This is a genomic window from Hyphomicrobium sp., assembly GCF_041659645.1.
Lineage (GTDB): Bacteria > Pseudomonadota > Alphaproteobacteria > Rhizobiales > Hyphomicrobiaceae > Hyphomicrobium_B.
Window position 1 is genome coordinate 286,446 of the sequence record NZ_JBAZXX010000003.1, and the last position, 230,686, is coordinate 517,131.

General features: G+C 59.8%; 219 protein-coding genes, 2 tRNA genes and 1 pseudogene (1 of these 222 running past the window's edge). 98 read left to right on the plus strand and 124 right to left on the minus strand.

Features of this window, described 5'->3' with window-relative positions:
* The 7 genes in view from flhA to WC811_RS11265 are tightly spaced (at most 32 nt apart) and all read left to right on the plus strand, a layout consistent with a single transcriptional unit that may run on beyond the window.
* Positions 1–1,392: the 3' portion of a flagellar biosynthesis protein FlhA gene (flhA, locus tag WC811_RS11235; RefSeq protein ID WP_372644460.1), read on the plus strand. The gene continues 705 nt to the left of window position 1, outside the view; the window shows 1,392 of its 2,097 coding nt (coding positions 706–2,097); its start codon lies off the left edge, out of view; its stop codon occupies positions 1,390–1,392.
* Positions 1,389–2,153 (plus strand): flagellar biosynthetic protein FliR, encoded by a 765-nt coding sequence (locus WC811_RS11240; protein WP_372644462.1) that lies wholly within the window; start codon positions 1,389–1,391, stop codon positions 2,151–2,153. The genes flhA and WC811_RS11240 overlap by 4 nt, the downstream gene beginning before the upstream one ends.
* On the plus strand, positions 2,146–2,562 hold the full coding sequence (locus WC811_RS11245) for a hypothetical protein (RefSeq protein ID WP_372644464.1): 417 nt from the start codon (positions 2,146–2,148) through the stop codon (positions 2,560–2,562). Before WC811_RS11240 ends, WC811_RS11245 begins: the two co-directional genes overlap by 8 nt.
* 32 nt (positions 2,563–2,594) lie before the next feature.
* Positions 2,595–2,954, plus strand: coding sequence for a rod-binding protein (locus WC811_RS11250; protein WP_372644466.1), 360 nt, complete (start codon positions 2,595–2,597; stop codon positions 2,952–2,954).
* Between the two features lie 5 nt (positions 2,955–2,959).
* Positions 2,960–3,451, plus strand: coding sequence for a hypothetical protein (locus tag WC811_RS11255; RefSeq protein WP_372644468.1), 492 nt, complete (start codon positions 2,960–2,962; stop codon positions 3,449–3,451).
* Entirely contained in the window at positions 3,448–3,903 is a 456-nt protein-coding gene (locus tag WC811_RS11260) for a flagellar basal body-associated protein FliL (RefSeq protein ID WP_372644470.1), read from the plus strand. Before WC811_RS11255 ends, WC811_RS11260 begins: the two co-directional genes overlap by 4 nt.
* Positions 3,900–4,463 carry a hypothetical protein gene (locus WC811_RS11265; protein WP_372644472.1) on the plus strand — a complete coding sequence of 188 codons (564 nt, stop codon included), beginning with the start codon at positions 3,900–3,902 and terminating at the stop codon, positions 4,461–4,463. The genes WC811_RS11260 and WC811_RS11265 overlap by 4 nt, the downstream gene beginning before the upstream one ends.
* A gap of 3 nt (positions 4,464–4,466) precedes the next feature.
* Here WC811_RS11265 and WC811_RS11270 read toward each other — a convergent pair whose 3' ends face one another.
* From WC811_RS11270 to WC811_RS11320, 11 genes are all read right to left on the minus strand, one after another.
* Complete coding sequence (locus WC811_RS11270) at positions 4,467–4,871, minus strand: hypothetical protein (RefSeq protein WP_372644474.1); 405 nt, start codon at positions 4,869–4,871, stop codon at positions 4,467–4,469.
* Positions 4,872–4,895: 24 nt separating this feature from the next.
* Complete coding sequence (locus WC811_RS11275; protein ID WP_372644476.1) at positions 4,896–5,444, minus strand: chemotaxis protein CheD; 549 nt, start codon at positions 5,442–5,444, stop codon at positions 4,896–4,898.
* Positions 5,441–5,830: a response regulator gene (locus WC811_RS11280; protein ID WP_372644478.1), complete on the minus strand. Its 390-nt coding sequence runs from the start codon at positions 5,828–5,830 to the stop codon at positions 5,441–5,443. Before WC811_RS11280 ends, WC811_RS11275 begins: the two co-directional genes overlap by 4 nt.
* 11 nt (positions 5,831–5,841) lie before the next feature.
* On the minus strand, positions 5,842–6,885 hold the full coding sequence (locus WC811_RS11285) for a chemotaxis response regulator protein-glutamate methylesterase (protein ID WP_372644480.1): 1,044 nt from the start codon (positions 6,883–6,885) through the stop codon (positions 5,842–5,844).
* The gene (locus WC811_RS11290) at positions 6,882–7,775 is read right to left on the minus strand and encodes a protein-glutamate O-methyltransferase CheR (RefSeq protein ID WP_372644482.1); all 894 of its coding nucleotides are present in this window, start codon (positions 7,773–7,775) and stop codon (positions 6,882–6,884) included. Before WC811_RS11290 ends, WC811_RS11285 begins: the two co-directional genes overlap by 4 nt.
* Positions 7,772–8,239 carry a chemotaxis protein CheW gene (locus tag WC811_RS11295; protein WP_372644484.1) on the minus strand — a complete coding sequence of 156 codons (468 nt, stop codon included), beginning with the start codon at positions 8,237–8,239 and terminating at the stop codon, positions 7,772–7,774. The genes WC811_RS11290 and WC811_RS11295 overlap by 4 nt, the downstream gene beginning before the upstream one ends.
* 5 nt (positions 8,240–8,244) lie before the next feature.
* Positions 8,245–10,389 carry a chemotaxis protein CheA gene (locus WC811_RS11300; protein WP_372644486.1) on the minus strand — a complete coding sequence of 715 codons (2,145 nt, stop codon included), beginning with the start codon at positions 10,387–10,389 and terminating at the stop codon, positions 8,245–8,247.
* A gap of 15 nt (positions 10,390–10,404) precedes the next feature.
* Complete coding sequence (locus tag WC811_RS11305; protein ID WP_372644488.1) at positions 10,405–10,770, minus strand: response regulator; 366 nt, start codon at positions 10,768–10,770, stop codon at positions 10,405–10,407.
* A complete protein-coding gene (locus tag WC811_RS11310) occupies positions 10,767–11,201 on the minus strand; it encodes an STAS domain-containing protein (RefSeq protein WP_372644490.1) in 435 nt (144 codons plus the stop codon). Before WC811_RS11310 ends, WC811_RS11305 begins: the two co-directional genes overlap by 4 nt.
* Entirely contained in the window at positions 11,201–13,528 is a 2,328-nt protein-coding gene (locus WC811_RS11315) for a methyl-accepting chemotaxis protein (protein WP_372644492.1), read from the minus strand. Before WC811_RS11315 ends, WC811_RS11310 begins: the two co-directional genes overlap by 1 nt.
* A gap of 559 nt (positions 13,529–14,087) precedes the next feature.
* On the minus strand, positions 14,088–14,699 hold the full coding sequence (locus WC811_RS11320; protein WP_372644494.1) for a PilZ domain-containing protein: 612 nt from the start codon (positions 14,697–14,699) through the stop codon (positions 14,088–14,090).
* Between the two features lie 85 nt (positions 14,700–14,784).
* Here WC811_RS11320 and WC811_RS11325 point away from each other — a divergent pair, with 85 nt between their 5' ends.
* Both WC811_RS11325 and WC811_RS11330 read left to right on the plus strand, forming a co-directional pair.
* Positions 14,785–16,932, plus strand: a complete 2,148-nt coding sequence (locus WC811_RS11325) for a putative bifunctional diguanylate cyclase/phosphodiesterase (protein ID WP_372644496.1) — start codon at positions 14,785–14,787, stop codon at positions 16,930–16,932.
* Between the two features lie 49 nt (positions 16,933–16,981).
* The gene (locus tag WC811_RS11330; RefSeq protein WP_372644498.1) at positions 16,982–17,806 is read left to right on the plus strand and encodes a PilZ domain-containing protein; all 825 of its coding nucleotides are present in this window, start codon (positions 16,982–16,984) and stop codon (positions 17,804–17,806) included.
* Positions 17,807–17,815: 9 nt separating this feature from the next.
* Here the strand turns inward: WC811_RS11330 and WC811_RS11335 are convergent, their stop codons facing one another.
* The 9 genes from WC811_RS11335 to WC811_RS11375 all read right to left on the minus strand — a co-directional run bounded on the left by WC811_RS11335 (position 17,816) and on the right by WC811_RS11375 (position 25,317).
* On the minus strand, positions 17,816–18,928 hold the full coding sequence (locus tag WC811_RS11335; RefSeq protein ID WP_372644500.1) for a diguanylate cyclase: 1,113 nt from the start codon (positions 18,926–18,928) through the stop codon (positions 17,816–17,818).
* A 287-nt stretch (positions 18,929–19,215) separates the two neighbouring features.
* Complete coding sequence (gene fliQ / locus WC811_RS11340; protein WP_372644503.1) at positions 19,216–19,485, minus strand: flagellar biosynthesis protein FliQ; 270 nt, start codon at positions 19,483–19,485, stop codon at positions 19,216–19,218.
* Positions 19,482–19,901 (minus strand): flagellar hook assembly protein FlgD, encoded by a 420-nt coding sequence (flgD, locus tag WC811_RS11345; protein WP_372644505.1) that lies wholly within the window; start codon positions 19,899–19,901, stop codon positions 19,482–19,484. Before flgD ends, fliQ begins: the two co-directional genes overlap by 4 nt.
* Positions 19,898–20,314: a flagellar biosynthesis repressor FlbT gene (gene flbT, locus WC811_RS11350; RefSeq protein WP_372644507.1), complete on the minus strand. Its 417-nt coding sequence runs from the start codon at positions 20,312–20,314 to the stop codon at positions 19,898–19,900. The genes flgD and flbT overlap by 4 nt, the downstream gene beginning before the upstream one ends.
* Positions 20,314–20,658, minus strand: a complete 345-nt coding sequence (flaF, locus tag WC811_RS11355; RefSeq protein ID WP_372644509.1) for a flagellar biosynthesis regulator FlaF — start codon at positions 20,656–20,658, stop codon at positions 20,314–20,316. Before flaF ends, flbT begins: the two co-directional genes overlap by 1 nt.
* Before the next feature lie 41 nt (positions 20,659–20,699).
* Positions 20,700–21,758, minus strand: coding sequence for a flagellar hook-associated family protein (locus WC811_RS11360; RefSeq protein ID WP_372644511.1), 1,059 nt, complete (start codon positions 21,756–21,758; stop codon positions 20,700–20,702).
* Between the two features lie 5 nt (positions 21,759–21,763).
* The gene (gene flgK, locus WC811_RS11365) at positions 21,764–23,242 is read right to left on the minus strand and encodes a flagellar hook-associated protein FlgK (protein ID WP_372644513.1); all 1,479 of its coding nucleotides are present in this window, start codon (positions 23,240–23,242) and stop codon (positions 21,764–21,766) included.
* A gap of 28 nt (positions 23,243–23,270) precedes the next feature.
* Positions 23,271–24,542, minus strand: a complete 1,272-nt coding sequence (locus WC811_RS11370; protein ID WP_372644515.1) for a flagellar hook protein FlgE — start codon at positions 24,540–24,542, stop codon at positions 23,271–23,273.
* Positions 24,487–25,317 carry a response regulator transcription factor gene (locus WC811_RS11375; RefSeq protein ID WP_372644517.1) on the minus strand — a complete coding sequence of 277 codons (831 nt, stop codon included), beginning with the start codon at positions 25,315–25,317 and terminating at the stop codon, positions 24,487–24,489. Before WC811_RS11375 ends, WC811_RS11370 begins: the two co-directional genes overlap by 56 nt.
* 411 nt (positions 25,318–25,728) lie before the next feature.
* Between WC811_RS11375 and WC811_RS11380 the strand changes: the two genes are divergently transcribed.
* From WC811_RS11380 to WC811_RS11390, 3 genes are all read left to right on the plus strand, one after another.
* On the plus strand, positions 25,729–26,145 hold the full coding sequence (locus WC811_RS11380) for a PilZ domain-containing protein (RefSeq protein ID WP_372644519.1): 417 nt from the start codon (positions 25,729–25,731) through the stop codon (positions 26,143–26,145).
* Between the two features lie 101 nt (positions 26,146–26,246).
* The gene (locus tag WC811_RS11385; protein WP_372644521.1) at positions 26,247–26,684 is read left to right on the plus strand and encodes a molecular chaperone DnaJ; all 438 of its coding nucleotides are present in this window, start codon (positions 26,247–26,249) and stop codon (positions 26,682–26,684) included.
* A gap of 116 nt (positions 26,685–26,800) precedes the next feature.
* Positions 26,801–27,046: a hypothetical protein gene (locus WC811_RS11390; protein ID WP_372644523.1), complete on the plus strand. Its 246-nt coding sequence runs from the start codon at positions 26,801–26,803 to the stop codon at positions 27,044–27,046.
* A gap of 314 nt (positions 27,047–27,360) precedes the next feature.
* Here WC811_RS11390 and WC811_RS11395 read toward each other — a convergent pair whose 3' ends face one another.
* From WC811_RS11395 to motA, 22 genes are all read right to left on the minus strand, one after another.
* Positions 27,361–28,905 (minus strand): flagellar hook-length control protein FliK, encoded by a 1,545-nt coding sequence (locus WC811_RS11395; RefSeq protein WP_372644525.1) that lies wholly within the window; start codon positions 28,903–28,905, stop codon positions 27,361–27,363.
* A complete protein-coding gene (locus tag WC811_RS11400; protein WP_372644528.1) occupies positions 28,902–30,200 on the minus strand; it encodes a hypothetical protein in 1,299 nt (432 codons plus the stop codon). The genes WC811_RS11395 and WC811_RS11400 overlap by 4 nt, the downstream gene beginning before the upstream one ends.
* Positions 30,197–31,486, minus strand: coding sequence for a MotB family protein (locus WC811_RS11405; RefSeq protein ID WP_372644530.1), 1,290 nt, complete (start codon positions 31,484–31,486; stop codon positions 30,197–30,199). The genes WC811_RS11400 and WC811_RS11405 overlap by 4 nt, the downstream gene beginning before the upstream one ends.
* Positions 31,483–32,073, minus strand: coding sequence for a hypothetical protein (locus WC811_RS11410; protein ID WP_372644532.1), 591 nt, complete (start codon positions 32,071–32,073; stop codon positions 31,483–31,485). Before WC811_RS11410 ends, WC811_RS11405 begins: the two co-directional genes overlap by 4 nt.
* On the minus strand, positions 32,070–33,737 hold the full coding sequence (gene fliF, locus WC811_RS11415; RefSeq protein ID WP_372644534.1) for a flagellar basal-body MS-ring/collar protein FliF: 1,668 nt from the start codon (positions 33,735–33,737) through the stop codon (positions 32,070–32,072). The genes WC811_RS11410 and fliF overlap by 4 nt, the downstream gene beginning before the upstream one ends.
* Before the next feature lie 169 nt (positions 33,738–33,906).
* A complete protein-coding gene (locus WC811_RS11420; RefSeq protein ID WP_372644536.1) occupies positions 33,907–34,857 on the minus strand; it encodes a flagellin in 951 nt (316 codons plus the stop codon).
* Positions 34,858–35,073: 216 nt separating this feature from the next.
* Positions 35,074–35,814 carry a flagellar type III secretion system pore protein FliP gene (gene fliP, locus WC811_RS11425; protein ID WP_372644538.1) on the minus strand — a complete coding sequence of 247 codons (741 nt, stop codon included), beginning with the start codon at positions 35,812–35,814 and terminating at the stop codon, positions 35,074–35,076.
* Positions 35,811–36,314 carry a flagellar basal body-associated FliL family protein gene (locus WC811_RS11430; RefSeq protein WP_372644540.1) on the minus strand — a complete coding sequence of 168 codons (504 nt, stop codon included), beginning with the start codon at positions 36,312–36,314 and terminating at the stop codon, positions 35,811–35,813. The genes fliP and WC811_RS11430 overlap by 4 nt, the downstream gene beginning before the upstream one ends.
* A 24-nt stretch (positions 36,315–36,338) precedes the next feature.
* Entirely contained in the window at positions 36,339–37,076 is a 738-nt protein-coding gene (flgH, locus tag WC811_RS11435; RefSeq protein ID WP_372644542.1) for a flagellar basal body L-ring protein FlgH, read from the minus strand.
* Complete coding sequence (locus tag WC811_RS11440; RefSeq protein WP_372644544.1) at positions 37,063–37,752, minus strand: MotE family protein; 690 nt, start codon at positions 37,750–37,752, stop codon at positions 37,063–37,065. Before WC811_RS11440 ends, flgH begins: the two co-directional genes overlap by 14 nt.
* A 41-nt stretch (positions 37,753–37,793) precedes the next feature.
* Positions 37,794–38,900: a flagellar basal body P-ring protein FlgI gene (locus WC811_RS11445; protein ID WP_372644546.1), complete on the minus strand. Its 1,107-nt coding sequence runs from the start codon at positions 38,898–38,900 to the stop codon at positions 37,794–37,796.
* Entirely contained in the window at positions 38,897–39,385 is a 489-nt protein-coding gene (flgA, locus tag WC811_RS11450) for a flagellar basal body P-ring formation chaperone FlgA (RefSeq protein WP_372644548.1), read from the minus strand. Before flgA ends, WC811_RS11445 begins: the two co-directional genes overlap by 4 nt.
* Positions 39,385–40,173 (minus strand): flagellar basal-body rod protein FlgG, encoded by a 789-nt coding sequence (flgG, locus tag WC811_RS11455; protein ID WP_372644550.1) that lies wholly within the window; start codon positions 40,171–40,173, stop codon positions 39,385–39,387. Before flgG ends, flgA begins: the two co-directional genes overlap by 1 nt.
* 11 nt (positions 40,174–40,184) lie before the next feature.
* Positions 40,185–40,505 carry a flagellar hook-basal body complex protein FliE gene (locus WC811_RS11460; RefSeq protein ID WP_372644552.1) on the minus strand — a complete coding sequence of 107 codons (321 nt, stop codon included), beginning with the start codon at positions 40,503–40,505 and terminating at the stop codon, positions 40,185–40,187.
* Entirely contained in the window at positions 40,502–40,921 is a 420-nt protein-coding gene (gene flgC, locus WC811_RS11465; RefSeq protein ID WP_372644554.1) for a flagellar basal body rod protein FlgC, read from the minus strand. The genes WC811_RS11460 and flgC overlap by 4 nt, the downstream gene beginning before the upstream one ends.
* A gap of 3 nt (positions 40,922–40,924) precedes the next feature.
* Complete coding sequence (gene flgB / locus WC811_RS11470) at positions 40,925–41,314, minus strand: flagellar basal body rod protein FlgB (RefSeq protein ID WP_372644556.1); 390 nt, start codon at positions 41,312–41,314, stop codon at positions 40,925–40,927.
* A gap of 99 nt (positions 41,315–41,413) precedes the next feature.
* Complete coding sequence (locus WC811_RS11475; RefSeq protein ID WP_372644558.1) at positions 41,414–41,833, minus strand: hypothetical protein; 420 nt, start codon at positions 41,831–41,833, stop codon at positions 41,414–41,416.
* A gap of 14 nt (positions 41,834–41,847) precedes the next feature.
* Positions 41,848–42,933 carry a flagellar biosynthesis protein FlhB gene (locus WC811_RS11480; RefSeq protein WP_372644560.1) on the minus strand — a complete coding sequence of 362 codons (1,086 nt, stop codon included), beginning with the start codon at positions 42,931–42,933 and terminating at the stop codon, positions 41,848–41,850.
* Positions 42,934–42,966: 33 nt separating this feature from the next.
* Positions 42,967–43,953, minus strand: coding sequence for a FliG C-terminal domain-containing protein (locus WC811_RS11485; protein WP_372644562.1), 987 nt, complete (start codon positions 43,951–43,953; stop codon positions 42,967–42,969).
* 36 nt (positions 43,954–43,989) lie between these two features.
* On the minus strand, positions 43,990–44,358 hold the full coding sequence (gene fliN / locus WC811_RS11490; protein ID WP_372645763.1) for a flagellar motor switch protein FliN: 369 nt from the start codon (positions 44,356–44,358) through the stop codon (positions 43,990–43,992).
* Positions 44,359–44,508: 150 nt separating this feature from the next.
* Positions 44,509–45,489, minus strand: coding sequence for a FliM/FliN family flagellar motor switch protein (locus tag WC811_RS11495; RefSeq protein ID WP_372644564.1), 981 nt, complete (start codon positions 45,487–45,489; stop codon positions 44,509–44,511).
* 75 nt (positions 45,490–45,564) lie between these two features.
* Positions 45,565–46,455 (minus strand): flagellar motor stator protein MotA, encoded by an 891-nt coding sequence (gene motA / locus WC811_RS11500; RefSeq protein WP_372644567.1) that lies wholly within the window; start codon positions 46,453–46,455, stop codon positions 45,565–45,567.
* 169 nt (positions 46,456–46,624) lie between these two features.
* On the opposite strand from motA, the gene flgF reads away from it, so the two are divergent.
* The 3 genes from flgF (at position 46,625) to WC811_RS11515 (ending at position 49,451) form a co-directional block, all read left to right on the plus strand.
* A complete protein-coding gene (gene flgF, locus WC811_RS11505) occupies positions 46,625–47,350 on the plus strand; it encodes a flagellar basal-body rod protein FlgF (RefSeq protein ID WP_372644569.1) in 726 nt (241 codons plus the stop codon).
* A gap of 112 nt (positions 47,351–47,462) precedes the next feature.
* Positions 47,463–48,785: a FliI/YscN family ATPase gene (locus WC811_RS11510; protein ID WP_372645765.1), complete on the plus strand. Its 1,323-nt coding sequence runs from the start codon at positions 47,463–47,465 to the stop codon at positions 48,783–48,785.
* Positions 48,786–48,845: 60 nt separating this feature from the next.
* Complete coding sequence (locus WC811_RS11515) at positions 48,846–49,451, plus strand: hypothetical protein (RefSeq protein WP_372644571.1); 606 nt, start codon at positions 48,846–48,848, stop codon at positions 49,449–49,451.
* A gap of 2 nt (positions 49,452–49,453) precedes the next feature.
* Here WC811_RS11515 and WC811_RS11520 read toward each other — a convergent pair whose 3' ends face one another.
* The 3 genes from WC811_RS11520 to WC811_RS11530 form a co-directional block, all read right to left on the minus strand.
* Complete coding sequence (locus WC811_RS11520; RefSeq protein ID WP_372644573.1) at positions 49,454–50,185, minus strand: lysozyme; 732 nt, start codon at positions 50,183–50,185, stop codon at positions 49,454–49,456.
* Between the two features lie 62 nt (positions 50,186–50,247).
* The gene (locus WC811_RS11525) at positions 50,248–51,480 is read right to left on the minus strand and encodes a CBS domain-containing protein (RefSeq protein ID WP_372644575.1); all 1,233 of its coding nucleotides are present in this window, start codon (positions 51,478–51,480) and stop codon (positions 50,248–50,250) included.
* 159 nt (positions 51,481–51,639) lie between these two features.
* Complete coding sequence (locus WC811_RS11530) at positions 51,640–52,608, minus strand: LysR family transcriptional regulator (protein ID WP_372644577.1); 969 nt, start codon at positions 52,606–52,608, stop codon at positions 51,640–51,642.
* A gap of 121 nt (positions 52,609–52,729) precedes the next feature.
* On the opposite strand from WC811_RS11530, the gene WC811_RS11535 reads away from it, so the two are divergent.
* The 11 genes from WC811_RS11535 to WC811_RS11585 all read left to right on the plus strand — a co-directional run bounded on the left by WC811_RS11535 (position 52,730) and on the right by WC811_RS11585 (position 65,834).
* Positions 52,730–53,992 carry a sarcosine oxidase subunit beta family protein gene (locus tag WC811_RS11535; protein WP_372644579.1) on the plus strand — a complete coding sequence of 421 codons (1,263 nt, stop codon included), beginning with the start codon at positions 52,730–52,732 and terminating at the stop codon, positions 53,990–53,992.
* Between the two features lie 12 nt (positions 53,993–54,004).
* Positions 54,005–54,301: a sarcosine oxidase subunit delta gene (locus WC811_RS11540; RefSeq protein WP_372644581.1), complete on the plus strand. Its 297-nt coding sequence runs from the start codon at positions 54,005–54,007 to the stop codon at positions 54,299–54,301.
* Positions 54,298–57,282, plus strand: a complete 2,985-nt coding sequence (locus WC811_RS11545; RefSeq protein WP_372644583.1) for a sarcosine oxidase subunit alpha family protein — start codon at positions 54,298–54,300, stop codon at positions 57,280–57,282. The genes WC811_RS11540 and WC811_RS11545 overlap by 4 nt, the downstream gene beginning before the upstream one ends.
* A complete protein-coding gene (locus WC811_RS11550) occupies positions 57,275–57,805 on the plus strand; it encodes a sarcosine oxidase subunit gamma (protein ID WP_372644585.1) in 531 nt (176 codons plus the stop codon). The genes WC811_RS11545 and WC811_RS11550 overlap by 8 nt, the downstream gene beginning before the upstream one ends.
* Positions 57,806–57,958: 153 nt before the next feature.
* Positions 57,959–58,612: a helix-turn-helix domain-containing protein gene (locus WC811_RS11555; RefSeq protein ID WP_372644587.1), complete on the plus strand. Its 654-nt coding sequence runs from the start codon at positions 57,959–57,961 to the stop codon at positions 58,610–58,612.
* Between the two features lie 131 nt (positions 58,613–58,743).
* Positions 58,744–59,640, plus strand: a complete 897-nt coding sequence (locus WC811_RS11560; RefSeq protein WP_372644589.1) for a glutamine amidotransferase family protein — start codon at positions 58,744–58,746, stop codon at positions 59,638–59,640.
* A gap of 23 nt (positions 59,641–59,663) precedes the next feature.
* Entirely contained in the window at positions 59,664–60,350 is a 687-nt protein-coding gene (locus tag WC811_RS11565; RefSeq protein WP_372644591.1) for a protein GlxC, read from the plus strand.
* Complete coding sequence (locus WC811_RS11570; RefSeq protein WP_372644593.1) at positions 60,350–61,687, plus strand: FMN-binding glutamate synthase family protein; 1,338 nt, start codon at positions 60,350–60,352, stop codon at positions 61,685–61,687. Before WC811_RS11565 ends, WC811_RS11570 begins: the two co-directional genes overlap by 1 nt.
* A 71-nt stretch (positions 61,688–61,758) precedes the next feature.
* Positions 61,759–63,066 (plus strand): type III glutamate--ammonia ligase, encoded by a 1,308-nt coding sequence (gene glnT, locus WC811_RS11575; RefSeq protein WP_372644595.1) that lies wholly within the window; start codon positions 61,759–61,761, stop codon positions 63,064–63,066.
* Between the two features lie 273 nt (positions 63,067–63,339).
* Entirely contained in the window at positions 63,340–64,470 is a 1,131-nt protein-coding gene (locus tag WC811_RS11580; RefSeq protein WP_372644597.1) for an FIST N-terminal domain-containing protein, read from the plus strand.
* On the plus strand, positions 64,467–65,834 hold the full coding sequence (locus WC811_RS11585) for an ATP-binding protein (RefSeq protein WP_372644599.1): 1,368 nt from the start codon (positions 64,467–64,469) through the stop codon (positions 65,832–65,834). The genes WC811_RS11580 and WC811_RS11585 overlap by 4 nt, the downstream gene beginning before the upstream one ends.
* Positions 65,835–65,845: 11 nt before the next feature.
* Here the strand turns inward: WC811_RS11585 and WC811_RS11590 are convergent, their stop codons facing one another.
* The 11 genes from WC811_RS11590 to WC811_RS11640 all read right to left on the minus strand — a co-directional run bounded on the left by WC811_RS11590 (position 65,846) and on the right by WC811_RS11640 (position 79,373).
* Positions 65,846–66,517, minus strand: coding sequence for a response regulator (locus WC811_RS11590; RefSeq protein WP_372644601.1), 672 nt, complete (start codon positions 66,515–66,517; stop codon positions 65,846–65,848).
* Between the two features lie 240 nt (positions 66,518–66,757).
* On the minus strand, positions 66,758–69,226 hold the full coding sequence (gene hrpB, locus WC811_RS11595) for an ATP-dependent helicase HrpB (RefSeq protein ID WP_372644603.1): 2,469 nt from the start codon (positions 69,224–69,226) through the stop codon (positions 66,758–66,760).
* A 44-nt stretch (positions 69,227–69,270) separates the two neighbouring features.
* Positions 69,271–69,945, minus strand: a complete 675-nt coding sequence (gene rpe / locus WC811_RS11600; protein ID WP_372644605.1) for a ribulose-phosphate 3-epimerase — start codon at positions 69,943–69,945, stop codon at positions 69,271–69,273.
* Between the two features lie 24 nt (positions 69,946–69,969).
* Positions 69,970–70,845 (minus strand): phosphoribulokinase, encoded by an 876-nt coding sequence (locus tag WC811_RS11605; protein WP_372644607.1) that lies wholly within the window; start codon positions 70,843–70,845, stop codon positions 69,970–69,972.
* A 39-nt stretch (positions 70,846–70,884) separates the two neighbouring features.
* Complete coding sequence (locus tag WC811_RS11610; protein WP_372644609.1) at positions 70,885–71,928, minus strand: class 1 fructose-bisphosphatase; 1,044 nt, start codon at positions 71,926–71,928, stop codon at positions 70,885–70,887.
* Positions 71,929–72,162: 234 nt separating this feature from the next.
* Positions 72,163–72,897, minus strand: coding sequence for a peptidase (locus tag WC811_RS11615; RefSeq protein ID WP_372644611.1), 735 nt, complete (start codon positions 72,895–72,897; stop codon positions 72,163–72,165).
* A 27-nt stretch (positions 72,898–72,924) separates the two neighbouring features.
* Positions 72,925–73,737 (minus strand): transglutaminase domain-containing protein, encoded by an 813-nt coding sequence (locus WC811_RS11620; RefSeq protein ID WP_372644614.1) that lies wholly within the window; start codon positions 73,735–73,737, stop codon positions 72,925–72,927.
* A 10-nt stretch (positions 73,738–73,747) separates the two neighbouring features.
* Positions 73,748–74,695, minus strand: coding sequence for an alpha-E domain-containing protein (locus tag WC811_RS11625; RefSeq protein ID WP_372644616.1), 948 nt, complete (start codon positions 74,693–74,695; stop codon positions 73,748–73,750).
* A gap of 7 nt (positions 74,696–74,702) precedes the next feature.
* A complete protein-coding gene (locus WC811_RS11630) occupies positions 74,703–76,097 on the minus strand; it encodes a circularly permuted type 2 ATP-grasp protein (RefSeq protein WP_372645768.1) in 1,395 nt (464 codons plus the stop codon).
* Between the two features lie 216 nt (positions 76,098–76,313).
* Positions 76,314–77,504: an MFS transporter gene (locus WC811_RS11635; RefSeq protein ID WP_372644618.1), complete on the minus strand. Its 1,191-nt coding sequence runs from the start codon at positions 77,502–77,504 to the stop codon at positions 76,314–76,316.
* Positions 77,505–77,696: 192 nt separating this feature from the next.
* The gene (locus tag WC811_RS11640) at positions 77,697–79,373 is read right to left on the minus strand and encodes a formate--tetrahydrofolate ligase (RefSeq protein WP_372644620.1); all 1,677 of its coding nucleotides are present in this window, start codon (positions 79,371–79,373) and stop codon (positions 77,697–77,699) included.
* 289 nt (positions 79,374–79,662) lie between these two features.
* On the opposite strand from WC811_RS11640, the gene WC811_RS11645 reads away from it, so the two are divergent.
* Positions 79,663–80,856, plus strand: coding sequence for a cyclic nucleotide-gated ion channel (locus tag WC811_RS11645; protein ID WP_372644623.1), 1,194 nt, complete (start codon positions 79,663–79,665; stop codon positions 80,854–80,856).
* 71 nt (positions 80,857–80,927) lie between these two features.
* Here WC811_RS11645 and WC811_RS11650 read toward each other — a convergent pair whose 3' ends face one another.
* From WC811_RS11650 to WC811_RS11665, 4 genes are all read right to left on the minus strand, one after another.
* Entirely contained in the window at positions 80,928–81,098 is a 171-nt protein-coding gene (locus tag WC811_RS11650; protein ID WP_372644625.1) for a hypothetical protein, read from the minus strand.
* 215 nt (positions 81,099–81,313) lie between these two features.
* Positions 81,314–82,102 (minus strand): PP2C family serine/threonine-protein phosphatase, encoded by a 789-nt coding sequence (locus tag WC811_RS11655; RefSeq protein WP_372644627.1) that lies wholly within the window; start codon positions 82,100–82,102, stop codon positions 81,314–81,316.
* 7 nt (positions 82,103–82,109) lie between these two features.
* On the minus strand, positions 82,110–82,907 hold the full coding sequence (locus tag WC811_RS11660) for an FHA domain-containing protein (protein WP_372644630.1): 798 nt from the start codon (positions 82,905–82,907) through the stop codon (positions 82,110–82,112).
* A gap of 111 nt (positions 82,908–83,018) precedes the next feature.
* Complete coding sequence (locus tag WC811_RS11665) at positions 83,019–83,663, minus strand: FHA domain-containing protein (protein WP_372644632.1); 645 nt, start codon at positions 83,661–83,663, stop codon at positions 83,019–83,021.
* Positions 83,664–83,924: 261 nt separating this feature from the next.
* Here WC811_RS11665 and WC811_RS11670 point away from each other — a divergent pair, with 261 nt between their 5' ends.
* The 5 genes from WC811_RS11670 to prmB all read left to right on the plus strand — a co-directional run bounded on the left by WC811_RS11670 (position 83,925) and on the right by prmB (position 91,905).
* The gene (locus tag WC811_RS11670) at positions 83,925–86,273 is read left to right on the plus strand and encodes a protein kinase (RefSeq protein WP_372644634.1); all 2,349 of its coding nucleotides are present in this window, start codon (positions 83,925–83,927) and stop codon (positions 86,271–86,273) included.
* Positions 86,274–86,409: 136 nt separating this feature from the next.
* Positions 86,410–87,573 carry a thermonuclease family protein gene (locus tag WC811_RS11675; RefSeq protein WP_372644637.1) on the plus strand — a complete coding sequence of 388 codons (1,164 nt, stop codon included), beginning with the start codon at positions 86,410–86,412 and terminating at the stop codon, positions 87,571–87,573.
* Between the two features lie 714 nt (positions 87,574–88,287).
* Positions 88,288–89,583, plus strand: coding sequence for a DUF2541 domain-containing protein (locus tag WC811_RS11680; protein ID WP_372644639.1), 1,296 nt, complete (start codon positions 88,288–88,290; stop codon positions 89,581–89,583).
* Between the two features lie 238 nt (positions 89,584–89,821).
* Positions 89,822–90,925 carry a fatty acid desaturase gene (locus tag WC811_RS11685; protein WP_372644641.1) on the plus strand — a complete coding sequence of 368 codons (1,104 nt, stop codon included), beginning with the start codon at positions 89,822–89,824 and terminating at the stop codon, positions 90,923–90,925.
* Between the two features lie 23 nt (positions 90,926–90,948).
* Entirely contained in the window at positions 90,949–91,905 is a 957-nt protein-coding gene (prmB, locus tag WC811_RS11690; protein WP_372644643.1) for a 50S ribosomal protein L3 N(5)-glutamine methyltransferase, read from the plus strand.
* A 4-nt stretch (positions 91,906–91,909) separates the two neighbouring features.
* Here prmB and WC811_RS11695 read toward each other — a convergent pair whose 3' ends face one another.
* The 7 genes from WC811_RS11695 to WC811_RS11725 form a co-directional block, all read right to left on the minus strand.
* On the minus strand, positions 91,910–94,759 hold the full coding sequence (locus tag WC811_RS11695) for a phosphoenolpyruvate carboxylase (protein WP_372644645.1): 2,850 nt from the start codon (positions 94,757–94,759) through the stop codon (positions 91,910–91,912).
* Between the two features lie 105 nt (positions 94,760–94,864).
* Positions 94,865–95,764, minus strand: a complete 900-nt coding sequence (sucD, locus tag WC811_RS11700) for a succinate--CoA ligase subunit alpha (RefSeq protein ID WP_372644647.1) — start codon at positions 95,762–95,764, stop codon at positions 94,865–94,867.
* Positions 95,765–95,782: 18 nt separating this feature from the next.
* Positions 95,783–96,949 (minus strand): malate--CoA ligase subunit beta, encoded by a 1,167-nt coding sequence (locus tag WC811_RS11705; protein ID WP_372644650.1) that lies wholly within the window; start codon positions 96,947–96,949, stop codon positions 95,783–95,785.
* Positions 96,950–96,993: 44 nt separating this feature from the next.
* Positions 96,994–97,950, minus strand: coding sequence for a CoA ester lyase (locus tag WC811_RS11710; RefSeq protein WP_372644652.1), 957 nt, complete (start codon positions 97,948–97,950; stop codon positions 96,994–96,996).
* A 108-nt stretch (positions 97,951–98,058) separates the two neighbouring features.
* Complete coding sequence (locus WC811_RS11715; RefSeq protein WP_372644654.1) at positions 98,059–99,276, minus strand: aminotransferase class V-fold PLP-dependent enzyme; 1,218 nt, start codon at positions 99,274–99,276, stop codon at positions 98,059–98,061.
* 236 nt (positions 99,277–99,512) lie between these two features.
* Entirely contained in the window at positions 99,513–100,136 is a 624-nt protein-coding gene (locus WC811_RS11720) for a response regulator (RefSeq protein WP_372644656.1), read from the minus strand.
* Positions 100,137–100,200: 64 nt separating this feature from the next.
* Positions 100,201–100,277 (minus strand) — tRNA-Arg (locus WC811_RS11725).
* Positions 100,278–100,968: 691 nt separating this feature from the next.
* Here WC811_RS11725 and WC811_RS11730 point away from each other — a divergent pair.
* A complete protein-coding gene (locus WC811_RS11730; protein ID WP_372644658.1) occupies positions 100,969–101,667 on the plus strand; it encodes an outer membrane protein in 699 nt (232 codons plus the stop codon).
* A 114-nt stretch (positions 101,668–101,781) separates the two neighbouring features.
* On the plus strand, positions 101,782–102,675 hold the full coding sequence (locus WC811_RS11735) for a thermonuclease family protein (protein WP_372644660.1): 894 nt from the start codon (positions 101,782–101,784) through the stop codon (positions 102,673–102,675).
* A 19-nt stretch (positions 102,676–102,694) separates the two neighbouring features.
* On the opposite strand, the gene WC811_RS11740 is transcribed toward WC811_RS11735, so the two are convergent.
* From WC811_RS11740 to WC811_RS11760, 5 genes are all read right to left on the minus strand, one after another.
* Positions 102,695–103,735, minus strand: coding sequence for a CarD family transcriptional regulator (locus WC811_RS11740; RefSeq protein WP_372644662.1), 1,041 nt, complete (start codon positions 103,733–103,735; stop codon positions 102,695–102,697).
* A 468-nt stretch (positions 103,736–104,203) separates the two neighbouring features.
* Positions 104,204–104,542: a ferredoxin FdxA gene (gene fdxA / locus WC811_RS11745; protein ID WP_372644664.1), complete on the minus strand. Its 339-nt coding sequence runs from the start codon at positions 104,540–104,542 to the stop codon at positions 104,204–104,206.
* A 130-nt stretch (positions 104,543–104,672) separates the two neighbouring features.
* Complete coding sequence (locus WC811_RS11750; protein WP_372644666.1) at positions 104,673–105,119, minus strand: RNA-binding S4 domain-containing protein; 447 nt, start codon at positions 105,117–105,119, stop codon at positions 104,673–104,675.
* Positions 105,097–108,354 (minus strand): helicase-related protein, encoded by a 3,258-nt coding sequence (locus WC811_RS11755; protein WP_372644668.1) that lies wholly within the window; start codon positions 108,352–108,354, stop codon positions 105,097–105,099. The genes WC811_RS11750 and WC811_RS11755 overlap by 23 nt, the downstream gene beginning before the upstream one ends.
* A 116-nt stretch (positions 108,355–108,470) precedes the next feature.
* Positions 108,471–109,343 (minus strand): DUF3108 domain-containing protein, encoded by an 873-nt coding sequence (locus WC811_RS11760; protein ID WP_372644671.1) that lies wholly within the window; start codon positions 109,341–109,343, stop codon positions 108,471–108,473.
* Positions 109,344–109,620: 277 nt separating this feature from the next.
* On the opposite strand from WC811_RS11760, the gene rpmB reads away from it, so the two are divergent.
* Positions 109,621–109,917: a 50S ribosomal protein L28 gene (rpmB, locus tag WC811_RS11765; protein WP_372644673.1), complete on the plus strand. Its 297-nt coding sequence runs from the start codon at positions 109,621–109,623 to the stop codon at positions 109,915–109,917.
* Positions 109,918–109,955: 38 nt separating this feature from the next.
* On the opposite strand, the gene WC811_RS11770 is transcribed toward rpmB, so the two are convergent.
* The 4 genes from WC811_RS11770 to WC811_RS11785 form a co-directional block, all read right to left on the minus strand.
* Positions 109,956–111,002, minus strand: coding sequence for an esterase-like activity of phytase family protein (locus WC811_RS11770; protein ID WP_372644675.1), 1,047 nt, complete (start codon positions 111,000–111,002; stop codon positions 109,956–109,958).
* Between the two features lie 32 nt (positions 111,003–111,034).
* Positions 111,035–112,927, minus strand: a complete 1,893-nt coding sequence (cobT, locus tag WC811_RS11775; RefSeq protein WP_372644677.1) for a cobaltochelatase subunit CobT — start codon at positions 112,925–112,927, stop codon at positions 111,035–111,037.
* Between the two features lie 32 nt (positions 112,928–112,959).
* The gene (gene cobS, locus WC811_RS11780; RefSeq protein ID WP_372644680.1) at positions 112,960–113,958 is read right to left on the minus strand and encodes a cobaltochelatase subunit CobS; all 999 of its coding nucleotides are present in this window, start codon (positions 113,956–113,958) and stop codon (positions 112,960–112,962) included.
* Between the two features lie 96 nt (positions 113,959–114,054).
* Entirely contained in the window at positions 114,055–114,681 is a 627-nt protein-coding gene (locus WC811_RS11785; RefSeq protein ID WP_372644682.1) for a J domain-containing protein, read from the minus strand.
* Between the two features lie 155 nt (positions 114,682–114,836).
* Here WC811_RS11785 and WC811_RS11790 point away from each other — a divergent pair, with 155 nt between their 5' ends.
* Entirely contained in the window at positions 114,837–115,133 is a 297-nt protein-coding gene (locus WC811_RS11790; protein ID WP_372644684.1) for a BolA family protein, read from the plus strand.
* A 31-nt stretch (positions 115,134–115,164) separates the two neighbouring features.
* Here the strand turns inward: WC811_RS11790 and WC811_RS11795 are convergent, their stop codons facing one another.
* Both WC811_RS11795 and aroB read right to left on the minus strand, forming a co-directional pair.
* The gene (locus tag WC811_RS11795) at positions 115,165–116,436 is read right to left on the minus strand and encodes an HlyC/CorC family transporter (RefSeq protein ID WP_372644686.1); all 1,272 of its coding nucleotides are present in this window, start codon (positions 116,434–116,436) and stop codon (positions 115,165–115,167) included.
* A 78-nt stretch (positions 116,437–116,514) separates the two neighbouring features.
* Positions 116,515–118,209 (minus strand): 3-dehydroquinate synthase, encoded by a 1,695-nt coding sequence (gene aroB, locus WC811_RS11800; protein WP_372644688.1) that lies wholly within the window; start codon positions 118,207–118,209, stop codon positions 116,515–116,517.
* A gap of 245 nt (positions 118,210–118,454) precedes the next feature.
* Between aroB and WC811_RS11805 the strand changes: the two genes are divergently transcribed.
* The 10 genes from WC811_RS11805 (at position 118,455) to WC811_RS11850 (ending at position 129,414) form a co-directional block, all read left to right on the plus strand.
* On the plus strand, positions 118,455–118,598 hold the full coding sequence (locus WC811_RS11805; protein WP_372644690.1) for a hypothetical protein: 144 nt from the start codon (positions 118,455–118,457) through the stop codon (positions 118,596–118,598).
* A gap of 254 nt (positions 118,599–118,852) precedes the next feature.
* The gene (locus tag WC811_RS11810) at positions 118,853–120,505 is read left to right on the plus strand and encodes a hypothetical protein (RefSeq protein WP_372644692.1); all 1,653 of its coding nucleotides are present in this window, start codon (positions 118,853–118,855) and stop codon (positions 120,503–120,505) included.
* Positions 120,506–120,512: 7 nt separating this feature from the next.
* Positions 120,513–121,445: a site-specific tyrosine recombinase XerD gene (locus WC811_RS11815; protein ID WP_372644694.1), complete on the plus strand. Its 933-nt coding sequence runs from the start codon at positions 120,513–120,515 to the stop codon at positions 121,443–121,445.
* 360 nt (positions 121,446–121,805) lie between these two features.
* A complete protein-coding gene (locus tag WC811_RS11820) occupies positions 121,806–123,341 on the plus strand; it encodes a peptide MFS transporter (RefSeq protein WP_372644696.1) in 1,536 nt (511 codons plus the stop codon).
* Positions 123,342–123,500: 159 nt separating this feature from the next.
* Entirely contained in the window at positions 123,501–124,448 is a 948-nt protein-coding gene (locus WC811_RS11825; RefSeq protein ID WP_372645770.1) for an acetyl-CoA carboxylase carboxyltransferase subunit alpha, read from the plus strand.
* Positions 124,449–124,648: 200 nt separating this feature from the next.
* Positions 124,649–125,584, plus strand: a complete 936-nt coding sequence (locus WC811_RS11830; protein WP_372644698.1) for a L,D-transpeptidase family protein — start codon at positions 124,649–124,651, stop codon at positions 125,582–125,584.
* A gap of 78 nt (positions 125,585–125,662) precedes the next feature.
* Complete coding sequence (locus WC811_RS11835; protein ID WP_372644700.1) at positions 125,663–126,508, plus strand: L,D-transpeptidase family protein; 846 nt, start codon at positions 125,663–125,665, stop codon at positions 126,506–126,508.
* A gap of 113 nt (positions 126,509–126,621) precedes the next feature.
* A complete protein-coding gene (locus tag WC811_RS11840) occupies positions 126,622–127,626 on the plus strand; it encodes a murein L,D-transpeptidase family protein (RefSeq protein WP_372644702.1) in 1,005 nt (334 codons plus the stop codon).
* Between the two features lie 132 nt (positions 127,627–127,758).
* Positions 127,759–128,340, plus strand: a complete 582-nt coding sequence (locus WC811_RS11845; RefSeq protein ID WP_372644704.1) for a TIGR00645 family protein — start codon at positions 127,759–127,761, stop codon at positions 128,338–128,340.
* Positions 128,341–128,412: 72 nt separating this feature from the next.
* Positions 128,413–129,414, plus strand: coding sequence for a hypothetical protein (locus tag WC811_RS11850; RefSeq protein WP_372644706.1), 1,002 nt, complete (start codon positions 128,413–128,415; stop codon positions 129,412–129,414).
* Between the two features lie 67 nt (positions 129,415–129,481).
* On the opposite strand, the gene secA is transcribed toward WC811_RS11850, so the two are convergent.
* On the minus strand, positions 129,482–132,433 hold the full coding sequence (gene secA, locus WC811_RS11855) for a preprotein translocase subunit SecA (protein ID WP_372644708.1): 2,952 nt from the start codon (positions 132,431–132,433) through the stop codon (positions 129,482–129,484).
* Positions 132,434–132,837: 404 nt separating this feature from the next.
* Here secA and WC811_RS11860 point away from each other — a divergent pair, with 404 nt between their 5' ends.
* The 4 genes from WC811_RS11860 to mutT all read left to right on the plus strand — a co-directional run bounded on the left by WC811_RS11860 (position 132,838) and on the right by mutT (position 136,308).
* Complete coding sequence (locus WC811_RS11860) at positions 132,838–133,746, plus strand: peptidylprolyl isomerase (protein ID WP_372644710.1); 909 nt, start codon at positions 132,838–132,840, stop codon at positions 133,744–133,746.
* Positions 133,747–133,958: 212 nt separating this feature from the next.
* Entirely contained in the window at positions 133,959–135,206 is a 1,248-nt protein-coding gene (gene argJ, locus WC811_RS11865) for a bifunctional glutamate N-acetyltransferase/amino-acid acetyltransferase ArgJ (RefSeq protein WP_372644712.1), read from the plus strand.
* A 14-nt stretch (positions 135,207–135,220) separates the two neighbouring features.
* Positions 135,221–135,880, plus strand: coding sequence for a thiopurine S-methyltransferase (locus WC811_RS11870; protein ID WP_372644714.1), 660 nt, complete (start codon positions 135,221–135,223; stop codon positions 135,878–135,880).
* A complete protein-coding gene (gene mutT / locus WC811_RS11875; protein ID WP_372644716.1) occupies positions 135,877–136,308 on the plus strand; it encodes an 8-oxo-dGTP diphosphatase MutT in 432 nt (143 codons plus the stop codon). Before WC811_RS11870 ends, mutT begins: the two co-directional genes overlap by 4 nt.
* Here the strand turns inward: mutT and WC811_RS11880 are convergent.
* Positions 136,253–137,161 (minus strand): methyltransferase domain-containing protein, encoded by a 909-nt coding sequence (locus tag WC811_RS11880; protein WP_372644718.1) that lies wholly within the window; start codon positions 137,159–137,161, stop codon positions 136,253–136,255. The two genes, mutT and WC811_RS11880, sit on opposite strands and share 56 nt — an antisense overlap.
* A gap of 81 nt (positions 137,162–137,242) precedes the next feature.
* Between WC811_RS11880 and WC811_RS11885 the strand changes: the two genes are divergently transcribed.
* The 9 genes from WC811_RS11885 (at position 137,243) to WC811_RS11925 (ending at position 145,023) form a co-directional block, all read left to right on the plus strand.
* Positions 137,243–138,052: a ComF family protein gene (locus tag WC811_RS11885; protein ID WP_372644720.1), complete on the plus strand. Its 810-nt coding sequence runs from the start codon at positions 137,243–137,245 to the stop codon at positions 138,050–138,052.
* A gap of 127 nt (positions 138,053–138,179) precedes the next feature.
* On the plus strand, positions 138,180–138,440 hold the full coding sequence (gene grxC / locus WC811_RS11890; RefSeq protein ID WP_372644722.1) for a glutaredoxin 3: 261 nt from the start codon (positions 138,180–138,182) through the stop codon (positions 138,438–138,440).
* Between the two features lies 1 nt (position 138,441).
* Positions 138,442–139,320, plus strand: coding sequence for a carbon-nitrogen hydrolase family protein (locus WC811_RS11895; RefSeq protein ID WP_372644724.1), 879 nt, complete (start codon positions 138,442–138,444; stop codon positions 139,318–139,320).
* A complete protein-coding gene (locus WC811_RS11900; RefSeq protein ID WP_372644726.1) occupies positions 139,317–139,799 on the plus strand; it encodes a DUF1178 family protein in 483 nt (160 codons plus the stop codon). The genes WC811_RS11895 and WC811_RS11900 overlap by 4 nt, the downstream gene beginning before the upstream one ends.
* 159 nt (positions 139,800–139,958) lie before the next feature.
* A complete protein-coding gene (bioB, locus tag WC811_RS11905; protein WP_372644728.1) occupies positions 139,959–141,029 on the plus strand; it encodes a biotin synthase BioB in 1,071 nt (356 codons plus the stop codon).
* Entirely contained in the window at positions 141,013–142,146 is a 1,134-nt protein-coding gene (locus tag WC811_RS11910; protein ID WP_372644730.1) for an 8-amino-7-oxononanoate synthase, read from the plus strand. Before bioB ends, WC811_RS11910 begins: the two co-directional genes overlap by 17 nt.
* Positions 142,143–142,790 (plus strand): dethiobiotin synthase, encoded by a 648-nt coding sequence (bioD, locus tag WC811_RS11915; RefSeq protein ID WP_372644732.1) that lies wholly within the window; start codon positions 142,143–142,145, stop codon positions 142,788–142,790. The genes WC811_RS11910 and bioD overlap by 4 nt, the downstream gene beginning before the upstream one ends.
* Positions 142,787–144,046: an adenosylmethionine--8-amino-7-oxononanoate transaminase gene (locus tag WC811_RS11920; RefSeq protein WP_372644734.1), complete on the plus strand. Its 1,260-nt coding sequence runs from the start codon at positions 142,787–142,789 to the stop codon at positions 144,044–144,046. Before bioD ends, WC811_RS11920 begins: the two co-directional genes overlap by 4 nt.
* Positions 144,043–145,023, plus strand: coding sequence for a beta-ketoacyl-ACP synthase III (locus WC811_RS11925; RefSeq protein ID WP_372644736.1), 981 nt, complete (start codon positions 144,043–144,045; stop codon positions 145,021–145,023). The genes WC811_RS11920 and WC811_RS11925 overlap by 4 nt, the downstream gene beginning before the upstream one ends.
* A 24-nt stretch (positions 145,024–145,047) precedes the next feature.
* Here WC811_RS11925 and WC811_RS11930 read toward each other — a convergent pair whose 3' ends face one another.
* The 5 genes from WC811_RS11930 to WC811_RS11950 all read right to left on the minus strand — a co-directional run bounded on the left by WC811_RS11930 (position 145,048) and on the right by WC811_RS11950 (position 153,223).
* Positions 145,048–145,626, minus strand: coding sequence for a YceI family protein (locus tag WC811_RS11930; protein ID WP_372644738.1), 579 nt, complete (start codon positions 145,624–145,626; stop codon positions 145,048–145,050).
* Positions 145,623–146,204: a cytochrome b gene (locus WC811_RS11935; RefSeq protein ID WP_372644740.1), complete on the minus strand. Its 582-nt coding sequence runs from the start codon at positions 146,202–146,204 to the stop codon at positions 145,623–145,625. The genes WC811_RS11930 and WC811_RS11935 overlap by 4 nt, the downstream gene beginning before the upstream one ends.
* Before the next feature lie 106 nt (positions 146,205–146,310).
* Entirely contained in the window at positions 146,311–147,216 is a 906-nt protein-coding gene (locus WC811_RS11940) for a transglutaminase domain-containing protein (RefSeq protein WP_372644742.1), read from the minus strand.
* The gene (locus WC811_RS11945; protein WP_372644744.1) at positions 147,213–149,783 is read right to left on the minus strand and encodes a circularly permuted type 2 ATP-grasp protein; all 2,571 of its coding nucleotides are present in this window, start codon (positions 149,781–149,783) and stop codon (positions 147,213–147,215) included. Before WC811_RS11945 ends, WC811_RS11940 begins: the two co-directional genes overlap by 4 nt.
* Before the next feature lie 137 nt (positions 149,784–149,920).
* On the minus strand, positions 149,921–153,223 hold the full coding sequence (locus WC811_RS11950; protein ID WP_372644746.1) for a DUF2126 domain-containing protein: 3,303 nt from the start codon (positions 153,221–153,223) through the stop codon (positions 149,921–149,923).
* A gap of 328 nt (positions 153,224–153,551) precedes the next feature.
* Here WC811_RS11950 and WC811_RS11955 point away from each other — a divergent pair, with 328 nt between their 5' ends.
* The 10 genes from WC811_RS11955 to hutX all read left to right on the plus strand — a co-directional run bounded on the left by WC811_RS11955 (position 153,552) and on the right by hutX (position 160,234).
* Positions 153,552–154,649, plus strand: coding sequence for a putative zinc-binding metallopeptidase (locus WC811_RS11955; RefSeq protein ID WP_372644748.1), 1,098 nt, complete (start codon positions 153,552–153,554; stop codon positions 154,647–154,649).
* Between the two features lie 70 nt (positions 154,650–154,719).
* The gene (locus WC811_RS11960; RefSeq protein ID WP_372644750.1) at positions 154,720–154,911 is read left to right on the plus strand and encodes a hypothetical protein; all 192 of its coding nucleotides are present in this window, start codon (positions 154,720–154,722) and stop codon (positions 154,909–154,911) included.
* Between the two features lie 116 nt (positions 154,912–155,027).
* Complete coding sequence (locus tag WC811_RS11965) at positions 155,028–155,588, plus strand: hypothetical protein (protein WP_372644752.1); 561 nt, start codon at positions 155,028–155,030, stop codon at positions 155,586–155,588.
* Between the two features lie 17 nt (positions 155,589–155,605).
* Positions 155,606–155,869, plus strand: coding sequence for a hemin uptake protein HemP (hemP, locus tag WC811_RS11970; protein WP_372644754.1), 264 nt, complete (start codon positions 155,606–155,608; stop codon positions 155,867–155,869).
* A 35-nt stretch (positions 155,870–155,904) separates the two neighbouring features.
* Positions 155,905–156,810 carry a hemin ABC transporter substrate-binding protein gene (locus tag WC811_RS11975; RefSeq protein WP_372644756.1) on the plus strand — a complete coding sequence of 302 codons (906 nt, stop codon included), beginning with the start codon at positions 155,905–155,907 and terminating at the stop codon, positions 156,808–156,810.
* Complete coding sequence (locus WC811_RS11980; protein WP_372644758.1) at positions 156,807–157,892, plus strand: FecCD family ABC transporter permease; 1,086 nt, start codon at positions 156,807–156,809, stop codon at positions 157,890–157,892. Before WC811_RS11975 ends, WC811_RS11980 begins: the two co-directional genes overlap by 4 nt.
* Positions 157,893–157,896: 4 nt before the next feature.
* A complete protein-coding gene (locus tag WC811_RS11985; protein WP_372644760.1) occupies positions 157,897–158,718 on the plus strand; it encodes a heme ABC transporter ATP-binding protein in 822 nt (273 codons plus the stop codon).
* The gene (locus WC811_RS11990) at positions 158,715–159,116 is read left to right on the plus strand and encodes a bleomycin resistance protein (RefSeq protein WP_372644762.1); all 402 of its coding nucleotides are present in this window, start codon (positions 158,715–158,717) and stop codon (positions 159,114–159,116) included. Before WC811_RS11985 ends, WC811_RS11990 begins: the two co-directional genes overlap by 4 nt.
* A 243-nt stretch (positions 159,117–159,359) precedes the next feature.
* Positions 159,360–159,707 carry an antibiotic biosynthesis monooxygenase gene (locus WC811_RS11995; protein WP_372644764.1) on the plus strand — a complete coding sequence of 116 codons (348 nt, stop codon included), beginning with the start codon at positions 159,360–159,362 and terminating at the stop codon, positions 159,705–159,707.
* A 5-nt stretch (positions 159,708–159,712) separates the two neighbouring features.
* A complete protein-coding gene (gene hutX, locus WC811_RS12000) occupies positions 159,713–160,234 on the plus strand; it encodes a heme utilization cystosolic carrier protein HutX (RefSeq protein WP_372644766.1) in 522 nt (173 codons plus the stop codon).
* A 110-nt stretch (positions 160,235–160,344) separates the two neighbouring features.
* Here the strand turns inward: hutX and WC811_RS12005 are convergent, their stop codons facing one another.
* The 3 genes from WC811_RS12005 to WC811_RS12015 all read right to left on the minus strand — a co-directional run bounded on the left by WC811_RS12005 (position 160,345) and on the right by WC811_RS12015 (position 163,786).
* A complete protein-coding gene (locus WC811_RS12005; RefSeq protein WP_372644768.1) occupies positions 160,345–161,718 on the minus strand; it encodes an ATP-binding protein in 1,374 nt (457 codons plus the stop codon).
* Positions 161,705–162,382 carry a winged helix-turn-helix domain-containing protein gene (locus WC811_RS12010; RefSeq protein ID WP_372644770.1) on the minus strand — a complete coding sequence of 226 codons (678 nt, stop codon included), beginning with the start codon at positions 162,380–162,382 and terminating at the stop codon, positions 161,705–161,707. Before WC811_RS12010 ends, WC811_RS12005 begins: the two co-directional genes overlap by 14 nt.
* Before the next feature lie 150 nt (positions 162,383–162,532).
* Positions 162,533–163,786, minus strand: coding sequence for a multidrug effflux MFS transporter (locus tag WC811_RS12015; RefSeq protein WP_372644772.1), 1,254 nt, complete (start codon positions 163,784–163,786; stop codon positions 162,533–162,535).
* A gap of 607 nt (positions 163,787–164,393) precedes the next feature.
* Between WC811_RS12015 and WC811_RS12020 the strand changes: the two genes are divergently transcribed.
* From WC811_RS12020 to WC811_RS12030, 3 genes are all read left to right on the plus strand, one after another.
* Entirely contained in the window at positions 164,394–164,945 is a 552-nt protein-coding gene (locus WC811_RS12020) for an NYN domain-containing protein (RefSeq protein ID WP_372644775.1), read from the plus strand.
* 350 nt (positions 164,946–165,295) lie between these two features.
* Positions 165,296–168,457, plus strand: a complete 3,162-nt coding sequence (locus tag WC811_RS12025; protein WP_372644777.1) for an efflux RND transporter permease subunit — start codon at positions 165,296–165,298, stop codon at positions 168,455–168,457.
* 14 nt (positions 168,458–168,471) lie between these two features.
* On the plus strand, positions 168,472–169,653 hold the full coding sequence (locus tag WC811_RS12030) for an efflux RND transporter periplasmic adaptor subunit (protein ID WP_372644779.1): 1,182 nt from the start codon (positions 168,472–168,474) through the stop codon (positions 169,651–169,653).
* On the opposite strand, the gene WC811_RS12035 is transcribed toward WC811_RS12030, so the two are convergent.
* The 9 genes from WC811_RS12035 to WC811_RS12075 form a co-directional block, all read right to left on the minus strand.
* Positions 169,650–169,931, minus strand: coding sequence for a hypothetical protein (locus WC811_RS12035; protein ID WP_372644782.1), 282 nt, complete (start codon positions 169,929–169,931; stop codon positions 169,650–169,652). The two genes, WC811_RS12030 and WC811_RS12035, sit on opposite strands and share 4 nt — an antisense overlap.
* Positions 169,932–170,111: 180 nt before the next feature.
* A complete protein-coding gene (locus WC811_RS12040; protein WP_372644784.1) occupies positions 170,112–170,540 on the minus strand; it encodes a DUF6691 family protein in 429 nt (142 codons plus the stop codon).
* Positions 170,537–170,980 carry a YeeE/YedE family protein gene (locus tag WC811_RS12045; RefSeq protein WP_372644786.1) on the minus strand — a complete coding sequence of 148 codons (444 nt, stop codon included), beginning with the start codon at positions 170,978–170,980 and terminating at the stop codon, positions 170,537–170,539. The genes WC811_RS12040 and WC811_RS12045 overlap by 4 nt, the downstream gene beginning before the upstream one ends.
* 196 nt (positions 170,981–171,176) lie before the next feature.
* Positions 171,177–171,947, minus strand: a complete 771-nt coding sequence (locus WC811_RS12050; RefSeq protein ID WP_372644788.1) for a hypothetical protein — start codon at positions 171,945–171,947, stop codon at positions 171,177–171,179.
* Positions 171,948–171,962: 15 nt separating this feature from the next.
* Positions 171,963–172,292: a helix-turn-helix domain-containing protein gene (locus WC811_RS12055; RefSeq protein WP_372644790.1), complete on the minus strand. Its 330-nt coding sequence runs from the start codon at positions 172,290–172,292 to the stop codon at positions 171,963–171,965.
* A gap of 254 nt (positions 172,293–172,546) precedes the next feature.
* On the minus strand, positions 172,547–172,729 hold the full coding sequence (locus WC811_RS12060; RefSeq protein ID WP_372644792.1) for a hypothetical protein: 183 nt from the start codon (positions 172,727–172,729) through the stop codon (positions 172,547–172,549).
* Positions 172,730–172,985: 256 nt separating this feature from the next.
* A complete protein-coding gene (locus tag WC811_RS12065) occupies positions 172,986–174,074 on the minus strand; it encodes a helix-turn-helix transcriptional regulator (protein ID WP_372644794.1) in 1,089 nt (362 codons plus the stop codon).
* 216 nt (positions 174,075–174,290) lie between these two features.
* The gene (locus tag WC811_RS12070; RefSeq protein WP_372644796.1) at positions 174,291–174,440 is read right to left on the minus strand and encodes a hypothetical protein; all 150 of its coding nucleotides are present in this window, start codon (positions 174,438–174,440) and stop codon (positions 174,291–174,293) included.
* 469 nt (positions 174,441–174,909) lie between these two features.
* Positions 174,910–175,932, minus strand: coding sequence for a c-type cytochrome (locus tag WC811_RS12075; protein WP_372644798.1), 1,023 nt, complete (start codon positions 175,930–175,932; stop codon positions 174,910–174,912).
* A 227-nt stretch (positions 175,933–176,159) separates the two neighbouring features.
* Between WC811_RS12075 and WC811_RS12080 the strand changes: the two genes are divergently transcribed.
* Positions 176,160–177,095 carry an MBL fold metallo-hydrolase gene (locus WC811_RS12080; protein ID WP_372644800.1) on the plus strand — a complete coding sequence of 312 codons (936 nt, stop codon included), beginning with the start codon at positions 176,160–176,162 and terminating at the stop codon, positions 177,093–177,095.
* 57 nt (positions 177,096–177,152) lie between these two features.
* Here the strand turns inward: WC811_RS12080 and WC811_RS12085 are convergent, their stop codons facing one another.
* On the minus strand, positions 177,153–178,157 hold the full coding sequence (locus tag WC811_RS12085) for a GlxA family transcriptional regulator (RefSeq protein WP_372644802.1): 1,005 nt from the start codon (positions 178,155–178,157) through the stop codon (positions 177,153–177,155).
* Between the two features lie 96 nt (positions 178,158–178,253).
* Here WC811_RS12085 and WC811_RS12090 point away from each other — a divergent pair, with 96 nt between their 5' ends.
* Positions 178,254–178,892 carry an HD domain-containing protein gene (locus tag WC811_RS12090; protein ID WP_372644804.1) on the plus strand — a complete coding sequence of 213 codons (639 nt, stop codon included), beginning with the start codon at positions 178,254–178,256 and terminating at the stop codon, positions 178,890–178,892.
* 108 nt (positions 178,893–179,000) lie between these two features.
* Here WC811_RS12090 and WC811_RS12095 read toward each other — a convergent pair.
* Positions 179,001–179,129 (minus strand): annotated as a pseudogene (locus WC811_RS12095) (alpha/beta hydrolase); the annotation flags it as partial.
* A 302-nt stretch (positions 179,130–179,431) separates the two neighbouring features.
* Positions 179,432–179,507, minus strand: a tRNA-Ala gene (locus WC811_RS12100).
* Between the two features lie 244 nt (positions 179,508–179,751).
* Here WC811_RS12100 and WC811_RS12105 point away from each other — a divergent pair.
* From WC811_RS12105 to folD, 3 genes are read left to right on the plus strand one after another with little or no spacing between them, the layout of a single operon-like run.
* A complete protein-coding gene (locus WC811_RS12105) occupies positions 179,752–180,042 on the plus strand; it encodes a YggT family protein (protein ID WP_372644806.1) in 291 nt (96 codons plus the stop codon).
* Positions 180,039–180,389 (plus strand): DUF167 family protein, encoded by a 351-nt coding sequence (locus tag WC811_RS12110; RefSeq protein ID WP_372644808.1) that lies wholly within the window; start codon positions 180,039–180,041, stop codon positions 180,387–180,389. The genes WC811_RS12105 and WC811_RS12110 overlap by 4 nt, the downstream gene beginning before the upstream one ends.
* A gap of 22 nt (positions 180,390–180,411) precedes the next feature.
* Positions 180,412–181,296, plus strand: coding sequence for a bifunctional methylenetetrahydrofolate dehydrogenase/methenyltetrahydrofolate cyclohydrolase FolD (gene folD, locus WC811_RS12115; RefSeq protein WP_372644811.1), 885 nt, complete (start codon positions 180,412–180,414; stop codon positions 181,294–181,296).
* 65 nt (positions 181,297–181,361) lie between these two features.
* On the opposite strand, the gene WC811_RS12120 is transcribed toward folD, so the two are convergent.
* Both WC811_RS12120 and WC811_RS12125 read right to left on the minus strand, forming a co-directional pair.
* Positions 181,362–181,568, minus strand: a complete 207-nt coding sequence (locus WC811_RS12120; protein ID WP_372644813.1) for a KTSC domain-containing protein — start codon at positions 181,566–181,568, stop codon at positions 181,362–181,364.
* A 29-nt stretch (positions 181,569–181,597) separates the two neighbouring features.
* Positions 181,598–183,127 carry a YifB family Mg chelatase-like AAA ATPase gene (locus tag WC811_RS12125; protein ID WP_372644815.1) on the minus strand — a complete coding sequence of 510 codons (1,530 nt, stop codon included), beginning with the start codon at positions 183,125–183,127 and terminating at the stop codon, positions 181,598–181,600.
* 113 nt (positions 183,128–183,240) lie between these two features.
* Here WC811_RS12125 and WC811_RS12130 point away from each other — a divergent pair, with 113 nt between their 5' ends.
* From WC811_RS12130 to WC811_RS12145, 4 genes are all read left to right on the plus strand, one after another.
* The gene (locus WC811_RS12130) at positions 183,241–184,194 is read left to right on the plus strand and encodes an IS1595 family transposase (protein WP_372644817.1); all 954 of its coding nucleotides are present in this window, start codon (positions 183,241–183,243) and stop codon (positions 184,192–184,194) included.
* Between the two features lie 412 nt (positions 184,195–184,606).
* The gene (locus WC811_RS12135; RefSeq protein ID WP_372644820.1) at positions 184,607–184,792 is read left to right on the plus strand and encodes a hypothetical protein; all 186 of its coding nucleotides are present in this window, start codon (positions 184,607–184,609) and stop codon (positions 184,790–184,792) included.
* A gap of 373 nt (positions 184,793–185,165) precedes the next feature.
* The gene (locus WC811_RS12140; protein WP_372644822.1) at positions 185,166–185,501 is read left to right on the plus strand and encodes a type II toxin-antitoxin system HicB family antitoxin; all 336 of its coding nucleotides are present in this window, start codon (positions 185,166–185,168) and stop codon (positions 185,499–185,501) included.
* 5 nt (positions 185,502–185,506) lie between these two features.
* Entirely contained in the window at positions 185,507–185,668 is a 162-nt protein-coding gene (locus WC811_RS12145; RefSeq protein WP_372644824.1) for a hypothetical protein, read from the plus strand.
* Here WC811_RS12145 and WC811_RS12150 read toward each other — a convergent pair.
* The 5 genes from WC811_RS12150 to WC811_RS12170 form a co-directional block, all read right to left on the minus strand.
* Positions 185,665–186,342 carry a DUF3226 domain-containing protein gene (locus tag WC811_RS12150; protein WP_372644826.1) on the minus strand — a complete coding sequence of 226 codons (678 nt, stop codon included), beginning with the start codon at positions 186,340–186,342 and terminating at the stop codon, positions 185,665–185,667. The genes WC811_RS12145 and WC811_RS12150 overlap by 4 nt on opposite strands.
* A complete protein-coding gene (locus WC811_RS12155; RefSeq protein WP_372644828.1) occupies positions 186,339–187,433 on the minus strand; it encodes an ATP/GTP-binding protein in 1,095 nt (364 codons plus the stop codon). Before WC811_RS12155 ends, WC811_RS12150 begins: the two co-directional genes overlap by 4 nt.
* A gap of 130 nt (positions 187,434–187,563) precedes the next feature.
* Positions 187,564–188,061 carry a hypothetical protein gene (locus WC811_RS12160; protein WP_372644830.1) on the minus strand — a complete coding sequence of 166 codons (498 nt, stop codon included), beginning with the start codon at positions 188,059–188,061 and terminating at the stop codon, positions 187,564–187,566.
* A gap of 41 nt (positions 188,062–188,102) precedes the next feature.
* Positions 188,103–189,053, minus strand: a complete 951-nt coding sequence (gshB, locus tag WC811_RS12165; RefSeq protein WP_372644832.1) for a glutathione synthase — start codon at positions 189,051–189,053, stop codon at positions 188,103–188,105.
* Between the two features lie 173 nt (positions 189,054–189,226).
* The gene (locus WC811_RS12170; protein ID WP_372644834.1) at positions 189,227–191,461 is read right to left on the minus strand and encodes a primosomal protein N'; all 2,235 of its coding nucleotides are present in this window, start codon (positions 191,459–191,461) and stop codon (positions 189,227–189,229) included.
* A 107-nt stretch (positions 191,462–191,568) separates the two neighbouring features.
* Here WC811_RS12170 and fsa point away from each other — a divergent pair, with 107 nt between their 5' ends.
* Genes fsa through WC811_RS12190 form a run of 4 tightly spaced genes read left to right on the plus strand, consistent with a single transcriptional unit; the run spans position 191,569 to position 195,783 of the window.
* A complete protein-coding gene (fsa, locus tag WC811_RS12175) occupies positions 191,569–192,225 on the plus strand; it encodes a fructose-6-phosphate aldolase (RefSeq protein WP_372644836.1) in 657 nt (218 codons plus the stop codon).
* Between the two features lie 28 nt (positions 192,226–192,253).
* Positions 192,254–193,678 (plus strand): FAD-binding oxidoreductase, encoded by a 1,425-nt coding sequence (locus WC811_RS12180; protein WP_372644838.1) that lies wholly within the window; start codon positions 192,254–192,256, stop codon positions 193,676–193,678.
* 52 nt (positions 193,679–193,730) lie between these two features.
* A complete protein-coding gene (locus WC811_RS12185) occupies positions 193,731–194,714 on the plus strand; it encodes a tyrosine recombinase XerC (protein ID WP_372644840.1) in 984 nt (327 codons plus the stop codon).
* A 34-nt stretch (positions 194,715–194,748) separates the two neighbouring features.
* Positions 194,749–195,783 (plus strand): TraB/GumN family protein, encoded by a 1,035-nt coding sequence (locus WC811_RS12190; protein ID WP_372644842.1) that lies wholly within the window; start codon positions 194,749–194,751, stop codon positions 195,781–195,783.
* Here the strand turns inward: WC811_RS12190 and lpdA are convergent, their stop codons facing one another.
* The 5 genes from lpdA to sucC all read right to left on the minus strand — a co-directional run bounded on the left by lpdA (position 195,784) and on the right by sucC (position 203,798).
* The gene (lpdA, locus tag WC811_RS12195; RefSeq protein ID WP_372644844.1) at positions 195,784–197,187 is read right to left on the minus strand and encodes a dihydrolipoyl dehydrogenase; all 1,404 of its coding nucleotides are present in this window, start codon (positions 197,185–197,187) and stop codon (positions 195,784–195,786) included.
* 3 nt (positions 197,188–197,190) lie between these two features.
* Positions 197,191–198,483 carry a 2-oxoglutarate dehydrogenase complex dihydrolipoyllysine-residue succinyltransferase gene (odhB, locus tag WC811_RS12200; RefSeq protein ID WP_372644846.1) on the minus strand — a complete coding sequence of 431 codons (1,293 nt, stop codon included), beginning with the start codon at positions 198,481–198,483 and terminating at the stop codon, positions 197,191–197,193.
* A gap of 20 nt (positions 198,484–198,503) precedes the next feature.
* Complete coding sequence (locus tag WC811_RS12205) at positions 198,504–201,467, minus strand: 2-oxoglutarate dehydrogenase E1 component (RefSeq protein WP_372644848.1); 2,964 nt, start codon at positions 201,465–201,467, stop codon at positions 198,504–198,506.
* 117 nt (positions 201,468–201,584) lie between these two features.
* On the minus strand, positions 201,585–202,484 hold the full coding sequence (gene sucD, locus WC811_RS12210; protein ID WP_372644850.1) for a succinate--CoA ligase subunit alpha: 900 nt from the start codon (positions 202,482–202,484) through the stop codon (positions 201,585–201,587).
* 114 nt (positions 202,485–202,598) lie between these two features.
* Entirely contained in the window at positions 202,599–203,798 is a 1,200-nt protein-coding gene (sucC, locus tag WC811_RS12215) for an ADP-forming succinate--CoA ligase subunit beta (protein WP_372644852.1), read from the minus strand.
* Positions 203,799–203,995: 197 nt separating this feature from the next.
* Here sucC and WC811_RS12220 point away from each other — a divergent pair, with 197 nt between their 5' ends.
* On the plus strand, positions 203,996–204,634 hold the full coding sequence (locus tag WC811_RS12220; protein WP_372644854.1) for a 2OG-Fe(II) oxygenase: 639 nt from the start codon (positions 203,996–203,998) through the stop codon (positions 204,632–204,634).
* Positions 204,635–204,693: 59 nt separating this feature from the next.
* On the opposite strand, the gene mdh is transcribed toward WC811_RS12220, so the two are convergent.
* Together mdh and zapE are read right to left on the minus strand one after the other, a co-directional pair.
* Positions 204,694–205,665, minus strand: coding sequence for a malate dehydrogenase (mdh, locus tag WC811_RS12225; RefSeq protein WP_372644857.1), 972 nt, complete (start codon positions 205,663–205,665; stop codon positions 204,694–204,696).
* Positions 205,666–205,851: 186 nt separating this feature from the next.
* Positions 205,852–206,958, minus strand: a complete 1,107-nt coding sequence (gene zapE / locus WC811_RS12230; protein WP_372644859.1) for a cell division protein ZapE — start codon at positions 206,956–206,958, stop codon at positions 205,852–205,854.
* Between the two features lie 273 nt (positions 206,959–207,231).
* Here zapE and WC811_RS12235 point away from each other — a divergent pair, with 273 nt between their 5' ends.
* Both WC811_RS12235 and WC811_RS12240 read left to right on the plus strand, forming a co-directional pair.
* Entirely contained in the window at positions 207,232–207,828 is a 597-nt protein-coding gene (locus WC811_RS12235) for a GNAT family N-acetyltransferase (RefSeq protein ID WP_372644862.1), read from the plus strand.
* 294 nt (positions 207,829–208,122) lie between these two features.
* Positions 208,123–208,251, plus strand: coding sequence for a hypothetical protein (locus WC811_RS12240; protein WP_372644865.1), 129 nt, complete (start codon positions 208,123–208,125; stop codon positions 208,249–208,251).
* 248 nt (positions 208,252–208,499) lie between these two features.
* Here the strand turns inward: WC811_RS12240 and WC811_RS12245 are convergent, their stop codons facing one another.
* Complete coding sequence (locus tag WC811_RS12245) at positions 208,500–208,730, minus strand: hypothetical protein (protein WP_372644867.1); 231 nt, start codon at positions 208,728–208,730, stop codon at positions 208,500–208,502.
* Between the two features lie 716 nt (positions 208,731–209,446).
* Between WC811_RS12245 and WC811_RS12250 the strand changes: the two genes are divergently transcribed.
* On the plus strand, positions 209,447–210,472 hold the full coding sequence (locus WC811_RS12250; protein ID WP_372644869.1) for an aldo/keto reductase: 1,026 nt from the start codon (positions 209,447–209,449) through the stop codon (positions 210,470–210,472).
* A 132-nt stretch (positions 210,473–210,604) separates the two neighbouring features.
* Positions 210,605–211,528 carry a polyphosphate kinase 2 gene (gene ppk2 / locus WC811_RS12255; protein ID WP_372645772.1) on the plus strand — a complete coding sequence of 308 codons (924 nt, stop codon included), beginning with the start codon at positions 210,605–210,607 and terminating at the stop codon, positions 211,526–211,528.
* A 99-nt stretch (positions 211,529–211,627) separates the two neighbouring features.
* Here ppk2 and WC811_RS12260 read toward each other — a convergent pair whose 3' ends face one another.
* Positions 211,628–212,560, minus strand: coding sequence for a hypothetical protein (locus WC811_RS12260; RefSeq protein WP_372644871.1), 933 nt, complete (start codon positions 212,558–212,560; stop codon positions 211,628–211,630).
* Between the two features lie 113 nt (positions 212,561–212,673).
* Positions 212,674–213,354, minus strand: coding sequence for a YggS family pyridoxal phosphate-dependent enzyme (locus tag WC811_RS12265; RefSeq protein WP_372644873.1), 681 nt, complete (start codon positions 213,352–213,354; stop codon positions 212,674–212,676).
* 129 nt (positions 213,355–213,483) lie between these two features.
* On the opposite strand from WC811_RS12265, the gene WC811_RS12270 reads away from it, so the two are divergent.
* The 6 genes from WC811_RS12270 to WC811_RS12295 all read left to right on the plus strand — a co-directional run bounded on the left by WC811_RS12270 (position 213,484) and on the right by WC811_RS12295 (position 219,973).
* Positions 213,484–213,891 carry a heme-binding protein gene (locus tag WC811_RS12270; RefSeq protein ID WP_372644876.1) on the plus strand — a complete coding sequence of 136 codons (408 nt, stop codon included), beginning with the start codon at positions 213,484–213,486 and terminating at the stop codon, positions 213,889–213,891.
* Between the two features lie 255 nt (positions 213,892–214,146).
* Positions 214,147–216,771: a leucine--tRNA ligase gene (gene leuS, locus WC811_RS12275; RefSeq protein WP_372644878.1), complete on the plus strand. Its 2,625-nt coding sequence runs from the start codon at positions 214,147–214,149 to the stop codon at positions 216,769–216,771.
* On the plus strand, positions 216,758–217,330 hold the full coding sequence (locus tag WC811_RS12280; RefSeq protein ID WP_372644880.1) for a hypothetical protein: 573 nt from the start codon (positions 216,758–216,760) through the stop codon (positions 217,328–217,330). The genes leuS and WC811_RS12280 overlap by 14 nt, the downstream gene beginning before the upstream one ends.
* Before the next feature lie 40 nt (positions 217,331–217,370).
* Complete coding sequence (gene holA, locus WC811_RS12285) at positions 217,371–218,417, plus strand: DNA polymerase III subunit delta (RefSeq protein WP_372644882.1); 1,047 nt, start codon at positions 217,371–217,373, stop codon at positions 218,415–218,417.
* Between the two features lie 68 nt (positions 218,418–218,485).
* Positions 218,486–219,484, plus strand: coding sequence for an adenosine kinase (locus tag WC811_RS12290; protein WP_372644884.1), 999 nt, complete (start codon positions 218,486–218,488; stop codon positions 219,482–219,484).
* 204 nt (positions 219,485–219,688) lie between these two features.
* On the plus strand, positions 219,689–219,973 hold the full coding sequence (locus tag WC811_RS12295) for a hypothetical protein (RefSeq protein ID WP_372644886.1): 285 nt from the start codon (positions 219,689–219,691) through the stop codon (positions 219,971–219,973).
* Between the two features lie 132 nt (positions 219,974–220,105).
* On the opposite strand, the gene coaA is transcribed toward WC811_RS12295, so the two are convergent.
* From coaA to mnmE, 7 genes are all read right to left on the minus strand, one after another.
* On the minus strand, positions 220,106–221,110 hold the full coding sequence (gene coaA, locus WC811_RS12300) for a type I pantothenate kinase (protein WP_372644888.1): 1,005 nt from the start codon (positions 221,108–221,110) through the stop codon (positions 220,106–220,108).
* Positions 221,107–221,439, minus strand: a complete 333-nt coding sequence (locus WC811_RS12305) for a phosphoribosyl-ATP diphosphatase (RefSeq protein ID WP_372644890.1) — start codon at positions 221,437–221,439, stop codon at positions 221,107–221,109. The genes coaA and WC811_RS12305 overlap by 4 nt, the downstream gene beginning before the upstream one ends.
* Positions 221,440–221,556: 117 nt before the next feature.
* The gene (locus WC811_RS12310) at positions 221,557–222,435 is read right to left on the minus strand and encodes a ParB/RepB/Spo0J family partition protein (RefSeq protein WP_372644892.1); all 879 of its coding nucleotides are present in this window, start codon (positions 222,433–222,435) and stop codon (positions 221,557–221,559) included.
* Positions 222,436–222,508: 73 nt separating this feature from the next.
* Positions 222,509–223,354 carry a ParA family protein gene (locus WC811_RS12315; RefSeq protein WP_372644894.1) on the minus strand — a complete coding sequence of 282 codons (846 nt, stop codon included), beginning with the start codon at positions 223,352–223,354 and terminating at the stop codon, positions 222,509–222,511.
* A 3-nt stretch (positions 223,355–223,357) separates the two neighbouring features.
* The gene (gene rsmG / locus WC811_RS12320; RefSeq protein ID WP_372644896.1) at positions 223,358–224,029 is read right to left on the minus strand and encodes a 16S rRNA (guanine(527)-N(7))-methyltransferase RsmG; all 672 of its coding nucleotides are present in this window, start codon (positions 224,027–224,029) and stop codon (positions 223,358–223,360) included.
* Positions 224,029–225,954, minus strand: coding sequence for a tRNA uridine-5-carboxymethylaminomethyl(34) synthesis enzyme MnmG (gene mnmG, locus WC811_RS12325; protein ID WP_372644898.1), 1,926 nt, complete (start codon positions 225,952–225,954; stop codon positions 224,029–224,031). The genes rsmG and mnmG overlap by 1 nt, the downstream gene beginning before the upstream one ends.
* 130 nt (positions 225,955–226,084) lie before the next feature.
* Entirely contained in the window at positions 226,085–227,428 is a 1,344-nt protein-coding gene (gene mnmE / locus WC811_RS12330; protein ID WP_372645774.1) for a tRNA uridine-5-carboxymethylaminomethyl(34) synthesis GTPase MnmE, read from the minus strand.
* 93 nt (positions 227,429–227,521) lie between these two features.
* Here mnmE and WC811_RS12335 point away from each other — a divergent pair, with 93 nt between their 5' ends.
* Together WC811_RS12335 and WC811_RS12340 are read left to right on the plus strand one after the other, a co-directional pair.
* Entirely contained in the window at positions 227,522–229,534 is a 2,013-nt protein-coding gene (locus WC811_RS12335; protein ID WP_372644900.1) for a thioredoxin domain-containing protein, read from the plus strand.
* A 108-nt stretch (positions 229,535–229,642) separates the two neighbouring features.
* Positions 229,643–230,617: a sterol desaturase family protein gene (locus WC811_RS12340; protein WP_372644902.1), complete on the plus strand. Its 975-nt coding sequence runs from the start codon at positions 229,643–229,645 to the stop codon at positions 230,615–230,617.
* Positions 230,618–230,686: the final 69 nt, after the last annotated feature.

The following is a 230,686-nucleotide window of genomic DNA, read 5'->3' on the forward strand; positions in this document are numbered from 1 at the left end:
CACGCGGTCGACACCTTCGTGAAGCTGTCGATCGGCGACGGCCTCGTGACGCAGATGCCCGCTCTTATCGTCGCGCTCGCAGCTGGTCTTCTGGTCTCGAAGGGCGGGACGCACGGATCGACGGAAGGCGTCATCGTCGCCCAGCTTGGCAATTATCCGCGCGCCCTGTTGGTCACGGGCGGCGTCATGTCCCTGCTTGCGCTCGCTCCTGGCCTACCGCTTCTTCCCTTCGCGGCGATCGGCGGCATTCTTACCTTCACGAGCTTCGGACTTCTGCGCCAGAAGGCCGAAGGAGAACATGCGGCGGAACTCGCCAATACCGCAACACAGGCTCCGTCAGCCGAAGAACAATCGCGCCAATCCATTCGCGATCAGCTCAAGACCACGGAAATCGAGATCTGCTTCGGCAAGCAAATTTCGACCGTGCTAATGCGGCCGACCAGCGATCTGCCGCAGCGCGTTGCAAAGATGCGGCGTAAGTTCGCGAAGCAATACGGGTTCGTGGTTCCGGAAATCCGGCTTACGGAAGACCTTTCTGTTCCGACGAAAAGCTATCAAATCAAGGTTCACGGTACGGTCGTTGCAACCGCCGAGCTACGGCTCGGAGACGTGCTCGTCGTCGTCGGCGACGGACCGAAGCCTGAGGCGCCGGGCGATGAGACACGCGAGCCGGCGTTCGGCATGAAGGCCCTCTGGATTCCTGACATCTTCACCAATGCGTTGAAGCGCGACGGCTTCGTGCCCGTCGAAAATACTTCAGTGCTGCTCACGCACGTCGCCGAGGTCATCCGCAATAGCTTAGCGCAGCTCTTTTCCTACCGCGATCTCCGGGCGCTGCTCGAACGGCTCGATCCGGAATATCGCAAGCTGCTGGACGAAATCTGTCCGTCGCAGATTTCCTATTCCGGGCTGCAAAGCGTTCTGAAAATGCTTCTCGCGGAGCGCATCTCGATCCGGAATTTGCATCTTATCCTCGAAGCGGTCGCGGAAATCGCGCCGTTTACACGCAAGGCCGAGCAGATTTCCGAGCACGTCCGCATGCGCCTTTCAACGCAGATTTGCGGCGATCTCAGCGAGGGCAATTACCTCAAAGTCATTCGACTCGGAAACCGCTGGGAACTTGCGTTCCACCAAGCGCTGAAGCGCGATGGGAAGGGCGAGGTCGTCGAATTCGACATCGAGCCACGCCTTATCGAGCAGTTTGGAGCGGATCTCGCGCGCGCCGTGCAGCCGCTGATGGATGCAGGGCACCAATTCGTTCTCGTAACGGCGGCCGAAACACGGCCCTACGTTCACACGGTGACCGAGCGCCTTTACGGAACGCTGCCCGTTCTCTCACACCTCGAAATCAGCCGCGGGGTTCAGATTCAATCTCTCGGCTCGGTTTCATGAACGAGATCACGCATGAAACACTGCTCGTTCCGTTCATCGTATTCTGCAGGGTCGGCGCTTGCTTCATGGTTCTGCCGGGCATTTCGAGTGAGCGAATTCCGGTTCAACTTCGCCTCTTCGCCGCAGTCGCCGTCGCGCTGGTTCTGACGCCGCTCGTTTACGACGAGGTGCGCCCCGAGTCCGGCGAAACTTCGAGCAACTTGCTATCGATTATCGTCATCGAATCTCTCACCGGCATTCTTCTGGGCTTTCTCGTCCGTATTCTCTTCCTGGCGCTCGAGTTCGCCGCCACCGCCATGGCAAATTTCGCCGGCTACGGTTCCATTTTCTCGCACGCGATCGACAACAACGATCCGTCCTCGCCCTACGCTTCATTAATAAACGCGCCGGCTATCGCGCTGTTCTTCATCACCGATCAGCACATCAACGTCATTCGCATGCTGCAAAGGTCGTATGAAAGCCTCAAGGTCGGAACGGCGATCGCCGCGCCGCCGAACATGCAATTGATCGTCACGAACTTCGATTCGGCATTCAAGTTGACCGCACAGCTCAGCGCCGCGCTCGTCGTTTATTCGATCATGATCAATCTCGCATTTGGCTTTCTGAACAAAATGGTTCCCCAGATCCCGATCTATTTCGTATCGACGCCCTTCGTCGTGCTCGGAGGGCTGCTCATTCTGTTGCAGATCGATAAATCGGTTCTCGAGATCTTTTCCTCGCTCGTCACGCAGGCGATTCAAAACTTGGGTCAGCATGGCTAGATCGTCGAAGAAAATTCGCAGGCTCGTCGATCTCTTTCATAACCTCGAGACCACCGAAAGAGCGAAAGTCGGCGAGTTGACACGGCAAATTGGCGAGCTGCGGGCAGCCCAGGACGAGCTTTTGACGCGGCTCGCAAATCCAACCGCGGAAACCGAACCGTTCCTGGATCTTATGTCGCGCAGTATCGGCAGCATGGACCGCCGCCTAGGCCGCCTGGCGAAGGAGCAGGAAGGCGCGATCCAACGCTACGCGCAAGCGGCAGGGCGCACGCACGGGGCGTCTGCTCTGCTGGCCGACGTAAAGGCGGATGAGGGGCGCAAGGCTGAGCAGAAGGACCTCGAAGCGTTGCTTGAATTCCAGCAATCTCTGGCCGCGCAAGGCCGGTGTAAGTCTGTTCGTTCAACCTGATACCGTCACTTCATCCCGCAACGAAACGCCATATGCCGATCATACCATCGATTACCGCCGCCGATCAGGCCATGTGGGCCGCCCGACAGAACGTGCAGGCGACGCCGTCCGGCAACGGCAACGCCGCGCAATCCGCTTCGCAGGTGCAAATCGGCGATGGGCGGCAGAAAAAGATCAAGGACGTCGGACAGCAGTTCGAAGCGCTATACCTCCGGCAGATGCTCGAAGAATACCTGCCGAAAGATTCCGCAGCACTGTTCGGCGAAGGCACCGCCGGTTCCGTGTGGCGTTCGATGCTCGCGGACAACATGGCAACGACACTGTCGAAGTCCGGCACGATCGGAATTGCTCAAATCATCATGAAACATGAACCTGACGGTTCCAAAGGATAACAGATATGAGCGCCCCGGTGGTAGACGCGAACATTCGACCTTCTCAATCTTCGACTGATGCCGTCGCACTCGGAGGCAGCGCCGCGCATGGCGGCCGTCGTGGCGCCCCGCAGCATCGGCCGTCCGTTCATGATTCAGAAGCGGCGCGCGGGGTCGTCTTTGCGGTCCTGCGCCGTATCGAAGGATATCTCGACGAGGAGACGGTCGCGCTCGATAAAGCGCCGAACTTCGACCTTAAGGCTTCGAACGATCGTAAGAGCCAGGGTCTCGTCGATCTCAATCAAGCGATGCGGCGTCTGAAAAGCAGCGACGTCAATCAAGATCTCGAAATGCGGCTGCAGATGTTCCGCGAAAAACTCGCGATCAATTTGCGCAAGATCCGCTTGCATCTCGACGCCGTCAGGGAAATCACGGCTATGCTTTCCGAGGCAATCCAGAGTGCCGAATCCGACGGTACGTATACGCGGAACATCGGCCCGTATCGGAGCGCGTTGTGATCCGGACTCTGATTCTGGCCGTTCTCACCTGCTTATCGACCATCGGCGGCCTCTACGGCGCGATGACGTGGAAGGCGAACGCCAATGCATCGAGCAGCCAGGAACCGCAAAGCAAACTTCAGATGATGAAGACGCGCATGGTCAGCGTGCCGCTTCTGACCGACGGGCAGGTTCTCGGCTATGTGGTGATGCGACTGCAGTTCGTCGCGGATATGGATCTTGCGAAGCTCAGCACGGTTCAGCCGGACGTCTTCGTTGCCGATGAAGCCTTCCGCCTGATCTACGAAAAAGCGCCAGAAGACATGAAGACCGGACGCAAGCAGGTGATCAACGAGCTTGCCGCGAGTGTTGCAACCGGCGCGAACAAACGCATGGGCCGAGACGTCGTCAAGGACGTGATGATCGATAGTTGGGCCTATCTCTCCAAACAAGACATGATGAGGAAACTATGACCTCGATTGATAGCGACTTCGGCTTCGATGCCGTCTTTCGGAAATCCGCAGCCGAACTCAAAGTGCGTTTGACGCGCGATGCGGGTCTTATGAGTAAGCCGCAGCCGTCGGGGCGGCGCGGCGGTATTGCGGCGTTTTCCGTATTCGCCGGACTTGGGTTTCTGTCGCTCGCGATCTTCGCGATCGGTTATTCAGCTCTGCAATCGGATTCGCCCGAGATCTGGATCCACCGTTTGATGGCGCTCGCGATCGTGCAAAGCATCCTGATCGGCGCCGTGACGATGAAGCTGCTGCCAGTCATCGAACGCCGCAGTTCACTCGTGCGGATCGGCGCAGGCGTGAAGGGGGCGCGGGCTATTATGCCCACGCGCAGGACGCCGCCGCTACGCATCGACCCGGTTCCGCCGCCGCTGCCGCAACCGGCCCAGCCTGTCGTCGGTGGTCAGCTCGCAGGCCGAGACTTTCTGGAATACGAGGATGGATCGATCGAGATCGACACGCTTGTCGGCCGCCGCCGTTTCGTCTCGGTCGAAGCTGCGCGGGAATTCGTCGGCTCGTAAGGCTTAGCCGGTCACCGGCCAGCTCTCGAACTCTTCGAACTCTCCGGTCGTGTCGCCGCTTGCAGCATTTCTGCCGGTCAATCGCTCGGAGACGTCCGCGAGTTTAACGGTTTCGGCGGCACGCCGGACATCGACTTTCCATTCGGGAGAGACGTGCCCAGAGAGCCCGTGGAGAAAATCAGCCACCGCGCCGAGATTTTGACAGAGCCGGTCTAGGCTCTGCAATTCGTAGATCGATTGCGAACCGCCGAAAGCGCCGGCGACCACGAGATTGCCGATCAAGCTCTGGAGATCTCCTGCCGAGTCCGCCAGCATCCGCACTTCGTTGGAGACTGTGAGAAGCACGTCCGGAACCGGCAAATTCGTCTGCCGCTGGTCGTTATGGTCGCCGCTACCGTCATTTGTCATCGTCTTATTTCCTGACTGCGGCCTCTAGAAAAGTTCGAGCTCGCCGGCATTGCTATCAACCGACTCAGCGGGAAGCCGTGCTGGCAGTTCCGTGTCCGTCGGGCCGGTAAGCATGATCTGCCGCGCGCGCCCAGAGACGGGCCAATACTGAATGCGGCGCCCTTGCAATCCGCCGGTGCTGCCGCCAGCGTAGGAAATTCCCTCGGCTTGAAGGAAGCGTTGTGCGAAGTCCGCGTTCTTCTTTCCGATATCGGAATGAGCCCGCATGGTGCGGGCGCCACCGAACAACTTCGCCTCGAGACGATCGCGGCGAGCGCCCGCCTTCAAGAGGCCGTTCACGAGCAGTTCCATGAGGTGCACGCCCATGCGCTCGGCCTCATCGTTTCTTGCCGTACTCAGATTTCCCGGTAGCAGGAAGTGATTTATTCCGCCGACTCCAGCGAGCGGATCGCGAATGCACGCGGCCACGCACGATCCGAGGATCGTCGTCACCATGACGTCTCGGTCCGCGGAGACGAAGAATTCGCCCTGAATGATGTGGACGCGTTTATCCGCTGAGAGTGCGGGATTCATGTCAACTTCCCAACCACGGCCTCGATGCAGGCTTTCAATTGCGGCACCGCGAAGGGCTTAGCCAAAAAGTTGTTGAGGCCCCACTTCTTGCCTTCATCGATCAGAGCCTTGTCGCCCTTGCCCGTGACCAGGATAAAACCGACCTTGCTCGTCGGTGCGTGCTGGCGGAGCGCTCGAAGCAATTGGATGCCGTCGATCTTTGGCATGTTGTAGTCCGAGATGACGAGGTGGCATGGCGCCGTCATCATTATCTTGAGTCCCTCTTCGCCGTCCTTGGCGACCTTGAACGACTTCAATCCGATCTGATCGAGACCATCCGTCAGCAGCGCGCGGCTGACAGAGGTGTCATCGACGACCAAAATCGAGAGTTGCTGCATTGACGGCATGACTTTGCCTCCTAGTTCTTCTTGTTCGTTGACGTTTCCGCGATGATGGCCGAGGCCAATTTATCTAGCGGGAGCTGCTTCTCGACCGCGCCCGCTTCGAATGCCGCTTTCGGCATCCCGTAGACGATGCAGCTTCCTTCGCTTTGGCCGAATGTTTTGGCCCCCGCGTTGCGCATCGCGAGCAATCCGGCGGCGCCGTCCCTGCCCATGCCCGTTAAAATCACGCCGACAGCGTTGCCTTTGCACGAGCGTGCGACCGACTCGAACAAAACGTCGACCGATGGGCAGTGGCCGTTGACGCGCTCGCCTGATTTCAATCGACAACGTAAGTCGGCGGTTATCTCCAAGTGCTCTGTGCCACCCGGCGCGAGAAATACGCTTCCCGGAACCAGCTTCGCCCGATCCGTCGCTTCCTGAACCTTCGGCGCGCACAATCTATCGAGACGGTTTGCAAAGCTCCGTGTGAACGCCGGCGGCATATGCTGCGTGATAACGGTCGGCGGACAGTTTTCGGGAAATTCCGAAAGGAGTGCCATTAGCGCTTCGACGCCACCGGTCGAAGCACCAATCGCGAGAACGCGCCCGTCAGCAACATACGATTTATGCGAGACTCGGGAATTCGTGGCGTTTCTAGCGTTGGCCTCGGAATCGGCGAGCGGACGAACGCGCGCGGACGCGGCGATCTTGACCTTGTAGGGCAGCTCCTCGAAGCTGTGCTCATTTCCGGGGCGCGGCTTCTCGATACAATCAATCGCACCGAGTTCGAGCGCCTGAATTGTCTCGTCGGCGCCACGCCCGGTCAATGTCGACACCATGATCACCGGCATCGGTCGCAGGCGCATGATCTTTTCGAGGAAATCGAGCCCGTTCATGTTGGGCATCTCGACGTCGAGAGTCACGACATCCGGATGAAGCGCCTTGATGGCTTGGCGCGCCTGAATGGGATCTTCCGCTTGACCGACCACTTCAATATCAGGATCTCTCGCGAGCGCGTTCGCGATCAAGCCACGCATGGTGGATGAGTCGTCGACCACAAGCACCTTGACCTTCTTCATGACGCCGCTCCGCCTTTCTTGCGATAGGTGGTGATGCCATCAGTGGACAGCGATGTGCTCGCAGGGCCGGAAACGCGTTCGGAATGTCCGATATAAAGTGCGCCGTGGTCTCGCAGCAATCGCCCCAATCGGGTCCAGATCATGCTTTGCGTTTCTTGATCGAAATAGATCACGACATTCCTGCAGAAGATCGCGTCGAACGGACCGTTGAACGGCCACGAACCCATGAGATTGAGTTCGCGAAATGAAACGAGGGATCGCACTTCATCGGTGACGCGCATCATGGAGTCTCGGGCATCGCCGGCAACGGCCGCAAACCCCTTGGCGCGCAGGTTCGGGGGAATATCCTTCAGCTCTTCTTTTTGATAGCAGCCGTTCTTGCCGTGGGCCACAACGTGAGGATTGAGGTCAGTCGCGAGAATGCGAATGTCGAGGGACGCAGCGTCCGGGATGGCGGACAGGACCGTCAACGCCATTGAATACGGCTCTTGCCCGGTGGAACAGGCGGCGGACCAAAGCCGGATTCGCTTTCCGCGGCGGGCGGACTCTGCGAGCGGCGCCAAGATTTCAGTTCGAAGATGCTCGAAGTGATGCGGCTCACGGAAGAAGCGCGTGACGTTTGTCGTCAACGCAGCGATCATACTGTTGCGCTCTTCGTCGTCCTCCTGAACAGTGGCGCAATAATCGGAGAACGTCGGGATGCCGAGGGCGCGAAGACGCTTGGCGAGACGCGAATAAACGAGCGTCGCCTTCGACTGGGGCAAGTCGATGCCGGCTTCCGCCTTAGCAATGCGCGCGATCTCCCGAAAATTCGCGTCGGAAAACGCGAACTCGCCTGTAACGAGGGCGCCGGATGAAGCCGACAAATCCGCTTTCTCAGCCGGGGTCATGCGGCCGCCTTAGCGCTGATTGGCAGCACGCAATCAAGCGAGACGATGCTGATCATCCGACCGTCGATCGCATATACGCCTTTGACGAAGGTCTTGGCCAAGTCGGATGCAATATCCGGGGTAGGCTGCATCGATGCTTCCGACACGGTCAGGATGTCCGATACGGCGTCGACGAGAAGACCGACCACCTGCTGGTTTATCTGCACGACGATGATGACGCTTCTCGGAGTCGGCTCAGTCAATCCCAATCCGAATCGCATGGCGAGATCGACAATGGGCAGAACGGCGCCACGTAAATTGATAACGCCGCGAACGTAAGCCGGAGAATGCGGCAACGGTGTCGCTTGGGTCCAACCGCGGATTTCGCGGACCCCCATGATGTCGATGCAGAACTCCTGCGCTCCGACGCGGAACGCAACGAATTCGCGATTAACGGCATTTGCAGACAAATGGAAGTCTTGCATGAGGTTTATCCTCCTGTCCCAAAGCGCACTTCGTCAACGTGCTGATCTTGAAATGATCCGGTGACCAACGCATCAACATCGAGAATGAGGGCGACGCGGCCATCGCCGAGAATCGTCGCCGCCGCGATACCCGCAACTGTTCCGTAATTCGCTTCGAGGCTCTTGATGACGACCTGCCGTTGATCCTGGATGGAATCGACAAGCAGAACATTCCGCGCGCCTCCGCCAGTCTCCACGAGAATGGCGACGCTACGTTGGGGATCTGCGGGGCCATCGCGAAATCCGAGTTGAGTCCCAACGTCAACGACTGGGATAAACGCATTGCGTATCGCCATCACGCGTCCCTCGGAGCCGAGCGCGTGGATTTCACCCTTCTTAGGCTTCAGCGTTTCCACAATGGCCGTCAGAGGAACGACCAGTGTTTGGCCGGCGACTGACACCGCCATGCCGTCGAGGACCGCGAGCGTCAGTGGGAGGCTCATTGAAAAGGTCGAGCCCAGACCTGGACGCGACGAGATCGATATTCGGCCGCCGAGCGCCAAAATCGAGCGCTTCACGACATCCATCCCAACGCCACGTCCCGAGATGTTTGAGATGGTGGCAGCGGTAGAAAATCCCGGCAAGAAAAGCAGATTATCGATATCGTTGTCGGAGAGTTGTGCGTCCGGCGATATCAACCCTTTCTTGATCGCGGAGGCGCGCACCTTGGGCCGATCGATGCCCGCGCCATCATCCGATATTTCGATCACAATCCGCCCCGAACGGTGCGCGGCGCTGAGGCGCACTGTTCCTTCCGCTGGCTTTCCGGCGGCGGCGCGCGCTTCCGGCGATTCGATGCCATGATCGACAGCGTTGCGGATCATATGCGTCAATGGATCGGCAAGACGTTCGACGACCGTCTTGTCGACTTCCGTCGCTTCGCCGTCGGTTTTCAAACGTACCTGCTTGCCGGTTGCGTCAGCGACCTCGCGGGCGATGCGCGACATGCGTTGAAAGAGTGGCTTAACGGGTTGAGCGCGGATTGCCATCACGCTTTCCTGAATCTCGCGCGTCAGCTGCTCGAGTTCTTCGAGGCCGATGACGACCGACGACGAGCCCGCAAAATTCGCTTCGATGACGCGCTGAGACAGCATCGCCTGGTTGATCACGAGTTCGCCCACGAGATTGATCAAGCGATCGACGCGATCGAACTCCACGCGAATGGTCGTTTGCGTCGGAGTCACGGCGACTTTTTGCGTCTCTGCTGTCTGCAGCGGCGCGGCGGCGTCCATCGCGTGAACTTCGGGTGGAAGCCGATCAGCCTCTTCGGCGACTGCTTCCGGTGAAGCCGCCGATGCATTGCCGAGAGCCTGAGCCAGCAGCGCGGCGATATCGGCATCGGAAACGTCCGACTGACCATCCGTCTCGATGCTGATTTCTGCTTCACCATCGACGAATTCGAAAACTTCGCGGACCGCTTCGATTGGCGCTTCGGATGAAAGCGTAATCTCCCAGGACAGATAGGCGCCCTCGGGATCGACTGCGTCAAGGTCCGGAACGGCGGCGGCGTCGCAGGTCACTTCGATGCTGCCGAGGCGCGAAAGCTCGCGGATTATCAGAGCCGCTTCGTTGGCGTTCGCATAAAGCTCGGCCCGAGGCGCAAACCGAATGCGATATTCTTGCTGGGTCGGCGCGGGCGGTTCGGGTGCGATCTCCGGCATCGCGAAGTCGATGACCATCGGCTGGAAGTCGATAACTTCCTCAATCTCTTCGACACCATCAGTCGCCGTCAGCGCTTTGACGTCCGCCGCGACGCCAGCATAGCTCGATTCGTCGATGTCGTTGCCGTCGCGCGCACCCTCGACGAGATCTGCCAGTACGTCGGCGGCGCGAAGCATGACCTTCATCGCGTCCGACGTTGGCGCCAGTTTGCCGCCGCGAACATGATCGAGCGCGGTCTCGAAGGCGTGCGCAAACTGTACGAGCGCCGTCAACTTGAACGCGCCCGCTCCGCCCTTGATCGAATGAACTGCGCGGAATACGGCGTTGACCGTCTCGGAATCGGCATTTCCCTCATCCATCGCGAGTAGCCCGACCTCCATTTCCGAGAGCTGCTCTTCGCACTCTTGGAAAAAGGTCTGGCGGATGGCGGCCATCGTATCGACGGTCATTGCACTTCTCTTTGATTAGGCTGCGACGCGTTTGATCGCTGCAATCAGCTTTGTTGGCTCGAACGGCTTGACGATCCATCCCGTCGCGCCGGCTTCTTTGGCCCGCATTTTCTTCGCGGCATCGCTTTCCGTCGTGAGAACGAGAATGGGAACGCGACGATACCGGCTGTCTTTACGCACCGCCTCGATCAACCCAAAGCCGTCCATTTTTGGCATGTTGATGTCGGTCACGATCACATCCGGCATCGCCGTCTGCAACACTTCGAGGCCATGCACGCCGTCTTCGGCTTGCAGCACGTTATAACCAGCTTCCGCGAGCGCCATTCGCAGCATGTCGCGCATCGTGCGGGAGTCATCGACCGTAAGTATCGTTTGGGTCATCCGTTCATTCCTTCAACGAGAACATGTTCGCGCGACAGACCGACTAGGGCCAGCGTATCGAGAAATTCGTCGGTTGAATTGGTCACGGCATAGCTATGACCGTCAGCCCGCCACGTCCGCGCCGCCGCTATCAACACTTGCACAGCCTGCATGCCCGTCCGCCGGACCTGTCCAGCATCGACGACCAGCGGCGATCCGCGACGCGCCAGCAGAATGTCTCTTATGCCCGCGGCTGCGGATGAATCGAGTGATTCCGGCAGAACCAATGCGGACGGCGGGATGACTTCTGCCGAACTGGAGCTTTCCGCGCCGCTTGCCTTAGCGACCATTGTCTTCTTGCGTGATGGCTTTGAGTATTTCGCCGATGGTTTGCCGCGGTCACCGTGGATGACGGTCTTTGTCCGAGGCGATTTTGAATTCTTACGCGCCATCAGAATTCCTCCCAGCCGGCGTCAGCAGCGGAAGCGGTGCCGCGGCTGCCGCCTGCGGCGGATACCTTCTTCTTCGTGATGACGCGCCCGGCACGAATGGCCTGTTTCGGCTGTTCGCGACGTGGGGCCATCGCCACGACCGTGTCGGCGCCTGTCCGGAAGCGGCTGACGAGGCGCACGAGTTCCTCGGTCTGCTGCGCGAGGGTTTGCGTAGCGGCGGTTGCCTGTTCGACCATTGCGGCGTTTTGCTGGGTCACCTGATCCATCTCGTTGATGGCGGTGTTGACTTGCTCAAGGCCATGGGCCTGCTCGTTGGCGCTTGTCGCAATATCGCCGACGATCGTGTTGATTTCCGCGACTTGCGAGACGATTCGAGTCAATGCCAATCCTGTTTCGCCAACCAACTGGACGCCTTGGGCGACCTGGCCCGTCGACGCAGATATCAAGCCCTTGATCTCCTTTGCCGCTTCGGCGGAGCGCTGAGCCAAGGCCCGAACTTCCGATGCAACGACGGCGAATCCGCGACCTGCATCGCCTGCGCGAGCGGCTTCGACGCCGGCATTGAGAGCCAGAAGGTTCGTCTGGAATGCTATCTCGTCGATCACTCCGATAATCTGGCTGATCTGCTTGGAGGAAGTCTCGATGCCATTCATCGCAGCGATGGCCTTGCGAACGACTTCGCCGCTTTTCTCCGCGTCCGACTTCGCGACGGACACCGTCTCGCGTGCATGGGTTGCTCCCCGCGCCGTCTTGTTGACGGTATCCGTGATTTCCTTCACCGCCGCGGCCGTCTCCTCGAGGCTCGCGGCCTGATTTTCAGTTCGGCGCGAGAGATCGTCGGAAGCCTGCGAAATTTCTTCCGTGCCGGTGCGGATATTCCCCGTGCCTCTCTTCACGAGCTCAATGGTGCTCTTGAGCTGCGAGGCGGCGGAATTGAAGTCGCTCTTCAACTTCTCGAACTCCGGCGCAACCTCGATTTCAACCGAGGCTTCGAGATCGCCTTCCGCGAGATCGGACAGCCCCTGGCCGATCGCATCGACAATCAAATTGATCTGCTTTTCCGCTTCGATTTTGCTTACTTGCGCGCTCTCAAGCTGACCCATCATGAGGTTCATCTGGCCGATGATCGGCTCATATTCATGGATCACTTTTTCGGTAATGCGGTGCGAAAAGTCCCCGCTGGCGATGCGCTCGGCCGCGGCTGTGAACGCATCCATGAAGCGTTCGTGCTCACGCGCATAATGCTCGCTTTGCTCCTGCTGACCTTTGGCAGCATCAACGGCGGCATCCGTCATGGACTTGTTTTCGATCGACGTTTCCTTGAATCGCGAGAGCGCATTCGCGATCTGGCCATTTTCGTTCGTATCTGAAAGATGCGGGATAACAACGCTCAGATCTTTATGGCTGAGCTGCTCCATCGTCCGAACGAGATTGGATAGCCGCTGAGATATCCCCTTCGAGAGAAGAGATACCATTACGACGGCGAGGATCGTCGAAGCGACGAGGAGACCCAACGTCCAATATAAAGAGCGGACCTCGGTGGCGGCATGTCTCTCAGCGAGCTGCTGGATAACGCCGCTGACGTCGCTGGCGGTCGCGCCAATCAGATTGTTGGCATCGAGCAATGATGCTTTCACATCTGCACCGAGCAGGGCGCGCCGATAATCCGTGGCCTTGATCTGCGATGCTATCCCGTTGAGCGTCGAGAGGAGTTGCGTATTCGAGTCGCCGAGCGCTCGTCTTGCGTCACCGGAATCATCAGCGCTCAACAGCTTGCGCAATGAGGCGTCTAATTTGTTGGTTGTTCGCCGCAGTACCGCGTAATTGATTGCCAAGCTCGTGACGTCGTCTGCAACGCTCGTGGAATCAAGCGTTTCTTGCAGCTCGGCGAGGGCCTGCTTTACACCTGACAGCCGCTGAATGAGCACATCCTGAGCGTAGAAGCTGTCTGCGGAGGATTCTATCGTTAGGCCGGATGAGCTGGCGATCTGATCCAATAGATCAATGCCTAAATGGACTCGATCTCCCGCCGTTTTGGCGTTCTCGAAGGCCGTGGCCGCCGGCTCGACACCAAGCGCCTTGGCTGCGTTGAATAGGGCCGCGCTGTCTTCACGGGCGCCGCGGCCCGCCGGTTCGGCGGACATCTGCTCCCAAACGGCCGAGGCCAGTTTGGCGCCGTCAATTTCATGATCGATAACACCGATCTGCTGAAATTTATGATCGGCATAGAGATACAGCTGCGCCAACGATGGAATCAAGAACGCCGCAACAATCAGCGCGAGCCTGCGCGACATCGACCAATTGCTATTGATATATCCTATGACCATGGCTTTGCCTGCTTCCTCGATCTTTTCGGTGTTGTTTTTTGAGACTGTGCAGCGCCGATACGGCAAGGAGGCGCAGCGAGACGGGGGGAATTGGGAGAAGGTTCAATCGCGCGAGCGAGCGGAGCTATTCCCTGCGACGCAGATGTCGTCGCGTTCGGCACGGATTTCGCCAATTGCAAATTCTGGCGTCCATTATGAAGAGACGACCAGCAAATGCCGGAAATGAATGACCGTTGCCCATAGGGTGTTCCTGCTTCGAAGAGCCTGGAACATGTCGGATCTCGACCGACACGGCTGCGCGGCATCATGCCTATGATTACGAAAATCAAGCCACCGTTCGATAAAACTATTCGGTAAAACTATCGAATTCGTTTACGACGTGGATTTGCGCCTCATAAATAAAATTATTATTTCGGACATCACGAAATTCTATTTTAGGCGATTCTGGCCATGCCGGCTGTCTTTTGAATTCATTCTTCTTTTACCGGGGTTTCTTTTTGACCGCCCGCCTGGACATATATCGAATGCCGCAGATTTATTTTCCCGGCCTGCAGGAAAACTATTTCTTAATCCACGAAAGACGCCGAGGCGGCTTTACGCTTTGGAGATCGACGATTCCGTCCTGAATATGGACCACGCGACACCGAATGCTCAGATCGTCGCTCGGTATTTCCAGATAAAATTCGCCTTTCAACGATTGAGGGTCAGACACCTTGATTTTGGCTCCCCCATCGGAAAGCTCGAGGACGGTGCCCGCAATCCGTTGTCCGTCGTCAAATACGAGGTCGGCCGGTTTGAAGGCGGACCGCTTGCCGAATTTCGGCTGATCTTTTGAACGCTCTATAGCCAAAGTTGCTCTCAATATTCCTGATCGGTTGAAATACGTCTTACCGACTTGCATCTTCTTTGAACATGAAGTCGAAGCGGCGGCGCCGTGTTGCAAGATCACCCTAACGGTGAAGACGAACCGAGTCGCGAGATTTGCGACCGTTGGCACACACGCTTTTTCTCTGTGTACGGATTGGTAACGATCTACCTGATTCGGCCCAAATGCGAATAATCGGGCCTTAAGAGATTCAAGACTAATTGTTGGAATACTTGGTCTGTTCCCCGTCAGCGAACGGGCGCAAAGGTATGATGCCGACTTATGGCGATGAGAAAAGGTTGGCATGTTCGTATTTGGCAGCAGGTCCGCTAGGGACGCCCAATTATCAGATATCGTTTACTATTCGGCCAGAGTGTAAGCGGGCGGGACGATGCGGAGCTCTCCGGCTAAACGTGCCAAAGCTTTGGACCTCGGTGGGCTAGATCAGAGCGCACCGGGTACAACGCCTGCGCGCAAAAAGAAAAAGGCTGCACCGGATCGGAGCCTGACGACCAGCGTTCGAGCGTTGGCATCGGCGCTCGACCAACTCGGAATCGTATCGATCACCGACCTTGAAGGCCGCATTATTCATGTGAACGACGCCTTCCTGCGCATAAGCCAATACGATCGCAAAGATCTTCTCGGCGAAACCCATTCGATCTTAAATTCGGGCCATCACCCGAGCGCGTTTTGGACGTCCGCATTTGAAGCGCTCAAGAAGGGGGACACCTGGCGCGCGCCGATCAAAAACCGCGCGAAGGATGGGTCGTTCTATTGGGTCGACGCGCATGTTCTGCCGCTCCGGGGCCCGGGCCAACGTATCAACGGCTTTCTGTCATTCCAGACCGACATCACGGCGGCGGTCGATCTCAATGTTGCTGTGCAAGACCGCAACGCGTTGCTGCAAGCCGTTGTGGACAGTTTCCCCGGCGGATTGACCGTCTTCGACCGCGATCTTCGTATTGTCCTCATCAATGATAAGCAGCGGCAGCTTCTCGAATACCCCGACGAACTCTTCGAACATGGCCTGCCGACGCTGGAGCAACTTTATCGCTTCAACGCCATCCGCGGCGAGTACGGACCGGGAGACGTTGAAGAGCAGGTCCACTCGCGTCTTGAACTGATCCGGAAGGGCGAGGCGCAGATCTTCGAGCGGCGACGGCCGAATGGGACATTCCTCGAAATCAGGGGCACACCGCTTCCCGGCGGGGGGTTCGCCATTGCCCATCTCGATGTCACCGATCGCAAACGCGATCAGGAAATGATCGGCCGCCTTGAGCATCAGGACGCTTTGACCGGGCTGCCAAACCGCACGCTGTTTCAAGAGCGCGTCCGATCGGGACTGGCGCAGGCGAAAGGCGGCGCGGCGCTTGCCATTCATTGTCTCGATATCGATCGGTTCAAGACGATCAATGATACGCTTGGCCCCCACGTCGGCGATGCGCTGCTGTTTGCCGTCGGCGAGCGATTGAAAGCGGAACTGAGGGAAACCGACACGGTCGCGCGGATCGGTGGCGACGAATTCGCCATCGTCCAAATCGGACCGCATTCCATCGAAGAAATCGAATCTCTCGCGAAACGCATCATCGCCGCGTTTTCCGAGCCGTTCATCCTTGGGGAAAATTCCGTCTCGATCGGAACCAGCATCGGCATCGCGGTGGGACCGTCCGACGGCAACGATGCCGAGCAGCTTCTGATGAACGCCGACATGGCGCTTTACCGGACCAAATCGGTCGGTCGCGGCACGTTTGGATTTTTTGAGCATTCGATGCATGAGCGCCTTCAGAAGCGCCACCAGATCATCATGGGGCTGCACGAGGCCCTAGCGAACAGCAAGTTCGAACTGCATTACCAGCCGATCGTGAACGTCAAGACGCGCAGAATCGTCGGCTGCGAAGCGCTGATTCGGTGGTCGCATCCGGTGCGCGGGCTAATCCCGGCGTCGGAGTTCATTCCGATCGCCGAGGAATGCGGACTGATCGGCCAGATTGGCGACTGGGTGCTGAAGCGCGCTTGCGCCGAAGCGAGCCTTTGGCCCGACGATATCTGGGTCGCCGTCAATATCTCCCCGGCCCAATTCCGCGACCAGGATCTTGTCGAGAAGGTCACGAATGCGGCGAAGAATATGCCGCTGTCGCGCGTGATCCTCGAAATCACCGAAACGCTATTGATGAAGGACCGCGACGCAGCGTCGATCACGCTCGAGCGACTTCGGAAAATGGGCGTTCGATTTTCGATCGACGATTTCGGCACCGGATTCTCGTCCCTCAGTTACCTCCAGGACTTCCCGTTCGACAAGATCAAGATCGACCGATCATTCGTCTCGTCGGCGGCGAACGTCAAACGCTCGGCGACGTTGCGGCGGTCGATCATCCAACTTGGCTATAACCTTGGCATGACGAGCGTTGCGGAAGGCGTAGAAACCGAACAGCAACTCGACCGGCTTCGCGCCGAAGGTTGTGTCGAAGCCCAAGGCTTTCTGTTCTCCCGCGCGGTCCCGGCCGCGAAACTCCGTACACTCTTCGCCAATCCACTTTGAGGTCGCCGCGATGAAAGCTCTCCGCAAAATTTCCGGACCTTCGAATCCGATGCGTACGCGATCCGCGGTTTCTTTCGAACCCGCGCATGGCCACGCTCTGTTCGAGGCGCTCGTTTGCGAATTTCATTGGACCGTGCTGCAGGTCGCTGCAATTACGAGCTGCATGAACGCGAGCGTCGCCGAGAACCGCGCGTGGAAGCTGCGTGCGTGCAGCAATCTTTTTCCGGTCGAATCTCCCGTGATAACGGCGGCACTTCGTACGTGGGATGAGATCGGGCTGCCACGAGACCTTTCCGCCTCGCTTAACAAGATCTATCGCGATTTGTCCGACGCCAAGCGACTGGCGCTGCCGATCGCTCGCGACGCAGGCACCTTCTCCGGCCCCAATATATCGCTGTTGAAATTGCAGCAGATCGCGGCCGTCTGGCGGAAGCTCACCGAAGATTGCGAGGTGGCGCTCCAGAGCCTCGAGCCCGAGGCTCGCTGGCGGTTATGCGGCCTTTACACGGGCAATTCTCTTGTCCTCGGGAAATTCTTAAAGGCGGCGATTTCCGGCGCGTACAGTTGCGTCAATCAAATCGGCGAAGTCGCAATTCCGGTGCTGCCGCAACGACGCAAAACACGACGCTATGTTCTCGTGCAGCCGTGCACGATCAGAGGGCGAAACGTTAACGCAGCAGTCATCGCACGTCACATTTCGAGCAATGGCATTGGCCTTGAGAGCGATCAGGACTTCGAGCTCAAAGAACGCGTGATCGTCGAGCTTCGGAATGGGCGGAAGATCAGAGGCACCATTGTCTGGATGCGAAACAAGCAGCTCGATGTTCAATTTGAAGAGACGCTTGCGGCAAGCGACCCGCTGTTTGCGCGCTAAGTCGCGATATTATTCGTCAACGACAACGCGATTCCTGCCGGCGGCCTTCGCTTCATACAATTTGGCGTCAGCGCGATCCAGTAGATCATCGCATTCTTCGCCCCGGCGCAACTCGGCAATCCCGAACGACGCCGTGACTTTACCGATCGGCTGTCCCGTCCGATGATGCATCCACTTCTTGCACTCTAGCTCGCTGCGAATTTGCTCGCCAAGATTCTTGGCGCCGGAGAGCCGCGTCTGCGGAAGAACGACAATGAACTCCTCGCCGCCGTAACGCGCGGCAGTATCGCGGCCCTTAATGTTCTTGGAGAGAAGCTCCGCAAATCGCCGCAAAATCTCATCGCCGACGGCGTGACCGAACGTGTCGTTGATCCGCTTGAAATGATCGACATCCGCCATGATGATGCAGAGAGATTCGTTCGCTGTCGCCGCATGCTCCGCTTCCTTCGGGAGATGGACGTCCAGCCAATGACGATTCTTCAAGGATGTTACCGCGTCCAGCATGCCCAAACGGTGGCTGTCGCTGAGATTGACCCGCAGTTTGTCGATCTGCTGTTGCGATTGTTGAAGCCGCGCATTGAGATCATTGACCTCGGTCTGGACTTTCTTATTTTCGCTGATCAGAAACTGTATGATTGCGCGTATTCGATCGGGTGACGTCGACCCCAAAAGACTTTCGCCGGCTTGCGTCAGAGATTGGGAATGAGACCCGCTCAGATCCAGGTGCTGCTTAAGCAAGCGCATGACCGAAGTCATTTCATCGTCAAGTTCCTTGCCGACTTTTTCGAGCCGGTCCGAGAGACCCTCGTCAGCCTCGCGTTGCGTCCGTGACGGCCCGGCGAAAAACTGCCATGCACCCCAAGCGAAGCCCATGCATCCCGTCGCGACAAAGCCGAACAGCAAAGCCAGGGCAAACGGATGGGCTCCGAGCCGGACCAGACGCCCCCGCGAATCAACTTCGGCTATTTGCCAGGATACGTCGGACCAATTCAGGAAAGACGCCAAATCGAATTCCGACCGCATCGAGAGGCCCCACACGAGAAACGTGCAGAAAATCGCGACGGCGCTTGCCAACATAAGGGCTGCAGACGATGGCAGCTGCCTGAGTGCGAATGTGCTCATTGTCCTGCTCGGATCTGATGGCGAAATGTCTCCCCCTTACCGGAATAGATTCCGAAGGCGAGAACCCACGACACTTAGGTGAGTCAAACTCCTCGGCGATTAAGCCGAGTGCACTTCCGAATTTGCGATCTTAGAGGCGCGCACAACTCAAACGAATACCATCCGTATCCGGACCATGAGTCGGGAAGCCGCGCAATGCTCTTTTTGCCTATTTCGTCTGTTGGCGGTTTCATCCGCTCACTAAACATTTAAATGAGGCTGTTAAATCACAATGGAAAAGTGGGGCGCTATTTAAACCCGACGGCAATTCTCGTGAATAGTTCCTCGGTAAACACTTTCAGTAAACTGCCGCTATAGCTACCGGTCAGCAAAAGGATCACGAAGCCTGCGATAATCTTGGGTACGAACGTCAACGTCATTTCTTGAATCTGCGTCAGCGCCTGGACGAATGCGACGCCAACGCCGATAACCATCGCCGAGCCGACAACAGGCCCCGCAAGTACAATCGTCAGCCAAATGGCCTGCTGCATAAGCTGCAGTGCGTCACCTTCCGTCATGATGATGATGAAATCGGGTATCCGATCGAGACGCCTGCGGTGATCGGCACCTGCGTGCCGTCGGTCAGGATCGCCGTCGAGCCGGACGAGTCGATGCGAACCGACTGAACAACACCTTGGGTGCCGTCGGTACCCGTTATGACCAAGCCGATCATCGTGCTCGCTTGAGAAATATTCGAATTCACCAGAAGCTGATCGAGCTTGGAGTTTGTATTAATCCCCTGCTCGACATTCGAGAACTCGGCGATCTGCGACATGAACTGGCTCGAATCCGTCGGGTTTAGCGGATCCTGATTTTGCAGCTGAGCGATCATGAGCTGCAGAAAATCGTTGTAATCGAGCGTCGGTGTCTGCTGGGTGGCCGTCGACGCGCCTGCGCCGCCTGCGCTGTTGCTCGTGCTTGGGACCGTCGTCATGCGACCTCCTTGCTGCGTTCTTCTGGGTTTTGCACCATGATTTCTATCGGTAGAAGCGATCTAACTTTTTTCAATGCATCGAACGCGCGATCGCCATCGAGCATGTCGGATGTTTCCCGAAGCCCTTGGATGAGCCGGGAATCGCTGACGCTCGCCAAAAGGTTCGATACCGACTCTCGCGCCATCGTCCGCGCCTTCATATGCAGCGCAGGGTCCATCAGCATCATTTGGATCATGAAGTACAATTGCCGAAGAGGCGTCGTCGTATCCTCGGGCTTCATGATGTGCTGTTCAAGCAGAAAGATGACGTCATTCATCAGCTCGATGCTGACCTTACGATCAACCCGGAGAACGCCGCCGTTGATGAAGATCCGCTCTCCGGCCCGCAGGGTAATTTTCAAGCCGCCAGCCATCAAAGACCTTCCGCGATGACGTTCGAGACGTCGATGAGGCCCGCGAAATTTCGCGATTTACCATTGCTGATCGCCTGGGCTTCTTTGAGCATCCAAATCCCGATCGAAATCAACTTCGCGCGGACGTCATCGGGCAATCCGTTCTCGGGCTTTGCCAAATCTTCGAGGAAGAAGCTCCAGAGCCTGTTCAAGAAAATAATGGCGTCGACGGCTTCGCGCGACTGTGGTCCGGCCTTCTCGGCGGATTTCAGGAGCGCGACGGACTGCGCGATGGCCTCACGCTCGTTATCGCGTTGCCGGCCGCCGGATTCGATCAACGTTTCTTCGTATGAGAACTTGTACATTTTTAGCCTTCCGGAATTCCGCCTTTGGATGCCGCTTGCCACTAATTGCTGAGAAAATCGATGATGCTGAGATTGTTCAGTTGGTTCGTCAGCGAGTACGCCGCCTGAAGGGCCGTCGAAATTTGCGTCAATTGCGTGGTTACCGCTGCCGGATCGATGAGCTCGAGATTGTCGATCGACTTCGTAAGGAAATCGACCTGAGAATCGATCTGGTCGTTGGCGTCGGATACGCGCTGCTGCGTGACACCAAGACCGGATTGCACCTGCGTGAGACTACCCGTTACGTTCGCGGTGAGATCTCGCGCCTTCGATATTATGGCTTGCTGCGTTCCGCTGTTGAGGTTTGCAAAGCCCAAGCCGGAGATCATCGCGAAAGCTTCGGTCATGTCGCGGAACGTGCCGTCATTGGCCGTCACCGACGTGCTGACGATCTGGCTCCGCGATACTCTACTGCTAACTGTTTTATCGGACGCCGCCGACCATGTGCTCGACCAGCTCGGGTCGGAAAAGAGGTCGGAGAATTCGTTATTGAGGAAATCGGTCATGTCATCCGGCAAGATATTCGCGACCGCTGGATCGTCGGGACTCATGCCGAATTTAGCAGTGAACGCGGCGGCCACGGCCTGCGCACCGGCTGACGGCGGCGTCCCAAAATAATCGTCCATCGGCTGAACGTCGGAATTAATGCCGGAGAAGAGATACTGCCCGTCGAGCGACGCATTGAGCTGATCTTGCATCGTCTGCATCCCGGCCTTCGCCGATTGGATGAGCGTGTCCTGCGACGTCGCCGCCGTTTGGGCGCTGATGAGGCTCGACAGAAAGCTCGACGTGCTTTTCGAAAGTGTATCAAGCGCCGATTGGGACGCCGTTAGCCTGTTGAGCACGAGATTGTTCGAGCCCTTGATGGCCTGGATCTGGTCCATATCCTGACGCATCGAGACTGTTACGCCGGTCGTTGCGCCAAGGGTTATGCCAACGTCCGCATGACGGCCGGTCGAAATTTCCTTTTGGGCGTCGACGAGTTGCGACTGTAGGCGGGCGATCGACCGTCTCGTCTCGTCCGAAATCGAGGCTGAAGATATGAAGGACGATGTAATCATGAGGGTCAGCTCGCGGCCTGAAGGAGCGTCGAGATCATGGAATCGACGGTATTGATAAGACGGGAGGACGCCTGGAATGTTCGCTCGAGAGAGAGAAGATTGGTCATCTCCTCGTCGAGGTTGACGCCGGTATCTTGCGAAAGGGACGTTGCCGCGCGATCCGCCGTCGTCTGGCGAGATTGCGCTTCGTTGCTCGACGACTGCCGCATAGCCTCAAGCCAGGACACCGATGACTTGGAGTAATTCGAGATCGACGCCGTCTGTTGAAGCTGCGACGACGGATCGAAAGAGCGCGCGACGCCGATGTTCGATATGAGCTGTTGAATGCGATCGGTATATGAGGCGCCACCGCTGGTATTGTACGTGTAAGCGGGATTGCCAGGGTTGGAAATGCCGCCGTCTCTAATGAGTTCGGCGTTTCCGCCCTGCGCCGGATCGACGTTTGCGTTGACCTTAATGGATCCAGCAAGTCCTGGAATCACCGTCGCCGACGTCGGAATTGACGGCCCGCCTCCATACGTGAACAGACCTGCGACGGCCGGCAGTGTCGGCGTCGCCGATTGGTCCGTCTCAGCGAAGGCTTCGACCAGCCCACGAGCCATTTCATCGAGCTGACTCTGATACGTCGGCGCGATGCTGTCGCGAACTTCGACGAGCCCGGCGAGTTTGCCGGTGCTGATCGACATCATGTGCGGCGTGCCCGCGATCGGAACGCCGTCGGCGTAAACGGGCGAGCCGACCGAGTTCGCCGAGAGATTTGACGACTGCTGAAACGTAACCTTGCGCGCTGTCTTATCGAACAGCGTGACGCCGCTGTCCGTGTAAATCGCCATATCGCCGTTGTCGCGCGATACCGCGCGAATGCCGACTTCGCTCGACAGGCTTTTTAAGACTGCGTCACGAGCATCCAAAGCATCGGTGATGTCGCGACCGCTGTTTGACGCGGAGACGATCTGTTGGTTCAGATCCTGGAATTGGGACAGCAGCGAATTGATGTCGGAGACCGAAGCGGCGATGTCGGAATCGGCCTGGTTGCGGACCGATGTCACCGTCGCGGTGGCCGTGTTCAAGGAATCAGCAAGTTCCTGGGCGGCCGTAACGACTGTCGCTCCGACCGCACTGTTCTGCGGCGTCGCCGAATAGCTCTGGAGCGTGGTGTTGAGTTTTGAAATCAGCGCGGCCGGCGACGTATCAGAATCCGTGTCGCCGACCGTATTCTGCAACTGATCGAGTGCGGTGTTGATGACCGTTTGGGTTTGGCTGCCGGCGTTGGCATTGAGGTATGTATCGAGGAGCAGCTTGTTCGCCGTCCTGCTGATTCCCGCAATGGTGACGCCGCCGCCAGCCGTAGTGACAACACTTGCGACCTTGCGGGTCGCGTTTGCATCGTTGACGCGTGCGATGTTCTGCGAAACAACCGAGATCTGCTCGGAAACCGCCGAGAGACTCGAGAGCGCGTTGTTTGTACTCTGCGTAAGCGTCATCAATGAGACTTTCTATTTCTGGATCTCGTCACCGAACAAGGTTTACGAGCACGTCCAGGAGTTCGGTACCGGTCTGGAAGACCTTCGAGTTGGCGGTGTAATTACGTTGCGCTTGGACCATCGACGTCAGCTCGGAAGCAAGATCGACGGTGCTGCTCTCGAGAGCTCCAGAGATGATCTTACCCCGGCCACCGTCGTTGGCAGTGCCGAGCTGCAAATCTCCGGATTCCTTGTTCGTCGCGTAAACGTTGCCGGAAATGGCCGTGAGGTTATCCGGGCTTGAGACGGTCGCGAGCGGAATCCTGAACGCGTCGACACGCGATCCGTCGGCATAGACGGCGGTGACTGTGCCTTCGTTGCTGATCTCAAGACGGTCAACCGCAGTCGGAGGACTGCCATTCGCGCTCGGCGCGTCCGCGCCGGTCTGCGGCGAATAGTTCGCGGCGAGCTGAGTCATTTTGCTGACGTCAAGAGAGAACGTCGCGCCGTTGGGAATGTTGATGCTCAGTGCGGGGCCGCCCGAAGCCAAAGCGCCGGTCGTGGGACTGAACGTCAGAGTCTGCGTCGACAATTGCGAGCCGGCAGCGTAGGGAAAGCCGCCCGATGCGGAGGCGCCAGCCGCATTGTAGACCGTTACTTCCCATGTATTGTCCGCTGTCTTTGCGGAATAGACATCAAGCGTAACCTGGTGGCCCAGATTGTCGTAGGTGACGAGCGAGGTCTTGCCGGCGTATTCCGCCGTTGCGGCGTTTGCCGAGGGCAAATTGGCCGCTAACGTCACGGCTGCGTCAGCCGGAAGGTTCACGCCGAACTTGCCGGCCGTTGAAGGCGTCGCCTTCATACCCAAGCCACTGGTGCTCACGACCTGGAGGCCCGCAGCGCTGTTCACGACTGAGCTCGAGCTACCGTCCAACAGGTTGTAGCCCATCAGCTTGAAGCCCGCGGCATTCACCAGGTCACCGGCGGAATCCGGGACGAAGTTGCCCGCGCGCGTGAGATAAGGCGTGCCGGCGTCGCTCTGGACCATGAAGAAGCCGTTGCCGCTGACCGCGAGGTCCGTTGGAGACTTCGTGTAGGTGAAATCGCCCTGCTGAGATATCGCGCGGCGCGCAATCGTCGACACGGAGCCGGGCACGTATTCAGCGACGCTGCCTTCCGCGATGAGGGTCGCGAACTCGGTAGACGCCGACTTGTAGCCTGTGGTGTTGATATTGGCGATATTATCCGCGACCGTTCCCATCCGGTCAGATTGGACAGACATGCCCGATACGCTGGTAGTCATTACTCCGTAGAGCCCCATCGATATTCTCCTCGTCGCGGATGATGTTCGACGAAATTGAAGCATCCGGGCCTTGCGTGAGACTGGTCGCCAACTCTGCAGCATGCCGCGTGGCGTCCTCGCCGGCGAAATCCTTGAGTCGGTATCCAAGGAAGCGCTGAGAATCGATCGGGTCGTAGCCGAGCCGCTGTTTCAGTCTCTTGCGCAGGCGGCTGATGTGGCTTTCGATGACGTTCTCGTGAATCTCGTCGTTAAAGATGCCGTATACCCGATTGAAAATCTGCGTTTTTGTTATCCGGGTGTTGCGGCTCAAAACCAGGCATTCGAGGATGCGCCGTTCGCGGCGCGGCAAAGGCAGCACCTCGCCGCTGACGATCGGATCACGGCCATCGAAAAAGATCCGGACGCCAGCGATATCGACGCATTCGTCGACAATTTGCATGCGCCGCCGAATTGCGCCGCTGCGAGCCAGAACTTCCCTGACATGAAATGGTTTGGCGAGAACGTCGTCAAAGCCGAGAGAGAACAGATCCAATGTCTCGCTGAGCGCTCTCGCTTCGATCAAACCGATGAGCGGAGCCCGGCAGCGCGACCTTATCCGCGCCGAGATCTGCCGCTTGTTCATCACCGATCCGATGAGAAAGCCTTCGATGACAGCGACGTCCGCGTCATTGATGAGCTCGAACCATTCGAAGAACTCGCCTGGCTCAACTGCGGTTGCTGCTACTCCTTCGCGATCAAAGCACGCGACGTATCCCGCTGCGACCGTCGAACGGTCGTCAAGCACAACGAACATGATGTCCCCCAAGCCCCGCAAATCATTGGCATTGAAGGAAATACAGTGATTCACGCGACTTATTAACAATTATTTCATTATTGCATGAGTTCGAAATGCCACGGCAAATCAATATGCAACACTCACTGATTGTGCATACATCGACCACGTAAAGCCGCCATCAGGCGGTCGTGCGGCTAACGCTGGCTACGCAATTCCATTTTAGGGAACTTGCGTTGGACTCTCGGGGATATTTCTAATTCATCGAGGATGGGATTGATCAATTTCCGATCATTTCGTTTCGGCCGCGTAAACCAAATAGTGTTGAATTAAAATACCCCCGCATTGAATAGACGATCATTTTTCCAATTTCGCTCTATATCTCGAATTAAGTCGCGATCGTCGATCGCAAGCAGGCGTGCGGGTGCGTGTATGAGGCAGTCAAAATTTCAGCGGTTCGTGCGCGGCTTTCAAACCGAGGTCTTGATTCCCGAGAGCGTTTCCTCCGATGACGAACGTCGCGATGCTCTCCGGCACACGGCATGCCAACATATCGCTCTGCAATTCCGCAACCAGCGTCTGATCTGCGATCTTGTCGATCTGTCGGAGACAGGCGCAAAAATTAGCGTCGGCGATGGCATCGTTCCGAACATCGGCGACAGCATCGTGCTGATGCTATTCGACGGCACGATGCTCGACGGACAAGTGACGTGGCTTCGCGACAAGCATCTTGGTGTCGAATTTCTTCATCCTGTGCCAGATGTCGACGAACGTTTGGATTTCGAGAACCTCGGGCGGGATTTTTTCGGTAAGGCCGTTACGTTGCAAAAATCGACGCGACGGTCCTGATCGCTTGACGCAATATCGGGCGCGATATTTGGTCAGCGTACCGCAAGCCGCGCCACATAATGTGCCAGCATCCGGCTTTCCCTCCGTCGTATGCTGCCCGAATGCAATCACAAGCTCCGCTTCCGTCGAGTTTTGATCTTCTGATCGACGAGTTGTTCGGCCGAGACGATCGACCGGCAGGAGCGCCGCGGCCTAATCGCTTTTCCATCAACAGCCTTGAAGCGGCCTGGGCTTTGGCGGCGAATTCGCGGGGAGATGCGCGTGCGGAGAGCGCTCTTCCGCGGCACCCCTATTCTTTTGAAGGTGAGACGGAAAGCGGGCCGGAACCACTTCTAGATCCTAACAAGATATTGCTTGAGCTCGGCCTCCACGCCAATTTCTCCGAGACGGACATCGCTACGCTCCGGCGCGAATTCGCCCTCAGGAATCATCCCGACCGCGTTCGCTCGGATCTTAAGGATCTGGCAACACAGCGCATGATGATCGCGAACGATCTCATGGATCGATATGTTTCCAGGCTCAGAATGAGCGCTGGCTGAGGCTTCGCCGAACTTATCTAAAATGCAAACTGCTTCGTTGGCGATGTTCCCACGAATGTCGGGTATCCTCTGTCTCATGGCCGACAATACCGGCTGGATGCGACGGGGAATACGAGATGAACGATGTGAGCGCCGAATTTGCGATGCTGCGGTTACGCATGGCCGGCATCGGTACGCAGCTCGATGGGGACTGGGCAACAAAACTCGATGCCCAACGTCATCTCGATCGCGACACCGCCGAGTGCGCCTACTGGCACGCCGGCTACCATCAGGCTCTCGCAGACGTCCTCAACATGGTGGCGAAGCGCTGCTCTAACGCCGACATCTCGGACAGGTCCAGTCCTCTCCTTGCGGTCGGCTAGGGTGCAGAAAATTTCCACTCGGCATGAATTGGTGGAACATTTCGCACTCTCTTTCGAACGCTTGCCGCTGATCGGCGAAGTGGCGAAACTTGAACTGTGACGCGGTTCCGATGTGCGCCCTCAATTTCGCTTTGAGGTCATCGCCTGCGCTTCCGACGTAAGTGATCGAGAAACGCCCAAGGTGATCGGTGAAGCCGAGCGCGTACGCGCCAGGACAAAGATCCACCAACTCTTCCTCGATAGCGTCGGACGCGAGAGGAAAGGGCCCGCGCAATCCGGTTCCGGTCAGTTCCTGCTGAATCATCTAATTCGACCTAGATATAAACGGCGTTCCCACCGCGTCCGCCGACGACCTCGGCTTGAGCCGCTTTAGGATTATCATCTTTTGGCCGGCGCTGCGCCTGGTCAGATGGAGAACCGTCGCGGCGCTGCATCTCGCCGTCCTGGCGCCCGCCGAAACCTGAACGCGCCGGATCGCCATCGCGCGACGGCGAGCCGTTGGCTTGCCAGCCGCTTGAGTTCGACGAGGTGCTCGCTGACGCATCCGTGATTTTCACACTTGAGATGTCGTAGCCCGCATCCTTCAAGCCGCGCTCGAGATTCGGCCGATCGTCGTTGAGGAGTTTAGCCGTCGCAGCTTTCGATGTTTCCGCTTCGATCGAAAGCGAATTCGCCTTGAGGCTCAAATGCAATTTTACCGAGCCGAGATCCGGGGGCGATAGGGTCAGATCGAGTGTTCGTAAAACCGGGGTGGGGGAAGATCGGGTCGGAAGATCGACCGTAGTCGCGCGGACGTTTGTGCCATCCGCCGCGAGGCTATCGAGCACGCTGTTGCGTACCTGGGTCGTCGCATTGGGCGGAATTTGCTGCGGCGGCGCATCAGTCGAAAAGATCTGATCGAGCGACGAGGTCGATTCCGCTTTTCCGGCTTTGCGATCGGAACCGGGCGCCGCCGCTGCCTGATTTTGGAACTCGGCGTCTCTCTGGCCGCCGTTGCCGCTATTCGTAAAAGATGAGTTTGTCGATTGATCCGCATCGGGCATGGCGACGGCCTGCGACGACACAAGATTCTGCGCCGCTCCGTTCGACGCCTTAGTATCAACCGGTTGCTCTTTCGCCGCGCCTGCAGGTGCGGTCCCCTGAACTACAGCCGGCCGTGGTAAATTGCGGATGGCGAATTGCGAAGTGGAGATCTGCGAGGCGGCGCTCATCAGCGCATCGTTGCGGAAGTTCCAATGCGTCTCGCGCCTATCGATGGTGATCGGCACCGCTTCGGTCGTATCATCCGATGGTGCCGCGAACGGATCTATCGCTGTCGTGCCGATATCGGTGGCGCTATCAGATGTCATCTCGCCGCCGCCGAGCGATAGCCGATCCTTCGTGTCCATCAGCGCGAGGATGTTCTTCTGCTGCAGCAAGGCGGTCGGGCGGACTGCGGCCTGCTGAGCTTCGAGCGGCACCTCAGTCGTATTGGATTGTGTAGACAGGGTGGGGTTGGCCGCCATTCGCATCATGGCGAGATCGGGCAGGAATGCTGTTGCGTTACCGGATTTCGCAGCGGTCTCCTTCGATTCACCCTGTCCGATGTTGTCGAAGGTTTCTTCGAACGAACTGTCGTCGTCATCCGCTTTGGACTTACCGTTCTTACGCTTTGAAGTCTTCGCGGCCTTATCAACCTGCGCATCGGACGCGTCGATCTCCCCGCGAGAGGAACTTCTCGACGTTTCATCGGCGTCCGATTTCGCATCTCCCGTAGGTTTTCCGAGGTCGCGGTGTCCGCTACTGGATGCTTTTCCGGCTACAGTCTGCAAAAGGGCTTCCGTTCCGCCCCCCGCGGCGCTTCCGACTGCTGCTGTCATTTCCCGCTCCCAGAAATAATGGAATCTGCGTCTTTCAAAATCGCGTCGGCGTTGTCGAGTGCGGCGGTCGCCTTTATCGCGCTTGGAACCGGTGGAGGATTCGCAGCTGGTTGCGCACGACCCGCGCCTGACGCCGACGCCAAACTGCGCGGCGGCTCCGTCGTGTTGCCAACCACCATCTTGGCTATGAATCCCGCGACCTCGCGGATTTCGGTGTCTTCCTCGGAGAGCCGGTCGACGGTGATCTGATCTAGAGCCTTCAAGGCGTTGCCGGCGTCATCGGACGGCGCTTCGGCGGCCGCGGCATAGAGCCGGGCCTTTTCGCGAGCTTCAGGCGAGGCGCTGGACGTTGCAAGCACTCTGCCGGCGGCAGCTTTCGCGAGATTCAATCGGCCTTGAAGCACCGCTTCCCCTGCGATATCGACAAGAAGCTCGGACGTGGGCTGCATATCCTTCTCGTCGACCCCTTCGGCAAGCAGATTGACCGTCGTCACGTTATTGAGGTTCTCACGTTTGGCTACGGCTTCGGCGAAGTCCCTGAAGAGTTTCCAGGCGTAAATCGATTTGCCGAACTCGCGCACGTAACTTCCGGTCAGCATCATCGCGCGCGTGGTGTCGCCGAGATTGAGAAGTATTGGAATTTCGCGTCGCGCGGACGCTTCTTCGATCGCCGTGTGCGGACACGCCAACCTGGCGTCGTCCAGAAGAGTGACGGCTTTCGCGCGATCGTCGTCGATGTACAGGGATGCCTTCGCGAGTGCGAACGGACCGACGAGGCTGACGTCGAGTGAGCGCGGATCGATATCCGCAAACAGTTCGCGGGCCTTCTTGGGCTGTCCTTCGGCAAAGCTCATGATGCCTCTTGCCAGCCGTTCATCGGCGACGCCGAGAAACTCTTGCTTGACCAGCGGCGTCAGCACATTCGCGTCGCCGCCGCTCAACACATAGAGCAGACTGGTGCGGACGTTGACGTAATCGCGCCATTCGTCTTCACTGAAGTTACGGACTTCGCGGGCAATTTCGTTCAGGAGCCGCCGCTGATCCGCCAGGGCTGCACGATCGCCTCGGATGATGCGATCTTGGACGGCACCCAATTGCTCGACAAGCCGGAGGGTATATCTTCTGGCCTGCACCTCTTCGCTGGCGCTGGACGGGTAGCTTGGCACACCATGATCAGACGCCGTGTCCACTTCCGGCACGCCAAATACGAATGCCGGCTTGAAATAGAAGATCGAACCGGCGGCGGCTCCGGTGAACGCGAGTAACGCTGCTGCTATCAGCGCGATTCGCTTCATTTCTTTGCCTCTTTGACGAGGATATCGATCCGTCGGTTGGACGGCGATAACGTATCCGACGGCACTTTCGGATCGCGGTCCGCTCGCCCTTCGATGGCAACGACCCGCGCATCATCGACGCCACCGCGCAGGAGCATGTAATATGCCATTTGCGCGCGCGCCGCCGAGAGCCGCCAGTTGTCGTAAACATGACTCTTATACGGCCGAGAGTCGGTATGACCGCGAATGATGACATCGCCGCCCTTGTCGCTTAAAACGTGACCGACTTTTTCCATGATGAGAACGAGTTCCGGCCGAGGCTTAGCGGAGCCGACCTCGAACATTCCAAAATTGGCGTCGTCCGTCAGGCTGACGAGCAGACCTTCGGGCGTCGCCTTCACCTCGATCAGCGGTAGATCATGCGACACGTCCGCGATTGCGCTGCTGATTCTCTCTTTGAGGTTCTTGGCTTCTTCGTCCCGATCGTGGGTCTTATCCTCTTTTTTCGTCTGATCCAGGATCGCTGGCGTCCGCTTTGAAGCGTTATCCTGCTGCTTGGGTTTATTGGCGATGTCGTCTGTTGCTGCGCGGGCCGCGAGCTGCTGTTGCTTCTGATCCGGTGCCACGGGCTTAGCGATTTCGGCCGGAAGGGCTTTCACGACGTTGGATGGGTGCGGAGGCACAACAGGCGCCGCTTCGGGAGCGGGTTTCGACGCGACCTGGGCTTTTCCCGCTCGCCTGTTGATGCGGTCAAAGGGATCGCTGACATTTCCATCCGAGGGGCTGGCGGCGGCACTCGGCGAATTGGCACGCGCTTCGTCGGCTAGCTGTTCGAGAAGATCACCCGGATTATCGAACAACGCCTGCTCTTGCGATTTCTCCGAACTTTTGCCGCCGGAGCCGGCGCTCGGTTCGTGCGCGGGTTCGTCTTTGGCCTCGGCAATGTTTTCCTTGGCGTCGCGCTCGGCCCTCCGCTGTTCCTTGTCGTCGATAATCTGCTTCTCGAAGCCCTTCTTGCTCTTTTCCTCCGAGGGCTTCGACTGCGTCTCCGCTTGATCTTCGAGGCCTTTCGGCGAAGCGTATTTATCGGTCAATCGCATCGGATTGAAGTAGGCCGCGACCTGGACAATGGTTTTCTTGTCGGCGGCGTTGACCAACCACATGACGAGAAAGAACGCCATCATCGCGGTCATGAAGTCGGCGTAGGCGATCTTCCAGACCCCACCGTGGTGAGGTTCTTCAGTGTTGCGCCGCCGCCGAACGATGACGAGCGGTTGTGATGATACGTCTTCCTTGCCGTCGCTCATGCCACCGCCGCCTCTAGTTCGGCGATCCAGGCCGAAATGTTGACTTCAATCTTCGTATCTTCGACGTGCGCACGAACGTCGGCGCCAGAACTTTCGGAATAGCCGATTTGAAATGCCTCAGTCGGCAAGCGCTCGCGGAAATGTTGAACAATTTCCGGTGGCGCTTCGATATGAACTTTCACCCCTTCGACGAGGGCGCGTGAAATTGCTCTTTCGAGGTCTTGTAGCGCGCGATCACGTAAGCGTTCGATAAGCCAGGGTCGCAGAAGGGCAGCCACGCGCTGCTCGATGCTTTGCTCGATCAGCTTCGTCGCTCCGTCCATCCGCGCGACGAGCACATCTGCGCAATCTCGTTGCCAATTTTGCTTCTCATCCAAGAGTTCCACCGCATGGCGAATCTGCGCTTCGTTGAGCAGAAACTGTGCGTCCGCTTCCGCTTCGGAACGCCCATCCGCGAGGCCTTGACGGTGACCATCCTCGAATGCGGCTTTCAACTGAGCTTCATGGTCATACGTTTCGACGCCGGAAGTGACGCGATCGAAGTCGGACAGCAGAGAGAACGCCGAACTGTGACGTCGCGCGGTCATCCGTTCTTGACCCAATGCTTCATGATCGCGGTGGCCTGTTCTTCGTCACGATCGAGAATGGCGCCGAGTTTTTCGACGGGGCCGAGCGCGAGCGAACGGCCGAATGCAGGGCCGCCGCCGAAATCATCACCGAAGCCACCGCCGCCGCCAAAGGGATTTGCCCCCGGCTCCAAAAGTGGCGATGCCATTTCCGGCATATCGATCGGGGCAGCGCCGATGGACGCAAGCGGCGCACCAAGTGCCGCGACACCGCTCTCGGCTGCCGACGACTCGCTTGAAAGGAGCGTCCGCATCACCGGCCTGAAACCGGCCATGATGACGATGGCCGCGACGAGCAGGATCGTAAGCGATCTGATGCCCGTGCCTGCGAGGCCCATCAGCAATGCTGCCCAGTCCGTTCCGGAAGAACCGCCCGATTCAAACGGAGACGGCGCAAAATCGACGGCCGCGACGCTGATGTTATCGCCACGCTTGGAATCGATCCCGGCTGCAGTGAGAGCTAACTTCTCGATTTCCGCGACTTGCTTATCGACGTCTTCAGGCTTGGCGTCCTTGCCCATCGACTCCAGCAAGCGCTTCTTATTGACGACCACAGCCACGGAGATGTTCGCGATCTTGTAGCCCTCGCTGACGGTCGAGGCGGATTTCGAACTGATCTCGTAGTTCGTTGTCTCTTCCTTGCGATCTTGAGCGCGCTTGGTTTGATCTTTGTTGCTGGTTTGCTCGTTTGGAATGTTCTGCTGAATGCTGACGTTCGATTTTCCGGATGCATCCTGCGAACTCTGCGCTTCCTTTACGAATTTCGTCGAGCGCTCGACTTTGCTGTCGGGATCAAATTTCGTCTCGCTCGTTTGAAGCTTGTCGATGTTCAAGCGCGCTATGGCGCTGACCTCAAAGTTATCCAAGCCGAGATAGGGCGAGAGCGTGCGGCGGACGCTATCTTGGATCTGCGTGGAGACCGTTCGTTCAAGCTCAACCATCTGCACCGGCGCTTCTCCGGCGCCGCCACCGCTGCCGCCGAGGAGCGATCCATCAGTACCGATCACCTGCACTTCATCCGGTGTCATCGCGGGAATCGCGGCGGCGACCAGATGCTTGATGGCGGGAGCGGACGACGCGTCGCCCGCGATATCCGTCCTGATCACAACCGAAGCGGACGGCGCCTCCTTCTTGACCTGGAGGCCGTTCTGGTTCGGCAGAAAAATATGAACGCGCGCGGCTCGCACGCCTTTCAAGAATTGAATGGTCCGCGACAGCTCGCCTTCGAGCGCCCTGACCCTCGTCACCTCTTGCATGAATGAGGTGAGGCCCAGAGCGCCGAGCCGGTCAAAAAGCTCGTAGCCGGCGCTTTGACTTCCGGGCAGGCCTTTTTCGGCAAGCAGGGCTCTCGCCTGCGCCGTTTGTCCAACGGGAACGCTCAACTTCGTTCCGTCGATGCTGCTCTCGAAGGGAATACCGGCTTCCGACAGCGCGGACCCCATGCGGCTAATGTCGGGGGTCGTCAACCCGACATAGAGCGTTTCGAAGTTCGAGCGCGATGCGAAGTAGCTGCCGATCGAAATCAGCGCAAAGACGGATAACCCGGCGGCTGCAAGTATGGCTAGGCGCTTACGCCCAAGACCGAGCAGGCTCCGATATAGGTTCTCAAATTGACGCCAATCCATCTCTTGACCTTACCGGCAAAGTTGTCAGCCGACGGTAGAGAGGGAACCTTGTGCAAAGGTGACGGGCCGCTTCCGAAAGTCCCCGACCGCCTTAGCGGATGGGGACCCTGGTCGCGGCCCGTCAAATGTCAGTAGAATCAAGTTCCGGTACGTCACCGGAACTCAATCATCAGCCGCGGAAGAGCGACAGGATGTTCTGGCTCGACTGGTTGGCGATGCTCAGAGCCTGAACGCCGAGCTGCTGCTTAACCTGGAGAGCCTGCAACTTGGTCGACTCTTCGTTCATGTCAGCGTCAACCAGCTGCGAGATGCCCGTGCTGATCGTGTCCATGAGCGACGACACGAAGGTCGTCTGAAGGTCGATGCGCTGCTGAGCCGAGCCGAGGCTTGTGGCCGACTTCGTCATCTCCTGGAACGCGGTGTCCGCGCCAGCGATGAACGAGTTCAGCGTCGCTTGGTCAGCCGTGCTGTCCGTCAGAGCGCTGATGTTAATGTTCATGACGGACGTACCACCGGTCGTGACGATAGCGCCTGTGGTGCCACGGGCCGAGTCAAGGATGCCGCCGGAACCCGCGGTGTTCGCATCGAACAGGACCGAAGAGGACGTGTCGACGCTGATCGTGCCAACGGAAACCGTTCCCTGAGAGGTGCGCGAGAACGAAGAAACAATCGTCTTTGTCGAGTTGTATCCAGAAGTAGACGAGTCAACCGATACCCAGTTTTCGCCCGAGAAGCTCGCCGAGTCGGAGATGCCCTTAAGCTGGTCCTGAAGCTGAGAAATTTCGGACTGGATCTTGCTGCGATCGACGCCAGGTGCGGCGGCGGCCACCAGCTTGTCCTTGATCTGGCCAACCAGCGTGATGCTCTGGCTCATCGCGTTGTAGGCGACGTCAACCGTGCCCTTGCCGAGGCCGAGCGCGTCCTGAACCGTCGACAGCGCGCTGTTGTCGGATTTCATCGTCGTCGCGATCGACCAGTAGGCGGCGTTGTCGGAAGCGGTCGCGACCTTCAAGCCGGTCGAGATGCGATTCTGCGTCGTCAGCAAGTCTTTGGAGGTTGCCTGCAACGATTGCAGGGCCGTCATTGCCGAAATGTTGGTGTTAATACTGCTCATGCCCATGTCCCTTGTCCTTATACTCGGCACCAAACGCAACTGGGGACATACCGGATCTTCCGGCTTGACAGACCGGCTTCATGCCTGTGGCGCGACTGTTGGCGACCACCCTGTCATCGGCACGATAGTTAGGGCAGAGTCATTTCTTAATAGTTAATTTTTGACGGCGAAAATTAATTCTTCTGAGGGAGCGCGACGCCGGGCCCAGTGGCGGCAAGCCTCTTAAGTGAACGATTTCACCAAGGCTCCAACGAGCAGACTCCAACCGTCAACGAGGACGAAGAACAAGACCTTCAACGGGAGGGCAACGACGGTTGGAGGCATCATCATCATGCCCATAGCGGTCATGATGGTTGCCACCACAAGATCTATGACGAGGAACGGCAACGTCACCAGAAAGCCGATCTCGAAACCTCTACGCAATTCCGAAACCATGAAGGCCGGCACGAGCACGCGCAGATCGTCCGGTCCCGCCTTGTACTGTTCGCCGAAACGCTCGGCCGACATCTGTTGGAACAAGGCTAGGTCTTTATCCCGCACATTGGCTTTCATAAAAGCCCGGAACGGTGCGGTCGTTCTTGTATAGCCATCTTGCTGACTGATTTTGTTCTCGACCATCGGCTTGACGCCGTTGTCCCAGGCATCCTGAAAGGTGGGCGCCATCACGAACAGAGTCATGAACAGCGCCAAGCTTACTAGGATGAGGTTGTTCGGTGTCGTCTGCAGCCCGAGGCCCGCGCGCAAGAATGAGAAGGCAATCAGGAATCTTGCGAAGGACGTCACCATCATCAGCAGGCCCGGGGCGACCGAGAGAACGGTCATCACCACGAGAAGCTGGACGATGCGGCCTGAGACGCTGGCGTCGCCCGCGGGAAACAGCGTCTGAAAATCGACCGTCTGCGCGAAAGCGGCCTGCGAGGTCGCGGCCAGGATAAGGAGCGTGATTAGGCTTTTGCGGATCATTCGAGGACCAGTCCGCCGATCAGCAGTCCGAGGACCGCGCCGCGCCCGCGGATCCTCGCACGGTCGTCGAGTTGCTCTCGCAAGTTCTGAAATCCGCGGACGCCTTGAATGTCGGACAAGGTAAGGCCCTTCAAATAAGCGACCACGTCTTCACGGACTTCTCCGAGCAACGTCGTCGTTTCCGGCGTTCCATGGGCGACGATGATCGATACGTCGAGCCGGGCGCGAATCTTCGGATCCGCGTCGAGGTCGGTGATCACCGCGGGAACTGCCAATTCGATTGCATCATTGGGGAAGCGTCCGACGACAGGCGCGGGAGCAGGAGAGGCGCTCTCGTTCTTGGGTGGGGAATTCGAAGGCGAGCCATCAGGCATCGCGAAGTAACCGAATGCACCGCCCCCACCGGCCCCGAGGATAACCGCCACGATTGCCGACATCATGAAGCCGCCGACGCCGCCGCCGGCCGGTTGGTTCTCCGTCTTCTTCTTGTCTTTCGCCACCTGACGTTTTCCTCCGAACCGGGCCTAGAACGGAGAAACGATGTCGAGGATCTGCTGGCCGTAAGCGGGCTGCTGGATTTCCATGACCCGTCCGCGGCCGCCATAGGAAATACGCGCTTCCGCGATCTTTTCGTATGAAATGGTGTTGTCCGTCGCGATGTCACGCGGGCGGATCACGCCCTGCACGTTCAATACGCGAAGTTCGAAATTGACGCGCACTTCCTGCGAGCCGCTGATAACGAGATTGCCATTCGGCAGAACCTGACTGACGACGGCGCCGACGAGCAAATTGATCGTTTCCGACCGATCGATCGATCCTTTCGAATCCGTCGACGTCGTGCGATCGAGATTGCCATCGAGCGAGCCCGAGCCAGAAGGTCCTGGTGCGCCAAAGCCGAAGTTAAAATCGGCCGAGGATTTCAAGCCGACGCTCGAATCGCGCGAGCGGTTCAAATTGTTATCGAGCGACGCCTTGTCGTTGATCTGAATTTTCACGGTTACGACGTCGCCGACGTGGATGGCGCGAGCATCGCGAAATAGATCGGCGCCGGCATCCTGCCACGTCGAGTTTCCCGAATGGTAGGCAACTGGCGTCACCGGCAGGTCGACGTGGGCCGTCTTCGATGGCGACAGGCCGCTTCCGACCGGCGACAACGTCGGCTCGCGGGCGACCTCACGTAGTTGGTCCAGTCCACATCCGGTAAGAAGCATGGACATCGACGCGAACGCCGGTATGACCCATCGTATTTTATTGCTGGGCATCGGCCTTGCGCTCCGACTGAACTGCGAGTTCGCCGGCACCGGCTATGACGGCCGACAGACGGGCCGCCTTAGCCACATCCATCTCGGCCATGATCGGGCTCGAAACTTTTGGTGCCAGCTTTGATATGATTGCGGCGGACGTCATCTCATCCATCGCGGCGAGCTGCGCTGCAGCGGAATCGGGTTTCATCCGGCCGTAGATCTGAACGAGCGAAGCGGTGGCGCGCGCGACGAATTCCTCGCGCAACTTCATCCAGCTCTTCAAAACTTGAGCTTTCGCCGTGAGGAGAGCGATCCGGTCGTCGATTTCCTTTTGCGCCTTCTGCAAATTGCGCGTCTGCTGCGCGATCTGAGCGGCCGATGTCGCTTCGATGATGCTCGAGCAATATTGCTGCGCCGGGCTCAATTCTTCCTTGGGCGTCGGAGGAAGGGGAAGCGCTTCCGGGTCCTTGTCGTCGGCTTTATTCGCAGGCTCATGCTTGCTCTCGTCGACCGCGATGCGGAACGAGAATGGGATCGGGGTGTGTTCGTCGGCGTTCGGGCGAAGATCGAACGTGCGGGCGCTCCGGTCGACTGGCGGGCCGACCATGGGGCGTTGTCCGCTTTCCGCCGTCGCCGCGTCGACGACCACAAGCATAAGCCCGGAGGAAAGGACGATTCGAAGACCGGCACGCACGATGCTTTTCTGAATTGATGTCGTTCTGAGGATTAAAGCCATCATTGCACCACCAGCTCAGCTTGCAGCGCGCCTGCCGTCTTCATGGCCTGCAGGATCGCAATGATGCCTATCGGCTTTAGGCCCATCTTGTTGAGCGCGCTCACGAGATCGCGAAGGTTGGCGCCGTTGACGGTAGCGACGTTGCCGCCGGCTTCGTTGACGTCGACTTGCGTATTGGGAACGACGACGGTCTCGCCGCCGCGCGAGAACGGAAGCGGCTGCGAAACCTGCGGGGTCTCGGTCACGCGAACCGTGATGTTGCCGTGAGCGACGGCGACGGTCGAAATCTTAACCTCGCTGCCGATGACAATCGTGCCGGTTCTTTCATCGATGACGACGCGCGCGGACTGATCTGGATTAACTTCAAGCTCGCCAAGCTCGGCCAGAAGCCGTGACGATAGGATCGCGGGGGGCTTGCGGATCATCACGCTTTGCCAGTCCCTGGCGCGCGCGATCGGCATCCCGAAACGCTCCTTCGCAAAGTCGTTGATGACATCCATGATGCGGACAGCCGTGGTAAAGTCGGGATTGCGGAGCTCAAACTCGAGCGGCATGCTCTCGTCGAATGCGCCAGGCGCGTCCTGCTCGACGATGGCGCCATTCGGAATTCTTCCGCGCGTCGGAATGCCCGAGGTGATGGATTCAGCTGCGCCCTTTGCGAGATATCCGGAAATCGTGACGGCGCCCTGAGCGGCCGCGTAGATCTTCTGGTCGGCGCCAGCGAGTGGCGTCATGACGAGCGCGCCGCCGGCGAGGGACTTGGCGTCGCCGATCGAAGAAACCGTGACGTCGAAGCGCGACCCCTTCGATGCGAAGGGGGGCAGTTCCGCCGTGACCATGACCGCCGCGACGTTTCGCGTCCTCGGCTCGTATTGAGAACCACGAATATTGACGCCCATGCGGTCGAGCATGGCCTGCACGGATTGCTGCGTGAACGGCGAATTCCGCAGCGTATCGCCCGTTCCGTTCAAGCCGACGACGAGGCCGTAACCGACGATCTGGTTGGCGCGAACGCCTTTGAGATCGGTGATATCCTTTATCCGCGTGGCTTCAGCGGAGGCCGTCGCGGCTAGGAAAAAAAGCAGTGCGGCGATCGCCAGTCTCATTGATCATTCACCGCCAGCGACTGGTCGGGCTCGACACGCGCCTTGATGATGATTCCCGACTCGGGATTCCGGACGTTGATGATTTCCCCGACCGATCCGGATTGCATCGGAACACCAACGCCGACGATCGAGACGAATTTTGAATTGTAGGTGAGCTTGTACGTTCGACCCTGCTTCACCGCATCTTCAGAACGGATGGCCATTTCGGGAATAAGCTCGCCCGGCAACAGCGTGCGCCGCGCAATTTTCCCCAATAGATCCTCCTGACGCTCGCCGAACACTGGCGGATTGCCGGGCGACACCAGCAATTGACGCTCGCTCAGCGCTTCGCCGGTGATCCGGTCGCCCGGATAGATGACGGTGCTCGGCACGAAGACAGTGCGACCAGAATCGTCGGCATCCGCGACGACAGCCGTCGTTGCGCAAGCGGCGAGCAGTGCGATTCCAAAGCGGACCGCATTTCGCATGTTGCGCAATCGAAGCATCAGCGAATGTCCTTCGTGATGACGTTATACATGTCGTCCGCCGCCGAAATGACCTTCGAGTTCATCTCGTAGGCGCGCTGCGCGGTGATCAGCTCGGTGATTTCCTTGACGGGATCGACGTTCGAACCTTCGAGATAACCCTGCTGAATGGTGGCATAGCCGGCGTCGCCGGGGCTTCCGATAACGGGACTTCCCGAGGCTTCGGTTTCCTGGAAGAGATTGCCGCCGAGAGGCGCCAGACCGGTTTCGTTGGCGAAGTTGGCGATGCTCAATTGACCGAGCAGCTGCTGCGTTCCGGTCGTGCCGAAGAGCGCATACACTTGGCCGTTGGCGTTGACCGTGATGTTGGTCGCCGTCGTCGGAACCGTGATATTCGGAATGACGAGATTGCCGTCGAGCGTGATGAGCTGACCGCTTGAGTTTCTGTTGAACGCGCCGTCACGCGTGTAAAGAATCTCGTTGTTTTCGCCTTGGACCTGGAAATAGCCGCGACCGTTCAACGCCAGGTCGTAGCGGTTGCTCGTCGAGGCCAGCGGCCCCTGCATCGACAGATTGCGAATGGCGACGGTCCGGACGCCAAGACCGACGGTATTGCCTTCCGGGATGATGGTATCGTCGTCGCGCGCGACGGTGCCCGCGGGGCGGTCCGTCTGGTACAGCAAATCCGCAAACTCCGCGCGCGATCGCTTGAAGCCGGTCGTGTTGATATTCGCGACGTTGTTGGCAATAACCTCGACGTTTGTCTGTTGCGCAGACATGCCGGTCGCTGCGATCGAAAGCGCTCTCATGGATTATGGCCTCACATTTGCATTCTGCTGATTTCTTGGTACGCACCGACGACTTTGTCGCGAACGGCAACGACGGTGCGGAGGGCCTGATCGGCTTGCATCACGGCTTGCACGACTTGCTGCAATGGCGCTTTGCCTTGCATTCCGGCCATTGCAGTCGTCTCGCCGGTCTTGAGCGTGTTGAGCGCGTCCGAGGCCATGGATGCCATCGTCCGAGCGAAATCGTTTTCGGGTGCCGCTTGCGGCGCTGCCGTCGGCGCCAGGCCCGAGAGCGGTGACGAACCTGCGGCTCGGCCGATGTCGGGAGAGAGCATAGCGATGTTCAGGCTCATGACGTCCTCAGAAGATCAATTGTCATCGAAGCGATTTCTCGAACTTGCTTGATGACTTGGGTGTTGGCTGTGTATGAGCGCGAAGCTTCGCGCATGTCCGAAAGCTCGGTGAGCATGTCGACATTGGGCATCTTCACGTAGCCTTTGGCATCCGCCGCCGGATGACCGGGCATGTATTCGGTGCGGAACGGCGCCTCGTCGCGTGAGATATCCTGGACTTGCACCAGATCCGCGCCGCTTACCTCGTCCGAGACGGATTCAAAGCTGACTGTCTTGCGCTGGTAAGGGTCGGCACCCGCCGTCTTGCCGGTCGAATCGGCGTTGGCGATGTTTTCCGACACCACGCGCATACGTGTCGATTGAGCGAAAAGGCCGTTCGCGGCGGCACTCGTAGCGGCGATCAGAGGATCGTTCATGTCTTAACCCTTCGTGGCGGATTGCAGCATTCGATCGAAGGTCTTCATAATCTGCGTGTTCAGCGTGTAGCCGCGCATCACATCGTTTGATTTCAGAAATTCCTGCTCAAGGTTGACGTCGTTGCCGGAAACGAGCACCTCGGCCTGGTCGTCCCCATTGTTCTGATCGCGAACGGCATCCGATCCGGACGACGCGAAATGCTGCGGGTCAGTTGCGGCCATCGGAGCGGATGTGGACGCGGATGAGTCCATGACCGCGTCGAAACTTTCGACGTCCCTCGCCTTATAGCCGGGCGTATTGGCGTTCGCGACGTTCGATGAAATCACCGCTTGGCGTTGCGCAAACCATTCGTTTTGGCGAAATGCGAGATTGAAGAGTTGCATCGGCTGCATGGGATAATCCTGAGTGGTCTTCTACCTATGTGCACGCTCTCGCTTGCGTAGGACTGGAGAGATGCCGCGCGGCTGTGCGTCAGTCGCAAACTTGGTCGATCAATTGAGGCGGGCTTCGCCGAGCGCATCGTGCAGCCGAACCGTATTGTGGCCCGGCGCGTTCGTTTCGCCCTCGAACTTGATGTAAGTAATCTCGACGCCGGCCTCTTCCGCTTCCAGCATCAAGCGGAAATAGACGTGGACGGACTGGTGATGAAATTCCATGTCCAGGAACACGCGCGGCAGGACGCCCCATTCCAAGAAGACGTCTCCGGCGTGACCGAAACTCAATGTCTCGGGCTTGAAGGATAGCTCGATCGACGATTGGACGAGGGAGCTGACGCTCGCGATCTGCCCCGTTTTCAGATAGCTGACGAGGTCTGGGAGATCAATCAACCGGAGATCCGTCGCGACGCAGCGAATACTGTCTCCGAGTATCTTCTCGCGAACTTGCGAATGATCGATGCGTATCGGGATCATCGACGGCTTTTCCTCTAGGCGCGGACGGTGCCCGCCCCATTCCGTTGCGCCTGAAGGCGAAGCAGAATCTGGGCGATGGCTTTGTAGAACTCGACGGGGATCATTTGATCCACTTCCACTTTTGCATACAGGGACCTTGCGAGAGCCTTGTCTTCGATGACCGGAATGTCATTTTCTTCAGCGATACGACGAATGGACAATGCGATCAGGTCCTGACCCTTCGCGACAACGCGGGGTGCGCCACCTTCGGACCTCACGTAGCGAAGCGCGACGGCGAAGTGCGTGGGATTGGCGATGACGATCGTCGCGCGCGGGACGGAGTTCATCATTCTCTGGCGAATGCGGGAACGAGCGATCGAACGGCGGCGCGCCTTGATGTGTGGATCGCCTTCCGCCTGCTTGCGTTCGTCCTTGATTTCCTGCGGTGCCATTCTGAGAGACCGGCGCCAAAGCAGATGGGCGACAGGGAGATCGAAGACCAGGAGCCCAAACGATAGAAGTGTGAGCGAGATCAGAAGCAGCACGACGCTCTTCTGCGCGAGCGTCAGAATGGCTGCGGGATCGCTCCATATCGAATTCGTGAAGTCGTGCCAGAGATACATCAAAATCGCCGTGCTCATCCCCGTCACCACGAGGAGCCGGAGAGACAGCTTTAAAAACTCGAAGAACCCCGACGCGCTGAAAAGCCGCTTGAAGCCCTTTGCCGGCGACAAACGGGAGATGTCGGGAATGATCCGCTTGAATATCGGAATCGGTATATTCTGCGCGACCGATGCCAATACGCCGCCCGCCGTAAAGGTTAGGATGATCGGCGCCGTTATAAGCGCCGTGCTTTTTCCGACGACGTCGATCAGGAGCGATAAGTCGCCGCCGTTGTCGATGTGAATTGATCCTGCATTCGCCAGCAGACCCGTGAGAATATCGGCGAAATGCTCGATGAACGTCTGCCCGAGCACCGCGATGACCAAGAGTGCGGCGAGCAAATATGTGAAGTTTGTCGCTTCCCGCGACATCGGAACATTGCCGTCGCCACGCGCATCGCTCAGCCGCTTATCGGTTGCCTCTTCTGTGCGGCTGTCTTTTTCTTGCGTATCAGACATGGCCCCGATCCGTCAGCTTGGTCATTGTGTGCACTAAGCGGCGGCGCCGGAGATATCGATCAATCCGTCGGCGGCGAGGCGGAGAACGGAATCTACAATCGCTCGACGGGCATCGACGATATCGCGCGGAGGAACATTCGCCGGGCTCTGCAGTTCGGCTTCGGCCATGCGGCGCGCGCGCGGTGCCAGAGCCGAGAGAACCTTGGCCTGCAGTTCGGAGTCAGCGCCTTGCAGAGAAAGAACTGTTCGTTCGACCGGCGTGCCATCCATAAGAACCGTGAGGGCGCGGGCCGGGAGCCTAATGAGGTCTTCGAACTTGAAGAGCATCTTGCGGATGGCTTCCGCATCCTTGGGTTTGACGCTCGCGAGGTATTCAAGTGCTTGGCGCGATTCCTCTTTATCCATGTTGTTAAGAATGCTCGCTAGCGAAACATACTTGTCCGCCGAGCGGCGATCGACATCGAACAGTTCATCGTGAAGGCCGCTCTCCAATGCTTCGACCACTTGGGGCGATACGTGCCCCATTCCGAGCATCCGATTGAGCAGGTCGTTGCGCTTGCCGACCGGAAAGGTCTTCAAAAGGGCAGACGCGCGTTCGCCGCCAAGACGATCGAGATAATAGGCAGCGACCTGGGGCGATTGATTCTGAAAGTGAGCGTAGAGAATGTCGTCGGGTAGCGCCGACAATTGGCTCCAGACGTCCTGGCGCGCAATGAACTGCTCGCTCGGATCGCCCGACGATCGGTTTTCGGAAATGACGTCGGTGACCAGACGCCGAACATCTTCGGCGCGGCCGAGAAACGGCGCGCCTTGACCGAACTGATTTTCGAATTCCTCGACGATGCCTTCAAGTTCGGCCGCGGTGATGGTCGGCATGATTTCAGCCGAGCGGACGAGGATATTCAGCTCTTCAGGATTGAATTTCTTCAGAAGGCCGCTTGCGCGCTGCTTGCCGAGCGCGAGAAGAAGCACGCCGACCTTTTCGGGTCCTGTCAGAGTTCGCGAGTTTCCGGCTTGCATCGATAACGGGTCTCGCTTCGAGAGGATCTACAGCTGCTACTTCGTGACGCCGGGAATTGCGCCGACCTGCGTCAACACCACGCCGAAACGTGATGTTCCTTCGTTGAGAACCACGACCTCGCCGCGGGCGATCAACCGGCCGTTCACAAGAATATCGACGGGATCGCCGACCATCTTGTCGAGCTTGACGACGGAGCCCTTTGCCAATTTGGCGAGGGTCGCCACCGGCATCTTCGCGGATCCGAGGACCACCTTCATCATGACGGGCAGGCCCATAATCATGGCGCTGTTGCCACCGAACTCGCTCGCCGCTGATGCTTCTCCACCCGCGTCCGATCCGCCGATGTGGGCCGCTTCCGCGAGACCTGCGATCTGGCCTAAACCAAAATCGCTGCTTCCGGGCATCGCCTGATCGAAGCCGGACTCGGTTCCTTCGGGCGTGTTTTCCGATTGGTCGATATCACTCGGCGTCATGACCGTAGAATTCCTTGAGCTGGCAGTTCGGTAATTGATTTTGCGACACGGGACATGCCGCAACCTTGAGATAGCGAGACATTAGAGGCCGTAGAATTCATCGACTGCCTCCCTCTGCTGATTGAACTCGTCATCGACACGAAGAATCAGCCCGTTGTCGCGTTTTCCAAGCTCGCACCAGAAAAGCGGGCTTTCGTCTGCGTCGAGGCGGACGCGCGACATCGACGTCATCTGAAGTTCGATGACGGAACCGACCGCAAATTTTTGGACTTCCCCCAGCGCGATGGGTCGCTCTTCGAGTACACCGTTGAGTTCGATGAAGGCGCGAGCGATCTCTTCGGCGAGCTGCTTCGACCACGCAGGATCTTCCTGATACTGCGGCGCAGTGGCGGCCGGGCTCGAGCCTTCGTTTGGTGCCGCTGTCACGAGCAAGTCGCGAATAGTTTCGAGTGCGGCTTGGGGAATGACGATCGTGACAATGCCTTCATGGCCGTCATAGTCGAGCGACAGCCGAGCGGCAATGACTGGTGACGCCGGGCCAAGCTGTGGCTCAAGCTCGATCTTTTCAACCACTTCTCCGACGTCAAAATCGACATCGGCAAGGATCGAGAACGCGGACGTCAGCGCTCGGGAGACCCGGCGAAAGAGAACGCGCAGGACATTGGCGTCGGTGCGTGTCAGCTTGCGGGGCGGAAGGCCGGCCGGCGGAATGGATTCGCATCCGGTCGCGGCCTCGACGAAAAGGCTGCTCACGGCCGGATCCGCGATGAAATAGACCCAGCTTCGCCATCTCTCCGCTCGCACCACGCCAGCAAACGCACCCGCCGGCAATCCGCAGGTATCGGAGATCGTCGACGCAAACAGTTCGACAAGACGGACCTTCACGGGCAGAAGCGATATGTTGCCGACTTCTTCGACCATAATCCGGGGAAGCTGCCCGAAGATCATCTGCAGGCCGGGCAAGCGATCGGGACGGATTTGCCCTGCGGAAAGCGCTCGCTCGAGAGACTTCTCCACTTCAAGAAGGGACTTGGTCGCTTCCATCAAGGCTTCATCCGACATGACGGAGACCACGGATTTGCGCTTCAGCGCAGACGGGGAATGCGTCGGTCGGAGCGAAAGACAATCGCCAGATCATCACGCCGCCTTCTTTTCCTGTCCCGGACGACGATCGACGCCGCCGCCCATCGTCGCTGCTTCGACCTCGTTAATCGTCGGGCGTTCGTAAGCCGAGATCGCCTTGCGGCCGTGCTCGATGGCAACCTGGGGCATGGCACCGTTCATGAAGGCCAGCAGCGACTGCTTGGCGATGACGTAAGAGCGCAGGTTCTTGTCGCGGATGATTTTCACTTTGGTCGCCAGGGGTCCGACGACGGCATAAGAAAAGAAGATGCCCGCGAATGTGCCGACAAGCGCCGACGCGATGAGATGGCCGAGGATTTCCGGCGACTGATCGATGGCGCCCATGGCTTTGACGACGCCAAGAACGGCCGCCACGATGCCGAGAGCCGGGAGGCCGTCACCCACCGCGACGAGCGCGTGATAGGCCTTGAGCTTGTCGTGCCGCACGGTCTCGATTTCTTCATCCATCAGAGATTCGATTTCGTGCGTCCGCGCATTGCCCATGATGATGAGACGAAAGTAATCGCAGATAAAGGTCGTCAATTCTTCGTTCGCAAGGACGCTCGGCGAGCGCTTGAAGACCTCGGCGTCCTGCGGGGAATCGATGATCATTTCCATTTCGGCGCGCGATTTATCGCGCAGCTCGCGCATCATGAAAAAGAGCAGGGCGAGAAGCTCGATGTTCTGGTCTTGAGTCGGCGTGCCGTTCTTAAATGCTTCGACGGTCGCCTTGCCGACATCCTTGATCGTTTTCATCGGGTTCGCGACGACGAAGGTGCCGAGCGCCGAGCCCATGATGATCACATATTCCCAGGGCTGCCAGATGACGAGGACGTGGCCGCCCATCGCGGCGAAGCCGCCGAGCATACAGACCAGAGTGATAGCGAGGCCGACGATAATGGTCACGTGAGCATCCCGATGCGGATTTTAACAATGCCCATAAGGGACGCTTTGGCTTGCGTGGGACTTGCCCGCTGCTTTGCTCCGACAAACCTCTATCGCCGAGTCAGCCCGCCACAAGTTCGTGGCCCTAGCTTTGGCCCAGGCCGAGCCTCACGGAGACGGATTTTACCGGATGCAATCGAATATCTACGTCGCGCTATCCGCCCAACTGTCTCTTCAGCGGCGACTCGATACGCTTGCGAACAACGTCGCGAACGTCAACACCGTCGGATATCGCGGTGAGGAAGTCTCTTTCGAAGAGCTCGTTTCGCCGTCGAGCGGCAGCAAGCCGGTAAGCTTCGTTTCCAAAGGCGAAAATCACATCTCGACGAAAGGCGGCGAGATCACGCAAACCGGCAACGCCCTGGATGTTGCCGTGCGCGGCGACGCCTGGCTCGCGATCCAGACGCCAAACGGAGTTGCCTATACGCGCGACGGCCGAATGCAGATGACGAGCGAAGGTGTTCTCACGACGCTTGAAGGCTATCCATTCCTCGATGCCGGCGGCGTGCCTATTCAGCTCAACCCCAACGATCCGCCGCCGACGATCAACAAGGCCGGCACGATTGAGCAGGCCGGAAACAATCTCGGAGCGATTGGTCTTTACCGGATGCCGCAAGGCGCGAAGCTGACACGCGCCGAGGGCGTGTCCGTGGTGTCGGACGTTCCGGCGGTCGCGGAACTCGATTTCCTCCATAATGGCGTCGTGCAGGGTTATGTCGAGAAATCGAACATCAATCCTATCCTCGAGATGACGCGCCTCATCACCCTTCAGCGGAACTTTCAGGGCGTCAGCACGATGCTGGGCGACACCGAGAATTCCCTGACCGATGCCCTGAAAACACTGGCGGGTTCGTGACGCGCCGGCGTCTGATCGCGGCGCTTTGACATGACGTGCCGTTGCATATGCGGCGGAAGGAGCATCATTGACGCTGGCTGACGCCACTCCGTTCGATCGGCTGGACTTGTTGATGGCTTCCGCCGCGGCACGGTCTCCGGCGCATCGCGTGTCGGGCCGCGTGGTGCGTATCAGCACGACTTATCTGGTCGTCTCGGGACTTTCGAAATTCGTCTCCATCGGTGATTCCGTTTCTATTGCCGGCATCGGCGGCGCCGTGCTCGCCGAAGTCGCGACGATCGAGGCCCAAACGATCAACATCACGCCCTTCATCGCCGACCATCGCATCGAGCTCGGCGCGCGGGTCACGACGATGTCTGGACAGCTGACGCTGTCGCCGCACGACTCTTGGCTCGGCCGCACGGTCAACGCGTTGGGGCAGCCGATCGACGATGGTGAACCTCTTGTTCGCGGCGAGCGCGCTTTCGCCATTCATGGGTCACCGCCGTCGCCGCTGCGCCGCAATCGCCTCGGCATTCCTCTGACCACCGGCGTCAAGGCGATCGATCTTTTCACGCCCATTTGCGCCGGGCAGCGCATGGGAATTTTCGCGGGATCGGGCGTCGGAAAATCGACTTTGCTGGCGATGCTGAGCCGCGCGCCGTCAAGCGACGTCACGGTGCTGGCGCTTGTCGGGGAACGAAGCCGCGAGGTTCGTGATTTTCTTGACGATACGCTCGGCGCAACGCGGTCTCAGGTCGTGTCCGTGGTCGCGACGTCTGATGAGAGTCCGATGATGCGCCGGCTCGCGCCGAGCACTGCAATGTGCATCGCGGAGTATTATCGCGATCGTGGAAAGAACGTGCTGTTGATCATCGATTCTCTCACGCGTTATGCGCACGCGATGCGGGAACTGGCGCTTGCCGCCGACGAACCACCCGTGGCGCGAGGATATCCGCCGAGCGTCTTCAGCAACCTGCCCCGTCTCCTGGAGCGCGCCGGGCCGGGCGAAGTCGGCGCCGGGACGATCACCGCCGTCTTGTCGGTGCTCGTCGACGGCGACGATCACAACGATCCGATCGCCGACGCAACGCGCGGTATCCTCGATGGCCATATTGTGCTCGATCGCGGTATTGCGAGCCAAGGAAGGCTTCCAGCGCTCGATCCGCTAGCATCGCTCTCGCGGCTGGCGCCGAAGATCCGGACGAAGAACCAAGCGCAATTCGTGACGCAGCTGATCGAGGTGATTTCGAGGTTCGAAGATACCCGCGATCTCCGCGCCATCGGCGGCTACCGCGCTGGCAGCGACGCGACGCTCGACCGGGCGATGGAAATCGTGCCACGCGTTTACGAAGCGTTGAAGCAGACGCTCGATGAGGCGCCGGTTGAGGACGTCTACGCGTATCTTTCCCAGGTCCTGCCCGGCGGGCAACGGCAAAATTCTGCGCCGCGCTAGCGTGGGAGTTGTCGCCTGACGGCAGCCACATTGGAGTTCTGAACCCGGAGCGTGACGAGCATGGTAAGCACGACGGAGGCCGTAAGCCGCTTGATCACGGGCGATGTGCTCCTGCAGGCCGAGAGGCAGCTGCTGCGAAATCGCGAGCAACCGGGGAAGCAACCGCAGGACCAGCCAGCGCAAGCGACGCCAGCACCAATCTCACATAACGATAAGGCGGTCGCATCGGTGCTTCTGACGCTGCTCGACGAGCAGTTGGACGCTTCGGCTGCGGTTCAGAAAGAGCCAACAGGACAAGCAGCGACCGCACAATCGGCCGGCGGCCAAACAACAACGGGGCCGAACCGGGTTGCTGCGCAGTACGCGGAGGCCGAAGCCGTCTTTCGGCCGGATTTGCCGACGTCTCAAGCCCTCCCTTTCATCGACCCTACCAATCAGCAAATTTTACTCGCGGCATCGTCTCCTGAACTTCGCATGGCCATGCAAAGCGCTTTCTTGTCGGCGGCGGTGCGGGCTCAGACCGAAGACACCGCGGCTTCCGACGCCGATGCGCGGCGACGCAAAAGCGCAAGCGCAATGACCTCTTCGTCGTTCATTCGCGTCGGGGCGGGCGTTTTCATCGTCGGCGCACTGGCGATCTTCCTTGCGGCGGGATTCGCGCGCTAGCGTCAGCCGATTGCGTCCGGCACGATGGATTTACGCTCGGCACCGCGCGCCGACTTCTTGTCGTCGCTGTCCCTGCCGGTGGTGCCAGGGTTGGCCATGTGCGATAAAAGCGACAACAGAACCTGATCGCTTCCGAGGCTTGAGAACGGCTGAGCGTTCGGCTCGGCTGACGCCACCTGCGAGCGCGGTTGCGTGGTTGTGGTTGCCGTCGCCGTGACCGAGGCTGGAGTTGGGGCGACCGGAGAGGAGTTCGTCATCGCCGACGCACTGGCGGCGGATGCCATTGCCGCAAATCCGGCGCTCACACCCTGTATGGCCGGATTTCCCTGCCCGAACCAAGCCACTTCCTGAAGCCGCCGTTGCACGAGGCCGTCGACAACGTTGCCGCCTGCCTTGTTGTACTGAAGGAAGAGAGACCGTGCCTTGTCGAGATCGCCTGTCGAAACGGCTTGCCCGAGTCCGCTTTGCGTCCAGGCGGTTCCCGCGTTGTACGTCAATGACGTCAGCGCGGCCTTGCTGCCCTCGTCGAGACCAGGCGCAAACTTGTCGACGAAATCGGCGGCCTTCTTAATCTCGGATGAGAATCGCCGATCGGCTTCCGCCTTATCGATCACTTCGCCGGCATAGCGAGCGCGGGTGCCGTAGCCGTTCGAATTCTGCGCGTAATCCCACCGGGCTTCGGCGCTGTAGCCTTCGAACTGCTTTATGGCATCAAGATAGCTGGTGTCCACCATACCTGGATGCTTGCCACGCCGAGCTTGCGGCAAGCTGGTATCGGAAGCGGTGCCGAGCGCACTTAGCGGCGCGAGCGCGCGACGTCTCTCAGCACGCTGGCTTCGAGTTGTACTTCGTCCAGCCGATGTTTCAGGACGTCGCCGATGCTGACGACGCCAATGACCTTGCCATCGACGACCACGGGTAAATGCCGTATGCGCCGCTGCGTCATGACGTTGGCAACGGCCGAGACCCGGTCGTCGGGGGCGCAGGTCACGACCGAGCGGGTCATCAGGTTCGCGACACGCATCTCCGGGAGGCTGCCGCCGTACTCGGCGATGCCGCGGGCGAGATCCCGTTCCGAAATAATGCCCTGCAAACCGCCCTTGTCATCGATCACGAGCAGCGCACCAATTTGTTCTTTCCTGAAGCTGTGGGCCAGCGCGCGCATCGTGGCGTTTGCCTCGATGGTCTTAATAACCGTGCCCTTGGCTTTCAGAATGTCTGAGACTTTCATCTCATCGCTCCAATCCAGTCCCGTCAGTCCGCTGCAATTGCTTGCATGCAGACGATATATTGCCGCCAAAAGGTCGGCGCGATCCTCCGCCGTCAGCGGATCGTAGGGATTGCGATCGCGCGTGGTCAGGAGGCTTGTCAAAGCTTCGACGACAACCGAGTCATCACTAAACGCCGGACTCTCACGGCAGAAGGCGCTTCGCGTCGTGATAACAGGGAAGTCGGAAGCTTTCGCAGCGAGCGTGCCGCGCCGACCACCTTCGATCACGAGACTGTGCCTCGGATCACCACCGACAACGGCGCGCGCTTCGGCGTAAAGCCGCTCGCATTCGCCCTTACCGCTTTTGTCGCCAGCCAAGACGACATCGAATAGGGCTCGGCCGCGATCGCCGAGAAGCGTCGTCAGAAGACGCTCGGTGTCGCGGAGTTCGAGAAGCGAAACGAGAATGAGCCGAAGTCCGTCGCCGCGAGCCGCGATGATCAGGTCGCGAATTCCGGGACGCGGCTCGACGGCCATCGTCGAGAGCATCTCACCGAAGATTTTCGACGCGCGCCGATGCATCGCCTGGATGAGGAGTGAGAAGTCTTCTGTCTCGGGCTTTCCGCGCAGAAAGGAGCGGACATAGTGCGCCATCCGCGCGACGCCGCTGCCGAGTTTCGCAGTAAGAGCAAAACCCTCGCGATCACACGACCAGTCAAAACCTGCCTCGGAAAAGACCTGAGCGAAAGCCCTGCGGCGTACATCTTCCGTTTCAGCAAGAGCACCGTCGGCTCGAATGATGATCGCCTGTAGCGTCATCGGTCAGCTATGTTCCAATCTCGATTCTAATATGCGTTCTAGGTAACCCGACTTGGGGTGTACGCCAACGCGACGTAAGGTCTTTAGGTGCCGCCTTGAACTGAGCACAAAATGCGGCGCCGCAAGGATCGTCAACCTGCATTGCAGCGCAGCAACCGGCTATGTCGGGAGTTCGCCGGACAGCCAGGGCATCGACTTTCGCAACTCTGACAGAGTCGAGGCTTCGAGCGACGATTTGCAGGCCTTCGTCAGATCACGAGGTAAACTGCCGAGTTCGAACCTGCGGCTCACCAGAGTTAATGTTCTCTTGAGCTGGGGACCGGGAAGCGGCGCCGCCCTGATATCGCGGTTTTCGAGCGCGGCTTCGGCAATGCAAATGGGCGTCGAGATCGCGAAGCCCTTGCCGCGCGCGACCATATCGCTGACGCCAAAGGGCGTGTCGAATTCGAGTCCCTGAGGAAAATCGATATTCAGGCGGCGGAGGTAGCGCTCGATATCGATGCCGGTCTTCGAGCGGGCGCTATAGCGAATAAAGGGGAGCTTGCCGGCACAAGCCGCGAGTTCGGCGACGGACCGCGGGATCTTGTGTCGCGACGGAAGCACCAGAATATAAGGCTCGGTCACGATTTCGTGCCGGTCAAAACCTTCGACGTCGCTCATATCGTCGACACCGATGAAGAGATCGAGGTTTCGCGTCAGAAGGGCGCCCGCATGGGTCGCGGTGAGGCCAGACTGCACAGACACCTGATCGGCATGATTGACGAGGAAGGACGCGATCGGCCCTGTCAGGGCCCGCGACAAGCTGTCCACGAGGCCCGCACGGATCAGGGCCAGCCGCCCGCGCGCCGTGTGCCGGATGACCGTCGCAAGCTGGCGCGCTTCCGACACGAGGGCGGACGCGCGCTGTCGCATGATTTCTCCCGCCGGGGTCAACGCCAAGGGACGGACGCTGCGATCGAAGAGCTTTACGCCCATTCGCTGTTCCAGGTCGGCAATGGCCTGGGAGATGGCGGGTTGCGTTAGCGCCAGCTTCTTCGCCGCGAGCGCCATCGATCGCGCGTCGCAAACGCCCAAGAATGCTTCGAGGGCATGAAGATCAAAAGGCAGTCTGTTCGAGCGCGTTGTCATGGCTCCGCATAATAAGATTTTCTTATATTAACGTCAATCGGTGGGTGATCTATAAGCAATCAAGTTGGTTCGGTCCGTGTTCGTCCCGCGGGATCGCCTAGAACGAGCGAATAGAACAACCATGCTCAACTCAGATCGCTATTCGATTTTTTCCGTCCTGGCAGAAGCGCTGCGCGGCCAGACGGGCTGGAAACCGGTGTGGCGCCAAGCCGCTCCGAAGCCGAGTTACGACATCGTCATTGTGGGCGGCGGCGGGCACGGACTCGCGACCGCTTACTACCTCGCGAAGCGGTACGGCAACGCGAACATCGCCGTCGTCGAAAAGGGTTGGATCGGATCCGGCAACGTCGGACGCAACACCACCATCGTCCGCTCGAACTATCTGCTGCCGGGCAACATCCCTTTCTATGAAACGAGCATGAAGCTCTGGGAAGGGCTGGAGCAGGATCTCAATTACAACGCGATGGTTTCGCAGCGCGGCGTCCTCAATCTTTTTCACTCGGACGGCCAGCGCGACGCCTACGCCCGGCGCGGCAATGCCATGCGGCTGCACGGCGTCGACTCGGAACTTTTGGACCTCGATGCCGTCCGCAAGATGTATCCTTGGCTCAACTACGAGAACGCGCGCTTTCCGATCAAGGGTGCCCTCATTCAGCGTCGCGGCGGAACGGTGCGCCACGATGCTGTTGCCTGGGGCTATGCGCGCGGCGCCGACCGTCTCGGAGTCGACATCATCGAGAACGCGGAAGTCACGGGCTTTCGCATCGAGAACGGCAAAATCGGCGGGGTCGAGACGACGCGCGGGTTCATCGGTGCGAATAAAGTCGGCCTTGCGGTTGCTGGCAATTCCTCGCGGGCAGCGGCGCTCGCTGGGTTGACGCTGCCGATCGAGAGCCACGTGTTGCAAGCGTTCGTGTCGGAGGGCATCAAGCCGTTCATCGATGGCGTCGTAACGTTCGGTGCGGGCCACTTCTACATCAGCCAGTCGGACAAGGGCGGCCTCGTTTTCGGCGGCGATATCGACGGTTATAATTCTTATGCGCAGCGGGGTAACCTTCCCGTCGTCGAGGATGTCCTCGAAGGCGGGATGGCGCTGATGCCACGGATCGGACGCGTGCGGTTGCTCCGCTCGTGGGGCGGCATCATGGACATGAGCATGGACGGCTCGCCGATCATCGATCGGACGCCGATTGATGGGCTCTATTTCAACGGCGGCTGGTGCTACGGCGGTTTCAAAGCGACGCCCGCATCGGGGTTGTGCTTCGCGCACCTCTTGGCGCGCGACGAGCCGCATGAGGTTGCCAAGGCATACCGCCTCGACCGCTTCCGCACCGGCCACATGATCGACGAGAAGGGCATGGGCAATCAGCCCAACCTGCACTGAAGGCAAGCCATCATGCGCATCCACTGTCCTTATTGCGGCGAACGCGGCAACGATGAATTCTCGTATCTTGGAGATGCGAGCGTCGTGCGTCCCGATGCGTCGGCGCCCAACGCCGAAGACGCGTTTTATGCGTTCGCCTATGAGCGCCGCAACGTCGCCGGTCCGACGCAGGAACTTTGGTATCACGCCGCCGGATGCCACGCTTGGCTCGTCGTCACGCGCGATACCCGCACGCACGAAATTTCCGATGTCAAACCGGCCCAGGATGTCGCTCTCGCGCGTCAGAGCCCTGTGAGCACCGCATCATGACTCAATCTCAGACTTCGCGTGTCACCGGCCTCGGCCTCGTCGATCGCACGAAACCTCTCGACTTCACATTCGATGGCGTCCCCTACACGGGTTACGCCGGCGATACGCTGGCATCGGCGCTGCTTGCCAACGGCGTCCGGCTGGTCGGGCGCTCGTTCAAATATCATCGCCCGCGCGGAATTCTGACGGCCGGTTCCGAAGAACCGAACGCGCTTGTCGAGTTGCGCTCGGGCGAACGCCGCGAACCGAATACGCGCGCGACGGTCGCCGAGCTGTTTGACGGCCTGGACGCGAAAAGCCAAAACCGCTTTCCCTCTCTCTCGCTCGATCTTCTTGCGGTCAACGGACTGTTGTCGCCGGTCTTCTCGGCCGGCTTCTACTACAAGACCTTCATGTGGCCGGCAGCCTTCTGGGAGAAGTTGTACGAGCCGATCATTCGGCGGGCTGCCGGTCTCGGCCGCGCGGCCAACGAACCCGATCCCGATACCTACGACAAGGCCAACGCATTCTGCGATGTGCTGATCGTCGGCTCCGGACCGGCCGGATTGATGGCCGCGCTCTCGGCCGCACGTGCCGGAGCGAGAGTCATCGTCGTCGACGAAAGCTTCGCATTCGGCGGCCGGCTTCTCAGCGACGCCAGAACCGTCGGCGGCATGAGCGGCGTCGAATGGGTCGATGCCGCCGTTGCCGAGCTATCCGCTTTCCCAAAAGTCCGGCTGATGTCGCGAACGACGATTTTCGGGGCCTACGATACAGGCACCTACGGCGCAGTCGAACGGATTGCGGATCACGTCGCCGTTCCTGCGGCCGGAGAGCCGCGTCAACGCCTCTGGCACATCGTTGCAAAGCAGACCGTCATCGCCCAAGGCGCGATGGAGCGGCCCATCGTTTTCGGAAACAACGATCGACCCGGCGTGATGCTGGCGAGCGCTGTGCGGAGCTACATCAACCGTTTCGGCGTGGCTCCGGGCCAGACGGCCGTCGTCTTCTCGAACAACGACGATGCTGCAAATACGATCGACGATCTGGTGCGCGCCGGCGTGACGGTCGCGGCCCTTGTCGACACGCGGCCCGCGTTGGCGCCTCAGATCAAATCGAAGGCCCGCAAGCACGGCATTCGCGTTTTCGAAGGCGCCGCCATTTCCGATGCGATCGGCGGCCAACGCGTGACCGGCGCTCGGATCGTCGCGGCATACGGCACGTCTCAATCCGTGGCCTGCGATCTGATCGCTGTTTCTGGCGGCTTCAATCCCAACCTGCAGGTGACGACGCACCTCGGCGGACGGCAGCAATGGGAGGAAAACCTCGCGGCCTTCGTTCCCGGCACCTTGCCGAAGTGGATGACCGTCGCAGGCTCAGCGAACGGCAGCTTTTCGCTGGCATCCTGCCTCGGCGAGGGGACGCAAGCGGGCGCGGCCGCTGCGGCCGCAATCGGATTCGAAGCCAGCTCGATCGCCATTCCGAAAGCCGATGACGAACTGACCGGCGTTTCGGCTTTCTGGCATGTCGAGAGCGCGAAGCACAAAGCATTCGTCGACCAACAGAACGACGTCACGGCGGCTGACGTTCGGTTGGCGGAGCGCGAAGGTTTCCGCTCGGTCGAACATTTGAAGCGTTATACCACGCTCGGCATGGCGACCGATCAGGGCAAGACCTCGAACGTCAACGGTTTGGCGATGCTTGCCGAGCTGACCAAGAAATCCATTCCGGCGACCGGCACCACTTCAGCACGTCCGCCTTACACGCCCGTCTCGCTCGGTGTTCTTGCCGGCGAACATCGCGAAAAACATTTCAAGCCGACGCGCCTCACGCCATCGCACGACTGGGCGAAAGAACGCGGCGCGGTCTTCGTCGAAGCCGGGATGTGGCTTCGCGCGCAGTATTTTCCGAAGCCTGGCGAAAATGATTGGCTGACGACCGTCAATCGCGAGGTGAAAACCGTCCGAAGCGGCGTCGGCGTTTGCGATGTCTCGACGCTCGGCAAGATCGAAGTTCACGGCACCGATGCCGGTAAATTTCTCGATCGCGTCTACATCAACATGATGAGCACGCTCGGCGTCGGCAAAGCGCGCTACGGCATGATGCTGCGCGAAGACGGCGTCGCGATGGACGACGGAACGGCCGCGCGCTTCGCGAACGACCGCTACTTTATCACGACGACGACGGCGAACGCGATCAAGGTTCTGCAACATCTGGAGCTTTGCCGGCAGTGGCATTGGCCGGACCTCGACGTGCAGATCTTTCCCGTCAGCGATCAGTGGGCACAATATTCGATCGCGGGACCGCGCGCCCGCGATCTTCTCGCCAAGATCGTCGATGCGCCGTTCGATATCTCGAATGCGGCGTTCGCCTACATGGCCGTTGCGGAGATCAGCGTGCTCGGCGGCATCAAGGCACGCATCTATCGCCTGTCGTTCTCGGGCGAGCTTGCCTACGAGATCGCGGTTCCAGCGCGGCACGGCGACCTGCTGATGCGGAAGCTGATGTCCGAAGGAGAAGAGTTCGGCGCGATTCCCTACGGCACCGAAGCTCTCGGCGTTATGCGAATCGAGAAGGGCCATGTCGGCGGCTCCGAGTTGAACGGCACGACGACGGCGGCGGACCTCGGGCTTGGCAAGATGGCATCAACGAAAAAGGATTTCATCGGCCGCGTGCTTGCGCAACGGCCGGGCCTTGTAGACCCGAGCCGTCCGCGCCTCATCGGGTTCAAGCCGGTAGACAAAGCCGTGCGCTTGCGGAGCGGCGCGCATTTCATCGGCAAGGATGACCGGCCGACAGCCGCAAACGATCAGGGTTACATGACGTCGGTCGCGTACTCACCGATGCTCGGCCATTGGATCGGCCTCGGTCTGCTTTCACGAGGAGACGCGCGCGTCGGCGAAATTCTGACCGCTACCGATCCCGTGCGTGGGGAGACCACCCTCGTCGAGGTCGTTCCGGCCGCGTTCTACGATGCAGAAGGAGCACGGTTGCGTGTCTGATCTTGCGAACGGCCTCGCGGTCGAAAAATACCCGGCGATCTCCGAGCGTTCGGATGTTGCGGTCACGCATATTGCGGCACGGCGCGGAGCACAGGCCTCACTCGCGGAGGTGGCGCGCGCGGCCTTTGGCGTGGACTTGCCCATGACCCCGCACGTGGTCGAGACGGCTGGGTTGACGATTGTATGGGCCGGGCCCGATCAATGGCTGATCGTTGAGCCGCAACAGGCCGGGTCCGATCCGAGCATCCGACTTGCGAAGACATTCAATGGATTGGCTTCGGTCGTTGACGTTAGCGATAGCCGGACGATTTTCCGACTCGCGGCTTCCCATCCCTCTGATGCCCTTGTGAGGAGCATGGGCATCGATTTCGAAGGGACCTCATTTGGACCAGGCGACGTCGCGATTACCCATGTCTCGCACCTGGGTGTGATGGTGTGGCGTCTTCCGGACGGCAGCGGGTACGATTTCGCCTGCGCCCGGACGTATTCGCGAGATTTTCTTGCCTGGCTTGGTAAAGCCTGAGCATCGGTCGACGCAGACCTGGCTACTTTCACCGGCCTGCGTCTTTCAGACATTGGACAATATCACATCGCATGGTGGAATTATCTTCCATGACGTGCGAACCTGTACCGATATTCAGTCCATTTAAGCCGCCATCTCCGGCGGAAAGTGTTGATGTCAGAAAAGCCACGCAAAAACTCAGTTGATCTCGCAGATTCGGAGCCACTTGCGACGGGCTCGAATGCGCCTGGCGCCGCCGAACATACGCTTGAGCAAGCCATCGGGCATCAGGTGCGCCACCATCGGAAGCACGCGGGATTAACCGTTGCGGAGCTTGCCGCCGCTTCGCAAATTTCGCCGGGGATGCTCTCAAAAATCGAGAACGGACAGATCTCGCCGTCGCTCGGCACGCTGCAGATGCTGGCGTCAGCGCTGAATTTACCCCTTACGGTGCTGTTCGCTTCATTCGAGCAGCGCCGCGACTGTTCTTATGTGAAAGCCGGCGAAGGTGTCGTTATTCGCCGGCGCGGGACCAAGGTCGGCCATCAATATCAGCTTCTCGGGCATTCGCTCGACGGCCCAGTCGTCATCGAACCCTATCTCATTACCTTGTCGGATGATGCGGTTGCGTATACCGGATTCCAACACGAGGGCGTGGAGTTCATCTTCATGCTGACGGGCGAAGTGGAATACGCGCACGCCGACCGCAGTTATAACCTTCGTGCCGGTGACGCCATCCTGTTCGACAGCGCGGCGCCGCACGGTCCGGCACGCCTCGTCCAGACGCCGATGACCTACCTTTCGATCATCATCTATCCGCGCCCCTGATAGCCGCCAAAACGGTTCTGCCTTCTTTAGTGGCATTTCTTTTAAAGAAAACTTCTTTCTTCTCAGTTGACAGCTTGATGACGTGCACTTAATGTCTGGGCATTCCTTCGTGGCCCAGTCAGGAGGCACCTATGTGCGGCATCGTCGGATTATTCTTAAAGAACCCAGAAATGGAGCCGCAGCTCGGACAGCTTCTTTCGGGAATGCTTTCGACCATGTGCGAGCGAGGCCCTGATTCCGCAGGTTTCGCGGTCTATGGCGCGGCCGAGGACGGCCGTACCAAGGTCACGCTGCAGTCGCCGAACGCCGCTGAGGACTTCGCAAAGCTCAAAGCCGCCTTGTCGAAAGACAAGAAATTGGACGCCAAATTCAGCGTGAACGATACGCACGCCGTCCTCAGCATTCCGTCGGACAAGCTCGCCGATATCAAAGCCATGCTCGCCGCCGACTTCACGTCAATTCGGACGATGGCGACGGGCGAAAATATCGAGATCTACAAGGAAGTCGGCAATCCCAATGACGTCGCCAAGCGCTTCGACTTAGCGCACATGACGGGAACGCACGCCATCGGTCACACCCGCATGGCGACGGAGTCGGCCGTCACGACGCTCGGCGCGCATCCGTTCTCCACCGGTTCCGACGAATGCCTCGTCCATAACGGATCGCTTTCGAACCACGCCAGCCTGCGTCGCGAACTCGTTCGTGACGGTATGACGTTCAACACCGAAAACGATACCGAGGTCGCTGCATCCTATCTGACGTGGCGGATGAAGCAGGGAATGAATCTCGGCGAGGCGCTTGAGAAGAGCCTCGACGATCTCGACGGCTTCTTCAACTTCGTCGTCGGCACGAAAGAAGGCTTCGGCGTTGTTCGCGATCCCATCGCGTGCAAACCCGCCGTCATGGCGGAAACCGACGACTATGTCGCGTTCGGCTCGGAATATCGCGCGCTCGTCGGTTTACCTGGAATCGACAAGGCGAGGGTCTGGGAGCCTGAGCCCGCAACCGTCTATTTCTGGCAGCGCTGATGCAGCAGTTAATCGGGGAACTCATGCGTAAGTTCGATCTCGCCCAGACACCGTTGCGCGAACTCAATGAAGAGCTGCACCGGCAAACGGATGGCTCCAATCAAGCTCAGTGGGAAGTGTTGAACCCGCGCGGCGGTCACGCGATCGCCGTCGGGATCGACGCTCCCATCAAGGTCGATGTCCTTGGCAGCGTCGGATATTACTGCGCTGGCATGAACAAGAAAGCGACCGTGACAGTCCACGGTTCCGCTGGACCGGGCGTCGCCGAAAACATGATGTCCGGCAAGGTCGTCATCAAAGGTGACGCGAGCCAATATGCGGGCGCCACGGGGCAGGGCGGTCTGCTCGTCATCGAAGGTAACGCATCGTCGCGGTGCGGTATTTCGATGAAGGGCATCGATATCGTCGTCAAGGGCAACATCGGCCATATGTCGGCGTTCATGGCCCAGTCCGGTCATCTCGTCGTCCTCGGCGATGCCGGCGATGCTCTGGGAGACTCGATCTACGAAGCAAAACTTTTCGTGCGCGGCAAGGTCAAGAGCCTCGGCGCGGACTGCATCGAAAAGGAAATGCGGCCGGAGCATCACGAAGCGCTCACTAAGCTCCTTGAGGGCGCCGGGATCACCGACGCGAAGGCCGGCGAATTCCGACGCTATGGCTCTGCCCGCAAACTTTATAATTTCAACATCGACAATGCGGATGCTTATTGATGTCGCCCAAAATCCCGCTTACCACGCCGCGTCCGTCGGCGACATTCGACGATTACACGCTCTCGGAAATCCGGCGCGCGGCCGCGACGGGTATCTACGATATCCGTGGCGGCGGCGCGAAACGTCGGGTTCCACACTTCGACGATTTGCTTTTCCTCGGAGCGTCCGTCTCGCGCTATCCGCTCGAAGGCTATCGCGAGAAGTGTAGCACAAGCGTTACGCTAGGAACGCGCTTCGCCAAGAAGCCGATCGAACTCAAGATCCCGATCACGATTGCGGGCATGAGCTTTGGCGCGCTGTCGGCAAACGCCAAGGAAGCGCTCGGACGTGGTGCATCGATTGCCGGCACGTCGACGACGACTGGCGACGGCGGCATGACGCCGGAAGAGCGCGGGCAGTCGCAGACGCTCGTTTATCAATATCTGCCATCGCGCTACGGCATGAATCCCGACGATCTGCGCAAAGCGGACGCCATTGAGGTCGTCGTCGGCCAGGGTGCGAAGCCCGGCGGCGGCGGTATGCTGCTCGGTCAGAAAATTTCTGATCGCGTCGCGGAGATGCGCAACCTGCCGAAGGGCATCGACCAACGCTCGGCCTGCCGGCATCCGGACTGGACCGGACCGGACGATCTTGAAATCAAGTTGCTTGAGCTTCGCGAAATCACCAACTGGGAGAAGCCGATCTATATCAAGGTCGGTGGTACACGCCCCTATTACGACGTAGCGCTAGCGGTCAAAGCGGGCGCCGATGTCATCGTACTCGACGGTATGCAGGGCGGCACCGCTGCAACGCAGGAAGTCTTCATCGAGAATGTCGGCCTGCCGACTCTCGCCTGTATCCGACCGGCGGTTCAGTCGCTGCAAGACCTCGGCATGCACCGGAAGGTGCAGCTCATCGTCTCGGGCGGCATTCGCAACGGCGCCGACGTCGCCAAAGCTCTCGCGTTGGGCGCCGACGCGGTCTCGATCGGCATAGCGGCGCTTGTGGCGCTCGGTGATAACGATCCTGCGCTTGAAGCCGAATATGAAAAGCTCGGCACGCGCGCCGGATGCTACGATGACTGGCACGAGGGCCGCGATCCCGCCGGCATCACGACTCAAGATCCCGAGTTGTCGAAACGTCTCGATCCGGTTCGTGCGGGACGGCGTCTTGCAAACTACCTCAAGGTCATGACCCTTGAGGTGCAAACCATCGCTCGGGCCGCAGGCCACAACAACATTCACAATCTCGAGCCGGAAGACCTCTGCGCCTTGACGATCGAGGCTGCCGCGATGGCACGCGTGCCCCTCGCGGGAACGTCATGGGTACCTGGGGCGAGTGGATCGGGCGGCTTTTAAGCCGCCCCTTTTTTCGCCAGGGTTTGGGGAAGCAATCAAAAAATGAAACGCAAGCGTTGAGGACAGACAGCATGGCTCACGATCTCGCTCAGCTCGCAAAAGAGCGCGGAATCCGCTACTTCATGATTTCCTATACGGACCTCTTCGGTTCGCAGCGCGCCAAGCTCGTTCCCGCCTCGGCGATCGCGGACATGCAGAAAGACGGCGCAGGCTTCGCGGGCTTTGCGACCTGGCTCGACATGACACCCGCGCACCCCGATCTCTTCGGCTTGCCGGATGCGTCGTCGGTCATTCAGTTGCCGTGGAAGAAGGACGTTGCCTGGGTTGCCGCCGATTGCGTGATGGAAAACCAGCACGTCGCTCAGGCGCCGCGCGTCGTGCTCAAGAAGCTCATGGCGGAAGCCGCTGAACTCGGGCTCTACGTCAAGACGGGCGTCGAATGTGAGTTCTTCCTGATCTCACCGGACGGCACAGAAATCTCGGACGACAAGGATAACGCGGCCAAGCCTTGCTACGATCAGCAGGCCCTCATGCGGCGCTACGATATCATCGCCGAAATTTGCGACAGCATGCTCGACCTCGGCTGGGGTCCCTATCAGAACGATCACGAAGACGCCAATGGCCAGTTCGAAATGAACTGGAATTTCGACGATGCTTTGCTGACGGCGGATCGCCACTCGTTCTTCAAGTTCATGACACGATCGATCGCGGAAAAGCACGGGCTCCGTGCGACGTTCATGCCGAAGCCGTTCCCCGGACTGACGGGCAACGGCTGTCACGCCCACATCTCCGTATGGGACAAAGACGGCAAGACGAACATGTTCTACGATGGGACGGACGAAATGGGCCTGTCTCAGCAGGGCTACCATTTCCTCGGCGGAATCATGAAGCACGCGGAATCTCTTGCCGCGATCACGAACCCGACCGTCAACTCGTATAAGCGTATCAACGCGCCGCGCACGATGTCGGGTGCAACGTGGTCGCCCAACACTGTGACGTGGACCGGCAACAACCGCACGCACATGGTTCGCGTTCCGGGTAAGGGTCGCTTCGAACTGCGCTTGCCGGACGGCGCCGTGAACCCCTATCTCCTGCAGGCCGTGATCATTGCTGCCGGTCTCGACGGCATCCGCTCCAAGGCCGATCCCGGCAAGCGCCTCGACATCGACATGTACCAGCTTGGACATACGATCACGGACGCGCCGCGTTTGCCGCTCAATCTGCTCGATGCCCTCCGGGCCTTCGATAAGGATACTTCGCTCAAGAGTGCACTCGGCGATGAATTTTCGGCGGCCTACATCAAGCTCAAGACCGACAGCTGGAACTCTTATGCATCCCACTTCACGGATTGGGAGCGCGCGCACACGCTCGATTGCTAAGTATCGAAGCCCAGCAATTGCGGCACGAGTTGCCCCGGCCCTTATTCGGCCGGGGCATTTTTATTCCTTTGCCTAGCGTGTCTATGATTATTCGAGGCTGAAACTGCGTTAATGCGTGAGAAACGCACCAATACAGACGTTGTCCGGACCGGGCGACTGTGGCAGATTCCGGATATTATCCGATGATTAAGCGGCTCGCGTCGCAGAGCGACCCGAGAAAGCCGAGAACCTATGCCAATCAAATCCACTCGTGCCGCATGCGGCGTTCGCGTGGTGGCGAGCACCCTTTCCACTATGGAAGCCGTATCCGCCGCCCGGGCTGAACTGGCGGATGGTGTCTTTCAGCACATCATCGTTTTCTTTTCAGTCATCCATGACCCTGACGTCCTCATCGAAGCGCTCAAACAACATTTTCCCGACGTCCCCACATCGGGATGCAGCACGGCTGGAGAGGTCGGCCCTCTGGGTATGACGCAAGGCGGGATCGTGTTCATCGCTTTTCCCGAATTCGGATTCCGGGTCATGAGCGAAGTGATCCCGGACATCGACATAGGCGGCGTCGAGCGCGCGTCGGAAATCGCGCGGCGCTTGCGCGTGCAGATGATCACCGGCGTCTCGCGGGCAGCGAAAGACAATATTTTCGCCCTCGTGCTCATCGACGGTCTTTCCGATCGGGAAGAGTCGCTGACGTCGGCCTTACACTGGTCGCTCGACGACATGGAGCTCGTCGGCGGGTCCGCGGGCGACGGGCTGGCGTTTCAGCGCACCTCCCTCATTCATCGCGGCAAACTCATTCGACGTGGAGCTATTCTTTTTGTGATCGAAACGGCCACGCCATTTCGGGTCTTCAAGACGCAGAACTTCGAGCCGACGCCCATCAAGCTTGTCGTCACGGCGGCCGACAGCGAAAACCGCATCGTCTATGATCTCAATGCGGAGCCTGCGGCGATCGAGTATGCGTCGGCCATCGGCGTTGCACTCGAAGATCTCGGCCCCTTGAGCTTTGCGACCTATCCACTGGTCGTGAAGGTGGGCGGTGAATTCTACGGACGCGCCATTCGAAACATGAATCCGGATGGCAGCTTGTCGTTCCTTTGTGCCATCGACGAAGGTCTGGTTTTCACGGTCGGCCGCCCACGTGATATGGTCCATTCCACGCTGGAAGCTCTTGAGCACATTGATGCGGACCTGGGCGGCATTGATTTCGTCCTTGGCTTTGACTGCATTCTGAGACGGCTCGACGCCGAAACTGGGCAGCTGCGCCATAAGGTTGAGGAGATTTATGGGCGATATGGACTCGCTGGCTTTCACACCTATGGCGAGCAGTTCAATGCCATGCATCTCAATCAGACATTGACCGGGATCGCGTTCTCGAAGCCGCAAGGTAGAATTCAGGCGCCATGAACGACGAAGACGATCCGTCAGAGCAGTTGCCATCGCGGCAATCGGACCTGCGGCGGGCGATCGATAAACTGCGAAAGATCAACGCGTCGTTGATGAAGCGCGTCGAGCACTCGATGGATCAGCAGGCGAGTTCTTTCTCCCTGTTTCAAACGGCGATCAATCAGGAAGCGCAAATCAGGCGGAGGACGGAAGAACTCAACTTGGCGCTGACCAAGCTTGCGCAGACCAATGTCGAACTGAGCAAAGCGCGCGACGAGGCAGAGCGTGCGAATGTTTTCAAGACACGGTTCTTCACCGCCGTCGGTCACGACCTGCTGCAGCCGCTGCACGCGGCGAGGCTGACGCTCTCCGAACTCACCGATGCCCAGAGCGAGACCGATAACAAAAGGCTGGCGCTGAATATTTCGAATGCTCTCGTCAGCATCGAAGAGCTTCTGACCAGCATCCTCGACCTCTCGAAACTCGAAGCCGGGGTCTTCGTGCCGAATATCCAATCGGTCGTCCTGGAGGCCATTTTCGAGCAGGTCGCGAGCAGTCTGGAGCCGATGACGCGGCGCAAACGCCTTCGCTTTCGCTGGCGCCCGACGGACCTTGCGGTGCGCTCCGATCCGCTCATGCTGAGGCGGATCATCCAGAACCTATTGGCAAATGCGGCGCGCTACACGGAAGAGGGTGGCGTTCTGCTGGCAGCGCGTCCGCGGGGCGATGATGTCGACATCGAGGTGTGGGATACTGGGCCTGGCATACCGCAGCAGGAGCAGTACCGCATCTTTGACGAGTTCCAGCGAGGGACAGCGTCGGAACGATCGGGGGGCGCGGGCTTTGGACTTGGCCTCACAATCGTGCGGCGCATGGTCGACGCCCTTGGACACCGGCTCGAACTGCAATCACGCGTGGGCCACGGCACTCGCTTTTCCGTTTTCGCGCCTTCGGCTTCGACGCCGAAGAAGTACGCGCAATCGCCAAGGGCTCTCGGCGAGGAAAGCAACTACCTCGTCGCGAGGCAGGTCATTATCGTTGATGACGATCTGACGGTGCTCACCGCGATGCAGACGCTTCTGTCCCGTTGGGGTGCGGATGTTCGGCCGGCGAGAGACCTTGAAGATGTCGGAGAAATTCTTTCCGACCCAGCGTTCTCGCCGGCCATCGTCCTTGCCGACTATCATTTGGACGAAGGCATTTTCGGAATCGATGTGGTGCGACGCATCCGCCGACGTGTCGCGTCCGATATTCCTGCAATACTGATCACCGCGGATCGAACTGAAGACACGGCGGAAGCGGCGTTACGCTCGCGCTGCGAATTGCTTCTCAAGCCCATTCGTCCGAGCGAGCTGCGCGCGCTCATGAAACATCTTCTTGGATAAGGAGAGCGTCGCTACGCGCCGTTCGCATCCCCGAGAATCATGCTGAAATCGATCTTCTGCGCTTCGATCACAGCCTGCGTACGAGACGACACATTGAGCTTGCGGAGGATTTCGGAGACGTGGGCTTTGACCGTCGTTTCCTCGATTTGTAACTCGTGGGCGATCTGTTTGTTCAGTAATCCCTGACGCAGCATCTTGAGCACGCTCAATTGCTTTGGCGTGAGCGTGCGCAAGCGCCTGACGACGTCGCTTCGCGTTTCCGACATCGGCATTTCGGGCGGGCGGTATCCTTTCGGAAGCGTCAGCGAGCCTTCCATCACGTCTTTGATCGCTGTCGCGATCTCGCTGCGGTCCGCGGACTTGGAAATGAAACCGGCGGCTCCGTAGCGCATAACATCTTGAACAATGCGTGGATCCTCGTGCGCGGAAACAACCACGATGGGCAGGCGAGGAAAAAGCGTGCGGAGTTCGAGAAGACCATCGAAGCCCCGAATACCCGGCAATGCGAGGTCGAGTAGAACGACATCAAAAGAAATGCCGCTATTGAGTTGGCCTTTCGCGGCCTCTATCGAAATCGCCGAGTGTGTCATCGTTTCAGGAAACGCGCTGCCGATTGCTCTTTGAAGCGCTTCGACAAAGAGGGGATGATCGTCAACGATTAATATGTGCGCCGGCACAGACAATTTTTACCTCCAGAATGCCGTTAGGACCGTCGGACGGTCGCCTAACGTAGGTGTTCGAATGCTACTATCATGCGGCAAACGAACGCAGAATTGTCTTAGCTCTTGAAGGTGATGGGCAACAAACACGACTTTGGTCGTAGGTGTCTTCAACACGGCCTGAGCAATAGTTCGGACACTGCTAACTACGCTCGAAATCAATCCGTGACACCTGTCGTTTCTAACAAAGGTAAATCGAGCGGGTTACGCATTGCGTGGCTTTGCGCGCGCGGTCGGTAACGCCGTCGCGGGATCGTCCGGCCAAACGTGCTTAGGATATTGGCCGCGCATGTCCGCCCTCACGGCGCGCCAAGACCCCGCCCAGAACCCCGGCAAGTCGCGCGTGATTTGTATCGGCCGATGGGCGGGCGACAGAAGGTGAAGCGTCAGAGGCAGCCGGCCTCGAGCGATCGAGGGATGCTCCTTTAGGCCAAAGAGTTCCTGGACGCGAATGTGCAGCGCGGGCGCATCTTCCGCTTCATAATCGAGCGCGTGGCGATTGCCTGTCGGCGCGGTGAAATGGGTTGGCGCTTCGTCTTCGAGACGCAGACGCATCTGACGAGGAAGCAAGGCGCTCAGCGCGTTTTCCAATGTTTCGGCATCGACGTCCGACACTTTCGTTTTGCCGGAGAGAAATGGTGCTAACCAATCTTTGACGGTCAATTGAAGGGCCGAATCGGAGAGATCCGGTAGTGAATCATCTCCGCGACGAAGGAATGCAACACGGTTGCGGAGCTGAAGCTGAGCTTTTGTCCAAGGCAGAGATGCGATTCCGATTTCTGACAGGCCCCGTGCGAGTACGGATGCGGCATCGTCGTCATCGCGGATCAGCCGTGCCTCGCTCTGCATGATGATGGCGCCGAGGCGGCGGACGCGCTTTGCCCGCACAGCGCGCGCATCTTTATCGAAGACGATTTCGTCGCCTGTCTCTATCGCATCGGCTGCGAACGCTTCGATCTCGACCTCATCGGCTGCGAGCGCCAACATGATGCGTGTCGCGGCGGCACGGCCTTGCAACTCCGCAACGACGAGATACGGCGCGGACGCGAGATGATGACGATCGTCGATCTGTCCGGCTCTGCCGTTGGCGAGGAGGAAGCTTCCGCGCTTTCCCCGACTCTTTGCGACGCGTTCGGGATAAGCGAGCGCGAGCAGCGCCGCCGGCGATAATTCCTCGGCTTGGCTCGGCTCTCGGTCTGCGGCCCGTGCCCATTGACGGGCAAGTGCGCGCATGCTTTCCGCGCGTCGCGAGCGATCCCGGCGAAAATTTTCGAGGCGAAGCGCGAGATCGATATCGTTGCCGCCGATGCCGCGTTCGACGAGGACCGCTGCAATTTCGGCGGCTGCACTCGCGTGCCCGCGCTCTCCGGCTTTCAAGACCATTCGGGCCAACCGCGGAGGCAGGGGTAAGGTCCGAAGCCGCCGTCCTTCAGCGGAGAGACGACCATCTGCGTCAAGTGCGCCAATGCCCTGAAGACTGGCGCGGGCCGCGGCAAGCGCGCCCTCCGCTGGAGGGTCGAGCCAAAGAAGCATCCGCGGATCGTTCGTGCCCCACTCGGCGCAATCGAGCATCAGGCTTGAAAGATCGGCGGAACGGATTTCGGGTTCGGCGAACGGGACGAGACCTTGCGTCTCCGGTTCATCCCAAAGACGATAGCAGATGCCGGGCTCTGTCCGACCGGCGCGGCCACGGCGTTGCTCGGCGGAGGCGCGGGAGACGCGAACCGTTTCGAGCCGCGTGATCCCGACGTCCGGTTCGTAGCGCGGAACGCGCGCGACGCCACTGTCGATGACGACACGGACGCCTTCGATGGTGATCGACGTTTCCGCAATCGATGTCGCGAGGACGAGCTTTCGGCGGCCGGGCATTGCCGGAGAAATGGCGAGATCCTGGGTGGCGGGATCCAAGCCGCCATAGAGCGGGACGACGTCGACGTTCGCCGGCAACGCCTGATCGGCCAAGCGCTCAGCGACACGCGCGATTTCGCCCTGCCCGGGGAGAAATACCAGAATGGACCCGGTTTCGGCAGCGACCGCGCGCCTTGCAGCATCGACGATATCGTCTTCGATCCGGGTCGCGCGGCGACCGACGTATCTCGTTTCGACGGGATAAGCGCGACCTTCGCTGCGGATGACAGGCGCGCCGCCGAGCAGCTCGGAGACGGACGCCGTTTCAAGCGTGGCCGACATGACGACGATCTTGATATCGGGACGCAGCGCCGATCTCGCGTCGAGCGCCAGCGCGAGTCCCAAATCGGCGTCGAGCGAACGCTCGTGAAATTCATCGAAGATAACGGCCGCGACGCCATTCAACTCGGGATCGTCGAGGATCATGCGCGTGAAGACGCCTTCAGTGACGACTTCGACGGCGACACGCGGGCCGGTCTTTGAATTGAGGCGCGCGCGTAAGCCGATGTCTTCGCCGAGACGGCTGCCGACGCTCGCGGCCATCCGTTCGGCGGCGGCGCGCGCGGCGATGCGGCGGGGTTCTAGAACGAGAATCTTGCGGTCGCCCCGCCATGGCTGATCGAGAAGCGCCAACGGCACGCGCGTCGTCTTACCGGCGCCGGGCGCGGCAACGAGTACGACGGCTCCGTGCGCGCGAAGGGCTACACGCACATCGTCGAGCACGAAATCAATCGGCAGCGGTTCGGTAAACCGTCGGTCAGTCATAGGAGGTGGACATACGCTTACGCGCCGTTCATTCAAGCGCCGTTTTACGCGGCCGAGACGGCGGCCTTGCGTATTGCATCGATGTTGGCGCGATAACTCGATTCGGTGCCGCCCTTGAAGACGGCCGAGCCCGCGACCAGCACATTCGCACCGGCTTTTACGACGAGCGGCGCGGTTTCGGGCGTCACACCGCCATCGACTTCAATGTCGATCGGGCGCCCTCCGACGAGAGCCTTGACGCGGCGGATCTTGTCGACGACCGCAGGGATGAACGACTGGCCACCAAAGCCAGGATTGACGCTCATCAGAAGAATGAGGTCAAGACGGTCGAGAACGTACTCGATGACACTCTCGGGCGTCGATGGGTTGAGCGAAACGCCGGCTTTCTTGCCGAGCGCGCGGATGGCCTGAAGCGAGCGATCGAGATGCGGACCCGCCTCGGCATGAACGGTTATGATATCCGCGCCTGCTGCCGCGAAATCCGCTAGGTAGGGATCGACCGGCGCGATCATCAAATGCACGTCGAAGATTTTCTTCGAGGCGCCGCGCACAGCTTTGATGACCGGCGCGCCATAGGTGATGTTGGGAACGAAGTGGCCATCCATCACGTCGCAATGGATCCAGTCTGCGCCCGCAGCTTCGACGGCTTTGATCTCGTCGCCGAGTTTGCTGAAGTCAGCGGAGAGAATGGACGGGGCTATCAAGAGAGGGCGCGACACGGGCTGCCTTTCGAATGAGTTCAATCAAATGACGCGCCGACGGCGCTCGACGAGTTGCAAGATGAGCGGCGTCAGAATGAGCTGCATGGCAAGATCGAGCTTGCTTCCGGGAATGACGATAGAATTCGCGCGCGACATGAAGCTGTCGCGGATCATCGACAGCAGGTACGCGAAATCGATACCGCGCGGTTCCTTGAAGCGAATGATGACCATCGATTCGTCGGGCGTCGGGATCCAGCGCGCGATGAACGGATTAGAAGTATCGACCGTCGGGATGCGCTGAAAGTTGATGTCGGTCTCTGTGAATTGCGGGCAGATGTACTGCACGTAGTCCGGCATGCGTCTCAGAATTGACTTCGTTACGTCTTCGGTCGTGTAGCCGCGTTCCGAACGATCCCGCTGAATCTTTTGGATCCATTCAAGGTTGATCACCGGAACGACGCCGATTTTCAGGTCGGCATGGCGTGCAACGTCGAGATCGTCCGTCACCACGGCGCCGTGAAGTCCTTCGTACAGCAAGAGGTCGGAGTCGCGTGCGATTTCCTCCCAGGGCGTGAAGGTGCCGATGGGCGTTCCGAAGGCGCGCGCTTCCTCTTCGTCGTGGATATAATGGCGATAGAGGCCCTTGCCGCTTTCGGAATAGGTTCGAAACATCGTTTCGAGTTCTTCGATGAGGTTCGCTTCGATACCGAAGTGGCTGAAATTATGATTACCGCGCTTTGCCGCGGCCTTCATCGCCTTTTCCATGCCGCAGCGATCGTAGCGGTGGAACGCGTCGCCCATTACGAACGCCGCCTTGACGTGTTCGCGACGGAAAATGGTGTCGAAGGTTTGCTTTACCGATGTCGTTCCCGCGCCGGAAGAACCGGTGACGGATATGATCGGATGCTTAATGGACATTGACGGGGCTCGATGCGCTTCTGTTCAAGGCTTTGACTATCACGGCAACGCCCGGAAAAGGCCGCGGCGGCCAAAGAGCGGAGAGCGCTCACTCTTGAATTCCTGGCCACTATAAATGCGCATTACCCGGTCAACCTCATCTCGCGATCCGCAGATCAATGGCGTCTTCTGATGCAGAGACGTCGGAACAACATCGAGCACCCGGTCCCTCCCGGTTGTGGCGCGTCCGCCTGCCTGCTCAATGATCCAACTCAACGGATTGGCTTCGTACATGAGGCGAATTCGGCCCTGATGAAAGCCTTTTCGGCGATCTCCAGGATAAAGGTAAATGCCGCCACGCGTCAGGATGCGGAAGATTTCAGCCACGGGCGAGCCCGTCCAACGCATATTGAAATCATGACCGCGCGGTCCGTTGGCGCCGTTTTCACAGTCATGGATGTAGATACGGATCGGGTCGTCCCAGTGACGCGCGTTCGAAGCGTTGATCGCGTATTCCGTCGATTCGGCCGGAATCGAAACATTGCGCGTGATGAGATGGTATTCCTGCGTGGCGCGGTCGAGTGCGAAGATCTGCGTACCGTGGCCGACGGTTAGCGCGAGTACGGTCTGCTGACCGTAGACGAAGAAGCCGGCCGCGAGCTGGTGCGAGCCGGGCCTCAAGAACGCCGCTTCACCTTCAGACGACGGATGACGAGGCAGAATAGAAAAGATCGTGCCGACCGAGACATTCGCATCGACGTTCGAAGAGCCATCGAGCGGATCGGTCGCGACCAACAGCGGCGCATCCTTTCGCATGGCGATCGGCAGCTCCGATTCTTCGGATGCAAGCGCCGCTACGGGAAGCGCCTCTAAAGCCGCGACGATCAAATCGTTGGCGACGACGTCGATTTCCTTCTGCTCATCGAATTGACCTGCGCGCGCAATCACGCGGCCAAGCTTGGCGTCGAGCGCACCACGCCCGAGAATCTCGGCAAGGCGCACGCTGGCATTTGCGAGCGCAAGAATGGTTTCCGCCACCTGACCGCGCGTGCGGCCTTCCAGCGTCCAATTCGAAAGATGTTCTTTAAGCGTCGGGAGACCCATTATGCCCTTCCAGCGCCCACCTGCCCTTCATGACCCCAGCTCATCTAAGCTTAACTCCGCACGAGAAGCGAGACGGCAGTTTCGCCATAGCGGCGTATGGTGGACGACTGCGCATTTTTTGCTGGGCTGCAGCATAGTCCATCACGGCGCCAAACAGAGTTGTAGGCGCCGCTAGCGGACGACGGAATAGCCGCAGCTCGTAATCAATATCGGGCAGAGTGGCGGCGCAATGGGTCAGACGTCGAACTCTTCGATCTTGGCAAACGCCTGACGCAAGGCATCGGACCAAGCGCCGGAGAGATTGCGGAAATATTCGTCGTCGGCGCTGATCCGCTTTTCTCGCGTCACGTCAAAAGCGTCGCGTTCGTAGATGACGAGATCGATCGGCATTCCGACGGACAGGTTCGATCGCAATGTTGAATCGAACGACAAAAGGATCAGCTTCGCGGCTTCTCCGAGACGCATATCGGCACGCGCGACGCGATCGAGGATCGGCTTGCCGTACTTATGCTCACCGATCTGGAAGAAGGGCGTGTCGTCCGTCGCCTCGATGAAGTTGCCCTCGGGATAGATCTGGAAGAGGCGCGGTCGTTCGCCCTTGATCTGGCCGCCGAAGATGAAATTGGTATTGAAGCCGAGCTTACTGGCTTCGAGCGCGGCGCCGTCGATGCGGCGGGCCTCGCGCACAGCGTCGCCGACTACCCGGGCGGCGCGGTACATGTTCGGCGCTGTGTAGAGCGTCGTGATCTCCTCGTCGGTCACTTCGGAGAGATGCTCGTTAATCAAGCTGACGACAGCCTGCGTGGCGGCGAGATTGCCGGCGCTGAGGAGCACGAAAACGCATTCTCCAGGCTGCCGCCAAAGCGACAGCTTTTTATATTGCGCGATGTTGTCGACGCCGGCGTTGGTCCGTGTATCGGCCGCGAAAACGAGGCCGCTCTCCAGGCGGAATGCTACGGCGTATGTCATGTCATCGTCTCCAAAGCCGCCAGGCCACTACTGCTGCTGGCTGCTCTGCTGCTGAACTTCGACGATGACGTCAAGCTCTTCGTTGGCAATACCGCGGCGGGAGCCGCGAATTGGGGCCGCATAGGTGGAATCGAGGCCAGTTGCAAGGCGGACATACTTCTCTGTCGGGCAAAGGCTGTTCGCCGGATCAAACCCGACCCAGCCCAGACTTTCGAGCCAGACTTCGGCCCAGGCGTGGTTTGCGTCGGACGGCTCGTCGGCACCCGTCAGGACATAGCCGCTGACGTAGCGCGCAGGGAGGCCGATCGAGCGTGCGGCGGCTATAAAGACGTGGGCGTGGTCCTGGCAGACGCCCGAGCCCTCCGCCAGCGCTTCGGCGGCGGTCGTGTGGGCCGTCGTCGAGCCAACCTTGTAGTCGATGGCATCGCGGACAGCGTGCATGAGATTGTGCATCCCGCGAATGTCGGGCTTCGCGCCGGCCTCACGCTCGAGCGCACGGATTTCCGCGTTGGCGGTCGTCTTTGGCGTCGACCGGCGATAGACCCTGAGCGGGGCCGGGTCGGCAAGACCACGCACCACGCCCGAACTGTCGGACGTCTCGACCACACCCTTGGCGATGATCAGCGATTCATCGTGCTCTTCGGTGCAGCTTGCCAAGTGGACGGTGTTTCCGAAGCCGTCGCGAAATGGCTTCACCGCGTCAATGCCGGGCGCGCTGACGCGCCATTCGATGACACGCTGTCCTTGAAATGACGGAGGCGTGAGACGGAGAGCCAGAATGGAATACTTCGTTGGCTCGCTGTAAACGTAACGCGAAACATGCCCAATCGAAATACGCATCGTCGGCCCCTCAATCGCTGAAGTGGTAAGCGGCGGAGATCTCGCTGCCAACTTTATTGTTGCGGGCAATGAAGTCCTGCACGAATTCGTGCAGTCCTGTTTGGAAAATGTTCTGGATGTCGGCCTCCAGCAGAAGGTCACGGGTCGATTCCGCCGTAAGCTGGCAATCGTGGCGGACGCCGTAGAAGACGGCGAGATCGCGCAGCGCCGCCGTCAGCTCGTCGTAACACGAACGCAGCGATCGCGGCATCTGGCGATTGAGGATCATGAAATCCGCTATCTTCAACGGGCGATAGTGATCCTTGAAGACCCAGCGATAGCTACGATGCGCGGAAACCGAGCGCAGAATCGCCGCCCACTGATAGTTGTCTTTTTCACTGCCGACCATCTCGCTCGACGGCAGCAGATGATAGTATTTAACGTCGAGAATGCGCGCAGTGCTGTCGGCGCGTTCGATGAACGTCCCGATCTGGCTGAAATAAAACGTATCGTTGCGCAGGATCGTGTTCAGCATGGCGCCGCGATAGAGCGCCGAACGCGAACGCACCCAATCGAGAAGCTCGGGAAGCGAATTCGACGTCACGGTCGCGGGGCGGATGGCGGAGAATTCCAGCCAGGAGCTGTTCAGGCTTTCCCACATTTCACGGGTCAACGCGGTGCGTTGCGCGCGGCCGTTGCGGCGGGCCGCCGCGAGACACGAGGCGATGCTCGACGGGTTGGAGGTGTCGAACAGCATATAGTCGATGACGTTTTGCGACATCAACTCGCCGTGGCGCTGCGTATAGCCCTGCATGCAGCCGGCGCTTTCCAGCGTCGAACGCCATTCCTCGTGGAAGCCTTCGCCTTCACGCGGAAGCAGCACGATGCGATACCCGACCTCAAGGAGGCGAGCGATATTTTCCGCGCGTTCGATGTAACGCGACAGCCAGTAGAGATCGTTTGCGGTACGTCCAAGCATTCCGAAGCTATTCCTGCAGCACCCATGTGTCCTTGGTGCCGCCGCCCTGGCTCGAATTGACGACGAGAGAGCCCTTTTTCATGGCTACTCGTGTCAATCCTCCAGGCATCAGCCGCACCTGATCGCCGATCAGCACGAAGGGGCGCAAATCGAGATGACGAGGCGCAACGCTGGTGTCGGCGAGCGTCGGACATGTCGATAGCGAGAGCGTCGGCTGGGCGATATAGTTTTTTGGATTAGCGATCAGCTTCGCACGGAATGCTTCGATCTGCTCCTTGGTCGATTTCGGACCGACGAGCATCCCGTATCCGCCCGAACCATGAACTTCCTTAACGACAAGCTCGGCAAGGTGCTCCAGAACGTACTTAAGGCTATCCGGCTGGCGGCAGCTGTAGGTCTCGACGTTTGCCAAGATCGGAGCCTTGCCGGTGTAGAATTCGATGATCGCCGGGATGTGGCTGTAAATCGCCTTATCGTCCGCGATCCCGGCGCCCGGAGCATTGACAATCGTCACGCGGCCGGAGCGGTAAACGTCGAATATCCCGGGAACGCCAAGCAGCGACGTCGGATCGAAAACCAGCGGATCGAGGAAGTCGTCGTCGACACGGCGATAGAGAACATCGACGCGCTTCAAGCCGTCGGTCGTCTTCATACGCAACAGGCCGTCGATGACGACGAGATCGCTACTTTCGACCAACTCGACGCCCATTTGGTCGGCGAGGAACGAATGCTCGAAGTAGGCGCTGTTGTAGACGCCGGGCGTCAACAGGGCGATCGTCGGCTCGGCATCGAGGTTGCTCGGCGCAACGCTCTCGAGGGTTTTCAGAAGCGCATCGGCATAGTTCTCGACCGGCCGCACGCGATTGCGGCTGAAGAGATCGGGAAACAGATGCATCATCGTTTCGCGGTTTTCGATCATGTACGAGACGCCCGACGGCGTGCGCGTATTGTCTTCGAGAACCATGAATTCGTTTTCGCCGGTGCGGACGAGATCGACGCCGATGATATGGCTGTAAATTCCGCGCGGCGGGTCGACACCGATCATCTCCGGTAAAAAGGCCGAATTCTGAACGATGAGTTCCTCGGGAATTTTACCGGCCTTCAGGATCTCCTGGCGGTGATAGATATCGTAGAGGAAGGCGTTGAGCGCTCGGACGCGCTGTTCAATTCCGATTTCAAGGCGGCGCCACTCTTCGGCGGCAATGATCCGCGGCAGAATATCGAACGGAATGAGACGTTCGCCGGCTTCCTCGGCGCCATAAACAGCAAACGTAATGCCGGAACGCCGGAACAGGACTTCCGCCTCAGCGGATTTCTGTCGAAGGGTATCGAGGTGCTGGACGCCAAGCCATTCGGCAAATGCTTTATAGGGAGCACGAACCTCACCGCCGAAGCCGTTCATTTCATCGAATGACGCGACCAAATTCGCCCTCCCACCACGAGTCTTTTCGAATAGGTATCGCAAAGCCCAGGCCAGTTTACGCAAAGCCTGAGATTGCTGCACCTACCTATTCACAACAGCATCAATTTGCTTCCGAAATATGCAGCTTTGGACATACCCAGCATAAAATTCCGGCAGCAGGCTGATGGACCCAGCATTTGCGGCCCGTGACGAACATTATGTTCCCGCGGGACCGGCCACCTCCGAAACGGGCTGAACGGATCTCGACTGGAGGCCCCGCGCCGTCGCGATGCCAAGAAGGCCCATCGCCGCCCCGGCAAGTAGCAGCGTCAAAGACGTTCCCGCAGATGCCAAGCCGATGCCATAGACAATCGGCCCGAAGGCCTGACCCAGAAACATGAAGAATGAATGCATCGCGACCGCGGAACCGCGATTATGCGGTGCGAGTTCGGTCGCTTGGGTCTGGAGCGAGTTATGGATCATGTAGAAGCCAGTGCCAACGACTACGAATGTCGCCATCTCTACGGGCCAAGTCGCTCCGAACGACAGCAGCGCGAGGCCTAAGCCGGAGACGAGGCCACCTGCCATGATCACCTTGTAGAAGCCGAGGCGGCCGAGCATTAGCCGCACCAGCGCTGTATAGATGAACCCGCCGAGACCGAAACCCGCGAGCACAAGGCCCGCCTCTCTCAGTCCGCCCGCGCCCCTCTGTTCAAGGAGAACCGCGACGTAGGGGAACAATCCGAAAATTACGATCCCTTCGACGAAGACCGCGGAAAAGCAAACAATCGACCGTGGATTCGCGAAAACGATGCGATAGCCGTGAAGGAATTCCCCGAGACTCGGCTTTTCTCGCTGCACGCCGGGAGTGGAGTGCAACTGCCAAAGGGTGACGATAAACGCCACGAGCGCCAACGCCGTGGCGGCAGCGGTCGCTATGCGCCAGCCGAAAAACGATGCGACGAAGCCCGAGCCGATTGATCCGGTGAGCTGGCCCGCGATGATTGCGGTCAAGACCCGGGAGAGCGCCAACTGGCGCTCGGACATCGGGAAGCGATCGCCGACAATGGCGAACGCGAGCGGGATGATGCCGCCCGCCGCCGCTCCACCGATCAGTCGGGCAATCGAGAGCGTACCGAGTGTCGGCGCGAAGGCCGAGGCGGCCAGGCACACGGCCAGAACGGCCAAAGCGATTTTAATAATCCGGGCCTTCCCGAAGGCGTCCCCAAAGGCACCGAGCACTGGCTGGGCGAGCGCATAGGGGAATGCATAAAACGAGGCGAGCATCGCCACGGACGCGGGATCGACGCCGAGATCGCGCGAGATGTCGGGCACGACGGGGTCAATGATCCGCATCGACATTGAGCTGACGAAACAGCTCGTGGCGAGGATGGCTAGAATGCGCATTTGGGAAATCGGTTGTAGGAGGAAAGCTGCGACCTTCCTAACAGAAGCGGGGCAGGCCGTGAAACGACCTGCCCCGTATGTCTGGTATGTTTGGTGCTGGCGACTCTCCTTCGTCGAGCCGGCCGCCAGCGTCCTTCCTTTGGTGCTGGCGACTCTCCTTCGTCGAGCCGGCCGCCAGCACGAATGGCTGCCTCAGAACAACCCCTGGATCTGGCCTTTGTCGTCGAGACGGATCGAGTCGGCGGCTGGGACCTTCGGAAGGCCCGGCATCGTCATGATCTCGCCGGTGACGACGACAACGAATTCCGCGCCGGCCGACAACCTCAGTTCGCGGATCGGCACGATAAAACCCGTCGGCGCGCCGCGCTTTGACGCGTCCGTCGAGAAGGAATACTGCGTCTTCGCCATGCAGACCGGGAAGTGCCCGAAGCCTGCCGCCTCAAAATCCTTGAATTGCGTTTCGACGCTCGGCTCGCACGAGATGTCGGCGGCACGATAGATCTCCGTCGCGATCGTCTTGACCTTGTCGCGGAGCTTCATGTCGTCGGGATAGAGCGGCTTGAAGTTTGCCTTGCCCTCGTCAATCGTCTTAACGATGTGATGCGCCAATGCTTCCGTGCCCTTGCCACCATCAGCCCAGTGCGTGCAGAGGAAGGCCTTCGTCCCCATGCTCTCCGCAGCCTTCTGGACCTCCGCGACTTCGGCGTCGGTATCAGTGATGAACTTGTTGACCGCGACAACGGCCGGAACGCCGAACTTGTTGACGTTCTCGATGTGACGCTTGAGGTTTTCGCAACCTTTCGCGACCGCTGCAGGATTTTCGTTCTTGAGATCATCCTTGGCGACGCCGCCGTGCATCTTCAGCGCGCGCACCGTAGCAACTATGACAACTGCCGACGGAGAGATACCGGCCTTGCGGCATTTGATGTCGAAGAACTTCTCAGCACCGAGATCGGCGCCAAAGCCGGCTTCCGTAACGACGTAATCGGCGAGTTTCATCGCGGTTTTCGTCGCGAGAACGGAATTGCAGCCGTGCGCGATGTTGGCGAACGGACCGCCATGGATGAACACCGGATTGTTCTCAAGCGTCTGCACGAGATTGGGTTGCAGCGCATCCTTCAGGAGCACCGTCATCGCACCGTCAGCCTTCAAATCGCGGGCACGGATCGGCTTCTTGTCGCGGGTATAGGCGACGATGATGTTGCCCAGCCGGTTCTCAAGATCCTTGATGTCCTTCGACAGGCAGAGGATGGCCATCACTTCGGAAGCCACTGTGATGTCGAACCCGTCCTCGCGGGGGAAGCCGTTCGAAACGCCACCGAGCGAGTTGACGATGGAACGGAGGGCACGGTCGTTCATGTCGAGAACGCGCTTGAAGCCAATACGTCGCTGGTCGATGCCGAGGGCGTTGCCCCAATAGATGTGATTGTCGATGAGCGCAGAAAGTAGATTGTGAGCGCTCGTTATAGCGTGGAAGTCGCCGGTGAAATGGAGGTTGATGTCCTCCATCGGCACGACCTGGGCATAGCCGCCGCCAGCCGCGCCGCCCTTGACGCCGAAGCACGGACCGAGCGAGGGCTCGCGCAGCGCCGCGATCGCCTTTTTGCCAATATAGTTAAGGCCATCGCTGAGCCCGACTGTGGTCGTCGTCTTGCCTTCGCCGGCTGGCGTCGGGCTGATCGCCGTCACGAGGATGACCTTGCCATCCTTGTTGCCATCAAGCTGCTTTATGTATTCGGAAGTGACCTTGGCCTTGGTCCAGCCATAGGGAATCAATGCGTCGGCGGGCACGCCGACCTTCGCCGCAACCTCGGCAATCGGCATCAGCTTCGCTTCACGCGCAATCTCTATGTCGGACTTCACGGCCACGGATTTTTCCTCCCAGAAATCTTTTTTTATTGAGCGAAATCTTACCGATCTCGATCAAGTAGCGGTATTGAACTCACGTCGAGGGCACGCCCAGCACCTAAGGACGAAACTCGCATCGGTGCTCGACGGGATTATCCGCTGATGCCTTAGTTAGCTCGATGACGCAAGGTCTACTCAACGTCGCGGGGGAAGCGAATTCTCAGCGAACCACCGGCGCCTTTCCATGATGCACCGCGGCAAAGATTAAGAGGGCTCATATACTCTCTATACGGACCAAGGGGACAGGGTCTTGCAAGAACGAACCGATCGCTTTGAACATGCGTCCCGCGGCTTGCGATTTAAGACGCTGCGCCGCCGCGTCTACGAAATCATCGAGACGGGCCATGGCGACGACCTGGCGAGCAAGATCTTCGACTGGTTCATTGTCGGTCTCATTCTTTTAAACGTCGCCGCGTTCGTCGCGGAGACCGTGCCGGGACTGCGGGCGAAATGGGGGACATGGTTTCATTGGTTCGAGGTTTTTTCCGTCGCGGTCTTCACCATCGAGTATGCGTTGCGGATCTGGACAGCGGTCGAGGTGCCGTACCTCGCCCGACGACAGCCGTTGAAAGCGCGCTTGAAGCTGGCGCGTCAACCGGCGCTGCTCATCGATCTCGCCGCTTTCCTGCCGTTCTATATCAGCAACCTCGTCGCGATCGATCTGCGTATTCTGAGAACGCTCAGACTTCTTCGCTTCTTGAAATTGTCTCGCTATTCGCCAGCGATGTACACGCTGGTCCGCGTGCTCTCAAACGAGCGAAAGGCGCTCGCTGGTGCGTGCCTGCTTCTCGCGACCGCGCTGCTCTTCTCCGCGACGCTGATGTATTACATCGAAGGCGATGCCCAGCCCGATAAGTTCGGCAGCGTTCCTCAGGCGGCGTGGTGGGCCATCGCGACGCTGACGACCGTCGGCTACGGCGATGCGACACCCATCACCGCGCTCGGCAAACTGGTCGGCGGCTTCACGATGGTCGTTGGACTTTGCATTCTCGCGCTGCCGGTGGCGATCATCTCGACGGGCTTCGCGCAAGAGCTGCAACGGCGCGATTTTGTCGTCACTTGGTCGTTGATGTCGCGCGTTCCGCTCCTGGCGCGGCTCAACGCGCGGGAGGCGACTGAGATCATGCCTTTGCTGCAAGCACACAATTTTCCGCCGCACGTCGAGGTCGTAAAAAAGGGGTCGCCGGGTGACGCGATGTATTTCATCGCTTCGGGAAAACTCGAAAAACACGCCGGCGACGAGCGGCACACTTACTCGGCGGGCGATGTCTTCGGCGTCGGCGCGATGTTCGATGATGGCGTGCATGTCGACGCCGTCGTGACGGCGTCGAAGTGCAGCCTGCTCAAACTGCAGCGCGAAGATTTTCATCGCCTCGCGACGACGCAGCCGAACATCGCGTCGCATATTCGCAGCCTTGCCGCCGATTTCCGCGACGACACATAATATTGCACCACAAAAAAACAGCGAGCTTCAAGAGCACGCTGTTTTCAAATCCTCGAAGGATTTTTGAAGACTTACTTCGCGGGGACGGCGCAGGTCTTCGCCTTCTTGTCCCACTTGCCCTTAGCCTTCTTGCAGTCGGCCTTGGTCTTGGGAGCAGCGTCGTCAGCAAAAGCAACGACGGGGGCCGAAACGGCCATCAGAAGACCAGCAATAACGGCGCCGCTCAGAACCTTGGAAATCATATGTCTCTCCTTCGCATCTCGTCCGGCCATCGCGGCCGGTCAGCAAGGGTGCTTAAGGAAGCTTCTTTGCAGGTTTCTGGCGGCCAGCATACATTTGCGTAAGGTTGCGACGCGCTCTGATCAAACTTGCGAAAAGACAACAGATTTCGACTGCAGCCAGGAAAATAAAACTTGGTTTGGATCTGAAATCCCGCACGAAGGGCAGGCAAAAATAATCAGCCTACGGCCCTTACGACCAATACCGTCGCATTGTCCTGGTAGGGTTCGCGGATCGCTTCGATTGAGCGGATAATTGCTCGGGCGACAGCCGCCGCACCGTCCTTCGCGTAGCCCTGAATCAAACGGGCGATCTCGCCGGTTTCGAGCGTCGCGATGCCGTCGCTTGCCAAGACGACATAATCACCGGGCTCAAGCTTCAGCGGTTGACGCGAAACATCGAGCAGATCGATTTCCTCGCCCGTTACAGCCGAACGTAACATATGCCGGCGCGGGTCGTGACGAGCTTCATCGGCCGTCAACTTGCCTTCGGCAACCAAGCGGTCGAGTTCAGGCGCGAGCGAGTGATCCTCGTTCAGGAGAGCCATCTCGCCGCGACGAAAAAGAAAGAGCGGGCTATCGCCGACACTGACCCATTCGATCCCTTCGGGACTGAAGCCCGCGCCAATGAGCGTCGAGCCCATTCCGGCGAGCAGCGGATTTTCGGAAATCTTGCTGGCGACGGCGGCGTTGGCGGCGCCGAGGCCCGCGATCAACCGCTCGCTCAATTCGCCTTTCGCCGCCGCAGCGGACTTGAGGAAGTGGTCGCAAACGGTACGGCTTGCCAACGCTCCACCGGTGTGACCGCCCATGCCGTCGGCGAGGACTGCCAAGCCAGCCCGGTCATACCCCGGTCCCTCACTTGACAACGCTACAGGCTCGCCGCCATCCGACAGGAAAGCAGCTGTATCTTCCTGGTAGTCGCGGGCTCCGCGCGTCGCGGCGACTGCATGCTCGAACGGCGGCATTCGATCCTTAAGCTTCGGAAATCTCTGACCAGTCAAAATCGCTCCCGCAGAACGGCAGGAATGCGACTTGCGTGCGCCCGAGCGTTATGACGTCCATCGGCTGCAGCGGCACAGGGCCCGCCGGTCGCTTGTCGTTCACGGAAACGACATTCGTCTTAGCAAGATTTGGGACAAAGAGGAAAGACCGATCCGTCGAATCGTAGCGCAGATAGGCTTGCGCCTCATTAGATATGGCGTCGTCACCGAAATCGAGCGGAATACGGTTGTCGGGCGAGCGCCCCAAAGTGTTGTTGCCCTCAAAAATCGGGCGGAACGACCCGAGACCCGGGCCACCAACAACGATCAGGAAGCCAACGACGGGGTCGCGCTCGAAAACGCCGTGCTCGATCTTCTGCTTACCGCGCACCAGGACCGTCCGGGGTTCCTCTTCCGGCTCCACGACTTTGCGGGGTTTTAACGGTTCGGGACGAATGACGCGCGTGGTCGGGGGAGCATCAGATTCGGCGGGACGGCCGAGGCGCTCTGGAATTTTAGGTTCGGGGCCAATCTTCGCGAGCCGGGCGGCCTCTTCAGCACTCAAAATATCGGCTTTCGGCGCGAGCGGCGGCGGTGTCGGCGCTTCATCGCTCTTGGCGGCCGGTGGCGGCGGAGGCGTGGCTGGCTCGGCCTTGGCAGGCGAAGCGGCAGGGGTTGTATCATCGCGGCCTGCGGCCATGAGCGCATCCCTTAGAGACCCTAAAAATTTATGCGGCTTTCCGCCCTTCGCCTCGTTGTCTGCACCGGTCTCGCCTCGATCGACAGCCATCGACAAAATCTCCCTCCGAATTTGGATAGGCGCAAACCCTCCGCAGGGCGGCGCCACAGCACAATACGCATGAACTGGAACCTGGACAGAACCTTGGCGACGGCGCGAGTATTACCCAGCGCCGGCACGAAAACGCAGCTTTCCCGGGCCAAGCTGGATAAGATCACCATCGTTGAGGCGCGCCTCGCAGCAGCGTTTGCCGTTGACGATCAAGCCGTTGCTTTCCACGCCCGTGAGATCGGTGATGTGCCAATCGTCATGATCTTCGCGATGAATGGCAGCATGATAGCGATGCACATACCGGCTTGGTATGCGAATGTCATTATCATCTTCCCGACCAATTCTCAGCATGTCGCGCGCGATGGCGCAGCGCATGCCGCGGCCGTTTTCAATCTCGACGAAGGGTTGGCGGCGAGGAATCGCGTGGCGTTCCGCGACGTTGGCGTCGAATTTGTCATCGCGCCCTGGTTTATAGATGCGCGTCGCGTCTTTCGAACGCGTGAGTGGCTTCGATAGCCTGACAAACGCGGCGAGCAAAGGGAGACAAACCGCGAGCACCATGCCGATCGTCAGTGCGGGCGCCACGCGATAGCCCTCCCAAAAAAGCGCGTTGGCTTTTGCCGCTAGCGGACCGGCCGCGTCGAGAAAATTTTTTGCGCCGCCGTGCGACGTCGACAATGTCAAGACTGCCAAAGGAAGAAGAATCGCCGTACCGGCTATGGCGGCTCGTGTTCTTCGCGACCGCGCGTGCATCATGATTCGGGCTCCCATCGCGCCACGCTATTTGGCGAGGAGATATCGGCGGCAACATGGCTGGAAGGCGACACCTCGGGGATTTATTCATCATGGGTTCATCGCCCGTCGATACGCCACATTCTTGCGTCATCGGTTCAAAACAGAGACAAGAGGGTGCTGGCTCTCTGAGCGGCCAGAACAGGACCGGCAAAAAGGCCTGCGCTGCAGGCAAAACCCAGGGCGTGTAATCACCAGCGCGCGGACGGCCCGTGCACGAGGACAATGACGCAGCTTGTCGCTTTACCGGATGGCACAGAACTCGCGGGCGATTACAAAATCGTCCGGGTTCTCGGCGCGGGCGGCTTCGGCGTCACGTATCTTGCCGACGAACCGGAACTGACGCGCAAGGTCAGCATCAAAGAATACTTCCCTAGCGATTTCGCGCTCCGCACGGAAAATCTGGAAGCGACACCGCGCTCTGAAAGTTGCACCGGCGACTATAACTGGGGTCTCGACCGCTTCATGGAAGAAGCGCAGACCCTGGCGAAGTTCGACCACCACAATATCGTGAAAGTGCATCGCATCTTTCGGGCGAACAACACCGCCTACATGGTGCTGCGGTTCGAGGAAGGCAAAAGCCTCAAGAACTGGCTCAAGGATCTCGGCCGGGCGCCGCGTCAGAAAGAACTCGACCAGATCGTATCGCCGCTGCTCGACGCGCTCGAAGTCATTCACAAGGCCGACTTCCTGCATCGCGATATCGCGCCAGACAACATCATCATTCGCAACGCCGGCGACCCGGTTCTGATCGACTTCGGCGCGGCGCGCAGCGACATCGCCGCCCATTCGAAGACGAAGACCGTCTCGGCGCTCGTGAAGCCTGGCTACAGCCCCTATGAGCAGTATGCGGAGACCAGCCGCCAGCAGGGGCCGTGGACCGATATCTATGCGTTCGCGGCAACGCTCTATCATGCGGTCACCGGAAAACGGCCGCCCGATTCGCCGTCGCGAATGCTGAAGGACGAAATGGTGCCGGTGCGCGACGCAGCGCTCGCGGGATATCGCCAATCGTTTCTTGCGGCGATCCAGCAGGCGATGGCGCTTTCGGTCGATGCTCGCCCGCGTTCGGTCGCCGAGTGGCGCGGCGCTCTACTGGCGCCGGATCCGGAAAAGCCCGGTCTTTTCCAGCGTCTGAGAGACAAGACGGAAGTTCGCCGCAAGCAAGAGGAAGAAAAGCGCGCGGTCGACGTCATTACAAATGCGCCGGTTCCGCCGCCGCCCGATGCGCCTGGTCCGAAAGGCGGCATGCTCGATTTCGTCGAAGCGCTGAAAGATCCGCAAGCGGCGAAGAACGGGGGCAAGACCAAAGCCCCGGCGCCACCACCCGCGCAATCCGCCGCCGCGAAAAAGGCTGCGGCATCGGAAAAGGCAAAAGCAAAAGCGGCAAAGGCAAAAGCTGAGAAGGCCAACGCCGCGGAGAAGTTGCCGCCGCTACCGCCGCCGCCACGTCCCTTGCCCGAGAAGGCGAAATCGAAGGTTCGTCCGAAGCCCGACGTGGCGCGGCGACCATTCGGGCGCTGGCTCAAGACGAGGCTCATCATCGCGGCTGGCATCGCGGGCGTCGCCTTCGCGTTTCACGATCGGATACCGCAATTTCTGACGACGCACGGAACCGCGATCACCACGGGGACCATCTCGAAGCCCGGAGCCCCGGCGCCCGATCCGTCGCTGACGGAGACCGCCGAGATCAAGGCCTACGACGTGCCCATCGAACGTCTGGCGCTCAGCGGCGATGGGCGTCTGATCGTGACGGCGGCGCATGAGGCGCAGCTTAAAGTCTGGTCTTATGACTCGCGCTATCAGCTCGGCACGATCCCGCTCGAAGATGGGCCCGCCGTTTCGCTTGCGGTTCGCAACAATCGCGTCGTGACAGGGCACGCGGACGGTACGGTTGCGGTCTACGATCTCGATACCAAGCGCCGGCTCTTTCACTTCAAGCGCAACGACGCGACGATCTGGGCCGTCGACTTTATCGACTCGGAAGATCGCGTCGCTGCCGCGAGCCACGATTGGACGGTCGCGCTGTGGGAAACCGCATCCCAGGACGCTCCGGTCGCCGTGCTCGAAGGGCATGAAAACGCCGTGCAAGCGCTCGCTGTCGACTCTTCGGGCCGGTGGATCGCATCAGGCGGCGCGGATCGTGCTGTCCGAATTTGGAGTGCCGAGACGAAAGACACGCGGCGGCTCTACCGCAACAATTCCGATTTCATCTCGGCGCTCAGTTTTTCGCCTGACGGCGCGATGCTGGCGACGGGAAGTCTCGACGGCACGGTCAAGCTGTTGTCGATGAACTCCTATCGGATGCAGCGGTCGCTCAGCGGGCATAATGCGCGCATCACCTCGCTGGCGTTCTCGGCGAGCGGCGATCTCCTGGCATCGGCGTCGGAGGATGGCGTCGTGCGCATCAGAAATTTGAAGCGACCGCGCAACTTCCTGCCGCTGACGGGCATTGGCTCGGGCGCCAAATCCGTCGTGTTTTCCAACGATGGCCGCACACTTTTGACAGGCGGACAGGACGGCGTGATCCGGTTGTGGTCATTGCCGGGCGCGCAGGTGGCGCAACGCAATTGAGGCCTGCTCGGCTTGCGTGCTCGAAGCGGCTTCGTTAGACAAACTCGAAATGCCTGTGGGCCGCGCCTTAGAGACAAAGGGCTGCCATCATTAGCCCCAAAATGAATAGATCGACTCAACCTTGGAGGGGCACTCGATGTTCGGGTGGCGCAGACGCAGCGAAGGCTTTGAATGGAAGGACTACGTGCGGACGACCGTTCTCGTCCGCAGGGCCGACCGTCAACGCCGGATCGAAGATGTGCGTGTTGCCGCGATCGAGAAGGTCAAGAACGTCGCCGATGCCGGTGTGGACGCTGGGCGAGCCGGTGCTTCTGCGGCCAAGACCGGGCTCCTCCACATCCTAGCGCTGATCGGGCGCGCGATCGCCGACGCCTCAATCGCGATCTTTTGGGGCTTCGTGCGTTGGGTGGCGTTCGCGTGGAACATCATCAAGGATGGCGCGGAGGCCGTTGCCGCGCCGTTGCGTAGCGCCATCCGTGTTCCCGCCGACGCGGCGCGCGACAAGCTCAAGATGATGCCCGACGTCGCGCGGAAATTTCCGATCAAGGCGCATCATCTGATCAGCGCGGCGCTGGTCGTAGGGCTGATCTATGTCGGCGGCCCGATGCTCAGAAGCGCCGACGGCATCAGTGCTCCGGTTCTGGACATCTCAACTGGCGCGCCGGACGCTTCGCATCAGGTGACGATTTCAAACGAGATCTCTGGTTCGGCCGCCGCCCTGACGGGAGATACAATGCGCGTCGACGGGGCGCTCGTTCGTCTCGCGGGCATCGAGGCGCCGGAATCGACTCAGCCCTGCTATCGGACGAACGGGCGGCGCTGGAATTGCGCATCAACGGCGCGCTCGGGCCTCAACACGATCGTTCGCGGCCAAAAGGTGACTTGCACACCCTCCGGACAGGACGATAGCGGACGAACACTTGCGCATTGCCTGATCGGCGGCGGCAAAGATATCGCGACGGAGCTCGTCCAAGCGGGCTACGTATTTGCGACCGACACGTCGTTTTTCAGCTCGCTCGGCGGCGAGGAAAGCACCGCCCGCGACGCCAAGCGCGGGATATGGCAAGGCGAGGTGGTCCGCCCGCAAGACTGGCGCGCCCAGGCATGGGAATCCGCCAAACGCGATGCGCCGGACGGCTGCCCGATCAAAGGCGTCGTGAGGTCGTCGGCGAAAATCTATGCGCTACCGTGGTCGGACGTTTATGCCAAAGCGCGGGTGCGGCAGGAGCGCGGCGAACGCTGGTTCTGCAGCGAGGACGATGCGAAGGCAGCCGGTTTCGCGCCGTGGGATAAATCCTGAGATCCCGCCCCGAAATCAGGTCAGGCGACGCCGCAAAAAAAATCCCGCAGTCGGGGGAGACTGCGGGTTAAAAGCCGACCTTTACGCTCGTGGGGACGTGGGACAGCGCAAACGATCTATGCGGATCATACGGCCAAAGGTGGCAGAAACTTCAAGCCGGGAACGGCCGCGATTCGTTTTTTTGACGTCAAGATGTGTCTGTTCAGACCCGCATCGGTGCGCGATCGCAACAGCGGTTCTCCTGCCATTATGGCAATGTTTCCCACGCGGACCGTCCGACTGTGCTGCGGCGGCATCAGGTGCGGCGCTTTGCTGGGGAGCTTCGGAAGCTCCGGTCACAACCTGAGGTTCTAGGGCGGAGGCGAATTGCTCGGCACGGGACATCACCGACCCGCACCTCTGCACCCAGAGTGTGTGCAAAAAAATCGGTGTGCAGAGGTTTTGCGGGTGACCGAATTCCGATTCTCCTTTGCCTCTGGCAAGTCTCGGAGAGACCAGCCAGAAGTTTGTGTTGCAGATTCACACCTCGTTTTTTCTGAACAGTCGAAGGTTGGTCTCGGCGCTCCCTGTTTTGGAGAGCTACCGCTAAAGTGCCCGCATCTAGGGGCACGGGCGTTAGTAACCAGAGGGGTTTAGTTTATGTTGCGCAGACTGGTACTAGGGCTGTGCGCCATCTTGGCCACGGGCGCCGCGGCTTTAAGCGGTGTCGGGACAATGACCGTGGTCGGAGCCGTTGCTGGCGCCGCGGGCCTAATGAGCACCGTGACAGCGGCGGAAGCTCAATCTTGGCGCTACCGGCATCATCGCCATCGCTACCACTATCGCCACGGCGATCAGCTTATCCTGATTGCTGAAACCGACGTCGATCTCTCACTCGACCGCTACACGATTGATGTTCGGCAAGCCAAAGGCGCTTACAAAGGCATTCGCATCAAGAATGCCATGGGTAAGTTGTTCGACGTGCAGAAGGTTCAGATCGTCTACAGCGACGGCACCGTCTGGAACGAAGACCGCCAAATCGACATGTATTGGGGCGAGCGCAGCCGTCCCATCAACCCGACCTACGACAGCAAATTCATCGACCAGATCATCATCCAGCAGGAGCCGGGCCGTGGCCGCGGACGCCTGCAGATCATCGGCATTCAAGACCGCGAAGGCCGGGAAATGGATCGATCGGATCGCAGCGGGCGGCCCGACCGAGGTCCCGATCGCGGGCCTGATCGCGATATGTCGAATGGGATCACGACACGCCCGACGGCGCCGGTCGCATCGCAAGCGTCACCCGGCCAGCGGACCGAGGGCGGCGACGTTCTGTTCGGGGCGCAATACGTGGGCTTCCTCACGGACCGGGATGTCATCAGGATCGGCAGCGAAATTGGAAAGTTTGCGAAGATCCGCCTGCGCGTGCTCGACAACGACATCCACATCACCGAGATGAAGATCGTCTACGCGAACGGCGAGAGCGACACGCTGGCGATCAACGCCGATATTCCGAAAAACTCCCGAACGAACTGGATCGATCTCAGAGGCGACCGCTTCATCAAAGAGATCCAGCTCGTCTATCGGTCACGGCCGAGCTTCAACGGACAGGCACGGATCGAAATCTTCGGACGGTATGCACCGGGCTGGCTCGGACCGAACGGCGAAGGGCGTAAATATAACCAAGGCTGGGTGCTACTCGGCGCGCAGACCGCAGGTTTCATCGGCTTCGACAAGGATATCATTCCGGTCGGCAGCAACGAGGGCGGGTTCCGGCGCATCCGCGTGACGGTCCGCGACCGTGCCATTACGCTTAACGAGGTCAAGGTCGTCTATCAGGACGGGCAGGAAGAGACCGTTCCGATCCGGACCCGCGTCGATGCGGGCGGCACGTTTGGCCCGATCGATCTGAGGGGCGGACGACGCGGGGCCATAGACCATATCGAAGCCAAGTACCGTTCTAGGTTCTTCGACTCCTCGGCGAAGGGCAAAGGTTCGGCCATCGTAGAAATCTGGGGCCAGCATTACTAGGTTTCGTCTCGATGACAGCCATTCAGAGAATCAGGAGGGGCGGGCACAATCCGGCCCTCTTTTTTCGCATGAATGCCCGCCGGCTCGAAAACGCGGCGGTTTTTGCGCAAAAATGGCGTCGTAGCGCACGGTTATCTGTCGGAAACGACGTCAACGGCGTTTCGCGAAACGGGGCGAATATGCTACGCGATGAAACCATGTCGGCGGCTGTCGATTCCAGTCTTGGGGGACCATTGCTTTGAATTTGAGCCTTAAGCAGCCGCTGCAGGCGGAAGGCCGCGCGGATGTCATCATGCGCGAGACGCGGCCGGCCTCGCCCCCTCCGGCAGCCATGCCCGAAACGCAGAAACAGCGGGTGCGTCGCCTCGCCGCTCACTGCCAGAAATACCGCGGGTCGGTTCCGGCTCTCGCGATCCAGCAATTGGTAACAACGCTGGTGCCGCTGGTGCTGCTCGTCGGCGTCATGTTTGCCACCGTCGAACACGCCTATTGGGTGACGCTGCTGCTTGCGCTTCCCGCAGCCGGGCTTCTCGTCAGAGCCTTCATCATTCAGCATGACTGTGGCCACGGATCGTTTTTCTCGTCGCGCCCCGTCAACGATTTTGTCGGCCGCGCCATGAGCCTGCTGACACTCGCACCCTATGGGCTGTGGCGCCGCGAACATGCGCAACATCATGCGACGTCAGGAAATCTCGATCGTCGCGGCGCTGGCGATATTGATACGATGACCGTCGCGGAATACCAGAAGCTCTCGAAGCTCGGAAAACTGCACTACAAGCTCTACCGTCATCCGTTGTTCTTGTTCGGGCTCGGCGTTCCGGCTTATTTCGTCCTTATTCAGCGGCTGCCCTGGATGCATTCGCTGCCGCCGCGCGATGCCTGGAAGAGCGTTCTGGCGCTGAACCTCGGTCTCATCGCGTTCTATGCGCCGCTTTGCTACTTCTTCGGCGTTGCCAATGTCCTCTGGGTCGGTTTGCCGGTGCTGCATATCGCGGCCGCGACGGGCGGGTGGCTGTTCTTCATCCAGCATCAGTTCGAAGAGACGACCTGGGACAAGGCGGAGGGCTGGGATTTCCAAGTCGCCGCGCTGCTCGGTTCGTCTTATTATGATCTACCGAAGATTATGAACTGGTTCACCGGCAACATCGGCCTGCACCACATTCATCACCTCAACAGCATGATCCCGAACTACAGGCTCTCGGCCTGCCTTGAAGCGAGCCCCGAGCTTAAATCGATCAACAGACTGACGCTGCGCGACAGCATAGCCTGCGCGCGGTTGAAGCTTTGGGACGAAGATCAGCGCCGCCTTGTCGGCTTCGACGAACTTCCCACAACAGCGTAAGGCCTATTTGTTCGCGCATTGCCATGACCCAAGAGACTGCGCGAACGCCGACGGATGAACTCGTCACTGTTCGTGACTGGCTGAGATACGCCGTCACGTCGATGACCCGGGCGCGGCTCGTCTACGGGCACGGCACGTCGAACGCCATCGAGGAAGCTGCGTTCCTCATTCTTTCAGCGCTCGACCTGCCAATCGAGGACGTCAATCCGTGGCTCGACTGCCGATTGACGGTCGCCGAACGCGACGGCATCGCGTCGCTGATTTCGAGGCGGATCGAAACGCGAAAGCCTGCCGCATACCTGACGAACGCCGCCTACATTCAAGGACGCAAATTCTACGTCGATGAGCGTGTGATTATCCCGCGATCGTTCATCGGCGAACTCTTGGTGCAAGACCAATTGGCGGCAATCGTTCCTGATCCGCTGGCGGTTACGCGCGTGCTCGATTTATGCACGGGCTCGGGATGTCTTGCCGTTCTGGCTGCCGAAGCGTTTCCGAACGCGGACGTCGATGCGGGCGACATTTCGAACGAGGCTCTAGCCGTCGCGCAGCGAAACATCCACGATTACGGCCTTGAAGATCGGGTTCACACTTTTAAATCGGATCTGTTTGCCGACTTACCGTCCGCGACTTACGATCTGATCATTTCCAATCCGCCTTACGTCACCGCGGAGGCCGTTGCCGCCTTCCCGCCGGAATATCAGGCGGAACCGACGCTCGCTCACCTCGGTGGCACTGACGGCATGGATCTCGTGCGTCGCATTTTGGTCGACGCTCCGGCGCGGCTGGCGCTCGGCGGCAGCCTCATCGTCGAGATCGGCGACGGACAAGACGCTCTTGCCGCATCACGACCCGACTTGCCATTCCTGTGGCTCGATACCGAGGTGAGCAAAGGCGAAGTCTTCGCGCTTTTCGCCGATGATCTGAAACCCGCAGGCCCGGAAAGCGGGCGAAAGCGCCAAGGCCCCGCCCGCCGTTGAGCCTTCAGCCGAAGGCGCCGAAGTGGTGCGAGATGCCGGTGCCGATCTCGCGGACGAACTCGTACGAAATTTCCATCGGCGTCAGGATTTCCGTCTCGAGACGGGCATAGTCATCGATGCCGCGCGGACGGTAGCTCGCCTGCTCGTCGAAGGATTTTCCAGCGAGGTTCTTCGCGTCGTGCGGGAAGGCTTTGCGCAGAACACTCAACACTTCAGGAATTTCCAGGCTCAGCGCCATTTCCAAGACCTGCGCATGAGACAGACCATCCTGCGGTGCGAAGCGTGGAAGCTGCGCCGCCAGGATGAAGATCCGCATGATCAGCGCCAGCCGGATCGCCTGCAGGAGATCGAGTTCGAGGCGGTTCTCGTCGGGCACCATGCCGTCTTCGATGTTCAGGTCGGCGAGGATGGCGTGAAGATCGATCGCATCAAGGCGCAGGAGATGGACAAGCTCGGAGATGTCACCGTGGCGGTCGTCGGGCAGCAGGTGTGTCGCGAGCGTGCGGAAGGCGCTGTTCAACGCCGCCTCACGGCCCCATGACGCACGCGATGCCCAAAGCCCGGCATTGAAGACCTGAGCATTGGCCGCCATGGCGTTGAGGCTTGAGATTGTCTTGCCGTGCGCAATCATCGCGAGCAACGACTGCAGCCGCTTCGACGACTTCGCGAGTTTTTTGAATCGATCACGGTCTGCGCCAACCGCGGTTCCGAGGCCGGCGACGACGTTCGCGATATAACCGAACTGCTGAAGAATGGCGTTGTTCGGAATGGCGCGCATGCGAGCCGGGTTTCCGCGATCGGAGGCATGTTCGCCCTGACGCTTCACCGGTCGCGAACCCGTTTTGAAAAGCAGGTTCGGTCCGAAAGCACCGAGAAGGGCGCGGTAGCCGTCGTGCGCGAATAGCTCCTGCTGGAAGGCGCGGAGCCGCAGGAAAAAGTCGAGGCTGAAATCCTGCTCGTAATAGAACGGATCTTTTTCGGCAGGCGGGATGTCGCCGTCCATGATGATCGTCGCCAGCGCGCGCGTCGTCAGCGCACGATTGCCGAAGAACATATAGCCATCGCCGCCCTGGAAGCTCGTCTCGTGCTTGACTGGGATCTTGGCCGCGCCGAAACGACGGCGCACCTCGTTGGTCATGACGTAATGGAGGCGGCGGTAAAGCGTTCCTGGATGTGCGCCGCGGCCCATCGATTCGCCGTGCGTCGAGAAAAGGAGCGTCTCGATGCCGTCGAGCTTGGCGTTGTCGATCGAAGCCGCGAGAGCCTTATAGTAGCGTTCGACGGCAAGCGTCGCCGAGATCTGTCCGATGAAGCGTCCGGCGTCGGAGAAGCCGGTCTGGACACTCAGACGCTTTCTGCCCTTGATGTACTCGCGGTAGGTCTCTTCCTCAACGAGGCGCTCCATGATGCGCGCGCCGTTCTCGAGACCCGTAGGGGTTTCGAATAGCGGAGAGATATCGGTGATGTGATCGACGCCGAAGAGCTTGGCGAAGAACACCGCGATCAAGACGGTGGCTGGGGATTCGCATTCGGCGATCAGGAAGCGGATGGGCGTTTCCTTATCGACGTGCTTCATGATCTGTGCGGTTAACGCAAACTGGCGGATCGCGGTCGCGGTTTCGAGGTCGAGCGTCGCGAAGTTGACTGTCTCGCGCGGCGTATTCTTGATCATCTCGACGATGCGCGCGAGCGACTGGCTTTCCGTCAGGTCGCGCGTCCACGGCTCGTGAACGTAAGCGCGGAAGGCGTTGTGCAGTTGCAGGGCGTTGATGCGCAGATGGATGTGCGACATGCCGAGACCGGTCGCCTCGACGAGACCCGCAAGGGCGGCCGTTGCCCGCTTCATCTGCGGGGCTTGCACCGTATCGATCAGCGTATTGAAGAGCGCCAGCAACGGCTCGACCGTCAGCAGATTATAGCCGTCCGTCTTGGTCATGACGTTGGCGGCCTTGGCGAGCCCTTCGGTGTCGTTCGTGAAGCTTTCGAGCGCCTTCAGCTGCTCATCGACGGCGGCGATGCCAAGATCGAGCTTACCGACGATCTGGCGAGCAACGCGTTGCGCCGCGTCGCCACTTTCGAGCTTATGCTTCAGCACGACGAAGCGTTCGCGGACGTCGGCGAGGGCGCCGCGCTTCTCGCGCAAGCGCACCTGGAACGAAAACGTCCAGGCGATATCGGTGCGGCCGTCGAGATCGTAGCCGACCCACGAGGCGAAGGTCGTGAGTTTGGGGCGGAGCTTGAACGCGGCATCGCCGTACTTCTGCGACGCGACGCTAAAGAAGCCGTGCAGCAGTTCTTCGTAGGCGTTCCGTAAATTACGGATCGCGTCCTGGGCGCACTTGTGCTCGTGGTTGAGCGTCAGCGTATCCTCTGGACGATGCGGCAGGCCGATCGTCGCGTCGGTGTTCGAATCGGCGACGGCGATGTCGACCATGCGCCGGTAGAGCGCGTCCGACAGACCGAACGTCGGATGCGCCGTCAGAACGATGCCCGTGCGGGCACGCGACCATCGCTCGGCGAAGGCTTCGATATCGTTGCCGGCCATACTCGCCGTCTTCTCGACGTAAGCCGTGAAATCCTTCAGCGTCGACGCCTGGTCGATATAGCCGATCTTGTCGCGCAACCCCCGGGCGCGACGGACGCAGGCGCGATCCATCAGCCGGCCGGCGAGGCCCTTTACTTCACTGAACGACACTTCGTTCGATTCGAGCCGGCGCGACAGATCGAACGCGACGTTCAGAATCGGGTTGAGCGAAGGGTTGTCAGGAATTTTCGTTCTGAGCCGCTTCAGCTGGTCGATCAACTCGGTTTCGTCGAGTTTTGTCGAGCCAACAGCGGGCGTCGTGTCCTGCATCACCAAGGCTCCACGTCCCGATGAGGGACAGAATATTCAGATAGATTCAGAGTGTAGCGGAGAGGGCGGCCGGAGGCAAAAACGCGCTCCGGCCGGCATCTATCGTTACGCGACCTTGCGCATCCGACCGAGGACCTGGGCAATCGTCGAACCCATTTCCGACGGCGTCGGTGCGATGGTGACGCCGCAATCCTTGAGGATCTCGACCTTCTCGGCGGCGGATTCGCCGAACGCCGAAACGATCGCGCCGGCATGGCCCATCTTGCGGCCCTTCGGAGCCGACAAGCCGGCGATGTAAGCGATCACCGGCTTCTTCATGTGCTCTTTGGCGAAGACGCCAGCTTCGGCTTCCTGCGGACCGCCGATTTCGCCGATCATCAGAACGGCATCCGTCTCGGGATCGTTCTCGAAAGCTTCGAGAACGTCGCGGTGCGAAGAACCGTTGATCGGATCGCCGCCGATGCCGACCGACGTCGAGACGCCGATGCCGAGCTCTTTCATTTGCTCTGCGGCTTCATAGCCGAGCGTACCGGAGCGGCCGACGATGCCGACGCGGCCCGGCAGGTAGATGTGTCCCGGCATGATGCCGAGCATGGCTTTGCCGGGCGAGATCGTACCGGCGCAGTTGGGCCCCGTCAGAACCATGCGGCTCTCTTTCCGATAGCGGCGCATGTAGCGCTTCACGCGGATCATATCCTGGGCCGGAATGCCGTCCGTGATGCAGACGCAGTATTTGATGCCCGCATCGGCCGCTTCCATGATGGCGTCGGCGGCGAACGGCGGCGGCACGAAGACGATTGACGCTTCGGCGCCGGTTTCGTCGACTGCGCCCTTGACGGTGTTGAACACCGGGCGGCCGAGGTGAGAACTGCCACCTTTGCCGGGCGTCACGCCGCCAACGACGTTCGAGCCGTAGTCGATCATTTCTTGAGCGTGAAACGTGCCGATACGTCCGGTGAAGCCCTGGATCAGGATCGGCGTCTTTTCATTGATAAAGATTGCCATTGGTGCGTTTCTCCGGAATTAGGCCGCTTTTTTTGCTGCTTCGACGGCTTTTTTCGCTGCTTCCGCCAACGTGTTCGCGCTGATCACGGTGAGACCGCTGGTGTCGATGATCTTACGACCTTCCTCGACATTCGTTCCGGCGAGACGGACGACGATCGGCATCGTGATGTTCAATTCCCTGACAGCGTCGACGACGCCTTTCGCGACCCAATCGCAACGATTGATGCCAGCGAAGACGTTGACGAGGATGGCGCGGACGTTCTTGTCACGAAGCACGGCGCGAAACGATTTCGTCACGCGCTCGGGCGAAGCACCGCCGCCGATGTCAAGGAAGTTCGCGGGATCGCCGCCTGCGAGTTTGATCATGTCGAGCGTCGCCATCGCGAGGCCGGCGCCGTTGACGATGCAGCCGATATCGCCTTCAAGGCCGACGTAGGAGAGGCCGCGGTCGGACGCATAGGTTTCGCGCGTGTCTTCCTGGCTCTTGTCGCGAAGCTCGGCGATGTGCGGACGGCGGAACAGCGCGTTATCGTCGAACGACATCTTGGCGTCGAGCGCCAGGACCTGCTTCTCCTTGGTGATGACGAGCGGATTGATTTCCACCATGATCGCGTCGAGATCGCGAAACGCGCGGTAAGCGCCCATGATTGCGGGCACGATTTTGTTGACGATGTCGGGATCGACGCCCAATCCGAATGCCAGCTCGCGCGCCTGGAACTGCTGCATGCCGACCGCCGGGTCGACCGTCACGCGGATGATCGTGTCGGGCTGGGTGGCGGAGATCTCTTCAATGTCCATGCCGCCCGCGGCCGAGGCGACCACGACGATCCGCTCGGACGCGCGATCCATCACGAAGCCGAGATAGATTTCGCGATCGATGTTGGTCGCTTCTTCGATGTAAAGGCGAGAGACCAGCTTACCAGCCGGTCCCGTCTGAGTGGTGACGAGCTTACGACCGAGCATCGATTCGGCCGCTTCCTCGATCTCCTGCTCGTTGCGGCAGAGCTTGACGCCGCCAGCCTTGCCGCGCGCACCAGAATGGATCTGGGCTTTCACGACGACTGCGCCGCCAAGCTCGCTCGCGCGATAGGTCGCCTGCTCAGGACTATAGGCCAATCCACCGCGCGGGATCGGCACGCCAAACTTCGCAAGAAGTTCTTTTGCTTGGTATTCGTGAATGTCCATTATTGGACCTCCCTAGGATTATTTGACGTTTCCCGGTTCGTTTCTTATTTCGCGCGGGCTGCCTCGGCGGCCTTGATCGCAGCAGCCGTGACGAGCAAGTTCTTCGCCATCTTCTCAGATGCCGCGTCGATCATCTTGCCGTCGAGAGAAGCCGCGCCCTTGCCCTGAGCTTCAGCTTCCTTCAGAGCGACGAGAATGCGCTCGGCGCGTTCGACTTCCTTGGCTGTCGGCGAATAGATCTCGTTCGCGAGTTCGATCTGCGACGGGTGGATGGCCCACTTGCCTTCCATGCCGAGAGCGGCGCCGCGGCGAGCCGCTGCCTTGTAGCCTTCCGGATCGTCGATGCCGCCGAACGGTCCGTCAATTGGCCTTAGGCCGAAGGCGCGGCAAGCGACCGTCATACGCGACAGCGGGAAATGCCACTGGTCGCCGGGATAATCGGGGTTCAAGCCGCCGATGACGACGGTGCGCGCCTTGTTGAACGCGGAGTAATCGGCAACGCCGAAGTGCATCGATTCGAGGCGGCTCGGAGCGGAAGCGATGGCTTCGACGTTGGCCATGCCGAGCGGCGTCTCGATGAGTGCTTCCGTACCGATCTTGTTGGTTAGGCCCTTTGCGACTTCGATCTGGCTGACGATGCATTCGACCGTGTAGACGTCCGCTGGTACGCCGACCTTGGGAATGAGGATCGTGTCGAGGTGCGCGCCCGCCTGCTCGCAAATGTCGATGACGTCACGATACATATAGTGCGTGTCGAGGCCGTTGATGCGAACTGAAACGCTCTTGCCCGCTGCTTTCCAATCGAGGTCATTCAGCGCCTGAATGATGTTCTTGCGGGCCTGTTCTTTCTCGGGCGGCGCAACGGCATCTTCGCAATCGAGGAAGACATAGTCGGCGGCGCTCTTGATGGCGCGATCGATCATGCTCGGATTTGAACCCGGCACGGCGAGGTATGAGCGCTGCAGGCGCTGCTTGCGGGTCGGATAAAGCGTGAAGCTCATTGTGGGGGGTCGCCTTCCTAGATATCGGTTCGCGTTTGTTATCGTTGCATAGCTTTGGTCATGAAAGATCGGCACCCGGCCCTCGATGAGGACCGGGTGCGAACAGTCTTAAGCGGCCTTTGCCTGCTTCGGCGTGGCGCCAGTAGCGGACTTGGTCGCGGTCTTGCTGAAGTACTCAGCAGCAGCACCGGTGCCGGAACCGAGCTTGATGTTGATGCCCGTATCCTTCAGCGCCATTTCGACTGCGAAGAGAACGCCACCGATCATGAACTCATCGAGCGCACCGAGATGGCCGATGCGGAAGACCTTGCCAGCAACCTTGTTGAGGCCGGTTCCGAGCGAGGTGTTGTAGCGATAGTAGGCGGTCTTGAGCACAGCGTTGGCATCGAAGCCTTCCGGCACCAAGATCGCCGACACCGTATCGGAATGCCACTTCGGCTCCTTGGCGCAGAGCTTCAAGCCCCATGCATCGACAGCCGCGCGGACGCCGCTCGCCATGCGGTGATGACGCGCGAGAACGTTGTCGAGGCCTTCGGCGAAGATCAGATCAAGGGACGCGCGCAGGCCACGAATGAGCTGCGTTGCCGGCGTATATGGGAAGTATCCAAGATCGTTGGTTTTGATCATGTCTTCCCAGGAGAAAAAGCAGCGGTTCATGCGGCCGTTCTGCGACTTGTTGGCGTCGAGCGCCTTCTGACTGACGGCGAGAATGCCGAGACCTGTCGGGAGCATGAAGCCCTTCTGCGAACCGGAAACGCAGCAGTCGACGCCCCATTCGCCCATGCGCATGTCGAGCGAACCAACGGACGAGACACCGTCGACGAACAGGAGTGCGGGATGCTTGGCGGCATCGAGCGCCTTGCGAACGCCGGCAATATCGGAGCTGACGCCCGTTGCCGTTTCGTTGTGCGTGGCGAAGACGGCCTTGATCTCGTGGTTCTTATCCTTGGCGAGAATGTCGGCGTACTTTTCGAGCGGAACGCCCGTGCCCCACTCTTCGTCGCAAAGCTCGACCTTGAGACCCATCCGCTCGGCCATGTCGACCCAGAGCAACGAGAACTGACCAAAGCGGCTCATCAGAACCTTGTCGCCGACGGCGAGCGTGTTCTCGATTGCGGATTCCCAAGCGCCGGTGCCGGACGACGGGAAAATAAATACGCGGCCGTCCTTCATCTTGAAGACCTTCTTGAGATCTTCAAAAACCGGCAGCGTGAACTTCGGAAATTCGGGAGAGCGCATGTCTTCCATCGGAAGATTCATGGCCATCCGGACGGCGTCCGGAATTGTGGTCGGGCCGGGGATGAAAAGATGTGGCGTAACGGTCATTGAAGCGTTCCTCCGCGCTGCGTTGAGCCAAGCCGACGATCCCCGATGTGGCGGGGGAGACGTTCCGGCGTGCTTTTGCTGATCCTTCCGCCCGATCGCAGAAGCGGGCGTCGGTCTTAACTAGCAGGCGGACAGTGATGGTGGGAATGGAAAACTATCAACACCCTGTTGGGCAGTGAGAGCTACCCACCTCGTTGTGCTTTCGTGCAGCTACGAGAGGAGAATAAACATTAGTGCTACTGCTGCTCGGAACGGTTAACGGAGACGTGCAGCGCAACAGCCATGGCGCGGTTCGAGACACCAAGTTTATCGTACAAATTTTTCAGATGATATTTCACTGTGTTGCGCGAAATGCCGGTGCGCGCGGCGATCTGCAAGTTGGTCCAGCCGTTCGCAAGTGCAGCAAGCAATTCGCGTTCGCGGGCTGTCAGTCCTTCAAGTGGATCGTGATTCAAGAGATCGATGTCGACGTATGGCAGCGACAAGCGGCCACGCGCGACCGAAACGACCGCTTCCAACAAGACTTGCGGATCTTCCGTCTTCGAGACGAACCCCCAAGCGCCACCTTTTATGGCTTGGCGAAGCACGTCGTTGGAACGCTCGCCGGTGTAGATGATGATTCGCGTCTGCCACTTCTCTTGCTTCACACGCTGAAGCACACCGCCGCCGGTCATGTCGGGCAATGCCCATCCGACGACAGCGATCTCGACGGGCTTTGTTCTCAGCGCGTTGATCAACGCTTCGCCGGTCGGGTGAACTCCGCAGACGTTGAAGCGTCCGTCGCGCTCGATCAGCGCGTCGAGACCTGCACGGACGACCGGGTTCTGATCGGCGATCGTGACCTCGATCTTGGCGGCCATTCGAGCGAAGCTCTCCTTGAAACTGACGGCGGCTTTCCGAGCGCCGAAAAGCCCGACCTGAAATTGGCGACCCCGGCAGGATTTGAACCTGCGACCTACGGTTTAGGAAACCGTTGCTCTATCCAGCTGAGCTACGGGGCCGGCCCAAGCCTTCCGGCCGTGATTTATCAGATCGATTTCCCGCATCGACAGCGGGTTGCAGAGCTATGCGGTGGGCACCGACGCAGGTCAAGCGCGGCTCATTGAAGTATGCCGCCGCGAAGATATTTTCATGACGACAATCCCCTCGTCGAGGTGTTGCATCAGCCCCTTTCTTTCTCGCGTGCATAATATTAATTTCTCTACTTTTGATTGCATTATGCTTGTATTTTGGATAATCGATTGAACGCCGCGGGCGGGCAGGCGGCTGCGAGGCCAATGCGGGGTCTGCAAAGAGGACCGCTCGCGGCTTTGATGCTGTGCTTGAACTCTGTTGGCCGCGAGCATGGGCCTGTGGCAAGGCCATTCATGGAGCCGCACGCATCGGATCCTTCACTTTATCCAGTCTGGTCTGAGGCGGGGTTTGTTGCTCAGAACGACCATGGTGTGAGGATTCGTGCCGCCACTAAGCAGGCTTCGCGCTCCTGCGCGCCGTTGACAATCGGCTTCGCGCCTATAACACTTAACGCAATCGCCGGGGGGCGCTGGCTGGCCGACCGTTCGGGAGGGCGGGCGCCGCGACGAAATACCTTCATGAACATGGTTTACAAAACGTTTATATGCCATATAAGGCCTTGAAAATAGGTCCTGTTCTTAGAGTTTGGTTGCGTCAAGACGCGAGGGGAATACTCTAATGAGAAAGACTTGGTCGGCGTTGACCCTGTCGATGTTTTTGTCTCCTGCGGGCGCTGCAATGGCACAGAGCCTTCCCGACGAGCTGAAGCCCGTCGAGAATTTGAGCAGCCCCTATAACCTCGTCGTTCCCAACTATGACGAGAAGCCGCTTGCGTCTTCATGGGAGGGTTTCTACTGGAAGCCGACTCTCAGCTATAACACCATGTCATTCAGCGGCAGCGGTGGCGGCCGGCTAAAGGACGCCGACGGGATAACGCTCGGCGCCTCGGGCGGTTACGATTTCCGTTATGGCGACATCGTGTTCGGCCCCACAGCGGATTTGAGCTACGATTTCCTCTATGGCGAGAACTCTCGCATAGACGGCATATCAGGATACAGTGCTCATGCCGATTTCGATGGCTCGGTCGGTGGCAGGGCAGGGTATTTATTGTGGGACCGTACCCTGATCTACGCCACCGGCGGCTACGCATTTTCTGATGTAACCGTAAAGAATCGCTCGTTCAGCGATTCGAATATGCTGTCCGGGTGGACGGCTGGCGGCGGTATCGAATATCTCTGGAGCAACGACAACAGTCTGCGCTTTGAATACAAACGCGTCGAGTTCTCCGATGAAAGCTTCGATTCGCTTCCGGCCGGCCGCGACGAGGTGAAAGCCTCGATGGACAAGTTCAGTTTCGGCTTCGTTCATCGGTTTTGATTGCTCGGAAAGGCAATAACTTCCGGAGTCTCCCGCCAGTTGATGATGTTGCCTGTCCTTGGCTGGCGGCCGCACATATGATCTCTATGCGGCATGGCGGGGCGAACGTGGGCAATGGTTTTGGGCGTGGTCGGGCTTCTCGCTCCGATCCCGATCCACGTCGCAGCTGAACCGGCGGCGCCGTCCGCGCGTTGCACGCTCGAATCCGGCCCTATCCGAACCGTTACTCGCGTCGTCGATGGCGAGACCATCGTGCTTGATGACGGCAAGGTCGTCCGGCTGATTGGCGCGCTGGCTCCGAGAGCGCGAGATGCGGATGCTTCCCCCGGCGCGTGGCCACCCGAACTCGACACCATCAAAGCACTTTCAGATCTCGTCCTCGCGAAACGGGTAAAACTTGCGTTTGCGGGCCGACGCTTCGACCGATACGGGCGCGGGTTGGCGCAGGTGTTCCTGATCGACGGCGGTCGCGATGACTGGGTGCAGGGCACGCTTCTCGCGGGCGGCTATGCGCGCGCTTACGGGCTGCCGGAAAGCTTCGCCTGCGCGCGGGAACTCTATGCGCATGAAGCGGGCGCACGCAGCCGGCAGCTTGGCCTCTGGGGCAATGGCGTTTATCGCGTGAGGAGTGCTGAACGCTCAGTCGACCTCATGAAGCGGCGCGGAAAATACGAGCGCGTGACCGGCACGATCAGCTCGATCGGACGGACGAAAAGCGCGACGTACCTGAATTTCAGCAACGACTGGCGCACCGATTTCACAGCGCGGATCGATAAGAAGGTTCTCGCCGCCAATCCGGAATTCGACCGATCGCTCGACGCACTCGCGAACAAGAGCGTCGTCATTCGCGGATGGATCGAGCGGCGCAACGGGCCGCTCATTGATATCGCCGACCCGTCCCAGCTCGAAGCCGGCGACGATGCCGCGCCGGCAGACGCTCCAAAAGAATTGCGCCCGGCCCCGCCGGAAGGTGCGGAACCGAGCGCTGTCAACTTGAAGTCACTCTAACGCCAGAAGAGACGAACCGTTAGGCCGCTTCTTCTTCTTCCTCGACGACGGCCGCTTCGGCTTCAGCCAGGCGACGGCCCTTCGCGCTCTTCGAGAGGATTTCCGTGATCCGCTGAACCGCACCGCGCTCGTCGAGCTTTTCGACAGCGGCGAGTTCGCGGGCCATGCGATCGAGCGCATCCTCGTAGAGCTGACGCTCAGAGTAGGACTGCTCGGGCTGAGCTTCGGAGCGATAGAGGTCACGAACCACCTCAGCGATCGAGATTAGATCGCCGGAGTTGATCTTCGCGACGTACTCCTGAGCGCGGCGGCTCCACATCGTACGCTTGATGCGGGCGCGGCCCTTGAGCGTTTCCATCGCCTTCTTGACGAGGCTTTCGTCAGCGAGCTTACGCATTCCGACGCTGGCAAGCTTGCCTGTCGGCACGCGCAGGGTCAGCTTTTCCTTGTCGAAGGTGATGACAAAGAGCTCTAGCGACATGCCGGCGATTTCCTGCTCCTCGATGCCGACGATGCGGCCGACGCCGTGAGCGGGATAAACGACGAATTCGTTGGCCTTGAAACCGTGACGCTGACTGACAGGCTTCTTCTGAACAGCAAGAATCTGGCGTGCGGCGGCCGCCTTTTCAGCGACATCCTTCGGCGTCACCGCCTGCGGAACCGATGAAGCGACCGGGGCCGAAATCTTCTGGCTCGCAGCCTTATGGGCATTGGCCGGTACGGCAACGGTGCGCTGCGGCGCGGCAGCGGCCTTGGCAGACAGGTGGGCAGCCGCAACGTGCGGTGCGACAGGCGTGTGCGTAACGGGCTTCTTGGCGACTGGAGCGGCCTCGACCTTAATCGCGGGCTTCGCTGCAACAGGCGCGGCGGACTTCTTGGCGGATTTCGGAGCAGCAGCAGCCGGCGCGAGCTTAGACTTCACCGGAGCCTCGACTTTCGCTTTGACAGCCGGCTTCGCGACCTTATTGGTGCTTGCGGCAACCTTCAAAGGCATCGATTTACGGACGGCACTCTTAGCTGCGGACTTGGGGCTGACCGGAGCTTTTTTCTTTTGAGCCATATCGATCTCTCACTCTCGCATACTGGACCTTACCGGGATGGTCCGGTTCGGCCGTCAGTCCGCTCCTCAGGGAGCGGAGCATCTATGCCGTGGGTGAAACGGCACCCGAACGACACGCGCGCATTGACCCGAGCCTCGTCTTTACGACAGGCCGTCCCCTGCGCGCTCATTTTTGGCCTAGCTTTTCAAATCCTGTCCGACTCTGAGTTGGCTTAGTGACGCCCCATAACGCCTTATTGAGTGCTGCCCATCAGAGCTAGGCAACCCCTTTTTGTTCACAGCCGTTCCGGATTTGTGCAGACTTAACGCCATCGCAACCCATACTAACACAGTCTTGACGGTAATTGAAGGGTCGGCTTCTGAGACAATCTGGACGAGCTTAAGGCAGCCTTTAAATAGCCATGCCAAACCAACAACTTATGTAAGAACTGCCGTAACGGACTGCAAGGACGCGCCGTTGGCGCAAAATCAATCCCCTGATCCGGGATTTGGCGAAAAATATTTCTCGAACTTACCGGTTTCGTCCTTCGCGGCGTCCGCATCGGGCAGCGCTGCCTTCTTGGCCGTAATGTTCGGCCAGGTTTCGGCATACTGGCGGTTGAGCTCCATCCATTTTTCCAGGTTGGGCTCGGTATCGGGCTTGATGGCGTCAACCGGGCATTCCGGCTCGCAGACGCCGCAGTCAATGCATTCGTCGGGATGGATGACGAGCATGTTCTCGCCTTCGTAGAAGCAATCGACCGGGCAGACCTCGACGCAATCGGTGTATTTGCACTTGATGCACTTATCGTTGACGACGTAGGTCATTCGAATTCCCGGTTCTCGAAACGATCGACGTTCCGTTTGAAGGAACGCCGCGAAGCAAATGCTCTCAGTTGAGCGGCGCCCTTATTACCATAGGCGTCACGGCTGCCTAGGTGGACGGGGCGTCACAGTTTCAAAGCCGTCCCCTAAATTTATCGATCAAACGCCGTTCCCGCTTCGTGGGCCTGCCGCTGCCCTCGGAGCGAACCGCTTGGTGCGCGAGGGCTTCGGCCTGTCCCACGTCTTCAGAAACCCCGGGAGCGGGCGCCAGTTTCGGGGGCATCAGGTCGCGATAAAGGGCCTGAGCTTCGGTGGCGGGGCCGCGCCGCGTGCCGATGCCTAGGATCTCGATGCTGATGACCCTTGGCCCGAGGGAAAGGGTCAGAATATCGCCCGGGCGCACGGCCGCGCTCGTCCTCGCGATCTTTATCCGGTTGACGCGGACCTTACCACGTTCAATCAACGCCTGCGCCAACGTCCGGGACTTTGCGATACGGGCAAACCACAGCCATTGGTCGATTCGCTGCGAAGCTGCGGGGCCCGCATTCGGCATAAGGTCAGGTCGACCCGGAGCCTTCACTCCGCTTCTCCATCTGGGCTTTCAGCGCTGCGAGCGCCGCAAACGGCGACGACGAATCGGCGGCGGCCGATTTCGGCGGTGCGGCCGAGATCACCTGCGGTGAGCGGCGTTCGCCACCACGCTGGCGGTCATCACCACGACGGCCCTTGTTGCGATCATCGTCCCGGCGCGGAGGGCGGCCACCGTCGTCTTTGCGGTCGTGACTACGGTCATTGCCGTTGCGACCTTCAAAGCGCGGACGGTCGCCGCGATCGTTCCGCTGATCCGAATTGCGATTATTCCGATTGTGCTGGCGATCCGGCCGCTGGTCGGTGCCGGTGGTTGTCGTTGCTTCAGCGGCCGGAGCGACGGCGTTCGCGGCCGTGCCACTGCTGTCGGACGCTGCAATAGCGGGAGTTTGATTCCGGTTGCCGTGTTGTGGGCGATGGCGGCCCTGCCCGCCTTCGCGACGTGGACCATCACGACGTGGCCCTTCGCGGCGTTCCGGGCGCTGGTGACGGCGCGGACGCCAGATGTCTTCGAACTTCTGTGCTTCCGGTGCCGCCGCTTCGGCGAGGGCGACTTCGGTCGGGGCAACATCCGTCGGCACTGCCTCGGATTCAGGCGCAGCGGACGGAGCGGCTTCAGCAGAGCTCGGCTCGATTGCCTCTATCGGCTCGGAGACAGCGGCCGGCGTTTCGTGGAGTTCCGTCGTTTCCGGCACGCTTGCTTCGCTGGCGGCTGTCGCGACGCCTTCGGCGCTGGCCGGGGTCTCGGCGATCGTAGGAGCCGGCGCCACGACCGGAGCAACAAGGATCGGGCGGCGTTCAAGGCGGAAGCCCAGCGCTTTCAGCACTTCGCCAAGCTCATCGGCTGAACAACCCAGGATCGACATCATATCGTCGGTGGCGCGGAAGCCGCCGTCGCCGGTCGAGCCTTTCGGTGGCGCGTCGGTCTTGCCCGGACCCGAGCGCCAGGCCAGCAGCGGCCGGATCAGATCGGCGAGCCGCTCGATGATATCGAGGCGGATGGCGCGCGGACCGCAGACGTGGAAACCGTGGGCACGATAGAGCGCCTCGGGAGTCGCGGGATCGACGATCACGGACGTCAAGCCGGGACGCGGCAATTGCGGGGTCGTGCCGTTGGCGGGGGGATGCTTCAGCAGCCAGAGCGTCGCGGCGAGATCGGCCGGCGCGGGCTTCAGCATCATGGGGAAAAAGATATTGAAGGCGCCAAAGCGGAGGCCGAACTTGCGCAGATCGGCGCGGGCCGCCTGATCGAGCGCGTTGATCTCGTCGGCAATCGTCTCGCGCTTCAAAGCGCCGAGGCCTTCCTTCAACTGGAAGGCGATGCCGCGCGCCAAGCCTTGAAGCTCAGTGCTCTTCGACATCTCGACGAGGGGCTTCAACTTGTCGGCGATCGTGTCGTCGACCCAGGTCTTGATGCGGGCCTGAACTTTCTCGCGATCGGATTCGCTCATCGTTTCGTCCGCGATCAGCGTGACGCTGGGCTGAAGCGGATCTTCGGCCGCTTCGAGCTTCGCGATCTCATCGTCGCGCCAGATGATCATGGCGCCGCGCGTCAGCTTGAACGCGTCGTTCTGAGCCGCCGCGACGCGCCGTGCGCGCATGCCCAGTTCACGCGTCACGACTTGCATCGCTGCCTGCCGCGTCGCCTTTTCGTGAATGCCGTCGGCGGCGGAATCGAGCGTGAAGCTGAAGCCCTTGAGTTTGCCGACGAAGTGGTTTTCGACCGTGATGGCGCCATCATCGGCGATATCGGCCGTCAATTCATCTTTATCTCGCATGCCTTTCATCAGAGCACTGGTCCGGCGATCCACGAACCTTTGCGTCAGGCATTCGTGCAATGCGTCGGAGAGACTATCTTCAATAGCTCGCGTCCGTTCCTGCCAATGCGCCGGGTCCTTCAACCAATCGGGACGATTGGCGACGAAGGTCCAGGTGCGAATGTGCGCAATACGAGTCGCGAGCGTGTCTATATCGCCGTCCGTGCGATCGGCGAGAGCAACCTGCTTCGAGAACCAGTCCTCGGGGATGCGGTTGTCGCCACTCGTCAAATGCCGGTAGACATTTGAGACGAGTTCAGCATGGTTTTGGGCGGAAATCTTGCGGTAATCGGGGAGCTGACAGACGTCCCAGAGCTGTTCGACGCGTGCTCTGGACGTTGCGATGTCGGCGATCTCGCGATCGGCGGTTAGGGCTTCGAGCGCGGCGACGTCATCGGCTGTGCGCGCACGCGTCAGGCGCTGCTCGCGGGGCAATTCGCGGAGGGACGCGTGAAGCGTGTCGAGCGTCGAGAAATCGAGGTCGCGATTGCGCCATTGCAAAGTTCGGACGCTGTCGAAGCTGTGCGTCTCAAGGCGCTCGACCATGTCAGCGTCTAGCGCCTCGGCGCTGCCAGTGACACCGAACGTGCCGTCATTCATGTGGCGGCCCGCGCGGCCGGCGATCTGTCCGATCTCGCCCGCCGTCAGATTGCGATGGTTGTGGCCGTCAAACTTGCGAAGAGCCGAGAACGCGACATGATCGACGTCGAGATTTAGGCCCATGCCGATCGCGTCTGTCGCGATCAGAAACTCGACGTCGCCCGATTGGTAAAGTGCGACCTGGGCGTTTCGCGTCCGGGGCGAGAGCGCGCCGAGCACGACGGCGGCACCACCACGCTGGCGGCGGATCAATTCGGCGAGGGCGTAAACCTCTTGCGCCGAAAACGCGACGATGGCGGTGCGCGCAGGAAGCCGAGTGATTTTCTTCTCGCCGCTATAGGTCAGCTTCGACAGCCGGGGGCGCGAGATGAAGTTGGCGCCGGGGATGAGATCGGCGATGGCGTCGCGCATCGTTTGCGCGCCGAGCAGCAGCGTCTCGGACCGGCCGCGCGCGTGCAGCAGACGATCGGTAAAGACGTGGCCGCGTTCGGGGTCGCCGCAGAGCTGGATTTCGTCGATCGCCAGAAAATCGACATCGACGCTGCGCGGCATGGCTTCGACCGTCGACACCCAGTAGCGGGCGCGCTCAGGCTTGATCTTTTCCTCACCCGTGAGGAGCGCGACCTTGTCAGCGCCGACGCGCTGCTTGACGCGGTCGTAGACTTCACGCGCAAGGAGACGCAGGGGAAGGCCGATCATGCCGCTTTCGTGGCCGAGCATGCGCTCGATCGCGAGATGCGTCTTACCGGTATTGGTTGGTCCGAGCACCGCGGTCACGTTTCGGATGCGGGCTTCCAGATCACTTGCCATTTCGTGCATTGACTCCGATCGAGCCCTGGCATTGCAGAGGAGGGCCTAGAGATCAAGGATTATTCGGTCGACGGACAAAGAGTGTCACGCGGCCTCTAAACCTCGCGCGGCGCGCATTATTGCTTCAACGCGATCTGCTGGTTGTCCGCAGCGGTGATGTTAATCGTTTCTGCGGTCATAACGGCGTTGCCGATGGTGGAGGGGATCGTCACCCGGTAGGGAACATAAATTCCCGCCTTCGGTACGGCCCGCAGCGCAATCTCGATTTTGTCGTAGTCGATCCAAGGATTGACGAAGTCCTTCGGCTTGTGGCCGGCGATGGGGACATATTTGACCCGGCAAACAATGAGTTCCCTCGGCTGGCCCGACGGGTGGCTCTCGGTAATCGGCTCGCGGCCTTTGAAGGATAAGCGCAAATCGTAGCGCTGCTTGCCGTCAAACACGGGAATGGTCCGGTTGCAGGCGTCGGCGGGACGCGCGTCGGACACCGCGATCATGGCCGCCATCGGGTCGAAGACGTTCTTGAGATTTTCGGGCTTGAGCTTGATCGCCTCGGGCGACGGCGGCTTATTGGGGACAAGCGCAACCGAGGATACCCCCGTCCCCGTGAACCCGATTTTTACCGAAGTCACTTTTTTTTTCGATTTGTATCTCATCTCGAATACGCCGGGCTGCAGCCCTGATGGCTCCAGCGTGCCTTTGCCGGTGAATGTTCCGGCCCATTTGAAGGCGCCGAACAACGCGGAGACTTCCGTTTTGCCGACGGCAGCATAGGATTTGCCGGCAAAATCAGCGTCGAAGTGATAAACGCCGACGTCGAAACCACCGAAAGACAGCTGATAGGTCGCCGAAACTCGGCTTGGCCAGTTGGGGCCTACGGCGGTGGCGCAGTCCAGCGGCAGGGCGGCAAGCGGCAAAGTGGCAGCAACAACCGCGACAAGGCTGCGGAAAGCGCTCTGCCCCCGCGCATCGGCTCCCGATTTCGCCATATCGCTTCCCATTCGCCCCGTCGCCCGAAAGGTGCTTCGTGCCCCGGATTTGCGACTATTCTTGGACTTGCGACGGCCCAGGAACCCGGAGGGACGATCGCTCCCGCCACGCCGGACGCACCTCAACCTTGACGGGGCTTCTTGACGAGCGTCGGGCATGTCAATTATACAGCAGCCGAAACCCCCGCAGGCCATGCTTGTGGGGTGCTATTTTTTGCTGAAACAGCAAGTTTTGATCGACCGCCTCCGTTTTGAGGGTGCGGCATAGGAGAGTGTTATGACCAGGCGCTGCGAGCTGACGGGGACTTTGCCCCTCTCGGGCAACCTCAGGAGCCACGCCGAGAACAAGACGAAGCGCACGTTTCGTCCGAACCTCTGCCACGTAACGCTGATGAGCGACGTGCTGGGCCGGAAATTCCGTTTGCGCGTTTCGGCACGGGCGCTGAAGACGGTGGAACACCGCGGCGGCCTCGACGCATTCCTGCTCAAGGCGAACAACGACGACCTGTCGCTGACCTGCTTGAAGCTCAAGCGTGAGATTCAGAAGGCCCAGGCAGCCAAGGTTGCTGCCTGATTTCGACGGATCTTCCGCAGATATCTAAGCCCGGTTGCCTAGCTCGGCGGCCGGGTTTTCGCTTGTCCGGCGTCTTTCAGCAGGAACTGCAGCAATAACGTCCTCTGAAGGACGTGATTGAAGTTGTCGTCCGAGATCATGGTGACCAGGACGTCGCCGGTCTTCAGCCGCGTGACGGCCAAGCCTTCCATGTTGTCGATGTCGTCGTTCATATCGGCTTCGATGAGCGTTTCGCCTTCGATAGTGCGCTCAGGCCCAAGCGCGGCGGGCTCCACCCGAACGAGGCGCATCTTCACGCCTTCGAGCCAGCGGAAGCGGCGCTCAAGGACGAAAAGCGTTCCATCGTCGAGACTCGCGACATCGGTGACGTCGAAGTCACCGGCGTTCTTCAAATGGAGGGTACGCGGGCCGTTTTTCGTCCAGAGCCAGCCCGTGTGGTTTCGCGCCGGATCGTAAAGACGTTCGGAAAATGCAATCGGCTGGCCTTTGTAGGGGCCGCCCTTCATGACGGTGAGCGCTTCGAATCCCTTGTTCGGCTCCATTCGCTTGGCCGCCGCGGGAATCTTGAGGGCTCCGCGGCCAATGGCGATGCCATCGGGCGTTACGTCATACCGTTCGATGCGGTGGCGACCTTCGAAGCCAATGAGAACCGAGCCGCGCTGCAACGTGCCGCTTACAAGCGCTATCGACTCCGAATCCCGATCACGGCCGCGGGCGATCGGGCGGCCCGTTTTCTCCAGCAGCGGACCGAGACGCGCGTTCGCTATTCCGGACGGGCGGACGCCGTCATAGGTCAAGCTTCCCGTCATCCAGACGCCGGTATCGGAAAGGGCGATAAGCGATTTCGTATCATCGGCAAGAAGGAGACCGGACCAGCCGCCGAAATAGGGCGACGGCGACGACAACACGAGACCGCCAACGAACTTCAGTTTGCCGAGCGGGCGATCAAATCCGGACCGCGCGAATGAGGTGATCGGCCGGGCTTCGACGACAATCGGTGCGGCTTTCAAGCCGGCGATATCGGGTTTCACGTCGGCGTGCGCAACGCTAACGCAAAGGCCAAGCAGCGCGATTGCAAGGCCCAACGGTCGGCAACACCTCGGCGGCACGAAAGACCTCAATGGGAGCGGGCGTGCTGGCGGCGACCCGTCGGCGTTTTGACGGCTTCGTGCTCTTCCTCGAACAACTCGACGAGTTTTTCCGTCATCGCACCCGCAAGCTCCGACGCGTCGGTAATGGTGACTGCACGCTGATAGTACCGTGTCACGTCGTGGCCGATACCGATGGCGATCAGTTCGACCGGCGAATGATTTTCGATCTCGTGAATGACTTGGCGCAGGTGCTGCTCAAGATAGCTGCCGGAGTTCACCGACAAAGTTGAATCATCGACCGGGGCACCGTCGGAGATCATCATAAGAATGCGGCGCTGCTCGGGCCGATTGACGAGGCGGGAATGCGCCCAGGCGAGCGCTTCACCGTCGATGTTCTCCTTCAGAAGGCCTTCGCGCATCATCAGCGCGAGCGCGTCCTTCGAGCGGCGCCACGGCGCGTCCGCCGTCTTGTAGATGATATGGCGGAGATCGTTAAGGCGACCCGGCGCGGGCGGCTTACCGGCGGCGAGCCACTCCTCGCGCGATTGTCCGCCCTTCCAGGCCTTGGTCGTGAAACCCAGGATTTCAACCTTGACGCCGCAGCGTTCGAGGGTGCGGGCGAGAATATCGGCGCAGCACGCAGCGACCATGATCGGACGGCCGCGCATCGAGCCTGAATTGTCGAGCAGCAGCGTTACGACGGTGTCACGAAAATCGGTATCGCGCTCGCGCTTGAAGGAGAGCGCACCGGACGGATCGGTGATGATGCGAGTCAGGCGGGCGGCGTCGAGCTGACCTTCTTCAAGATCGAAATCCCAACCGCGGTTCTGCTGCGCCAACAGCCGACGCTGCAGCTTGTTCGCAAGCTTCGCAACGGCCGCCGATAGCGTCTTCAATTCCTTGTCGAGGAAGGCGCGGAGCCGCTCCAATTCTTCCGGGGTCGAGAGTTCGTCGGCGCCGATTTCTTCGTCATAGGCCCGCGTGAAAATCTTGTAGCCGAAGGCTTCGGGGTTATCGAGGACGGTCATGTTCGGACGCCACGGCGCAGGCGTCTCTTCGTCATTCATCTCGCCGTCGTCGAGGTCTTGGGGCTCGGTGGAACCCGACTCCATCGTTTCCTCGGTTTCGGAAAGATCGCCCTCGGAGAGTTGCTCTTCGCTTTCCTGGTCCTGTCCGTCGGTCGCGTCCTCGCTCTGACTTTCCGAATCTTCAGAGCCGCCTTCGGCCGCGCCTTCTTCGTTTTCTTCTTCGTCGTCGTTTGGCTGCGGCTGGTCGCTCTGGTCGACCATCTCCAGAATTTTGAGAAGATCGCGGATCTGGCGGCCGAACTGCTCTTGGTTTTCCGAGAGGCCTTCGAGCCGGTTCAGAAGCTTGCCGCCGCGAGATTCGATCACCGAGCGCCAAACGTCGACGAGACCTTTGGTCGACGGCGGGGGCGCTTGCCCCGTCAGTTTTTCGCGAATGAGCAACCCGAGCGCGTCTTCGAGCGGCGCTTCGGCGCGCGTCGAAACCGAACGAAAGCGGCCGTGGCTATACTGATCTTCGAGGCGGGCCGTCAGATTGGCGGCCATCCCGGGCATACGCGCAGAGCCCAGTCCTTCGATGCGGGCGCGCTCGGCGGCTTCGAACACCGCACGCGCGGGACCGGCAGGCGGCGCAATCCGGCGATGAACCTTGGCGTCATGGCAACCGATGCGCAAAGCAAGGCTGTCAGCCCAGCCGCGCGCCAGCGCGATGTCCTTGGCGGAGGGGGCGCGCGGGAGATCGGGAAGATGCACAGCCTTGCCCGAAACGTCGCCCTTGCCGGGACCGAAATCGACTTCGACCTCGCTGTCGCCGGCGATCGCGCGCACGGCGGGCACGAGCACGCGTTTCAACGGCTCTGACGGCGCTTCCCGGCGTTTGGAGGTCGGACTCATGTACGGCCCATGTCGCGGCCCCGATCGATCAATCAGCTCAGCGCTACGTTTGCGGTGCTTTCGGGAAGCTCTTCGCCGAAGCAGCGCTGATAGAATTCTGCAACGAGCGGCTTTTCGAGGTCATCGCACTTGTTGAGAAACGTGACGCGGAACGCGAAGCCGATGTCGCCGAAGATTTCCGCATTTTCTGCCCACGTCATGACTGTGCGCGGACTCATGACCGTCGACAGGTCACCATTGATGAAAGCCGAACGCGTCAGATCGGCGACGCGAACCATGTGCGAGACCTGCTTGCGCTTGGCATCGGTCTTTGCGAACGACTTGACCTTCGACAGCACGATCTTGGCTTCATCATCGTGCGGAAGATAGTTCAGCGTGGCAACGATCGACCAGCGGTCCATCTGGCCCTGGTTGATTTGCTGCGTGCCGTGATAGAGGCCGGATGTATCGCCGAGACCAATGGTGTTCGTCGTCGCGAACAGCCGGAAAGCTGGATGCGGACGAATGACCTTCGACTGGTCGAGCAACGTCAACTTGCCCGAGACTTCGAGCACGCGCTGGATGACGAACATCACGTCGGGACGGCCGGCATCGTATTCGTCGAAGACGAGCGCGATGTTGCTCTGCAAGGCCCAAGGCAGAATGCCTTCCTTGAACTCGGTGACCTGCTTCCCGTCTTTCAGGACGATGGCGTCCTTGCCGACGAGATCGATGCGCGACACGTGGCTATCGAGATTGACGCGCACGCATGGCCAATTGAGCCGCGCGGCGACCTGCTCGATGTGAGTGGATTTGCCGGTGCCGTGATAGCCCTGGATCATCACGCGGCGATTGTGCTTAAAGCCCGCGAGGATCGCGAGAGTCACGTCGCGATTGAAGAGATAATCGGGATCGAGATCCGGCACATGATCTTCGGCCTTCGAATAGGCCGGAACTTCGAGATCGCTATCGATGCCGAAGACTTGGCGAACGGACAGCTTCATGTCCGGAAGATTGGCGGCGACACCACTCGCGCTTGTAGACGTGCGCATTTCCATAGGATTCCCGATCAGATCGCCCAGCTGCCGCTAAGGCCTTGAACCGGTGCAGAAGACGAGGGCACGCACGCGACTCAGAGGCTCGGAGGATTAGACCAGGCCAGATTGCTTTAAATAGTTATAGGCTTGGAGGATTTCGCGCAACTTTTCCTCTGACCTCGTATCTCCGCCGTTCGCATCGGGGTGGTGGATTTTCACCAGCTCCTTGAAGCGCGATTTGACATCTTCGCGGCTCGCGTCGTCACCGAGATCGAGGACCTTGAGCGATTTGCGCTCAAGCGGTTTCAGCTGACGGCGGAACGTCGGCGCAGTCTCGGTGCGCGAGGACCGGGCTTTTCGCGTCACGCGCGCGGTCGCGGCATTGACGCGCTCGGCGGCCTCGGCGTTTCTCGCCTCATCACGCGTGCCGTGCGCCCAGGCGTTGGCGCCCGTCTTCCAGGTCGGGCGATGGCCCGTCAGCGCATCCTTACGGAAGCTGCTGACCTCGGCGTCGCTCATGCCGTCGAAATAGTTGTAGTCCTGATTGTACTGGCGGACATGATCCACGCAGAAGTGGAAATATTCGCCGTCGCGGCCTCGGCCTTTTGGCGCCTTGTGTGCGCCGGGCTTATCGCAGCCCTTCCACTGGCACGCAGGCGCACGCGTTTCCTTCTTGGCGCCTTGCTGGCGCTTCGAACCGACGCGGATACTGTCGAAGTATTTTGATTCCAGTTTCATCGTTTTGAATTATGAGGCTTCGACTGCGCCGAAACAAGGTGGCAAGAAATCTCTTGATTTCCTTCGTGACTGTGCCGTCAATCCATTAATAGGCCCTTTCGGCCGCGTGCCACATCGCACCAAAGACGCACGACAGACTACCCTGAGAGATAAAGATGTCCATTACTGGCCGGCTTCGAGAAAAGCTTATGATCGGGCTGCGTCCGACGCGGCTCGACGTCGTCAACGAATCCGAGTTGCACGCGGGGCATCGCAACTCGCCGGGCACGGGCGAAAGCCACTTTAGAATACTTATCGTTTCCGAAGCCTTCTCCGGCAAGTCGCGTGTCGACCGCCATCGGCTTGTCAATGATCTGCTCAAAGAGGAACTCGCAGGCGGCGTTCACGCGCTGGCGCTTTCCACGATCGCGCCCGGTGAAGCTCTTCCGAAGGCGGTTGCCTCGCACGGTTGAATTTGGTTTCGGACCTTGCCGTCGCTGAGCCCTAGGAACTTGCCGACGTGACCGGCTTGATGCGCATTGCCATGATCCGATTGCGGCTCTTGCGTAAGATCTCGAACCGGAAGCCGTGGAACGTGAATACCTGACCCGGCTCCGGAATGGTCTGTGCCTCGTGAATGACGAGACCGGCGACGGTCGTCGCCTCGTCGTCAGGCAGGTCCCAATCCAAATGACGATTGAGATCGCGGATCGCCACGGTGCCGTCGACATTGACGGTGCCGTCCGATTGCACGCGGATGTGGCTATCGGGGTTGTCGTGCTCGTCGGTGATCTGGCCGACGATCTCTTCCAGAATGTCCTCGAGCGTGATCAAACCCTGCACTTCGCCGTACTCGTCGACGACCAGCGCCATCTGCATTTTTTTCTTCAGGAACTGATTGAGCTGATCGCGAAGCGTGGTCGTATCGGGCACGAACCAGGGCTCGGTCGCGGACTTCATGATGTCGAGCTTGTCGGGTTCCCAATCGGTGCGCGACAGCGCGAGCAGCAGGTCCTTGGTATGAAGGACGCCGACGATATTTTCGGATTCGTCCTTCCAAAGCGGCATGCGCGTATATTGCGAGCGCATCATCTGATCGAGAATTTTGGCGGCGGGTTCGTCGACGTCGATGGTTTCCATCTTGGTGCGGTGAACCATGATGTCGGCGACCTGCAGATCGCCCAAGTCGAGCACGCCTCCCAGCATTTCCGCATCGCCCTTGGCGACCGTGCCTTCCTTCGCCTGCAGATCAATCGTGCCACGAATTTCTTCGTGGGCCGCGAGGATGTTCGCCGCGTCGTCGGCCTTGCCCGGCGTCAGAAGCAAGATATTGCGGACGACGAACTCAATGGCTTTCGTGAATGGCGTCAGAAAATAAATCAGCCCTTGCATGGGCGGCGCGACGAGCAAGGCGACGCGATCGGCATAGGCAAGAGCATACGTTTTCGGCAGCACGGCCGCGAAGATCACGATCAGGATGGTGATGATGGCCGTGGCATACGCGACCCCGACCTGACCATAAAGATCGACGGCGATGTTGGAGGCCAGCGCCGCCGCCAGGACGTCGACCAGCGTGTTGCCGAGCAAAACCGTGCCGATCATCTTTTCGGGCCGCGACAACACCTTGTTGACGAGCGCGGCCGGCACGTTGCCGTCTTCCTCAAGCGAATGCATGCGTGCCCGCGATGCGGCGGTGAGCGACGTCTCGCTGACATTGAAGAAGGCCGAAAGAATGATCAGTAAAAGGATGGCGATAAAGCTGATGACTATGGTCATGGGGTAAATTTGTTCGCTATTCCTGCCCAGGGGAGATGGCAACCTAGCACAGATCAACTGCTGGGACTTAACATGCTCTCAGCGGGCGATTTCCCGGCCGAGGAACGCCAGGACGGTTTCGGGCGCGACATCACGCGTCACAAAGGCCTGACCGACATCACGGACGAGGATGAATGCCAGTTTCCCGGCCTTGACCTTCTTGTCCTGGCCCATCAACCGAAGAAGCTCGGCGGCGTCGGCTTTGCCGCCCGGAATGTCTGCGATCCTGGTTGGAAGCCCCACGGCTTTCAAATGATTGGTCACGCGTTCGCTGGTTCCGGCCGGGCATAGCTGCAACTCTTCCGAGAGGCGGAACGCCATGCACATGCCGATCGCGACGCCTTCGCCGTGCAGGAGCCGGCTGGAGTAGCCCGTCCATGCTTCCAAGGCGTGCCCGAACGTGTGCCCGAGGTTGAGGAGCGCACGGTCGCCGGTTTCGGTCTCGTCGCGTTCGACAATGGCCGCCTTGGCGGCGACGCTCGTTTCAATAGCCGTCGTCAGAGCCGGGCCATTGTTGCCGAAGACGCTCCGCCAATTGGATTCAAGCCAGGAGAAGAAGCCGGCGTCGCCGAGCAGGCCGTACTTGGCGACTTCGGCGTATCCAGCCCGCATCTCGCGCGGCGGCAGCGTCGTCAGGACGGCGGTGTCGGCGATGACGAGGCTCGGTTGGTGAAAGACGCCGATCAGGTTTTTGCCTTGAGGCGTGTTGATGCCGGTTTTGCCGCCGACCGAGCTATCGACTTGAGCGAGGAGCGATGTCGGGATCTGAACGAAGCGGACGCCACGGCGCAGGATACCGGCGGCGAAGCCCGCCAAGTCGCCGATGACGCCACCGCCGAAGGGCAGCACGAGGTCGCCACGCTCTAACCCGAGTTCCAGAAGCCGCTCCGACAATTCAGCGAGGTTGCGGAAGCTCTTGGTCGCTTCGCCCGGTTTCATGATGACGGAACCGGCGAAAATGCCTTCGGCCTTCAGGCTGTTCTCAAGCGTTGAAAGATGATGGCCCGCCACGTTTTCGTCGGTCACGACACCGCATTTGACGGGACCGAAGCGTGCCTTGATGAGCGCACCAGCATCGCGAAGAATGCCGCGGGCGATCAGCACATCGTAGGCGCGGTCGCCGAGCGCGACGCGAACGGTCTTCGACGGGTTCGGTTCGAGCGTCGCGGGCGGAGCACCGTCGGCGCCCGTCGCAAGGCGCGTAATGATCTCGTTGACGATGATGTCGTGGGGTTCGTCTCGGCTTTCGACTGTCATATCTGCTTCCGCGTATATCGGATAACGCGCTTCAATCAACTTCTGCATGGTGGCTTCGGGATTGCCGCCGCGTAGTAGCGGACGGTTGTCACGCTTCATCACGCGCCGCATCAGTACGGGCAATTCGGCCCTCAACCATATGGAAAAGGCGTTGTCCTTAACGCGCTTGTGGGTTTCCGGGTGGATGAAGGCGCCGCCGCCGGTCGCGAGCACCTGGGCGCCATTGCCGAGGAGGCGGGAGATCACCTTGCGCTCGCCGTCGCGGAAATGGGCTTCGCCGTGGTCGGCAAAAATCTCGTTGACCGTCTTCGCGGCCGCCCGTTCGATCTCCTCGTCGGCGTCGACGAACGGGAGATTGAGCTTGAATGCCAAGCGCTTGCCGACAGATGTCTTGCCGCAGCCCATCAGGCCGACAAGCACGATTGGCCGCTTGCCGATGCGTTTCCTTGCAAGGTCAATTGCTTCCGCTTCCGTCATGGAGATCTCGACGCCGATGATTCCGCCGAATCGGTTAGTTTCAGGCACTTGGCCTCGCGGCGGAATGGTCATTGTCACGACCTCATGCCACGAACCAAAATCGTTCGCAAATTGGAAGCATACCTGAGGACGGTGGCCGCACGGAACCAGACGCCCTTTCGACGCAAGGGGTTCCACACAAATACCGAACTGAGTCATAATCACGCCATCAAGGGTGCTCACCTAAAGGCCGGAACGGGGAAAAAATGCCGAGCCTTTTCCGGCTATTGTTCGTACTTTGCGCGCTCGCCGCTGCGATTCTCGGCGGCCTGTACGTGCTCGCCACGCGCTTCGAACCGGAGCAGCAGACGATCAGCAAGCCCGTGCAAGGCGTGAAAATCCGGCGGTGAGGCCAATGGTGCATACACACCGAAAAGCGATAGCGACGGCTCGGCGCCTCTTGCTGGCGGCTCTTATCCCAATCGCGGTTGCAGCGGCGTGGCTTCCAGCAAGCGCACAGGATTCTTCCGGTGACGCTTCCTCCGGCGCGCCCGCCGCGAGCAAAAAGAAGCGTCCGGCACATGACGACGCCTATTCGCCGCCGGCCGAACAACGCAGCTATCTGCAGCCGCTCGGTTCTCCCTCCGGGGGCGGGGGAGACGATATGTGGTCACGGCCTTCTTCGGGGAGCAGCGGCAGTTCCAGTTCGGACCGTAACTCTCGCTCAGGCTCGGGCAGCGCCGTCATGCGCGACGCCATTCCGCCCGCCGTCGACAAGGGCGACCTCGCGCCTGTGATTGCGAGTGACGGCTCGGGTCTGCCGTACGAGCTTTGGGGCGGCATGGATGTCGCCACCCTCGAAAAACTTATCGCCACGATCGAGATTCCTCCCCGCTCGCCGGTGTTGCACGATCTTTGGAAGAAGCTCATCACCTCGCCTTCGGGCGACGGATCGAACGCCAATTTCACAGCGCTCCGGCTTGAAGCCCTCTATCGCTCGGGACTGGCGCGCGACGCCGCCGCCGAGATCGCGAAGCAGCCCGCCGGCGACAATCCGCTTCTCGTGACGCTCGAAGCCCGCAACGAGCTTGCCGCCGGGCATTCCGATAAAGCTTGCGAACTCGTCTCTCGCTCGGCGACCCTCAAGGGCGCAATCCCAGCGCGGCTCAAGGGGCAAGTCATTCTGATGGCCGGATACTGCTCGGCGTCGCAGGGCGACAAATCCGCGGCGGGACTTGCGGCCGACCTCGCGCGCGAAGAAGGCGTCGAGACCTCGCCCGGCCTCGAAGCTTTGGACGCGTTCTCGATCGGTTCGAAGCCTCACTATACGTCCGTGAAGCAGATCTCGCTGCTCGACTATCGGATCGCGGAGCGCGTCGGCGGCCTGCCACACAAGCTCGTGCTGGAGAAGGGCGAACCCGCGCTCCTCGTCGCGCTTGCGACCGATCATTCGACGCCCGCCGACCTCGGTCTTCCGGCAACCGAAGCGGCGGCTCGTCTCAATGCCCTCACGCCACAAATGCTGGCTGGCATCTATCGCGTCAACGCGGAGAAAGTGCCACCTGACGAGCTGCTGAACGACCGTGGCCCGCAAGGCGTTGCCCGGCGCGCGGCTCTCTTCAAAGCCGCCGAAGACGAACGCACGCCGATGCGCAAAGCGCGATTGATCCGAACCTTCCTTGACGACGTCAAGCATGAGGGGCTCGGCATGATCGGCGCACAGATGATCTCGCAGGCGACCGCCGATCTCGGACCGGCGCCGGAAATCAGCTGGTTTGCGGAAACGGGCGTAGAGATCGGATTGGCTTCGGGCCGTTTCGACATGGCGCGCAACTGGATCCAAATCGCCGATCAAGGCGGGGGGCCGGGGCTCGGCCATTGGCGCGCGCTGATCGACATTGCCGACCCAAACGAGCCGGATCGCGGGAGAAGCTTTTCCGCCCTTGAGACTTACGCCGCGAACGGACGGTTTCCGCCAGATGCCCTCTACCGGCTGACGACCGTTATGGAGGCGCTCGATTATCTCGTGCCGATCCCGCTTTGGGATGCTGCCAACAAAACGTCTCAACCGACGTCCGGCTATCTGCCGGAAACGGGCGTGCTGACCGAGTTGCAGACCGCCTCGAAGAAGCAGGAATTCGGGCATACCGTTCTGTTGGTGATGAAGGCGCTCGGCCCGAACGGCGCGGGGGACGCGAACCTGATCGCGCTCGGGGACAGCATCCGCGCCTTGAAACGCGCGGGACTCGAAGCCGATGCACGTCGGCTTGGTCTCGAAGCACTGATGCCGACCTGGCCACGCACGGAAACGAACTGAGGGTGCCATGACGTCTGCCGCGGGGCGCGATGATCATGTCGCGGATTTTCTCGCCATGCTGTCGGCAGAGCGCGGCGCTGCGGCCAATACGATCGAGGCGTACGCCACGGATCTCGATGGATATCTCGGCTTTCTGGCGGATAAAGGTGTCGGACCGCAAAGTGCGACGTCAAACGACGTGCAAGCCTATCTCGGGTTTCTCGCCAACGAAGGGCAAGCGCCGACGTCTCGCGCGCGAAGGCTTTCGGCGATCAAGCAGTTCTACCGCTTTCTCCTGGCCGAAAACATCATCGCGCTCGACCCGACATCCGGGCTGCAAGGCCCAAAGAAGCGGCGGGCGCTGCCGAAGGTCCTGAGCATCGCGGAGGTCGACCGGCTGCTGGCTGCGTCGCAGAAGATGTGCGACGGGCAGGAGGGGCACGCGCTTTTCCGCGCTTTGCGCCTCCACTGCCTACTTGAACTGCTTTATGCCACGGGGATGCGCGTCTCCGAGCTTGTCGGACTGCCGCGGAGCGTGCTCCGAGGCGATGCGCGCGTTCTCATGATCAAGGGCAAGGGCGGCCGCGAGCGCATAGTGCCGCTCAACGCAACGGCTCGCGACGCACTCGATGCTTTCCTCAGCGTTTCAGGTCGATTCGATAACTCCGAGTGGCTGTTCCCGTCGAAATCGGCCCTCGGGCATGTCACGCGACAAGGTTTCGCACAAGACCTGAAAGACGTGGCGCTCGCGGCGGAAATTGCACCCGAACGGGTTTCGCCTCATGTCCTGCGGCACGCGTTCGCCAGTCACCTGCTTGACCGTGGCGCGGACTTGCGCGCCGTCCAGCAGCTTCTCGGGCATGCTGACATTTCGACGACGGAGATCTATACGCATGTATTGCAGGAGCGGTTGAAAGCGTTCGTCAACGCGCATCACCCGCTTGCCAAGAATAAGACGTAGCGAGAGCATCGAGAGTTTTTGGCGCTCGAAGCGGCGCCACCGCAGGAGAGACGCCCGTGAGCCGCATCTACGGAGACGTCGACCTTGCCACACCGACGGAAGCGACACGTTCTTCCGGTCGAGGATCGACCGTGGCGGCGGACCGAGAGTATCCTATAAATGCGATCCGGACGCCGGTTCGGCGTCGCATCGGCGGGCGCAGAGTCTTTACTAAAAAATTCGCGCCGTCGCACGATGTGCTGCGCACCGAGGAGGGAACGCCATTTTGCGAACGAAAGCGAAGCAGTGGGCGCGACCGGATCGTGGCAGACTTGGCGGACTCCGGATGGTGACGGCCAAGACCGGCGTAAAAGGCGCGTAATGCCCCTTCCCAACAGCAAATCGCATTCCGGCATCGGATTTCTGGCATCCATCGTGCCCGCGACGCGGGGATCGTGGCTCGGTCTCGGCTCACATCCCAATGGGCTTTCGACGCTCTATTTCACTGAGCTTTGGGAGCGCTTTTCCTACTACGGCATGCGTGCACTTCTGACGCTGTTCATGGTTGCGCCGGTCGCGCAGGGCGGTCTTGGGTTCCCGACGCCTTCCGCCGGAAGTATTTACGGCACCTACGGCATGGCGGTTTACCTTCTGGCTTTGCCCGGGGGGTTCATCGCGGATCGCATTATTGGCGCCAAGCGGAGCGTGCTCATCGGCGGGACGATCATCGCGGCCGGACACTATGCTCTCGCGTGGCCATCGCTTTCGACCTTTTACGTCGGCCTTGCCCTAATCGCGATCGGCACCGGCCTCTTCAAACCCAACATATCGGCGCTCGTGGGCGCTCTTTACAGCCGCGACGACACGCGGCGCGACGCGGGCTTTTCTCTTTTTTACATGGGCATCAACGTCGGCGCATTCCTGGCGCCACTCGCTACCGGATTTCTGGCACAAAGCGGCACGTTCAAAGACTGGCTCTCGGCGGCGGGTTTCGACCCCATGCAGAGTTGGCACTGGGGTTTCGGGGCGGCGGGCGTCGGCATGACGATCTCGATGATCCTATTCGCGCGGAACATGCGACACCTCGAAGATCCCGATGTCACCAGTGCGGAACCGACGTCGTCGTTCCGCCGGCAAGCCGTCTACATGGCCGGGGCGACGATCGGACTGCTCGCTCTGGCGCTGCTATCGGACGTCAATGGCCTGCGATGGCTACGCTGGTTTTTCATCGTGCTGCCGCTGCTCGGCATTGCCTACGGCGCAACTCGGCAAAACCGGGACGCGCACCGCATGGCGGCCATCGGCGTCTTCTTTCTCGCCGCTATGGTCTTCTGGGCCATTTTCGAGCAGGCCGGAACGACGCTCTCGCTGTTCGCCGACACGCTGACCCGCAACGAAATCCTCGGCCTGCCTTTCCCATCAAGCTGGTTTCAGTCGGCAAACCCGATCTTTGTCATTCTGCTTACTCCGCTCGCCGCGGCGCTCTGGATGAGGCTCGGCCAACATCAACCGTCTTCGCCGATCAAATTCGGGATCGGACTTGTCTTTCTTGCCGCGTCATTCCTGCTGATGGTGCCCGCCGCCACCTACGCCGCAGACGGGAGAGTTTCGCCGCTTTGGCTGCTCGGCCTCTATTTCCTGTTCACGGTCGGTGAGCTGATGCTCAGTCCGGTTGGACTTTCGACGATGACCCGCATCGCGCCACAACGGATGTCCGGCCAGGTGCTCGGGCTCTGGTTCCTCGCCAGCGCGTTCGGCAATAAGCTTGCGGGCGATATCGGGGGGGCGTTCACGACCAGCGATCCGGATGCGCTCGCTCTGTCGTTCCTGGCGCAGGCCGCACTTGTGGCGGTTGCAGCGGCGCTTATGTTCGCTGTCGCGCCCATCGTGAGACGGCTCTCGGAAGGCGAAAGTTAAGCATTCGCGGCACTGGTTCGGCGCGGATCGCGGGCGGGAAGGTCTGTCGCCTTGACACCCGAAGCCAGCCATGGCGAATGTCGCGCGTGATACGGCGACGGCCGCACGCTTCAGTTGCACAGTCAGGAAAGCTAAAGCTCAGTGAACGCCACCATCGCATTGCGTACCTATCTCGACTTCGAGAAGCCGATCCTCGAACTTGAAAACAAGGTCGCCGAACTGAAGGCCCTGCAGACGGATGGCAAGGGCCCGCAGATTGCCGATGAAATCACCAAGCTCGAGCAGAAGGCGAAAGCCGCGCTCGCGGACACCTATGCCAAGCTCACGCCGTGGCAGAAAACGCTTGTTGCCCGCCACCCGGAGCGGCCGCACGCACTCGATTTCATCGGCGCGCTCATCGAAGATTTTACGCCGCTCGCCGGCGACCGCTATTTCGCCGAGGACGAAGCGATTGTCGGCGGCCTCGGCAAATTCCGCAACCGGTCGGTGGTTATTCTCGGCCATGAGAAGGGCGCCGACACCGAGCAGCGCATCAAGCACAACTTCGGCATGGCGAGGCCCGAAGGCTATCGTAAAGCCGTGCGGCTGATGGAGCTTGCTGATCGCTTCAACCTGCCGATCATCACGTTCGTCGATACGCCCGGCGCCTATCCTGGGATCGGGGCGGAAGAGCGTGGCCAGGCCGAAGCCATCGCGCGGTCGACCGAATGCTGCCTACGGCTCGGGGTCCCGATCATCACCGTGATCGTCGGCGAAGGCGGTTCGGGCGGCGCGATCGCGATCGCAACCGCGAACCGCATTCTTATGCTCGAGCACGCCATTTACTCGGTCATCTCGCCGGAAGGCGCAGCATCGATCATCTGGCGCGACAGCAACAAAAAAGAAGAAGCCGCGACCAACATGAAGATCACGGCGCAGGATCTCGATCAGCTCGGTGTCATCGACGCCATCGTCAAGGAGCCGACGGGGGGCGCGCATCGGGACCGCGAATCGGTGATCATCGCGACCGGCAACGCGATTGCGCGCATGCTCTCGGAGTTCGACGGCAAATCTCCCGAAGATGTTCGTGCTCAGCGTCACGAGCGCTTTCTCTCGATCGGCCGCTGAGCCGTGAGGCCTTTCGGCAACGATGAGACAGCGCCCACCGGACGCCGCATTTGGACACGATACTTGAGTTGACTGAGCATCGTTCGAATCTCAGTAGTCGGTTGAGTTTATTGTAAGAATAGTCCGCCAGCCCGCGGGACGGGAAGAATCGATCGATACGGGAACGGCATATTTTGGTGGGGACCAGAACGGCTTCGGCAATGTGGGCGGCTGTCCGGCTTGCGATTGTCATCGCCGCGGCGACGCTGGCCGCGTGCTCGAATACGCTGACGATCCCTCCAGCCGCAGAAGTGCCGTTGTCTAAGGAAACGCTGTCGCTGCTGGCCAAAAAGGGGATGCAGCCGGGTTCACCCGTGTTTGTCAGAGTCTTCAAGGAAGAGTCGGAGCTTGAAGTTTGGAAGCAACGCGACGACGGGCGCTTCTACCATTTCAAGACCTACCCCATCTGCAATTGGTCGGGCGAGATCGGACCAAAGAGAAGTTATGGCGACAGGCAAGCTCCCGAGGGCTTCTACACCATCACGCCGGCGCTGATGAATCCGAACTCGAAATATTATCTCTCATTCAACCTCGGCTATCCCAATGCCTATGACCGGGCTTGGAACGGCACCGGCGATTCCGTCATGGTGCATGGGAATTGCCGGTCTGCGGGCTGCTACGCGATGACAGACGCGCTGATGGAAGAGATTTACGGCCTGACGCGCGAAGCCCTGAAAGCCGGGCAACCGAGCTTCCAGCTTCACGCTTATCCGTTCCGGATGACGGAAGCGCGGATGGCCCGAGAAAAGCAGAACAAATGGTACGGCTTCTGGAAGACGATGAAGCAGGGCTACGATTACTTCGAGAAGTATCGCATTCCGCCGAGCGTCACGGTTTGCGAACGCCGCTACGTCGTCGATACCGTCGCTCGAAGCCGTCCCGATCCGTCGGGGCCCTGCCCGCCGCTCGCGCGGCCAATCGTGACGGCGTTCAAGCCGCTACCAGAGCCGGACGGACTCGATGTTGCAGGCGGCAACAAGCTGAAGGGCATAGCCAATCCCGACAACGAGCCAACACTCGCCGATATCAAGAAGGCGAAAAAAGAGCAGAGCGCGCAATCGACCATTGCGTCCTCGCCGGTCGCCAACGCCAACTGATCCCGCGCGTAGGTGTTCGATGACTGAAAAAGACACGAGCGAGCCAACGGTTTTCCGCAGCTCAAAAGATGTTCTGCCATGAGAGCGTTGCTGGCCATCGTCGTGTTGCTGGCCGCAGGCGCGGCGGCGTTCCTCACCATGCCGATGTGGCTGCCGAAATTTCCGGACGGCGACAGGGCTCTGATCAAATACGAGCGTAGCCAGCGACTGATGCGCTGGAGCTTCGGGCTGCCGATGCCGGGAGAGCCCGATCTCGACCGCTTGCCCGAGCGCCTCGCGGACGCAGGCGTGAAAGAAGGATCACCAATCCTGATCCGGATCTTCAAGAGCGAATTCGAACTTGAACTTTGGATGCAGCGGGATGGTGTTTTCCGCCGGTTCGCGACGTACGCGGTCTGCCGATGGTCGGGACGCATCGGTCCGAAGGAAAGGGAAGGCGACGGTCAGGCGCCGGAAGGATTTTATACGGTCGACTCCACGGCGCTCAATCCCAACAGCCGCTGGTATCGCTCGTTCAATCTCGGCTATCCGAACGCCTTCGACCGCGCGCTTGGACGGACGGGTTCACTCATCATGGTCCATGGCGGCTGCGCGTCGATCGGCTGCTTTGCCATGACGAACGCGCAGATGCGCGAGATCTGGCAGCTCGTCACGGCGACGCTTCAGGGGGGCGCGCAGACCCGATTTCAGGTGCAGGTCTACCCGTTCCGGATGACGCCCGATCGCATGGCGAACTACGCCGCTAGTCCAAACATCGGCTTCTGGAAAAACCTGAAAGAGGGCAGCGACCTGTTCGAGGCGAGCGGGCTGCCGCCGAAGATCAGCACCTGCAAGGGCCGGTACCAATTCGCGCCCGGCGATAAGGGCTCGACAGGAGCCGATTCGATAGACGACAAGTGCACAGGCGAAGCTGCGAAAAGCTAGCTGTCCAAAATCTCACTTATCCCTCTGAGTGTTGGCAAAAAGTCACTTAGAATTGCGCTTTACCGGCGATAATGCTGCCGTCGCGGAAGAGTTAGGATCTCGGTCGCAAATCCATGCTGTCGTTCGATTTATCGCGTCTCAGGCTTGTCGCGGCGATGATCCTCAGTCTCGTCGCCGTCGAGCGTGCGCACGCGCTGACGATCGAGCTGAAAGACGTCGCGCCGGATCGCGTCGAGCGTCAGCGTGCGGCCGCGACGGGCGCGTTGCCGCTGCCGGGCACTCCCAACGTCGCTGTCCTTCAGGAGCGACTGCGCGAAAAGAGCGTCACGCTTGCGTCACCGATCCTGATCCGGATCTTCAAAGCGGAATCCGAACTCGAAATCTGGAAACAGACGGCAAAGGACGGCGCCTTCGTTCTGTTCGCGACCTACCCGATCTGCCATTGGTCGGGGACGCTCGGCCCCAAGCTTCGTGACGGCGACCGGCAAGCGCCGGAAGGATTCTATACCGTCTCGCGCACGCAAGCCCGCCACGTCGGGCGGTGGCCGATCTCCATCGATGTCGGCTATCCGAACATCCTCGATCAATCGCAGGCGCGGACGGGCTCAGACATCCTCATTCACGGCGGATGCTCATCGATCGGTTGCTTCGCGATGACGAACCCGGTGTCGGAAGAAATTCATCAGTTGACCCTGGCTGCGATCGACGCCGGCGAAGACCTCGTGCCGGTCCAAATTCTGCCCTTCCGCATGACGAACGAAAACATGATCGCGCAGAACGCTTCGCCATGGAAACCGTTCTGGAACAACCTGAAGGAAGGCTACGACCTGTTCGAGCAGACCAAACGGCCGCCGATGATCGGCGTGTGCAGCGGCCGCTATGTCTTCAATGAAGGGCCGGCTGGAGCGCTACCGGGTCCGCTCGACGTCTGCGGCCCGACACTGGCGTCGATCCGCGAGCAGGACCAGTGGCTCGATAACGTGCCGCCCCCGAGCATGGTACTGCCGAAACTCGCAACGCAAGCGGCGGATGCAAAGGCGGCACCCATTCCGCAAATCCAAACCAGCCTTGAAAGCGATACGCCGCCGCCGATGTTCTCTTGGCCGCTCGTTCGTTAAGCGTCTTGCGCGTTTTAATCGAGAGACTTACTTGGCCCTTATAAGGGCCATATAATCTTGGCGGCGCGCCATTATGCGTCGCCAGTACGTTGTATGAGACCAGATTCAAATCGCGGAGCGAGGAACAACCGAATGGCCGAGAAGACCGCTATGAAGCGCTTCGAAACTTTTATGGAGAATATGCTTTTCAGCTCCCGCTGGCTGCTCGCGCCGTTTTATTTTGGGCTCGCGATCTCCCTCTTCGTTCTTCTGATCAAGTTTTTGATGGAACTCCTGCATGTGGCGCAGGGGGCGTTCGTTTCAACGGAATCGGATGTGATCCTCGGCATTCTCACGTTGATCGATTTGACGCTGACTGGCTCGCTGCTGATTATCGTGATCTTCTCGGGATATGAAAACTTCGTCTCGCGGATGGATCACTCGAACCACGACGATCGCCCGGATTGGATGGGCACGATCGACTTCTCGGCGCTGAAGCTCAAGATGCTGTCGTCGATCGTCGCGATTTCCGCCGTGCAACTTCTGCGGCAATTCATGTCGCTCGGCACCGTTACGCCGGAGCGCGAAAAAGAGCTGATGTGGCTCGTCATCATCCATCTGGTGTTTGTCGCTTCGAGCGTTCTTCTTGCGCTTTCTGACCGTATTGCCGGTGGCGGCCACGGCGAGGCAAACGAAGCGCCCGCGAAGGTTATCTCCAAAACTGACGCGCACTGAGCGGCGCGGCCGGGAAGTTCTCTTGTATAGGTGCTTAGCCGTCCTCGCGCCGTTTCTGGGGAACCGCGCTCTATGAATGCAGCAAGCAGAACTTCGATCCTGAGAGCATCGCAAAGCAGAAGATTTTTGCTTTGCCGCCCGAGAGGCGGATTAAATGACGTTCTTTGCCGAATAGGAGAGTGCTGGCGCTACGCAGAAAAATTCGATCGCACTTTGATCATCGACACACGCAAATCGGAACTCCGCGATCACTTTTCCAACTTTTTCGAGCCAAAGGACAAGGCTCCGAATGTTATTTTCGACGCCAGCGAAGATGATCTGGAATTCCTCAATGAGCTTGCCTGTTTCCCCACGGAAATTCGCGGTCAGCTTCACCGCCTCGACGTGCGCTTGAAGGCGACGCCGCGTTTGAAACCGATAACCAATCTCGCACTGCCAGACTTCGATTTTTCGAAAAACTATCAGGAGGACGTTCTGGCCTATGAACAGTGGGGCGGCGGCAGTCTTTCTTTTGGGCTCATGGATAAATTGCGTCTATCTCCGAAAATTCGCCCGATGGTCCTCGATCGCGTGCGCCAATTCGATGGAAAATATTACGCTGTCCACGTACGAAACACAGATTTGAAAACCAACTACAAAGACTTTTTTTCCAAGATCGTGCCCGAGGTTTCGGGGAAGCGATTGCTGGTATGCAGCGACGATGCCGCCGTGATCGAATACGCCAGAAACTTCTTCCGCTCTTCAGAGATTTTGACTTCAAGCGAAATCCCGGATTTGGGAGGAAAGCCTCTTCATATTTACGGAGATCGCAAAAAGTCGAACATCGATACGATCGTTGATCTGATTGCGCTCGGTAAATCCCAAAAGCTTTTTTTTGCAAATGTTACAGAGGGGCGGGCATCGGGATTTTCAGGCTTGGCCGGGCATCTATTCACGAATAAATATTTGCTCGATGGGCTGCTTGAATCCCCGCGGATAGATTTTGCCGTAATAAAATGGCGCGTAAAAAAGTACCGGCGGGGCCTCAGACACTATCTGCGACAGCGGATGTCGCAGAGCTTGAAAGGCTCCTAGTTTCGCGACCGGTCGTTCCGCGCGGCAAAGGCCGATCAGGCCTTCGCGCTCAAGCGATCGTCGCGCGTCAATCCATCTTGCCGTGGCAGTGTTTGTACTTCTTGCCCGAGCCGCAAGGACAGAGAGCGTTGCGCGAGACGCGCCCCCACGTAGCAGGATCGTTCGGGTCGACGGCGCCGTCGGAGCGGCGGCTTTGCAGCGGCGCACGCTTCTCGGGCTCAGGCCCCATATCGCGACGGGCGCGAGCACCCGCAATCGCGGCGTCGGCCATCGCCATCTCAGGATCACGCTCGACGAAATCTTCATAACCCGTCGACGCGTCCACGTGATGGGCTTCCATCGGCGGCAGGTTGATCGGCTGAAGCATGGGCTGGTCTTCGGGCGGCGCCAACTCGACGTGCATCATCTGGCCTGTGACGTTCTCGCGGAGGCGGCCCAGCATGTTCTCGAACAGGATGAAGGCTTCCGACTTGTATTCATTCAGCGGATCCCGCTGGCCGTAGGCGCGGAAGCCGATCACCTGTCGCAAGTGTTCGAGCGTGACGAGATGCTCGCGCCAGAGGTGGTCGAGTGTTTGGATCAGCACCATTTTCTCGATCTGGCGGTAAAGCTCGGGACCAAGCAGCTCGATCTTGGCTTCGACCTTGGCATCGACAGCGGTCTTGATGCGCTCGCGGATCTCTTCGTCGGCGATACCTTCTTCGGCGGCCCATGCCTCGATCGGCAGGTCGACGTCGAAGATGCTGTTCATCTGCTCAGTGAGGCCCTTGATATTCCACTGTTCGGCGTAGGCCGCCGGCGGGATGAAGCGTGTGACGAATTCGTCGATCAGCTCGTTGCGCAGATCGACGACCGTCTCAGAGACATCTTCCTGACCCATGATGTCGAGACGCTGCTCGAAGATGACCTTGCGCTGGTCATTCATCACGTCATCGTACTTCAAGATCTGCTTACGCATTTCAAAGTTGCGCTGCTCGACCTTCTTCTGCGCGGTTTCGAGCGATTTGTTCATCCAAGGATGCGTGATCGCCTCGCCTTCCTTGAGGCCGAGCGTCTGCAGCACCTTATCCATGCGCTGCGAGCCGAAGATGCGCATCAAATCGTCGTCGAGTGCGAGATAGAATTTGGAACGGCCCGGATCGCCCTGACGGCCGGATCGGCCGCGAAGCTGGTTATCGATGCGGCGGCTTTCGTGGCGTTCGGTCGCGAGAACGTAGAGGCCGCCGGCCTCGAGCGCCTTCTTCTTTTTGTCGGCAACGTCGGCGACGAGTTCGACGCGCTTCGCCGAGATTGCGGACTCGTCGGGCGGCGTTCCCTTCGCGGTCTCGTCGGCGATCCAATCGCGCAAACGGAACTCGGAGTTGCCGCCAAGCTGAATGTCGGTGCCGCGGCCGGCCATATTTGTGGCGATCGTCACGGCGCCGGGCTGGCCGGCCTGCGCAACGATGTTGGCTTCCTGCTCGTGGTAGCGAGCGTTCAGGACCTGGTGCGGAATCGCGTAGTCGTTGCCCTTGGCGTCGTTGGCGAACTTCGTCAGCAACGCGGCCATGTCGGTCAAATGCTTGCGAAGCTCGTCTTCCTTGCCAGGCTTGAGAGCCGCGGCCTGCTCGTCGAGCTGGCGGGCAAGGTCTTTCAGATACTTCTTGTCCTTCAGAAGCTCGGAGAGCTGCTCGGACTTTTCAATCGACGTGGTGCCGACAAGGATGGGCTGTCCGCGGCTCTTGGCTTCGGCAATGGACTGGACAATCGCGGCGAGTTTCTCGCGCTGCGTTCGGTAGATCTCGTCGTCCTCGTCGAGACGGCTGACGGGAAGATTGGTCGGGATCTCGATGACTTCGAGGCCGTAAATATCCAAGAACTCGCTGGCTTCGGTCATGGCCGTACCGGTCATGCCGGCGAGCTTCTTGTAGAGGCGGAAATAGTTCTGGAAGGTGATCGACGCCAGCGTCTGGTTCTCAGGCTGAACCTCGACGTGCTCCTTGGCTTCGAGCGCCTGATGCAGGCCTTCCGAATAGCGGCGGCCGGGCATCATGCGGCCAGTGAATTCGTCGATGATGACGACCTGACCGCCTTTGACGATGTAATCCTTGTCGAGCTGGAAAAGCTTATGCGCTTTCAGCGCCTGCGTCAGGTGGTGGACGATCGTGACGTTGTCGATGTCGTAGAGGGTGCCCTTGAGAAGCCCCGCGGCTTCGAGCACACGCTCCATCTTTTCGTTGCCGGCTTCCGTGAAAGAAACCTGTCGCTGTTTTTCGTCGAGTTCGAAGTCTTCGGGAGCGAGGTCCTTCATCAACACGTCGATCGACAGGTAAAGGTCGGCGCGGTCGTCGAGCGGGCCGGAGATGATGAGCGGGGTGCGGGCCTCATCGATCAGGATCGAGTCGACTTCGTCGACGATGGCGTAGGCATGGCCGCGCTGAACCATCTCCGAATAGTCCATCTTCATGTTGTCGCGAAGATAATCGAACCCGAGTTCGTTATTGGTGGCGTAGGTCACGTCGCCGGCGTAGGCGGCCTTGCGATCTTCATCCGACATATCGTGGATGATGCAGCCGGTGGTCAGGCCGAGGAAGCGATAGACTTGGCCCATCCAGTCGGCGTCGCGCTTGGCGAGGTAGTCGTTTACGGTGACGACGTGAACGCCGCCCTTCAGAGCATTGAGATAAACTGGAAGCGTGGCGACAAGGGTTTTGCCTTCGCCGGTCTTCATTTCGGCGATGTCGCCCTGATGAAGCACCATGCCGCCGATCAGCTGCACATCGAAATGGCGCTGACCGAGCGTGCGCTTGGCGGCTTCGCGGACGGTCGCGAATGCCGGAACCAACAGATCGTCGAGAGTGGCGCCTTCTTCGAGCTGCTTGCGGAACATCCCGGTGCGGGCGCGCAGTTCTTCGTCGGAGAGGATCTGCAGTTCGCCTTCAAGGGCGTTGATCGCAGCGACCCGCGAACGAAAGCCCTTGACCCTCCGCTCGTTGGAAGAGCCGAAGATTTTCGAAGCGAGACCACCGAACGAGAGCATCTTTAAGTTCCGTCCCTACAAAATTCGTGTTGGCCGCGAAGCTATGCGGCTGGCTCATTTTCAATCGCGGGCAGCGTTCAGCAAAAAACACGCGGCAAGGAGGCCCCTCGCCACGCCTGCTTGAACGCTCCCTCGCTGCTAATTTCACGGTCGAAACTGGCGGGAAGGCCCGATCCGATTAGCCGGAGACATAAGAACTCACACCCCTGACTGTCAATGTTCTGTACTCGATAGTTGAGGATGGCGATTTTGCGGCGGTGGCCAAGAATTAACTTGGTTTTCGGCCGCTGGGCCGCTATCGAGGCGCGCTCGTTCGCCGCCCCCGCGCGGCAGCGCTGTCTTGCCTAAACGAATAACGAGACGGCCCTTTTTCGGACCTCAACCCAATGCGGAGCCCAACGCTGATGAAGCGCATCGCCCTCGCCGTCCTGACATTCGCGCTCGCAGGCGCAGCTCTGCCATTTACGGCCTTTGCCGAAGATAAAGTCATCGCGACGATCGACGGAAAGCCAATCACGGAGGGCGATCTGGCCGTCGCCGAGAGCGAAATTGGCCAGGACATGGGAACGATGCCTGCCGCTCAAAAGCGCACGTCGCTGCTCGAATTTCTCATCGACAACCAACTTTTTGCCGAGGCTGCAGAAAAAGAGAAGCTGAACGAAGGAGCGACCTTCGAGACGCGCCTCAATTATCTGAAGCGGCGGGCGCTGAGAGAGCTCTATTTCGAGAAAGTCATCAAGGCATCCGTCTCAGACGCCGAGGCGCGGAAGATCTATGATGATCAGGTCAAGCTTTTGAAGCCAGAAGAAGAAGTATCGGCGCGGCATATTCTTGTCGAAACTGAAGCACAAGCCAAGGACCTGAAAGAAAAACTCGATAAGGGTGCTGATTTCGCCCAGCTTGCCAAAGAATTCTCGAAGGATCCGGGCTCGAAGGACGACGGCGGTAACCTTGGTTTCTTCGGACATGGGCAGATGGTGCCTCAATTCGAAGAGGTCGTCTTCAAGCTGAAGAAGGGCGAGATTTCCGCGCCGTTGAAGACGCAGTTCGGCTGGCACATCGTTCAGCTTGAGGACCGTCGCGTCAAAGGCGCCCCAGCGTTCGAGTTGGTCAAGGATCGCATCATGCAGTCGCTGCTGCTCCGGAAAGCCCAGCAGACCGCCGTTTCGCTGCGGTCGAATTCGAAGATCGATATCGTCGACCCCGAGATCAAGAAGGCGATCGACGACCGCAAAGCCATGATCGATAAGCAGACGCAGTCGGCCCCGGCAGAAGCGCCAAAAGACGCTCCGAAGGACGCGCCGAAGCCCTAAACCGCTTCGTTCGTCCCAAAATCGCGGACATCCAAAAGATTACAGGCCGGCCGCTTGATTATGGCAGTCTGATCTGTTTCACGGAGCCTCCAGGGCGTCCGATCCAAAGGAAGCGGATCGGACGTCCTTGGTTTTTGTGTTCGCCGCATTTCCTCGCCGAGCCAAAGCCTAATTCGTCGGACAGATGCTCCCGTCCAATCCGGAGGTTCCCCATGGGCAAAGCCCCGAGCGTTTCCCCGTTCGCGCCCCAAACTCTTGCAAATTTGCCTGTGATCGAGGGCGTTGCGTTCGCGACCGCCGAAGCCGGCATTCGTTACAAGAAGCGCACCGATCTGCTGCTCGCCGTGCTCGACGCGGGAACTTCTGTTGCCGGCGTCCTGACGCAATCGAAAACAGCATCGGCGCCGGTTCTCGCCTGCCGCAAGCATCTCAAAAAGGGCGCTGCACGGGCCCTTGTGGTCAATTCCGGCAACGCCAACGCCTTCACCGGCAAGAAGGGAGCGGAAGCCGTCGACATCACAGTCGCGCACGCAGTCGACGCGGTCGCGTGCAAGCCGCACGAGGTGTTTGTCGCGTCGACGGGCGTCATCGGTGAGCCGCTGGACGCGGAAAAGTTCGCGCACCTTCTCGGCGGCCTCGCAAAGCGCGCCAAGCCTGACGCTTTTGAGCAGGCGGCCCGGGCGATCATGACCACCGACACCTATCCCAAGCTCGCAACGCGCACCGCGCTCATCGGCGACGTCGAGGTGACGATCAACGGATTCTGCAAGGGCGCGGGCATGATCGCGCCGGACATGGCGACAATGCTGTGTTTCATGTTCACGGATGCGGCGATATCGTCCGAAGCGTTGCAGGACTTGCTGGCCGAGCACGCCGAGACGACCTTCAATTGCATGACTGTCGACGGCGATACGTCGACAAGCGACACCTGTCTCATTTTCGCGACCGGCGCGGCCGAGGCGCGGGGCCAAAAACTCGTCACCAAGGCGACGTCGAAAAAGCTGCAGGCGTTCTCTGAAGCCCTCCACGACCTGATGCGGGATCTCGCGATCCAAGTGGCGAAGGACGGCGAAGGCTTGTCGAAGTTCGTGACGTTCGAGGTTGAGGGCGCGAAGTCTTGGCCTGCGGCACGGACGATCGCGCTCGCCTGCGCCAACTCTCCGATCCTCAAGACCGCGATTGCGGGGGAAGACCCGAACTGGGGTCGCGTCGTGATGGCTGTCGGCAAATCGGGCGAAGCCGCGGATCGCGACAAGCTTTCGATCTGGTTTGGTCCGCATTGCGTGGCGAAAGACGGCGAACGGGCGGCGGATTACGACGAAAAGACCGCGGCGGCTTATATGAAGAACCGCGAGATCGTCATTCGCATCGATGTCGGCGTCGGCAAGGCCGCCGCACGCGTGTGGACATGCGACCTGACGCACGAGTACGTTTCGATCAACGCCGATTACCGGAGCTAATCGAAAGCCACATCATGGATCAGAGCTTTTGGCAGACGCGCTGGCAGCGCGGGGAAATCGGCTTTCATCAGCCGCACATTCACGCGCAGTTGCAGGCGTTCTGGCCGGGCTTGGGTCTGGCGAAGGGAAGCGCCGTCTTCGTGCCGCTCGCGGGCAAATCGCGCGACATGGCCTGGCTCGCGGGGCAGGGGCACGAGGTGATCGGCGCGGAGCTGTCGGAGTTGGCGGTCCGCGATTTCTTCGAGGAATCCGGGCTTTCGCCGACGGTCACACGAAGCGGGCCGTTCCAGGTTTTCGAGGCTGGGCCATTCAAAATCTATCAGGGCGATTTCTTCGCTCTGCCGCCCGACACGCTTTCCGGCGTCGCCGCCTGCTACGACCGGGCGGCGACGATCGCCTTGCCGCCAGAGATGCGGCCGCGATACGCCGAGAAGCTTGCAAGCGTGCTGCCGTCGGAAGCACAAATTCTTCTGATCGCCATCGATTACCCAGAGGGCGAGATCAAGGGGCCGCCGTTCGCTGTTCCCCAGAGCGAGATCCGCGAGCTTTACGCCCCGCTTTTCGATATCGACGTGCTTGAAGACCGCGATGGGCTCGCGGAGAGCGACAACCTCAAGAAGCGCGGCGTTACCCGGCTCGAAGAAACCGCCTACCTCCTGCGGCGACGGGCATGACGAAGCCGCTGCTGCTCGTCGCGGCCGTCGCCCTCATCGACGTCGACAATCGCGTGCTGATCGCGCAGCGACCGGAGGGCAAATCCATGGCCGGTCTCTGGGAATTTCCCGGCGGCAAGGTGGAATCTGGGGAAACGCCGGAAGACGCGCTGTGCCGCGAACTCAAGGAAGAACTCGACATCGAGCTTTGCCGGGCATGCCTTGCGCCGTTCAACTTCGCGAGCCATGCCTACGAAAAGTTCCACCTTTTGATGCCGCTTTATCTCTGCCGCACCTGGGACGGCGAGATCCGCCCTCGCGAGGGACAGGCGGTCAAATGGGTGCGCGGGATCGATCTCAGCCGCTATTCGATGCCGCCCGCCGACGAGCCTCTCATTCCGTGGCTGCGGGACCTTTTGATCGAGGTTTCAGGACAGCGGCCAGGCTAGTCTCGGCCGAACCGGGTTGCAGCGGCTTCTGCTGGCTTTCGTGCGGCGCCCATCCCGTCAGCGTGACGATTTCGAACGTCGCGGGGATACGGCCACCGGGACGTCCGAAGCGATCTTGATAGATCTCGGCGGCGCGGAGCAGCAGGCCTCGCGTCACCGGCGTGCGGCGGCGCTCAATCAGCGGATTGCTGGCGGCCATGGCCTTCAATTCCTGCATCAGTGCGAGGGGCGACGCGTACGTCACCTCGATAATATCGTTGTCGGCGACAGGCAGCGCGAAGCCAGCCCGCTGGAGAAGGCGGCCGAGTTCGCGGACATCGGCGAAGGGCGCGACACGCGGAGACGCGCCGCCTGCAAGCTCATCCTCGGCCAAAATCCAGGCTTCGCGCAGTTCTTTCAGCGTTTCACCGCCAAACATGGCGCCGAGAAACAGGCCGTCCGGCTTCAAGGCTCGATTGATCTGAATGAGCGCGCCGGGCAAGTCGTTGACGAATTGGAGCGACAGCCCGGAGACGACAAGGTCCAGGCTTGCAGCCGCGAAGGGAAGTGCCTCTTCCTCCGCGACGACCTTGCTTTCCCCGCCGCTCGGCAGCGCGGCATAGGACGGTTCGACATCGATGACGCGGCCGATGGACGGTAGCATTCGAAGCCGGGCCGCTAAAAGCCCATGATACGCCCCGAGGCTTACCGCCACCGGAAACTCCCGGCGTACGAAGACCAGCCGTTCAGAAAACTCTTCAGCGACGCGCTCCAGCAAAAAATCAGGCAACGGTTGCCCGGCGCTCTTCGTGGCGATGCGATCGCGGCGGGCGCGGAGCAATTTGCGATCGAAAATCTGCGGCGCGATGGCCATCGGTTCTGTTTCCGCGAGGCATGTTGAAAGGGCGGCCCGGTTCCTCTCGCCCGCGTTAGCGCGTTGGGCTAGAATTGCGCAATGTCGAACAGTATCACGGTTGCGCACGAGGAGCCTGACGAAGCCAGCGGTAGATCCGGGTTCCGGGCGCGGCTTCGGTCTCTCGACCGGCTCCGGCGAGCCGCCCTCGACGTTCTATTGCCGCCGCTCTGCCTCGGTTGCCAAACCCGGATCATGGACCACGATGCGCTTTGTCCGGCTTGCTGGCGGCAGATCGCGTTCATCCGGCCGCCGCTATGCGACCGGCTCGGAGTGCCGCTGTCGGTCGATACCGGCGGTCCTATGCTGTCGGCAGCAGCCATCGCGGACCCACCCGATTACGACCGGGCACGCGCCGTCGCCCGTTTCGACGGACTGATGCGCGTGCTGATCCATGGCTTCAAATTTCACGACAGCCATAACGCCCGGCGCCTTTTCGGGCGCTGGATGGCGGTCGCGGGCGAAGACCTGCTGGCGGACGCCGATGTGCTCGTTCCTGTGCCATTGGCGCGATGGCGCCTGCTTTCGCGCCGGTTCAACCAAGCGCAGCTGCTGGCGGCGGAAGCCGGGCGGCGGGCTGGGAAGCCGGTTAATCCCTTCGCTCTCATCCGCAGCCGGTCGACGGGGCATCAGGTTGGCCTGACGCGCGCGCAGCGCCTCAGAAATGTGGCGGGCGTTTTCCGTGTTCCTTCGAACGAATTGCCGAATATCTCGGGAAAAGCCATACTTCTGGTCGATGATGTGATCACGAGCGGCGCGACGGCGTCGGCCGCCGCAATGGCCCTCAAACGTGCTGGCGCGAGGCGAGTTGATGTCCTTACGCTCGCCATTGTTTCAGAACGATATTCCTGAGACTGCAAAGGGCGTGACAAAGCCGCGGCACAGCGGCGCAAATCTGCAAAGCAAGGTTGCATGACCTCGCGAACGAGGTACCTTTAGATTCGAAATATTCCAGGGGCGTGTTGAGAGGCGCCGATCAATGCAGAAGGTGATGGTCTACACGGCTGGGAATTGCTGCTACTGCCATATGGCGAAGGATTTGCTGCGCCGGAAAGGCGCTGCATTCGAAGAGATTGACCTGACCGGCCGCAATGATCTGCGCGCTGAATTGATCTCGCGCTCCGGCGGCAAGCGAACGGTTCCCCAGATTTGGATCGGAGATACGCACATCGGCGGCTGCGATGACCTTTTGGATCTTGAGCGTTCAGGCCGCCTCGACCCGCTGCTGACGGCATCCTGAGGTGTCTTCCCGTTCCAAGACGACGTTTCGCGCGGCGCTCGTTCAGATGCGGGCTTGCCGCGATGTCGAGCGCAATGTCGCCGACGCGGTTTCGCTCATCAATGAGGCGGCCGACAAAGGCGCCGAGTACGTCCAGACGCCCGAATGCACAACGCTGATGGAGCTTGAGCAGGATCGTCTGATGGCCGAGACGAAGCCGGAGGACGGCAATCCGGCGCTCGCGGCTTTTACGGATGCCGCCCGCAAACGTGGGATCTGGCTACATATCGGCTCGATGGCCGTGAAGGTCGGAGAGCGGCGACTTGCGAACCGTTCGTACCTCATCGCACCCGATGGCGGAATCGCAGCGCGCTACGACAAGATCCATATGTTCGACGTCGATCTCGGTGGCGGGGAATCCTATAGCGAGAGTGTGAACTATCAGGCGGGGCCGACGGCAATGGTCGCGGAATTGCCATGGGGTCGGCTCGGCCTCACGATTTGCTATGATTTGCGCTTTCCGGCCCTGCATCGCGCGCTTGCGAAAGCCGGCGCTAAGTTCATCACCGGCCCGGCGGCTTTCACCCGCACCACAGGCGAAGCGCACTGGCATACACTGCTGAAGGCGCGCGCCATCGAGACGTGCGCGTTCATTCTGGCGGCCGGGCAGGGCGGCCGGCACGAGAACGGCCGCGAAACATACGGCCATAGCCTAATCATCTCGCCGTGGGGTGAGGTTCTTGCGGAAGCCGGAGTCGATCCCCAGGTTGTCATTGCTGATATCGATGCCGCTTACGCGGATCAGGTGCGGCGGAAAATTCCTTCCTTGATGCACGACCGGGATTTCGATGTTGTCGTGGCGAGCCCTTCGAAATCGCCATTTCTGGTACACGAGCAGTGATCAAATATCTTCTTGGGTGTGCGTCCGGGCACGAATTCGAAAGCTGGTTTCGCGCCAGCGCGGATTTCGATGCGCAAGCGCGAGCAGGCGAGATTGCTTGCCCTATTTGCGGCTCCATTGATGTCGTGAAACAGCCGATGGCGCCATCCGTCGTCACCAAGCGCGCGCAATTGGAGACCGAGCGGCCGTCCTCCGGGACAGCGGCGGCACCAGCAGCGCCTCGTGTCCCCGCGCCGGTGCCGGGTGGTGGCGCGGAAGGTGTTGCCGTGCGCGAGGCCCTACGGGCGTTTACGCAGAAAATCATAGAGAGTTCGGAAGACGTCGGGCCGCGTTTCGCCGAAGAGGCGCGGAAGATGCACTTCGGAGAGACTGAAGAACGCGAAATTCGCGGCAGCTCCACGCTTGAGGAGGCGCGAGAGCTGGCTGAGGACGGCGTGCCGTTCGGTCTTCTGCCCGTCCTTCCCGAAGATCTTAACTAACCTGCTTCTGTCCTACCGTTTTTCGGCGCCTCTGGCCGATCAAGGAGGCATTTTGGCGGTTGCGAGACGGGGCGGAAGCGGTGCAAACATGATCCGCTGGTACAATCCGTACCTTACTCGGTAGTACATTCTGTACCCCTAGCGGAGTCAGACTTTTACATGACCTCGACCGTTGCCCGACTTGAGCCGTCCGTTCGCACCGCCAACCGTGTGGGTCCCGCCATCCGCCACGACTGGACGGGCGAAGAAGCTCTGGCGCTTTACGAGCTTCCGTTCATGGATTTGCTCTTTCGTGCTCAAAGCGTGCACCGGACGTCATTCGATCCCAACAAAGTCCAGATGAGCCGCCTGCTGTCAATTAAGACGGGCGGCTGCGCGGAAGACTGCGGCTACTGCAGCCAGTCGGCGCACCACAATACCGGTCTCAAAGCGTCGAAGCTGATGGAAGTCGAGCGCGTTCTCTCGGAGGCGAAGAAAGCGAAAGCAGCGGGCGCGACGCGTTATTGCATGGGCGCCGCATGGCGAAGCCCGAAGCAGCGCGACATGGACGTGGTCGTCGCGATGGTCGAAGGCGTCAAGGCACTCGGCATGGAAACGTGCATGACGCTTGGGATGCTTTCGGACGATGACATCTTCAAGCTGCGTGACGCGGGCCTCGACTACTACAATCACAACGTCGATACGTCGGAGGCCTATTACAGCAAGGTCATCACGACGCGCACGTATGCCGACCGGCTCGACACGCTGTCGCGCGTTCGCGATGCCGGGATGAAGGTCTGCTCAGGCGGCATCGTCGGCATGGGCGAAGAACGCCAGGACCGCGTCGACATGCTCGTGACGCTCGCCAATCTCGACGAGCATCCCGAGAGCGTGCCGATCAATATGCTGATCGCCATTCCGGGCACACCGCTTGAAAATACCGAGCGGATCGACCCCATCGACTTCGTGCGCACGATTGCGGTAGCACGCATCATGATGCCGAAGTCGTTCGTTCGCCTCTCCGCCGGACGCACGGACATGAGCGACGAAATGCAGGCGCTGTGCTTCTTTGCCGGCGCCAACTCGATCTTCGTCGGCGAGACGCTGCTGACCGCCGACAATCCGGGCGAAGACAAAGACGGCAAGCTTTTCTCGAAGCTCGGTCTTGCGGCGCTCGAACTCGATAGCAGCCAGCCTCCGGAGCGCGAGCCCGCGAGTTGCGCGGGACATCAGGATGCCAGGCAATCATGAGCGCGCGCTCGACGCCCTCTCCCGCCGTGGGCGCCTGAGGGCGCTCGAGACGGCGCACGGACTTGATTTCACGTCGAACGATTATCTGGGGCTTGCGCAATCGCGCGAGCTCGGCGACGCCGTCGAGGCTGCAATCGCGCGAGGAGTTCCGGTCGGGGCCGGAGGATCGCGCCTGCTGCGTGGCAACCATCCCGAACACGAAATGCTGGAGCGCGAGGCGGCGGCGTTTTTCGGCGGCGAAACCGCGCTCTATTTCGGCGGCGGCTTCATCGCCAATACGGCGCTGCTTTCGACGTTGCCGTTGCGCGGCGATCTCGTCGTTTACGACGAGTTGATCCACGCCAGCGCACACGAAGGCATGCGGCTCTCGAAAGCGGACACCAAAGCGGTTCGCCATAACGACGCGCAGAGCGTCGACGATGCGGTCTCGGCGTGGCGGACATCCGGCGGCGTCGGGCAACCTTGGATCGTGGTCGAGAGCCTCTACAGCATGGATGGTGATCGTGCGCCAATCGCTGAGCTTGCCGAGATTGCGAATCGCCACGACGCGATGCTAATCGTCGATGAAGCGCACGCGACGGGCGTGCTCGGTCCCGATGGGCGCGGCCTTGCTGCAGACCTCGAAGGCCGCGAGAACGTCATCACGGTTCACACCTGCGGCAAAGCTCTGGGCGCGATGGGCGCGCTCGTGATCGGGCCGCGCACGATGCGCGATTTTCTCATCAATCGCGGGCGTGCCTTCATCTACGCGACGGCGCCGTCACCGCTCATGGCGGCGGCGGTACGGACAGCGATCGAGATTTGCCGGGACGCGCCGCAGAGGCGGGAGAGGTTGCTTAGGCTCGTTGCATTTGCCGAGCGCGAACTTACGGCGAAGACACGCTTTGCGCCGTCGGGTTCGCAAATTCAGCCGCTGATTGTCGGCAGCGACGGCGCGGCGGTGTCGCTTGCCGCCACGATGAAGACGCGGGGCTACGATATCCGCGCGATCCGCCCGCCGACCGTGCCCGAGGGCACGTCGCGGCTTCGACTGACGATTACGCTCAACGTCGACGAGGCCCAAATCACGCGCCTCATCGACGATCTTGCGGCGGCAGAAGCGGAGAATGCAGCATGACGATCCGCATCGTCGTGGCTGGCACCGATACCGATATCGGCAAGACCGTTTTTTCGGCTGCTTTGGCGAACTCTCTCGACGGCTACTATTGGAAGCCCGTCCAGGCGGGCCTTGCGGGCGAAACGGATTCCGACGTCGTCAGCCGCGTCACGGACCTCGCGGACTCGCGGATCCTGCCGGAAGTCTATCGCCTCAATGCTCCGGCATCGCCGCACTTCGCAGCCGAGGTCGACGGAATTGAAATCGATGTCCGCAAACTGTCGCCGTTCGGCTTACCGACGCCCCTCGTCGTCGAGACGGCCGGCGGCCTCATGGTGCCGCTGACGCGCCGCCTCTTGCAGATCGATTTGCTGGCCCAGTGGCGGCTGCCCGTCGTCCTCTGCGCGTCGACGCGCCTCGGTACGATCAACCATTCGCTGCTTTCGATCGAAGCTCTGAAGCGCCGCGCGATCCCTATACTCGGCGTCGCGTTCATTGGCGACGCCAACGAAGACAGCGAACGGACGATCGTTTCATTCGGCGGTGTCCGGCGGCTCGGCCGGCTTCCGCGCATGGCGTCGGTCGACAGCGACAGCCTGCAACGAGCGTTCGCTGAAAATTTTTCGATTGCCGACCTTCTCGATATCGGGGCCGTCGGACCATGACGTCGTCGCCGATCTGGCATCCCTTCACGCAGCACGCGCTTGAGCCGTCGATGCGCAGCATCCGAGGAGCCGACGGCGCGTGGCTGGAAGCTTCTGACGGACAGCGGATTTTCGACGGCGTGTCGTCATGGTGGGTCATCACGCACGGACACCGGCATCCGAAGATCATTGCGGCAATCGAAAAGCAAGCCGCCACTCTCGATCAGATCATCTTCGCGGGCTTCACGCACGAACCCGCCGAGGCCGTCGCGACAGGCTTGATGAAAATCGCGCCGCGCGGACTTTCGCATGTCTTCTTTTCCGACAGCGGATCGACGTCGGTTGAGGTCGCGCTCAAAATGGCGCTCGGCTACTGGAAGAATATCGGCAAGGCGCGCACGCGCATTCTCGCGCTTGAGCATGGCTATCACGGCGACACGATCGGCACTATGTCCGCGGGCGCGCGCGGCGTGTTCAATGCCGCCTATGAACCGCTGCTATTCGAGGTCGGACGTATTCCCTATCCAAAGCCGCATCACGCACAGCCGACGTTCGACGCGCTCGAAATCGCGTGCCGCAGGGGCGACGTGGCGGCCTTCATTTGTGAGCCGCTCATTCTGGGCGCGGGCGGTATGCTTATCTACGATGCGGACACGTTGCGGGAGATGCGTCGGATCTGTAAAGCGCACGACGTACTTTTCATCGCCGACGAAGTGATGACGTGCTTCGGACGAACGGGCACCGTGTTCGCGTGCGAGCAGGCAGGAATTTCGCCCGATATTCTGTGCGTGGCGAAAGGCTTGACGGGCGGATCGTTGCCGCTCGCGGTGACGCTGTGCATCTCGCCAATCTATGACGCACACTTTTCGACGGATCGGGCGCGGACGTTCTTCCATTCAAGCTCCTACACGGCCAATCCGATTGCGTGCGCGGCGGCGGCGGCGAACCTCGAAATCTGGCAAACGGAACCCGTCATCGAACGCATTCTGGCGCTTTCGCAAAGCCAGGCACTCTGCCTCAACGAGCTTGAGACCGATCCGCGTTTCACGAACCTTCGCCAGCTCGGCACGATCACGGCGTTTGAGCTTGCCGAAGTTCCGCCCGGTTATCTTGCCGATGTTGCTTTGAAATTGCGCGCCCGATTGCTCGAACGCGGCGTTCTGCTTCGCCCTCTCGGTTCCACGATTTACGTCATGCCGCCCTATTGCACGACTAAAGATGAACTGACGTTCGCGTACCGGGCCGTGAGCGACGCCGTCGACGAGGTGATGGCATGAGCGGTGTCGCGATCATTGGACATGGACACTATGCGCCGGAGCGAATCGTAGCGAACAGCGAGATCGAAGCGCGTCTCGGCTTGGAAGCGGGCTGGATCAAGCGGCGCACCGGCATCGACGCGCGGCGCTATGCAGCCGATGGCGAAGCACTTTCCGATATCGCGGTGAAGGCTGGCGATATGGCGCTCGCGCGCGCCGGACGTTCACGCGACGATATCGGGTTGTTGTTGCTCGCGACCTCGACTCCGGATCACCTGCTGCCACCGTCGGCGCCTCTCGTTGCGCATCGCCTTGGGTTGGCGAGCGCGGGCGCTATCGACATGGCCGGCGCCTGCGCGGGATTTCTTTATGCGCTGACGCTCGCTGATAGCTTCGTGCGCACGCAGGGCATTCCGGTTCTGGTGATTGCAGCGAATATTCTCTCCCGGCGCATCAATGAAAGCGACAGGGGCAGCAGCGTTCTGTTCGCGGATGCCGCGGGGGCTGTGCTTCTCGCGCCGACCGAGCGGAGCGAAGCGGGCATCATCGGCGCGCATCTCGCGGCCAAGGGGCAGCACTACGATCTCATTACGATACCGGGCGGCGGCAGCCGGTTGCCGTTTTCGCAAATCCGCGACCCGAAAGACGTCTTGATGGTTATGAACGACGGCAAGGCTGTTTATACAGGCGCCGTCGCGATCATGACAGACAGCGCAGAAAGGGCTTTAACAAAAGCGGGCATGGTGGCCGCCGACGTCACGGATCTCATTCCGCATCAAGCCAATGCGCGCATGATGACAACCATTGCGCATCAGCTTGATATTCCGGCGGAACGGCTGCGCTCGACGATTGAGAACTTCGGCAACAGCTCGGCCGCGACCATTCCGTTTACGTTGTCGGCGACAGCGGACGGCAAGCCTTACGCGCCCGGCGACATCGTGTTGATGACGGCGGCGGGCGCGGGTTTGACCGGCGGCGCCGCCGTGCTTCGCTGGTAACGAATTATCTAGAAAGAACTGGGACTACTGACGGACGCCTTCGATGTTGAGCGTCAATTCGACGACCTTGGCGGCCGGTCCGAGATCACGCTTGATGCCGTAATCGGCGAGCGTCAATTCCGTCGCGCCAGTAAAGCCATCGCGATATCCGCCCCAAGGGTCCTTGCCGCCACCGATGTGCTCGGCGTTGAAGGAAATTTCCTTCGTCACGCCATGCAGCGTGAAGTTGCCAGTCACGACAGCCTTGCCGTCGCTGGAAGATTTGATGCTGGTGCTTTCGAAGGTTGCCTTCGGAAAGGCGTCCGTGTCGAGCAGGTCGGCGCCGCGTAGATGCTTGTCGCGCAGCGCGAGGTTGGTATCGACGCTTGTCGTATCGATCTCGACTTTTACTTTCGACGCGTCCGGGTTCTTATCGTCGTAGGAGAAGGTTCCGGCGAACTTGTCGAAGCGGCCCGTCAGCCAGCTATAGCCAAGATGCTTGATGCGGAAGGTGATCGATGCGTGGGCATTTTCAGCATCGATCTTGTAGTCGGCCGCAAGTGCCGGCGCCGACATGGCGACCGCTGCCAGCGATACAGCGAACGCCGCGTATTTGAACGTCATTGGTCATTTCCCTTTTCTGAGGTGCGTGAAGAATTCGGCGGCCCCGACCACATCCGGGTCAGGACCGTGCTTTTGTCGATGACGTGATGCTTCAAAGCGGCGGCCGTATGGATGGCGGCAAGCGCGATCGTGACATAGGCGAGAACGCGATGGACGTTGCCGGCTGGCGTTTCGAGGCCCGGCATTTTAATGAGCGCGGGAACGTCGAACCAACCGAAGACGCTGATCGGATCGCCGTCGGGCGTCGAGATCAGGTAGCCGCTTATCATCAGCGCGAGCAGCAGAATGTAAAAGCCCCAATGGACGGCAAACGAGGCTTTGCGTTCGAGCGGCGAGAGTTCGGCGTCTGATGGCTTCGGATTGGACGCGCGCCACAAGAAGCGGCAAAGCAGCGCGAACAGTAGAATCATTCCAACGCTGCGATGGATGTCGGGAGCGGAATTGTAATACGGGCTATAGTAGTCGAGGCGGACCATCCATAGGCCGAGGATGAACATCGCAAAAATCGCGATGGCCATCAGCCAATGCAGAAGGCGCGAAACGAACCCGTAGCCCTCAGATGTGTCGCGAATATACATTGATGTCCCACCCTGCGCGCGAAGCGCTGCCTCACCGGCTCGCGAACAGATGCAGGCGGGGAGATAGCCTTTCAAGAGGGCACAAAAAAGGAACTATCAAAACGGATTAGAGACCGTTGATCATGCCTGCGGCCGCATTGGCGACCATGTTGACATCGACGCCGACGTCAACGGAATGTTCGCCGCCGCCACGGAGGACGCCGCTGATCGGACTGACGTCATCGTAATCGCGTCCATAGGCAACTGTGACGTGCTCGTCACGAACGATGATGCCGTTGGTCGGGTCGAAATCGACCCAGCCGCATTCCGGCGACCAAACGGAGATCCACGCGTGCGAAGCGTCCGCGCCTTGCAGCTTTGGACGACCGACGGGCGGACGGGTATGGAGATAACCGCTGACATAGCGCGCGGGAATACGCAGCGCGCGAAAGCATGCCAACGCCAGATGCGCGAAATCCTGACAGACGCCGCGGCGCATGGCGAAAACCTTCGTTACGGGCGTAGAAACGTCGGTCGCCTTAGGATCGAATTTGAAGTCGTTATAGATCCGCATTACGAGATCCATAGCGCCATCGAGGACGGGCCGCGACGGCGCGAATGACAGCGATGCGTAATCCGCGATTTCCAATGTCGGCGTCGTGAGGCGAGACGCGCAGCGAAACAGCAGGATGTTGACGTCACGCTCGCTTGCCGCTCGTAGCAAGCTATAATCGAGAGCGTCCCATGAGGTCGTCGCGACGAGATTATACTTCGGCGGCGGCAATTTCTCGACCGTGCTGCGCGCGAGCAGGACCAGTTCTTTGTGCGGCGATTCAATATCGAGAATGACATCGAGATTTCCGAACGAATCGATGCCGTCTTGCCGGGACGCGGGCGCGGGCTCGACGAGTAAGCTGTGGTGGCGGACGATTTGGCCCGGCATGGCGCGCGGCGACATATGCACGAGATGCAATGACTGCACGACCGTCGAGCGGTAGCGATATTGGGTTTTATGGGTGATATCGAAAATCATATCGAAGGTTCGACCCTCGTATGAGCGCGATGCGGGGCTTCATCCATGACGTTGAAGTAGTGCCGCGAAATTTCGTTTGAAAGCTCGGGCAGCATATCGAGCTGATCCTTCAGCAGGTGCTCCAGCGTCGCGCCATTCTCTTCCTTCGCCATGGCCTCGACGTCCGCCAGGCGGATCGATGTCAGAAGCGCGAGGATAAGACGGCGGTCTTCGGGAAGTCCGGAGCCCTGATAGGAATCGGGTAGGCTTTCGAGATGCCGTGCGATCGCGGAAAGCTGATAGGCGTGACTGCGCGGGTTCGTTTCGTCGAGCAGCAGCAGGTCGAGAACCAGTGGGAGCATCGGATCGAGACGATACCGCGACCGGTAGGTGATGAAACTGTCGGCGAGTTCGAGCAGGAGAAGAAGGCTGCTCGACGTCTCTTCCGGACCTGAGACCGGAATGAAAAGCGTGAGGATCGCTTCGCTGAGATTGTGGGCGCGTTCGATGCGGCGGCCCATATCGAGGAACGACCAACCGAAGTTCCTCGTCATGTTCTCGTGCATGAAGCCGTTGAATGCCGCAACGGCCGCAACGCCTTCATCGAGGAGATCCAAAATCTCGACGGGGTGCGCCGAGGTCAAGGCCTGCCGCCAAGCCTCGCCCGGGCGGAACTTGCTCAGCGTCTGCCAGGCTTCGAGCGAGAGGCGATCACGCACTAGGTGGGCGACGCGATAGAGACCGTCGAGCGTGCGTTCGAGGGTCCGCGAACCGAGGCCGCTGGTAATGAGGCGCGTACAGAGCCGCTCGATCTCGTCGTCGTGCGGCGTTTCGCGGCTGCCGGTCACGGAACTCAGATCCTTGCCGATCAGAACCTGAAGACACTTGCGAGCGGCGCGGCGGCCGGTGTCGGGGCCGCTGTCTTCCTCGACGCGGCGCAGCGCGCCACGAAGCACGCGCATGGTCCAATCGGCACGCTCGCTGTAGCGGCCGAGCCAAAAGAGGTCGTCGGCGACGCGGCTTTGAATGACGCGTTGCGATCTCTCGACGCGAGCCGTCGCCAATGTCGGCCGCCAGAGACTGACGTGGGGCTCCTGCTCGCCCGCGCCGAGCACCCAAACGTCGCGCGTCTCGCCGTCGGGCGCACTCAACGCGACGGCACGATCGGGGGCGACACACATCGCGAGACCGCCCGGCATGACCTGATAGCCGCCGGAAGCGGTTCGCGACACGAATACGCGGACGGCGAACGGTTTGCGCGTCAGGCCTTCGCCACCGTAGACCGGCGCTGAGCTGAAGCCGATCTTCTCCTCGGCGACGAGCGTGGCGCCGTGAAGGATGATGTCGCGTTTCATCTTTTCGCGTTCGGGGCCGGAAAGGGCGCGCGCTTCCCAGCCGAGCGCGGCTTGTCCCGGACGGCCCGTGCCCTCCTGGGCCTTGCGAATGGTGAAGCGCTCCGGGTTGTCGAAAAGCTCCTGACGGGCATCGGCGTCGCCGAGCCAACGGCGGGGCGCATCGTACAGTTCGAGATCCTCGCCGAGGACGTGGCGCGCGAGTTGCGGCAGATACGGTCCGAGGCCGCGGTTCTGCGCGAGCGCCGTGCCGATCGCATTGACGACGATGTGCGGCGACTTGCGGCAAACCCTGAGCAAACCCGACGGGCCGATAAAGCCGGTCGGGTCGAGTTCGAGAGGATCGCTCGATTTGCCGCTGATGCAGCGGACAATCAGGTCGATCTCTTTGAGGCCTTCGAGCGTCTTCAGGTAGACTTGGCCGCTTCTGGTCTTGAGGTCGTGCCCCTCGACAATCAGATAGCCAAGGTAGCGCGCGAGATAGGCGTGTGAGAAATAGTCTTCATGATGCGGCCCTGGCGTCAACAGGGCGACGCGCGCGTTTTCCCGACCGCTGTGGAGCATCAACCGCGTTTGCAGCTCTTGGAAATAGGGCGCTAAACGGCGGGCGTTGCAGCCCTTGAAGATGTCGCCGGCGACGTGGGTATGAACGACCCGATTGGCGAGCGCGAAGCCGATGCCCGCCAGCGTCTCGGTGTGATTATCGATCACGCGCCATTTGCCGTCGTCGCCGCGGGCGAGATCGGCGGCGTAGAACATCAAGCCGCCCGCATTCGGCAAGATGCCGTTGCAGGGCACGAGATAAGCGGGATCGGAAAATAAAAGCTCGGCCGGGACCATGCCCTGACGCAGCAAATTCTGATGACCGTAGACGTCATTGAGAAGGGCATCGAACAGGCGGGCACGCTGAATGAGGGCGCTCTCCAAGCCCTGCCATTCACTCGCCGAGATGACGATAGGCAGAAGATCGAGCGCCCAGCGCTGCGCCGAGGTGTTGGGGTCGGCGAAGATGTCATAGGCGATGCCCGTTTCGCGGACACGTCGCGTTAAGCGGCCGACGCGGAGCTTGCGTTCGTCCTCGGTGAGTTCCGCCAATCCGTCGAGCAATGGCTGCCAATGGTCGCGAACCGCGCCGCCGACATCCAGAAGCTCGTCATATCCCGATACCTCCCGGCGCCGGTAAGCGCCCAAAAGGTCGGCCAATGGCTGCGTCTTCATTGCCGCTGCTGTCGTCATTCCGACTGATCCACGCCGCGACCGTCCCCCAAATCGATGATCGCACGGCACACACTATCATGCGCCGAATCGCGGTCTGCAAGCGAGCCGGCGCAGCAAACCGGGAAACGGTTAGTGAAATCCACCAATTGCGACTTTCAGCTCGGATTACGCCGAAGGTCGAGGGTGCAGGGGTAATCCCGGTTAACGCCCTCCGGCTTGACGCGCATGGCCCCCGCCGTATGCCCTTCCGCGTCAAAACGCGCTAAGCGACGGCCCTCGGCTTCGTAGCCGTTGATGGGGAAGACCTCGAAGCTGCGGCCGCCCGGATGCGCGACATGATAGCGGCAGCCCGCGATCGAGCGGCCACTCCAGGTATCGACGACGTCGAACGTGAGCGGCACGTGCGGCGGAACCGTCGGATGCAGCGCGGAGGGCGGCCACCAAGCGCGGTAACGAACGCCCGCGACGGCCTCGTCCCAATTGCCGGTCGAAGCTAGGGGGAGAGGCCGGCCGTTGCACGTTACGACGTAGCGTTCCCCGGTCTGGCCTTTGACCTTCACCTCGACCCGCTCTAGCGAAGAATCGACGTAGCGGGCGGTGCCTCCGGCAGTGCTCTCTTCGCCGAGCACATGCCACGGCTCCAGGGCCTGACGCAGCTCAAGCGTCAAGTTCTCGGCAGTGACTTTGCCGTAAAGCGGAAAGCGGAATTCGAAGTGTGGCCGGAACCATTCAAGCTCGATCGGCAAACCCGCCTCTTTGAGATCGCCGACGACGTTCGCCAAGTCCGACCAGAGGTAATGTGGCAGCATAAATCGATCGTGAAGTGCGGTTCCCCAGCGCACGAGTTTCTGGCGATAGGGCTTTTCCCAGAACATCACGATCAATGCTCTGAGTAGTAGTTGCTGCGCCAAGCTCATGCGGGCGTGCGGCGGCATCTCGAAGGACCGGAACTCGACGAGGCCGAGACGGCCCGTCGGGCCGTCGGGCGAATAAAGTTTGTCGATGCAGATCTCGGCGCGGTGGGTGTTGCCGGTCACGTCCACGAGAAGGTTGCGGAAGAGGCGATCGACGAGCCAGGGCGGGATATGTCCGGCACCAGGTTCGGGCACTTGCGATAGCGCGATTTCAAGTTCGTAGAGCGATTCATGACGGGCTTCGTCGGAGCGCGGCGCCTGACTCGTCGGACCGATGAACATGCCTGAGAAAAAGTACGATAACGCGGGATGGTTCTGCCAATAGGTGACGACGGACGCCAATAGATCGGGTCGGCGCAGGAACGGACTGTCGGCCGGCGTGATGCTGCCCAAAACGATATGGTTGCCGCCACCGGTTCCTGTATGGCGACCATCGAGCATGAACTTCTCCGCGCTGAGGCGGCAATCGTGGGCTTCCTCATAGAGCGCCGTAGTGACCGCGACGGAACTTTCCCAGTTTGTCGAGGGATGAATATTGACCTCGATAACGCCGGGATCGGGCGTCACCTTGATGACGTTGAGGCGCTCGTCCGGCGGCGGACTGTAGCCTTCGATCTGAACCGGAACGCCGGTCTGCTTCGCGGCTTCTTCGATGGCGGCGATCAGCGCGGCATAATCCTCGGCATCGTGGAGCGGCGGCATGAAAACGCAGACGGCGTTGCCGCGCGGTTCGACCGTCAATGCGGTTCGCACCGCGCCTGAAATTTCCGGAGTGAGATTGGCCTGCTCGGTCACGCGTGGGGCTTCGAGCGTCACGACGCGGCGCTGTTGCAAAAGCACCGTGCGCTCTGGCAACGGTCGGCTCGGCCCCATCGGATCGCGCTCGATAGGGTGGGGATATTCGAGCGGGGAGACCACAGGAAACGACTGCAAGGGGAGGCGGAAGCCAGCGGGCGAATCGCCCGGAATGAGGAAGAGTTGGTCGCGCCGGACCGACCAGCGCTCGGTGACCCAACGGCGGCCACGATCGGCCGTCTGCCACGCCTGAATCGGCAGCACGTAGCTTGCGACCGTACCGAGACCACGATCGAAGACACGCGCAATACGCGCGCGCTCGGCCGGGTCTTCGAGCTTGTTCGCATCGGCGGTGACGTTGATCGGAAGCTTGCGTTCGACCAGAAGGAAGTGTGCGGGATCTTCATAGGCCGCCATGCCGCTGTCGGCGGGCAGACCGAGTTGCGCGCACACGCCGCGCATCAGCTTCGCAGCGTCTTCCGGCATCGCGGGGCGCGCCACGCTTTCGCTGACGATCAGATCCTGGTTCTCCCAAAGCGGCTGGCCATCGCCGCGCCAGTAGAGCGCGAAGGACCAGCGCGGGAGCTGCTCACCGGGATACCATTTACCTTGGCCGTAATGGAGCAATCCGCCCGGAGCGAAGCGGCGCTGCAGACGGCGAGCCAGTTCATCGGCATAGCGGCGCTTGGTCGGTCCGACTGCCGCGGTATTCCATTCGGCGCCCTCCATATCCTCAGCGGAGACGAAGGTCGGTTCGCCACCCATGCTGAGACGGACGTCGCCCTTGGCAAGGCGCTCGTCGATGGTCTTGCCGGTTTCGATAATCGTTTGCCACGTTTCGTCGTCGTAGGGCTTCGTGACGCGCGGGGTCTCGCGGATGCGCGTGACTGCCATCATGAAGTCGAACTCGACCTCGGCCTTGGTGTGGCCGCCGGTGATCGGAGCGGCGCTGACGGGATGCGGCGTGGCTGCAAGCGGAATATGGCCTTCACCCGCCAACAGCCCCGAGGTCGCGTCGAGGCCAACCCATCCGGCGCCGGGAAGATAGACTTCGCACCAGGCGTGGAGATCGGTAAAATCCGTGTCGGCACCGACAGGACCGTCAAGAGCCTTCACATCGGGTTTCAGCTGAATGAGATAGCCGGACACAAAGCGGGCGGCGAGGCCGACGTTGCGCATGACCTGCGTCAAGAGCCAGGCGCTGTCGCGGCACGACCCGCATGCCTTTGTGAGCGTCTCCTCCGGAGTTTGAACACCAGGCTCCATGCGGATCAGGTAGCCGACGTCGTCGCGCACCATCCGATTGAGATCGCAGATGAAGTCGATCGTCGTTTGCTTTTTGGTGCTGACCTTGCCGAGATAGCGCTTGAGGCTCGGCCCGACGGGCTCGGGCGCGAGGTAGGGTGCAAGTTCTTTTTTCAGATGGTCGGCGTAGGAGAACGGCCAATCGGTGGCGCTCTCCTCGATGAAGAAATCGAACGGGTTGATGACCGCCATGTCGGCAATGAGGTCAACGGTGACGGAAAATTCCGTCGTCTCCTCGGGGATCACGACGCGTCCGAGAAAGTTGCCGAACGGGTCCTGCTGCCAGTTCAGGAAATTGGTTTTCGGCGTGATGGTGAGGGAATAGCTCAGGATTGGCGTCCGGCAGTGCGGCGCCGGCCGCAGCCTGACGACTTGCGGCCCCATGTTCACAAGTCGATCGTAGCGATAGCTCGTTTTATGGGTCAGCGCGACGTGGAGGACCATGGATGTGGCATTATCCCTGTTTGATCTCGCAATAGACGCCCCGGCGTGAGGGTGCGTGGCAACGAAAGGCTCCCATCTGCGTTACCGGGCGGAAACTTGTGGTACAAGCGCAGTGCGGCCTAAAAGCTGAGCAGCTTGATATTCTGCCGGACGTTTGTGCAGGATGCTGAAGAATTGGAGGACTCGCTGCGATTTATAAAGGCAACTGTGTGACTTATCTGCAAAACCACTCAAACGGAAGCCGCAACATCGCCGCTGACCCTGCCGGAAGCGTAGGCGAACGGCGCTTTCTCTCCTTCATGTCCTTTAGGTGTTGCTGGTACTCAGAATGAAGAATTTTGCCTGCTCGAACTGTGGCAACACAGTCTATTTCGAAAACGTAAAGTGCGTGAAGTGCGACAGCACGTTGGGCTTCGATAGTGACGAGCAGTCGATCGTGGCCATCGCCGATTCGGGAACGAGCAAGGCCGCGCCCGAAATTCCGATTTTCCGAAAGCTCAATCCCGGCCCGAGCGACGTCCTTCTGCGATACTGCGCCAACGCTGAATTCGGGGTGTGCAATTGGTTGACCCCCGCTGGGGAAAGCAACGTCTTTTGCAAGGCGTGCGACCTGAACCGCATCATTCCCAATCTGTCAGAACGCGGCAGCTTGCTTGCTTGGCGCGCGATCGAGCACGCCAAGAAACGTCTCGTTTATTCGCTGCTGCGGTTCGGCCTGCCTTTCGACGGTTCGGCGTCGACGAAAGGACCGCTGACATTCGATTTCGTGCGCAACGCGCTGACGGGACATCTCGACGGTGTCGTCACGATCGACGTCAGCGAAGCGGATTCCGTGGAACGCGAGCGCCAGCGCCAGCAGTTCGATGAGCCCTATCGTTCGCTGCTCGGCCATCTCCGTCACGAGAGCGGACATTACTATTGGATGGTGCTTGTCGAGGAAGGTGGGCGGCTCGAAGAATTCCGCACAGTTTTTGGCGACGAACGCGACGATTACGACGCAGCGCTTGCGCGGCATCATAGCAACGGTCCGGCCGCGGATTGGCATGAGCGGCATGTTTCGGCCTATGCGAGCGCGCACCCTTGGGAAGATTGGGCAGAGACGTGGGCGCACTATCTGCACATGGTCGATGCGCTCGACACGGCCGCCGCCGAAGGCATGGAAGGTCACGGCCTCCGACTCGATCTACGGGACGACATCTATTCAAGCGTGACGTTCGAGGCGCTGATGGCGCGATGGATTCCGCTGACGATCGCTCTGAACAGTCTGAGCCGTAGCATGGGGCAAGACGATTTCTATCCGTTCGTCATCCCCGAGGCCGCCTACGATAAGCTTGAGTTCGTTCATCGCGTCATCCATGAGCTCGCCGAGCATTCGACGGCAACGGCTGCCCCACACACCGACAAAACTTTAAACTTGACTCCATAAGTACACTTTCGCTTAATGGCGCGTCTGCCATTTGCGGGGCCTTGAACCTCGATACTTTGGAGAGAAGCCAATGAAACGCTCGCACCTTGCCGGTGAGCGGTTTGACGTGCGCGACGCGTCCAGCGCCGCACTCGCCGCCTCGATGTTCGCCGCCTCCGTCGGAATGATTTGGGACCTCGCGACCGGTCACGTCTCGACCTTCGATCGCATGCTCTCGAACCTGTCGGAAGATAGAAACCGCGACGCGGAACCGGAATCATAAACGTTTGCCACGGCGGCGCTGGTGACGCCTCGGCCCACGGCGGCTTCTCGCGTCACGAGACCTCAACGGCCACAAAAGCTTTCCCCCCTCTTCTCGAAACTCTCGGATGAACATCAATGCGGAACAAGGCTCCAAAACCGAACAACGGCACTTCGGCAGGTGAAGATGTCTGTGCCGGACACGCGCTCGGATTCCCGCTTCGAAGCGAGCTTGGCTTTTCGCCAATCGAGAATGTTACGCTCGATGTGTTCCGCGCCGTCTGCGAAGTTTATACCAGCGGCTCGGCGCAACCGTGGGAGATCGCCCTCAAGATCTCGGAAGATCATCTCGGCGACGGCGACGGACCTGTTCTCGTCGCGCGCGTTACGGCTTTGCTTCGCGCGCTTCGCGCGGAGCGCAAAATCGGCTTTTCCTATTTGAGCATCGGCTGTCAGCACGTTTCGCCGGATGAACTCGCAGTGGCAGGACTTCTCAAGGCCGTGCGGTCTCGTGACGACTACGGCATTCAGCGCGGCCTCATGCTGGCGCTCGACAAACCCAACGTCACGACGAGAACTCAATCCGCAGCTCGCACGCTTGCCGCGCTCCAGTCGCAACTCGCCGCTTCGCACCCAGATACCAACGCGGAAACGCCGGAGTTTCACGAGCAAACCGTACAAGCCATATATCTTCACTGAAGTGGGCGTCGATCACCATGTCTGCGTCAAACACCATCGCGTTGAACGAGAGAATGCCGCCTAAGAAGCCGTCTATAGGACAAGGATTGCGTCATGGCGTAACTGGCTCGCACGCCGTAACGCCGGTCGTCGACAGCCATCATCACGGAACGATCGGACCGATCGCCCGCTATCGCGTCGACGAACTTCTCAAGGGCGGCCGCGAGGCGACGCTCCTCCATCGCGGTCAGGAATATCGCCTGCGGATTACCGCGACGGGCAAGCTCATTCTGACGAAATAGCCAAACTCAGCAGCAATCATCCGGGATCTATTCCAATGCGCGTGGCGACACGTTTTCTCGTAACTGCCGGCGCGGCTCTCGCGTTCGCAGCAATGACCTCCGATTTGCACCCTGCGCTTGCCGCAGACGCGAGCGATACCGCGCCGCGCATCCTCTCCATCGGCGGCGACATCACCGAAATTCTCTACGATCTCGGCCAGCAGGACAAAGTGGTCGCGGTCGATACCACGAGCCTGTTTCCGCCGGACGCTCTGAAAGATAAAAAGTCGGTCGGGTATATGCGCGCGCTTTCGGCGGAGGGTGCGCTGTCCGTTAACCCGACGCTGATCATTGCCTCCGACGGCGCAGGCCCTCCAGAAGTCGTCAAAGCGTTGAAGGGCAGCGGCGTTCGTTATGTCGAAATTGCCGATAAGCCAAGCGCGCAAGGCGTCCCCGACAAGATCCGCCATATCGGTACGCTCGTCGGCGCCGATGACGCGGCGAATGCACTCGCGACAAAGATCGAAACCGAGTTTGCGTCGCTTGACAATGACCGGAGGCAGATCAAGAGCCGCAAGAAAGTTCTTTTCATTCTCGCCATCGTCAACGGACGCGCCACGGTCGGAGGTGGCGGCACGGCTGCCGATTCCATTCTCCTGCTTGCAGGCGCGGACAATGCGGCCGCCGGTGTGGCCGGCTATAAACCGGTAAACGACGAGCAGCTGACGGAATTCGCGCCGGATGCCGTCGTGATTATGCGGCGTGCCGGAACCGATGAACATCGCGCGAAAGAAGCACTGACCTTGGCGGGCCTTAGCCAAACTCCCGCAGCCAAGACGAATAGCCTGATCCAGATGGACGGCCTTTATGTTTTGGGGTTCGGTCCGCGGGCGCCGGACGCCGCGCGCGATCTGATGAAAGCGATTTATCCGGAGGCGGGCCAGGCTGCCGCGACGCCGTGACGACATTTGACTCCAAGATCGCATTGGGGAGAGCGTCCGTCAGGCCCGCACGCGGAAAACTCTTCCTTACTCTCCTCGTTCTGCTCTTGGTCGTGGCGGTGCTATCGCTTGCCATCGGGCCGACGGGAATCTCGCTACAGGCGCTGCCGCGAGCGCTCGCGGCTTCGCTCGGTTACACAACCGATGCCGCTGCGGCGCGCGATCGTCTCGTGTTGATCGATCTTCGATTGCCACGGACGCTTCTTGCGGCATTCGTCGGCGCGGCGCTCGGCACGTCCGGCGCCATGATGCAGGGCCTCTTCCGCAATCCCCTTGCCGATCCGGGTATCGTTGGCGTGTCGTCGGGGGCAGCACTTGCCGCAATCGCGACCATCGTTCTCGGCCACGGAATTGCCGAGCCCATCGTTGCGCCACTCGGAATTTACGCATTACCGATCGCAGCCTTTACCGGCGGCCTTGTCACCACGATTCTTCTGGTCGCGATCGCGGCGCGTCATGGCCAACTTGCGGTTGGCACGTTGCTGCTCGCGGGCATCGCGATCGGCGCTCTCGCCGCCGCGATCAGCGGTCTTATTGTTTACGCGAGCGACGACCGGGAGTTGCGGGATCTGACGTTCTGGTCGATGGGCAGTCTCTCGGGCGCAAGCTGGCAGAAGGTCTTTGCGGTGACGCCGTTTGCGATTGCCATCGGTTTCCTGATTCCCCGACTTACGCGTGGTCTCAACGGCTTTCTGCTCGGCGAAGCCGAGGCGATGCACCTCGGCATCGATACCGAGCGTACCAAGCGGATCGCCATCGTCGCGACAGCAGCGGCCGTTGGCGCGGCGGTTGCGGTTGCGGGTATCATCGGGTTCGTCGGTCTCGTCGTGCCGCATGTCCTACGATTGATTTCAGGGCCGGACAATCGCGTCGTGCTTCCGGGAAGCGCTATACTCGGGGCGGCGCTCGTGATTTTTGCCGATATCATCGCGCGCATGGTTGTCAGTCCGGCGGAGCTTCCGATTGGGATCGTGCTTGCGCTCATCGGCGCTCCGGTCTTTCTTCATCTCGTGCTGAGGCGCGGCATGGGCGGCTGGGAGTAAGCAGATGCTCGAAGCGCGCGATGTCGTTGTGAAACGCGGTGCGAAGGTGCTTCTCGCCGGCGTTTCCGTTGCGATCACGCCCGGCCAGTTGACGGCCATTATCGGGCCGAACGGCGCGGGAAAATCGACACTTCTGCGTGCCATGGCCGGGGAGCTGCGGCCGACGGACGGCGCGGTGCTGCTCGATGGCGTGGACCTCCGTACCTTCCCCGTCGCACGCCTCGCGACACGCCGTTCGGTCGTCGCACAATCGACTAATCTCTCGTTCCCGTTTACGGTCCTCGAAGCGGTCATGCTAGGCGCGACGGTGCCGGGATTCGGCATCCGCGATCGGGATGCCGCAGTGGCGGCACGCAAAGCGTTGATCGCGGTCGGTTTAGAATCGTTCGAAGACCGCATGATTCATCAGCTTTCCGGCGGCGAACGGCAGCGCGTTCATATCGCGAGAGCTTTATGCCAATTGAGCACCGCGCCGAGGCGCCCCGGCGAGACGGCAGCGCTTCTGCTCGATGAGCCCACCGCCAACCTCGATCTTAAGCATCAAGGAGAAGTGCTCACCGTTATCAAAGAGCAATCGTTGAGCGGACGAGCGGTTTTGCTGGTCATTCACGATCTCAATCTTGCCGCGGCTTTCGCCGATGATGTGGTGCTGATGGCCAATGGCCAAATTGTCGGGCGAGGTACGCCGCACGAGGTCTTGAATGAAGATCTTCTTAGTCACACGTACGGGTGTCGATTGAAGATCGACACGTCAAGCGATGGCAGACGGTTGGTTTTGCCCGCGGCGATCACTCGCAGACAGAGAACTGGAGCGGCGGCAGAATGATGACATTACCCGACGAGATTCATCGTGCTGGCGTGGCCGTGCCATTGGCCATTCCAGTTTTGATCTCAACGAATATCGAGCGTGCGGCCGAGACCTACAGTAGCAAGGGGTTCGCCGTCGTGAACGCTGCACACAATTATCTCATCCTACGCAGACGCGCGGTCGAACTTCATATGTCGGGCGTCACGCATATCCCCGAGCCGCACTGCGTCTCGGCGTATATCCGCGTCGACGACGTCGACGAGTGGCACTCGGCGTTCAAGAGCGGTCTAGCGAAGCGCCTATCCGGACTCGAGGACAAACCGTGGGGTATGCGCGAATTTCATTTCATCGATGAAGACGGCAATCTTCTCAACATCGGTCAGATGCTGCCGACGCATGTCGCGTTCGACTCGTAAGGCCTGAGATAATGTTGACTTTTTATGTGCACAAATTTAGCGTCCGGGCGCTGCGTGCAACGAGCGACCGTTTCGGATTGCGTATCCGGTTTCCCTCCGAACGCGCGGCATGAATTAGAATTGAATGCGTCTTAGAGCCCACTGACTTCCCGTCTCGCTGCTCTGAGATCATAAACAGCGGGCCGGTTCGCAAGAAACCCCAGCTCCGGCCCGCTGTTCCCATGCCACAAAGAGGTACGCCACATGTATATCGCTATGAACCGCTTCAAAGTTGAGCACGGCGCGGAAAAGGATTTCGAAGAGGTTTGGCTGACGCGAGAGGTGAACCTGCACAAAGAGCCGGGCTTCATCACGTTCCACCTGCTGCGCGGCCCGAACAAGGACGATCACGTTCTTTACTCGTCGCACACCGTCTGGCGCTCGTTTGCCGACTTCGACGCCTGGACCAAATCGGATTCGTTCCGGAAGTCTCACTCGGGCGCCGGCACAGCCAAGAAGCTCTATCTCGGCCATCCGGAGTTCGAAGGCTTCGAGGTGATCCAGGAAGTCTCATCCGACGGCACCAAGTCGGTTCTGGCAGCGGCTGAGTAAGCGGAATGACCGAGACTGCATCATCGGAAGCTCCGGTGCGGCCGACGCTTCGCGACAGGCTCGCCAACAATGCCGATGGCATTTTGGAGCAGATTGCCCGCGAGTACGGCGTCAGCACGTTCGAAGCCGTGGAAGCGCTTCCGGCATCGCATCGCGTGATCGTCTCCGGCAGCGAATTCGAACGAATTCTATCGGCACTCACCTCTTGGGGATCGATCGTGTTCATCGTCCACACGCAGGATATCGTGCTTGAATGCGAAGGTCCGATCCCGCCAGGCACATTCGCCCGAGGGTATTTCAACCTTCACGGCGACAGCCCGATCGGCGGACACATCAAGGCCGAGAACTGCAAATCGATCGCGTTCGTGATGCGGCCGTTCATGGGACGCGAGTCCCGCTCCATTCAATTCTTCAATGGCACGGGCGAAGCGATCTTCAAGATTTTCGTTCGCCGCGACGCGCAACGAGAATTGATCGGAGAGCAGGTGGCCCTTTTCGACACACTGAAGGCAAGCTTCACCGGCTGACATCATCGAACTTAGAGATGAACCGGGGGTGGGATAATCGGACGGCGCATAAGGGATGCGTCGTCCGATTTTGCATCTGCGTCACATTCATTCCGGCTTGCGCATTCGCGCTAAACAATGGGAAATCTCACCTCAGCCCTGAGGCCTGGCGCGTTGTCTCCCAAATCAATCTTGGCGCCATGAAGTTCGACGATAGCCGCGACGAGGCTGAGACCCAGACCGCTGCCATCGGTCGACCGGGCGCGCTCAAGGCGATAGAGGCGCCGGAAAACATGGTCGCGCTCTGCTTCGGGGATTCCGGGCCCGGTGTCCGCGACAGTCACGCGATAGATGCCCGGCTCGGTAGTCAAATGGATTGAGATCTCGGTCCCGCCCGGACAATGGCGAATGGAATTCTCGACGAGATTTGCAAAGAGCTGCACGAGAAGCTCGGGATCGCCGCGAACGTGAGCCGGCCCTGTGCAGGTCGTCGAATAAGTCAGCCGATCGCTGGAATCCTCGGCGACGACGTCGTAGACATCGCGGACGTCAGCAAGCAAAAGCGACAAGTCGACCGTTACGAAACGTGCTTTGCGAGCGCCAGCTTCAATCTGGGTGATGCGCAGCAAGGCGTCGAACGTCTCGGAGATTGAATCGATGTCGTTCAACGCGCCCTCGATCGCGCCTTCGAATTCCACCTTATCACCGGCGCCGCGGCGCGCGTCATCGAGGCGCTGGCGCAATCGCCCGAGCGGCTTCTTGAGGTCGTGAGCGATGTCGGATGACGACTGGTTTACGTTCTCGATCAACCGTTGCAGGTTTCCAAGCATGCCGTTCACTTGCAGTGCGACTTGATCGATGTCGTCCTGCTGTCCAGACGTTGGAACGCGGGCGGTGATTTCTCCTTGCGACACGCGGGCAAGCGGACGTGCGAACGCGTCGATGCGATGCTGCGTTTCGCGGGCGAAATAGGTCGCACAGAGCGCAATGGCGAGGAATGCCGCAACCAAGCCATAGCCGAGCAGCTTTTGCAGGAACGACTTCATCTGCTTGACTTCGCTGTTGTCGCTCCCGACCAACAGCTTGCCTTTGACGAGCGGCCTCCAGATCGCCAGGAATTCATCGTCGGGTTCGCCGCGATCGAGCGTGAGGAACAGGTCGGCGCGCTTCAGTGTCATCCATTGGTTCGAATCCTTGACGCCCCGAACATTGCCAGCAAGGAAATTTCCCTTTTTATCGACCAGCTCCATGATGAAATCAGGATCGCGCACGGACTCGCTCTCGCTCGCCACCAGCCCAACGAGATCATCGAAGGTGCGCTCGCCATCGAGAGCGGCCAAGGAATCGAGGGTCGTTTCGACGCGGTCACGAATATCGGCGACGAGCCGCGCGCTGGCGACGAGATAGACGACCGTGAAGAGCGCCAGGATCGTGGTGATGAAAAACAGAGAGAATGTCGCCGCCAAGCGGAACGGCGTCCGCTTCAGGAGGTCACGTGCCGTCATGAACCGTGTATCCGCTCCCGCGAATGGTGTGGATCAGCTCCTTGCGATAAGGCTTGTCGATCTTGGCGCGCAGCCGCGAGATGTGCGTTTCGACGACGCTCGTCTTGGGATCGAAATGAAAACTCCAGACGCGTTCGAGAAGCATCGTGCGCGTTACGACGCGACCGCGGTTGCGCATCAAGACTTCGAGCAAGCGGAATTCGCGCGGCTGAAGGTCGATGACGTCGCCGCCGCGCGTCACTTTCCGGCTTACGAGATCGATCTCCAGGTCGCCGACCTTGAGGCGCGTTTCCTCGCCCTTGGTATGAGGCCGACGCGCGAGAGCGTTAACGCGCGCGAGAAGCTCTGAGAAGGCGAAGGGTTTCACCAGGTAATCGTCGGCACCGGCATCGAGGCCTTCGACCCGATCATCGACACCGCCAAGCGCGGTCAAAAACAAAACCGGCACGCCGCGCCCGGCGCTTCGGATGGTCTTTATGATTGCGAGGCCATCGAGGCTCGGAAGCATTCGATCGAGGATGATGACGTCGTAGTTTTCCGCGACCGCCTGGGCCACCGCGTCCCGGCCGTCCGCCAAATGATCGACGGTGTGGCCTTCCTCTTCAAGACCTTTCAAAATGTACGCCGCAGTATTCTGATCGTCTTCAAGCAGCAGAATTCTCATGCTCGTCTGGCCTCGCGGCTTGCGATTCTGGCAGTCACCATACCTGCCGTCAGTGCCAGCATGTAGTATAGGAAGGCCTGCATGGCCAAGCCCGACAGCGTTTCCCGACGGGCGTTACCAAAATTTTAGGCGGCTGGCGGTCATGTCGGGCTATTGCGCGAACAAACCGGGCGTGCCCTCGACGGCGAGGACGATCAAGCCCGCAATTAGGCTGCAGCCCGCAAATCCGAGCGCAATCGGCAAAATCGAGCCGTCGAAGGCTTGCCCCACCAAACTGCCCGCGACAGCGCCAATCGCCGTGCTGAGCGCGCCGATGACCGACGACGCCATGCCGGCATTGTGCCCTTGCGGCTCCATCGCGATGGCGTTGAAGTTCGGAGAGATCAGCCCGAACAGGAAAAAATTAATGCCGACGGCCACGGCAAACACCGCGAAGTTCGCTGCCCCAACCGCGGCGACAAGCGCCAGCAGGAGAGACACCACAACGGATATCAACAGCGCCGTGTGCGAGACGCGGCGCATGCCCAGGCGGCCGACAAGCCGCGCATTCGCGAAAGACGCCAAAGCAATTGCAGATGCGATGGCGCCGAAGACGATCGGGAAGATGTCGCCAATGCCAAATACGCCAACAAAAACCTGCTGGGCGCTTGCGACGTAAGCGAGAAGGCTGCCGAACATGAACCCGCCGGCGGCCCCGTAGCCCGCTGTCTGCGGATTTAAGACAGCAGTAAAGAACGATTGCCGGAGCGTCATTGCCCGCTCGACGCCGAGCGCGGGGCGCGCCGTTTCCGGCAGACGGATGCCCGACCAAAGCGCCGCGACGGAGGCCATCGCGAGAAGCGCGAAGAAGATCCAGTGCCAATTGCCGACGTGAACCAGCGCTTGTCCCACCGACGGCGCCAGGACGGGAATTGTGATGAAAACCATCATCGCGAACGACATCACGCGGGCCATTTGCCGACCAGCATAGAGATCGCGCACGACGGCGATCGCAATAATGCGCGGCGACGCTGCTCCGATGCCCTGCACGAGTCGCGCGATCAAAAGCATCTCGAACGACCCGGCCCATAGAGCGCCAATCGTACCGGCGATGAAAATCGCAAGGCCGAGCATCAAAACCGGCTTGCGTCCGTAGTGATCGGATAGCGGTCCGAAGAAGATCTGCCCGACTGCGAACCCCGCCATATACAGCACGACGATGAGTTGCCTGTCGTTCTCATTCGTGACGCCGAAAGCCGACGCGATCTCTGGAAGGGCCGGCAACATGATGTCGATCGCCAAAGCAGTGATCGCCATGAGGCTCGCAGTGAGACAAACAAATTCCACGAATGAGATCGACAGCGGCTCGGACGGTTCGTCTGGGCGCAACGCTAGCGTTTGCGCTCCGCGCTCTGACATGGGCATCTTGTTGGTCCTGAAGTGATTTTGCCAAGCCGGCGGAGGACGGGCGGATGCCTAAGCCTCAGGGCGGCGCGCAAATGCGGCCTCAACGTGAACGCCGCCTTGCGAGCGGTGGTTAGCATGCCGGTTTCGTTTCGTCATCCACATGTCGATCGGCGCCCAATTTACACGGGCTTCCAGATATCCCGAGACGACAGCAAGCCTTGGCGACGGAGCAAAGCACACGAGCATCATGCCGTTGCATTCACGGCGCTATTTGACGGCAGATGAATCCGATCTTCTTGCGGCAATGACCGAGCGCATTTGCCAGTCGATAAATCGGCATGTGCGTTGGCATTCGCTCCGTCGATCGCAAACCACGCTTACGCTCACGGCGAATTAAATGAACAACGACGCCTACGGCGTATCGACTAAGGTCCATGATTGGATTTGAAAGTATGATAGTACAATTGCAGTCATATGCATTCATCGATTTCGCCGCCACGTCGCGTACCGCGTTGTATTATTGCGGAGTGGACTAGCAGATCAGACGTATTGACTTTCGAACGCGCTACTCAAAAAGTGCGCCGTATCGAAATCGCGATTTGGATGTATTTTTTGGAATACCGCCATGAATTTCTACCCGACGGAGCGGGTTGCTTTATTTATCGACGGCGCAAATCTTTATGCGACAGCGAAATCACTCGGTTTCGATATCGACTATAAGAGATTGCTTCGACTGTTCCGGGCGCGGGGATTTCTTGTCAGGGCGCTGTACTACACGGCCGTCGCCGACGAGCAGGAGTATTCGTCCATTCGCCCGCTGGTCGATTGGCTCGACTACAACGGATTTGCGATGGTCACGAAGCCGTCGAAGGAATTCGTAGACGGCGCTGGACGGCGCAAAGTCAAAGGCAACATGGATATCGAATTGGCTGTCGATGCCATGAGGCTCGCGGAGAATCTCGATCACATCGTGATCTTTTCGGGAGACGGAGACTTCCGCAGTCTGGTCGCGGCACTTCAGCAAATGGGCAAACGCGTCAGCGTCGTTTCCACCTTACAGACACAGCCACCAATGATCGCCGACGAATTGCGCCGTCAGGCCGATCAATTTTTGGATCTGGCAGATCTCGAGAAGGAGATCGCGCGGGCGCACAATGGCAGGGCCGACGTCCACTAGTATTCTGGTGTTTCCGATTTCCCGGATGGTGCCGCCGCAAAGCTAAGCGACCGGCTCGCTCGCCAGTAGAAAAATTCCACACATCGGGCGAGGGGTTCTACCACTAGCGTTTTCGCCTATGACATTTTGCCGCGCGCAGCGCCGAGACGACGGAGATCGCGGGCGAAACGGACGCGCCGATATGGAACTGCGCTAAACTCTTAGTTCCATTCGATAACTCGCCGCAAGATCGGCCCAATGCCAGCTTGAGATTGGATTAGCTTCGGTCTTTAACGAGATCGGGACTCCGGGGGAGAGGGAGTTCCGACCGTCGGCATTAGAGTGCTCCCGCGCTTCAGCACGGACGACGCATGGTCAATTTCTTCATTCACCGGCCGATCTTCGCTTCTGCGATCGCCGTCATCATGGTGCTCGCAGGCGCCATTTGTTATTTTCTGCTGCCGGTTTCCCAGCTGCCTGACGTCACGCCGCCGCAAGTTGTGGTGAGCGCAATCTATCCCGGCGCCAGCGCGCAAGTCGTCGCCGATACCGTCACAACGCCGCTCGAACAACAGATCAACGGCGTCGAAGGCATGACTTACATGTCTTCATCAAGTTCGAATGACGGATCATCGACGATCACGATCACCTTCGACGTTGGGTATCCCCTCAGCATCGCGGCCGTCGACGTTCAGAACCGCGTCTCCGAGGCCACGTCGTCGCTACCGCCGATCGTCAACCAGGCCGGCATCACGATCCGTAAGCAAAATCCGAATTTCGTATTGATCGTGAACTTAACGTCGCCCGACCACTCGGTCGATCCAGTGGCGCTCAGCAACTATGCCTATCTTCAGATCGTCGATCCGCTGAAGCGATTAGCAGGCGTCGGCGACGTGCAGATCTTCGGCGAGCGACGCTATTCGATGCGCGTCTGGCTCGATCCCGACAAGCTCTCGCAGCTCGGGATTACAGCGGTCGACGTGCAGAACGCGGTCGCCGAGCAGAACATTCAGGTCGCCGCAGGAAAAATCGGACAATCTCCGGCGCCAGCCGGCACGCCGTTCGAAATGCAGATCAGCGCCACCGGACGGCTCAGTACTCCCGAGGAATTCGGCAATATCGTATTACGCGCCAATCCATCGACCGGCGCCATCGTCCGGCTTCGCGACGTCGCGCGCATCGAGCTCGGCGCGCTGCAATATTCGTCGACGGCGTTCTTCGGCAAAGACCCCTCGGTGGTTCTCGCGGTTTTCCAGATGCCGGGCTCCAATGCGCTCGATCTGCAAGAGCGAGTGCTCACCAAGATGCAGGAGCTGTCGAAGCGGTTCCCGACGGGCATCGCTTACGCCATGCATTACGACACCACGCGCTTCGTGTCGGCGGCGATGCACGACGTTGTATTTACGCTGCTCGAAGCATTGTTCCTGGTCGTTTTCGTCGTCTACATCTTCCTGCAAAGCTGGCGCACGACGATTATTCCGACGATCGCCATTCCAGTATCGCTGATCGCGACGCTCGTGATCATGGAGGCGCTCGGCTTCTCTCTCAACATGCTGAGCCTTCTTGGGATGGTGCTCGCCATCGGCCTTGTCGTCGACGATGCTATTGTGGTCGTGGAGAACGTCGAGCGGCAGCTTGAGAACGGACTCAAGCCCATGGATGCCGCCCTGAAAGCGATGTCGGAGGTGACGGGCCCGATCATCGCGACGACGGGCGTGTTGATGGCCGTCTTCATCCCGGTGGCGTTCATTCCGGGCGTCTCGGGCCGCCTCTATAACCAGTTCGCCTTGACCGTCGCGATCTCTGTCGGCATTTCGGCGTTCAATTCGTTGACACTCAGTCCGGCCTTGGCGGCGGCATTCCTGCGCCACAGACAGCCGTCGACATTCTTCCTCTTCCGCTGGTTCAACGCGGGTTTCGAACGTCTGTCGCACGGCTACGCCGTCTTCGTACATTTCCTCATCCGCATTCGCTGGGTGATGATGCTGCTGTTTGCCGGCGTTCTCGCCGCGACGTATTTCATCGCGCAGCGGGTGCCGTCGACGTTCCTGCCGGTCGAAGATCAGGGCTACTTCTTCGTCGTGGTGCAGCTACCGGATGGCGCGTCTCTTGAACGAACGGATGCCGTCGCACAGCAGGTGAGGGATATTCTCCAAGGAACGCCTGGCGTCGATATCGTGGGTTCCATCAGCGGCCTCAACTTCCTGACGAACGCGGCGCAATCGAATTCGGCCGTCGAGTTCGCGATCCTGAAGCCATGGAACGAGCGGCCGCCCGAACAGAGCGCATCGAACCTCGTGGCCGCGGTCCGGGGTAAATTGCTGATGATTCCGGATGCGTTCGCGCTGAGCTTCGATCCGCCTTCGATCCCGGGTCTTGGAACGACTGGTGGCTTCGAATTCCAGGTCGAGGATTTGACGGGACGCGGTAGCGCGGCGCTCAACGACGCAACGCAAGCGCTGATTGCGGAGGCGCGCAAACAGCCCGAGCTCGATCCACAGCAGCTCTTCTCGTCGTTCTCGACGTCGACGCCGCAGTTCAAGTACGACCTTGATCGCGCGAAGGCGAAGCTGCTGGGCCTCAATCTGCCGGACGTGTTCAACACGCTGCAGATCTATCTCGGCTCGCTCTACGTCAACGACTTCAATCTGTTCGGGCGGACGTTCCGCGTCACGCTGCAGGCGGATAAAAATTCGCGCTCGAGCGCATCGGATCTGACACGGCTTTATGTGCGCAACGCGACGGGCGGCATGGTGCCTCTGAGCACGCTCGGAACCTTGAAGCCGATCGTCGGACCGGAAACGGTGCCGCATTATAACAATTATGCCTCGGCGCTCATCAACGGCGGACCGGCGCCCGGTTACAGCACGGGACAGGCGATCGAAGCCATGGAACGCGCCGCAGCGACGGCGCTGCCGCGCGATTTCAGTTACGAATGGACAGGCATCACCTTCCAGGAATTGAAGGCCGGCTCCATCGCCATCATGGTGTTTGCGCTCGCGAGCGTGTTCGTGTTCCTGATCCTAGCGGCCCAGTACGAGAGCTGGTCGATGCCGTTCATGGTGCTATTGGCGGTGCCGCTGGCGCTGTTCGGCGCGCTGCTGGCGCTTTGGGTCCGCAATCTGCAGATCGACGTGTATTCGCAGATCGGCTTCGTCATGCTCATTGGCTTGTCGGCGAAAAACGCCATTCTGATCGTCGAGTTCGCCAAACGGCGGCGGCTTGAAGGCCTGTCGATCGTCGAAGCAGCGATGGAAGCCGGGCGGCTCCGGTTGCGTCCGATCTTGATGACGGCATTCGCTTTCATCCTTGGCGTCGTTCCGCTCATGATCGCGACGGGCGCAGGCGCCGCGAGCCGGCAATCGATCGGCACGACGGTTTTCGGCGGTATGTTGGCGGCGACGCTGCTGACGCTCCTTTTCGTTCCGGTCTTTTATGCCATCATCGAAAAATGGCGCGAGGGCCGCGATGCAGATACGTCCGGCAGTGCCGAGGCGACGCATGGTTCTTCAAACCCCATTGCCGCCGAATAGATAAGGAATTCGCGATGCGCGTTTGGAAAGCAGTTGTTCTGGGGCTGGTCCTTCTGGGCGGAGGCACGGCGTACTATTTCCGGCAGGACGTCCCGAAGCTTATCGCCGAAATCGACGGCAAGGGCGCGGCGCCCCCTCCGGGCGCGTTCGTCATGCCGGTGCCGGTGACGCCCGTCGTCAAGCGAGCCGTCAGCATCTATCTCGATTACTCTGCGCGTACAGAATCGATCAACGACATCACGCTGCAGGCGCGCGTCGCCGGATACGTGCAGCAACAGCACGTTGCCGACGGCTCAGACGTCAAAACGGGAGAGCTTCTGTACACGATCGACCCGCGCGACTACCAAGCCGCGCTGGACCGAGCGAAGGCCGAGAAGCAGCGCGATGTCGCGGCCCGCGATTACGCCAGCTCGAATCTGGAGCGTGGCACGGAGCTGACGAAAAGCGGGTGGCTCGCGAAGGATACCTTCGACCAGCGGTCAAGCTCGCTTCGACAGACAGAAGCCGGCATCAGCATCGACGATGCTGCCATTCGAACCGCCGAACTCAATCTTGAATACACGCAGATCCGTGCACCGTTCGATGGACGGCTCGGCAAGAATCAAGCGTCCATCGGCACCCTCATCAGCATCGCTGGGGCTCCGCTCAATACTCTGGTCCAGCTCGACCCCATCTACGTGACGTTCAATCCCGCGGAATCGGATTTGGCGGCGATCGAGAAAGTTCACAAGAGCGGCGCCATCGCCGCCGAAATTTTGGTGCCGGGAGACAGCAAGCCACCGCACAAGGGAACGATCACGTTCGTCGACAATGCCGTTGACCGGCTGACGGGCACACTCACAGCGCGGGCCACGATTGCGAACGCAGATCGCGGCTTGCTGCCCGGTCAATACGTTCGCATTCACGTTCACGCGGGGGAGAACCCCAATGCCCTCATGGTTCCGCAAACGGCTATCGGATCGAGTCAGCTTGGAAAATACGTCTATGTCGTCGGCGATAAAAATATCGCGCAGCAAAAGCTGGTGACGCTCGGTCCGACAGACGGAGACCTCGTGAGCGTGGTCGGGCTGGAGGAGAAGGACCTCATCATCACGGGCAATCTGCAGAAGATCGGCCCGGGATCGCCGGTGCAACCCATCACCGCGCCGCCGCCTCAGGCGAAGGCGTCGCTGCAAACCGGCAGCCTAGCGAACTAGGGCTTGCCGGGAATTTTGACCTCATCTTGGTGGGGACTCACAACGGTATAGTGCGTGTGCCCCGGCACATCGGAAGGTATATCGGTCGTTGACGGTGGCATGAGCGGCTGTTGAAAGACCGGCAGCGGTTTTGCGTCGCCCGGGCGCTCCCCAACCATGATGTACCAGCCACAGAAAGCGGCAAGCGCGAGCAGCCCCAGCACGAGTGCACCCGTATGATCTGCACCGGGTGAGGGCGTCGGCACTTTGGCGCGTCCGGCCGGATCAGATGCATTCATCGTCGCGGACCGCCCAGTTGTGTCTCACACGATTGAATCTCAAGCTTCCGTCTCATCGCTCGCGCACAAGCGGGTCGGTGAAATTCCGATGCATTTTTGATATTGGCGGCGCGCGCAAATAGCAACGACTTCACGCGGTTCGTCGCCAATGAGTCTTTGCGCCGCGCTCTTATTTCAACATCACGCCTTCTGAAGGCTCGCTACCCGCTTCAGCCATGACGCGAACGCGACGCCGATCAGCATCGCGGGAACGAAGACGAAAATCGCTGGCGCCGCGAGTACAATCGATACGAGCGCGGGGCCGGGACACAAACCGGCGAGTCCCCAGCCAGCGCCGAAGATCACCGCGCCTGACGCCAGATTTCGATCGATCTGGCGCGATGTCGGCACGCGAAAACGGGTATCGAGCATTGGCTTCTCGCGTCGAAACGCTAGGCGATAGCCGATCGCGGTGACGATTACGGCGCCGCCCATGACGAAGGCGAGGCTTGGATCCCAATGACCGGCGATGTCGAGGAAGTTCAGAACCTTCGCCGGGTTGGCCATACCCGACAAGATAAGCCCGAAGCCAAACAGCAAACCGGCGAGCAGATTGACGAGAACGATCATTGTCCCGCTCCGACGATATGTCTCGAGACGAAGACGACGACGATTGCGGTTGCCATGAAGATGGCGGTGGCGACGAAAGAGCGGGGCGAAAGCCGGGATAGCCCGCAAACGCCGTGACCGCTCGTGCAGCCGCCGCCGTAAACCGCGCCGAAGCCGACGAGCAAGCCTGCGACAGCAGCGAGCGGGAGATTTTCGGTCACGGTCTGCGCCACGCTATGTCCCGACACGGCTATCCAAACGAGAGGGGCCGCGATCAGCCCTACGATGAAGGCAAAAGCCTGAAGCGGCTTGCTGTCCGTGCCTGGCATAATCAAGCGGCTCAAAATGCCGCTGATGCCCGCGATGCGGCCGCTCATGAGCATTAGAAGGACGGCCGCGCATCCGATCAAAGCTCCGCCCGCAGCCGAGGCGATTGGCGTGAAGTCGGTTTCGATCGGCAAGGCTCACTCCTGCGCTATTTTAGAGTCCGGTGCGCAAGAATAAGCAGTCTTGACGCCACGAGATACGCCTGTCGTCAATCAGTTGTTGACGACCAGAATTGCGAATTTGGCTGTCTAGCAACGGCGAACGCCGAGATTCAACAGCCGCGCTCGATGCGCGGCTGTTTTTTTTGCAAAGCAATCCGTGCGGTAGCAATTAGCTTTTGGCTCTCCAAGCATCTTCGGACGAGCCGTTCCAGGAATCGGCTTGCGCGGTTTTTTCACCCGGCTTCCCGATCGACGGAGAAGACGGGGTTTTGGCTCCCCGGCCGAAAAGGCTGGCGCCGCCAGTTAGGTCTCCCATCCGCTTGCGCATCGACGCGGAAATTTTTGGAGCTGCGGAGTATGCGCGCGCTTCTTCCATGTTGGCCGTCTGCGCGTAGTCTCGATTGGTCGCCGCCATCACCTCCATAGATGCGGAAAGCGATGCTTGGTCGAGACCGATATTGGCGACGTTTTCACGGTTGATCCCCATCCCCACTCCTTGCTGCGCGCTATCTAGACCAGCGCCGAGGAAAATGATCAGCCAACCCTTCTCTTGGCGCGTTCTCACGAGCTCGCTGATGCTGGAGTGTGTGTGTTTACGGGAGTGATTTTCCATGCCGTCGGTTACGACGACGAGGATTGCTTTTCCCCCTTTCGCCCGGCCATCGAGACTATCGATGCCGCGACCCATCGCATCGTAGAGGGGCGTCATTTCACGCGGGATGAAATCCCCTTCCGTTATATCCTTCGCGCCGGAAAGTTCGCCTGACCTAATCGTGTCGATCGACAAACTGTCGAATATCGTCAATTCGAAATCGGCGGTTGCGAGTTCCGAGCCGCGCGCCTCCGCAAGATATTTATTTACGGCATCAATCGTGGACTGGCGGCAGCTATTCATCGAACCCGAACGGTCGAGCACCATCGTAATGTATGTTTTATCCATGGTTTTACTCTCACCTCATTTGTCCCAGGTGTCCTTGTCGCCTTTCAGGGCCCGGGTAATAGCGTCGAGCTTGCTCTTTAGAACGCGATTGGATTGCTGCAGCTCGGCGACGTAGCGCGGCCGGGATGATCGAAGCGCCATTGCGGGATCGATCTGCACCGCTTCGCAGGCAGCAAAGAACTGCCTGAGAGTCATTTCGGCGCTGCCGCTTTCGATCCGCGAATATTGGCTCGTCGACAGTCCCATAGCGCGGGCGACGGTCGGTTGTGTCAGCCCTCGCCGCTTGCGCTCATCGAGCAGAAACTCGCGGGCATCCGCCAGACACTCATCGATGCTCTTTGGCATTGAAGGCTGCATCATATATCTTGCACTATGCGCAAGGCGAAATTGCGTCAAGCGCAATATTAATTTCTCGATATTCGTCTAGGACGGGGACGTGGCCGTTCGATAGCGGCCTGCATGGGTAAAGCCGTGGCGTCAACGCGCGGCGCGGCGCGGCGTTGAAACGCGGATGGCTTTTCACTTCGATGGCACTCGCGACGCGGAAATTGGCTTGCGCTGCGCAATTATCATTCAGTTTCCTGCGTGAAACGACGGGGCTAATTCGTCACGTGCTTTTCAAGGGGCGAATTCAAAAGTGCTCTTTCGACCGCCGCCTTCAAACCACTCAGCGCTTTATGAAGAACAATCAAGAGCTCGCGATCCGCTTCTGACAGGTCGGCATGCGCGCCCTCTTCGACAGCACGGCATAAATCGAGAAAGTCGAGTCGGTCATTTGACATAATATATTGCTCCTTCAATCGCCGTCGGCAAACTTGCTCCGCGTCAAAGGTCGAGCGCCGGATGGACCATCAAAATTCACTGGGATTACTATTTATGGGATCAACAATAGCGTCGTATTATATTCATCGTCTGCCCCGCGTGATCTAGATTTACTTTCGTAACCCGGTTCAATTCTATTCCAGCAACCTTTTGATAAATTTGTCTCACCTGTCTTGATTCCGGAAGCCTCTACTTTCGGACTACCCCGTGCCTCTGCTAGGAACCGCGCTGCAAAAGCCACGCGACGAGCGCGGCTTGGCGGTTCGTTCCGGTCTTCGAAAATAACGCGGCAAGCTGCTTACGCGCGGTATTGATCGATATGCCGACCTCTTCGCTGAATTCGGCGAGTGTTTGGCCGTTCAAAAGCGCCCTCGCGAGCCGCGCTTCGGCTCCGGTGAATTGCGCAATGTTCAAGTCGGCGGCGCCATTTTCTTTTGTTATCAGGAGAACGAGCGCGCGATCGACATCCGAGGGCGGCAGCTTCAATACGATGATCGAGGCGCGGTCTCCGGTGAGAGGCATGCGGCAATATACGGGGCCGCCGACGGGCTCCCGGCGAACGAATACGGTTTCGGCCGCCGTGACAAATTCCGCGTTCATATCTCTATCCTTCACGCGCAGCTTTCCGAGTGGATCAATCGATAAAAGTAATCCCTCTTGTAAGAGGCGTTCGGCGGGCGGATTGGCGGCCTTTATGGCGCGACTTTGAGAAATGACCATGGCGCCGCATGAAAATTGGGCGGGCAGTCCGCCTCGAACGACGTCCGTGCGGCTAACTTTGGAAAGGGCGATGGCGCGTTTGAGGTGCGGCGCGAGCAGCTGGAACTGCTCCGTGTAACGATCGACATTCCGTTCGAGTTTTGCGGTGCTCGGCGAGATGGCTAGGACGACCATCTCTCTATCTTCGTTGTATACCATGCACCCCAAGTGCTCAGGACTAATGCCCTGCGGCTTCATCCAATCATTATAGAATTCCGTGCCGAGCGCTTCGTCTCTGCTCAGAATAGATGTTGCAGGCAGCACCTGAAGCAGCGGCAGCTTCGCAAACGATTGAATGGGATAAGGATTGAGACTTGAAAAGTGCTCTTGATAGCCAATGAGATATTTCGACTCGAGGCCGAATGTGTGAGCGGCGGGAGTCGTTTGCGTTTCGATATCGAAAAAATGCAATATCCCATTTGCGCCATCGAATGGCTTCATCAGCCCTTCGAGAAACGCTGGCCACCGGTCTTTATCCAGGGCTGCGCCGTAGAGGAGATCCAGCAACGCTGGCAAGTCCTCCGCAACGAAGGCGCTTATCGTCATAGCAGGCCAATTTCAGATAAAATGAAATTCTGCTCCACCCGGAGCGCAAATATGAACTAAATAGACGGCATGAGTTGGAGATTGCAATAGTCCTTATATACATCCCTTCTCGACGATAAGGTCTGGATGTATTTCCGGCAGCGAAAGACTTGGAGCGATGGCGCTTTAGCCGTACACATTTTTCGCCTGGGCCGCCCGGAAGGACGGTCAAACTCGCTATTTCGCGGCGCGCGAAAGCTCCTGGTCTAGGTCGAAGGCCTTGCAACCTCCCGCGGCGAGCAGCGCATTGACGCCGTCCGCATCGTAGCGCAACTCGGATATCTCTACCGATCTCTTGGCGTCGAAGTCCTTCTGGCCTGCGACCATATCGAACAAACTTCCATTGTTTTTGGGGGCAGAGGCTTGAAGGGCCTTAATCTGGTTGATGCGCTCACTCACATAGGCGTGCGGCGCTGCGCATGGGTCTTGGTCCGTCGTTTGCGGTTGCGCACGATGCCGGGCCAGAACAGGGTGGGTCGCGCACAGCAGAACGGCCGCGCCAAAAAAGACAACGGATAACAAGCCGCGTCCCCGCATCGTCTTTGCTCCCCGCCTTTCCCGTTAAAGGCCAGCGACTGACGGCAATCAGCATACGCCCCTGCGCCCCGAGCCCTCAATAGTCCGACCGCTCAAATGATATAGGTCGAAGGATCGACCCCTCAAGCCGGTCCCAACTTTAAATGCGCCGCAATGGCCAAATCGCAACGAAAAACCCGCGGTTTGCCGCGGGATCGCACTTGCTGATTGCCAACGAGATCGAATCAAAACGTCGGATTTAGAATGGTGGTCGCCAAAATCAGCGATCTGCCGCTGATGCAGCCGGATGAGCTTTCTCAATCGCCTCGAGCTTCGCGCGAATGGGAGCGAATGGACCGAATTTGTGCTGCTCCGATGAAAATCCGTCGGCATAAGGGCCATACGGGACGTCGACGGGTTTTTCCGTCAGGATCGGATAGCCTTCCTCGAGACCCGGCTTCATCGGACGAGGCCTCGACACGATATAAGCGGCAACATCCCACGCTTGCTCGACCGTCAGCACGGGTTGCGCATTCGTTGCGCCGAGGGGCATGTTGGAATGGATGAAGTTCGCCGCATCGATCAGCGTCGCCATTCCGGCACCGTCGTTGAAGCTACCGTCTCCCCAAAGCGGTGGGAACTGATAGCCTTTGCCGCTGCCTGAAGGTTGGCCTTGGCCGTTGGCGCCGTGGCAGGCGGCACAGTTGTTCGCGAAGATTTTCGCGCCTGCATTCGGATCGGCCGCTCGAGTTAACTCGGGCATGATGCCGGAACCACCTTGGGGAGTTACATCGCCCACCGGACGGCCGGTCGATAGGAACTTCATGTAAGAAACGAGCGCAGTCATCTCGTCGGAACCGTCCGGAAGCGGCCGGCCGTTCATGCTGCGGGTCATGCAGCCGTTGATGCGATCCTGCAGCGTTTGGACTTTGGCGTCGCGAGCGCTGTACTGCGGATAGTCTTCGAATACGCCGACCAACGGCAGGCCATACGGGGTAGTTCCGGCGCCGAGGTGACAGTTTTGACAAGCCAACGCGCTGCCGGCGTAGCGCTTCGCGGGGTCGGAAGCATTCGGCCCGATCAACGCATCGGTTTTCGTCACGAGATCGCGGCCCAGTCTGACGGTCTTTCCCCAACTGTCATTGGGGAGTTCATCGATATCTGGAACCTGCCATTTCGGCGGCGATGTTTCGGTTGACGCCGCCGGTGCGGCAGCCACGGTCCAATCCAAGAGAGGGAGCGCTCCTGGGATCGCTGTAAGAAACGTCGCGACGCCAATGACGGTGTGATGGTATCTGCGCATGTCTCGTCCGCCCGTCCGCCAGCCAATGGGTTCGCCTGCTTACATTGCGCTACCCACCCGCGATTCAAACGGGACCGGCGTTAAAATTCCGTGCGTTTACTGCGAAATGACGCGTGCAAACGGATGCCGAACCCATTTCCGCGTGGCGTGGTAACGATCGACGCTCAGCCACCGAATAAAACTCCCGGATACCGGGGGTCACCTGCCGCGCAATAAAAGGAATGTAGATGGCCTCCTTCCTCACGATTCGAACTTCCATCGTTGCTGCGACATGGGCATTCTCTTTTGCGCTTTCACCTGGCTCGGCCGAGGCTTTGTGCCCGGGGTCGGCCGCTGTCCAAGTGCTCGGCTCCGGCGGTCCGGACGCCAACGACGCGCGCGCAAGCGCGGGATATGTTCTTTGGATGGATGGAAAGGCGCGCCTCCTCGTTGATGCGGGCGGCGGGATTTTCCTGCGCTTCGGCGAAGCGAAAGCCAAATTCGAGACGCTGGACGCCATTGCGATAACGCATCTGCACGCCGACCACGTCGCGGACCTCATCGCTCTTCTAAAAAGCGGGTTTTTCAGTGATCGCCGAGAGGCTTTGCCCCTTATCGGCCCTTCCGGCGGCAATGCCTTTCCCGGGATCTCCGAGTACATGCAGGATTTACTCGATCCCAGGCACGGCGCTTACCGATATCTCTCGGGCTATCTCGACGGCAGCGGCGGACTGGTCAAACTGGCGATGACGGAGGTGCCGCTGTCATCCTCGCCGGCAGCCAAGGTCGTTTTTGCGAACGCGCGCTTCAAGGTTATGTCTGTCGGCGTGACGCATGGCCCGGTTCCGGCGCTCGCTTACGTCGTCGAGGCGGGAGGGCGCCGGATTGCGTTTTCAGGCGATCAGAACGGAGATAACCCGGCATTCGCTTCGCTGATCGATGGCGTGGATATCTTGATCATGGATCACGCCATTCCCGAGATGACCGGCGATGTCGAAGCTTATCTTCACGCGAGGCCAAGCGAGATCGGAAAGCTTGCGGGTCGTGCCAGAGTCGGCAAAGTCGTGCTCTCTCATAATATGGCGCGCAGCTTGACCCATCTTGGCGAGGATTTAGCGCTGATCCGCCAGAATTACAAAGGACCGGTCGTGGTTGCCAACGATCTTATGTGTTTCGCCTTTTAGCGACGGGACGATACACAGCGGGCGTATCGGGCGCGCTAATTCCTCGGCAAATCATGCTCAATGATGATGTTGAATGTCGCCGGTCGCCGCGACGACCTCATAGCGTCGCCGATATTCAGCTGGCGTGACTCCGGCCTGGCGCTGGAACGCCCGACGGAAGGTGTCGATATCGCCAAATCCGCACGACGCGGCGACCTGCTTCGGCCGTTCGCCGGATTCGAGCATCTGCCGCGCGACATCGATGCGGACCGTTTCCACCCACGCTGCGGGTGTCATGCCGATTTCTTGAGAGAACAACCGCACGAAGTGACGGGGACTGAGGCCAGCGCGTTCGGCGAGCGCCGCCGTACTCGCGTCGGCGGCCGGGTTGGCGATCACCCAGCGTTGGATTTCCTGCAAGGCGGAACGGCCGACGGGATTGGTCTCGCCGCGCCGGCTGAACTGAAGCTGGCCGCCTGGGCGCTTGAAGAACATCACGAGCTGGGAGGCGACCTTCTTGGCGATATCGCGTCCAAGATCCTCTTCGACCAGAGCGAGCGCCAGGTCGAGGCCAGCCGTCACACCGGCAGCCGTGCGAACTTGCCCGTCCCGCACATGGAGCGCGTCGATTTCGATGTTCACGTCTGGAAAGTGCCGTGCGAGTTGCTCGGCGACGGCCCAATGCGTGGTGATGCGCCGTCGATCCAAAAGGCCCGTCGCGGCAAGAAGCATCGCGCCGCTGCACACCGAGCCGAACCGGCGGCTTCGCGGCGCATATCGGCGCAGCCAGTCGAGCAATGCCGGGTCGGCCGGCGTGTCGCCGAGATGCGGCGCGCCTGCGACTAGCAGCGTATCGAAGACCGCAGACTTGCCGAGGCCGAGGACGACATCCGGAAGGACGCGAAGGCCGGACGAACTGACGAGCGGTCCTGCGGCCGCCGCGAGCACACTCGTCACATAAGCCTGCCGACCAGATTGGACATTTGCTTCGGCGAATACGTCGAGCGGCCCCGCGACGTCCAGCATCTGAACGCCGGGCAGCGCGAGGATACCGATCGACCTCGGGGCGGATGTGCGTCTCATGATCGAGTCAAATGTCCATATTCGTCGTGATACGACTATAGAGGACAATCGCATTCGTTTCTAGGCTTTGGGAGATCACGGCAAGGAGGACCCAAAATGACTGGAAACGACACCATAAAGATCCCCGACAGCAAGCTTGCTCGGGAAGTGACCGAAATTGTCCGCGACACTGAAACTGAGCTGCTCTTCAATCATTCGAGCAGAGTCTATCTGTTTGGCGCACTTGCCGGTGAGCAGCGCAGCCTGAAGTTCGATCCGGAGCTGCTCTATACCGGCGCGATGTTCCACGACATGGGTCTCACCACGGCTCACAGCAGCCAAGACGAGCGGTTCGAAGTGGACGGTGCCAACGCGGCGCGTGATTTCCTAAAGCATCATGGCATTGCGCAGGCCGACATCGACACGGTCTGGGCAGCGATCGCGCTCCACACGACGCCCGGCATTCCGAAGCACATGCATCCGGTCGTCGCACTGGTGACGGCGGGCGTCGAAATGGACGTGCTCGGCCTGACCTATGGCGAATATTCCAACGCCGAACGCGAGGCGGTGGTGCAAGCCTTTCCGAGGACGCCGCACTTCAAGGACGACATCATCCAGGCCTTCTACGACGGCATCAAGCACAAGCCGGAAACGACGTTTGGCAACGTCAAGGCCGACGTGATCGCCGACAAGGAACCGCATTTCCACCGCGGGAATTTCTGCAGCGTCATTCGCAGTTCGCATTGGAGCGGCTGAGTGCTTCTCTCGTCCGGCGTCTCCAGCGCCATTTCCTGGTTTCTTCTTTACGTGGTGTGATGGCGACGGCGCACGGATATCTTCCCGCTTTGTGCCGCCGCCTCGCAGTTACTTCGCGGCGACGCTCCGATCGAGGAAATCGGGTATCAACGGGACCATTTCGTCGGCTTTGTCCTCCAAGGCAACATTGCCTGTGTCGAGCAGGTGAAATTCGACTTGGGACAGGTCACGTTTGTGGGTCCCAGAATTTCTTGAGACCTTCCTCATAGGCATTGCCGCTGTGGATTTCGAAACCACCCGTCGAAGTGTATGTGCTCGACGAGCTCGTGTGCTGGCCTGAAGACGATCCTGCGCAAGCAACGCGCCTAATCCACTCGCACCGCTACTGTCGGGTAGTTTGGTACCCTGAACAGACAACGGCAACCGAGTTGCACTGGCTCAGCACGCGCGCATTCAAAACCGGCTTGGGAAGTTAGCTTTACGTTAGCTACAAGCATTTTTGGGTTCGTGAGAAGCGCAGTCAAACGCTTGAAATCATTTGGTGGAGCCGAGGGGAATCGAACCCCTGACCTCTGCAGTGCGATTGCAGCGCTCTCCCATCTGAGCTACGGCCCCGAATGCGCGGCATTTAGAGTTTGCCTTCCGGCATTGTCAAGGAAGCGGTGTCGTCTACGGCGCAAGGGTGGCCGGACATCCTCGGGCGCGTTCGATGGCCGGCGATATCGCTGTTGAAAGTCTCCCGAGCGGGCGCTGTTCGCGGTTCGTCCGCGAAAGTCTTCAGACATGTCGGATCAAGGGCTTGCAGGGTACGGGGCGTCGGGGCTACATGGCGCGGAGGCACCTAACTGCGGGACGGCGAATGCTCGAGCTTCTGGGCTTTATCAGTTATCTCATCACGCTTTATACCTACATCGTCATTGCCGTTGTGATCGTCAGCTGGCTCATGGCCTTCGGCGTGGTGAACCCCTATAATCCCATGGTTCGATCGATCTACCAGGGTCTCAACGCCGTGACGGAGCCGCTGCTCGCGCCCATCCGGAATGCCATGCCGAATATGGGCGGCCTCGATATTTCGCCCGTCATTCTGCTTTTGGCCTGCTATTTCATTCAATCCGTGGTGCTGCCGAATATCGCCAAGGCGGTGGTGTGACCGACGGTCCGGGCGGCCGTCGGCCGGCCGAACGGGCTTGGCGGCACGAGGCGGCGTGCGTCATTGCGCGCTTCCGCCTGACGCCAAAATCCACCAAAGAGGCGGTTGACGGGTTGGTCGAAACCCCCGACGGTCCTGCCTTTCAAGCGCGCGTCCGCGCAATTCCCGAGGATGGAGCGGCGAACCGGGCTCTCGAAGAGCTCGTCGCCCGATGGCTTGGTTTAGCGAAACACTCCGTTTCGCTCGCTAAGGGTGGGAAATCGCGGCTCAAATCCTTGCGGATTTCGGGCGATCCGGGCGCGCTCGACGGATTGTTGCAAGACCGAATAAGCCAATTCAGAAAATAAGAAAACGAGGAGAACGAGCGTAATGTCGGCCCAGATTATCGACGGTAAAGAGATCGCGGCGAAGGTCCGCGCCGAAGTGGCGGTGGAAGTCGCGCGGCTTCTGAAAGAACACGGCTTGAAGCCCGGCCTCGCGGTCGTGCTCGTCGGAGAGGATCCGGCCAGCAAGGTCTACGTCGCGAACAAAGCCAAGCAGACCGTCGAGGTCGGCATGAATTCATGGGAGTATCGTCTCCCGGCCGAGACCAGCGAAGCCGACGTGCTGGCGATGGTCGATAAGCTCAACAAAGATCCGGCGTGCCACGGCATTCTGGTGCAGCTGCCGCTGCCGAAGCACATCAACGCCGAGAAGGTTCTGAACCTGATCGATCCCGACAAGGACGTCGACGGATTTCATCCTGTGAACGTCGGCCGGCTCTGGGTTGGAGAACGGGCACTGGTTCCGTGCACGCCGACGGGCTCGGTGATCCTGGCGAAGACGGTGCATGCCAACCTGTCGGGCTTCAACGCCGTCGTCATCGGCCGGTCGAACATCGTCGGCAAGCCCGTCGCGGCGCTTTTGCTGCGCGAGAACTGCACCGTGACCATCGCGCACTCGCGCACGAAGGACATCGAAAGCGTCGTGAAGGGCGCCGACCTCGTGATCGCCGCCGTCGGCATTCCAGAGATGGTCAAAGGCAGCTGGATCAAGCCCGGCGCGACGATCATCGACGTCGGCATCAACCGGGTTCCGTCGGAAGGCGGCAAGACGAAGATCGTCGGCGACGTCGCGTATGAGGAATGCGCAAAGGTTGCGGGCGCCATCACGCCGGTACCGGGTGGCGTCGGACCGATGACGATCGCGTGCTTACTGCGCAATGCGGCACAGGCGGCTGCGATGCAGGCGGGCGTCAAGTCCGTGTTCGGCTGAGGGCCGTCCTTGATCGTTGGCGTTTCTTCCGGGGCCGTTTGGCCCCGGATTTGTTTGAGCGGACTCTATTGGCATTGACGGCCGGAATATTGATCGCGGATGTGCGAATTGAAATATTCGCCTGCCGATGATGCCTCAACCAAAGCATCAAATATTCGTTCGGGGACGTTGAAATAGGTGTAGCGGCCGCCGCCTTTGAAGATGACGTCGAGCGTGCGCGCTACCGGATCGTAATCGGCAGATCGGATCACCGAGGAGTCGGGGAAATCCATCGTCCTGCCTCCAAAAAGCGGCAACCCGCTTAGGCTGCTCTCGCTCGCCGCAAAGTCTCGCCGCGATAGCTCAGGGCTTCCGCGACATGGGCACGCGAGACCGTTGCGGCGCCTTCGAGATCGGCGATCGTGCGCGCGACTTTGATGGTGCGGTGGAAGCCGCGCGCCGAGAGACCGAGTGTCTCGGCGGCATGGCGGAGCAGCGCGACGCCGGGCTCGTCGGGCATTGCCGTCTGTTCGAGAAGGGCGGCCGAGCAATCGGCGTTCGTTCGCACGCCTCTGGCCCCCAGCGCTGCAAATCGCGCGCGCTGACGCTCTCGTGCAGCGGCGACACGCGTGCGCACCTCGGCGCTGCCTTCGGATGGCGCAGGAAGGACGAGGTCGGCGGCGGAGATCGCCGGGACCTCGATTTGCAGGTCGATGCGATCGAGCAATGGGCCGGAGACACGCGCCTGATAATCTGCAGCGCAGCGCGGGCCGCGCCTGCACGGCTCGCCCGGATTGCCGCCACCGCATTTGCACGGGTTCATCGCGGCGATGAGCTGAATGCGCGAGGGGTAGGATATGCGGTGATTGGCGCGCGCGATGACGGTTTCGCCACTTTCCAAGGGCTGGCGCAGCGCATCGAGCACGTTCGGCTGAAACTCCGGCAGCTCGTCGAGAAAGAGCACGCCGTGATGGGCGAGCGAAACCTCTCCCGGCCGAGGGCGCGAGCCGCCACCGACGAGAGAGGCCATGCTGGCGGAATGGTGCGGAGCACGGAACGGGCGCTCGACGGTCAGCTTACCGCCCATCAGTTCTCCAGCGAGGGAGTGCACCATCGATACTTCGAGGATTTCCTCGGGTTGTAGCGGCGGCAGGATCGACGGCAAGCGCGACGCCAGCATCGACTTGCCGGAGCCGGGCGGTCCGATCATCAGTAGGTTGTGGTTTCCGGCGGCAGCGATTTCGAGGGCGCGCTTGGCGGTTTCCTGGCCCTTAATGTCGCGAAGATCGGCGGCGTAGCTCTGCACCGGCAGGACGTTCGGCTTCGGCCGCGGTAGCGTTTGCATGCCCTTGAAGTGGTTGACGAGCGACAGAAGATGCGGTGCCGCCAGGATGTCGATCTCGTCGCTGGCCCATGCCGCTTCCGGCCCCGTGGCGGCCGGACAGATGAGGCCCTTGCCCAGCGCATTGGCGCCGATGGCGGCGGGAAGTGTGCCCGGGACGGCGCGGATGGACCCGTCCAGCGCCAATTCGCCGATGGCGGCATAATTGGCGATGGCGTCGGGGGCGATGGCCTCCATTGCCGACATCATCGCGAGGACGATCGGGAGGTCGAAGTGGCTGCCTTCCTTCGGCAAGTCAGCGGGCGCTAGGTTGACGGTGATGTGCTTGTAGGGAAGTCCCAGCCCGACGGCGTGGAGCGCATTGCGGACCCGCTCGCGGCTTTCGGCGACAGCTTTGTCGGGCAAGCCGACGATGGCGAAGGCTGCCGCGCCGGGCGTGACGCGCACTTGCACCTCGACCGGTCGCGCCTCGATGCCGACGAATGCGAGTGTCGAGATCTGGCCGTACATGCTTGCCCCCGTAACCCGAGGGCGATGGTAATTTCTGTTGAGAGGTTAAGGGCAATATTATACTTGCCAAACCCACGACGAAGCAGTACATTGAGACTCATAGGAGATTCCCAATGTCGCTACTTTCGCAAAAGCACCTCCAGAATGAAGAAGCTGCCTACAAGTGGGTTGAGGCTCGCATCTGGCCGAACGGTGCTCAGTGCCCGCACTGCTTTGAGAAAGAGCGCGTCTCCAAGATGGAAGGCAAAGCCACCCGCTTCGGCCTCTATAAGTGCTACGCCTGCCGCAAGCAGTTCCGGGTGACTGTCGGAACCATCTTTGAGCAGAGCAAAGTCCCGCTGCACCTTTGGCTCCAGGCCTTCTATCTCGTTGCCGGATCGAAGAAGGGCATCAGTTCAAACCAGCTTCACCGGACCCTCGGCGTGACTCTCAAGACCGCATGGTTCATGGGCCATCGTATTCGCGAAGCGATGCGGGTTGGCTCCCTGATGCCGCCGATGGGCGGCGAAGGCGAAGTCGTTGAAGCCGACGAAACCATTTACGGCCGCGCCTCAACCCATCCCAAGGGCCGCAGCCGCCCTGGACAGAAGTTCTACGGAGCCATGCACAAGAACGTTATCTTCTCGCTTGTTGAGCGCGGTGGCAGCGTGCGCAGCTATCACGTTGCGGGTTCGACCGTTGGCGAAGTTATTCCGATCATCAAGGCCAACGTGGATCGCGAAACTTCAATGATGACCGACAGTGCCCAGCTCTACAAATACCAGCTCATGGACTTCGCCAGCCATGACCGCATCGACCACACCAAAGAAGAATACGTCCGCTACGTCGATCTCAATCACACCGTCCACACCAACACCGTCGAAGGCTACTTCTCAGTCTTCAAGCGCGGCATGCGTGGCACCTACCAGCACTGCAAAGAGAAGCACCTGCACCGTTATCTGGCAGAGTTCGACTTCCGGTATAACAACCGGATCGCGCTTGGCGTCGATGACGAAACCCGCGCTTCAAAAATGATCAAGGGTGCTCAAGGCAAGCGGTTGACCTATCGAACGACTGGTCGGGCCTGATCCAGCCGTCAATGAGCGGGCAGTAAAGCGACGACGAAGATTCGATAAGAGAAAACGAATCGCCTAAGTTCCAGAGGCCAATCCAAGACGTATTGCGACCCTGAAACGGCGGGGCAACGCGATGGTGTCTCGGAGCGGCGGCTTCCTCCGCTTCCGCGCAATGGAGAAATCTCATGAGCGGTAAACGAGGACGGGATGCTGGCAACGGCCAGTTCGTTCCCGTGAAAGTGGCGATTGCTCGTCCTAAAACGACAATCGTTGAAACTGTGAAGCCGACCAAGCGCAAGTAACCTGACGAGGGGAACCTTGCGCCTAGCGGTGGGGCCGTCATCCCGAAAGGGGTGGCGGCTTTTCTATTGCCAAAGTATGCGATGATTTGCAGAGTCTGGCAAGAGTCTCTGTAGAGTCTGCAATGGCCAAGGAACAGATTGCTGTACGCTTGCCTTCGTCGGCCATCGCAATGATCGACGACTTGATAGGAAGCGTGTACGGAACCAACCGAGCCGAGATTGCCCGTTCCCTTATCGTCGACCATCTGAAGAAATTGGCGTCGGAAAAAATCATCGAACTTCGTTTGGCAACTGAAGACGATGACTAAAGGGATCAATGAGCCTTGGTTCTTCCGTCTCCGGTGTATCCGCACTGCTCCAAAAATTCATCGTAGCCGCCGACACCCAAATTTCGAACTAACTCCGCCAGTTTACCAGGGAGTATCAATTCTTCGTCCGCAATTTTTGGCAGGAAAGCGAAGCGGTTATCTGCTGTTTTTAGGTATCTCCGGCCCGTCGTTGACACGACGCGTTCAACGCACCCTTGCCGGACCGCATTGTCCACAAACTGCTTGAGAGATGGCGCATTGGGATGCGGGTGAGCCATGCTAAAATACGATTCGCAATGTTGCTTGCAAAGCTATTGGATGACGCTAAGGGAATGGATAGAATGCCCTTTCGTGCGGAAACAGGCTTTAGTTTATGAGTGAGACTAGGATAGTCATTAACGTCGTCGCCTTTAAAGAAGCGGGCGGCTGGGTTGCTCAATGTCTCCAGTACGATATCGCTGCGCAAGCAGACACGTATGAGGATTTGCGACGCGAGCTACAAGAAATCGTAATTTCGCATATCATTGTGGACGCGGAACTGGGACGTGAGGCGTTTTCTGGACTTCCTGAAGCCCCTTCTAAGTTCTGGACCATGTATGGCGAAGGACGCCCGTCGGACGATGATCTTCCGATTGCTGAGCAATCGCATTCTTTAAGCGTTGCCTCGAAGATCAAAATCGCGGGATCTTCCGTCGAAGCACATTGCTGAGCACCATGCCCAAACGCAAAGAACCAGAGCTAGATCCCAAAGAGCAGTTCAAACGGTTTCAGGAAGCCGCGAAGGAACTTGGGGTGGATGCCAATGAGCGCAACATAGAGAAGAATTTTGAGAAGCTCGCGCGCACTAAGAAGATTGACAAAGAAGCGAAGAACTAAGTTTTCAAGGCCGAGAGCGCCTTAGCGATGTCATCAAATGCCTTGTGTGTAAGGGGAATCAAATCAGGCTGACGCCCCCAAAGTCTGGTTAGATTGATCGCGGGGTCTTCCGTATTCGATATGGCCAAAGTTGTGATCATGGTCGCTTTATCGACCTTCTGCTGCTGCCACTTATCGGCGCCCGAACACGTCAACGCCTCTGCAGCGCAGGTCAACGCCTTCTGAAAAAACTTCAAATCCCGCATCGCCTCAATGATGAGCGACTCAAGCGCTCCCTTTTTATTGGCCGACGGAACCATTAGCACCGTTAAGAGAGGTGAGCCGTTCGCGAGCTTGTAAGGTGCATCGGGTACGGGAAAACGAGCCTCTACCGTTTGGTCACTATTCGCTTCAACTATCTGCTTCTTAATATTCTTGAAGGCTTCACCGTAGTGATTGTCGCAATCGGCGATCAAACAGACGTGTTTGATCTTTCTGAAGTTGCTCAGTGCCACAGATCCAATGAGGGCGTCTTTAAAGCCGGAAATGCCAGCCGTCCCTCCTACGTCCTTCACCCAACGCACGTCAAATGCACCTAAATTTCTGATTCTTATGAGTGCGCGAAAAAACTGGGCATCCTCTACGCCCTCACACAACAGAAGCCGCTGCGTAGTAAGCGGCTCATTCGCGGTCACCGCACTTCTCCCATTTCGAGTGCTTTGAAAAAGGAGGATCCTAAGAATTGTTCCGTAGAGGTCACGCCATTTTCAATCATGGTGCGGATGAGAAGCGCGTCATCGGGCGTTGAGGAAAGCGCATCACGAAGCGCTCTTAGGCACTCCGCGCTATGAGTAGAGGCGATTATCTGCACATCATATTTTCTTGCGAAGGCATGGATGGACCGCCAGACCGATGGCATGCGCTCGAAATAAAGGCCATTTTCAATCTCATCGATGATGATGATCCCCTTTGGGAACATCGCTATCCCGAGCAGGATATTGATCAGCTTGTTGACGCCATCTGACAATAAATAAAGCGGAACCTTTTCAGGAAGAAGCTGCACAGTGGCGTGAAGCGTTGGAATGCCGTCTTTGATCAAAACTTCAATATTTTCAATAAATTTGAACTCTTTCCTAATAAGTTCGATCACATCCTTTTCGAGTTTTTTGGCGCTCAAAGCAGAAAAAAATTGAGCATATTGTTGGTTCAAGTTTTGAGTTGCTGTGCTGTAAAATAACGCGGCAATCGGGGCAAGCTGAGTTGCTCGAAGTTTGAGGCCGTGATTGTCAATCTCCGGAACGCTTACATATTCCTTACCGTGAACCTTCCATTTAAACTCTATCGGAACGACTGGTTGCGGCTGAGAGAATTGGGATGATCCGGTGAGCGGCAGAAAGAGGTCTGCCCCAACGTCCTGAAACTTGATTTCGAGTTTTCTCTGATCGCCGTGGGAATCGATCAGAGAGATATCTATTTTTGAGCGTTGATCGAACATATGGAAGAAGTCGGTCCAAAGAGCATCGTAAGAATTTTGCTCATTGGAGATGTTGAAAACTTCCTGATTGCGCCAAGTGCGCAACTTGAACGCCATTTCTGGGCTTGCCCCTGCGGCAAGGAAAATCGCCTCCAACAACGCCGTCTTACCGCTAGCGTTGTTGCCCACGACAACATTTATCCGACGCATATTGGAAATTTTCGCGCTCGCGAATGAGCGGAAATTTTTTATGGTGACGGTTTTAATCATCCGATAGCCGGAACATTCCGATCCGAGGGTTGCCACCTTCATGGGGCTTCCCCTTCAGCATGTCTAGCATCCTCGTTTTGGGTTTGGGAAGTATAATATGCCGAGGTTAAGTCAAGAACAAAAACGGAACGAGACGAGTTCCCCTCTACGCGGTTCGAGTTGGAACGTCCCGTCAACCCTTCGACATAATCAGCGTGATGCCGCGCAGCGAGGATGAATCGACGAACTGGATTTCGACGGCCTGCTTCCCGTTATCGACGATGATGTCCATGTTGGCCGAGACGTCCGCGCTCTTAATGACGACGCGGAAACCTTTTGGCGTGACGTCGCCAGTCAGGTCGCCTTCGAAGTTGTGGATCGTCTCTTTCCAATGGCCCGCGAGCTTGCCGGCCGCTTCCTTGACGTTGCTGACGATCTCGACATTACCGCCGGCCGTCGCGCAGCGGATCGTCTGCTTCATCTCGTCGGGCGCATCGGCCATCAGATAGGTGGCGCGGCATTTGATTTTTTCCGGCGGACTTGCCTTATAGCCGATCATGCCGATGCCGCTCCACCGGCCGAGCAGCGGAGCGAACGGCGACGCCGTGACGGCATTCGCTTCCTCGATTGGCAACGCCGCGGCGAAACAGAAAGCCGCTATCACGGCGCTTGCGATCGTGAACGATTTCATCGTGAATGCCCTTTCGTCGGCATGAGCTTGGAATTCGCAGGTCACGCGTTCGATTTTCTTTTCGTTTCGATGACATCCCAAATCATCGCCGCAATGTCGTTGCCGCCGAACGCCTTTACCTGCCGGATGCCGGTCGGAGACGTGACGTTGATCTCGGTGATGTATGGTCCGATGACATCGATACCTGTGAAAATGAGGCCGCGGCGTTTGAGTTCCGGCCCGAGGCGCGTGCAGATTTCACGATCGCGGGCGGTGAGATCGACCGCGACCGCGGTGCCGCCGACATGCAGGTTCGAGCGCGTTTCGCCAATCTGGGGAACGCGATTAATCGCGCCTGCAATTTCGCCGTCGATCAGGATGATGCGCTTGTCGCCCTCTTTCACCTCGGGGCGATATTCCTGAACCATGAAAGGTTCGCGGAAGACCGTTTGAAAGAGTTCGACGAGAGAGGCGAGATTGCCGTCACCGGGCTTGATGTGGAATACGGCCGCGCCGCCGTTGCCGTAGAGCGGCTTGATGATGATGTCTTTGTATTCTGCCCGGAATGACTGCACGTCGGCGAGCGAGCGCGTGACGAGCGTCGGCGGCATGAGATCAAGGAAGTCGAGGACGAAAAGCTTTTCGGGCGCGTTGCGCACTTGCGCCGGATCGTTGACGACGAGCGTCTTCGGGTGAATGCGCTCAAGCAGATGCGTCGTCGTGATGTAGGCCATATCGAACGGCGGATCCTGCCGGAGCAGAACGACGTCGCGCTCGCTCAGATCAACGACGCGTGGATCGGAGAGCGCGTAATGCGCGCCGTGCTTGTCCTCGACCTTCAATGTTTGGCCGCGCGCCAGCAGCTTACCTTGGCGCAGAGAGAGGTCGGGCGGCGTATAATAGAGGATGTCGTGCCCGCGCTTCTGCGCTTCGAGCAGAATGGCGAACGTCGAGTCGCCGCGAATGTCGATGCGATCGATCGGGTCCATCTGGACGGCAATGCGAAGAGGCATGTCTGGCTTTCAAAGCGCGTTGTGTTTGTAGCGTGCAGCGCGAACGCACGGCCGCGCCTCTGTCGTTTAGACGATTTGAAGGCATCACGGAATGATATGAACCGCAGACCGTCCGAAGGGTTTGGGCTTATGGCAAACATGCCGCAGAGCGCTCACGCATGCGACAGACGCCATCAAAGGAAATTGTAGGGGTCGATGTCGACGGTGATGCGGACGTCCGACTTGAGTTTTGGAATCATTCCAGCCCAAGCGCGGAGATAGCCCTGCAAATCGACGTCGCGCGGAGCCTTGATGAGAAGACGCCAGCGGTGGCGGCCGCGAACAATCGCAATCGGCGCTTCAGACGGCCCGAGGACGGAGATCGCTTCGCTGGGGGGCGCGCGACGTGCGATGTCGCGGGAGACGGCTTCGGTGAGGGCCTTGTCGCGCGATGAGACGACGATAGCCGCTAAGCGGCCGTAGGGTGGGAGAAGCCCCGCCTGCCGCGTCCGTACTTCGTAGTTCAGAAAAGCGTCGCGGTCGCCGGCGACGATGGCCTGCATGACCGGATGGTCGGGGGAATAGGTCTGGACGAAACCGCGACCGACGAAGCTCGTGCGCCCAGCGCGGCCCGTCACCTGATGCAAGAGCTGGAACGTGCGTTCGGCGGAGCGTGGATCGGCACCGTGGGCGAGACCGAGATCGCCGTCGACGACGCCGACGAGAGCGAGGCCCGGAAAGTTATGGCCCTTGGCGACGATCTGCGTGCCGATAATAATATCGAATTCGCGCGCTTCTATACTGTGGATCATCGCGCGCATCTCAGTCAGTCCGGGGATCAAGTCGGATGACAAAAGCGCGACACGGGCGTCGGGGAAACGTTCCGCGACTTCTTCCTGTACGCGTTCGACGCCGGGTCCACAGGCGACGAGCGAACCGGGGCTTGCGCACTTCGGGCATTTTTCGGGAAGCGCCAGCGAGAAGCCGCAGTGATGGCAGGTGAGTTTTTTCTTGAACCGATGCTCGACAAGCCAAGCGGTGCATTGCGGGCATTCGAGGCGGTGGCCGCAGGATCGACATAACGTCAGCGGCGCGTATCCACGACGGTTCAGGAATAGCAGCGATTGCTGGCCTTTCTCCATCGTCTCGGTAATGCCTTGAACGAGACGCTGCGACAGCCACTTGCCGGGTTCGAGCTTCTCGGTTCGCAGGTCAATCGCGGAGACGTCCGGCATGTCGACGCCGGAGAAACGTCCCGGCAGAACCGCGTGGCGATAGCGTCCGATCAGGACGTTGACGTGACTTTCGATCGAAGGCGTGGCGGACGCCAGTACGACGGGGAATTTTCCGATGTTGGCCCGTACGACGGCCATGTCGCGGCCTTGATAATGGACGCGATCGTCCTGCTTGAAGCCCTGGTCGTGCTCTTCGTCGACGATGATGAGACCCAGTTGGCAGAACGGCAGAAAGAGCGCTGAGCGGGCGCCGACGACGCAGCGGACATCGCCGCGCGCGACGCCCTTCCAGATGCGGCCGCGCTCGGCGGGACTGAGCGCCGAGTGCCATTCGACGGGCGGGGTACCGAAGCGGCGCTCGAAGCGATCGAGAAATTGGCTCGTCAGCGCGATTTCGGGAAGCAGGATCAGCGCCTGACCTCCAGCTTCGAGCGCGCGGGCGACGGCTTCGAAATAAACCTCCGTCTTGCCCGAGCCGGTGACGCCATCAAGCAGGGTGACCGAGAAGTTGTGGGCGTTGACGGCGCTTACAAGCGAAGCAACGGCGCGCTCCTGATCGGCGGTGAAGCTTGCGGTTGCGTGATCGGGCTTCGGGCGGGGGAAGACCCGTTCGGGAATCGCGACTTCGACGAGCATCCCGGCCGCCGCGAGGCCGTCGATCACGCCCGTCGAGCAGGCAGCAAGGTGCGCAAGATCCGACTTGGCGCGCACGAGGCCGTCGGCCGCGATGTCGAGCACGCGGGAGCGAGCGGAGGTCATTTTAGCGGGAAGCGTTGCGCCTTCGACGATCGCGACACCAAAGCGGTGCTTAGGCGGCTCAAACGCTGTGTCGGCGCTCATCATCATGCGGGCGACCATGCCCAACGGCGCGAGCGTGTAGCGGGCCACCCATTCGGCGAACCGCATCGAGATTTCGGGGAGCGGTGGGGCGTCGATGCGGCTTGTCAGGGCCTTCATTTTCTTCGGGTCAACGGGCTTGCCTTCGCCGCGAGGGCCATCCCAGACGATGCCGATGCGGGTCTGCGGCCCGAACGGCACAAGCACAAAGGATCCGGGCGAAGCGTCCAGCCCCTCGGGCACGAGATAGTCATAGGTCTGGTCGAGTGCCACCGGCATCAGCACGGGCACGCTGCGGACGCCAGGCTCGGCGCCATTATCCAGAATTTCAAGCAGGCTATCCAAAGGGGCGTTCAACGGACTAGAAGCTTCCTCCGAGAATCGGTCGTGCTAGGTTTGCTCCGGAGTTGCGGCGCACCAAAGGCAGATTCGCAAGACTTAAGGGACGAGGTAGGGAGAAAGAAATGAAATTCTTCGTCGATACCGCCGACGTGGCCGAGATCAAGGAGTTGGCGGCGACGGGCCTGCTTGACGGCGTCACGACGAACCCAACCCTCGTTGCGAAAGCCGGCCGCGACTTCAAGGAGATCGTCCGGGAGATTTGCGCGGTCGTGCCCGGGCCGGTGTCGGCCGAGGTTGCGGCGACGGACTATGCCGGGATGATGCAGGAAGCGGAGGTGCTTCGAAAAATCGCCAAGAACGTGACCATCAAAGTTCCCTTGACGCTCGACGGGCTCAAAGCCTGCAAGGCTCTGACGGGCGAAGGAACGATGGTCAACGTCACGCTGTGCTTTTCGGCGAACCAGGCGCTGCTTGCAGCAAAGGCCGGTGCGACATTCGTCTCGCCATTTATCGGCCGCCTTGATGATATTGGATTGAACGGTATGGACGTCATTCGCGAGATCCGCACCATCTATGACAACTACCCGGATCTTTCGACCGATATTCTTGCGGCGTCCATCCGCACCGTGAATCACGTCAAGGAAGCGGCCATGATTGGCGCCGACGTCGCCACCATTCCTCCAGGCATTTTGAAAGCGCTGGTGAAGCATCCGCTGACTGACGCGGGCATTACGGCCTTCGTCAACGATTGGAAGAAGACAGGGCAGAAGATTACCTGAGTAGATTACGGGAGTCGGGCACGAGCACGTGCGAAAGAAGGCCATATCTCAAAGTTTGATCGGGCGTTTCGCCGACATCGTCGGTGAGGTGAATGCGTTGACGCGGGCGGAAGACCAAATCGGTTTTCTGCGCGAGTGGCGCGATCGCTATACGGGGGCGACGCCCGTCGTTCTGCGTCCGGGTTCGACGGACGAAGTCGCGCGGATTCTGACGCTGGCACATGCGGAGAGCGTCGCGATCGTGCCGCAAGGCGGGAATACGGGCCTCGTCGGCGGGCAGATTCCATCGGACGATAGCACCGAGATCGTGCTGTCGCTCGGGCGGCTCAAGACTGTTCGCAATGTCGACACGGCCGGCGGGACGATGATCGTTGAAGCCGGTGTGACTTTGGCGGAAGCGCAAACAACCGCGAAAAGCGTGGGTCGCATTTTTCCGCTGAGCCTCGCATCTGAAGGCAGCGCGCAGATCGGCGGCGCGCTGGCGACCAATGCCGGTGGCACCGCGGTCCTTGCCTATGGCAACGCGCGCAGCCTGACGCTTGGCCTTGAAGCGGTCCTCGCGGACGGCCGCGTTTGGCATGGGCTGCGGCGACTCAAGAAAGACAACACGGGCTACGATCTGCGCGATCTTCTCATCGGCTCGGAAGGGACGCTCGGCGTTATTACGGCGGCGTGTCTCAAGCTTTTCCCAATGCCGGCGGAACGCGAAACCGCCATCGTCGCGTTCGAGACGCCCGAAGCCGCGATGAAGCTTTTTCGGCGGGCGGAAGCGGAAGCCGGACAATCGCTGACCGCGTTCGAATTCTGGGCGCATCGGGCGCAGGAATTCGCCCTCAAATATATGCCGAACGTGCGCGATCCCTTCACGGACGATTATCCTTGGTATGTGCTGATCGAACTGTCTCACGGCGGCAAGGGCACGCGGATCGCGAATACCATCGAGCCGTTGCTGACGTCGGCTCACGGCCAAGGTCTCATTCGCGATGCCGCAATCGCGCGGTCGTTGCGCCAAGCGGAGGATTTCTGGCGGCTGCGCGACGCGTTTTCCGAAGCGCAAAAAGGTGCGGGCGGCAGCATCAAACACGATATCTCCGTGCCCGTTGCGCGCATTCCGGAATTTCTTCAGCGGGCGGAGAAAGTTGTCGAGCGTGTTTGCCCCGGAGCGCGGCCGGTGCCGTTCGGACATTTCGGCGACGGCAACCTGCATTACAACGTCACGCAGCCCGAAAGCATGGACCGGGCGCAATATCTCGCGCTGTGGGATCAGATGTCGGACGCGATTTTCGAACTCGTCACGGAGCTTGGCGGTTCGATTTCGGCCGAGCACGGGATCGGGCTAATGAAGCGCGACGTTCTCAAGCGTTACAAGTCCGAGGTCGAACTCGACATGATGCGCGCGATCAAAAAGGCGCTTGATCCCAAGGGCATTTTGAACCCTGGCAAGGTGCTTTGAGCCGTCGTTAACGTTTTGTTAACCGAACCCGCAAAGGGTCGAAGCGCATCCGATGGTGGGGACAGTGGCGCAATCGCTCGACGACATTCTGGCGGGAGATGATGAGCTGCCGCTCAGCGGCGATCTCAAACGCGTCGTCGAAGACTGGCTCAGGCATGTTGTTGTGGAGCGCGGTCAGAGCGTCGCGACACGCGAAGCCTACGAGCGCGACGCGCGGCAATTTCTGGCGTTCCTCAAATCGCATTTCGGACATCCGCCGTGCCTCGGCGATCTCGAACGGCTCGACACGAGAACGTTCCGCGCGTTTCTCGCGAACCGCCGCAAGGCGGGTGTGACGTCACGCTCGCTTGCGAGGTCGCTGTCGGCGCTCAGGACCTTCTTTCGCTGGCTCGAACGCGAACATGTCTTGCAAAACCGGGCTGTTTTGCAAGTCGCGGCGCCAAAGATCCCGCATTCCATTCCAAAGCCGCTGACCGTCGAAGGGGCGGCATCTCTTATCGATCGCGATACGCGTGACGGTGCGGAATGGATCGCGGCCCGCGATACGGCGGTTCTGCTACTGCTTTACGGAGCGGGTCTGCGGATCAGTGAAGCTTTAGGTCTTACGCCCAATACCGCGCCGATCGACGGCCGCGATATCATGCACATCAAAGGTAAGGGCGAGAAGGAACGCCTCGTCCCGGCGCTTGCCGTGGTTTCGGACGCCATCGCGACCTACATGCGGCTTTGCCCGTATTCACTCGAAGCAAATGAACCGCTGTTTCGCGGCGCACGAGGCGGTCCGCTGTCACCCCGCCTCATCCAGCTCGCGATGGAAAAGTTGCGTTTGGACCTAGACTTACCAAATACGGCAACACCGCATGCGCTGCGCCACTCGTTCGCGACGCATTTACTTTCGGCCGGAGCCGATTTACGCCAAATTCAGGAGCTTTTGGGTCACGCCTCGCTCTCGTCGACGCAAGTCTATACGGAAGTGAACCGAGACCGGTTGCTGGCCGTTTACGATCAGGCTCATCCGAGAGCGGCGCGCCGCTGACATCCGTTCCGCCGTTTCGTTTCGTGAGTATTTCATGACGTCATCACGCACGCCGAGTTTCGCCCATCGCATCTGTTGTGCGCTGGCGTTTTTTCTGTTCCTCATGCCGCGCGTCGCTGTGGCGGCTGAGGACGTTCCTGCTCGTTGTCAGGGCACGGACATGCTGACCGAAATGCAGACGAAATATCCAGACGCCTACAAAAAGGTGATGGCGGAGAGCAATGCGCTTCCCAACACCGAAGCGGTGCTCTGGAAAATCGAGAAGCCGGGCATTCCCGTCTCCTATCTTTTTGGAACGATGCACTTGAGCGACCCACGCGTGGCGACGTTGTCGCCGACGGTTAAAGACGCGATCGCGCATTCGAAGTCGGTGACGTTGGAGGTTGCGGATCTTTCGGACAAGGCGGTCGCCGCGGCAATGGCGAAGATGGCGGCGCTCATCGTCTATACGGACGGCACGTCGTTGAAGGCAGCGCTGTCGGAACAGGAATACCAAGACGTCCAGAAAACGGTATCAAAAGCCGGGATGCCTGGAGAATTGGCGGCATCGATGAAGCCGTGGCTTGTCAGCATGCTGCTCGCGACATCCGATTGCGAGCGCAAGCAACTGGCGGCCGGCAAGACCGTACTCGACCTACAAGTGGCGGCGGAGGCGCAGACGCACGGCACTCCGATCACGGGGCTCGAAACAATCGAGGATCAGCTCGGCGCACTGGCTTCCATTCCCGACGACCAGCAAATCGCGATGCTGAAGGTCGGGCTAAAATTCATCGACCGCGCCGACGACATGACCGAAACGCTGGTGCAGATGTACGCCAAACGACAGATCGGCGCCGCAATGCCGTTTCAATTGGCGCTCGCTGCAGAGAGCGGAACGTCGCCTTCGGTTTTCGACGGCTTCAAGAAATCGTTGCTCATCGACCGCAATGCCCGGATGAGCACCGCGGCGCAACCGCTGCTTGATAAGGGCAACGCGTTTATTGCCGTCGGTGCGCTGCATCTTCCGGGCCCAACTGGGCTTGTCTCGCTTTTGCGCGAGTCGGGTTACACCGTGACGCCCGTCGAATAGCTAGAAGTGGATCGCGCGCTTCGCGACCGCGAGAGCGGCTTCCTTGACGGCTTCGGAGAATGTCGGGTGAGCGTGGCATGTGCGTGCCAAGTCTTCCGCCGAACCGCTGAATTCCATCAGCACCGCGGCTTCCGCGATCTGTTCGCCCGCGACGGCGCCGATGATGTGAACGCCCAGAACACGATCGGTTGTGGCATCGGCCAGGATTTTCACGAAGCCGTCCGTCATGTGGATGGCCTTGGCGCGGCCGTTGGCCGTGAAGGGAAACTTGCCGATGTTGTAAGCAATACCCGCGGCTTTCAATTCCTCTTCGGTCTTGCCGACGCTCGCGACTTCCGGACTTGTATAGATGACGCTTGGGATGACGTCGTAATTTACGTGACCGGCCTGGCCGGCGATAATCTCCGCGACCGCCATGCCTTCGTCCTCAGCCTTATGCGCCAGCATCGGTCCGGCGATGACGTCGCCGATGGCGAAGACGCCGGAGACGTTCGTCTGGTAGTGACCATCAACGAGCACGCGCTTTTTCGGATCGAGCGCAATCCCGGCTTCGGCCAGTCCTAAGCCTTCCGTGAAAGGCACGCGGCCAACGGCGACGAGCACGGCATCGGCTGCGATCGTCTCGGCGACGCCACCTGCGGCCGGCTCAACCTTAGCGACGACGCCCGTATCCGACGTTTCGACGCCCGAGACTTTGCTCGATAGGCGAAAGGCGATGCCCTGCTTTTCGAGGATACGCTGGAACGAGCGCGCGACCTCGGCGTCCATGCCAGGCAGGATACGCGGCAGGTATTCGATGACGAGCACTTCTGACCCGAGCCGCCGCCAAACAGATCCGAGTTCGAGGCCGATGACGCCAGCGCCGACGACCAGCAGTTTTTTCGGCACGGTCGTGAAGTCGAGCGCGCCTGTCGAGGAAACGACGCGCTTCTCGTCGATTTCTATTCCCGGTAACCGCGTGACGTCGGCGCCCGTCGCGATGACGATCGATTTCGCTTCGAGTGTTTGCGTTTCGCCGCTGGGCGACGTCACCGCGACCTGACCGGATTTTACGATGCGGCCAGTGCCGAAGTGGCTGTCGATCTTGTTCTTCTTCAACAGATAGGCGACGCCGTCGACGTTGCCTTTGACGCCGTCTCGCTTGAACGCCTGCATCTTTGCAAGATCGAGGGCCGGGTCGACGCCGATGCCCATCAAGGTGAATTCGTGCTTTGCTTCGCCGAAGCAGTGCGAGGCGTGGAGCAGCGACTTCGAAGGAATGCAGCCGATGTTAAGGCAGGTTCCGCCGAACGTCGCGCGTTTCTCGATAACAGCAACTTTCATTCCGAGCTGGGCGGCGCGGATCGCGCACACGTAGCCACCGGGGCCCGTTCCGATAACGATCAGATCATACTGCGCAGCCATTCCTCAGAGCTCCAGGATGAAGCGCTGCGGATCCTCAAGACATTCCTTGATGCGGACCAGAAAGGTGACGGCCTCCTTGCCGTCAACGACGCGGTGGTCGTATGAAAGCGCGAGATACATCATCGGGCGAGCCACGATCTGACCGCCCTTGACGATCGGGCGCTCCTCGATGCGGTGCATGCCGAGAATGCCGGACTGCGGCGCATTCAAGATCGGGGTCGACATCAACGACCCATAGACGCCGCCGTTCGAGATCGTGAATGTGCCGCCCTGCATGTCTTCGATCGAGAGACGGCCATCGCGGGCGCGCTTGCCGTATTCGTTGATGCGCTGCTCGATCTGGGCGAGGCTCATGCGATCGGCGTCGCGAACGACGGGTACGACGAGACCCTTCTCCGTGCCGACGGCGACACCGATGTGGTAGTAATTTTTGTAGATCAGATCATCGCCGTCGATCTCGGCGTTGACGGCGGGGACATCGCGGAGCGCCTGGATACAGGCCTTCACAAAAAGGCCCATGAAGCCGAGCTTCACGCCGTGACGTTTCTCGAAAATATCTTTGTACTGCGCGCGGAGCGCCATGACGGCGCTCATGTCGACGTCATTGAACGTCGTCAGCATGGCAGCGGTGTTCTGCGCGTCCTTCAATCGGCGAGCGATGGTCTGGCGCAGCCTCGACATCTTCACGCGTTCTTCGCGGGCGGCGTCGTTGCCCGCTGCGGGCAGTCGCGCTTCCTGCGGGAACGCCCTCAGGGCGGGCGCAGTCTGAATTGCGACGACATTCGTTACGGGCGCAGGCGCCACGGGAGCGGGGCTCGGAACCTCATGCACAGCCGACGGGGCCGACGCGACGGCGGCAAGAACATCTTCTTTTAGAACCTGCCCGCGGCGGCCCGAGCCATGAATTTCGGAGGCTTCCAAGCCCGCTTCGGTGAGCGCCTTCTGCGCGGCGGGCGGAGGGGGCGGAGCTTGAACGGCAACGGGCGCTGGAGCTGGCTGAACCGGCGGCGAAGGCGCCGCTTTGGCCTCGCTTTTTGCGGGCTGGGCCTTGGCACCGCCGCCTTCGTTCAATGCCGCGAGAATAGCACCAACCGCGACCGTCGTACCCGACTGGACTAGGATCTCACCGAGAATGCCCGAGGACGGTGCCGGGACTTCGACGGTGACTTTGTCCGTCTCCAGTTCGACAAGCGGCTCATCCGCGTTGACCGTGTCGCCGGCGTTCTTGAACCACTTGCCTACTGTCGCTTCCGTTACGCTCTCTCCGAGCGTGGGAACGCGGATCTCGATCGACATTCTGAGCCCTCTCTACTTTCTTATATTCCGAGCGCGTCGGCGACGAGCGCCGTCTGCTCTTTGATGTGCTGCGAAAGCAATCCGGTCGCCGTTGACGCAGACGCCGGTCGTCCGGCGTAGCGAGGACGGCGGTGAATATACCCGAGATGGTTCAAAACCCACTCGATATTCGAATCCATGAAAATCCAGGCGCCCATATTTTTCGGCTCCTCCTGGCACCAGACGATTTCAGCGAACTTGAACCGTCCGAGTTCCTGAATGAAGGCACGCGCCGCAAACGGATAAAGCTGCTCGACGCGAAGGATGTAGATGTCGTCGCGTGCATTGGCATCCCGGGCGTCGAGAAGATCGTAATAGACTTTCCCGGTGCAGATGACGACGCGTTTGATCTCGTTGTCGGGACGCAATTTCAGCGTGGACGAGCCACGCTCGGCGTCGTCCCACAGAAGGCGGTGGAAGCTGGTATTCGCGCCGAAATCCTCGATTTTGGAGACGACGCGCTTATGACGAAGCAGCGATTTCGGCGTCATCAAAATGAGGGGTTTACGGAAATTCCGATGCAGCTGGCGGCGCAGGATGTGGAAATAATTGGCGGGTGTGGAGCAGTTGGCGACCTGCCAGTTGTCCTCTGCGGAAAGCTGGAGATAGCGCTCCAAGCGGGCCGATGAGTGTTCCGGGCCTTGGCCCTCGTAGCCATGCGGCAGCAGGCAGACGAGACCGGACATGCGCAGCCATTTGCGTTCACCCGACGACAGGAACTGATCGAAGATCACCTGGGCGCCGTTGGCGAAGTCGCCGAACTGGGCTTCCCATAACGTCAAGGCATTCGGTTCGGCGAGCGAATAGCCGTATTCGAAACCTAGGACGGCTTCTTCCGACAGCATCGAGTTGACGATCTCGAACCGGGCCTGGTTCGGCGACAGGTGCTTCAAGGGCGAGAAGCGGCGTTCGTTCTCCTGATCGATAAAGACGGCATGGCGCTGCGAGAAGGTGCCGCGTTCGCAATCCTGACCCGAGAGGCGGACGCGAAAGCCTTCCATGAGAAGGGACGCGAACGCCATATGTTCAGCCATCGCCCAGTCGATGCCCTGACCGGTGTCGATCATCTCGCGGCGGCGCTCGACGAGCTTGCCGACCGTCTTGTGGATGTGAAAGTCGTTGGGGATCGTCGTGACGCGATGCCCGATGTCCGTCAACGTCTCGATCGCGACGCCGGTGTTGCCTCGCCAATCATCGCTGTCGGGACGCGTGATGCCGGACCAGCGACCATCGAGCCAATCGGCTTTATTCGGCTTATAGCCATCCGAGAACGAAAATTCGTTGTCGAGGTTGGCGCGAACGGTGTCTTTCATTTCAGCGAACTCGGCGCTGGTTATGACGCCTCCGTCGATGAGATCTTTCGAATAGATATCGACGACGGTCGGCAACGATTTGATGCGCCGGTACATCGCCGGTTGCGTGAACATCGGCTCATCGGCCTCGTTGTGGCCGTGACGGCGATAGCAGAACATGTCGATGACGACAGGCTTCTGGAAGCGCTGGCGGAATTCGGTCGCGATCTTCGCGACGTGAACGACGGCCTCGGGGCTATCACCGTTGACGTGGAAGATCGGGGCCTCGATCATCAACGCAACGTCGGAGCAATAGGGCGACGAACGCGAATGATGCGGCGCGGTCGTGAAGCCAATCTGGTTGTTGATGATGAAGTGGATCGAGCCGCCGGTGCGATGGCCCCTCAACCCCGACAGGCCGAAACATTCGGCAACGACGCCTTGACCCGCAAAAGCCGCGTCGCCGTGGATCAAAAGCGGCATCACCGGCGTGCGATCACCGCTGGCACAGCCAGCCTGATCCTGCTTGGCGCGGACTTTACCGAGCACGACGGGATCGACGATTTCGAGATGCGAGGGATTGGCCGTCAGCGACAGATGGACGGTATTGCCGTCGAACATGCGGTCGGAAGAGGCACCGAGGTGGTATTTCACGTCGCCCGAGCCTTCGACATCGTCGGGCTTGAACGAGCCGCCCTTGAACTCCTTGAAGATGGCGCGCAACGGCTTGGACATGACGTTGGCGAGGATGTTCAGACGGCCGCGGTGGGCCATGCCCATCGTAATCTCGCGAACGCCGAGGTGGCCGCCGCGCTTGATGATCTGTTCGAGAGCGGGGATGATCGATTCGGCGCCGTCGAGGCCGAAACGCTTGGTGCCGGTATATTTCAGATCGCAGAACTTCTCGAACGTTTCCGTCTCGATAAGCTTCTTCAGGATGGCTTTCTGGCCTTCCGGCGTGAAGTGAATGTCTTTCTCGGCACCCTCGATACGCTCTTGAATCCAGCCCTTCTGTGTCGGGTCGGTGATGTGCGTGAACTGGACGCCGATCTTGCGGCAATAGGTTCGGCGCAGGATGGCGATGATCTGGCGCATCGTCGCCGTTTCGAGCCCCATGACTCGGTCAATGAAGATCGGGCGGTCGAGATCGCCTTCGGTAAAGCCATAGGTCTCCGGCATCAGCTCGCGGTGGACGCGACGATCGGCGAGACCGAGAGGATCGAGGTCGGCCGCCAGATGGCCGATGACGCGGTAAGCCCTGATCAACATCAGGGCGCGGATCGAATCCTGCGTCGCGCGCAGCGAAGCAGCAGGCGTCATCTCGAAGCCCGTGATCTGCGCGCGGCGCTCGATCTTGTTGCGGATGGTTCGCTCGGTGTCGCCGTAGTCGCCGGTCAGAGCGCCGACGAGATCGCGATTGGCGCTGTCTTCGTTCAGAAGAGCTGACAGCGGCGGCGCCCACGCGGGACCGTCGGTATTCGTTGCGGCCTGTGCCGGCGGCTCCTTGATGCTTTCGAAAAAACGCCGCCACTCGTCGCTGACGGCGCCTGGGTTGCGCTCGTATTCAGCCTGCATGTCTTCGATATAGGGTGCGTTCGCGGCGCTCAAAAAAGAAGTGCGCAGAAACGCTTCATTCTGGCCGTTTCGTGCCATGAAGTTCGTCCTTATTCATACGCCGCGAGCGTTGCCTCGATGCTCTGGATGACGCGGACATCAACCGGACACGTAATGCCGCCGGTCTTACGGCTCAGTTATTTTCGGGCGCGCCTGTTAAGCCTTCAAGACTTCGACAAGAGTGCGACCGAGATCAGCGGGGCTTGGCGCAATTGCAATGCCTGCGGCTTTCATCGCCGCGAGTTTGTCTTCCGCCTTACCCTTGCCGCCGGAAATGATTGCGCCGGCGTGACCCATCCTCCGGCCTGGAGGAGCCGTCACGCCCGCGATGAAACCTGCCATCGGCTTTTTACGACCTTTTTTGGCTTCACGGATCAGGAAGTCAGCCGCGTCCTCCTCGGCGGAGCCGCCGATTTCGCCGATCATGATGATCGACTGCGTTTCGTTGTCGGAGAGGAACATGTCGAGGACGTCGATGAATTCCGTACCCTTGACGGGATCGCCGCCAATGCCGACAGCGGTCGTCTGTCCAAGACCGACGTCCGTCGTCTGCTTTACTGCTTCATATGTGAGGGTTCCGGAGCGCGATACAATGCCGACGGAGCCATTCAGGAAAATGTTGCCGGGCATGATGCCGATCTTGCACTGACCGGGGGTCAGAAGGCCGGGGCAGTTCGGGCCGACGAGACGTGATTTGGAGCCGTCGAGCGCCCGCTTCACGCGGACCATGTCCATCACTGGGATGCCTTCGGTGATGCAAACGATGAGCGCCACCCCGGCGTCGATGGCTTCCAGGATGGCATCAGCGGCGAAGGGCGGCGGCACGTAGATGGACGACGCGGTCGCGCCCGTCTTGGCGACGGCCTCGCCGACGCTGTCAAAGAGGGGAACGTCCGCCAATTCGGCGTCGGGATGCTTCGAGTCGCCTTTACCGGGCGTTACGCCACCAACAATTTTGGTGCCGTAAGCGCGGGCCTGCTTGGTGTGGAACGTCCCCTGGCTGCCGGTGATGCCCTGGCAAATGACTTTCGTATTCTTGTCGACAAGAATAGACATTCCATCCCCGCGTTTGATCGGCTTCTTAAGCTTAGATGTCGCGCATTTTTTGCGGTGCAGCAAGCAGAACTGACGTACGAGGAGCTTCGAAACTCCTGGTTTGAGGGTTCAGCCCTAGGCTGCCTGCTTGAGTTCAGCGGTGATTTTCCTGGCGGCGTCGCCAAGATCATCGGCTGGGATGATCTTAAGACCCGATTCTTTCAGTATTTTTTTGCCGAGTTCGACGTTGGTACCTTCCAGCCGGACGACGAGTGGCACCTTGATGTCCATTTCGCGAGCGGCCGCGACGACGCCCTCGGCGATGATATCGCACCGCATGATGCCGCCGAAGATATTGACCAGGATGCCTTTGACGGCCGGGTCTTCAAGAATGATCTTAAAGGCTGCTTGGACTTTTTCCTTCGAAGCGCCGCCGCCGACGTCCAGAAAGTTCGCGGGCTCAAAGCCGTAAAGCTTGATGATGTCCATCGTTGCCATCGCGAGGCCGGCGCCGTTGACGAGGCAGCCGATGTTGCCATCGAGCTTGACGAACGCGAGGTCGTGTTTCGAGGCTTCGATCTCCATCGGGTCTTCCTCGCCGAGGTCGCGCATGGCGACGATGTCAGGATGGCGATAGAGCGCATTTGAATCGAAGTTCATCTTGCCGTCGAGGCAGATGAGCTTGCCGTCCTTGGTGACGACGAGAGGATTGATTTCGAGCAGACTCATGTCCTTCTCGACGATCATACGGAACAGGTTTTCCACAAGATTTCCACAGGCCTTCACCTGGTCGCCCTTGAGCCCGAGCGCGAACGCGACCTTGCGACCATGGAAAGGCTGATAGCCGGTTGCGGGGTCGATCGTCAGCGTGTGGATCTTTTCCGGCGTATTATGTGCGACTTCCTCGATGTTCATGCCGCCAGCTTCGCTGACGATAAACGCCACGCGGGACGATTCCCGATCGACGAGCGCCGAGAGATAAAGCTCGCGCTCGATCGCTGAGCCGTCTTCGATATACAGGCGGTTGACGACACGGCCCGACGGCCCCGTCTGCACTGTGACGAGCGTCTTGCCGAACATTTCCTTGGCGAAGGTTTCGACTTCCTCAAGAGATTTGGCGAGACGAACGCCGCCTTTTTCTCCGGCGGGGGCTTCCTTGAATTTGCCTTTGCCTCGGCCGCCTGCATGAATCTGGGCTTTGACAACCCAAACCGGACCAGGGAGCTTTTTCGCAGTGGCGATAGCTTCTTCCACGGTGAAGGCGGGAAATCCGTTCGGCGTCGGGATACCGTACTGACGATAAAGCTCTTTAGCCTGGTACTCGTGGATGTTCATGTTGTCGCCCCGCTCCACAAAAGATTGTCATGACCCGCACTTGCACAGAACACGCCGCTTTTACGCCCTAATTTGCGGCGGTAAAGATGGCCCTCACGGGAATTTGCCGAGGCGCGGTAAGACCGCCTCTTGAGTCGGCGCCGACGCCGCTCTAAATCGGGTTTCAATACGGGGTTAGTCAATAACGGGGAACGTCCATGACTTTTGCCTGCATCAACATCGACGGCCTGAAGGCCGCGCGCACTGGCCGCGCCCCCTTCAACTTTCTGGTCGGTGAGAATTTCATTCAATCGCCGGCAATCGCGCCGCTGAAGACGGATTTCCCGGACCTCAAGGAGCCGGGGTTTCTGACGGAGACCGACATCGGAGCGGGCGTCCATGGCGCGTTCGAAAAGCTGCTTCAAGATTTGAAGAGCCCGGAAGTTTCGAAGATCGTTTCCGAGAAGCTCGATATCGATCTCGTCGGCAAGCCGAAGATGATCACCATCCGTAAGCTCTCGGCCGCGAAGGATGGGCGCATCCATACCGACGGCGAAGCGAAGATCGCCACCATGCTTACTTATCTCAACGACAAATGGGATGGCACGGGCGCGGGCTGCCTTCGCGTTCTGAATAACGACCACGATTTCGAGGATTACGTCGAACAGATCAGCCCGCTGACGGGTACGGTGTTCGCGTTCCGCCGCTCGGATTCGTCGTGGCACGGACACACGCCGTTCGTCGGCGAGCGGCGCGTGGTGCAGATGACGTGGCTTCGCAGCGAAGCAGATGTTGCGCGCAAGGAAAAGCGCGGCGCGCTCTCGCACAGCCTCAAGAAGATGTTCAATTTCGGCTGAAACCGAAAATTCGATCTGCTTGGAGGAGTGGCGTGACTGCACGGTTGCGCCGCTCCTTTTTATTTGGCGAGGGCGGGGCTGATTTGCTTACAGGCCTCGATAAGTCCCTGCACGGACGCAACCGACTTCGCAAACATCGCCTTCTCGGTTTCGTCCAAGGCCAACTCGACGATCTTCTCAACACCGCCCGCGCCGATGATGGTCGGGACGCCGACGTAAGTGTCCGTCAAACCATATTGGCCATCCAGATGGGCGGCGCAGGGCAGCATCCGCTTTTTGTCCTTGAGGTAGCTTTCCGCCATCGAGATAGCTGACGCGGCGGGCGCATAGAACGCCGAGCCCGTACCGAGCAGCGCAACGATTTCACCGCCACCGCCCCGCGTGCGCTTGATCATGGCGTCAAGACCTTCCTGCGTGAAGAACCCGAGCTTCACACAATCGGGCAGCGGCACACCACCGATTGTTGAATAGCGGACCATCGGCACCATGTCGTCGCCGTGGCCGCCAAGGGTCATGGCGCGGACATCCTCAATCGAGACGCCGGCTGCTTCCGCCAGGAAGCAGGAGAAACGGGCGCTGTCGAGCACGCCAGCCATGCCGACGACCTTGTTCGCCGGGAGGCCTGAAAACTTCTGCAACGCCCAGACCATGGCGTCGAGCGGGTTGGTGATGCAGATAACGAAAGCACCGGGCGCGTGCGTTTTGATGGCGACGCCGACTTGCTCCATCACTTTCAAATTGATGCCGATGAGATCGTCGCGGCTCATGCCGGGCTTGCGCGGGACGCCGGCCGTGACGATGCAAACGTCGGCGCCCGCAATGGCGGCGTAGCCTTCGGGGCCGGTGCCGGAGAGCTTGGCGTTGTAGCCTTCTACTGCAGCCGTCTGAGCGAGATCGAGCGCCTTGCCCTTGGCAACGCCTTCGATGATGTCTGTCATCACGATGTCGCCGAGCTCTTTGAGCCCAGCCAGAAGGGCAAGCGTTCCGCCGATCTGTCCAGAACCGATCAGTGCGATTTTGGTGCGCGCCATACTGCTTTCCCCCAGGGTCAATTCATTAATGACTATGCCGACGACAAAAAGCTACGGCGTTGCTGCCTAATCAAATTCCTTAGGGCGTCAAGCGCAAGCCGCAAGTTTCATCCCAAAGTCTCATCGCATGCGGAAAAAACGAGCGCCACTCCGAGATTTAAACTCTGTCGCTCATCAACGTTGGCATCAATGGCGGCTTCGCCCGCCCGAATGGCCTGCGAGATAGGCCTCCGAGCGCATCTCGGTGAGGCGGGAGGCGGTCCGCTCGAAAAGTTGGGCGCCATCACCCTTGGGATAGAGAGCGGAGGGTTCCGCCGCGGCCGAGGCGATCAGACAAATGCGACTGTCGTAGAGAGCGTCGATCAGGGTGATGAACCGACGGGCGACGTCACGCCGTTCCGGCGTCAGCAACGGAATCTCGTCGATCAGAACCGTGTGAAAGGCGTGAGCGATGTGCAGGTAGTCGTTGGCGCCGAGCGGCATATCGCAGAGATCGCGGAAATGAAAGCGCGCGACTCCCATCGACGCCAATGGCACGGGTACCTTGCGGCCGAGAACCTCGATCGTTTGAGATTTGCCCGGATGATTGCCCGTCAAGCGCCGCCAATTGGCATCGAGCGCAGCTTTCGCCGCGGCGTCCGCCGGATAGAAATAAAGTTGAAGCCCGAACAGCTTGTCGAGCCGAAAATCTTTCTTCGCGCCGAGTTCGATCACTTCGAGATGCCGCTCAAGCTCGGCGATGAAGGGCAGGAAAAGCTGGCGGTTGAGGCCATCTTTATAGAGGCCTGCCGGAGTGGCATTGGAGGTCGTGACGATAACGGTGCCGGCCGCGAAGAGCGCCTCGAAGAGGCGGCCGAGAATCATCGCGTCGGCGATATCGGTGACGTGCATTTCGTCGAAGCATAAAAGCCGAGCTTCTTTGGCGATCTGTTCCGCGACGTGAGGAATGGGATCGCCGGGGACATCGTGGCGGGCCTTGGCAATGCGTTCGTGCACGTCAGCCATGAATTCATGGAAATGGGACCGACGCTTTGGCTCGAAGGACGTCTCTTCAAAGAAGAGATCCATAAGCATTGTCTTGCCGCGGCCGACCGATCCCCAAATGTAGAGTCCCTTGGTCGGCGCTGCAGGTTTCCCGAATAGTTTCGACAGGACGCCGTTCTTCGGCCGGTACGATGCCAGTTCTTTATCGAGCGCATCGAGACGCGTGGCGACCGCTGCTTGAGCGGCATCCGGCTCGATCTCATTGTCAGCGAGCCGCCGCCGATATCCGTCCAGGACCGTCGCCATCATTCCCCCGATCACCTGATCTGTCCTCGGTAGTCGTGCGAACACGGAAGACGCAACACCGGAATGCCGCGAATTGGGGCGGGCGGATTGCCGCTGCCACGCTTCGGCTGGGGCCGAGAGCGCCGTGTATTCAGGCGCGCTTCATGTCCGTCGCTTTAAAAATGCATTGCTGCCGTGCAGCATTTTCTATCGCTCCGCACAAATTAATCGCCATTTTAGCGGACGATACAATCGGTTAGCGGCTGGTGGGGCCGTCCGACTCGAGGAGTGTTTACTATGTTGAAAGAGGCCCAGGAGGAGACCGCCGAGCACATTGGCTTCATCCGCCGCCTGCTGACAAGCGAGACCTATCTGCTGCGCGAACATTTACGGCGGCTGGATAGCGACGCGCGACACCGTCGCTTTGGGCATGACGTGTCGGATGATTTCATAAACCGGTACGCGGCGCGCGGCGGCGACTTCGGGAATGTCACGTTTGGATATTTCGTCGACGGCGAAGTGCGCGCGGTCGCTGAGTTGCGCCCCGACATTCTGATGCACCGCGACGGAGCGGAAGTCGCGTTTTCGGTTGAGAGGCCTTTCGTCAATCGCGGAATCGCAACGCAACTCATGGGGCGCGTGATCCAAACCGCTCGTAATCGTGGCCTGCGCCATCTCGTTCTCGTCTGCATGCCGGATAACGCGAAGATGCAGGCGATCGCGCGCCACTACGGCGCGGAGCTCAAGGTCGAGGATGGATCTATCGTTGCCGACATCGTTCCGCAGGAGCCGGATTACCAATCTTGGTTCTCTGAAATTCTCGACGAGCGGATGACGTATCTTCAATCGGCAATCGATATGCAGAGACGTGTGCGCGGCGCTGCAGAATTGTAATCGTCGGCCCAATCGCTCATTCGGAAACCCAAATTCGGCACTCGGATTTGGGTTTTTTGTTTCCCGAATTGCGCGACGCCGGGATGGATGCGCTGCGAAATTTGTGAATTCGAGTCTAGCTATCGGGGTACTGAAGTTGAAAAATAAGAAAAATCGCGACAATAAAGTCACAGATAGCCGTTAATAAACTCCTTTTTGCCCGTAATATCAAACTTCTTCGTCTACAAACTTCTGGAAGTTGCTCATGTTTGCAGAGTTCGAGCTGATTCGAACTTCTAGAGGGAGATTAAGACTATGGCTAAGGCAGTAAAGAAGGCAGCCGTTAAGAAGACCGCAACGCGCAAGAAGCCGGTTGCTAAGAAGGTCGCCAAGAAGACCGTGAAAAAGGTCGCCAAGAAAGCGGCAAAGAAGAAGGCCGCCTAATTTCATTTGCGCTTCGGAGCCCTGGACTGGGCATTCCGGCTTCGACCGCAATGTATATTGGCGAACGGGCGCACTCGATGCGCCCCTTCCTTTCCGAGAAATGGCCGGGCGACAGCGATAAGCGTCACCGGCCATATTCTTTTGGTGGCAACCTATTTCATTTCGCAATTCAGAGTTGCAGATCCGCCCTTTCCAAAAATGCGGCTGTGGGCAGGCCGATTTCTCGACCTGCCCAGCATTTCCAATCGTCAGCTTGAACGGAACACCGCACCGGCGACCGACATCGGCCGTTCACGAACGGCGTTACCGTCGTTCCCGGATTTGACGATCCACTGGCCACCGGCACTACGGCCCGTGATCATGCCGACGTGATGCGGCCAGACGACCACGGCGCCGACGCGCGGACCACTCGGACGTCCGTAGTTCCGCCAGTTGGCAGCAAGATTGTATTCCGGACCGCCGCCAAGCTGCGTACGCATCCACCATCCGCACCATGCGCGCGGACGACCACCGGAATTTCCGGCTGATGCATATCTACGGCCACTGTAGTGGCGGCGCTGCGAGTATGCGTACCGGCGCTGAACGCGACCGCTATATGCATAGCCGCGATTTACCTGGCTGCGACGCACGCCCGAACGATAGGCGTATCGGTATCCCGACTTGCGGGATGAGTATTGACGCTGGACCTGACGCCGTTGTGCATACTTGCGGTCCGAATAGCGCCGTTGACCAGACCAATGCGCGTGAGAGCGCTCGTAACGGTCCCCCTTGTGACCGTGATATGGCCGGGCCTCTGCCGAGGTCATCCCAGCCACCCAGGCCAAGCACATCGCCACTGCGATTAAACTCAATCGCATTTTCCACTCCTTCACTTGTCTTCACAAACGAGGCGCATCCGCCTTCCCAATGGGGCGAAAACAAGAGAGGATTCGACGCGCGGCATATCGTCAGGGTGCCGCACAACTGGCGCGCGCAACTCGATTCACGTCGATTTATTAAAAAGTTAGATCAAATCATCCGTTCTCAGACGGCTTTCATCGCTACCGTTAGGCGAGGAAATTGTGAACTTTGCGAAATGAAATGAGCAATCCGTGATCGCTTTTATTGCGCTGCAATGGCGCTTATTTAATCTCGGGCTGCGGCGACTGTCCGCAGTTCGACGCCATAAATTCACGAAATTGGGCAAGAGGGTTTCATGGAATATCGACGGCTCGGCGCATCTGGTCTGACCGTTCCGCTACTGAGTTTCGGTGCAGCGACGTTTGGAGGTTCAGGCGAATTCTTCAGCGCATGGGGCTCAAACGATGTCGCGGAAGCGCGCCGCATGATTGATCTCTGCCTTGACGCGGGTGTTACGCTTTTCGACACCGCCGACATTTATTCCAAAGGCAATTCCGAAACGGTTCTCGGAGAAGCTTTGAAGGGCCGGAGAGACAGGGCACTTATTTCGACAAAGGCGACGTTTCGTTTCGGCGATGATCCGAACGATGTCGGCTCGTCCCGGTTTCATCTTTTGAAAACGTGCGAAGACCAACTCAAGCGTTTGCAGACGGATCACATCGACATCTTTCAGCTGCACGGCTTCGACGCGCTGACGCCGGCGGAAGAAGTTTTGTCGACGCTCGATCAGCTCGTTCGTGCCGGCAAAATTCGATACGTCGGCGTATCGAATTTCTCGGGCTGGCATTTGATGAAGTCGCTCGCGGTCGCGGATCGCTATGGATATCCGCGATACGTTGCGAACCAGACCTATTACTCGCTTATCGGCCGCGATTACGAGTGGGAGTTGATGCCGCTTGGATTGGATCAAGGGCTTGGCGCTCTCGTTTGGAGTCCGCTGGGGTGGGGACGTCTGACCGGCAAGATTCGTCGCGATAGGCCGCTGCCGGATGTGAGCCGTCTTCATAAGACGGCCGATATGGGCCCGCCGGTTTCAGATGAGTATGTCTACACCGTCGTCGATGCGCTCGATGAGATCGCCAAGGAAACCGGAAAGAGCATTCCGCAAATCGCGCTCAACTGGTTGTTTCATCGGCCGACGGTTTCGAGTGTCATCATTGGCGCGCGTAACGAGCAGCAATTGAAAGATAATCTCGGCGCGATCGGCTGGAACCTGACGCCGGAGCAAATTGCCAAGCTCGATGCCGCGAGCGCGACGCCAAAGGCCTACCCGTATTGGCATCAATCGGGGTTCGCGGAACGCAACCCGCCGCCCGCATAACGACACCGCCAATCAGCGTCGTTAGATGAGCTTGGCCAACGGCCAAGCTTGTCACAGCGTTGTCACATCGCTCAAGTGTGTATCGGCCTCAAGGGTTGGAGCGAGCCGCTATAAGGAGGTTATCGAGCGATGATGGACGAGCAGGATAAAGCCGAGCGCGCAATGTCTAAGCGCGTCGAAGCCGAGATCGCCGACAGCTTCGACGAAGAGCTCGAAATGGAGATGGACGACGCCCGTCTGGAGCGCCTTCTCGACGGTCAGGATCACGACAGGGAAGCCGGCCTTCTCGACCGGCAGTTCTATTTCAAGGAATTGTTCCGTCTACAGCACGAGCTCATCAAGCTGCAAGACTGGGTCGTCAATACGAAAGCGAAAGTCGTCGTCGTGTTCGAGGGTCGCGACGCGGCCGGCAAGGGCGGCGTCATCAAGCGCATCACGCAGCGCCTCAATCCGCGTGTCGTTCGCGTCGTCGCGTTGTCGGCACCGACGGAGCGCGAACGTTCGCAATGGTACTTCCAGCGCTACGTTCCGCACCTTCCGGCTGGTGGTGAAGTCGTGCTGTTCGACCGCTCGTGGTACAACCGCTCGGGTGTCGAGCGCGTGATGGGATTCTGCACGGAGAACGACGTCGAAGAATTCTTCCGCGACGTACCGGAATTCGAGAAGATGCTCGCCCGTTCGGGCATTACGCTCATCAAGTATTGGTTTTCGATCTCCGACGACGAGCAGCATCTGCGGTTCCAGATGCGCATCCACGATCCGATCAAGCAGTGGAAGCTGTCACCGATGGATCTCGAATCCCGCCGCCGGTGGGAAGATTACACCAAGGCCAAGGAAGCGATGCTCGAACGCACGCACATTCCCGAGGCGCCGTGGTGGGTCGTTCATGCCGACGACAAGAAGCGGGCGCGGCTCAACTGCATCCATCATCTGCTCGGCCAGCTGCCGTATCAGGAAATTCCACGCGCGCCCGTCGTGTTGCCGGCTCGCGTGCATAACGCCGACTATCATCGCATGCCGGTGCCGGACAATATGTACGTGCCGGCGAAGTACTGAGTCAGAACGGGTTGGGAGAGACCAATTTCGATATTTCGCTCCGGTGCGACCCCGCATCGGAGCGTTTTTTTTATCGATCTTCTTTCTCTCTCGCGACGATCAGCGAATGCGGCGCGGGTTCATATAGAGATCGGCTTCCTGGCGCTGAATGTCGGGTTTCAGACGGCCATCGTGGATGTCACGCGCGATCGCTTTGACGTGACGCCGCGCTTGGCTATTGAAGGACACCATACCGGTGAAGAGCTTCATCACCTGCAGGAGACGCGGATCGGCGTGATCGCCGCGCACCTTACAGCGCCAGCGGCCGCCGATCGTCAAAAGGGCGCCATCGATGTAGCCAACGTGATCGCCATGCTGATCGATCAGCGTGTAGTCGCCGCCGAGATTGATAAAAGCACGGCGGAAGCGATAAAACTTCGGCTCGCCGTCCTGCATCAGGAAGAACGAGAAGTTTTCGGGAAGCAGCGGCCACTTGTGCGCCGAGCGTTCGAGCGTGACGAGGTAATCGTCTTCGCTGGTATTGATCGAATAGGTCGTGACGGGAAGTCCGTGCGCGGCGAGCGTCTGCTGGATGGAGCGGCCGAGCATCATATCCATGCTCGCTTTCCAGTTCAGCGTTTCCGAGAACAGTTTCATGACGAGGCGCTTGTCCATGCCCGTCGCGTCTTTCCAAAGTTCCTTGCGATAGCCGAGGACACCGGTACGCTGTCCGTTCTCGATGATCTCGGCGAAGATATCCATATCGCTCGTGAACTGGCGAGACTTGCCGCGATTGCGATCACGTTTCCAGGGGCCGAACTCGATCGAGTTGAAGGGCGTAAGCCAGACCTCGACCTGAAAATCGTGCCACGTTTTTTTCGCGTCTTTCGTTACGCTTTTACTCACCTTCTCAAGCTTCGAGACGGCGGCCTTCGATGGCTCGTCCTTTTTCGCCTGCTCGAGCACTTCGTCGCGCGCGACGACTGCGGCTTCGGCAGCGGCGGTCTTTGCTTCGGACTCACCACTCTCTTTCTTCCAGGCATTTGCAGTCATCGGACATTCCTCGCGCGCGGCAATGAACACGTCTCAGCGAATCATTCGGGTACCGTAGCACCGCCGTCGCGCCTCACTGTGGTGAGGCTAAAATTTGCGGTGGGAAAAACGGGTTAGCGCGTGCCGAAAATGGCTGAGCCGACACGCACATACGTCGCGCCGAATGCAATCGCCGTTTCAAAATCGCTGCTCATGCCCATGCTTAGGCCAGACAGCCTAAGCTCGCGAGCAAGCTTGGCGAGAAACGCGAAATGCACGGCGGCTTCTTCGTCGACGGGCGGGATGCACATCAGACCCGAGACCGACAGCCCGAGCTCATCGCGGCAGAGCGCGGCGAAGGCCGCCGTTTCGCGCGGCATGACACCGGCCTTTTGCGGCTCTTCGCCGGTATTGACTTGTATGAACAGCTCAAGCGTGCGGCCCTGCTTCGCCATTTCGGCGGCGACGGCACGCGCGATCTTTTCGCGATCGATCGTGTGGATGGCATCGAAAAGCGCGACCGCCTCCTTGGCCTTGTTGGATTGCAGCGGGCCAATGAGATGCAATTTGATTTCGGGGAATTCAGCACGCAGCGGCGGCCATTTGCGCTCGGCTTCCTGGACGCGATTTTCGCCGAAAACTCGCTGGCCTGCCTCGATCACGGGGCGGATCGCCTCAGCGTCGAAAGTCTTAGAGACTGCAACGAGTTTGATGGTGTCGGCGTTTCTATTCGCGGCCTTCGCTGCCGCAACAATTTCGTCGTTTACGCGCTTTAACCTGTCGACCGCGCTTTCGTGATAATCGTCGCCCGTCACGCTTCCCTCAATTCGCTTTTGGCTTCCATAAGCATTCCGGCACGTCGTGAGCAAGTGTCGCAATTTTGTGCGAGGCCTCAAGCATATATATCCCCCTTGTTGTCCACCCCCGCAGAGGAAATTCCCGACATGCTGAAACTCGCCGACGCTCGCCGCATCATTGAAGCCGCAGAAAAAAAGGCGAAGGAAATCGGGCAGCCGATGAACGTCGCCGTCGTCGATGAAGGCGCGAACCTCATTTCTCACATCCGTATGGACGGCGCCTGGATCGGGTCGATCGACATCTCGATCAACAAGGCCTTTACGTCGCGCGCATTCAATATTTCGACGAAAGAGCTGGCCGAGAACAGCCAGCCCGGCGACCAGTTTTTCGGCATCCACGCCTCGAACCATGACCGCGTGATGATCTTCGCGGGCGGCATTCCGCTGAAGGACTCGAAGGGCGTCGTTATCGGCGCAATCGGCGTCTCGGGCGGCAGCGGCGTGCAGGATCAGTCGGTCGCGGAAGCCGGCGCCGGCGCCTACACCTGCGAATAGCGATTTCCGGCCCGTGCCGAGCGCTTCGCGTTCGGTGCGGATCGATCGCAGACGGGTTTCAATAGTGCATGTTCTTGCGGACGTGCACTATTTTTATTTTTCAATACCTTATCGTTCTTTTCTCATATTCTTTCGCAGGAATTGCCGGCGCTTCGCAGACCGAGAAACAGCGGCATAGCGCCGACGACTTGACCGGCATTACCATTCAGGCTCTTTACGGCGCTCCGGCAAATATTTGAATGAGATGCAGGCCCCATGGCCACTGAACGCTACAACGCGCCCGAGCGTGAAAAACACTGGCAGTCCGTCTGGGAAGAGTCCGATATCTTCCGCGCCTCGGAAGATCAGCAGAAGCCCAAATCCTACATCCTCGAGATGTTCCCGTATCCGTCCGGGCGGATCCACATGGGCCATGTTCGCAACTACGCGATGGGCGACGTGGTGGCGCGCTACAAGCGGGCACGCGGCTTCAATGTGCTTCACCCGATGGGCTGGGACGCATTCGGCATGCCGGCGGAAAATGCCGCGATGGAGCGCAAGGTTCATCCCGGCGCTTGGACTTACGCCAACATCGACACGATGCGCGGACAGCTCAAATCGATGGGCCTGTCGCTCGATTGGTCGCGCGAGATCGCGACGTGCTCGCCGAGCTACTACAGGCATCAGCAGAAGCTCTTTCTCGATCTGCTGAAGAAGGGCCTCGCTTATCGCAAATCGTCGAAGGTCAACTGGGACCCTGTCGATCATACCGTGCTTGCGAACGAGCAGGTGATCGACGGACGCGGGTGGCGGTCCGGCGCGCTCGTCGAGCAACGCGAGCTGACGCAGTGGTTCTTCAAGATCACGGATTATGCCGAAGAGCTGCTGAGCGATCTCGATACGCTCGACAAGTGGCCGGAGAAGGTGCGCCTGATGCAGGCGAACTGGATCGGCCGCTCGGAGGGAATGCTCGTTCGCTGGGCGCTTGATAAGGCGACGGCGCCGAAAGGCTTCAGTGAGCTTGAGGTTTACACGACGCGCCCGGACACGCTGTTCGGGGCTTCATTTCTCGCGGTCGCGGCCGACCATCCGCTGGCGAAGGCGGCGGCCGAAAAGAATGCTGAACTCGCGGCTTTCTGCGACGAGGTCCGACGGCTCGGCACATCGGTCGCGGAAATCGAAGCGGCCGAAAAACGCGGCTTCGATACGGGTATTCGCGCCGTGCACCCGTTCGACGATAGCTGGGAATTGCCCGTCTACGTCGCGAATTTCGTTCTTATGGACTACGGCACGGGCGCCATCTTCGGATGTCCGTCGGGCGATCAGCGCGACATGGATTTCGCGCGGCTCTACGACCTTCCGGTCGTGCCCGTCATTCTTCCGCCGGGCGAAGAAGCCGGGCGGTTCAAGCTGACGGACAAGGCCTACGTCGACGACGGCACGATGATCAATTCGCGCTTTCTCGATGGCCTCTCGACGACGGCAGCATTCGACGAAGCTGCGAAACGGCTCGAAAAGCAGACGCTCGAGTCAAAGCCGCAGGGCGCGCGCAAGATCAATTACCGGCTGCGCGATTGGGGCATTTCGCGCCAACGCTACTGGGGTTGTCCGATCCCCGTGATCCACTGCAAGACGCACGGCGCCGTTCCGGTTCCGGAAAAGGATCTGCCGATCGAGCTTCCCGAAGACGCGACCTTCGACAAGCCCGGCAATCCGCTCGACCGGCATCCGACGTGGAAGCATGTGCCGTGTCCGATCTGCGGCGAACCGGCTTTGCGTGAAACCGACACGATGGATACGTTCGTCGATTCATCGTGGTACTTCGTGCGCTTCACTGCGCCCGAGGCGCAGACGCCCGTCGATCCGGCAGCGGCGCATTATTGGCTGCCCGTCGATCAGTATATCGGCGGTATCGAGCACGCGATCCTGCATCTGCTCTATTCGCGGTTCTTCGTGCGCGCGATGTGCGACACCGGACATCTCTCGTTTGCGACGAATACGCGGGAGCCGTTCGCGGCGCTCTTCACGCAGGGCATGGTCACGCATGAGACATACAAGTCTCAAGAGGGGCTCTGGCTGCTACCGACCGACGTGCAGCTCGAAGGCGAGGGCACGGGCCGGCGAGCGACGGAAATCGCGTCGGGGCTGCCGGCCCTGATCGGTGGCATCGAAAAGATGTCCAAGTCCAAGAAGAACCTGGTCGACCCGGACGACATCATTGCTCATTACGGCGCCGATTGCGCCCGCTGGTTCATGCTGTCCGACAGTCCGCCGGAACGCGATGTCATCTGGACGGAAGCGGGCGTCGCGGGCGCAGGGCGCTTCATTCAGCGGGTCTGGCGAATCATCGACGAGGTCGCCGAGGCTTATCCGAGCGAAAAGGGGTCGAAGCCGGGGTCCTTCGGGCCGGAGGCGCTGGAGGTCCGGAAGGCCGCGCACCGAGCGCTGGATGGGGTCGGCCGGGCCATCGACGGGCTGCGGTTCAACGTGGCGGTGGCCAATATCCACGAGTTTTCCAATGTGCTCCAGGCGACGCTATCAAAGCGTATTCCCGAGACGGCGTGGGCCGTTCGGGAGGCCGCGGAGCTGCTTGTTGTGATGATCGGCCCGATGATGCCGCATTTGGCGGAAGAATGCTGGGCGCGGCTCGGATACAACACGCTTGTCGCGAACGAACCGTGGCCGACGCCTGAGGCTGAGCTACTCGTTGACGATCAAGTGACCATTGCCGTACAGGTTAATGGTAAGCGACGGGACGAACTCGTGATTTCGCGCAGTGCGAAATCCGAGGAGGTTGAGGCGGCGGCGTTGAAGCTCGATACGGTGGTGCGCGCCCTAGACGGACGGCCACCGAAGAAAGTGATCGTCGTTCCGCAGAGGATCGTGAATGTCGTTGGTTGAGGGGCGGTTTGGACTGACGGGCAAGTACGGCCTAACGGCTGTGCGCGGCTTGCTTTTGGCGTCGTCCCTGTTGACAGTTCCCTTCATCGGCGGTTGCAGCGGAGGCGGGTTCCATCCGCTGTACGGCTCCGCGCTGATCAATGGATCGGCCGTCAATGAGCGCCTTGCTGCGGTTGACGTGGCGCCCATTCCGGGACGAGTCGGCCAGCGCATTCGCAACGAGCTGATCTTCCAGACAACCGGCGGCGGTTCTCCGAAGCCTCCGCAGTATCGCCTCGATATCGCCATCCGTGAATCGGTGACCTCGATGCTCGTCGCTGTCGATGGCAATGCGGGCAACCAAATTTACGGTATCGACGCGTCGTACAACCTCGTGCGGCTGTCGGACAAAAAGGTCGTGGCCTCGGGTTCGAGCTATGGCCGCGCTTCCTTCGACCGCGTGTCGTCGATTTTCGCGAACGTCGAAGCCCGTCAGGACGCGGAAAACCGGGCGGCAGAGACGGTCGGCGAAGAACTCAGAACGCGCCTTCTCGCGGTTCTGGCAAGCAACAACGCTTAAGCTCTGATTTTCGGGGCATGTGCCCTATAAGAGCTTCGTCATGGCCGCCGTCAAACCACAGCAAACCGCAGCCTTCCTGAAGGCGCCGCCTGCCGATCTCGCAGCCGTGCTGTTTCACGGGTCCGATCCGGGCCTCGTAAGCGAGCGCTCTGCCGCGCTGGCGCACGCGCTGGTGGCGCGGGAAAATCCGCCCGGCGAAATCCTCAAGATCGACGATACCGAGCTCGACGAAGATCCTGGGCTGCTTGAAACGGAACTACAGACCCGGCCAATGTTTTCTGGACGGCGCGTCGTGCGCGCGATTGCGGGCCGGCGGATCTCGACGCAGCTGTTGAAGCCCATTCTGGCGTCGGTCCCGCTCGAAGGACTGCTGATCGTCGAAGCCGGCAGCTTGAAATCCGACGACGCTCTTCGTGCACTCTTTGAAAGCCAAACATTCTGTTACGCCGTCGCCTGCTATCCCGATAGCGCCGCCGACATCGATAGCCTCATTTCCGAAGTTCTGACGTCCTTCAAGCTCACGATCGACGGCGACGCGCGTGCTCTCTTACAAAGCCGGCTCGGTGCGGATCGTGCGATGTCACGGTCGGAAATCGAGAAGCTGGCGCTTTATTGCCTAGGTCGCTCTCCGATCACGCTCGAAGACGTCGATAATCTTGTCGGCGACGCCGCTGGGCTTGCGGTCGAACGCATCGCCGAAGCTGTTGCGGACGGGCGAACAAAAAATGCGATCAGCGATTACGGTCGGGCGCTCGCGTCTGGCGAAAACGCGCAGATGATCATCGGCGTTCTTCAGCGCTACTTCCTGAAGCTTCACCGGGTGCGGAGCGATGTCGACTCGGGTCAGCGCCTCGACGATGCCCTGAAGTATCTGCGGCCGCCGCTGTTCTTCAAGCAGAAGGATGTTTTTGCGCGGCAAGTGAGAAGCTGGTCGCGCACGCAGCTCGACCAGGCGCTGCGCCGGATCGCAGAAGCGGCAAAAACGGCGCGTCTATCGTCTGCTCTCGAAGACGTCATCGCCGAGCGTTTGATCCTGGCTCTCGCGTCGCTGGCCGCGATATCTGCAACTGCGGCGGGCGGCCGCTAGGCCACGGCTTGCGAGCACCGGTCGCCTCCCTATAGTGCCAGCGCTTTTAATTTAAAAAGGGGATTTCTATGACTGATGCGCGTTACGACGTGATCGGGATCGGTAACGCGATCGTCGATATCATTGGGCGATGCGACGACGCTTTTCTCACCAAGGTTGGCGTCACGAAAGGCAGCATGCGGCTCGTCGATGCCGATGAGATCAAGACGATCTATTCGGGGATGGGGCCTGCCATCGAAACGTCGGGCGGATCGGCCGCCAATACGATTGCCGGGATCGCGTCATTCGGCGGGCGAGCGGCATTCATCGGCACGATCGCGAATGACGAATTCGGAAAAATTTTTAGTCACGATATTCGCTCGATCGGCGTGACATTCACGGCACCTGTCGTTTCGAATGGAACTCCAACGTCGCGTTCTCTCATTCTCGTCACGCCCGACGGCGAACGCACGATGAATACGTATTTGGGAATTTCGACGAACCTCGGAGAAGCGCAACTCGATTTGGAAATGATCCGCGCATCGTCTATTCTTTATCTCGAAGGATATTTGTTCGATGAGCCGCAAGCGAAACAGGCATTTCGCTCTGCGCTGCAGGCCGCAAAAAGCGCGGGAAGAAAAACGGCGCTCACGCTTTCGGACGGTTTTTGCGTCGATCGTCATCGCGATGAGTTTCTAAATCTCATTCGTTCCGGCATCGATATTCTTTTCGCCAATGAATCCGAGATCAAGTCGCTTTATCAAACGGACTCGTTCGAGTTTGCGGCGGAAAAGGCCCGAAATGACGCTAAGCTTGCCGTCCTGACGCGTAGCGCCAAAGGCTCCGAGATTCACTTCGAAGGGCAAACGATCGAAATAGGTACTTTTCCGGTCAAGACCGTTGTCGATACGACGGGTGCCGGCGATTTATATGCGGCGGGATTCCTATTTGGATATGCAAAGGGCCTGGATTTGGAAACAGCCGGCCGGCTTGCGAGTTTGGCGGCGTCGGAAATTATCAGCCATATCGGCGCTCGCCCCGCCGTTTCGCTTTCCGAATTCGCACGGCAACACGGCATTATTTCGTGACCAATACCTGATTGATTCTGGCGTCCCGGATTCGTATCTGGGACGCCTTCGATATATCAATTACATCTGAACTGCGTTCAAATAGAGAATGTTTAGGGGGTATTTCGTGTCCAATACGGACTCACAATTATTCTCCCTGGAATTGTGAATTATATTGCATCAATCTCGAAATCAACGAATCGCTTCGTTTCGAGGTTCGATCATATGCTTCACTCTCCCATCCGACGCGGCCGCCCGAAAGGGACCGGTATCGACGACAGCGACCGCATGGCACGGTTGGACGAGTTGCTGCGTGTCCACCCGGAGATGAGGCCGACAACCGCTATTCGAATGATGGGGTATTCGAACCCTTCCGCCATTCGCCGCCTTCGCGATAAATACAAGGTCTTTACATTGAGAACCCGGATCGAGCTTACCAAGGACATTCGGGCAAGCGCGTCGGTTGCCGCGGACCCGGCATTGGCCGCCCAGCAGCAGACCTGCCGCTGACGCTTATTATTTTGAAGACAGCAAACCCACTTCAAAGCCTTCGACTGTAGAGCGATCTCCTGTGATCACTCGCCAGGGCCGCTGCCCCAAGCGGCTTTTTTTTTGCCCGCAGCGCAAGTCGCGCGGCCATTTCTAGAGCTTTCTGAGCGACGCGGATTCGACGCGGTGGCTTTCACCCTTTTGCAGGATGAGCTGAGCCCGCCGGCGCGTCGGAAGAATATTCGCTTCGAGGTTTTGGAGATTGATTTCGCGCCAGAGTTTCAGCGCGACGCGACGCACTTCGTCAGGTGCCAATGTCGCGTATTTATGAAAATAAGCGCCGGGATCGCGGAATGCGGTACTGCGCAAACGCATGAAACGCGTGAGATACCATTTCTCGATCACCGCCGGATCGGCATCGATATAGATCGAAAAATCGATGAAATCCGAGACAAACGGAATGCTGGTGCCGTCTTTCGGCATGTCCGCCGGCTGCAGGATATTCAAGCCCTCGATAACCAGAATATCGGGCTGCTCGATCAGGACTTCCTGGCCGGGGAGAATATCGTATTGGAAATGCGAATAGACGGGTGCCGCGACGCTGGCGACGCCGGATTTGATATCGCCCAAAAAGCGCAAAAGCCTTTCGGTATCGAAGCTTTCGGGAAAGCCCTTCTTCTCCATCAATCCGCGCCGCTCAAGCTCGGAGTTGGGAAAAAGGAAGCCGTCGGTCGTCAGGAGATCGACGCGCGGATGATCCGGCCAGCGGGCCAGCAATGCGCGCAAAACACGAGCCGTCGTGCTCTTTCCGACAGCGACCGAGCCCGCGACGCCGATAATGAAGGGGACCTTGGTATCCTTGCGGCCGAGAAATTCGGAACTGACGGAATAGAGCTTCTGGGCGGCCGCGACATAGAGATTGAGGAGGCGCGAGAGGGGCAAATAAATCTGCTCGACCTCGTCGACCGATAGCTCCTCGATGATGCCCGAGAGCTGCTCCAGCTCATTCGGCCGCAGCGTCATCGGGGTGTCGGCGCGGAGCCTTGCCCATTCCTCGCGCGTGAAGACGCGATACGGGGAAAAGGGCCTGCTTTCGCCCCGCGCGTCGTCTCGCGGTTGCGGTTTCGGCTTCTTCCGCGGGACGGAGCGCGATTTCACGACTGGTCCTTCGGCCGGGCGGCCTTTTCATCGAGCCCAGACGTTCCCATGCGACCGTCGAGGACTTTCAGGACGTCGTCGAATGGAATCTGGCGTGACTCGAGCAGCACCAGCAAATGATAGAGAACGTCGGCCGCCTCGGCTTTGACGGGCTTGTCGTCGCTCGCCATGGCGGCAATGATGAGCTCGACCGCTTCTTCGCCGAATTTCTTGGCGCAGCGTTCGGTCCCGGCGGTCAACAGTTGAGATGTATAGGACTTGGCCGAAGTGTCGGACCGGCGCGACCGTATAAGCGCGGCGAGCCGGACCAAGGTATTTTCTTCGCTCATGTTTTGCGTCTCGTGCGGTTCGGTCCGACGTTCGAACCCAAGCGAGCGCACACCATCAAGCCAGCGCCGGATAATCAAGCGGTACTCGTTCGAAAAGGCGAGAAAGGCTTAAGATCCTCAGCCGCCACCCAACCGCTGACGGATATAATCGAGCTGGTCGAAATTGCCATAGCGGATCATGAGGGTGCCGCTCTCGCCCGAGGCCTTACGAACTTCGACCTTGAGACCCAGAAGGTCGGCCAGCTCTTTTTCGAAGGCTTTGGTGTCGGCGTCCTTATCGCGGGCGCGGCGATGACTGCCGCCCGTCGGGCCCGGTTCGCCGAAAGTCTGGACCAGGGCTTCGACATCGCGAACGTTCAAGCCGTTGTCGATGATGTTCTTCGCGATCGTTTCGGCGTCGTCACGACCGATCAGGGCGCGGGCATGGCCAGCGCTGATCTGGCCGTTCTGGACGAGCGCTTGTACTTCGGTCGGCAGCTTCAACAGGCGCAGCGTGTTGGCGACGTGGCTGCGGCTCTTGCCGATGATCTCGGACAGTTGCTCCTGGCTGTAGTCGAAGCGTTCGACCAGTTCACGATAGCCGGTAGCCTCTTCGATGGCGTTCAAGTCTTGGCGCTGGACGTTCTCGATGATCGCAAGTTCGAGAAGCTCGCGATCGCTGAGTTCACGAATGATCACCGGAATCGTGTGAATTCCGGCTTTCTGCGCCGCGCGCCAGCGGCGCTCGCCGGCGACGATCTCGTAGCCTCCGTTCAAACCGTTTGGACGGACGACGATGGGCTGTACAAGACCTTTGGTGCGGATCGATTCCGCCAGCTCGCTAAGCTCATCGTCGCGGAAATCCTTACGCGGGTTGAGCGGGCTCGACTTCACTTCGGCGATGGAGACCATACGCTGCTCGCCTTCCGGCGGCAGGCGATGTCCGAGCGGTGCCGGTTCTCCGATGAGAGAAGCGAGGCCACGGCCCAAGCGGCTCTTCGGCACCATCGAGTTCATCTGCTTTTCTGTCCCCTGCTCGTCAGTTTGTCTTTAAAACCGGTCGTTTTTCGCAGCTGGCGCTTATGCGCCATCAAGCGGCTTTGTAACGTCGCTCGCGTTCCATAATTTCAGATGCGAGGCGAATGTAGGCTTGGCTTCCCACGCAATCGTAATCGTAAAGAAGGATCGGCTTGCCATGCGATGGGGCCTCGGCAATGCGTGTGTTGCGCGGGATGACCGTCTCGTAGACCTTCGAACCGAAGAAGGCGCGAACGTTTTCGGCGACTTCGCGAGAGAGCGACAGGCGCGCGTCGTGCATTGTCAGCACGACGCCTTGGATTTCGAGGCGCGGATTGAGCGTCGCGCGGATCTGCTCGATTGAATCCTTGAGCTGGGAGATACCTTCGAGCGCGAAGAACTCGCACTGCACCGGCACGATGACCGCATCCGCGGCCGACATCGAGTTGAGGGTCAGCAAGTTCAACGATGGCGGGCAGTCGATCAGCACGTAGGTGAAATGCGTGTCGGGTTCGCGCGTGCGCTGTTGGCCGATCATAGCGGTGATGGCGTCGCGCAGCTTGAACGGCTTGTTTTGATCGGCCGACAGAACAGCATCGATGCCGACGAGGTCGCTGTTGGCGGGCACGACGAAGAGGTTCGGGACCGCGGTCTTTAGGATCGTATCAAGGATCGTGGCGCTGCCGGTCAGAACGTCGAAGGACGTCTTGAAGCGTTGCTCGATATCGATGCCGAGGCCGGTCGATGCGTTGCCCTGGGGATCAAGATCGAGAACGAGCACGCGCTCTCCCACGGCGGCCAATGCCGTGCCGAGGTTGATCGCGGTTGTCGTCTTGCCGACGCCGCCCTTTTGATTGGCGACAGCGACGACACGCGGTCCCGCGCCTGCACTGCCCGCGCCTGATACGTAGCCGGCCACGGGTTATCCCTCCGTCCTTGGCTTCAACGCACGCGACTGTAACGAACTGAGCAACACAACTCGGCCGCCCTCTTCCGTCACGCTTGGAATCAGGTCAAAGGCAAACTGCCAGTCCTGAGCCGCCTTCTCGATCTCGGCCGCAACGTCACGGCCCTTCAAGAACATACCAATCGTAGAAGACACAAAATACGGCGCGGCGATCTCGATCAGTCCGGAGAGCGGAGCAAGCGCGCGCGCGGTGACGCAGTCGGCCACGCCTACCTTAGCGTGAGTCTCGGGATTTTCGATCCTCGCGGACACAATGTCCACAGCAACTCCGGTCTGACGGGCGACCTCGCGGAGGAAAGCGGCCTTCCGGCTGTCGCTTTCGACCAGGATGTGGCGGGTTCCGCCGGTTTTAGAGGCCAAAATTGCCAGGACGAGCCCCGGAAAGCCGGCGCCGGAGCCGAGATCGAGCCAAGTCCGCGCATTTGGGGGTCGATGGGGCCAGAGCTGGGCGCTATCGGCGAAATGACGGTGCCAGATCTCATTCAGGGTGCGCGGAGCGACGAGGTTGATCGTCTTCTGCCAGCGCCTCAGGAGCGCCTCGTAAATCTCAAGCTTTTCGCGGATTTCGTGCGAAATTCCGAACCGGGCCTGAAATGCGTCGGCGGTATCGATGCGCGGCAAAACCATCAGGCGAGCTTGCGGTCAGGCTTGCCGTTTTTGGCGGCTTTGAGCCGGGCGAGCAGCGTCAACAGCGCCGCCGGGGTCATACCCTCAATGCGCCCGGCTTGGGCAATGGTTGCCGGACGGTGGCGGGCGAGCTTCTGGCTAATCTCGGCCGAAATGCTTGGCAAAGCGGCGTAGTCGAAGTCGTCGGGGATGCGAACCGCCTCATCGCGTTTCATCTGGGCGACGTCCTCGTCTTGGCGGCGGAGGTACACAGCATAGCGGGCATCGACCTCAAGCTGGGCCGCAATCTTGGAATCAATATTGCCGATCTCGGGCCAGATGGCCTTCAGGCTGTCGAGCGAGATTTCCGGAAACGCCAAGAGATCGAAGGCGGTGCGGCGGCGACCATCACGATTGATGGAAAGCCCGTGACGCGCGGCTTCCGTGGGGGTGATCGAAAGCTGGTTCAACACGTCGAAGCCCTTGCTGAGAGCTTTGGCCTTTGCCTCGAATTTTCTTGCCCGCTCGGAGCCAACACAGCCGAGCCGAATCCCCTCGGGCGTCAACCGCTGATCTGCATTGTCGGCGCGGAGCTTCAGGCGGAATTCGGCGCGCGACGTGAACATTCGATAGGGCTCGGAAACGCCACGCGTTACCAGGTCATCGACCATGACGCCGAGGTATCCGGAAGTGCGCGAAACGCTGAATGTTTCACGTGAATCCGCGTTTTTCGGCAAATCCGTTTCACGTGAATCGGTTGTATATGAATCTCCGGCAAGCAGGGCTGCATTGATGCCCGCTAGAACGCCTTGGGCGCCAGCTTCTTCATAGCCCGTCGTGCCGTTGATCTGTCCCGCGAGAAACAGGCCGGGCAGGCTCTTGACCTCAAGTCCGGGCGTCAGCTCGCGCGGATCGACGTAATCGTATTCGATGGCGTAGCCCGGCCGTTTGATAACGACCCTTTCGAGCCCCGGCATCGTTTTCAGAAAGGCTTCCTGGACCTCGGCCGGAAGCGAGGTCGAGACGCCGTTCGGATAGATCGTGTCGTCGTCGAGGCCCTCGGGTTCGAGGAAAATCTGATGCGACGAGCGGTCGGCGAATCGCACGACCTTGTCTTCGATCGAGGGGCAATAGCGGGGACCGACGCTCTCGATTTGGCCCGAATACATAGGCGAACGCACAAGATTGGCGCGAATGATGTCGTGGGTTTCGGTTGTCGTATGGGTGATGCCGCAGCTGATTTGGGGCGTCGTAATCCGTTCGGTGAGGAACGAGAACGGCACGGGGTGGTCGTCGGCCTTCTGCATCTCAAGGCCAGACCAATCGATGGATTTGCCGTCGAGGCGGGCTGGAGTGCCGGTCTTGAGGCGGCCCAGGTTAAGACCCATCGTGTAAAGCCGGTCGGACAACCTGAGCGCCGGGGCTTCGCCCGCCCGCCCCGCCGGGATTTTCTGCTCTCCCATGTGGATGAGGCCGTTCAAGAAGGTGCCCGTCGTCAGGACGACAGCGCCCGAGCGAATCGGGCGGCCGTCTGCGGTGATGACGCCCTGGACCTGCCCGTTTTCGACGATCAAGTCCTCAACCCCGCCTTCAATGACGTCGAGGTTTGAAATCGCGGCGATTTCGGCCTGCATAACCTGGCGGTAGAGTTTGCGGTCGGCCTGGGTACGGGGACCGTGGACAGCCGGGCCTTTCGAGCGATTTAGCAGGCGGAATTGGATGCCAGCGGCGTCAGCGACGCGACCCATCAGGCCGTCGAGGGCGTCGATTTCGCGGACGAGATGGCCCTTTCCGAGGCCGCCAATGGCCGGATTGCACGACATTTCGCCGATTGTCGCGAAGGCGTGCGTAACGAGAGCCGTGCGGGCGCCCATGCGCGCCGCGGCGGCCGCAGCTTCGGTTCCGGCGTGCCCGCCACCCACGACAATGACGTCATATCGGTTCATTGCCGGGGTCTAGCGCATCCGGAGAACGGGCAAAAGGCGGTTTGTCGCCCCGAATCTCGCCTTTGGGCGGGACGGAGGAAAATCCAGGCTTGCGAATCCAAAGAATCATTTCACGTGAAACCTTTTGGACTCACTTGCCGATGCAGAAACGGCTGAAAATTTGGTCAAGGACGTCCTCGACGTCGACCCGGCCGGTAATCCGGCCCAGCGCCTGGGCGGCACGGCGCAGATCTTCGGCCCGGAGTTCGATAGCGTCGGCGCTGCCGTTCAGAAAGACCTGGACGTCGGAGAGGGCCGTTTCGAGGTTCTGGCGGTGGCGGGCCTGCGTCAATGCGGGGTCCGTTCGGAAGCCGACGGCTTGCTCGGCGCGATCTGCGATTAGCTCGATTAGCCGGTCGAGGCCCTTGCCGGTCTTGGCAGAGATGGCGAGATCCCCGAATTCGGATTTGCTGTGCGACTCATGTGGAAGATCTGTCTTGGAACGAATTACAAGACTTGTTTCACGTGAAAAGCCAAGCGGCGGAATCGACTCGGGTTTTTCGGCTAGCCAAAGGATCAGATCGGCTTCGCGGGCCGCGGCAAGACTACGGCGGATGCCTTCCTGTTCGACTTCGCTGGTCGCTTCGCGGATGCCGGCAGTGTCGGAGACGATGACCGGAAGACCGGCAAGGTCGAGGCGCACCTCGACGACGTCGCGCGTCGTTCCGGCTTCGGCTGAGACGATCGCGGCCTCGCGGCGTGCGAGCGCGTTCAGGAGGCTCGACTTGCCCGCATTCGGTGCGCCGAGAAGCGCGACGCGAAAACCGTCGCGGAGAATTTCGCCGCGGTGGCCGTCGTCGAGGTGCGCGGCAATCTCTTTGCTCAGAATTTCCGCGCGTTTTCGCGCTTCCGCGAATGATGCCGCGGAGACGTCGCCTTCGTCGGAGAAATCGATGGCGGCTTCGGTAAGCGCAGCGATCTCGATCAAGCGTGCGCGCCAGCCGTCGTAGAGTTTCGACAGCGAACCACCGGCTTGGGCGAGCGCCTGGCGACGCTGAGCGTCCGTTTCGGCGTCAACGAGATCGGCGAGGCCTTCGACTTCGGCGAGATCGAGCTTGCCGTTTTCGAAAGCGCGCCGCGCGAATTCGCCGGGCTCTGCCAAGCGGAAACCTGAAATCCCGCCCAGCGCTGCGAGAACCGCAGCGACGACCGCGCGGCTGCCGTGGACTTGGAACTCAACGACATCTTCGCCTGTTTCCGACAAAGGCGCCGCGAACCAGAGCACGACCGCACGGTCAAGCGCTTCGCCTGTCTCGGGATGACGAATAGTCCGAAAGGCAGCGACACGCGGCTTGGGAGTCGGCGCCACCATCCTCTCTAATGCGTCGCGCGCGCGGGGTCCTGAAATGCGGATGACCGCAACGCCCGCGCGACCCGGCGCGCTCGAGAGGGCGAAGATCGTCGCGGCACCAGTCGTTAAAGAGTTTTGGTACATGGGCTTTATAGACATAAGCTTCGCGTACTCGGAGATGTCTCCTGCCGCAACTTGATCCCGAAATCCCTCCTAACGCCGATTGAATGAAGCCGCATGAGCGAAAACCGTCTGAAGCACGAGACGAGCCCTTATCTGCTCCAGCACCAGCACAATCCCGTGCATTGGTGGGCCTGGGGACCGGAGGCGCTTAGCGAGGCGAAGCGGTCGGGAAAGCCGATCCTGCTTTCCGTTGGGTACGCCGCTTGCCATTGGTGTCACGTCATGGCGCACGAGAGCTTCGAAGATCCGGCGACGGCGCAGGTGATGAATGACCTTTTCATCAACATCAAAGTCGATCGCGAGGAGCGTCCGGATATCGACGCGATTTACATGGGCGCGCTGCATCGCCTCGGCGAACAGGGTGGCTGGCCACTGACGATGTTCCTCGACAGCGAGGCGAAACCGTTCTGGGGCGGCACGTATTTTCCACGTGAATCACGCTATGGACGGCCGTCGTTCGTCACTGTCCTTCTGCGCATCGCGGAGGCCTATCAGAACCAGCCCGACAATGTGCGCAAGAACACGGAAGCGCTCGTCGCGTCGTTGAAGGAGGATGCTTCCTCGAACGATCGTGCGGGACAAGGTCCGGACGTTCGTGATCTCGTCACCCGTATCACTCGGGCCGTCGATCGCGAGCATGGCGGAATTTCAGGAGCGCCTAAGTTTCCGCAGTGGAGCATCTTCTGGCTGCTGTGGCGCGGGGCTATTCGCTTCAACGACGATGCCGCGAAGAGCGCCGTCGTTACGACGCTGCGCAATATCTGTCAGGGCGGCATCTACGATCATCTCGGCGGCGGTTTCGCGCGCTATTCGGTCGATGAATACTGGCTCGTGCCGCACTTCGAGAAAATGCTCTACGACAACGCGCTGCTGATCGATCTCATGACGGAGGTCTGGTGCGAGACGCAGGAGCCTTTGTTCAAGGTTCGGATTGCTGAAACGGTCGCGTGGTTGAAGCGCGAAATGATCGGAGAAGCGGGCGGTTTCGCGGCGTCCCTCGATGCCGACAGCGAAGGCGAGGAAGGTAAGTTCTATGTCTGGAGCGCGGAGGAAATTGCAGACGTGCTCGGCGTGGAAGATGCCGCTGTCTTCGCGCGGATTTACGGCGTGACGCCGGACGGAAACTTCGAAGGCCACACCATTCTCAATCGCCTCGAGACTCAGGCGCTGCTTTCAGACGACGAAGAAGCGCGTCTCGCCGAGATGCGTGCCATGCTTCTCGCGCGGCGAGCTTCGCGCATTCGTCCCGGATGGGATGACAAGATCCTTGCGGACTGGAACGGCTTGATGATCGCGGCGCTCGCGCGTGCCGCCGTCATCTTTGAAGAACCGGAATGGCTGAGGTCCGCGGAAACGGCTTTCGCGTGTGTCACGACGAAGCTCTCTGCGGGTGGAGATCGCCTCTATCACTCCTATCGCGCCGGTCTTGCCAAGGCACCGGCGACGGCGTCCGATTATGCCAACATGATCTGGGCGGCGCTTCGCCTCTACGGCGCGACGCAATCGGAAAATTATCTGGCACAAGCTGAGCGCTGGGCCGGCGTCCTCGATACGCATTATTGGGATGGCGAAAACGGCGGCTACTTCACCGCCGCCGATGATACCGTCGATGTGATCCTGCGGCTGAAGTCGGCGTCCGATGATGCGACGCCCAGCGCCAACGCCATTCAGCTTTCGAATCTCAACGCCCTCGCGGCGCTGACGGGCGATACGCGTTACGACGACAGGGCAGTGGAACTCACGAAGGTCTTTTCGGGTGCGGTGGCGCGGGCGCCGACCGGGCATTGCGGTCTGATCGCAGCGGAGCTTGACCTTGGTCGGCTGGTTCAAGTCGCCGTGATCGGCGGCGGTGATGCTGATTTCCAGACAGCATTGCGCACAATCTCGGTGCCGGGTGCGGTCGTGTTCGAGACGGGGACGGGATCGTTCCCCGAGGGATCCGCGTTTGTGGGGAAGACGAGCCCAGACGGAAAATCAATCGCTTACGTTTGCGTCGGACCGGTTTGCGGCGCGCCTATCCGGGAGGCTGAAACTTTGACCAAAGAACTTCTGATCGCGCGCAGCTAAACTATTGATCGCTGTCAATCTTTACCGCGTTGAAACGTCTCACAGTTCAAACGCTTGGATGAGGTATCTTGAGAGCGATATACAGGGTGTCCAGAAAGGCAGCCCACGATGAAATATTTGCGAAACGCCGTCCGTTACGGCTACGCCCCGTTCATGATGTTCGGCCTCACCGGCGCCGCCTACTTGGTGGTGAGCCAGCTCGTGGTCACGGAGGGGAAGACGTGGGCATATGCCTTGCTTATCCCGCTGTTGGCGACCGCCTATGCAACTTCGATGGCGGCCGAGCGGATCGCACCGTTCTTTGAGGAATGGAACGATCATCATGCGCATGGCGACATGGGCACGAACACCGGCCATATCTTTCTGTATGAATTGGGCTCGATCAACGGCGTCCTGCTGATCCCGCTGATCTGCTGGCTGTTTCCGTTCCAAGGCATTTGGCCGACGCAGTGGCCGATGTGGTCACAGGTTTTGATCGCATTCGTCGTCGCCGACTTTGCCTTCATGTTCATGCACTACCTGAGCCATCGCTTGGCGCCGCTGTGGAGGCTGCATGCGGTGCATCACGGCGTCGGCCGCCTCTATGGCTACAACGGCGTCATCCGCCATCCGCTGCACCAGGCGCTCGACATGATCGTCGGCAATATGCCGCTCGTTATTATCGGCATGCCGGTTCCGGTCGCGGTGGTGCTTGGCTTCGTGATCTCGGTGACGCTGATCGTGCAGCACTCGAACGTCGATGCGCGGCTTGGGCCGCTGCAGAAGCATCTCGCCATCGGCCGCTTGCACCATTTGCATCACGTCAACTGGGGCACCGAGGGCGACTGCAATTTCGGCCTGCTGCTGACGGTCTGGGACCGGATGTTCGGAACGTACGTCGAGAAGCTGAAGCGTGACGTTACGGCGAAGGACATGGGCGTCGACGAGTTGCCGAATTTCCCGAAAAGCCTGTGGGAGCAGTTGATGTTGCCGTTCGTCTATAAGCCGGGGCAGGGCGAGCCGGAGCGTTACAAGCAGATGGCAGCCAAGGCTAAGACGCCGGCGCAACAAGCTCGCGATCAGGTCTTCCACGCGGCGGAGTAAATCCCGCGCGATATCGATGATCTGGCGAAAAGGCCGCTCGAGTGAGCGGTCTTTTTATTTCACGTGAAT

Bases quoted from the DNA above. Each gene is read 5' to 3' on its own strand.
- WC811_RS11240 (WP_372644462.1), top strand. From the start codon at position 1,389: ATGAACGAGATCACGCATGAAACACTGCTCGTTCCGTTCATCGTATTC.
- WC811_RS11245 (WP_372644464.1), top strand. From the start codon at position 2,146: ATGGCTAGATCGTCGAAGAAAATTCGCAGGCTCGTCGATCTCTTTCAT.
- WC811_RS11250 (WP_372644466.1), top strand. From the start codon at position 2,595: ATGCCGATCATACCATCGATTACCGCCGCCGATCAGGCCATGTGGGCC.
- WC811_RS11255 (WP_372644468.1), top strand. From the start codon at position 2,960: ATGAGCGCCCCGGTGGTAGACGCGAACATTCGACCTTCTCAATCTTCG.
- WC811_RS11265 (WP_372644472.1), top strand. From the start codon at position 3,900: ATGACCTCGATTGATAGCGACTTCGGCTTCGATGCCGTCTTTCGGAAA.
- WC811_RS11270 (WP_372644474.1), bottom strand. From the start codon at position 4,871: ATGACAAATGACGGTAGCGGCGACCATAACGACCAGCGGCAGACGAAT.
- WC811_RS11275 (WP_372644476.1), bottom strand. From the start codon at position 5,444: ATGAATCCCGCACTCTCAGCGGATAAACGCGTCCACATCATTCAGGGC.
- WC811_RS11280 (WP_372644478.1), bottom strand. From the start codon at position 5,830: ATGCCGTCAATGCAGCAACTCTCGATTTTGGTCGTCGATGACACCTCT.
- WC811_RS11285 (WP_372644480.1), bottom strand. From the start codon at position 6,885: ATGAAGAAGGTCAAGGTGCTTGTGGTCGACGACTCATCCACCATGCGT.
- WC811_RS11290 (WP_372644482.1), bottom strand. From the start codon at position 7,775: ATGACCCCGGCTGAGAAAGCGGATTTGTCGGCTTCATCCGGCGCCCTC.
- WC811_RS11295 (WP_372644484.1), bottom strand. From the start codon at position 8,239: ATGCAAGACTTCCATTTGTCTGCAAATGCCGTTAATCGCGAATTCGTT.
- WC811_RS11300 (WP_372644486.1), bottom strand. From the start codon at position 10,389: ATGACCGTCGATACGATGGCCGCCATCCGCCAGACCTTTTTCCAAGAG.
- WC811_RS11305 (WP_372644488.1), bottom strand. From the start codon at position 10,770: ATGACCCAAACGATACTTACGGTCGATGACTCCCGCACGATGCGCGAC.
- WC811_RS11310 (WP_372644490.1), bottom strand. From the start codon at position 11,201: ATGGCGCGTAAGAATTCAAAATCGCCTCGGACAAAGACCGTCATCCAC.
- WC811_RS11315 (WP_372644492.1), bottom strand. From the start codon at position 13,528: ATGGTCATAGGATATATCAATAGCAATTGGTCGATGTCGCGCAGGCTC.
- WC811_RS11320 (WP_372644494.1), bottom strand. From the start codon at position 14,699: ATGCCAACCTTTTCTCATCGCCATAAGTCGGCATCATACCTTTGCGCC.
- WC811_RS11325 (WP_372644496.1), top strand. From the start codon at position 14,785: ATGCGGAGCTCTCCGGCTAAACGTGCCAAAGCTTTGGACCTCGGTGGG.
- WC811_RS11330 (WP_372644498.1), top strand. From the start codon at position 16,982: ATGCGTACGCGATCCGCGGTTTCTTTCGAACCCGCGCATGGCCACGCT.
- WC811_RS11335 (WP_372644500.1), bottom strand. From the start codon at position 18,928: ATGAGCACATTCGCACTCAGGCAGCTGCCATCGTCTGCAGCCCTTATG.
- fliQ (WP_372644503.1), bottom strand. From the start codon at position 19,485: ATGACGGAAGGTGACGCACTGCAGCTTATGCAGCAGGCCATTTGGCTG.
- flgD (WP_372644505.1), bottom strand. From the start codon at position 19,901: ATGACGACGGTCCCAAGCACGAGCAACAGCGCAGGCGGCGCAGGCGCG.
- flbT (WP_372644507.1), bottom strand. From the start codon at position 20,314: ATGGCTGGCGGCTTGAAAATTACCCTGCGGGCCGGAGAGCGGATCTTC.
- flaF (WP_372644509.1), bottom strand. From the start codon at position 20,658: ATGTACAAGTTCTCATACGAAGAAACGTTGATCGAATCCGGCGGCCGG.
- WC811_RS11360 (WP_372644511.1), bottom strand. From the start codon at position 21,758: ATGATTACATCGTCCTTCATATCTTCAGCCTCGATTTCGGACGAGACG.
- flgK (WP_372644513.1), bottom strand. From the start codon at position 23,242: ATGACGCTTACGCAGAGTACAAACAACGCGCTCTCGAGTCTCTCGGCG.
- WC811_RS11370 (WP_372644515.1), bottom strand. From the start codon at position 24,542: ATGGGGCTCTACGGAGTAATGACTACCAGCGTATCGGGCATGTCTGTC.
- WC811_RS11375 (WP_372644517.1), bottom strand. From the start codon at position 25,317: ATGTTCGTTGTGCTTGACGACCGTTCGACGGTCGCAGCGGGATACGTC.
- WC811_RS11380 (WP_372644519.1), top strand. From the start codon at position 25,729: ATGAGGCAGTCAAAATTTCAGCGGTTCGTGCGCGGCTTTCAAACCGAG.
- WC811_RS11385 (WP_372644521.1), top strand. From the start codon at position 26,247: ATGCAATCACAAGCTCCGCTTCCGTCGAGTTTTGATCTTCTGATCGAC.
- WC811_RS11390 (WP_372644523.1), top strand. From the start codon at position 26,801: ATGAACGATGTGAGCGCCGAATTTGCGATGCTGCGGTTACGCATGGCC.
- WC811_RS11395 (WP_372644525.1), bottom strand. From the start codon at position 28,905: ATGACAGCAGCAGTCGGAAGCGCCGCGGGGGGCGGAACGGAAGCCCTT.
- WC811_RS11400 (WP_372644528.1), bottom strand. From the start codon at position 30,200: ATGAAGCGAATCGCGCTGATAGCAGCAGCGTTACTCGCGTTCACCGGA.
- WC811_RS11405 (WP_372644530.1), bottom strand. From the start codon at position 31,486: ATGAGCGACGGCAAGGAAGACGTATCATCACAACCGCTCGTCATCGTT.
- WC811_RS11410 (WP_372644532.1), bottom strand. From the start codon at position 32,073: ATGACCGCGCGACGTCACAGTTCGGCGTTCTCTCTGCTGTCCGACTTC.
- fliF (WP_372644534.1), bottom strand. From the start codon at position 33,737: ATGGATTGGCGTCAATTTGAGAACCTATATCGGAGCCTGCTCGGTCTT.
- WC811_RS11420 (WP_372644536.1), bottom strand. From the start codon at position 34,857: ATGGGCATGAGCAGTATTAACACCAACATTTCGGCAATGACGGCCCTG.
- fliP (WP_372644538.1), bottom strand. From the start codon at position 35,814: ATGATCCGCAAAAGCCTAATCACGCTCCTTATCCTGGCCGCGACCTCG.
- flgH (WP_372644542.1), bottom strand. From the start codon at position 37,076: ATGCCCAGCAATAAAATACGATGGGTCATACCGGCGTTCGCGTCGATG.
- WC811_RS11445 (WP_372644546.1), bottom strand. From the start codon at position 38,900: ATGAGACTGGCGATCGCCGCACTGCTTTTTTTCCTAGCCGCGACGGCC.
- flgA (WP_372644548.1), bottom strand. From the start codon at position 39,385: ATGCTTCGATTGCGCAACATGCGAAATGCGGTCCGCTTTGGAATCGCA.
- flgG (WP_372644550.1), bottom strand. From the start codon at position 40,173: ATGAGAGCGCTTTCGATCGCAGCGACCGGCATGTCTGCGCAACAGACA.
- WC811_RS11460 (WP_372644552.1), bottom strand. From the start codon at position 40,505: ATGAGCCTGAACATCGCTATGCTCTCTCCCGACATCGGCCGAGCCGCA.
- flgC (WP_372644554.1), bottom strand. From the start codon at position 40,921: ATGAACGATCCTCTGATCGCCGCTACGAGTGCCGCCGCGAACGGCCTT.
- flgB (WP_372644556.1), bottom strand. From the start codon at position 41,314: ATGCAGCCGATGCAACTCTTCAATCTCGCATTTCGCCAAAACGAATGG.
- WC811_RS11475 (WP_372644558.1), bottom strand. From the start codon at position 41,833: ATGATCCCGATACGCATCGATCATTCGCAAGTTCGCGAGAAGATACTC.
- WC811_RS11480 (WP_372644560.1), bottom strand. From the start codon at position 42,933: ATGTCTGATACGCAAGAAAAAGACAGCCGCACAGAAGAGGCAACCGAT.
- WC811_RS11485 (WP_372644562.1), bottom strand. From the start codon at position 43,953: ATGCAAGCCGGAAACTCGCGAACTCTGACAGGACCCGAAAAGGTCGGC.
- fliN (WP_372645763.1), bottom strand. From the start codon at position 44,358: ATGCCCGGAAGCAGCGATTTTGGTTTAGGCCAGATCGCAGGTCTCGCG.
- WC811_RS11495 (WP_372644564.1), bottom strand. From the start codon at position 45,489: ATGTCGGATGAAGCCTTGATGGAAGCGACCAAGTCCCTTCTTGAAGTG.
- flgF (WP_372644569.1), top strand. From the start codon at position 46,625: ATGCAATCGAATATCTACGTCGCGCTATCCGCCCAACTGTCTCTTCAG.
- WC811_RS11510 (WP_372645765.1), top strand. From the start codon at position 47,463: ATGGCTTCCGCCGCGGCACGGTCTCCGGCGCATCGCGTGTCGGGCCGC.
- WC811_RS11515 (WP_372644571.1), top strand. From the start codon at position 48,846: ATGGTAAGCACGACGGAGGCCGTAAGCCGCTTGATCACGGGCGATGTG.
- WC811_RS11520 (WP_372644573.1), bottom strand. From the start codon at position 50,185: ATGGTGGACACCAGCTATCTTGATGCCATAAAGCAGTTCGAAGGCTAC.
- WC811_RS11525 (WP_372644575.1), bottom strand. From the start codon at position 51,480: ATGACGCTACAGGCGATCATCATTCGAGCCGACGGTGCTCTTGCTGAA.
- WC811_RS11530 (WP_372644577.1), bottom strand. From the start codon at position 52,608: ATGACAACGCGCTCGAACAGACTGCCTTTTGATCTTCATGCCCTCGAA.
- WC811_RS11535 (WP_372644579.1), top strand. From the start codon at position 52,730: ATGCTCAACTCAGATCGCTATTCGATTTTTTCCGTCCTGGCAGAAGCG.
- WC811_RS11540 (WP_372644581.1), top strand. From the start codon at position 54,005: ATGCGCATCCACTGTCCTTATTGCGGCGAACGCGGCAACGATGAATTC.
- WC811_RS11545 (WP_372644583.1), top strand. From the start codon at position 54,298: ATGACTCAATCTCAGACTTCGCGTGTCACCGGCCTCGGCCTCGTCGAT.
- WC811_RS11555 (WP_372644587.1), top strand. From the start codon at position 57,959: ATGTCAGAAAAGCCACGCAAAAACTCAGTTGATCTCGCAGATTCGGAG.
- WC811_RS11560 (WP_372644589.1), top strand. From the start codon at position 58,744: ATGTGCGGCATCGTCGGATTATTCTTAAAGAACCCAGAAATGGAGCCG.
- WC811_RS11565 (WP_372644591.1), top strand. From the start codon at position 59,664: ATGCGTAAGTTCGATCTCGCCCAGACACCGTTGCGCGAACTCAATGAA.
- WC811_RS11570 (WP_372644593.1), top strand. From the start codon at position 60,350: ATGTCGCCCAAAATCCCGCTTACCACGCCGCGTCCGTCGGCGACATTC.
- glnT (WP_372644595.1), top strand. From the start codon at position 61,759: ATGGCTCACGATCTCGCTCAGCTCGCAAAAGAGCGCGGAATCCGCTAC.
- WC811_RS11585 (WP_372644599.1), top strand. From the start codon at position 64,467: ATGAACGACGAAGACGATCCGTCAGAGCAGTTGCCATCGCGGCAATCG.
- hrpB (WP_372644603.1), bottom strand. From the start codon at position 69,226: ATGACTGACCGACGGTTTACCGAACCGCTGCCGATTGATTTCGTGCTC.
- WC811_RS11605 (WP_372644607.1), bottom strand. From the start codon at position 70,845: ATGTCCATTAAGCATCCGATCATATCCGTCACCGGTTCTTCCGGCGCG.
- WC811_RS11610 (WP_372644609.1), bottom strand. From the start codon at position 71,928: ATGGGTCTCCCGACGCTTAAAGAACATCTTTCGAATTGGACGCTGGAA.
- WC811_RS11615 (WP_372644611.1), bottom strand. From the start codon at position 72,897: ATGACATACGCCGTAGCATTCCGCCTGGAGAGCGGCCTCGTTTTCGCG.
- WC811_RS11620 (WP_372644614.1), bottom strand. From the start codon at position 73,737: ATGCGTATTTCGATTGGGCATGTTTCGCGTTACGTTTACAGCGAGCCA.
- WC811_RS11625 (WP_372644616.1), bottom strand. From the start codon at position 74,695: ATGCTTGGACGTACCGCAAACGATCTCTACTGGCTGTCGCGTTACATC.
- WC811_RS11630 (WP_372645768.1), bottom strand. From the start codon at position 76,097: ATGAACGGCTTCGGCGGTGAGGTTCGTGCTCCCTATAAAGCATTTGCC.
- WC811_RS11635 (WP_372644618.1), bottom strand. From the start codon at position 77,504: ATGCGCATTCTAGCCATCCTCGCCACGAGCTGTTTCGTCAGCTCAATG.
- WC811_RS11650 (WP_372644625.1), bottom strand. From the start codon at position 81,098: ATGATTTCCAAGGTTCTGAGCGGCGCCGTTATTGCTGGTCTTCTGATG.
- WC811_RS11655 (WP_372644627.1), bottom strand. From the start codon at position 82,102: ATGCCGCCGTTCGAGCATGCAGTCGCCGCGACGCGCGGAGCCCGCGAC.
- WC811_RS11660 (WP_372644630.1), bottom strand. From the start codon at position 82,907: ATGGCTGTCGATCGAGGCGAGACCGGTGCAGACAACGAGGCGAAGGGC.
- WC811_RS11665 (WP_372644632.1), bottom strand. From the start codon at position 83,663: ATGATGCACGCGCGGTCGCGAAGAACACGAGCCGCCATAGCCGGTACG.
- WC811_RS11670 (WP_372644634.1), top strand. From the start codon at position 83,925: ATGACGCAGCTTGTCGCTTTACCGGATGGCACAGAACTCGCGGGCGAT.
- WC811_RS11675 (WP_372644637.1), top strand. From the start codon at position 86,410: ATGTTCGGGTGGCGCAGACGCAGCGAAGGCTTTGAATGGAAGGACTAC.
- WC811_RS11680 (WP_372644639.1), top strand. From the start codon at position 88,288: ATGACCGTGGTCGGAGCCGTTGCTGGCGCCGCGGGCCTAATGAGCACC.
- prmB (WP_372644643.1), top strand. From the start codon at position 90,949: ATGACCCAAGAGACTGCGCGAACGCCGACGGATGAACTCGTCACTGTT.
- WC811_RS11695 (WP_372644645.1), bottom strand. From the start codon at position 94,759: ATGCAGGACACGACGCCCGCTGTTGGCTCGACAAAACTCGACGAAACC.
- sucD (WP_372644647.1), bottom strand. From the start codon at position 95,764: ATGGCAATCTTTATCAATGAAAAGACGCCGATCCTGATCCAGGGCTTC.
- WC811_RS11705 (WP_372644650.1), bottom strand. From the start codon at position 96,949: ATGGACATTCACGAATACCAAGCAAAAGAACTTCTTGCGAAGTTTGGC.
- WC811_RS11710 (WP_372644652.1), bottom strand. From the start codon at position 97,950: ATGAGCTTCACGCTTTATCCGACCCGCAAGCAGCGCCTGCAGCGCTCA.
- WC811_RS11715 (WP_372644654.1), bottom strand. From the start codon at position 99,276: ATGACCGTTACGCCACATCTTTTCATCCCCGGCCCGACCACAATTCCG.
- WC811_RS11720 (WP_372644656.1), bottom strand. From the start codon at position 100,136: ATGGCCGCCAAGATCGAGGTCACGATCGCCGATCAGAACCCGGTCGTC.
- WC811_RS11730 (WP_372644658.1), top strand. From the start codon at position 100,969: ATGAGAAAGACTTGGTCGGCGTTGACCCTGTCGATGTTTTTGTCTCCT.
- WC811_RS11735 (WP_372644660.1), top strand. From the start codon at position 101,782: ATGGTTTTGGGCGTGGTCGGGCTTCTCGCTCCGATCCCGATCCACGTC.
- WC811_RS11740 (WP_372644662.1), bottom strand. From the start codon at position 103,735: ATGGCTCAAAAGAAAAAAGCTCCGGTCAGCCCCAAGTCCGCAGCTAAG.
- fdxA (WP_372644664.1), bottom strand. From the start codon at position 104,542: ATGACCTACGTCGTCAACGATAAGTGCATCAAGTGCAAATACACCGAT.
- WC811_RS11755 (WP_372644668.1), bottom strand. From the start codon at position 108,354: ATGGCAAGTGATCTGGAAGCCCGCATCCGAAACGTGACCGCGGTGCTC.
- WC811_RS11760 (WP_372644671.1), bottom strand. From the start codon at position 109,343: ATGGCGAAATCGGGAGCCGATGCGCGGGGGCAGAGCGCTTTCCGCAGC.
- rpmB (WP_372644673.1), top strand. From the start codon at position 109,621: ATGACCAGGCGCTGCGAGCTGACGGGGACTTTGCCCCTCTCGGGCAAC.
- cobT (WP_372644677.1), bottom strand. From the start codon at position 112,927: ATGAGTCCGACCTCCAAACGCCGGGAAGCGCCGTCAGAGCCGTTGAAA.
- cobS (WP_372644680.1), bottom strand. From the start codon at position 113,958: ATGCGCACGTCTACAAGCGCGAGTGGTGTCGCCGCCAATCTTCCGGAC.
- WC811_RS11785 (WP_372644682.1), bottom strand. From the start codon at position 114,681: ATGAAACTGGAATCAAAATACTTCGACAGTATCCGCGTCGGTTCGAAG.
- WC811_RS11790 (WP_372644684.1), top strand. From the start codon at position 114,837: ATGTCCATTACTGGCCGGCTTCGAGAAAAGCTTATGATCGGGCTGCGT.
- WC811_RS11795 (WP_372644686.1), bottom strand. From the start codon at position 116,436: ATGACCATAGTCATCAGCTTTATCGCCATCCTTTTACTGATCATTCTT.
- aroB (WP_372644688.1), bottom strand. From the start codon at position 118,209: ATGACGGAAGCGGAAGCAATTGACCTTGCAAGGAAACGCATCGGCAAG.
- WC811_RS11805 (WP_372644690.1), top strand. From the start codon at position 118,455: ATGCCGAGCCTTTTCCGGCTATTGTTCGTACTTTGCGCGCTCGCCGCT.
- WC811_RS11810 (WP_372644692.1), top strand. From the start codon at position 118,853: ATGTGGTCACGGCCTTCTTCGGGGAGCAGCGGCAGTTCCAGTTCGGAC.
- WC811_RS11815 (WP_372644694.1), top strand. From the start codon at position 120,513: ATGACGTCTGCCGCGGGGCGCGATGATCATGTCGCGGATTTTCTCGCC.
- WC811_RS11820 (WP_372644696.1), top strand. From the start codon at position 121,806: ATGCCCCTTCCCAACAGCAAATCGCATTCCGGCATCGGATTTCTGGCA.
- WC811_RS11830 (WP_372644698.1), top strand. From the start codon at position 124,649: ATGTGGGCGGCTGTCCGGCTTGCGATTGTCATCGCCGCGGCGACGCTG.
- WC811_RS11835 (WP_372644700.1), top strand. From the start codon at position 125,663: ATGAGAGCGTTGCTGGCCATCGTCGTGTTGCTGGCCGCAGGCGCGGCG.
- WC811_RS11840 (WP_372644702.1), top strand. From the start codon at position 126,622: ATGCTGTCGTTCGATTTATCGCGTCTCAGGCTTGTCGCGGCGATGATC.
- WC811_RS11845 (WP_372644704.1), top strand. From the start codon at position 127,759: ATGGCCGAGAAGACCGCTATGAAGCGCTTCGAAACTTTTATGGAGAAT.
- WC811_RS11850 (WP_372644706.1), top strand. From the start codon at position 128,413: ATGAATGCAGCAAGCAGAACTTCGATCCTGAGAGCATCGCAAAGCAGA.
- secA (WP_372644708.1), bottom strand. From the start codon at position 132,433: ATGCTCTCGTTCGGTGGTCTCGCTTCGAAAATCTTCGGCTCTTCCAAC.
- WC811_RS11860 (WP_372644710.1), top strand. From the start codon at position 132,838: ATGAAGCGCATCGCCCTCGCCGTCCTGACATTCGCGCTCGCAGGCGCA.
- argJ (WP_372644712.1), top strand. From the start codon at position 133,959: ATGGGCAAAGCCCCGAGCGTTTCCCCGTTCGCGCCCCAAACTCTTGCA.
- WC811_RS11870 (WP_372644714.1), top strand. From the start codon at position 135,221: ATGGATCAGAGCTTTTGGCAGACGCGCTGGCAGCGCGGGGAAATCGGC.
- mutT (WP_372644716.1), top strand. From the start codon at position 135,877: ATGACGAAGCCGCTGCTGCTCGTCGCGGCCGTCGCCCTCATCGACGTC.
- WC811_RS11880 (WP_372644718.1), bottom strand. From the start codon at position 137,161: ATGGCCATCGCGCCGCAGATTTTCGATCGCAAATTGCTCCGCGCCCGC.
- WC811_RS11885 (WP_372644720.1), top strand. From the start codon at position 137,243: ATGTCGAACAGTATCACGGTTGCGCACGAGGAGCCTGACGAAGCCAGC.
- grxC (WP_372644722.1), top strand. From the start codon at position 138,180: ATGCAGAAGGTGATGGTCTACACGGCTGGGAATTGCTGCTACTGCCAT.
- bioB (WP_372644728.1), top strand. From the start codon at position 139,959: ATGACCTCGACCGTTGCCCGACTTGAGCCGTCCGTTCGCACCGCCAAC.
- WC811_RS11910 (WP_372644730.1), top strand. From the start codon at position 141,013: ATGCCAGGCAATCATGAGCGCGCGCTCGACGCCCTCTCCCGCCGTGGG.
- bioD (WP_372644732.1), top strand. From the start codon at position 142,143: ATGACGATCCGCATCGTCGTGGCTGGCACCGATACCGATATCGGCAAG.
- WC811_RS11920 (WP_372644734.1), top strand. From the start codon at position 142,787: ATGACGTCGTCGCCGATCTGGCATCCCTTCACGCAGCACGCGCTTGAG.
- WC811_RS11925 (WP_372644736.1), top strand. From the start codon at position 144,043: ATGAGCGGTGTCGCGATCATTGGACATGGACACTATGCGCCGGAGCGA.
- WC811_RS11930 (WP_372644738.1), bottom strand. From the start codon at position 145,626: ATGACGTTCAAATACGCGGCGTTCGCTGTATCGCTGGCAGCGGTCGCC.
- WC811_RS11935 (WP_372644740.1), bottom strand. From the start codon at position 146,204: ATGTATATTCGCGACACATCTGAGGGCTACGGGTTCGTTTCGCGCCTT.
- WC811_RS11940 (WP_372644742.1), bottom strand. From the start codon at position 147,216: ATGATTTTCGATATCACCCATAAAACCCAATATCGCTACCGCTCGACG.
- WC811_RS11945 (WP_372644744.1), bottom strand. From the start codon at position 149,783: ATGACGACAGCAGCGGCAATGAAGACGCAGCCATTGGCCGACCTTTTG.
- WC811_RS11950 (WP_372644746.1), bottom strand. From the start codon at position 153,223: ATGGTCCTCCACGTCGCGCTGACCCATAAAACGAGCTATCGCTACGAT.
- WC811_RS11955 (WP_372644748.1), top strand. From the start codon at position 153,552: ATGAAGAATTTTGCCTGCTCGAACTGTGGCAACACAGTCTATTTCGAA.
- WC811_RS11960 (WP_372644750.1), top strand. From the start codon at position 154,720: ATGAAACGCTCGCACCTTGCCGGTGAGCGGTTTGACGTGCGCGACGCG.
- WC811_RS11965 (WP_372644752.1), top strand. From the start codon at position 155,028: ATGCGGAACAAGGCTCCAAAACCGAACAACGGCACTTCGGCAGGTGAA.
- hemP (WP_372644754.1), top strand. From the start codon at position 155,606: ATGTCTGCGTCAAACACCATCGCGTTGAACGAGAGAATGCCGCCTAAG.
- WC811_RS11975 (WP_372644756.1), top strand. From the start codon at position 155,905: ATGCGCGTGGCGACACGTTTTCTCGTAACTGCCGGCGCGGCTCTCGCG.
- WC811_RS11985 (WP_372644760.1), top strand. From the start codon at position 157,897: ATGCTCGAAGCGCGCGATGTCGTTGTGAAACGCGGTGCGAAGGTGCTT.
- WC811_RS11990 (WP_372644762.1), top strand. From the start codon at position 158,715: ATGATGACATTACCCGACGAGATTCATCGTGCTGGCGTGGCCGTGCCA.
- WC811_RS11995 (WP_372644764.1), top strand. From the start codon at position 159,360: ATGTATATCGCTATGAACCGCTTCAAAGTTGAGCACGGCGCGGAAAAG.
- hutX (WP_372644766.1), top strand. From the start codon at position 159,713: ATGACCGAGACTGCATCATCGGAAGCTCCGGTGCGGCCGACGCTTCGC.
- WC811_RS12005 (WP_372644768.1), bottom strand. From the start codon at position 161,718: ATGACGGCACGTGACCTCCTGAAGCGGACGCCGTTCCGCTTGGCGGCG.
- WC811_RS12010 (WP_372644770.1), bottom strand. From the start codon at position 162,382: ATGAGAATTCTGCTGCTTGAAGACGATCAGAATACTGCGGCGTACATT.
- WC811_RS12015 (WP_372644772.1), bottom strand. From the start codon at position 163,786: ATGCCCATGTCAGAGCGCGGAGCGCAAACGCTAGCGTTGCGCCCAGAC.
- WC811_RS12020 (WP_372644775.1), top strand. From the start codon at position 164,394: ATGAATTTCTACCCGACGGAGCGGGTTGCTTTATTTATCGACGGCGCA.
- WC811_RS12025 (WP_372644777.1), top strand. From the start codon at position 165,296: ATGGTCAATTTCTTCATTCACCGGCCGATCTTCGCTTCTGCGATCGCC.
- WC811_RS12030 (WP_372644779.1), top strand. From the start codon at position 168,472: ATGCGCGTTTGGAAAGCAGTTGTTCTGGGGCTGGTCCTTCTGGGCGGA.
- WC811_RS12035 (WP_372644782.1), bottom strand. From the start codon at position 169,931: ATGAATGCATCTGATCCGGCCGGACGCGCCAAAGTGCCGACGCCCTCA.
- WC811_RS12040 (WP_372644784.1), bottom strand. From the start codon at position 170,540: ATGATCGTTCTCGTCAATCTGCTCGCCGGTTTGCTGTTTGGCTTCGGG.
- WC811_RS12050 (WP_372644788.1), bottom strand. From the start codon at position 171,947: ATGGATAAAACATACATTACGATGGTGCTCGACCGTTCGGGTTCGATG.
- WC811_RS12055 (WP_372644790.1), bottom strand. From the start codon at position 172,292: ATGCCAAAGAGCATCGATGAGTGTCTGGCGGATGCCCGCGAGTTTCTG.
- WC811_RS12060 (WP_372644792.1), bottom strand. From the start codon at position 172,729: ATGTCAAATGACCGACTCGACTTTCTCGATTTATGCCGTGCTGTCGAA.
- WC811_RS12065 (WP_372644794.1), bottom strand. From the start codon at position 174,074: ATGACGATAAGCGCCTTCGTTGCGGAGGACTTGCCAGCGTTGCTGGAT.
- WC811_RS12070 (WP_372644796.1), bottom strand. From the start codon at position 174,440: ATGGTCGCAGGCCAGAAGGACTTCGACGCCAAGAGATCGGTAGAGATA.
- WC811_RS12075 (WP_372644798.1), bottom strand. From the start codon at position 175,932: ATGCGCAGATACCATCACACCGTCATTGGCGTCGCGACGTTTCTTACA.
- WC811_RS12080 (WP_372644800.1), top strand. From the start codon at position 176,160: ATGGCCTCCTTCCTCACGATTCGAACTTCCATCGTTGCTGCGACATGG.
- WC811_RS12085 (WP_372644802.1), bottom strand. From the start codon at position 178,157: ATGAGACGCACATCCGCCCCGAGGTCGATCGGTATCCTCGCGCTGCCC.
- WC811_RS12090 (WP_372644804.1), top strand. From the start codon at position 178,254: ATGACTGGAAACGACACCATAAAGATCCCCGACAGCAAGCTTGCTCGG.
- WC811_RS12105 (WP_372644806.1), top strand. From the start codon at position 179,752: ATGCTCGAGCTTCTGGGCTTTATCAGTTATCTCATCACGCTTTATACC.
- folD (WP_372644811.1), top strand. From the start codon at position 180,412: ATGTCGGCCCAGATTATCGACGGTAAAGAGATCGCGGCGAAGGTCCGC.
- WC811_RS12120 (WP_372644813.1), bottom strand. From the start codon at position 181,568: ATGGATTTCCCCGACTCCTCGGTGATCCGATCTGCCGATTACGATCCG.
- WC811_RS12125 (WP_372644815.1), bottom strand. From the start codon at position 183,127: ATGTACGGCCAGATCTCGACACTCGCATTCGTCGGCATCGAGGCGCGA.
- WC811_RS12130 (WP_372644817.1), top strand. From the start codon at position 183,241: ATGTCGCTACTTTCGCAAAAGCACCTCCAGAATGAAGAAGCTGCCTAC.
- WC811_RS12135 (WP_372644820.1), top strand. From the start codon at position 184,607: ATGGCCAAGGAACAGATTGCTGTACGCTTGCCTTCGTCGGCCATCGCA.
- WC811_RS12140 (WP_372644822.1), top strand. From the start codon at position 185,166: ATGAGTGAGACTAGGATAGTCATTAACGTCGTCGCCTTTAAAGAAGCG.
- WC811_RS12145 (WP_372644824.1), top strand. From the start codon at position 185,507: ATGCCCAAACGCAAAGAACCAGAGCTAGATCCCAAAGAGCAGTTCAAA.
- WC811_RS12155 (WP_372644828.1), bottom strand. From the start codon at position 187,433: ATGAAGGTGGCAACCCTCGGATCGGAATGTTCCGGCTATCGGATGATT.
- WC811_RS12160 (WP_372644830.1), bottom strand. From the start codon at position 188,061: ATGAAATCGTTCACGATCGCAAGCGCCGTGATAGCGGCTTTCTGTTTC.
- gshB (WP_372644832.1), bottom strand. From the start codon at position 189,053: ATGCCTCTTCGCATTGCCGTCCAGATGGACCCGATCGATCGCATCGAC.
- fsa (WP_372644836.1), top strand. From the start codon at position 191,569: ATGAAATTCTTCGTCGATACCGCCGACGTGGCCGAGATCAAGGAGTTG.
- WC811_RS12185 (WP_372644840.1), top strand. From the start codon at position 193,731: ATGGTGGGGACAGTGGCGCAATCGCTCGACGACATTCTGGCGGGAGAT.
- WC811_RS12190 (WP_372644842.1), top strand. From the start codon at position 194,749: ATGACGTCATCACGCACGCCGAGTTTCGCCCATCGCATCTGTTGTGCG.
- lpdA (WP_372644844.1), bottom strand. From the start codon at position 197,187: ATGGCTGCGCAGTATGATCTGATCGTTATCGGAACGGGCCCCGGTGGC.
- odhB (WP_372644846.1), bottom strand. From the start codon at position 198,483: ATGTCGATCGAGATCCGCGTTCCCACGCTCGGAGAGAGCGTAACGGAA.
- WC811_RS12205 (WP_372644848.1), bottom strand. From the start codon at position 201,467: ATGGCACGAAACGGCCAGAATGAAGCGTTTCTGCGCACTTCTTTTTTG.
- sucD (WP_372644850.1), bottom strand. From the start codon at position 202,484: ATGTCTATTCTTGTCGACAAGAATACGAAAGTCATTTGCCAGGGCATC.
- sucC (WP_372644852.1), bottom strand. From the start codon at position 203,798: ATGAACATCCACGAGTACCAGGCTAAAGAGCTTTATCGTCAGTACGGT.
- WC811_RS12220 (WP_372644854.1), top strand. From the start codon at position 203,996: ATGACTTTTGCCTGCATCAACATCGACGGCCTGAAGGCCGCGCGCACT.
- mdh (WP_372644857.1), bottom strand. From the start codon at position 205,665: ATGGCGCGCACCAAAATCGCACTGATCGGTTCTGGACAGATCGGCGGA.
- zapE (WP_372644859.1), bottom strand. From the start codon at position 206,958: ATGATGGCGACGGTCCTGGACGGATATCGGCGGCGGCTCGCTGACAAT.
- WC811_RS12235 (WP_372644862.1), top strand. From the start codon at position 207,232: ATGTTGAAAGAGGCCCAGGAGGAGACCGCCGAGCACATTGGCTTCATC.
- WC811_RS12240 (WP_372644865.1), top strand. From the start codon at position 208,123: ATGGCTAAGGCAGTAAAGAAGGCAGCCGTTAAGAAGACCGCAACGCGC.
- WC811_RS12245 (WP_372644867.1), bottom strand. From the start codon at position 208,730: ATGCGTACGCAGCTTGGCGGCGGTCCGGAATACAATCTTGCTGCCAAC.
- WC811_RS12250 (WP_372644869.1), top strand. From the start codon at position 209,447: ATGGAATATCGACGGCTCGGCGCATCTGGTCTGACCGTTCCGCTACTG.
- ppk2 (WP_372645772.1), top strand. From the start codon at position 210,605: ATGGACGAGCAGGATAAAGCCGAGCGCGCAATGTCTAAGCGCGTCGAA.
- WC811_RS12260 (WP_372644871.1), bottom strand. From the start codon at position 212,560: ATGACTGCAAATGCCTGGAAGAAAGAGAGTGGTGAGTCCGAAGCAAAG.
- WC811_RS12270 (WP_372644876.1), top strand. From the start codon at position 213,484: ATGCTGAAACTCGCCGACGCTCGCCGCATCATTGAAGCCGCAGAAAAA.
- leuS (WP_372644878.1), top strand. From the start codon at position 214,147: ATGGCCACTGAACGCTACAACGCGCCCGAGCGTGAAAAACACTGGCAG.
- WC811_RS12280 (WP_372644880.1), top strand. From the start codon at position 216,758: ATGTCGTTGGTTGAGGGGCGGTTTGGACTGACGGGCAAGTACGGCCTA.
- holA (WP_372644882.1), top strand. From the start codon at position 217,371: ATGGCCGCCGTCAAACCACAGCAAACCGCAGCCTTCCTGAAGGCGCCG.
- WC811_RS12290 (WP_372644884.1), top strand. From the start codon at position 218,486: ATGACTGATGCGCGTTACGACGTGATCGGGATCGGTAACGCGATCGTC.
- WC811_RS12295 (WP_372644886.1), top strand. From the start codon at position 219,689: ATGCTTCACTCTCCCATCCGACGCGGCCGCCCGAAAGGGACCGGTATC.
- WC811_RS12305 (WP_372644890.1), bottom strand. From the start codon at position 221,439: ATGAGCGAAGAAAATACCTTGGTCCGGCTCGCCGCGCTTATACGGTCG.
- WC811_RS12310 (WP_372644892.1), bottom strand. From the start codon at position 222,435: ATGAACTCGATGGTGCCGAAGAGCCGCTTGGGCCGTGGCCTCGCTTCT.
- rsmG (WP_372644896.1), bottom strand. From the start codon at position 224,029: ATGGTTTTGCCGCGCATCGATACCGCCGACGCATTTCAGGCCCGGTTC.
- mnmG (WP_372644898.1), bottom strand. From the start codon at position 225,954: ATGAACCGATATGACGTCATTGTCGTGGGTGGCGGGCACGCCGGAACC.
- mnmE (WP_372645774.1), bottom strand. From the start codon at position 227,428: ATGTACCAAAACTCTTTAACGACTGGTGCCGCGACGATCTTCGCCCTC.
- WC811_RS12335 (WP_372644900.1), top strand. From the start codon at position 227,522: ATGAGCGAAAACCGTCTGAAGCACGAGACGAGCCCTTATCTGCTCCAG.
- WC811_RS12340 (WP_372644902.1), top strand. From the start codon at position 229,643: ATGAAATATTTGCGAAACGCCGTCCGTTACGGCTACGCCCCGTTCATG.